This is a genomic window from Brevibacterium sp. 1718 (assembly GCF_051131255.1).
Taxonomy (GTDB): domain Bacteria; phylum Actinomycetota; class Actinomycetes; order Actinomycetales; family Brevibacteriaceae; genus Brevibacterium; species Brevibacterium sediminis.
This window is the reverse complement of sequence record NZ_CP186550.1, coordinates 3,485,353-3,716,038: the sequence shown is the minus strand read 5'-3', so window position 1 is coordinate 3,716,038 and position 230,686 is coordinate 3,485,353. Positions and strand designations below refer to the sequence as shown.

The 230,686-nt window shown below is 65.1% G+C and carries 200 protein-coding genes, 4 tRNA genes and 3 pseudogenes (2 of these 207 running past the window's edge); 132 read left to right on the top strand and 75 right to left on the bottom strand.

Translation table 11 applies throughout. From position 1 onward, the window contains the following. A protein-coding gene (locus ACOZ9V_RS16740) for an ArgP/LysG family DNA-binding transcriptional regulator (RefSeq protein WP_434591887.1) crosses the window boundary here: on the top strand, positions 1 to 6 show its 3' portion. 894 nt of this gene lie to the left of the window's left edge; the window shows 6 of its 900 coding nt (coding positions 895-900); the start codon falls outside the window, past its left edge; it ends in the stop codon at positions 4 to 6. A 37-nt stretch (positions 7 to 43) separates the two neighbouring features. On the opposite strand, the gene ACOZ9V_RS16735 is transcribed toward ACOZ9V_RS16740, so the two are convergent. Beyond that, positions 44 to 628: a TetR/AcrR family transcriptional regulator gene (locus tag ACOZ9V_RS16735; protein WP_434591885.1), complete on the bottom strand. Its 585-nt coding sequence runs from the start codon at positions 626 to 628 to the stop codon at positions 44 to 46. Between the two features lie 148 nt (positions 629 to 776). Between ACOZ9V_RS16735 and ACOZ9V_RS16730 the strand changes: the two genes are divergently transcribed. Together ACOZ9V_RS16730 and ACOZ9V_RS16725 are read left to right on the top strand one after the other, a co-directional pair. After that, the gene (locus ACOZ9V_RS16730; protein ID WP_139467908.1) at positions 777 to 1,250 is read left to right on the top strand and encodes a hypothetical protein; all 474 of its coding nucleotides are present in this window, start codon (positions 777 to 779) and stop codon (positions 1,248 to 1,250) included. 51 nt (positions 1,251 to 1,301) lie between these two features. Next, a complete protein-coding gene (locus tag ACOZ9V_RS16725) occupies positions 1,302 to 3,440 on the top strand; it encodes a RecQ family ATP-dependent DNA helicase (RefSeq protein ID WP_181272220.1) in 2,139 nt (712 codons plus the stop codon). A 2-nt stretch (positions 3,441 to 3,442) separates the two neighbouring features. On the opposite strand, the gene ACOZ9V_RS16720 is transcribed toward ACOZ9V_RS16725, so the two are convergent. From ACOZ9V_RS16720 to ACOZ9V_RS16705, 4 genes are all read right to left on the bottom strand, one after another. Further along, positions 3,443 to 3,739, bottom strand: a complete 297-nt coding sequence (locus tag ACOZ9V_RS16720; protein WP_181272221.1) for a hypothetical protein — start codon at positions 3,737 to 3,739, stop codon at positions 3,443 to 3,445. A gap of 193 nt (positions 3,740 to 3,932) precedes the next feature. Beyond that, positions 3,933 to 4,418 carry a hypothetical protein gene (locus ACOZ9V_RS16715; RefSeq protein WP_434591882.1) on the bottom strand — a complete coding sequence of 162 codons (486 nt, stop codon included), beginning with the start codon at positions 4,416 to 4,418 and terminating at the stop codon, positions 3,933 to 3,935. Positions 4,419 to 4,487: 69 nt separating this feature from the next. After that, positions 4,488 to 5,249 (bottom strand): VOC family protein, encoded by a 762-nt coding sequence (locus ACOZ9V_RS16710; protein WP_434591880.1) that lies wholly within the window; start codon positions 5,247 to 5,249, stop codon positions 4,488 to 4,490. A 66-nt stretch (positions 5,250 to 5,315) separates the two neighbouring features. Beyond that, entirely contained in the window at positions 5,316 to 6,089 is a 774-nt protein-coding gene (locus ACOZ9V_RS16705; protein WP_434591878.1) for an isocitrate lyase/PEP mutase family protein, read from the bottom strand. A gap of 123 nt (positions 6,090 to 6,212) precedes the next feature. Here ACOZ9V_RS16705 and ACOZ9V_RS16700 point away from each other — a divergent pair, with 123 nt between their 5' ends. Beyond that, complete coding sequence (locus tag ACOZ9V_RS16700; protein WP_434591876.1) at positions 6,213 to 6,923, top strand: DUF998 domain-containing protein; 711 nt, start codon at positions 6,213 to 6,215, stop codon at positions 6,921 to 6,923. Positions 6,924 to 6,927: 4 nt separating this feature from the next. Here ACOZ9V_RS16700 and ACOZ9V_RS16695 read toward each other — a convergent pair whose 3' ends face one another. After that, positions 6,928 to 8,652: an amidase gene (locus tag ACOZ9V_RS16695; RefSeq protein WP_434591874.1), complete on the bottom strand. Its 1,725-nt coding sequence runs from the start codon at positions 8,650 to 8,652 to the stop codon at positions 6,928 to 6,930. A 143-nt stretch (positions 8,653 to 8,795) separates the two neighbouring features. Between ACOZ9V_RS16695 and mobA the strand changes: the two genes are divergently transcribed. Then, on the top strand, positions 8,796 to 9,419 hold the full coding sequence (mobA, locus tag ACOZ9V_RS16690) for a molybdenum cofactor guanylyltransferase (RefSeq protein WP_434591872.1): 624 nt from the start codon (positions 8,796 to 8,798) through the stop codon (positions 9,417 to 9,419). Here the strand turns inward: mobA and ykgO are convergent. Then, positions 9,400 to 9,522 (bottom strand): type B 50S ribosomal protein L36, encoded by a 123-nt coding sequence (gene ykgO / locus ACOZ9V_RS16685; RefSeq protein WP_139467916.1) that lies wholly within the window; start codon positions 9,520 to 9,522, stop codon positions 9,400 to 9,402. The genes mobA and ykgO overlap by 20 nt on opposite strands. A gap of 69 nt (positions 9,523 to 9,591) precedes the next feature. Between ykgO and ACOZ9V_RS16680 the strand changes: the two genes are divergently transcribed. Further along, positions 9,592 to 10,596: a GTP-binding protein gene (locus ACOZ9V_RS16680; protein WP_434591870.1), complete on the top strand. Its 1,005-nt coding sequence runs from the start codon at positions 9,592 to 9,594 to the stop codon at positions 10,594 to 10,596. A 45-nt stretch (positions 10,597 to 10,641) separates the two neighbouring features. Here the strand turns inward: ACOZ9V_RS16680 and ACOZ9V_RS16675 are convergent, their stop codons facing one another. Beyond that, positions 10,642 to 11,043, bottom strand: coding sequence for a Fur family transcriptional regulator (locus tag ACOZ9V_RS16675; protein ID WP_139467918.1), 402 nt, complete (start codon positions 11,041 to 11,043; stop codon positions 10,642 to 10,644). Between the two features lie 227 nt (positions 11,044 to 11,270). Between ACOZ9V_RS16675 and ACOZ9V_RS16670 the strand changes: the two genes are divergently transcribed. After that, entirely contained in the window at positions 11,271 to 12,449 is a 1,179-nt protein-coding gene (locus ACOZ9V_RS16670) for a CobW family GTP-binding protein (protein WP_434591868.1), read from the top strand. 337 nt (positions 12,450 to 12,786) lie between these two features. Then, on the top strand, positions 12,787 to 16,446 hold the full coding sequence (locus ACOZ9V_RS16665; RefSeq protein ID WP_434595434.1) for an efflux RND transporter permease subunit: 3,660 nt from the start codon (positions 12,787 to 12,789) through the stop codon (positions 16,444 to 16,446). An 81-nt stretch (positions 16,447 to 16,527) separates the two neighbouring features. Here the strand turns inward: ACOZ9V_RS16665 and ACOZ9V_RS16660 are convergent, their stop codons facing one another. Further along, positions 16,528 to 17,313: a FadR/GntR family transcriptional regulator gene (locus ACOZ9V_RS16660; protein ID WP_259357296.1), complete on the bottom strand. Its 786-nt coding sequence runs from the start codon at positions 17,311 to 17,313 to the stop codon at positions 16,528 to 16,530. Positions 17,314 to 17,552: 239 nt separating this feature from the next. Between ACOZ9V_RS16660 and ACOZ9V_RS16655 the strand changes: the two genes are divergently transcribed. Then, positions 17,553 to 19,241, top strand: coding sequence for an L-lactate permease (locus ACOZ9V_RS16655; RefSeq protein ID WP_259357297.1), 1,689 nt, complete (start codon positions 17,553 to 17,555; stop codon positions 19,239 to 19,241). Positions 19,242 to 19,329: 88 nt separating this feature from the next. Next, complete coding sequence (locus tag ACOZ9V_RS16650; protein WP_434591865.1) at positions 19,330 to 20,598, top strand: alpha-hydroxy acid oxidase; 1,269 nt, start codon at positions 19,330 to 19,332, stop codon at positions 20,596 to 20,598. Positions 20,599 to 20,741: 143 nt separating this feature from the next. On the opposite strand, the pseudogene fepB reads toward ACOZ9V_RS16650, so the two are convergent. Then, a pseudogene (gene fepB, locus ACOZ9V_RS16645) lies at positions 20,742 to 21,566 on the bottom strand (Fe2+-enterobactin ABC transporter substrate-binding protein); the annotation flags it as partial. A 12-nt stretch (positions 21,567 to 21,578) separates the two neighbouring features. Continuing rightward, positions 21,579 to 21,773 (bottom strand): hypothetical protein, encoded by a 195-nt coding sequence (locus ACOZ9V_RS16640; RefSeq protein WP_181272232.1) that lies wholly within the window; start codon positions 21,771 to 21,773, stop codon positions 21,579 to 21,581. 135 nt (positions 21,774 to 21,908) lie between these two features. Between ACOZ9V_RS16640 and ACOZ9V_RS16635 the strand changes: the two genes are divergently transcribed. From ACOZ9V_RS16635 to ACOZ9V_RS16625, 3 genes and pseudogenes are all read left to right on the top strand, one after another. After that, positions 21,909 to 22,937: an ABC transporter substrate-binding protein gene (locus ACOZ9V_RS16635; RefSeq protein WP_434591862.1), complete on the top strand. Its 1,029-nt coding sequence runs from the start codon at positions 21,909 to 21,911 to the stop codon at positions 22,935 to 22,937. A gap of 78 nt (positions 22,938 to 23,015) precedes the next feature. Further along, the gene (locus ACOZ9V_RS16630) at positions 23,016 to 23,717 is read left to right on the top strand and encodes an AAA family ATPase (RefSeq protein ID WP_434591860.1); all 702 of its coding nucleotides are present in this window, start codon (positions 23,016 to 23,018) and stop codon (positions 23,715 to 23,717) included. Between the two features lie 770 nt (positions 23,718 to 24,487). Then, positions 24,488 to 24,645: pseudogene (locus tag ACOZ9V_RS16625) on the top strand (IS3 family transposase); the annotation flags it as partial. Positions 24,646 to 25,077: 432 nt separating this feature from the next. On the opposite strand, the gene ACOZ9V_RS16620 reads toward ACOZ9V_RS16625, so the two are convergent. Next, positions 25,078 to 25,743, bottom strand: coding sequence for an SGNH/GDSL hydrolase family protein (locus ACOZ9V_RS16620; RefSeq protein WP_139467925.1), 666 nt, complete (start codon positions 25,741 to 25,743; stop codon positions 25,078 to 25,080). Between the two features lie 38 nt (positions 25,744 to 25,781). Beyond that, positions 25,782 to 26,309, bottom strand: coding sequence for a helix-turn-helix domain-containing protein (locus ACOZ9V_RS16615; protein WP_139467926.1), 528 nt, complete (start codon positions 26,307 to 26,309; stop codon positions 25,782 to 25,784). A gap of 71 nt (positions 26,310 to 26,380) precedes the next feature. Between ACOZ9V_RS16615 and ACOZ9V_RS16610 the strand changes: the two genes are divergently transcribed. From ACOZ9V_RS16610 to ACOZ9V_RS16600, 3 genes are all read left to right on the top strand, one after another. Beyond that, positions 26,381 to 26,740 carry a hypothetical protein gene (locus tag ACOZ9V_RS16610; protein ID WP_139467927.1) on the top strand — a complete coding sequence of 120 codons (360 nt, stop codon included), beginning with the start codon at positions 26,381 to 26,383 and terminating at the stop codon, positions 26,738 to 26,740. A gap of 68 nt (positions 26,741 to 26,808) precedes the next feature. Beyond that, positions 26,809 to 27,393, top strand: coding sequence for an ABC transporter ATP-binding protein (locus ACOZ9V_RS16605; RefSeq protein ID WP_229664157.1), 585 nt, complete (start codon positions 26,809 to 26,811; stop codon positions 27,391 to 27,393). Between the two features lie 58 nt (positions 27,394 to 27,451). Further along, positions 27,452 to 28,246 (top strand): ABC transporter permease subunit, encoded by a 795-nt coding sequence (locus ACOZ9V_RS16600; protein ID WP_139467928.1) that lies wholly within the window; start codon positions 27,452 to 27,454, stop codon positions 28,244 to 28,246. Between the two features lie 31 nt (positions 28,247 to 28,277). On the opposite strand, the gene ACOZ9V_RS16595 is transcribed toward ACOZ9V_RS16600, so the two are convergent. Then, positions 28,278 to 28,685 (bottom strand): VOC family protein, encoded by a 408-nt coding sequence (locus ACOZ9V_RS16595; RefSeq protein ID WP_139467929.1) that lies wholly within the window; start codon positions 28,683 to 28,685, stop codon positions 28,278 to 28,280. 73 nt (positions 28,686 to 28,758) lie between these two features. Here ACOZ9V_RS16595 and ACOZ9V_RS16590 point away from each other — a divergent pair, with 73 nt between their 5' ends. After that, complete coding sequence (locus tag ACOZ9V_RS16590) at positions 28,759 to 29,337, top strand: TetR family transcriptional regulator (RefSeq protein WP_434591857.1); 579 nt, start codon at positions 28,759 to 28,761, stop codon at positions 29,335 to 29,337. On the opposite strand, the gene ACOZ9V_RS16585 is transcribed toward ACOZ9V_RS16590, so the two are convergent. Next, positions 29,332 to 29,808, bottom strand: a complete 477-nt coding sequence (locus ACOZ9V_RS16585; protein ID WP_139467931.1) for a MarR family winged helix-turn-helix transcriptional regulator — start codon at positions 29,806 to 29,808, stop codon at positions 29,332 to 29,334. The two genes, ACOZ9V_RS16590 and ACOZ9V_RS16585, sit on opposite strands and share 6 nt — an antisense overlap. A gap of 18 nt (positions 29,809 to 29,826) precedes the next feature. Here ACOZ9V_RS16585 and ACOZ9V_RS16580 point away from each other — a divergent pair, with 18 nt between their 5' ends. Further along, positions 29,827 to 30,897, top strand: coding sequence for a GNAT family N-acetyltransferase (locus ACOZ9V_RS16580; protein ID WP_434591856.1), 1,071 nt, complete (start codon positions 29,827 to 29,829; stop codon positions 30,895 to 30,897). A gap of 43 nt (positions 30,898 to 30,940) precedes the next feature. On the opposite strand, the gene ACOZ9V_RS16575 is transcribed toward ACOZ9V_RS16580, so the two are convergent. The 5 genes from ACOZ9V_RS16575 to ACOZ9V_RS16555 form a co-directional block, all read right to left on the bottom strand. Next, the gene (locus tag ACOZ9V_RS16575; protein ID WP_268236680.1) at positions 30,941 to 31,567 is read right to left on the bottom strand and encodes a LysR substrate-binding domain-containing protein; all 627 of its coding nucleotides are present in this window, start codon (positions 31,565 to 31,567) and stop codon (positions 30,941 to 30,943) included. Positions 31,568 to 31,903: 336 nt separating this feature from the next. Next, a complete protein-coding gene (locus ACOZ9V_RS16570) occupies positions 31,904 to 32,305 on the bottom strand; it encodes a DMT family transporter (RefSeq protein WP_181272236.1) in 402 nt (133 codons plus the stop codon). Positions 32,306 to 32,340: 35 nt separating this feature from the next. Next, the gene (locus tag ACOZ9V_RS16565; protein ID WP_181272237.1) at positions 32,341 to 32,661 is read right to left on the bottom strand and encodes a DMT family transporter; all 321 of its coding nucleotides are present in this window, start codon (positions 32,659 to 32,661) and stop codon (positions 32,341 to 32,343) included. A gap of 89 nt (positions 32,662 to 32,750) precedes the next feature. Beyond that, complete coding sequence (locus ACOZ9V_RS16560) at positions 32,751 to 33,809, bottom strand: NADPH:quinone reductase (protein ID WP_181272238.1); 1,059 nt, start codon at positions 33,807 to 33,809, stop codon at positions 32,751 to 32,753. Positions 33,810 to 33,884: 75 nt separating this feature from the next. Next, complete coding sequence (locus ACOZ9V_RS16555; RefSeq protein WP_181272249.1) at positions 33,885 to 34,283, bottom strand: Dabb family protein; 399 nt, start codon at positions 34,281 to 34,283, stop codon at positions 33,885 to 33,887. A gap of 136 nt (positions 34,284 to 34,419) precedes the next feature. Between ACOZ9V_RS16555 and ACOZ9V_RS16550 the strand changes: the two genes are divergently transcribed. Continuing rightward, positions 34,420 to 35,004, top strand: a complete 585-nt coding sequence (locus ACOZ9V_RS16550) for a TetR/AcrR family transcriptional regulator (protein ID WP_181272239.1) — start codon at positions 34,420 to 34,422, stop codon at positions 35,002 to 35,004. A 377-nt stretch (positions 35,005 to 35,381) separates the two neighbouring features. On the opposite strand, the gene ACOZ9V_RS16545 is transcribed toward ACOZ9V_RS16550, so the two are convergent. Beyond that, positions 35,382 to 36,776, bottom strand: coding sequence for an IS1380 family transposase (locus ACOZ9V_RS16545; protein ID WP_181272250.1), 1,395 nt, complete (start codon positions 36,774 to 36,776; stop codon positions 35,382 to 35,384). 525 nt (positions 36,777 to 37,301) lie between these two features. Then, positions 37,302 to 38,480: an alpha/beta fold hydrolase gene (locus ACOZ9V_RS16540; RefSeq protein WP_139467935.1), complete on the bottom strand. Its 1,179-nt coding sequence runs from the start codon at positions 38,478 to 38,480 to the stop codon at positions 37,302 to 37,304. Positions 38,481 to 39,142: 662 nt separating this feature from the next. Here ACOZ9V_RS16540 and dnaK point away from each other — a divergent pair. The 5 genes from dnaK (at position 39,143) to ACOZ9V_RS16515 (ending at position 44,357) form a co-directional block, all read left to right on the top strand. Next, entirely contained in the window at positions 39,143 to 41,005 is a 1,863-nt protein-coding gene (gene dnaK, locus ACOZ9V_RS16535) for a molecular chaperone DnaK (RefSeq protein WP_139467936.1), read from the top strand. After that, positions 41,005 to 41,679: a nucleotide exchange factor GrpE gene (locus tag ACOZ9V_RS16530; RefSeq protein ID WP_139467937.1), complete on the top strand. Its 675-nt coding sequence runs from the start codon at positions 41,005 to 41,007 to the stop codon at positions 41,677 to 41,679. The genes dnaK and ACOZ9V_RS16530 overlap by 1 nt, the downstream gene beginning before the upstream one ends. 181 nt (positions 41,680 to 41,860) lie before the next feature. After that, positions 41,861 to 42,877, top strand: coding sequence for a DnaJ C-terminal domain-containing protein (locus ACOZ9V_RS16525; protein WP_139467938.1), 1,017 nt, complete (start codon positions 41,861 to 41,863; stop codon positions 42,875 to 42,877). A 14-nt stretch (positions 42,878 to 42,891) separates the two neighbouring features. Continuing rightward, entirely contained in the window at positions 42,892 to 43,332 is a 441-nt protein-coding gene (locus ACOZ9V_RS16520) for a heat shock protein transcriptional repressor HspR (RefSeq protein ID WP_181272241.1), read from the top strand. 149 nt (positions 43,333 to 43,481) lie between these two features. Continuing rightward, the gene (locus ACOZ9V_RS16515) at positions 43,482 to 44,357 is read left to right on the top strand and encodes a DUF1206 domain-containing protein (RefSeq protein WP_181272242.1); all 876 of its coding nucleotides are present in this window, start codon (positions 43,482 to 43,484) and stop codon (positions 44,355 to 44,357) included. A gap of 117 nt (positions 44,358 to 44,474) precedes the next feature. On the opposite strand, the gene ACOZ9V_RS16510 is transcribed toward ACOZ9V_RS16515, so the two are convergent. The 3 genes from ACOZ9V_RS16510 to ACOZ9V_RS16500 form a co-directional block, all read right to left on the bottom strand. Further along, entirely contained in the window at positions 44,475 to 45,803 is a 1,329-nt protein-coding gene (locus ACOZ9V_RS16510) for a lipoprotein 17-related variable surface protein (protein WP_434591851.1), read from the bottom strand. 241 nt (positions 45,804 to 46,044) lie between these two features. Then, the gene (locus ACOZ9V_RS16505) at positions 46,045 to 48,234 is read right to left on the bottom strand and encodes a hypothetical protein (RefSeq protein ID WP_434591850.1); all 2,190 of its coding nucleotides are present in this window, start codon (positions 48,232 to 48,234) and stop codon (positions 46,045 to 46,047) included. Between the two features lie 222 nt (positions 48,235 to 48,456). Continuing rightward, a complete protein-coding gene (locus ACOZ9V_RS16500) occupies positions 48,457 to 49,572 on the bottom strand; it encodes a diacylglycerol/lipid kinase family protein (protein ID WP_434591848.1) in 1,116 nt (371 codons plus the stop codon). Positions 49,573 to 49,653: 81 nt separating this feature from the next. On the opposite strand from ACOZ9V_RS16500, the gene serS reads away from it, so the two are divergent. Continuing rightward, the gene (gene serS, locus ACOZ9V_RS16495; RefSeq protein ID WP_434591846.1) at positions 49,654 to 50,934 is read left to right on the top strand and encodes a serine--tRNA ligase; all 1,281 of its coding nucleotides are present in this window, start codon (positions 49,654 to 49,656) and stop codon (positions 50,932 to 50,934) included. Between the two features lie 120 nt (positions 50,935 to 51,054). Further along, positions 51,055 to 51,903: an HAD family hydrolase gene (locus ACOZ9V_RS16490; RefSeq protein WP_434591844.1), complete on the top strand. Its 849-nt coding sequence runs from the start codon at positions 51,055 to 51,057 to the stop codon at positions 51,901 to 51,903. Positions 51,904 to 51,971: 68 nt separating this feature from the next. Here ACOZ9V_RS16490 and ACOZ9V_RS16485 read toward each other — a convergent pair whose 3' ends face one another. The 5 genes from ACOZ9V_RS16485 to ilvA all read right to left on the bottom strand — a co-directional run bounded on the left by ACOZ9V_RS16485 (position 51,972) and on the right by ilvA (position 56,367). Further along, positions 51,972 to 52,814 (bottom strand): HAD family hydrolase, encoded by an 843-nt coding sequence (locus ACOZ9V_RS16485; protein ID WP_434591843.1) that lies wholly within the window; start codon positions 52,812 to 52,814, stop codon positions 51,972 to 51,974. Continuing rightward, positions 52,811 to 53,383: a hypothetical protein gene (locus ACOZ9V_RS16480; protein ID WP_434591842.1), complete on the bottom strand. Its 573-nt coding sequence runs from the start codon at positions 53,381 to 53,383 to the stop codon at positions 52,811 to 52,813. The genes ACOZ9V_RS16485 and ACOZ9V_RS16480 overlap by 4 nt, the downstream gene beginning before the upstream one ends. Beyond that, a complete protein-coding gene (locus ACOZ9V_RS16475; protein WP_434591839.1) occupies positions 53,380 to 53,985 on the bottom strand; it encodes a proteasome activator in 606 nt (201 codons plus the stop codon). Before ACOZ9V_RS16475 ends, ACOZ9V_RS16480 begins: the two co-directional genes overlap by 4 nt. 3 nt (positions 53,986 to 53,988) lie before the next feature. Then, on the bottom strand, positions 53,989 to 54,993 hold the full coding sequence (locus ACOZ9V_RS16470) for an NAD(P)H-quinone oxidoreductase (protein ID WP_434591836.1): 1,005 nt from the start codon (positions 54,991 to 54,993) through the stop codon (positions 53,989 to 53,991). A gap of 102 nt (positions 54,994 to 55,095) precedes the next feature. Then, the gene (ilvA, locus tag ACOZ9V_RS16465; protein ID WP_139468263.1) at positions 55,096 to 56,367 is read right to left on the bottom strand and encodes a threonine ammonia-lyase IlvA; all 1,272 of its coding nucleotides are present in this window, start codon (positions 56,365 to 56,367) and stop codon (positions 55,096 to 55,098) included. 265 nt (positions 56,368 to 56,632) lie between these two features. Between ilvA and ACOZ9V_RS16460 the strand changes: the two genes are divergently transcribed. Both ACOZ9V_RS16460 and ACOZ9V_RS16455 read left to right on the top strand, forming a co-directional pair. Next, positions 56,633 to 59,143 (top strand): maltokinase N-terminal cap-like domain-containing protein, encoded by a 2,511-nt coding sequence (locus tag ACOZ9V_RS16460; RefSeq protein ID WP_434591833.1) that lies wholly within the window; start codon positions 56,633 to 56,635, stop codon positions 59,141 to 59,143. 205 nt (positions 59,144 to 59,348) lie between these two features. Then, positions 59,349 to 59,439: transfer RNA gene (locus tag ACOZ9V_RS16455), tRNA-Ser, on the top strand. Positions 59,440 to 59,568: 129 nt separating this feature from the next. Here ACOZ9V_RS16455 and ACOZ9V_RS16450 read toward each other — a convergent pair. Next, positions 59,569 to 60,945, bottom strand: coding sequence for an APC family permease (locus ACOZ9V_RS16450; RefSeq protein ID WP_434591830.1), 1,377 nt, complete (start codon positions 60,943 to 60,945; stop codon positions 59,569 to 59,571). A 311-nt stretch (positions 60,946 to 61,256) separates the two neighbouring features. Between ACOZ9V_RS16450 and ACOZ9V_RS16445 the strand changes: the two genes are divergently transcribed. Continuing rightward, a complete protein-coding gene (locus ACOZ9V_RS16445; protein ID WP_434591827.1) occupies positions 61,257 to 62,339 on the top strand; it encodes an MBL fold metallo-hydrolase in 1,083 nt (360 codons plus the stop codon). A gap of 44 nt (positions 62,340 to 62,383) precedes the next feature. Next, positions 62,384 to 63,631, top strand: coding sequence for a C45 family autoproteolytic acyltransferase/hydolase (locus ACOZ9V_RS16440; protein ID WP_434591824.1), 1,248 nt, complete (start codon positions 62,384 to 62,386; stop codon positions 63,629 to 63,631). A gap of 15 nt (positions 63,632 to 63,646) precedes the next feature. On the opposite strand, the gene ACOZ9V_RS16435 is transcribed toward ACOZ9V_RS16440, so the two are convergent. The 3 genes from ACOZ9V_RS16435 to ACOZ9V_RS16425 all read right to left on the bottom strand — a co-directional run bounded on the left by ACOZ9V_RS16435 (position 63,647) and on the right by ACOZ9V_RS16425 (position 65,545). Next, positions 63,647 to 64,663, bottom strand: coding sequence for a hypothetical protein (locus ACOZ9V_RS16435; protein ID WP_434591821.1), 1,017 nt, complete (start codon positions 64,661 to 64,663; stop codon positions 63,647 to 63,649). A 97-nt stretch (positions 64,664 to 64,760) separates the two neighbouring features. Then, on the bottom strand, positions 64,761 to 65,417 hold the full coding sequence (locus tag ACOZ9V_RS16430; protein WP_434591818.1) for a TetR/AcrR family transcriptional regulator: 657 nt from the start codon (positions 65,415 to 65,417) through the stop codon (positions 64,761 to 64,763). A gap of 2 nt (positions 65,418 to 65,419) precedes the next feature. Further along, positions 65,420 to 65,545 carry a hypothetical protein gene (locus ACOZ9V_RS16425; protein ID WP_434591815.1) on the bottom strand — a complete coding sequence of 42 codons (126 nt, stop codon included), beginning with the start codon at positions 65,543 to 65,545 and terminating at the stop codon, positions 65,420 to 65,422. Positions 65,546 to 65,626: 81 nt separating this feature from the next. Here ACOZ9V_RS16425 and ACOZ9V_RS16420 point away from each other — a divergent pair, with 81 nt between their 5' ends. Further along, a complete protein-coding gene (locus ACOZ9V_RS16420) occupies positions 65,627 to 68,587 on the top strand; it encodes an MMPL family transporter (protein WP_434591812.1) in 2,961 nt (986 codons plus the stop codon). After that, a complete protein-coding gene (locus ACOZ9V_RS16415) occupies positions 68,584 to 70,974 on the top strand; it encodes a YhgE/Pip family protein (RefSeq protein WP_434591809.1) in 2,391 nt (796 codons plus the stop codon). Before ACOZ9V_RS16420 ends, ACOZ9V_RS16415 begins: the two co-directional genes overlap by 4 nt. 388 nt (positions 70,975 to 71,362) lie before the next feature. Here ACOZ9V_RS16415 and ACOZ9V_RS16410 read toward each other — a convergent pair whose 3' ends face one another. Together ACOZ9V_RS16410 and ACOZ9V_RS16405 are read right to left on the bottom strand one after the other, a co-directional pair. After that, complete coding sequence (locus ACOZ9V_RS16410; protein WP_181270837.1) at positions 71,363 to 73,711, bottom strand: FAD/NAD(P)-binding protein; 2,349 nt, start codon at positions 73,709 to 73,711, stop codon at positions 71,363 to 71,365. Next, entirely contained in the window at positions 73,708 to 76,230 is a 2,523-nt protein-coding gene (locus tag ACOZ9V_RS16405) for an LCP family protein (protein ID WP_434591805.1), read from the bottom strand. The genes ACOZ9V_RS16410 and ACOZ9V_RS16405 overlap by 4 nt, the downstream gene beginning before the upstream one ends. Positions 76,231 to 76,605: 375 nt before the next feature. On the opposite strand from ACOZ9V_RS16405, the gene ACOZ9V_RS16400 reads away from it, so the two are divergent. The 6 genes from ACOZ9V_RS16400 (at position 76,606) to ACOZ9V_RS16375 (ending at position 81,874) form a co-directional block, all read left to right on the top strand. After that, a tRNA-Ser gene (locus ACOZ9V_RS16400) sits at positions 76,606 to 76,694 on the top strand. 230 nt (positions 76,695 to 76,924) lie between these two features. After that, on the top strand, positions 76,925 to 77,542 hold the full coding sequence (locus tag ACOZ9V_RS16395; protein WP_139467956.1) for a hypothetical protein: 618 nt from the start codon (positions 76,925 to 76,927) through the stop codon (positions 77,540 to 77,542). After that, a complete protein-coding gene (locus tag ACOZ9V_RS16390; RefSeq protein WP_139467957.1) occupies positions 77,539 to 78,141 on the top strand; it encodes an OmpA family protein in 603 nt (200 codons plus the stop codon). Before ACOZ9V_RS16395 ends, ACOZ9V_RS16390 begins: the two co-directional genes overlap by 4 nt. Before the next feature lie 166 nt (positions 78,142 to 78,307). Further along, positions 78,308 to 79,555, top strand: coding sequence for an FAD-dependent oxidoreductase (locus tag ACOZ9V_RS16385; RefSeq protein WP_434591802.1), 1,248 nt, complete (start codon positions 78,308 to 78,310; stop codon positions 79,553 to 79,555). A 117-nt stretch (positions 79,556 to 79,672) separates the two neighbouring features. Then, complete coding sequence (locus tag ACOZ9V_RS16380; protein ID WP_434591799.1) at positions 79,673 to 80,764, top strand: proline racemase family protein; 1,092 nt, start codon at positions 79,673 to 79,675, stop codon at positions 80,762 to 80,764. Positions 80,765 to 80,869: 105 nt separating this feature from the next. Further along, on the top strand, positions 80,870 to 81,874 hold the full coding sequence (locus tag ACOZ9V_RS16375; RefSeq protein WP_434591796.1) for an Ldh family oxidoreductase: 1,005 nt from the start codon (positions 80,870 to 80,872) through the stop codon (positions 81,872 to 81,874). A gap of 86 nt (positions 81,875 to 81,960) precedes the next feature. On the opposite strand, the gene ACOZ9V_RS16370 is transcribed toward ACOZ9V_RS16375, so the two are convergent. Continuing rightward, complete coding sequence (locus tag ACOZ9V_RS16370) at positions 81,961 to 83,658, bottom strand: PucR family transcriptional regulator (protein WP_434591793.1); 1,698 nt, start codon at positions 83,656 to 83,658, stop codon at positions 81,961 to 81,963. 113 nt (positions 83,659 to 83,771) lie between these two features. Here ACOZ9V_RS16370 and ACOZ9V_RS16365 point away from each other — a divergent pair, with 113 nt between their 5' ends. From ACOZ9V_RS16365 to ACOZ9V_RS16345, 5 genes are all read left to right on the top strand, one after another. Next, a complete protein-coding gene (locus tag ACOZ9V_RS16365; protein ID WP_434591789.1) occupies positions 83,772 to 85,256 on the top strand; it encodes a CoA-acylating methylmalonate-semialdehyde dehydrogenase in 1,485 nt (494 codons plus the stop codon). Positions 85,257 to 85,336: 80 nt separating this feature from the next. Continuing rightward, a complete protein-coding gene (locus ACOZ9V_RS16360) occupies positions 85,337 to 86,752 on the top strand; it encodes an aspartate aminotransferase family protein (protein WP_434591786.1) in 1,416 nt (471 codons plus the stop codon). 265 nt (positions 86,753 to 87,017) lie between these two features. Further along, positions 87,018 to 88,427, top strand: coding sequence for an inorganic phosphate transporter (locus ACOZ9V_RS16355; protein ID WP_172171698.1), 1,410 nt, complete (start codon positions 87,018 to 87,020; stop codon positions 88,425 to 88,427). Then, positions 88,424 to 88,657: a hypothetical protein gene (locus tag ACOZ9V_RS16350; protein ID WP_172171696.1), complete on the top strand. Its 234-nt coding sequence runs from the start codon at positions 88,424 to 88,426 to the stop codon at positions 88,655 to 88,657. Before ACOZ9V_RS16355 ends, ACOZ9V_RS16350 begins: the two co-directional genes overlap by 4 nt. 511 nt (positions 88,658 to 89,168) lie before the next feature. Beyond that, positions 89,169 to 89,831 (top strand): hypothetical protein, encoded by a 663-nt coding sequence (locus ACOZ9V_RS16345; protein ID WP_434591782.1) that lies wholly within the window; start codon positions 89,169 to 89,171, stop codon positions 89,829 to 89,831. A 139-nt stretch (positions 89,832 to 89,970) separates the two neighbouring features. Here ACOZ9V_RS16345 and ACOZ9V_RS16340 read toward each other — a convergent pair whose 3' ends face one another. After that, positions 89,971 to 91,803: a phosphoenolpyruvate carboxykinase (GTP) gene (locus ACOZ9V_RS16340; RefSeq protein WP_434591780.1), complete on the bottom strand. Its 1,833-nt coding sequence runs from the start codon at positions 91,801 to 91,803 to the stop codon at positions 89,971 to 89,973. 374 nt (positions 91,804 to 92,177) lie between these two features. Here ACOZ9V_RS16340 and ACOZ9V_RS16335 point away from each other — a divergent pair. Both ACOZ9V_RS16335 and ACOZ9V_RS16330 read left to right on the top strand, forming a co-directional pair. Further along, positions 92,178 to 92,250 (top strand) — tRNA-Arg (locus ACOZ9V_RS16335). A 101-nt stretch (positions 92,251 to 92,351) separates the two neighbouring features. After that, positions 92,352 to 93,077: a hypothetical protein gene (locus tag ACOZ9V_RS16330; RefSeq protein ID WP_434591777.1), complete on the top strand. Its 726-nt coding sequence runs from the start codon at positions 92,352 to 92,354 to the stop codon at positions 93,075 to 93,077. A 34-nt stretch (positions 93,078 to 93,111) separates the two neighbouring features. Here the strand turns inward: ACOZ9V_RS16330 and ACOZ9V_RS16325 are convergent, their stop codons facing one another. Continuing rightward, complete coding sequence (locus ACOZ9V_RS16325; protein WP_434591774.1) at positions 93,112 to 93,918, bottom strand: DNA alkylation repair protein; 807 nt, start codon at positions 93,916 to 93,918, stop codon at positions 93,112 to 93,114. 240 nt (positions 93,919 to 94,158) lie between these two features. Further along, on the bottom strand, positions 94,159 to 95,580 hold the full coding sequence (gene argG, locus ACOZ9V_RS16320; RefSeq protein WP_139467983.1) for an argininosuccinate synthase: 1,422 nt from the start codon (positions 95,578 to 95,580) through the stop codon (positions 94,159 to 94,161). A 130-nt stretch (positions 95,581 to 95,710) separates the two neighbouring features. Between argG and ACOZ9V_RS16315 the strand changes: the two genes are divergently transcribed. Continuing rightward, positions 95,711 to 96,223 carry a GNAT family N-acetyltransferase gene (locus tag ACOZ9V_RS16315; protein ID WP_434591771.1) on the top strand — a complete coding sequence of 171 codons (513 nt, stop codon included), beginning with the start codon at positions 95,711 to 95,713 and terminating at the stop codon, positions 96,221 to 96,223. A gap of 27 nt (positions 96,224 to 96,250) precedes the next feature. On the opposite strand, the gene ACOZ9V_RS16310 is transcribed toward ACOZ9V_RS16315, so the two are convergent. Next, on the bottom strand, positions 96,251 to 97,798 hold the full coding sequence (locus tag ACOZ9V_RS16310; protein ID WP_434591768.1) for an APC family permease: 1,548 nt from the start codon (positions 97,796 to 97,798) through the stop codon (positions 96,251 to 96,253). A 209-nt stretch (positions 97,799 to 98,007) separates the two neighbouring features. On the opposite strand from ACOZ9V_RS16310, the gene ACOZ9V_RS16305 reads away from it, so the two are divergent. From ACOZ9V_RS16305 to gap, 13 genes are all read left to right on the top strand, one after another. Beyond that, positions 98,008 to 99,156, top strand: coding sequence for a lysostaphin resistance A-like protein (locus tag ACOZ9V_RS16305; protein ID WP_434591765.1), 1,149 nt, complete (start codon positions 98,008 to 98,010; stop codon positions 99,154 to 99,156). A 69-nt stretch (positions 99,157 to 99,225) separates the two neighbouring features. Next, the gene (locus ACOZ9V_RS16300) at positions 99,226 to 99,714 is read left to right on the top strand and encodes a DoxX family protein (RefSeq protein ID WP_172171684.1); all 489 of its coding nucleotides are present in this window, start codon (positions 99,226 to 99,228) and stop codon (positions 99,712 to 99,714) included. A 3-nt stretch (positions 99,715 to 99,717) separates the two neighbouring features. Continuing rightward, positions 99,718 to 100,404, top strand: a complete 687-nt coding sequence (locus tag ACOZ9V_RS16295) for a GrpB family protein (RefSeq protein WP_139909148.1) — start codon at positions 99,718 to 99,720, stop codon at positions 100,402 to 100,404. Between the two features lie 145 nt (positions 100,405 to 100,549). Next, positions 100,550 to 101,440: a siderophore-interacting protein gene (locus tag ACOZ9V_RS16290; RefSeq protein ID WP_434591761.1), complete on the top strand. Its 891-nt coding sequence runs from the start codon at positions 100,550 to 100,552 to the stop codon at positions 101,438 to 101,440. A gap of 109 nt (positions 101,441 to 101,549) precedes the next feature. Further along, entirely contained in the window at positions 101,550 to 102,116 is a 567-nt protein-coding gene (locus ACOZ9V_RS16285; protein WP_434591758.1) for an isochorismatase family protein, read from the top strand. Between the two features lie 138 nt (positions 102,117 to 102,254). Beyond that, the gene (locus ACOZ9V_RS16280; protein WP_434591754.1) at positions 102,255 to 104,528 is read left to right on the top strand and encodes an MMPL family transporter; all 2,274 of its coding nucleotides are present in this window, start codon (positions 102,255 to 102,257) and stop codon (positions 104,526 to 104,528) included. A 126-nt stretch (positions 104,529 to 104,654) separates the two neighbouring features. Further along, the gene (locus ACOZ9V_RS16275) at positions 104,655 to 105,992 is read left to right on the top strand and encodes a sensor histidine kinase (protein WP_434591751.1); all 1,338 of its coding nucleotides are present in this window, start codon (positions 104,655 to 104,657) and stop codon (positions 105,990 to 105,992) included. Further along, a complete protein-coding gene (locus ACOZ9V_RS16270) occupies positions 105,989 to 106,609 on the top strand; it encodes a response regulator (protein WP_434591748.1) in 621 nt (206 codons plus the stop codon). The genes ACOZ9V_RS16275 and ACOZ9V_RS16270 overlap by 4 nt, the downstream gene beginning before the upstream one ends. A 194-nt stretch (positions 106,610 to 106,803) precedes the next feature. Next, positions 106,804 to 108,276: a PQQ-binding-like beta-propeller repeat protein gene (locus ACOZ9V_RS16265; protein WP_434591745.1), complete on the top strand. Its 1,473-nt coding sequence runs from the start codon at positions 106,804 to 106,806 to the stop codon at positions 108,274 to 108,276. Positions 108,277 to 108,558: 282 nt separating this feature from the next. After that, positions 108,559 to 110,478: a serine hydrolase gene (locus ACOZ9V_RS16260; protein WP_434591742.1), complete on the top strand. Its 1,920-nt coding sequence runs from the start codon at positions 108,559 to 108,561 to the stop codon at positions 110,476 to 110,478. A gap of 189 nt (positions 110,479 to 110,667) precedes the next feature. Next, complete coding sequence (locus ACOZ9V_RS16255) at positions 110,668 to 111,036, top strand: carboxymuconolactone decarboxylase family protein (RefSeq protein WP_229663963.1); 369 nt, start codon at positions 110,668 to 110,670, stop codon at positions 111,034 to 111,036. A gap of 45 nt (positions 111,037 to 111,081) precedes the next feature. Continuing rightward, entirely contained in the window at positions 111,082 to 112,179 is a 1,098-nt protein-coding gene (locus ACOZ9V_RS16250) for a GlxA family transcriptional regulator (protein WP_434591739.1), read from the top strand. Positions 112,180 to 112,421: 242 nt separating this feature from the next. Then, entirely contained in the window at positions 112,422 to 113,417 is a 996-nt protein-coding gene (gene gap / locus ACOZ9V_RS16245) for a type I glyceraldehyde-3-phosphate dehydrogenase (RefSeq protein WP_434591737.1), read from the top strand. Between the two features lie 223 nt (positions 113,418 to 113,640). Here the strand turns inward: gap and ACOZ9V_RS16240 are convergent, their stop codons facing one another. Then, on the bottom strand, positions 113,641 to 113,958 hold the full coding sequence (locus ACOZ9V_RS16240) for a transcriptional regulator (RefSeq protein WP_092010600.1): 318 nt from the start codon (positions 113,956 to 113,958) through the stop codon (positions 113,641 to 113,643). Positions 113,959 to 114,227: 269 nt separating this feature from the next. Between ACOZ9V_RS16240 and ACOZ9V_RS16235 the strand changes: the two genes are divergently transcribed. After that, positions 114,228 to 115,025 carry a hypothetical protein gene (locus ACOZ9V_RS16235; protein WP_434591734.1) on the top strand — a complete coding sequence of 266 codons (798 nt, stop codon included), beginning with the start codon at positions 114,228 to 114,230 and terminating at the stop codon, positions 115,023 to 115,025. Between the two features lie 24 nt (positions 115,026 to 115,049). Here the strand turns inward: ACOZ9V_RS16235 and ACOZ9V_RS16230 are convergent, their stop codons facing one another. Together ACOZ9V_RS16230 and ACOZ9V_RS16225 are read right to left on the bottom strand one after the other, a co-directional pair. Beyond that, on the bottom strand, positions 115,050 to 116,951 hold the full coding sequence (locus ACOZ9V_RS16230) for a bifunctional sugar phosphate isomerase/epimerase/4-hydroxyphenylpyruvate dioxygenase family protein (RefSeq protein WP_434591731.1): 1,902 nt from the start codon (positions 116,949 to 116,951) through the stop codon (positions 115,050 to 115,052). Further along, positions 116,948 to 118,273, bottom strand: coding sequence for an MFS transporter (locus ACOZ9V_RS16225; RefSeq protein WP_434591728.1), 1,326 nt, complete (start codon positions 118,271 to 118,273; stop codon positions 116,948 to 116,950). The genes ACOZ9V_RS16230 and ACOZ9V_RS16225 overlap by 4 nt, the downstream gene beginning before the upstream one ends. Positions 118,274 to 118,514: 241 nt before the next feature. On the opposite strand from ACOZ9V_RS16225, the gene ACOZ9V_RS16220 reads away from it, so the two are divergent. From ACOZ9V_RS16220 to ACOZ9V_RS16210, 3 genes are read left to right on the top strand one after another with little or no spacing between them, the layout of a single operon-like run. Beyond that, positions 118,515 to 119,264: an IclR family transcriptional regulator gene (locus ACOZ9V_RS16220; RefSeq protein WP_434591725.1), complete on the top strand. Its 750-nt coding sequence runs from the start codon at positions 118,515 to 118,517 to the stop codon at positions 119,262 to 119,264. 2 nt (positions 119,265 to 119,266) lie between these two features. Then, positions 119,267 to 119,764, top strand: coding sequence for a type II 3-dehydroquinate dehydratase (aroQ, locus tag ACOZ9V_RS16215; RefSeq protein ID WP_434591722.1), 498 nt, complete (start codon positions 119,267 to 119,269; stop codon positions 119,762 to 119,764). Beyond that, positions 119,761 to 120,621 carry a shikimate dehydrogenase gene (locus ACOZ9V_RS16210; protein WP_434591719.1) on the top strand — a complete coding sequence of 287 codons (861 nt, stop codon included), beginning with the start codon at positions 119,761 to 119,763 and terminating at the stop codon, positions 120,619 to 120,621. Before aroQ ends, ACOZ9V_RS16210 begins: the two co-directional genes overlap by 4 nt. 51 nt (positions 120,622 to 120,672) lie before the next feature. Here the strand turns inward: ACOZ9V_RS16210 and ACOZ9V_RS16205 are convergent, their stop codons facing one another. Next, a complete protein-coding gene (locus ACOZ9V_RS16205; protein ID WP_434591715.1) occupies positions 120,673 to 121,524 on the bottom strand; it encodes a DedA family protein in 852 nt (283 codons plus the stop codon). A gap of 129 nt (positions 121,525 to 121,653) precedes the next feature. On the opposite strand from ACOZ9V_RS16205, the gene ACOZ9V_RS16200 reads away from it, so the two are divergent. From ACOZ9V_RS16200 to ACOZ9V_RS16160, 9 genes are all read left to right on the top strand, one after another. After that, positions 121,654 to 122,082 carry a hypothetical protein gene (locus ACOZ9V_RS16200; protein WP_434591712.1) on the top strand — a complete coding sequence of 143 codons (429 nt, stop codon included), beginning with the start codon at positions 121,654 to 121,656 and terminating at the stop codon, positions 122,080 to 122,082. Continuing rightward, positions 121,991 to 123,571 carry an ATP-binding protein gene (locus tag ACOZ9V_RS16195; RefSeq protein ID WP_434591709.1) on the top strand — a complete coding sequence of 527 codons (1,581 nt, stop codon included), beginning with the start codon at positions 121,991 to 121,993 and terminating at the stop codon, positions 123,569 to 123,571. Before ACOZ9V_RS16200 ends, ACOZ9V_RS16195 begins: the two co-directional genes overlap by 92 nt. Further along, entirely contained in the window at positions 123,568 to 124,227 is a 660-nt protein-coding gene (locus ACOZ9V_RS16190; protein ID WP_434591706.1) for a response regulator transcription factor, read from the top strand. The genes ACOZ9V_RS16195 and ACOZ9V_RS16190 overlap by 4 nt, the downstream gene beginning before the upstream one ends. 75 nt (positions 124,228 to 124,302) lie before the next feature. Continuing rightward, entirely contained in the window at positions 124,303 to 125,643 is a 1,341-nt protein-coding gene (locus tag ACOZ9V_RS16185) for a glycosyltransferase family protein (RefSeq protein WP_434591703.1), read from the top strand. Positions 125,644 to 125,740: 97 nt separating this feature from the next. Continuing rightward, positions 125,741 to 126,988 (top strand): glycosyltransferase family 4 protein, encoded by a 1,248-nt coding sequence (locus ACOZ9V_RS16180; RefSeq protein ID WP_434595430.1) that lies wholly within the window; start codon positions 125,741 to 125,743, stop codon positions 126,986 to 126,988. After that, the gene (locus tag ACOZ9V_RS16175; RefSeq protein WP_434591700.1) at positions 126,985 to 128,304 is read left to right on the top strand and encodes a glycosyltransferase family 4 protein; all 1,320 of its coding nucleotides are present in this window, start codon (positions 126,985 to 126,987) and stop codon (positions 128,302 to 128,304) included. The genes ACOZ9V_RS16180 and ACOZ9V_RS16175 overlap by 4 nt, the downstream gene beginning before the upstream one ends. Then, the gene (locus ACOZ9V_RS16170) at positions 128,301 to 130,211 is read left to right on the top strand and encodes an ABC transporter ATP-binding protein (protein WP_434591697.1); all 1,911 of its coding nucleotides are present in this window, start codon (positions 128,301 to 128,303) and stop codon (positions 130,209 to 130,211) included. Before ACOZ9V_RS16175 ends, ACOZ9V_RS16170 begins: the two co-directional genes overlap by 4 nt. Continuing rightward, on the top strand, positions 130,208 to 131,527 hold the full coding sequence (locus tag ACOZ9V_RS16165; RefSeq protein WP_139468009.1) for a phosphotransferase family protein: 1,320 nt from the start codon (positions 130,208 to 130,210) through the stop codon (positions 131,525 to 131,527). The genes ACOZ9V_RS16170 and ACOZ9V_RS16165 overlap by 4 nt, the downstream gene beginning before the upstream one ends. Then, the gene (locus ACOZ9V_RS16160) at positions 131,524 to 132,654 is read left to right on the top strand and encodes a phosphotransferase (RefSeq protein WP_434591694.1); all 1,131 of its coding nucleotides are present in this window, start codon (positions 131,524 to 131,526) and stop codon (positions 132,652 to 132,654) included. Before ACOZ9V_RS16165 ends, ACOZ9V_RS16160 begins: the two co-directional genes overlap by 4 nt. Positions 132,655 to 132,691: 37 nt before the next feature. On the opposite strand, the gene mgrA is transcribed toward ACOZ9V_RS16160, so the two are convergent. After that, positions 132,692 to 133,732 carry an L-glyceraldehyde 3-phosphate reductase gene (gene mgrA / locus ACOZ9V_RS16155; RefSeq protein ID WP_434591691.1) on the bottom strand — a complete coding sequence of 347 codons (1,041 nt, stop codon included), beginning with the start codon at positions 133,730 to 133,732 and terminating at the stop codon, positions 132,692 to 132,694. Positions 133,733 to 133,772: 40 nt separating this feature from the next. Then, entirely contained in the window at positions 133,773 to 134,435 is a 663-nt protein-coding gene (locus ACOZ9V_RS16150; protein ID WP_101554590.1) for a VOC family protein, read from the bottom strand. A gap of 95 nt (positions 134,436 to 134,530) precedes the next feature. On the opposite strand from ACOZ9V_RS16150, the gene ACOZ9V_RS16145 reads away from it, so the two are divergent. From ACOZ9V_RS16145 to ACOZ9V_RS16120, 6 genes are all read left to right on the top strand, one after another. After that, positions 134,531 to 135,916 (top strand): GntP family permease, encoded by a 1,386-nt coding sequence (locus tag ACOZ9V_RS16145; RefSeq protein ID WP_229663965.1) that lies wholly within the window; start codon positions 134,531 to 134,533, stop codon positions 135,914 to 135,916. A 275-nt stretch (positions 135,917 to 136,191) separates the two neighbouring features. Beyond that, a complete protein-coding gene (locus tag ACOZ9V_RS16140; RefSeq protein WP_139468014.1) occupies positions 136,192 to 136,968 on the top strand; it encodes a GntR family transcriptional regulator in 777 nt (258 codons plus the stop codon). Continuing rightward, positions 136,965 to 138,188 carry an anhydro-N-acetylmuramic acid kinase gene (locus tag ACOZ9V_RS16135; RefSeq protein WP_434591686.1) on the top strand — a complete coding sequence of 408 codons (1,224 nt, stop codon included), beginning with the start codon at positions 136,965 to 136,967 and terminating at the stop codon, positions 138,186 to 138,188. Before ACOZ9V_RS16140 ends, ACOZ9V_RS16135 begins: the two co-directional genes overlap by 4 nt. Before the next feature lie 102 nt (positions 138,189 to 138,290). Beyond that, positions 138,291 to 139,799, top strand: coding sequence for a sodium:solute symporter (locus ACOZ9V_RS16130; RefSeq protein ID WP_434591683.1), 1,509 nt, complete (start codon positions 138,291 to 138,293; stop codon positions 139,797 to 139,799). Further along, the gene (gene murQ, locus ACOZ9V_RS16125) at positions 139,796 to 140,848 is read left to right on the top strand and encodes an N-acetylmuramic acid 6-phosphate etherase (protein WP_434591680.1); all 1,053 of its coding nucleotides are present in this window, start codon (positions 139,796 to 139,798) and stop codon (positions 140,846 to 140,848) included. Before ACOZ9V_RS16130 ends, murQ begins: the two co-directional genes overlap by 4 nt. Then, on the top strand, positions 140,845 to 141,924 hold the full coding sequence (locus tag ACOZ9V_RS16120) for an N-acetylglucosamine kinase (protein WP_434591677.1): 1,080 nt from the start codon (positions 140,845 to 140,847) through the stop codon (positions 141,922 to 141,924). Before murQ ends, ACOZ9V_RS16120 begins: the two co-directional genes overlap by 4 nt. A 7-nt stretch (positions 141,925 to 141,931) precedes the next feature. Here the strand turns inward: ACOZ9V_RS16120 and ACOZ9V_RS16115 are convergent, their stop codons facing one another. Continuing rightward, the gene (locus tag ACOZ9V_RS16115) at positions 141,932 to 142,438 is read right to left on the bottom strand and encodes a GNAT family N-acetyltransferase (protein ID WP_434591674.1); all 507 of its coding nucleotides are present in this window, start codon (positions 142,436 to 142,438) and stop codon (positions 141,932 to 141,934) included. A gap of 312 nt (positions 142,439 to 142,750) precedes the next feature. Between ACOZ9V_RS16115 and ACOZ9V_RS16110 the strand changes: the two genes are divergently transcribed. The 4 genes from ACOZ9V_RS16110 to ACOZ9V_RS16095 all read left to right on the top strand — a co-directional run bounded on the left by ACOZ9V_RS16110 (position 142,751) and on the right by ACOZ9V_RS16095 (position 146,669). Further along, entirely contained in the window at positions 142,751 to 144,358 is a 1,608-nt protein-coding gene (locus tag ACOZ9V_RS16110; RefSeq protein WP_180345562.1) for a hypothetical protein, read from the top strand. Positions 144,359 to 144,597: 239 nt separating this feature from the next. After that, positions 144,598 to 145,905, top strand: a complete 1,308-nt coding sequence (locus ACOZ9V_RS16105; RefSeq protein WP_434591671.1) for an FAD-dependent oxidoreductase — start codon at positions 144,598 to 144,600, stop codon at positions 145,903 to 145,905. Between the two features lie 4 nt (positions 145,906 to 145,909). Next, entirely contained in the window at positions 145,910 to 146,407 is a 498-nt protein-coding gene (locus ACOZ9V_RS16100) for a GNAT family N-acetyltransferase (protein WP_434591669.1), read from the top strand. Between the two features lie 10 nt (positions 146,408 to 146,417). Then, positions 146,418 to 146,669, top strand: a complete 252-nt coding sequence (locus ACOZ9V_RS16095; RefSeq protein ID WP_139468021.1) for a PspC domain-containing protein — start codon at positions 146,418 to 146,420, stop codon at positions 146,667 to 146,669. A 14-nt stretch (positions 146,670 to 146,683) separates the two neighbouring features. On the opposite strand, the gene ACOZ9V_RS16090 is transcribed toward ACOZ9V_RS16095, so the two are convergent. Next, entirely contained in the window at positions 146,684 to 147,685 is a 1,002-nt protein-coding gene (locus ACOZ9V_RS16090; RefSeq protein WP_434591666.1) for an aldo/keto reductase, read from the bottom strand. A gap of 101 nt (positions 147,686 to 147,786) precedes the next feature. Between ACOZ9V_RS16090 and ACOZ9V_RS16085 the strand changes: the two genes are divergently transcribed. Further along, positions 147,787 to 148,626: a helix-turn-helix transcriptional regulator gene (locus ACOZ9V_RS16085; RefSeq protein WP_434591663.1), complete on the top strand. Its 840-nt coding sequence runs from the start codon at positions 147,787 to 147,789 to the stop codon at positions 148,624 to 148,626. A 60-nt stretch (positions 148,627 to 148,686) separates the two neighbouring features. Further along, positions 148,687 to 148,899, top strand: a complete 213-nt coding sequence (locus tag ACOZ9V_RS16080) for a hypothetical protein (RefSeq protein ID WP_039209588.1) — start codon at positions 148,687 to 148,689, stop codon at positions 148,897 to 148,899. A gap of 20 nt (positions 148,900 to 148,919) precedes the next feature. On the opposite strand, the gene ACOZ9V_RS16075 is transcribed toward ACOZ9V_RS16080, so the two are convergent. From ACOZ9V_RS16075 to ACOZ9V_RS16065, 3 genes are all read right to left on the bottom strand, one after another. Further along, positions 148,920 to 149,399, bottom strand: a complete 480-nt coding sequence (locus ACOZ9V_RS16075; RefSeq protein WP_434591660.1) for an RDD family protein — start codon at positions 149,397 to 149,399, stop codon at positions 148,920 to 148,922. 230 nt (positions 149,400 to 149,629) lie between these two features. Then, a tRNA-Lys gene (locus ACOZ9V_RS16070) sits at positions 149,630 to 149,702 on the bottom strand. 143 nt (positions 149,703 to 149,845) lie between these two features. Then, positions 149,846 to 150,784 carry a hypothetical protein gene (locus tag ACOZ9V_RS16065; RefSeq protein ID WP_434591657.1) on the bottom strand — a complete coding sequence of 313 codons (939 nt, stop codon included), beginning with the start codon at positions 150,782 to 150,784 and terminating at the stop codon, positions 149,846 to 149,848. Between the two features lie 175 nt (positions 150,785 to 150,959). On the opposite strand from ACOZ9V_RS16065, the gene ACOZ9V_RS16060 reads away from it, so the two are divergent. From ACOZ9V_RS16060 to ACOZ9V_RS16050, 3 genes are all read left to right on the top strand, one after another. After that, positions 150,960 to 151,547 (top strand): hypothetical protein, encoded by a 588-nt coding sequence (locus ACOZ9V_RS16060; protein ID WP_229663966.1) that lies wholly within the window; start codon positions 150,960 to 150,962, stop codon positions 151,545 to 151,547. A gap of 340 nt (positions 151,548 to 151,887) precedes the next feature. Then, on the top strand, positions 151,888 to 152,508 hold the full coding sequence (locus tag ACOZ9V_RS16055; protein WP_101543807.1) for a DUF47 domain-containing protein: 621 nt from the start codon (positions 151,888 to 151,890) through the stop codon (positions 152,506 to 152,508). 3 nt (positions 152,509 to 152,511) lie between these two features. Next, complete coding sequence (locus ACOZ9V_RS16050) at positions 152,512 to 153,525, top strand: inorganic phosphate transporter (protein WP_139468081.1); 1,014 nt, start codon at positions 152,512 to 152,514, stop codon at positions 153,523 to 153,525. A 104-nt stretch (positions 153,526 to 153,629) separates the two neighbouring features. On the opposite strand, the gene ACOZ9V_RS16045 is transcribed toward ACOZ9V_RS16050, so the two are convergent. Further along, positions 153,630 to 154,088 carry a DUF4383 domain-containing protein gene (locus ACOZ9V_RS16045; protein WP_229663967.1) on the bottom strand — a complete coding sequence of 153 codons (459 nt, stop codon included), beginning with the start codon at positions 154,086 to 154,088 and terminating at the stop codon, positions 153,630 to 153,632. A 122-nt stretch (positions 154,089 to 154,210) separates the two neighbouring features. Between ACOZ9V_RS16045 and ACOZ9V_RS16040 the strand changes: the two genes are divergently transcribed. The 3 genes from ACOZ9V_RS16040 (at position 154,211) to ACOZ9V_RS16030 (ending at position 157,637) form a co-directional block, all read left to right on the top strand. After that, on the top strand, positions 154,211 to 155,749 hold the full coding sequence (locus ACOZ9V_RS16040; RefSeq protein WP_434591652.1) for a sensor histidine kinase: 1,539 nt from the start codon (positions 154,211 to 154,213) through the stop codon (positions 155,747 to 155,749). Then, complete coding sequence (locus ACOZ9V_RS16035; RefSeq protein WP_139468083.1) at positions 155,746 to 156,384, top strand: response regulator transcription factor; 639 nt, start codon at positions 155,746 to 155,748, stop codon at positions 156,382 to 156,384. Before ACOZ9V_RS16040 ends, ACOZ9V_RS16035 begins: the two co-directional genes overlap by 4 nt. 119 nt (positions 156,385 to 156,503) lie before the next feature. Then, complete coding sequence (locus tag ACOZ9V_RS16030) at positions 156,504 to 157,637, top strand: hypothetical protein (protein ID WP_434591649.1); 1,134 nt, start codon at positions 156,504 to 156,506, stop codon at positions 157,635 to 157,637. Between the two features lie 85 nt (positions 157,638 to 157,722). Here the strand turns inward: ACOZ9V_RS16030 and ACOZ9V_RS16025 are convergent, their stop codons facing one another. After that, positions 157,723 to 158,283, bottom strand: coding sequence for a dihydrofolate reductase family protein (locus ACOZ9V_RS16025; RefSeq protein ID WP_139468085.1), 561 nt, complete (start codon positions 158,281 to 158,283; stop codon positions 157,723 to 157,725). A gap of 127 nt (positions 158,284 to 158,410) precedes the next feature. On the opposite strand from ACOZ9V_RS16025, the gene ACOZ9V_RS16020 reads away from it, so the two are divergent. Further along, complete coding sequence (locus tag ACOZ9V_RS16020) at positions 158,411 to 159,049, top strand: winged helix-turn-helix transcriptional regulator (RefSeq protein ID WP_139468086.1); 639 nt, start codon at positions 158,411 to 158,413, stop codon at positions 159,047 to 159,049. 69 nt (positions 159,050 to 159,118) lie between these two features. Here ACOZ9V_RS16020 and ACOZ9V_RS16015 read toward each other — a convergent pair whose 3' ends face one another. The 10 genes from ACOZ9V_RS16015 to ACOZ9V_RS15970 form a co-directional block, all read right to left on the bottom strand. Continuing rightward, on the bottom strand, positions 159,119 to 160,891 hold the full coding sequence (locus tag ACOZ9V_RS16015; protein ID WP_229663994.1) for an ABC1 kinase family protein: 1,773 nt from the start codon (positions 160,889 to 160,891) through the stop codon (positions 159,119 to 159,121). A 168-nt stretch (positions 160,892 to 161,059) separates the two neighbouring features. Then, positions 161,060 to 161,617, bottom strand: a complete 558-nt coding sequence (locus ACOZ9V_RS16010) for a PadR family transcriptional regulator (protein WP_139468088.1) — start codon at positions 161,615 to 161,617, stop codon at positions 161,060 to 161,062. A 394-nt stretch (positions 161,618 to 162,011) separates the two neighbouring features. Then, positions 162,012 to 162,791 (bottom strand): phosphate ABC transporter ATP-binding protein PstB, encoded by a 780-nt coding sequence (gene pstB / locus ACOZ9V_RS16005; RefSeq protein ID WP_139468089.1) that lies wholly within the window; start codon positions 162,789 to 162,791, stop codon positions 162,012 to 162,014. A gap of 55 nt (positions 162,792 to 162,846) precedes the next feature. Then, positions 162,847 to 163,986 carry a phosphate ABC transporter permease PstA gene (gene pstA / locus ACOZ9V_RS16000; protein ID WP_139468090.1) on the bottom strand — a complete coding sequence of 380 codons (1,140 nt, stop codon included), beginning with the start codon at positions 163,984 to 163,986 and terminating at the stop codon, positions 162,847 to 162,849. 14 nt (positions 163,987 to 164,000) lie between these two features. After that, entirely contained in the window at positions 164,001 to 164,891 is an 891-nt protein-coding gene (pstC, locus tag ACOZ9V_RS15995) for a phosphate ABC transporter permease subunit PstC (RefSeq protein ID WP_101544086.1), read from the bottom strand. Between the two features lie 244 nt (positions 164,892 to 165,135). After that, the gene (gene pstS, locus ACOZ9V_RS15990) at positions 165,136 to 166,239 is read right to left on the bottom strand and encodes a phosphate ABC transporter substrate-binding protein PstS (protein ID WP_139468277.1); all 1,104 of its coding nucleotides are present in this window, start codon (positions 166,237 to 166,239) and stop codon (positions 165,136 to 165,138) included. Positions 166,240 to 166,545: 306 nt separating this feature from the next. Further along, a complete protein-coding gene (locus ACOZ9V_RS15985; protein WP_139468091.1) occupies positions 166,546 to 167,520 on the bottom strand; it encodes an NUDIX hydrolase in 975 nt (324 codons plus the stop codon). Next, entirely contained in the window at positions 167,517 to 169,661 is a 2,145-nt protein-coding gene (locus ACOZ9V_RS15980; protein WP_434591644.1) for an RNA degradosome polyphosphate kinase, read from the bottom strand. Before ACOZ9V_RS15980 ends, ACOZ9V_RS15985 begins: the two co-directional genes overlap by 4 nt. Before the next feature lie 4 nt (positions 169,662 to 169,665). Beyond that, complete coding sequence (mshD, locus tag ACOZ9V_RS15975) at positions 169,666 to 170,709, bottom strand: mycothiol synthase (RefSeq protein ID WP_434591642.1); 1,044 nt, start codon at positions 170,707 to 170,709, stop codon at positions 169,666 to 169,668. After that, on the bottom strand, positions 170,706 to 171,608 hold the full coding sequence (locus tag ACOZ9V_RS15970) for a winged helix-turn-helix domain-containing protein (protein WP_434591639.1): 903 nt from the start codon (positions 171,606 to 171,608) through the stop codon (positions 170,706 to 170,708). Before ACOZ9V_RS15970 ends, mshD begins: the two co-directional genes overlap by 4 nt. A gap of 130 nt (positions 171,609 to 171,738) precedes the next feature. On the opposite strand from ACOZ9V_RS15970, the gene ACOZ9V_RS15965 reads away from it, so the two are divergent. The 20 genes from ACOZ9V_RS15965 to ACOZ9V_RS15870 all read left to right on the top strand — a co-directional run bounded on the left by ACOZ9V_RS15965 (position 171,739) and on the right by ACOZ9V_RS15870 (position 196,080). Beyond that, entirely contained in the window at positions 171,739 to 172,542 is an 804-nt protein-coding gene (locus ACOZ9V_RS15965) for an ammonia permease (RefSeq protein WP_229663971.1), read from the top strand. A 170-nt stretch (positions 172,543 to 172,712) separates the two neighbouring features. Next, positions 172,713 to 173,315: an FABP family protein gene (locus ACOZ9V_RS15960; protein WP_180345572.1), complete on the top strand. Its 603-nt coding sequence runs from the start codon at positions 172,713 to 172,715 to the stop codon at positions 173,313 to 173,315. 1 nt (position 173,316) lies between these two features. Continuing rightward, positions 173,317 to 174,528 (top strand): YgfZ/GcvT domain-containing protein, encoded by a 1,212-nt coding sequence (locus tag ACOZ9V_RS15955; protein WP_139909109.1) that lies wholly within the window; start codon positions 173,317 to 173,319, stop codon positions 174,526 to 174,528. 207 nt (positions 174,529 to 174,735) lie between these two features. Further along, positions 174,736 to 176,100, top strand: coding sequence for a 4-aminobutyrate--2-oxoglutarate transaminase (gene gabT, locus ACOZ9V_RS15950; RefSeq protein ID WP_434591634.1), 1,365 nt, complete (start codon positions 174,736 to 174,738; stop codon positions 176,098 to 176,100). A gap of 104 nt (positions 176,101 to 176,204) precedes the next feature. Further along, a complete protein-coding gene (locus ACOZ9V_RS15945; RefSeq protein WP_434591632.1) occupies positions 176,205 to 177,683 on the top strand; it encodes a histidine kinase in 1,479 nt (492 codons plus the stop codon). Further along, complete coding sequence (locus ACOZ9V_RS15940; RefSeq protein WP_434591629.1) at positions 177,683 to 178,462, top strand: response regulator transcription factor; 780 nt, start codon at positions 177,683 to 177,685, stop codon at positions 178,460 to 178,462. Before ACOZ9V_RS15945 ends, ACOZ9V_RS15940 begins: the two co-directional genes overlap by 1 nt. A 184-nt stretch (positions 178,463 to 178,646) precedes the next feature. Next, positions 178,647 to 180,539 carry a PucR family transcriptional regulator gene (locus ACOZ9V_RS15935; RefSeq protein ID WP_434591626.1) on the top strand — a complete coding sequence of 631 codons (1,893 nt, stop codon included), beginning with the start codon at positions 178,647 to 178,649 and terminating at the stop codon, positions 180,537 to 180,539. 167 nt (positions 180,540 to 180,706) lie between these two features. Next, positions 180,707 to 182,218: a diaminopimelate decarboxylase gene (locus ACOZ9V_RS15930; protein WP_434591623.1), complete on the top strand. Its 1,512-nt coding sequence runs from the start codon at positions 180,707 to 180,709 to the stop codon at positions 182,216 to 182,218. A gap of 183 nt (positions 182,219 to 182,401) precedes the next feature. Continuing rightward, a complete protein-coding gene (locus tag ACOZ9V_RS15925) occupies positions 182,402 to 184,222 on the top strand; it encodes an ABC transporter substrate-binding protein (protein ID WP_434591621.1) in 1,821 nt (606 codons plus the stop codon). A 126-nt stretch (positions 184,223 to 184,348) separates the two neighbouring features. Continuing rightward, complete coding sequence (locus ACOZ9V_RS15920; RefSeq protein WP_434591618.1) at positions 184,349 to 185,524, top strand: ABC transporter permease; 1,176 nt, start codon at positions 184,349 to 184,351, stop codon at positions 185,522 to 185,524. Next, positions 185,524 to 186,507: an ABC transporter permease gene (locus ACOZ9V_RS15915; protein WP_434591615.1), complete on the top strand. Its 984-nt coding sequence runs from the start codon at positions 185,524 to 185,526 to the stop codon at positions 186,505 to 186,507. Before ACOZ9V_RS15920 ends, ACOZ9V_RS15915 begins: the two co-directional genes overlap by 1 nt. Next, positions 186,507 to 188,162, top strand: coding sequence for an ATP-binding cassette domain-containing protein (locus ACOZ9V_RS15910; protein ID WP_434591612.1), 1,656 nt, complete (start codon positions 186,507 to 186,509; stop codon positions 188,160 to 188,162). Before ACOZ9V_RS15915 ends, ACOZ9V_RS15910 begins: the two co-directional genes overlap by 1 nt. Next, positions 188,155 to 189,228 (top strand): S66 peptidase family protein, encoded by a 1,074-nt coding sequence (locus tag ACOZ9V_RS15905; RefSeq protein ID WP_434591609.1) that lies wholly within the window; start codon positions 188,155 to 188,157, stop codon positions 189,226 to 189,228. Before ACOZ9V_RS15910 ends, ACOZ9V_RS15905 begins: the two co-directional genes overlap by 8 nt. A 94-nt stretch (positions 189,229 to 189,322) precedes the next feature. Next, complete coding sequence (locus ACOZ9V_RS15900; protein WP_139468102.1) at positions 189,323 to 190,123, top strand: serine hydrolase; 801 nt, start codon at positions 189,323 to 189,325, stop codon at positions 190,121 to 190,123. Between the two features lie 165 nt (positions 190,124 to 190,288). Further along, a complete protein-coding gene (locus ACOZ9V_RS15895; RefSeq protein ID WP_139468103.1) occupies positions 190,289 to 190,597 on the top strand; it encodes a DUF3870 domain-containing protein in 309 nt (102 codons plus the stop codon). Positions 190,598 to 190,817: 220 nt separating this feature from the next. Further along, a complete protein-coding gene (locus ACOZ9V_RS15890) occupies positions 190,818 to 191,975 on the top strand; it encodes a DUF819 domain-containing protein (RefSeq protein ID WP_434595425.1) in 1,158 nt (385 codons plus the stop codon). A 112-nt stretch (positions 191,976 to 192,087) separates the two neighbouring features. Then, positions 192,088 to 193,314, top strand: coding sequence for a dipeptidase (locus ACOZ9V_RS15885; protein WP_434591606.1), 1,227 nt, complete (start codon positions 192,088 to 192,090; stop codon positions 193,312 to 193,314). Further along, positions 193,311 to 194,012, top strand: coding sequence for a type 1 glutamine amidotransferase (locus ACOZ9V_RS15880; protein WP_434591603.1), 702 nt, complete (start codon positions 193,311 to 193,313; stop codon positions 194,010 to 194,012). The genes ACOZ9V_RS15885 and ACOZ9V_RS15880 overlap by 4 nt, the downstream gene beginning before the upstream one ends. Before the next feature lie 105 nt (positions 194,013 to 194,117). After that, positions 194,118 to 195,551 (top strand): APC family permease, encoded by a 1,434-nt coding sequence (locus tag ACOZ9V_RS15875; protein ID WP_229663977.1) that lies wholly within the window; start codon positions 194,118 to 194,120, stop codon positions 195,549 to 195,551. A 133-nt stretch (positions 195,552 to 195,684) separates the two neighbouring features. Continuing rightward, a complete protein-coding gene (locus ACOZ9V_RS15870; protein WP_101543775.1) occupies positions 195,685 to 196,080 on the top strand; it encodes a universal stress protein in 396 nt (131 codons plus the stop codon). A gap of 346 nt (positions 196,081 to 196,426) precedes the next feature. Here ACOZ9V_RS15870 and ACOZ9V_RS15865 read toward each other — a convergent pair whose 3' ends face one another. After that, on the bottom strand, positions 196,427 to 197,455 hold the full coding sequence (locus tag ACOZ9V_RS15865; RefSeq protein ID WP_434591599.1) for an NAD(P)/FAD-dependent oxidoreductase: 1,029 nt from the start codon (positions 197,453 to 197,455) through the stop codon (positions 196,427 to 196,429). A 109-nt stretch (positions 197,456 to 197,564) separates the two neighbouring features. Here ACOZ9V_RS15865 and ACOZ9V_RS15860 point away from each other — a divergent pair, with 109 nt between their 5' ends. The 4 genes from ACOZ9V_RS15860 (at position 197,565) to ACOZ9V_RS15845 (ending at position 203,778) form a co-directional block, all read left to right on the top strand. Further along, positions 197,565 to 198,224 carry a helix-turn-helix domain-containing protein gene (locus ACOZ9V_RS15860; protein ID WP_229663978.1) on the top strand — a complete coding sequence of 220 codons (660 nt, stop codon included), beginning with the start codon at positions 197,565 to 197,567 and terminating at the stop codon, positions 198,222 to 198,224. A gap of 660 nt (positions 198,225 to 198,884) precedes the next feature. Then, positions 198,885 to 201,113: a DUF222 domain-containing protein gene (locus ACOZ9V_RS15855; RefSeq protein ID WP_434591595.1), complete on the top strand. Its 2,229-nt coding sequence runs from the start codon at positions 198,885 to 198,887 to the stop codon at positions 201,111 to 201,113. Positions 201,114 to 201,254: 141 nt separating this feature from the next. Further along, positions 201,255 to 202,370: an LLM class flavin-dependent oxidoreductase gene (locus ACOZ9V_RS15850; RefSeq protein ID WP_434591592.1), complete on the top strand. Its 1,116-nt coding sequence runs from the start codon at positions 201,255 to 201,257 to the stop codon at positions 202,368 to 202,370. Positions 202,371 to 202,689: 319 nt separating this feature from the next. Beyond that, positions 202,690 to 203,778, top strand: coding sequence for a C40 family peptidase (locus ACOZ9V_RS15845; RefSeq protein WP_139468109.1), 1,089 nt, complete (start codon positions 202,690 to 202,692; stop codon positions 203,776 to 203,778). Between the two features lie 316 nt (positions 203,779 to 204,094). Here the strand turns inward: ACOZ9V_RS15845 and pepN are convergent, their stop codons facing one another. Next, the gene (pepN, locus tag ACOZ9V_RS15840) at positions 204,095 to 207,238 is read right to left on the bottom strand and encodes an aminopeptidase N (protein ID WP_434591589.1); all 3,144 of its coding nucleotides are present in this window, start codon (positions 207,236 to 207,238) and stop codon (positions 204,095 to 204,097) included. Positions 207,239 to 207,323: 85 nt separating this feature from the next. On the opposite strand from pepN, the gene ACOZ9V_RS15835 reads away from it, so the two are divergent. Next, complete coding sequence (locus ACOZ9V_RS15835; protein ID WP_434591586.1) at positions 207,324 to 208,472, top strand: FUSC family protein; 1,149 nt, start codon at positions 207,324 to 207,326, stop codon at positions 208,470 to 208,472. A gap of 12 nt (positions 208,473 to 208,484) precedes the next feature. On the opposite strand, the gene ACOZ9V_RS15830 is transcribed toward ACOZ9V_RS15835, so the two are convergent. Then, on the bottom strand, positions 208,485 to 209,138 hold the full coding sequence (locus tag ACOZ9V_RS15830; protein WP_434591583.1) for a helix-turn-helix domain-containing protein: 654 nt from the start codon (positions 209,136 to 209,138) through the stop codon (positions 208,485 to 208,487). Positions 209,139 to 209,204: 66 nt separating this feature from the next. Here ACOZ9V_RS15830 and ACOZ9V_RS15825 point away from each other — a divergent pair, with 66 nt between their 5' ends. From ACOZ9V_RS15825 to ACOZ9V_RS15795, 7 genes and pseudogenes are all read left to right on the top strand, one after another. Then, positions 209,205 to 209,981: an AzlC family ABC transporter permease gene (locus tag ACOZ9V_RS15825; protein ID WP_139468113.1), complete on the top strand. Its 777-nt coding sequence runs from the start codon at positions 209,205 to 209,207 to the stop codon at positions 209,979 to 209,981. After that, positions 209,978 to 210,460: an AzlD domain-containing protein gene (locus ACOZ9V_RS15820; RefSeq protein ID WP_434591579.1), complete on the top strand. Its 483-nt coding sequence runs from the start codon at positions 209,978 to 209,980 to the stop codon at positions 210,458 to 210,460. The genes ACOZ9V_RS15825 and ACOZ9V_RS15820 overlap by 4 nt, the downstream gene beginning before the upstream one ends. A 109-nt stretch (positions 210,461 to 210,569) precedes the next feature. Then, positions 210,570 to 210,881 carry a DUF2516 family protein gene (locus ACOZ9V_RS15815; RefSeq protein ID WP_092010787.1) on the top strand — a complete coding sequence of 104 codons (312 nt, stop codon included), beginning with the start codon at positions 210,570 to 210,572 and terminating at the stop codon, positions 210,879 to 210,881. 73 nt (positions 210,882 to 210,954) lie between these two features. Beyond that, positions 210,955 to 211,764, top strand: coding sequence for an alpha/beta fold hydrolase (locus ACOZ9V_RS15810; protein WP_434591576.1), 810 nt, complete (start codon positions 210,955 to 210,957; stop codon positions 211,762 to 211,764). A gap of 102 nt (positions 211,765 to 211,866) precedes the next feature. After that, the gene (locus tag ACOZ9V_RS15805) at positions 211,867 to 213,303 is read left to right on the top strand and encodes a glycosyltransferase (RefSeq protein WP_181270769.1); all 1,437 of its coding nucleotides are present in this window, start codon (positions 211,867 to 211,869) and stop codon (positions 213,301 to 213,303) included. A 50-nt stretch (positions 213,304 to 213,353) separates the two neighbouring features. Next, positions 213,354 to 213,944 carry a YbjN domain-containing protein gene (locus ACOZ9V_RS15800; protein ID WP_434591573.1) on the top strand — a complete coding sequence of 197 codons (591 nt, stop codon included), beginning with the start codon at positions 213,354 to 213,356 and terminating at the stop codon, positions 213,942 to 213,944. Positions 213,945 to 214,072: 128 nt separating this feature from the next. Further along, positions 214,073 to 214,321 (top strand): annotated as a pseudogene (locus ACOZ9V_RS15795) (iron chaperone); the annotation flags it as partial. A 13-nt stretch (positions 214,322 to 214,334) separates the two neighbouring features. Here the strand turns inward: ACOZ9V_RS15795 and ACOZ9V_RS15790 are convergent. Together ACOZ9V_RS15790 and ACOZ9V_RS15785 are read right to left on the bottom strand one after the other, a co-directional pair. Further along, entirely contained in the window at positions 214,335 to 215,042 is a 708-nt protein-coding gene (locus tag ACOZ9V_RS15790) for a GNAT family N-acetyltransferase (protein ID WP_434591570.1), read from the bottom strand. Next, positions 215,042 to 216,082, bottom strand: a complete 1,041-nt coding sequence (locus ACOZ9V_RS15785; protein WP_434591567.1) for a bile acid:sodium symporter family protein — start codon at positions 216,080 to 216,082, stop codon at positions 215,042 to 215,044. The genes ACOZ9V_RS15790 and ACOZ9V_RS15785 overlap by 1 nt, the downstream gene beginning before the upstream one ends. A gap of 167 nt (positions 216,083 to 216,249) precedes the next feature. On the opposite strand from ACOZ9V_RS15785, the gene ACOZ9V_RS15780 reads away from it, so the two are divergent. Beyond that, positions 216,250 to 216,993, top strand: a complete 744-nt coding sequence (locus ACOZ9V_RS15780; protein WP_181270766.1) for a phosphoglyceromutase — start codon at positions 216,250 to 216,252, stop codon at positions 216,991 to 216,993. A gap of 83 nt (positions 216,994 to 217,076) precedes the next feature. Here the strand turns inward: ACOZ9V_RS15780 and ACOZ9V_RS15775 are convergent, their stop codons facing one another. After that, positions 217,077 to 217,994, bottom strand: coding sequence for a LysR family transcriptional regulator (locus ACOZ9V_RS15775; protein WP_181270765.1), 918 nt, complete (start codon positions 217,992 to 217,994; stop codon positions 217,077 to 217,079). A gap of 71 nt (positions 217,995 to 218,065) precedes the next feature. Between ACOZ9V_RS15775 and ACOZ9V_RS15770 the strand changes: the two genes are divergently transcribed. Next, entirely contained in the window at positions 218,066 to 219,010 is a 945-nt protein-coding gene (locus ACOZ9V_RS15770; RefSeq protein WP_434591563.1) for an EamA family transporter, read from the top strand. Between the two features lie 99 nt (positions 219,011 to 219,109). Here ACOZ9V_RS15770 and phoU read toward each other — a convergent pair whose 3' ends face one another. Beyond that, the gene (gene phoU / locus ACOZ9V_RS15765; RefSeq protein ID WP_139468122.1) at positions 219,110 to 219,772 is read right to left on the bottom strand and encodes a phosphate signaling complex protein PhoU; all 663 of its coding nucleotides are present in this window, start codon (positions 219,770 to 219,772) and stop codon (positions 219,110 to 219,112) included. A 267-nt stretch (positions 219,773 to 220,039) separates the two neighbouring features. Here phoU and ACOZ9V_RS15760 point away from each other — a divergent pair, with 267 nt between their 5' ends. Both ACOZ9V_RS15760 and ACOZ9V_RS15755 read left to right on the top strand, forming a co-directional pair. Further along, positions 220,040 to 221,368 (top strand): sensor histidine kinase, encoded by a 1,329-nt coding sequence (locus ACOZ9V_RS15760; RefSeq protein WP_434591560.1) that lies wholly within the window; start codon positions 220,040 to 220,042, stop codon positions 221,366 to 221,368. Further along, positions 221,365 to 222,048 carry a response regulator transcription factor gene (locus ACOZ9V_RS15755; protein WP_039208435.1) on the top strand — a complete coding sequence of 228 codons (684 nt, stop codon included), beginning with the start codon at positions 221,365 to 221,367 and terminating at the stop codon, positions 222,046 to 222,048. Before ACOZ9V_RS15760 ends, ACOZ9V_RS15755 begins: the two co-directional genes overlap by 4 nt. Positions 222,049 to 222,186: 138 nt before the next feature. Here ACOZ9V_RS15755 and ACOZ9V_RS15750 read toward each other — a convergent pair whose 3' ends face one another. Next, entirely contained in the window at positions 222,187 to 222,750 is a 564-nt protein-coding gene (locus tag ACOZ9V_RS15750; RefSeq protein WP_181270762.1) for a hypothetical protein, read from the bottom strand. 352 nt (positions 222,751 to 223,102) lie between these two features. On the opposite strand from ACOZ9V_RS15750, the gene ACOZ9V_RS15745 reads away from it, so the two are divergent. The 4 genes from ACOZ9V_RS15745 (at position 223,103) to ACOZ9V_RS15730 (ending at position 226,385) form a co-directional block, all read left to right on the top strand. Beyond that, positions 223,103 to 223,585 (top strand): CarD family transcriptional regulator, encoded by a 483-nt coding sequence (locus ACOZ9V_RS15745; RefSeq protein ID WP_025779034.1) that lies wholly within the window; start codon positions 223,103 to 223,105, stop codon positions 223,583 to 223,585. After that, positions 223,579 to 224,607: an IspD/TarI family cytidylyltransferase gene (locus ACOZ9V_RS15740; RefSeq protein ID WP_309136067.1), complete on the top strand. Its 1,029-nt coding sequence runs from the start codon at positions 223,579 to 223,581 to the stop codon at positions 224,605 to 224,607. The genes ACOZ9V_RS15745 and ACOZ9V_RS15740 overlap by 7 nt, the downstream gene beginning before the upstream one ends. After that, positions 224,604 to 225,089, top strand: a complete 486-nt coding sequence (ispF, locus tag ACOZ9V_RS15735) for a 2-C-methyl-D-erythritol 2,4-cyclodiphosphate synthase (RefSeq protein WP_181270761.1) — start codon at positions 224,604 to 224,606, stop codon at positions 225,087 to 225,089. Before ACOZ9V_RS15740 ends, ispF begins: the two co-directional genes overlap by 4 nt. Before the next feature lie 84 nt (positions 225,090 to 225,173). Next, positions 225,174 to 226,385 (top strand): hypothetical protein, encoded by a 1,212-nt coding sequence (locus ACOZ9V_RS15730; protein WP_181270760.1) that lies wholly within the window; start codon positions 225,174 to 225,176, stop codon positions 226,383 to 226,385. A gap of 168 nt (positions 226,386 to 226,553) precedes the next feature. Here ACOZ9V_RS15730 and ACOZ9V_RS15725 read toward each other — a convergent pair whose 3' ends face one another. From ACOZ9V_RS15725 to ACOZ9V_RS15715, 3 genes are all read right to left on the bottom strand, one after another. Further along, positions 226,554 to 227,966, bottom strand: a complete 1,413-nt coding sequence (locus ACOZ9V_RS15725) for an amino acid permease (protein WP_229663981.1) — start codon at positions 227,964 to 227,966, stop codon at positions 226,554 to 226,556. Between the two features lie 171 nt (positions 227,967 to 228,137). Beyond that, positions 228,138 to 228,809 carry an MBL fold metallo-hydrolase gene (locus ACOZ9V_RS15720; RefSeq protein WP_172171513.1) on the bottom strand — a complete coding sequence of 224 codons (672 nt, stop codon included), beginning with the start codon at positions 228,807 to 228,809 and terminating at the stop codon, positions 228,138 to 228,140. Continuing rightward, positions 228,809 to 229,900, bottom strand: coding sequence for an S-(hydroxymethyl)mycothiol dehydrogenase (locus ACOZ9V_RS15715; RefSeq protein ID WP_139909079.1), 1,092 nt, complete (start codon positions 229,898 to 229,900; stop codon positions 228,809 to 228,811). The genes ACOZ9V_RS15720 and ACOZ9V_RS15715 overlap by 1 nt, the downstream gene beginning before the upstream one ends. A gap of 446 nt (positions 229,901 to 230,346) precedes the next feature. Here ACOZ9V_RS15715 and ACOZ9V_RS15710 point away from each other — a divergent pair, with 446 nt between their 5' ends. Further along, positions 230,347 to 230,686 carry the start of an amino acid permease gene (locus ACOZ9V_RS15710; protein ID WP_181270759.1) on the top strand. Its footprint extends 1,154 nt past the window's final position, so 340 of the gene's 1,494 nt are visible here — the first part of the coding sequence; the start codon lies at positions 230,347 to 230,349; its stop codon lies beyond the right edge, outside the window.

Sequence of the window (230,686 nt, the reverse complement as noted above, 5' to 3'; positions counted from 1 at the left end):
CGGTGATTCGGGGGCGGAGCTGAACTGCCCTCTGTTGATCCGCTCAGGAGCTGAGGAGCTTGCTGATCGTCCACTTGACCTGCTCATGTGCGGCGTCGACGGTCATGGTCTCGGGAGAGATGATCGAGTGCAGGGCGATGCCGTCGACGGTGGTGAAGAGTGCTGTGGCGGTCGGCGCCACCTCAGTCGGGTCGAGATGCCCCTCCTCGGCGAGCAGATTCAGCCAGCGATGCAGGCTGTCATAGGTGACACGGTGACCGTGTTCGAGGAGGCGACGGGACACTGCCCGCTTCTCCGCTCCAAGGGCATGCAAGTGCATGGAGAACCAGGTTTCGAGCTGCACATCTCGATGCTCATGAGTCGGCAGGAACTGGGCGCAGCACTCATAGAGCCGGTCGGCCGGGTCGCGGTTCGCATCAGCAATGGAGAAGTCCTTGACGACGGTGTCGATGGAGCGCCGAGCGACTGCTTCGTGGAGGTCTGCCTGGGTGGGGAAGTAATGGCGCAGAGTCGATGGTCCGACCCCTGCTTCCTTGGCCACGGCGCGCACACTGAGGTTCGCATGCCCAGGCTGCGACCCCTCAGCCAGGCGGATGGCTGCGGTGACGATCTCGTCTCGCTTCGACAACCGTGACTCCTCGCTTCATTGACAACGATGCTATAACTCAGTGTATAGTACGTTGTACTAGTACGGTGTGCCAAAGCGTTGAAACGGCGCGGCAGGAACAGTGTGCTGACCCGACCAGAGGACCCGAACGGAAGAAGAGAGAGCCCTCATGATCGACAGTCTGCAGGAATTCGCCGGAAACATCCCCGACTGGCTGCAGTGGGCGGGCATTCTGCTCGTCTCGGCCATCCCCTTCGTCGAGTCGTATTTCGGCGCTGTCATCGGCGTCGCGATCGGACTCCACCCCGTGGTCGCCATCCTCATGGCCATCATCGGCAACGTCATCTCGATGCTCGCCTTCGTCTATGGGGCCGGTGCCATCCGCGACAAGGCGACGAAGAACAAAGAAGTCGAGGAGAAGCCGAAACGACAGCGGCTCAAGCGCATGTTCGACAAATTCGGCGTGCCGGGAGTTTCGCTGCTCGGCCAGACACTCCTGCCTTCGCAGATCACCTCGTCCGCGATGGTCGGCTTCGGTGCAAACCGCAATGTTGTGGCCTTCTGGCAGGTCATCTCGATCATCCTCTGGGGGGTCCTCTTCGGAGTGCTCGCCACCCTGGGCATCGAGCTGGCGCTGCGCTGAAGAACGGCCGTTCGGTCAGGTCGTGTCACACCCTCCACCTAGACTGGCCCCATGACGGAATCCACCCCGACATCCCCACCGGTTGCAGGCTCACCCGGCGCCCCTGACGATTTCGCGATCGAGGCGCAGCGGATCCTGGCCGAGCTCACCGCGAACCCGAACGCGCAGTTCCGCGATGGCCAGCTCGAGTCCATCCGCGACCTCGTGCAGGCGAAGAAACGCGTCCTCGTCGTCCAGCGCACCGGGTGGGGCAAGTCAGCGGTGTACTTCGTGGCCACTCGGATGCTCCGGGCCTCAGGCACCGGGCCGAGTCTCATCATCTCCCCGCTGCTGGCGCTCATGCGCGACCAGATCGCCGCGGCCGAACGTGCCGGAGTCCGTGCCGCCAGTCTCAACTCCTCGAACGTCACCGAATGGGATTCCGTGCTCGAGGACCTCAAGGCCGGCAGTCTCGACGTCCTCCTCGTCTCCCCGGAACGGCTGAACAATCCGCAGTTCCGCGACGAAGTGCTGCCCCAGCTGCTGGCCTTCCTCGGACTCATCGTCGTCGACGAAGCCCACTGCATCTCCGATTGGGGCCACGATTTCCGCCCCGACTACCGCCGCATCGGCCGGATTCTGTCCGAACTGCCACGTGACACCCCGGTACTCGCGACGACGGCGACAGCGAACTCCCGCGTCGTCACCGACGTCGCCGAACAGCTCGGCGACGACACCACAGTCGTCCGCGGTGAACTCGCCCGAGATTCCCTGCGCCTCGGCGTCCTCCCAGGGCTCGACGCCAGCTCCCGCATCGCCTGGCTGGCCTCCCATCTCAACGACTTCACCGGGTCCGGAATCGTCTACACGCTCACCGTCTCCGCTGCCGAGGACATCACCCGAATGCTGCGCGAACAAGGCCACGAGGTCCGCGCCTATACGGGCCGGACCGATGCCGAAGAACGCGCGGAACTCGAGCAGCAGCTCAAGGACAATCGGATCAAGGCGCTGGTGGCCACCTCGGCGTTGGGCATGGGATTCGACAAACCGGACCTCGGATTCGTCATCCACATCGGCGCGCCCTCCTCAGCCGTGGCTTACTACCAGCAGGTCGGCCGAGCCGGCCGCGCCACAGACTCCGCCGATGTCCTGCTGTTGCCCGGCGCAGAAGACGAACAGATCTGGGAGTACTTCGCTACCGCATCGATGCCGAACCAGGACGATGCGAACGCCGTGCTCGCAGCCCTCGCCGAGGCGGACGGCCCCCTCTCCGTGGCCCGCTTGGAGACCTTGGTCGGAACCAAACGCTCCCGACTCAACTTGCTGCTCAAGACCCTCGAAGTCGAAGACGCGGTGTCGAAGGTCAAAGGCGGGTACGTCTCGACCGGGTTGGGCTGGACCTACGACCGGGAACGCTATGAGAAGGTCGCGGCCGTCCGAGCCGAAGAGGCCCAGGCCATGCTCGATTATGAGGCGACCGGGCAGTGTCGGATGGAGTTCCTCATCCGTCAGCTCGACGATCCCGACCCGAAACTCTGCGGCCGCTGCGACAACTGTGCGGGAGTGTGGTTCTCTGCCGAGATCTCCGACGAACAGCGCCAAGCGGCGGCCGGGAACCTGCACAAGATCGGCCTGCCCATCGAACCGCGCAGTACCTGGCCTAGTGGATTGGCCAACATCGGGGTTCCGCTCAAGGGTCGGATCCCCGCCGAAGATCTCGCCGAGGAAGGACGCGCCATCGCCCGCCTCTCCGACCTCGGACAGGGGCAGAGCCTGCGATCGTTCCTCGCCCCCGATGCTCCCGACGCCGAGGTGCCCGGCCAGATCGGCAAATGGTGCCTCGAAGTGCTCGGGCAGTGGGACTGGAACACCCGCCCCGAGGTGGTCGTATCGATCCCGAGCAATCGCCGTCCAGTGACGGTGCGGTCTCTGGCCGCGAATCTCGCCGCGGCCGGCCGACTCGTGGACGGCGGGGAACTGCTCCAGGTAGGCGATCACGGCACCCCTGATGTCAACAGTGCTTTCCGCGTCAAAGACCTCTATGAGGCCTTCGTTGTTCCTCCGGAAGTCGAGGAGGCAGTGGCCGGGAAGTCAGTGCTGCTGGTCGACGACGAGGTCGTCTCGCGGTGGACGATGACGGTCTGCGCACGATTGCTGCGGCGGGCAGGAGCCACCTCGGTGCTGCCGTTCGCCCTTGCACTCCGGGCCTGAGGTCAATTCGACGAGCCGTCCCGGAGCTGACCCCAGCCGAACTCGGTCTCCGATATTTCATCTCGAAGATCTTCGAAGAATCGATCTCGCGCCTCATCCATGTTTTCGTACATATAGGAATCTGAAACGATGACGCTGAGAGTCTCTCCGCATGCCTGAATAGACGCTACGAATCGATCGAGCCTAGACCCCTCAGATTCGATAGTAAGTTGTTCGAATTCGGCATCAGTAAGCAGCTTCTGAATCGCTGGAATTACTATGTATTCGATCCTGCCGTTCAGTTCCGTGCTGATGTCCAAATGGATCCGCCCTCTTTGACTTACAGTCGTGCGACACTCTCGGCCGTCGGCTTATTGGTTTCGAGCTTAAACGTCGGCGAATGAAGATGCCATAAATACAGAGACTGTCGCGATGTTCATTCTGAGACTATTCAGCGACCGCATGCTTTCAAAGCTCACCATCAAGCGTGCTGGATGACTTACAGCGGTAGCTCTAACTCCTCTGCAGGTCTCTGACCAGGCGCGGAGTTGACCGGCGGCCGACCTGACCTGCCCACTGCGACCACGGGTAGGAGAGTCGGACATGGAAATAGTTGATGTACTCGGCGACAGCGAACTGCCAGATGACGATGATGAGAACCGCGCTGAGCGAAACGCCGGGCCAAGCGACGACGATGCCGATGAGTGAGGTGAGAAGCACCAGCGGATTGATGACGCGCAGAAACCGATAGATTCGAGCGACCGGTCTTGGAATCGGGGCCGGCAGATGATGCCGAGCGATCAGCCAGTAGATTCCGGCCTGAACGAGGATGAAGAGCAGCGGGGACAGTGTTGCCCATAGCGCTGCTTCGGCTCGATCGGTCGCGACAAAAGCGAGACGCGTCGGAACGACAGCGAAGACCGCCGCGGCGACGATCTCCCCGAGCCTGAGGCTGAGGAATCGTCGCCGCAGCGGTGCAAAACGATCGGTGTCAGTCACAGCCGGATCAGCGACTGCCGAAGGGCAGTCGACCAGAACAGTGCCGGGCCGCCTCGGCGAGGCTGACGGTCACAGATTCTGCTGGAGCTGGAACGTCGCGCCTTCCGGATCGGTGACCGTGACGATGCGTCCGTACGGGGAGTCTTCCGGGCCGGCGAGCACCTTGCCGCCGAGCTCGGTCACCTTCGCTGCCGCAGCATCGGCGTCTTCGACGTTGAAGTAGGTGCGCCAATAGGAATTCTGTGCCCACTCGCTGGCGTCACAGATCCCGGCCACAGCCGCGTCACCGTCGCCGTGCGTCGAGTACGGGAAGCCCTCCATCGGAGTGATGTCGAACGAAAAGACCTTGGCATAGAAATCATTCGCTGCCTGGTAGTTCGTCGTCATGAGTTCGAACCACACGGGAGTTCCCGGTGAGAGCGGAGTATCGAAGCCGGAGAACTCACCGGGCTGCCACATGCCGATGGGCGAACCGGTCGGATCGACGACGACGGCCATCTGGCCGAGCGGGCCGACGGGCATCGGGCCGACGACGTCCGCAGCACCGGCACCCAACGCTGCCTGGTGGACTCCGGCGATGTCCCCAGTGTGCAGGTAGGTCGACCAAGCCGTGGGCATCTCCGGACTCGGGGTACCGTCCATGTTCATGGCTCGCATGGCGCCGCCGACGTTGCCTCCGTCCTTCGTGATCATATTGTAGTGGCCGAAGTCCTCACCCATGTCGGTGAATTCCCAGCCGAAGAGCTGATTGTAGAAGTTCTGGGCGGCCTCGAAGTCCTGACAGACATAGTCGATCCAGATCGGCTGGCCTTCGCGGGGGTTGGCAGGCATTGCGTCTCCTCTTGTGATGGGTGGAGGTGAGTTGCAGTGAATGGTGCCGACGGCAGCGGGATGACCCTACTGCCAAGCGCGCGTGAAATCCGCGAAGCAGTCGGTCAGCGCCGCCTGCAGAAGCGGACCGAAGGTCACGCGCCCGACCCCGAGCTCAGCGAGCTGTGAGAGGTCGAGTTCTTCGGGCACCGCGCCCTTGATCGGGTGCGCGGTGACATTGAGCGGCAGAGTGATCTGCGCGAGGATCGACTTGAGTGTGCCCACATCGGGCAGACGGACGGGGTAGACGGAGTCCGCGCCGGCGTCGGTGCACAGACGCAGACGTCGTACCACCTCGGCGGTGGGATCCTCGAAGTCGCCGGGATATTTGAACACATCTGTCCGGGCGTTGATGACGACGTGGACCCTTTGAGCCTCGGCCGCTTGGCGAAGGCTCCAAATGTATTCGGCATGCTCCTCGGGACTGCGCATGCTGCCGCGGCTGTGCACCGTGTCCTCGATATTCACACCGACCGCTCCGGCCTCGAGGAGACCGGCGATGAGCTCGGGAGCGGGGGTGTCGTATCCGGATTCGAGATCCGCGGTGACCGGAACATCCACCGCCGAGGTGATCCGTGAGATCCCCTCGAGCGCCTGCTCGAGCGTCATCTGCTCACCGTCGCCGTGGCCGAGCGAATCGGCGAGCGGGTGCGACCCGACGCTCAGAGCGTTGAAACCGACGTCGACCATCGCACGAGCCGACCAGGCATCCCAGACAGTCGGCAGCACGAGAGGTTCGTCCTGGTGATGTCCCTGCAGAAGGGTGAAAGCGCGTTCGGCGAGAACCGTGTAATCGGCCATGGTCAATACTTTTCCACTGTTGTGCCTCGACACGCCAGGGGTCGGACTGGTTCACCAGAAGGTTTCAGGCAGGCGCAGTGATAGCGTGAACAACATCCGATGTCGCCGTACGGAGGAGCAGAGATGGCCGGTTCAGGCGCCATCCGCGTTTCGCCCAAACCCGAGCGGGTATGGGCACTTCTCGCCGTGCTTGCCGGCATGGCCACGATCCTCATCGAGATTCCCGCGGCACTGATGTCCGAAGGCGGCTATTCGTTCACTCAGCAGCCCATCAGCCATCTGGGGATGACCGGATGCGGGGACTGGGGAGACGTCGGAACCCCGATCGAGGTCTGCTCACCGGCCCATCCCTTCGTCAACGGTGTTTCCATCATCGCCGGATCGATGCTCGCGATCATCGCCTTCATCTGGCACGACTGGATCGCCCCGAGTCGCTGGGGCAGGTGCGGATCCTTCCTACTCGCCGCCGGCGGAATGCTGTTGGCCGGAACCGGGATGGTCCCCGCCGATATCGATCCGACTCTGCATGCTGTCTTCGGTTTCGGCGGATCCGGAATCCAGAATCTCGGTCTGCTCGCCGCAGGCATCGCTTTGACTCGCTGGCCCGAGAAGCGCTGGATCGGTCCCGTCGAATTCGGCGGACTCACGCTCGGACTGGGCGCGTTCGGTCTCGCCGGAGCACTGTTCTTGGCTGCTCCCGAGACCTGGAACCTGCCCGTCGGCATCGTCGAGAGAGCCGCGTCCTACCCGTTCCTCATCTGGTTCATCGTCGCCGGATGGATGCAGCTGCGTGACGCCTCCAGGCGAAAGCGCGAACTCACCTCCGGGCGCTGACGATCTACAGCCGCGGAGTCCGCGGCGGCACCTGGCGACGGTCGCCGGTCGCCTCGAACGCTGCGGCGATCTCGATGAGCGCAGAATCGTCCCAGCCTCGTCCGGCGATCGTCAGGCCCACGGGAATCCCGGTATCGGACATGGTGCCCATCGGCACCGTCACCGAGGGGATTCCCAGATGCCTGGGCACGAGGTTGCCGTTGGCCACCCACGTGCCGTTGCGCCATCCCAGGTCCGCGGAAGCTTCATTGACGTCCATGTCCGATGGTCCCACATCGGCCATCGCCGGGAAGATCACCGCATCGAGGCCCCGCTCGTCCATCCATTCCTCGAGGTCGACCCGGCGGGTCTCCTCGAGCCCGCGCACACCGGATTCGAGCTCCGGGATCTCCGCGACCGAGGCGTAGCGATTCGTGCGCACCTGCTCCGGGTAGGTTGCGATGTCATCGTCGAACCCGACGTAGCGATCCGGCAGCGCACCGGGTGGGTGGGGGAAGATCAAGGCTCCGTCCACCTCGGCGAGGGTGTTCAGTTTGGGGTCGCCGTTCGCGGCGAGGAAGTCATCCCATCCCCACGACGAGAGGTCGTTGATCTCCCGATCGAGGTAGGCGGCGGTGACGAGCCCCCGCGTCGCGATCGTCGGCGCACCGGGCCGGTCGCCCTCGTATTTGCTCACGACCGGGAAGTCGGTCTCGACGACCTCGGCGCCTGCGGATTCGAGATCGGCTCGCGCCGCCTGCCAGGCCTCGATCACCGAGGCGCGCGTCTCGACTCGCTGTCCTGTGGGCCCGCCGATACCGCCGTCCGGGTTCGTCCCGGCCTCGTCATCGGCGTTGATGTACATCCGCGGCACGCCGAGTCGCTTGCCGGCCAACACCGACCCAGCCGCCGCGAGCGATTCCGGCAGGAGCGCAGCGTAGGAGTCCGGGCGCACCGCGCTCGCCTTCGGGATATCCACCCACGGTTGGGCGCGCCAGAAGTCCCCGCGAGTCTGTTCGTCGTCGGCGACGATGACGTCGAGGACCTCCGCCAGATCGGCCATTGTGCGAGTGTGGGGGACGATGACGTCCATCGTGGGCACGAGCGGCCAGTTTCCGCGCACGCTGATGACCCCGCGAGAGGGGGTGTAGGCGATGAGCGCATTGTGCGACGCTGGGGCTCGGCCCGATGACCAGGTTTCCTCGCCGAGGCCGAAGGCCGCGAAGCTCGCCGTCGTGGCTGTGCCCGAGCCGTTCGAGGAACCGGAGGCGAAGGCGCTGGTCAGCCAATCCGCGTTGTACGGGCTTTCGGCGCGACCATAAAGCCCGCGCTGCATGCCGCCGTTGGCCATCGGCGGCATGTTCGTCAGACCCAAGCAGATGGCGCCGCCGGCGCGCAGCCGTTCGATCGTGAATGCATCTTTCTGTGCCACGAGGTCGGCGAAGGCCGGAGACCCGGAGGCCACGGTGAGGCCCGCGACCATATAGCTGTCCTTCGCGGTGTACGGAATTCCGTCGAGGGGGCCGAGAGTCTCACCGGCTGCACGTCGTTCGTCGGAGGCGGCCGCCTCGGCGAGGGCTTGCGGGTTCTTCACGATCACGGAGTTGAGTTTCGTGTCGGTGTCGGGACCGTCGAACGCGGCGATCCGGTCCTGATAGGCCTCGACGAGCTCCACCGAGGTGGTGCGGCCGTCCTCGAGGGCGACTCGCAGATCGGCGATGGACGCTTCGACGACATCGAACTTCGACATGATCTTCCTCCGGGCACTCGACGGTGCGTGCGCGATGTGGGTGTGTTCCTGCCCAGAGTAGCGCCGATTCGCCGAGGATGGGCTGCGGATTTCGTTGTTTGCCGGGCACTGAGAGCGGTATTCGCGGTCTGTACGATCGAGGCATGACGGTCAACGCGATCATTCTCACCGGCGGTCGTTCGCGACGCTTCGACGGCGTTCACAAACCCGGCGTCGAGGTCGACGGACGGTCGACGATCTCCCGGATCCTGCAGAGCATCCGCGGTGCGGCAGCCGACGCCGAGGTGTGGGTGGCCGGACCCGCAGACGGGCTCTCGGAAGCGGAGCAGAAAAGCGTCCGCGTCGTGCGGGAAGAACCCGAGTTCGCGGGCCCGTTGGCCGGGATCGCGGCCGCGGTTGCGGCTATGCCGACTGAGGCGGAATTCCCGCCCGAGACGGCCGATGTGACTCTCATCCTTGCCGGGGACATGCCGATGATCACGGCGGGCCACCTCGGTGAGCTCATCTCCACGTGCCGGGCCACCGGACGTCCGGCCACGGGCACTGATGATCGGGGGAAGACGCAGTTCCTCTGCGCGGCCTGGCCGACTCGACTGGTGCGCGCCCGTCTCGCTGAGATCGGCGACCCGACGGATGGGGCAGTGAAACTGCTGTTCAACGGTCTCGACCCGGCGGTGGTCGCCGTGGACCCGGAGATAGTGAGCGACTTCGACACTGCAGCCGAGCTCGAAGCGATTCGAGCCCGGCTCAGCCCTGACGGGCCTTGAATCGAGGATTCTTCTTGTTGATGACGTAGACGCGGCCGCGGCGGCGGACCACCTGCGAACCGGGCAGTGACTTCAGCGAACGCAGCGAACGACGAACCTTCATGGATGCGACTCCTTAGTGAGAATGAGTATCATTAGAGATAATACTATGTTCTCCAGCGAAGGGAAGCGAATGCAGGGATCAGACGAACGCGGCCGGAGTCCCATCGTCGACGGAATCGAAGCGATCGCCGTCGTCGGACTCTGCGCGGCTGAGCGCAGGCGCTATGCGATGGGTCTGGCCAGGGATCGCGGTTTTGTCTTCGTGCCCGCGGAGCAGACGGAACAGGGCATCGAGGCGATCGACCGCCTCGTCGATCTGGTCGGAATGACATCCGGGGTGCACGGGTTCGTCCTCGAATACGGGGAGGACGCGGATTGTGCGGAGATCATCGGAGCTCTGAGTGCTCCCGACACGCGAGCCGTGCTCACCGACCTCGTCTGCGTGCTCGACCTTGCCTGCCTGCGCAGCGATCTCGATTCGGAAGCGCGCGCCGGAGCCCTGGTTGCGCAGATCGAATTCGCCTCGACACTTGCTCTGCTGGCGCCCGATGCTGCCGACTCGGCCGGGGCCGAGGCGGCCATCGGGCTGATCGCGCACCTGGCACCGGAGGCCGAGCGCTTTCTCCTGCGCGACGGCGCGGTGCATGAGCCGGTGTGCTGGCAGTTCGGGCACCGACCTCCCACCGCGGGGTGGACGGCGATACTCAACTCGGAGTTTCGGCCCCCGGCTCGGTCGGGAGGTGTCCGCGCCTGCCGTTTCGAACAAGCGCGACCCTTCCACCCGCAGCGACTGCAGGCAGTGCTGAGTGCGGCGCTCGGCGAAGGCTGCTGGGGGCGAATCGTCCGTTCGGCCGGCTTCGCGAAGCTTGCCTCCCGACCCTATTTGACCGCGCATTGGGATCAGGCAGGCACGCTGCTGACGTTCTCACCGCTGACCGCTGATCCGCTGCCCGGTGCAGAGCTGTTAGCGCTCGGTCAGGATCTCGCCTTCATCGGCTTCGACCTCGACGAGGCGGGGCTGTGTGAAGCGCTCGACCGCGCCGTCCTCACCGATGCTGAGCTTCTGGCGGGTCCGATGGCCTGGCTCGAGTATCACGACGAGTTCCCCGCATGGGACTCCGCGCACCGCGGATGACGCCAGCGGTCTTAGTCTGACGCCGGGGCGGTGCTCCGGCTGCGCTCAGCCGGACGCCCGACATTCGGCGCACAGGCCGAAGATCTCGAAGACGTGGTGTGTGATCTCGAAGCCGTTCGATGCCGCAATCTGACGCATCCAGTCCTCACTCGGCGGGTCGATCTCAACGGCGGTGCCGCAGCGCTCGCAGACGAGATGGTGATGGTGCTCGGTCTGCGCGCAGGCGCGGAAGAGCTGGGTCTCGGCGATGGTGATCGTATCGGCATCGCCGCCGCGTGCAAGCGCATTGAGCTGCCGGTAGACGGTGGCGAGGCCGACGCTGGCCCCTTCGTCTTCGAGGCGGCGGTGGAGCTGTTTGGCGGAGACGAAGCGGGTCTCGGTCTCAAGGGCAGAGCGGATGAGTGCCTTCTGTGCGGTGCTGCGCGTCTTCTTCTGCGGAGCTGCCATGGGAGTCCTCCCTTATCGTCTCTGTCGAACTCATCGTCGACGTCACAGGGGCATATGCATGAACGCGCATATGCGAGAGAAATAATGAAACACGTTACCATTAACGGGCGGTTCACCCGCATCTCTACGATTGACCCCGTACCGAGAACGGGGCCCGCGCGCACAGCGGAACCCGCGCTGTCGAGCCACCGAGCACGAAAAGCGAGCACGACCACCGAGGAGGCGCAATGAGCGGCCCCACCCGCAGACCGGCGATCCCGGTCATCCTGCTCACCGGCTACCTCGGTGCCGGAAAGACGAGCCTGCTCAACCACCTCCTGCGCCACCCTGACGCCCGCATCGGCGTCATCGTCAACGACTTCGGCGACCTCAACATCGACGCCGGACTCGTCGTCGGCCAGGTCGACGAACCGCTGTCGATCTCGGGCGGATGCGTGTGCTGCCTGACCGATGACTCCGAGCTCGAAGACGCGCTCGTGGCGATGACGAACCCCAAGCTGCGCCTCGACGCAATCATCGTCGAGGCCAGCGGATTCGCCGAGCCCCTGACCCTGGCCCGCATGATCACGCGCATGGGCCACCACCGATTCCACCTCGGCGGGGTCATCGACGTCGTCGACGCCACCATGTACTTCGACACCATCGATACCTCGAGCCTGCCGCCCCTGCGTTTCGCCGCGACGACATTGGTGCTGGTCAACAAGCTCGACCAGGTGCCGGTGGCCGACCGTGGGACCACGGTCGAGGCCGTGCGCGCCCGCGTCCACGAACGCAATCCGCGCGTCATCGTCATCGGCACCCACCACGCCCGCCTCGACCCCACACTCATATTCGATCCGGGCGAAGGTGAGCAGGACCTTCGCCGAGGCGGCTCCGACGCCGGTGATGACCCGATCCAACCTGAGTTGCCGATCCGGGAACTGCTGCGTCAGGCCTACGCCGAGGCGGCGGTCGACGAGATCGGTGGCGACGAGGTCGATGCGGAATCCATGCCACACCGCCACGCCCAGTCCGTGACCGTCACCGGCAGCGGCCCTGTCGATCCGGATGCGGTGATGGATTTCGTCGAAGACCTCCCGCCCGGGGTGTACCGCGTGAAGGGCACCGTGCTCGCGGCTGTGGGATCTCGCAGGCGCAGCTTCGATGTGCAGGCTGTGGGTCCGAACGTCTACGTCGCGGAGGCGGCCCGACCTGTCCCGAAGACGCCGTCCTTAAGCGCGGGGAATGGTGATCGGCCGGATGCCGACAGCGTCCTCGTCGCCATCGGAGAGGACTTCGACACCGAGGCGGCCGAAGCCACTCTGACCGCCGCCCTCAACGTCGACGCCGCCGGAGGCCTGGATGTCGCGGCATCAGACAGTGACCGCTCCGAACGCCTCCTCCACCACGTCCGCCTCCACACCTAATTGCTACCTGACGGCGGCCCAGCAACCTCGCGCCAGGTTGCTGGGCCGCCGTCAGGTAGTAAGAGGAGGGGATCCTCCGGTTTTCCTCCGTGTTTCCTGAGGGTGGTCTGGGGGACAACTCCCGTGCCGGGCACCTGTGACCGCTTCTAGGGTCGGAACGTGCCCCACCGAACGGCCGTGATCGACCTGCCGGGAACAGCAGTGAGAATTCATCCTTTTGGGGGACACCGTTGCCTACTTTTGGGCGATCCGCTGAGGCGATCCGCTTGGAAGACTGACTGGAGCGCCCTGCTCACACCCCCGAACCCGGAGGACCCCTGTGCACCTGATCACCCGGATGAGTCTGAAGAACCGCCTCATCGTCGGATTGCTCACCCTCGTGATCGCGGTCTTCGGCATCGTCGCGACCACCTCACTCAACCAGGAGACGATGCCCTCGGTCGACCTGCCCGGCACTTCGGTGCAGGCCACCGTCCCCGGCGCTTCTCCGGAGGTCATCGAGGAGACTGTGACCAAGCCCCTCGAAACCGCGCTCGACGGGGTCGGAGAGCTCGAATCGGTGACCACCTCCACCTCGTCGGGGATGATGACCGCCGAGGTGACTTGGCCCTTCGGCAAGGACTCCGAAGAAATGACCGACGCCGTCCGCTCGGCCGTCGACGGAGTGAAGTCCGACCTGCCCGCCGATGCGGAAGCCGAGGTGCTGTCGTATCAGATGGATGAGGTCCCGGTGACGATGTTCGCCGTCTCCGGTGGAGACTCCGCCACCCTCGGTGACCGTCTTGAGACTGACCTCGTCCCCGAACTCCGCGCTCTCGACGGAGTCTCGAACGTCGAGGTCACCGGCCAGGACGAGCAGCGAGTCTCCATCACCTTCCGCCCCGAGGACGTGGCGGAGAAGAACGTCGTCGAATCCTCCGTGCCCGATGAGCTCGAAGCCGCCGGCACTGTCGTTCCCGCTGGCCAGAGCTCACAGGGCGACACGTCGATGGCCGTCGAGGTCGGCACTGAGGTCGACGCCGTCGAGCAGATCGAAAAGACGCCACTGCGCACCGCGGACGGCACCGTACTGCTGGGTGAGGTCGCCGACGTCGACCTCGACTCGGTCGAGAAGACCTCCCTGTCCCGTGCCGACGGCAGGGATTCCGTGACTGTGTCGGTGACCAAAGACCAGGACGCCAATGTCGTCGACGTCTCCCACAAGGTCGCCGACACCCTCGACAAGGTCGGTCCGAAGCTCGGCGAGGACACGGAATTCTCGACGATCTTCGATCAGGCTCCGGAGATCGAGAGATCTATCCACGACCTCTCCGTCGAAGGCGGACTCGGCCTGATCTTCGCGATCTTCGTCATCCTCGCCTTCCTCGGCTCGTTCCGTTCGACCATCGTCGCCGCGATCTCGATCCCGATGTCGCTGCTCATCGCGATGATCGGCCTCATGGTCGGCGACTACACGCTGAACATCCTCACTTTGGGCGCCCTGACGATCGCCGTCGGCCGCGTCGTCGACGACTCCATCGTCGTCATCGAGAACATCCGGAGACGCCAGGGCACGAGCGACCTGACGGTCGAAGACATCGTCGCCAGCGTCAAGCAGGTCGCCGGTGCCATCACTGCCTCGACTCTGACCACAGTCGCCGTGTTCCTGCCGATCGCGTTCGTCGACGGCATCGCCGGACAGCTGTTCCGGCCCTTCTCCGTCACCGTGTCCTTGGCACTGCTGGCCTCCCTCGTCGTGGCGCTGACGATCGTCCCCGTGTTCAGCTACTGGGTCCTGCGCCGCAGCCCCAAACCGCTCTCGCCCAAACGGCAAGCCGCCACCGACCGCAGCTATGAGCTGTGGGCGGCCAAGCAGCACCGCCGCTCGGTGGCCCGTGCCGAACGCCGCCAGAAGGCGATCGAGAAGAAGAACGCCAAACGCGCGGCCAAGGGCAAGGACCCGCTGCCGGACGCGACCGTCGAACCCGTCGTCGCTCCCGCACCCGGAAACGGTGAGGCCTCCGGCCGAGTCGATCGCCTCCAGCAGCGCAGCCTGCCGGCGATCATCTCGGCCCTGCACCACCCCTGGAGGACCATCGCCTTCTCCGTCGTCATCTTCGTTGTCACGATGATGTGCGCGACCTTCCTCAAGACGGACCTGCTCGGATCGGCCGGGCAGAATTCCGTGTACATCACGCAGACCCTTCCCGCCGGCGCTTCGCTCGAAGCCGGTGACAAGGCCGCGAAGCGCGTGGAAGCCGTGCTCGGCGATGACCCAGACGTCGACACCTACTCGACGACGGTCAACGGCCCGGAATCCGGAGCGGAGAACCAGTTCAACGTCACCCTGGCAGAAGACTCCGAGGCCGAGGTCGCGACGAACCGCATCCGCACCCAACTCGACGACCTCGAGAAGGACGCGGGCGAGATCGACGTCCAGGATGCTGGCGGATCCGTCAGCGAGGACGTCGAGGTCACCCTTTCGGGCACCGACCTGGGTGCGCTGCGAAAGGCTGCTGACGAGGTGACGAAGAAGATGGCGGACACCGACGGCGTACAGTCCGCCCGCAACGACCTCGCCGCCGATCAGCCGGTCATCGAGGTCGACGTCGATCGGGAGAAAGCCGCCGACTACGGATTCAGCCAGGCTGAGGTCGGGCAGGCCATCGCCGCCGCACTCCACGGCGTCGAAGCCGGCACCATCACCCTCAATGGCCAGGAGCGCGACATCACCCTCGCTCCGACTCATCCGGATGCGACCCCGGACGAGATCCGTGCTCTCGAACTGCCCGTCACCGAGGTGCAGACGCAGAACGCCCAGGAGGATGCGACCGATCGGGTCGAGGAGAAGACCGATGCCCGCGCCGAGGAGGCCAAGCGCAAGGCCGCTGACGAATCGGCCGAGCAGCTCAAGTCTGCCCGTGAAGCTCGTGACAACGCGGCCGACCAGCTCGAACAGGCCCGCAAGGCCCTGCGCGATGCCGAGAATCCGCCGCCGGCTCCGAGCCCGGGCGACATGGCTGCCGACCAGGTGGAACAGGCCCGCGAAGGGGTCGAACAGGCAGAAAAGGGGCTGAAGGAAGCCAACGACGCCATCGACGACCTCGTCGACGGCCAGCGTGAACAGGAACAGAGCCAGGATGAGGAAGAGGCGCTTGCCGATGAGCAGGCCGCCATCCCCGACATCAAGGGTGAGCCGATCACCGTCGACGAGATCGCGGAGGTGAAGAAGACCGAGACCCCGGCAACGATCGACCGTGCCGACGGCGACCGGAAGGTCACCGTGTTCGCAACCCCGTCCAGCGGCCAGCTCGAAACGGTCACCGCCGCGGCCACTGACCTGACCGAGACCATGGATCTGCCCGACGGAGTCAGCTTCGACGTCGGCGGTGCCAGTCAGGAGCAGGCGGAATCGTTCGGTCAGCTCGGAATGGCGATGGCCGTGGCGATCGTGCTCGTGTTCCTCGTGATGATCGCGACCTTCCGCAGCTTCGTCCAGCCGCTCATCCTGCTGGTGTCGATTCCGTTCGCCGCGACCGGAGCTGTGCTGCTCCTGCTGGCGACCGGCACACCATTGGGCATTCCCTCGCTCATCGGTCTGCTCATGCTCATCGGCATCGTCGTGACGAACGCGATCGTGCTCATCGACCTCATCAACAAGCTGCGTGAGGACGGGCTCGACCTCATGGACGCGATCGTCCACGGCACCCGACTGCGCCTGCGCCCGATCCTCATGACCGCGGCCGCGACGATCTTCGCCCTCGTGCCGATGTCGCTGGGGCTGACCGGTGGGGGAGTGTTCATCTCGCAGCCCCTGGCGATCGTCGTCATCGGCGGGCTCACCTCGTCGACGGTGCTCACGCTCATCCTCGTCCCCGCTCTCTACCTCCTCGTCGAACGGCGCAAAGAGGTCCGGGCAGCACATAAGGAGGAGAAGCGCGCCAAGAAACGGGCCGAGAACCAAGCGCGGATCGAAGCGGAAACCGCCGAGGTGGCCCAACGTTCCGACGACCAGTAAACCCCTTAATTACTACCTGACGGCGGCCCAGCAACCTCGCGCGAGGTTGCTGGGCCGCCGTCAGGTAGCAATTGGGGTGGGTTAGGTGTCGGAGAGGCCGGGTAAGCGTGAGGCGGCGAAGCGGATGTGTTCCTCGGTCAGGGCCGCAGCCTCCTCGGCGCGACCGGCGCTGATGGCGTCCATGATCCCGTGGTGTTGGGACTGCAGCTTCGCCATCAGCGCCTGCTGGTCGTCGACGCGGCTGAACGAGGAGAAGATCGACTTCCGCAGAGAGGTGCGGATGGCCCCGGTGAGATCGGAGAACAGCTGATTGCCCGCAGCCTGAGCGATGGCGACGTGGAAGGCGGTGTCTGCGTCGTTGAAGGTCTCCAAACTGATGCCGGGAGTGTCCATCATCGCCAGCTGCGCATTCACCTCCGCCAGTGCGTCCTTATCGGCACGGGTCGCCGCGAGAATCGCGCTCGAGCGTTCGAGCTGGATGCGCGTCTCCGTCACGTCATCGATGCTGAAGTTCGTGAGCGCAACATGAAGGCGGAGGAAACGAGTGAGCGCGGCCGAGGGCATGGCGGCGATGAACGTGCCGGCACCACGACCGGACCCGCCAGATGACCGAACGACGCCGAGGCTGTCGAGCACCCGCAGCGCTTCGCGCACACTGGCGCGACTGACGCCGAGCTTCGTCGCCAGGTCGCGTTCGGCAGGCAGAGGATCTCCGACGCCCAGTGAGCCGGTCATGATCTGCTCTTCGATGGCATCGATGACGAGCTCATAGGTGCTCGCCCGGTTCACGGGTTTCCATTCGGGACCGGTGGCCGCCTCGGCGCTGCCGGTCTGTTCCGGGCGGACCTCGTTCGTGTCATCGTTCATGGTCGTCTCCACCGCGCCATCATGTCATGCCTCTCGTTGCTCGTCGTCCTGCTCGTGGGGATGCGACCGGAACCGCCGCCGGAAGAAAACAGTTGACGCAGATCACACCCTCGTCCTATGCTCAGATTAATGGTCTGACCTCATAAAGGCCATACTGAAAGTTCTGATCGTTCGAGTTCGGAGCGCGTTCACAGGGGAACGGACCCGATGTGGGCAGGCCCGGCCGATTTGGAGAAGCCATGTACACACCTGAAATCGCACCGGTGGCCGACAGCCTGCTGTGGACGTCCATGCTGGCGATCCTGCCGCTGCTGACGATCTTCGTCACCCTCGGCGCACTCAAATGGAAGGCCCACTGGGCCGGACTGACCGCCGTCGGCGTCGCTCTCATCGTCGCGATCGCCGCCTACGGAATGCCGGTCGGACTCGCCGCGCTCTCGGCGACACAGGGGTTCGCCTTCGGACTGTTCCCGATCATGTGGATCGTCATCACCGCGATCTGGCTCTACGAACTCACCGTGCGCTCGGGCCACTTCGAGGACCTGCGGTTGGTCATCAACGTCATCTCCGATGACCCGCGCATCCAGGCCATCATCGTCGCCTTCTGCTTCGGCGGCCTCCTCGAAGCGCTCGCCGGATTCGGCGCCCCGGTGGCGATCACCGGTGTCATGCTCGTCGCCGTCGGCTTCACCGCTATGCGAGCTGCCGTCGTCGTCCTCGTTGCCAACACCGCCCCCGTGGCCTTCGGCGCCATCGCCATCCCGATCATCACCGCCGGCACTCTGACGGGAATCGACTACCAGGACATCGGCGCCATGGTCGGTCACCAGACCCCGTTCCTCGCCGCAGTCGTGCCGCTCTTCCTCGTCCTGCTCGTCGACGGGCGTCGCGGGCTGAAGCAGATCTGGCCGCTGGCCCTCGTCGTGGGCATCGCCTTCGGCCTCGCCCAGTGGGTCTCCGCCACGTTCCTCTCCGTCGAACTCACCGACATCATCGCCTCCCTCGTCGGCCTCGCAGCCGTCGTCATCATGCTGCGCTTCTGGAAACCGAAGGGCGGTCAGGACGCACTCGACCGCATGGCCGATGAGCGCGAACACGAAGGCGCCGATGCTCCCGATGCCGGCGGTGCCTCTGCTGCCGTTGCCACCGATGTGAAGAAGGAGACCGCGCCGCTGACCGGGTCCCGCGTCTTCCTCGCGCTCTTTCCCTATCTGCTCGTCATCGTCATCTTCTCCGTGGCCAAACTCGTGCCGGTACTCAACAACTGGCTGGCCTCGACCGATGTGAAGATCCCCTGGCCCGGACTGGATGGGAACATCCTCAACGCCGCCGGCGAAGTCTCGACGAGCACGGTCTACAACTTCCAATGGCTGTCTTCCCCGGGCACCCTGCTGCTCATCTCCGGCATCATCGTCGCGATCGTGTACAAGATGTCGGCGAAGGACGCCGTCGATGTCTTCATCGTCAACGTCGTGAAGATGAAGTTCTCGATCCTCACCGTCGGCTCCGTTCTCGCGCTGGCCTATGTTATGAACCTCTCGGGCCAGACGATCACCATCGGAACCTGGATCGCCGGCACCGGAGCCTTCTTCGCCTTCCTCTCGCCGATCCTCGGCTGGCTGGGCACTGCTGTGACCGGTTCGGACACCTCGGCGAACGCACTGTTCGCGACCTTGCAGCAGACCGCCGCACACGAGGCCGGGCTCAACCCGCTGCTGCTCGTCGGCGCCAACAGCTCAGGCGGTGTCCTCGGCAAGATGGTCAGCCCGCAGAACCTCACCATCGCGGCCACCGCCGTCGGTCTGCTCGGCAAGGAGGCTTCGATCCTCCGTCGCGTCATCGGCTGGTCCCTGGGCATGCTCGTCGCCATGTGTCTGCTCGTCGGACTCCAGTCGACGGTGCTGTCCTGGATGGTCCCCGGCTCCTGAATTCGCGCGGTGCCGTCACGTCGATCGAACCACCCACACCAGCCACCACCCACTTCTCAACCACCGCCTAATCAAAGGAGCGAAAAACATGGTCAAGAGGCAGATTCCTCAGCCGGCCGAGATCTTCGAGCTGATGAAGTTCAAGAAGTTCGAACTCGACCCGAAGAAGCGTCGCTTGGAGAATGCGCTGACGATCGAGGACCTGCGCAAGATCGCGAAGCGCCGAACCCCGGCCGCGGCGTTCGACTACACGGATGGGGCCGCCGAGGGTGAGATCTCGATGGAGCGCTCGGTCCAGTCCTTCCGCGATATCGAGTTCCACCCCTCGATCCTCAAGGACGTCACGAACGTCGACACCTCGACCCAGATCATGGGCGGCAGCTCGGCCATGCCCTTCGGCATCGCGCCGACCGGCTTCACCCGACTCATGCAGACCGAGGGTGAGACCGCCGGCGCCGGCGCCGCGGGGGCTGCGGGCATCCCGTTCACGCTCTCGACGCTGGGCACGACGTCGATCGAGGACGTCAAGAAGACCAACCCGCACGGGCGCAATTGGTTCCAGCTCTATGTGATGAAGCAGCGCGACATCTCCTACGGCCTCGTCGAGCGGGCGAAGAACGCCGGGTTCGACACTCTCTTCTTCACCGTCGACGCTCCCGTCGCCGGTGCCCGACTGCGCGATACGCGCAACGGCTTCTCCATTCCGCCGCAGCTGACCCCGCAGACGATCCTCAACGCCATCCCTCGTCCCTGGTGGTGGTGGGACTTCCTGACCACCCCGAAGCTCGAGTTCGCGTCCCTGTCGGAGACCGGCGGCACCGTCGGCGAGCTCCTCGATTCGGCGATGGACCCCTCCATCAACTTCGATGACCTCGCCGAGATCCGCGCCATGTGGCCCGGCAAATTCTCCGTCAAGGGCGTGCAGACGCTCGAGGATGCGAAAAAGCTCGCCGACCTCGGCGTCGATTCGATCGTCCTGTCCAACCACGGCGGGCGCCAGCTCGATCGCGCGCCCGTGCCCTTCGAACTCCTCCCCGAGGTGGCTCGCGCGATCGGCAAGGACGTGGAGATCATCATCGACACCGGAATCCGCAACGGCGCCGACATCGTCGCGTCGTTGGCGCTGGGCGCGGACTTCACGCTCATCGGCCGCGCCTACCTCTTCGGCCTCATGGCCGGCGGTCGAGCAGGAGTGGACCGGACGATCGAGATCCTCGGCGAGCAGGTCGAGCGCACCATGCGCCTGCTCCAGGTCGCCGATGTCTCCGAGCTCAACCCGTCCCATGTGACCCAGCTGCGTCAATTCAACCGCGACGAGCGCGCGGAGATCATCAGCTCCCGCCCGGCCAAGGGCTGATTCGCCGAGGCGGCCCCGCCGGGGACAATAAGATCACCGAGTCGGCCCCGCTGGGGTCGCCCAGACGGCTCCATAGGCAGCGAACGGACGGCCGGCAGCGAGAAGTATCGTCGTTGCCGGCCGTCCGTTTCGTGTTCAGGTGCTCACTTGCCGAATTCGTCCTCGATGCGGTCGAGGACGTTCGTGGCGGAGTAGTAGTCGAGGCGGAATGAGTCGAGGCCCATCGGGTAGACGGCATCGTTCTTCACCGCCGGTGTGCTCTCGACCAGCGAGTTCTTCGCATATGACGCGGCGGTCTTCTCGTTCGCGTTGAACAGGAACACGGATTCGCCGGTGACGGCCTTCGACAGGTTCTCACCGGTGACTTCGACGATATCGGCGCGTTTGCCCATTTCTCCTTGGCCGGCTGTGCCTTCGGGGACCTCGGCGAGTTCGAAGCCGACCTCTTGGAGGAGCTTGCCTTGAGCGGATTCCGGTGTCCAGATGTTCGCACTGGCGCCGGATCCTCCGCCCTTGGCCTTCTCGTTGAAGATCATGCCGGTGACCGGCTGCTTCGGGGCGTCGATGGCGGACTTGACCTCCTCGGCGCGGGAACCGAATTCGTCGTTGACCTTCTTCGCCTCATCCTCGTGGCCGGTGATCTCACCGAGCTTGGTGGTGACCTCCTGCCAGTCCTTGTCGCCGTAGTCGATGACGACGGTCGGGGCGATGTCGCTGAGCTGATCGTAGATGGCGTTCGCTGAGTCCTGGCCGGTCTTCGAGACCACGATGAGGTCGGGTTCCTCGGCGAGCACGGCCTCGACATCGGGGTCGCCCTGGTAGAGGGCTTTGACGTCCTTCTCCTTCGCGACGTCGCTCCACTGCGTGAAGAAGCCCTGGTCGTCGGCAGCGGGGGAGTTGGGCATGGTGGCCCCGGAGGCGGTGACCGGTGCGTCGACGGCGAGGAGGCTGCCGGTGAGAGTCACCGAGGTGGAGACGACCTATTCGGGAGCTTCGTCGATGGTCACTTCGTGGCCGGCGTCGTCCGTGATCGTCAGGGGCCATTGACCGTCGGCGGCGGCGTCGCCATTGCCGGAGTCGGAAGAGCCGGACCCGCCGCAGGCGCTGAGGCTGAGAGCGGTGGCGAGGGTGACTGCGGCAAATACGCGTGTGCTGCCGGGTTTGACGCGGGACATAGGGGACCTTTCGAGAATGTTCGCTTGCGAAGATGAGCCTAACCTAAGTAGGCCCGGGAGACTGCATTCGTGGTGCGATTCAGCGGAAGGTGCGGCGTGTCGAGCGAAGTATCCACTTAGGGTAGGCTCATCTTCGTGAAATCGACTCTGAAGAATCGGGCGGTTGCTGCGGCCGCCTCAGCTCTGACTATTGCTCTGCTCGCTGTCGGCTGTGCCGCCGAGGGTGACAAGGGCGCCGACGGGGACGCCGGAAACAAAGATGTTGCGACAGGAGGCGAGGCCTTCGGCACTGCTGATGAGGAGACTGCGAAGCTCGGCAGCGATGCCGAGGCCGGGGTCTTCCCGCGGATGGTCAAGCATGCCAATGGCGCGACGGAGATCGAGAAGAAGCCCGAGCGCGTCGTCGTCCTCGACACGGGAGAGCTCGACGATGTCCTGTCGCTGGGCATCACACCCGTCGGCATGGTGACGACCGAAGGCGCCAGCCCGGTGCCGAGCTATCTCGAAGACCAGGTCAAGGGAGTCGAGACGGTCGGCACGATTCAGGAGCTTGATCTCGAGAAGATCGCCTCACTCGAACCTGACCTCATCCTCGGCAGCCAGCTGCGCGCCGACAAACTCTATGACGAACTCGACTCCATTGCTCCGACGGTGTTCTCGATCCGTCCCGGTTTCCCGTGGAAGGAGAACTTCCGCCTCGTGGGTGAGGCGATGGGCATGGAAGACGAGACGACGAAGGAGCTTGAGGAGTACGCTCGCGAGGCTGGAGAGCTCGAGGACTCCGTCGACGGCGACCCAACGATCTCGCTCGTGCGTTTCATGCCTGATCGCCTCCGTCTGTATGCGAACCAGTCGCTCATCGGAGTCATCCTCCACGATGCCGGGTTCAAGCGCCCGAAGAACCAGGACGTCGACGAGCTCGCCGTCGAGATCTCTCCGGAGAACCTCGACCAGGCGGCCGGCGATTATGTCTTCTACACCAGCTATGGCGATCCGGAGGCGACCGGGGAGAAGAAGGCACTCGAATCGAGCCAATGGAAGGGTCTCGACGCGGTCAAGGACAGCAAAGCCATCCGCGTCAATGACGATGTCTGGTTCCTCGGACTCGGCCCGACCGGGGCCGGTCAGATCCTCGATGATCTGGAGGACCACCTCGGCGAGTGAATCTCCGAGAGATTTCGCAGTGACGGCGAAGAAATCGCCTCTATGCTGACTCTCATCATCTGACTCGGAGAGGTCACCATGGGATCAGCAGCCGCTGCGAGAGGCGACGACGGGTTCGTTAAGGAACTCGACCGGAATTTCAAAGGGCGCGAAAGCGGCCCATCGGGCAGTGCTGCGGTCACTCCTCTCGTTGTCATCGCCGGGGTTCCCGGGGCAGGCAAGACCGAAGCACTCAGAGTATTACGGGGCCGATCGCCTCGGGTGCGGTCGGCGGACCCGGAGGGCGTGCGACGTCAGCTGCGTCAGTGGATGCCGTGGTTGCCATACGCGCTCGTTCGACCGATTCTTCACACGATCGCCCACCTCCGCGCGCTTGCGCTCATGCTCAACAAGGGCGGCGGACCGCTGGTCATCCATGATCCGGGCACCCGCCGATGGAGTCGCCGACTCATTGTGAGCCTCGCAGGGATTCTCGGATATCGACCGATGATCGTCTTCATCGATACGGATCGAAATTCCGCGCTTCGCGGTCAGGCGCAGCGGAAGAGGGTCGTCAGAGGCCGCGCCTTCGATCGCCATTGGAGGCGCTGGGGCGAACTGCGCGAGCGCATCCTTCGTGGTGACAGCCTCGGTGACGGTGAACCCTGGGATCGTGTCGTGCTGTCGCATCGGGACGCTGTTGTCGATGATGTTCTCGGCCTGCTCGATACCGCAGCGGCTGTAGGATCTCGTTACTCTTGTCAGAAGCTCACCGAGGTGACCTTGGACATGACAACTTGAGGAGACCACTTTCGTCTCACTAAGTTGTCATTTTCTTCCAGTACCTACCACAGAGTAGATGAAAGCCTAAAGATGAGCTATCGCGGTGCAACATTGCGTAAAGGAGTGAGCGCCCGCTTTGCGGTCAAGTCGCTCGGGTAAAGTCATATCACCTACGAGTGTTCGACGACGAGCAGGATCCGCCTACTGTCAAGGGAGCTTGGATTGACCAGGTCCACGCTCGTCAGCGATCTCAATGTCTGACCTCTGCCTGCCAACATCAGGGCTCACAGGCGGTGGAAGTGCATCCGATCTCATTTAACCTGTAATCATGCCATGAAAGTCATACGACGTTCGCACACTGAGGGCGAAAGCCATCTCCTCGCTGCGGACTGGCGTCACAGCGTTCAACGCACTGGAAAACAATGGAAGAGTGACCACAGTCTTGATCCATCTTAAGCATTGTTTCGAAATGCTCCTCGAAGCAGCGCTGCTCGCTACTGGAGACAAGAATGTCTTTGACAAAGGGAAACGAGTAGCCACAGATTGAACCGTCCTTAGTTTGATTGAGGGTGTGACAGATATCCGGAAGGACGGCCCTTTTACCGAACCCGAAGGATCCTACCGAGCTCCACGCGCGTACCACACGGTTGGCGGTGGAAGCTCGCCGAGACCCTGCGATGCGCAACGGGGCGATCGCTCGGATCGCTGAACAGACCGGTGTCCACAAGGAAGCTCTACAGACGTGGGTCAAGCGCGCTTAAGATGACGATCTGCCCACGACGCCGATCGACTCCACAGCTCGGATCCGGCAACTGGAGGCTGAGAATCGGGGGCTGAAGAAGGCGAACGAGATCCTCCGGTCAGCGACCGCGTACTTCGGCAAGGCGGAGTTCGACCGCCTACGGAAGTGATCGTCGCTTTCCTCGACGAGCACAAAGACCTATAGGGCACTGCGCTACACACGACCAATGACCCTGAAGCCGAAGCGGCCGGCATCCGTGAAGTCGACTTGGAGATAAAGTTCTACATGGGAAAATATGACCTGGCCGACAAATCAAACGTTAACCGCACCCGAGCCACAGCTCTGCGCAGGCACTTGGGACTAGACAATGACGACGACCATTTTTCGCACCTCTTTCGACTAGGTACCCAGAAAACGTTGCGACACTCGGACAACGCGCTACGAGCGATGCGAGATGCGCTACGCCAAGTTGATATAGAGAGGGTCTGGGCAGCGCACCGTCCTATCTCAGCAAAAGTAGCCGACAGTCTTCCTGCATGTGACCAACTAGGCAGCGCCCAGTAGGTAAAAGTAAGGAACTACGCTCTGATCGCCTCAGAAGGGGCCGGATGACCCGCATTGTTTGACTGTGGAGCTTCAGCCAGCATCGCGATCTACCATCAGGTCCGCGACGACCGGCGCGAGTGCGACACCCAGGGCGTGGTGCTGGTCGGCGTCGAGATGCACGCCGTCGTGCTTGCTGCTGGTGGTGATCGTGTTCGAGTCGAAAAAGACGCAGTCGGTGTCTTCGCTGACCTGTCGAATTGCCTGCGCGAGACCCTGTGCGGCGATATCCCCGCCCGCGAACTTCGGGCCGATCGGTCCTCGAGGGTTGTCAAGCTGCGGGGGCGCGATGACGAGAATCGGCGGGGTAGGCATCCCGGGCTCGATCGGCGCTGTCCTGATCGCGTTGATGAGCGCTGCGATGCCCATCGCGGAGTGCCAGGGTTTGTGCTGGTGCATGGATTGGAAGTCGTTCGTGCCGAGTAGGAGAATCACGAGGTCGAGCGGGGATTGCGCTTCTATGACCTGTTGGATGCCGCTGAGGGCGTTCCGCCCAGGTTTGTATGGGTCGTCGAAGGCGGTGCGACGCCCGTTGAGACAATCCTCCGTAAGCCGGATGCGACCGTCCCTTCCCGCGTTGAGCGCGGCGTGCAGGACTCCGGGCCAGCGCTCTTCGAAGGGAAGTCGCTGCCGAGTCGTCGGGACTATGCCCCAGGTCAGCGAGTCCGAGTACACAAGGATGTGCTTCGTCGTTGGCATCTTGTCTCCTTTGCGTTGCCGTCGTTCTCTTTACGCGTTCACGGGTCCGGAAGGAGGATCGTGGCGAGGTTGACGCGTTGCTGACCGTCCTCCCGTTCCGTCAGGTAAGGGGCCAGTAGCTCGGCGAGGCTGGACTGGATCGTGGCGAGATCCTCCCTGTTCACGTACAAGGGCGTTCGCGCGAAACCGACCAACTCACGGGCTTCGGGAGAACCCGCGCTGAGGAAACGATCGAAGTCACCCGTGACGTCTCCCAAGAAAGTCAGGAAGGCTGTGTTTAGCTGCGCGCTGCTCATCGCAGAAAGCTCGGCGTGGTCAATCGCTGCCATCCGGTCCCCTAGCGCCAAGGTTCGCTCGATCGCGCCACGAGATCTGCGCTCATTGACCACGGCGACAACCTCGGCATCGAGGAGGGCCGCTACATGTCGATAGAGCGTGGCCTGCGGGATATCCGGGAGCGCCTCGCGCAACTGTGCCGTCGTGCGGTTGCGACCACCCAGCTGCTGGATGATCCGTAATCGCACGGGGTGCAGCACGACCTCTGCCAGAGCAGTCTTGTCCGGCACCTTGACTCCTCACTGTTATCATTATGATAATGTTCTCGTTACGATTCTATTCTAGCGATCAGGAGAGAACGATGACGAACATCACGTACGACCAAACGGGAGTACACGTGCAGTTTCCCGGCTGGGAGGCGACGATGACGGGCTTGCCGAAGCTGTCAATTCCGAGGGCGGCGATCCGTGGTGTAACGAGCGAGCCGGGATGGACTTCCGAGATCCTCGGGATGAAATCCGGTCTCGTCATCTCTGGCTACCGCAAGCTGGGCACGTTCAGACACCCTTCGGGAGTGCGGCGCCTAGTCTCGATGAAGCGCGGTCACCCGCTGCTGCGGATCGCCGTCGACCGGGCCGCCGTCGGGTTCGACGAGGTCCTCCTGAGCACCGATGCTGCAGAGTCGATCGCGGCAGACCTCCGATCGGACGTGCACTCTTGAACGCTGCGATCGAGGTAGAGGCGCTCTCAAAACGGTTCGGGGCAGTCGTTGCGCTCGAAGATGTCACCTTGAAGGTCGAGAACGGGCGCGTCGTCGGGTTCCTCGGGCCCAATGGGGCAGGGAAATCGACGCTCATGCGCGCACTACTCGGCCTAGTTCGCTCCGACAGCGGTGAGGCTCACATTGCTGGCCTTCCGTATGCCCACCTGCCTGCGCCCGCAAAGACCGTGGGCGCGGTCCTGGACATTGCCTCAGCGCATCCACGCATGACGGCACGCGCTCACCTTCACACGTACGTGGCACTCGGAGGAATGGACCGGTCGCGGGTCGACACCGTGTTATCCCTCGTGGGGGCGCAGTCGTACGCCGATCGTCGGATCGGCACCTTCTCCACCGGGATGCGCCAGCGCCTCGCGCTGGCCACCGCGATGCTCGGCGACCCGGACATCCTCGTGCTCGATGAGCCGTCGAACGGTCTCGACCCAAGCGGAAGCGCCTGGCTTCGCACATTCCTGCGCGAGTTCGCCGATGCTGACGGCGCGCCGTACTGCTCTCCAGCCATGTGCTCAACGAGGTTGAGCACACGATCGACGACGTCATCCTCATCGACCGAGGCCGCACCGTCTGGGCTGGCGCACTCGAACGACTCGTAGCGCAAGATGCTCCCCTCGAAGAAGCCTTCCTGCGCCTCACGCAGAAAGGACTCCTCCTATGAATGCCGTCTATGGCGAAGTCGCGCGACTGAGCGGCACCGGAGTAGCACTGCGGTCGACACTGGTTGCGCTCGCGTGTGGTGGCGGATTGCCGCTTCTCCTTGCGCTCACCGGACCGCAGAACGCCCAGCCTCCCATGCCGGACATCGACACCCCCGAAGGCGTTGGATTCGTGCTCGGCATCGGAACCGTGCTTCTGTTCGTCCCCGCGCTGATCGGGACCATCGCGATCACAAACGAGTATCGACACCGCACGATCGGCACGACGTTCCTCGTCGTTCCTCGTCGGGGTCGAGTACTCACAGCCAAGCTCGCCGTGTACACAGCGCTGGGCATTGTCTACGGAATGGTCGCATCCCTGTCGGCCTTCCTCGCCCTGATCGTCGCAACATGGATGCGCGGTGTACCGCTGGGCGTCAATGTGGTGAATCTGGTACCGGCACTCATACAGCTCAGCCTCGCCGCTGCCGCCTACATGCTGCTTGGAGTAGGGATCGGCGCGTTGGCGCGTTCACCCTTCGTCGCGATCGGCGTCGTGCTCGGCTACTTCCTGTTCGTCGAGTACGTCCTGATGATGGTTCCCGGCGTCAATGCGATCTACCCGTTCCTGCCGGGCGGCGCGACGGCATCGCTGACGAGTTTCGACTTCCTCACCGGCGCGATCGCGAGCCAGACAGCGCTGACGCCTGCGACGATGGTCTCACCTGTGCTCGGCGCTGCGATCCTCGTGGCATACGCGGTCATCGCGGCGATTCTCGCCATCTTCGTTCCCCTTCGGCGAGACCTGAGGTGAACGGATCCAGGGTCTCGCCGAACGGGAGCCTCTATGGCTGCACATACGCGCTCGCGTAGTCCTCACTGGGAGCCACGGGCTGGATGATGTCGAGCAGCACACCATCGGGGGCAGCAATGATGAAGTGCCGCTGACCGAAGTCCTCGTCGCGAAGCGGTAACACCACGTTCACCTCTGTTCTGCCGGCCAGCTGCTTGTGGACGGCATCGACGTCGCTGACTTCGAGGTTGACGATCACTCCTCGGGGAAGTTCACGGTATCCGGCCGGCACCGTGGAGTGATCGTGAGCCAAGATCGCCAGCTCGAACTCGCCTAAGCGCAAGCTGACATACCAGTCGGATTCAAAGGTCGTCTCAAAACCGATGAAGTCGCGGTAGAAGGACGCCGCGGCGTCGACATCGCGAGACATGAGCACGGGATAGAGGCTGGTGACGGACATTGCACTCCTTTACGTACGATATGCATGTAACGAAGCCAGCATACATACACACTGTACGTAAAGGAAGAGGACCATGCCCCGCGCCTCCGCAGCCGACGCCGCCCAGACAGCCCAACGCATCCTCGATTCCGCGAAGAAACTCTTATCAGCGCGAGGCTTCAGCGAAGTCTCCGTCGATGATGTCGCCCGGGACGCCGGGGTCACACGGGGGGCGGTCTACCACCACTACCGGAACAAGGTCGCGCTGTTCGGCGAAGTCGCCGCCCGACTCCAAGCCGACGTCGCACGAGCTGTCGTCGCGGCGGCCGAGAATGCAGACCCGCAGCCTCACGAACAGCTCAAGGCCGGGTCGCACGCATTCCTCGATGCGATCACGAACGGAGCCGCCATGCGCATCCTGCTCATCGATTCACCAGCAGTGATCGGCTGGCAGGAATGGCGCCGACTTGACGCAGAGAATTCGGCGACGCATCTGCGAGAGGCACTACGTGAGGCAGGAGTTGCAGAAGACATCCTCGATGCGTCGACCGCGCAACTCTCCGGCGCGATGAACGAAGCAGCCCTGTGGACAGCCCAACAGAACGACATCGACCTGGCTCGTCGACAGTCTCATCGGGCCCTTGACAGACTGCTCACGGCCTACGTGTCATAGAGCCGACTCTGGAGCATGGGAGAGTTTTCCAGAGATTCGCACGATGTCGAGGAGGTCGCGCGCGTCGAGCCGATCGGCGAAGCGGCGGCACACGGATTCCAAGTGCACGGCAGTCGCTCCACGAAGGGCGTCGAGACCGAGGGGGGCGAGTACGAGCAGACAGCCGCGACCGTCTGCCGGGTCGGGATCACGGCGAATCAGCTCTCGCGCTTCCATCCTGCCGGCGTGACGCGAGAGCCTGCTCCGCGACCACCCCATCTTCTGCGCTTGGGCATGCAGTGTGCTCGTCATCTCCGGCGCTTCGACCAGGGTGCTGAGCACCTCGTAGTCGGGCTCCGAGAGACCCGACGCTGCAAGGTCGTGCACCACACCGGCCTGCACTGCGATCGTCATGCGACGAAACGCGCGCCAGGCGACTTCCTCATCCTCGTTCAACCACGGCGCCGCGGACCCCATCCTTTTCGTTGACATGTAATCATTCTACGATCTATGCTCGTTTACATGTCAATAAAATCTCCTAGAGTCGTGATCCTCACGTGCAGCACCAGGCCAGGAGCTATGGGCCCGGCGGTTGCAGACTGGCTCCTGCGAACCCTCACCCCCGACGCCGACGCACTCGGCGTCGAGCTTCAGCATGTGTCGTTGCGCGATCTCGACCTCCCGTTCTTCGACGAGGAGGAACATCCTGCTGTTGGCGCCTACCGAAACCCGCACACCAAAGCGTGGAGCAAGATCGTCGACGAGGCGGATGGCTTCATCGCGGTCACGCCGGAATACAACTACGGCATGCCCGCGACGCTCAAGAACGCCCTCGACTACCTGAGCCAAGAATGGGCATGGAAGCCCATGGGGTTCGTGAGCTACGGCAACACCTCGGCAGGCACCCGATCCGTGCAGCACGCGAAACAGGTGATAACGACACTTCGTCTCGTCCCACTCGGCTCGACCGTCGCCCTGCGCCTGAAAGACACGATCGATTCGACCGGGGTGCGCTCGGGCGCACAGCTGACCGCGTCAGCGAACAGCTTGCTGGAAGAGCTGATCAGACTAGCTCACGCACTCAAGCCCATGCGGGAGGCTGCACGGCCAGGTAACGGAGTTGGGCCGCTGCCCGGTAGCTATACACGCCCGTTGACTCCCAACGACGCACCTCATGTACTGGTTCTGCAGCGATGCTGCTGGGTCGACGAGGCGTTGAGCAACGAAACACTAGACCTCACTCCGTTCACCGAGACCCTCGACGACGTGCAGGCCTGGCTCACCGACTGGGAGACGATCGGACTCTGGCTCCACGGTCGTCTCATCGGAATGGTTCGCGCTCGACGCGCATCGCGAACAGGGTACATCGGCAGACTCGCCGTCGTTCCCGATCTCTACGGACGGGGAATCGGGCGCTGGCTCCTCCGGCACGCGACGGATGCTCTCGCCAGCTCCTGCGACCGGATAGAGCTCAGCACCGGATCGCGGAGCACGAAGAACATCCATCTGTACACGAGCGAAGGATTCGTCCAGCAAACCGAGAATCCCGAAGGAGCAGTCGATCTTGTCAAGCGTTTTTGAAGCGAGGTCCGGTGGACTGACATTCGGCTCCCTGCGAATGCACCTACGTGTCGTCGCCCGCTTGAGGCATCGGCAGGCTTTCGAGGAATGCTCTTGCTGCGGGGGTGGAGTTGAAGCTGCTCCACGCGAGGTACTCGATACGGGTGGGGCCAGCTGTCACCGGGATCGTTCGAAGGTCGTTGCTGCCGGCGGGGAGGACAGCTGGTGAGAGCAGGGCGATCACGAGGCCCTGCCTGACCAGGTCGACGATGAGGTCGGCGCTCATCGCTTCGAAGGCGACCTCGCGATGGACACCAGCGGCCTGGAATGCGAGGTCGGAGGGAACTAGGCCGGGTGTTCCCTCGGGAAAGTCCACGAACACTTCATCGGTCAAGTCTTCCAACCGTAGTCTGCGACGCCGAGCCAGTGAGTGTTCAGCGGCGACGACGACGATGAGCCGCTCCCTGGCAAGAACGCGCGCGTTCACGCCTTTCGGGGGTGCGCTGTCGGGCAGCCCGAGCACTGCGACGTCCATACGGCCCTCGCTGATCGCGGTGATGAACTCATCGCTACCGCCGCCTCGGAGCTTGATCCGCACCGCAGGGTGGGCGCGATGGAAAAGCTCCAGTACAGTAGGTATATCGATGGTGGTCACCGTCGGAATCACACCGATCGTGAGACTGCCTCGAATCTGCCCGTCCGCCTCCGCCGCCTCGGAGACCGCCCGTTCAGCCGCATCGAGACTCTCTCGTGCTCGTGCCAGGAATTGTTCTCATGGCCCTCGATTGACAGGATCGTGAGAAATTTTGACACGCGATGGCCAAGAAAGTGACACCTCGAACGAGAAGCTACATTTATTGTATGACCTGGCGGAACTTGTCAGTCGAGCACCGCGCTGACCTGCGATGTGACCCATGCATGAGACGTCATGTCTCACCAACTTGTCAAGCTCCATGCTCGTGCTTCCCAGTTCAAACATCCACGGTAGGACGCAGCTGCCCCGAAACAGACAGCGATAGTGTCATATTCAGCGGGTTGCCTGTTCGTCGACTCCAGGTTTGGTGCTGTCTGCGATTTTGAGCCAGACCACTCCAGCGATAATCACTGCCAGCCAGATAGCTGTGGTCCACGTAAGATGCTCGTCGAAGAACAGAGGACCGAAGACGGCTGCTCCGACGGCCCCGATGCCTGTCCAGACCGCGTACCCGATGCCGACGTCCACATGCTTGAGCGCGACACTGAGGAAGAACATCGTTAGAAGGAAGAACACCACCGCAAGAGAAGACCAAATCGGGTCGGTGAAACCTCCGCTGCCGTTGACCGAGAGAGCATAGCCGATCTCGAATCCGCCGGCGACCAGTAATGCGATCCATGCGCGGCCATTCTTTGCGGGCTCAACGGTGTCGGCGGCTGGAGCCGGGGCGTTCATGAGGCCTCCTTACTGAGCTGAGAAGAGTGGGGGGGTCAAGCGGTTCCCGAGAAGTTGAGGCCGATGACCCCGGCGATCACGACGGTGATCCCGAGTGCCTTCTTCCACGTGATCTTCTGAGAGAGAATGAGGGCACCGATAATGACGATTCCAACCTCGGCGAGTGAGGTCCAGAGTGAGTAACCGATGCCGACATCGAAGGTGAGCAGGGCGAGGCTGAGGAAGTAGGTTCCGATCGCGCCGCTGATGAGGGTGACGATGGTCCACCGGAGGTCGGTGAAACCGTTTGCTTTGCCGGCAGAAATCCCGACGGCGATCTCAAAGACGACGGCGATAGCAAGGTAGAACCAGCTCATGACGATATCCCTTTCACTGTGGCAAGTGCCCTACGCCGACCAAGCCAGGATCACTGCGCGGTGGGTAGCGAGCCGGGTCCTCAGGTATCTCACTCGGCACCTGCGGTCGTATCTGCCCCGAATGGATGAGACGAGACGTCGATGAGGACCTTGCCGATGGCATTGGCTTGAACAGCGTCGTGAGCGTCGGAAGTCCGGTCCAGCTCGAATCGTGTCAGAGGCAGTCCGGCTTCTTCGCCCACGGGCAATGCCCGGTCCTTGAGTGCGTTGACGATATCGTCGGCGGCGGCCCTCAGTGCTGTGTTGCCAACCGTGTACAAGAGGACGAACTGATACCGCGTGTTCGTCGCAAGATGTGGCCAGACATCGAGGTTCAACGGCTGGCCTTCGGTCGCATAGACTGCGACTGTTCCATGATTGGCCAGCACCTGAGAATCGAGTGCGGCGTTGGCACTCGGCGCAACCTCAACGATCTGGTCCACGCCGTTGGCTGCGATCTTCCGGATTTCAGCGGCGGCAGCGCCCTCTCGATAGTTGATGACGTGATCTGCTCCCGCGGCTGAGGCGAGTGCGGCCTTTCGCCGGGAACTGACAGTGGTGATCACTTCGGCTCCGGACCAACGCGCCAGTTGGATGGCAGCATGCCCGACGGCCCCTGCGCCGCCGGTCACCAGGATGGTTCGTCCTTGAAGAGTTCCCGGCCCGAGCCGTGCTGGTCCCGAGTCGGAAACGGTCAATGCCCTGTGGGCCGTCATGGCGGGCACGCCGAGAGCGGCGCCGACATCGAAGCTTGCGGTGTCTGGGAGGTGGACGACCCTTTCTTGTGGCAGGACAGTGTATTCCTGCGCGGTCCCTGTGGGGCGCTCGTGAGCGGCGAGGTGGACCCAGACGCGGTCGCCCACGGTAAGGCCCTCGACTCCGGGGCCGATGGAATCGACGATCCCGGAGCCATCCTGGTTGGGTACACGGGCTTCGCCGGGCGTCGACGTCGAGGAGGGCCCGCCTGCTCGTCCTTTCCAGTCCGTCGGATTGACTCCGGAGACGACGATCTTGACTCGGACTTCTCCGGCTCCTGGGGCGGGTACCTCGACGTCGACGTATTCGAGAACCGTTGAGTCGCCGTACCGCGTGTGGATGACTGCTTTCATATGGGCCTTCGCCTTCTGCGCATACGTGATCGCTGGTCGGATAGAGGGTGCGTGAGGTCTGATGACAAGTCCTGACTAAGCGTTTGCCTGGCACGGATCGCGCGGTGGCGCGACCACGTCCACCAGTTCTGGGAATTCTCGCAATCGACGTTCGTGCAGTCCTGCGATCGCGTCGCCGATCGTCGGGTCGGTGTCGTCGGTGATGTCGAACATTGTGAAATCGTCGAGCAGGGGCCAGCCGAGTCTGTCCGTCTCCAAATGGGCCGGATGGGTGATGAACTGCCAGTAGGCGTCGAGGTCGTTGAGTATGAAATTCGCTCCCCAGGCGCGGTCCTCACCGTGGGCCCGTCCAACGTGCGCGGAGACCACAGCCGGCACCGCGACAGCCTGTCTTCTCAGGCTGTTGAGAAGGTTGTCGAGCTGTTCGTCTGAAACTCCCGACTTGATATTGAAACGGATGACGTGATGGATCACGGGAACTCCTAGTAAACGGAAGGCTGTCCAGTGCAACTGGGCCAGTGGCCGTGAGGGGAAGGCACGGTCTGCGTGGCTCAATTCTGGTACTGAGTACCAGTTGGTACTGGGTACATAATAAGACTAACCTGATCTCATGACAACACCGTCCTCTCTGCGTGCCCGCTCTCAGTCGCGGATACGGCAGGCCATCATTGACGCTGCGTATGACCTCTTCGCTGAATGCGATTTTGATGCCGTTAGCGTTTCCGAGATTGCTGAGCGTGCCGCGGTGGGGCGGACGACGTTCTTCCGGTATTTCGGCGATAAGCAGGAAGTGCTCTTCGCCGACGAAGGGCAAGTAGCAGAACTGCTCGTTGCGGAGGCGTCAAGGGTCGGTACATCACCGACATCGACTCCATTTCATCGGGCGCGTTGCGCCTTACGAGCGGTTTCTGTCCACCTGGTCGCTGGCGGGGAGCGGTTTGCACTGCGGTCTCGCCTCGTGGCTGAGAATCAGTCTCTCAGGGACCGCGAAGAGCGGAAACTGCTGTGGTTGAGCGGAGTTCTCGCTGAAGCCTTGAAAGAGTGTGGCGCCACGACGCAAGAGGCGAGGTTGTCGACGGAGATCGCCTTCGGAGTCTTTCGGGCCGCAAGATACCATGGTTCCATCGACAGTATTGATCTCGTCCGGCGCGTCGATGACTCGTTCGAGCAGACCATTCGCATGTTTGATCCATAGAGGGTGCTGTGGCTGGCAGGGTATGCCTGTCTGCGGGCTTGGCCGGTATCAGCGACTTCTTCTTGGCTTTGGTGGCGACTGCTCGCAACTAGCCTGGAAATTTCACGTGATCGCTCGGTTGGGCGGTGTATGGCAGTGCCTCTCTGACGGGAGATGCTTGGCTTGTTGAAGTCAAGTCGGCCGAGTCTGCTGAGTGCCCCACCACTTAGCCTTGATCCACCGATCTGCTTGCAGGCAAGGGGTGCGGCTGGATTCGAGCGCGAGCATGACGTGCGGGCAGGAGGTAGCGTCTCGGTCTCTCACCGGTCTCTTCCACAAATGTTTCCCAAGGTCTCCTCCAGACCCTGCGGCGTTGTGCTCGAGCAGGAGCGGATCGGTCAGGACAATACCGTCGTCGGTGGACTCAGAACCGCTTGCCAGAGTCGTGCGAAGTCCGTCGCCCACGGCCACTTCGTGGGCAGGTGCAGGATCAGCTTCCTGGCACGGTGAGCAATCCGGGCCGGGATGCTGATGATCCGTGTTCGCAGTGTCTGGGCGCGTACTTTGCTCATCCGTCCGCCGATGAGTCCGGCAGCGGCCCGCAGCAGGTTGTGAGTGATCGCTGTGATCGTCACCCAGGCGGCGTTGGCGTTGAACACCCCGGAGGGCATATGCGCCAGGGCACCGTTCTTCAGCTCCGCATTGATCTGCTCGATGATCGCGTGCTTGCGGTGCATGTGATCAGCAGCGACAGTGTCGAAACGATCCCGGTCGACGGTGGTGAAGAACGCGTGATAGCGGAACAAGTCGGATAACGGATTCTGCCCGGCAGCGCGTTTGGTCTCGTTGAGCTCCGGGATACGGCGGACGACCAAGCGGCCAGTGGTGTGCAGGGACTTCTTCTTCGAGGTGAACGCGGTGAACGGAACCTCGGCGACTTCAGCCTTACTGACCCAGGCTCCGGAGTCCTCGTCGTAGATCGCTTCGGGATACTCGATGCCAGTCCATGCGTCATCGCTGATTGTTCCGATCGCTGCTTTGACCCGCTTGTCCATGCGCACGGTGATCGACACATGAGCCCCGGCATCATGGGCGGCTTTGGTCACGGTCGATGAGTAGTACGCCGAGTCAGCGCGAACGAGCACCGCAGCACCAGGGTTGATGCGTTTGGTGGTGGCCAGAGCGTCGGAGACGAACTTATCAGCACCACGTGCTGAGAAGGTCGAGCCTTTGCGCAGGCGCTGGCCCACGATGAGCTGGTTGGAGCTGCTGGTTGACGCGGTAGCCAATAGCGTGTTGAGGCCGCGACTGCCCTGGTAGCCGAACCCAGCTCCCTGCTTCGACGCAGAGTGAATGTCGATGACGGTGTCGTCGACATCGACGAAGACTGTCGATGATTGCGCGTTCTCCTGACTGGCGGGCAGCAGAGGCGTGTGTTCATTGAGATTGGTCAGGAAGCGGGAGGAGATGGCGTCGAGTTGTTTCACGTGGCCGAAGGCGAACGAGCGGAGGAACGAGCCCAAAGTCGAAGGGGCATAGACGCGGTCGAAGGGGTGTTTCATGCCGCCGTGGCGGAGAATGTTCATGTCATCGATCGAGTCGGCCCCGGCAGCCATTCCCGCAACCAGTGTGGCCAGCTTCGCTGCCGGATTCGCGCCCTTATCGGCCCCGGTGGTGGTCACGGTCAGACGGTTTTCGGCGAGGTCTGGCAAGCCGGCGTTCTGGGCCAGGGCCATGATCGGGACGAGCCCGGTGGCAGCGGTGAGATTCGTGTCGTCGAAAGAGTGGGACACAGTCGTGGGGGAGTGATTGAATAGCACTTGAGAGGTGCCCCTTTCTGAGCGGGATATGGAGACTTAGAACATCATTATTTTCCCAGCTCAGGAGGGGTATTTCTATTTCACGCGGGGCCCGGTCTGGCTACTCGCATCGGTGGATCAAGGCTAAGACCTGGAGCGAACCCCAGGGCGCTTCACCGCTATCTGCGAGTGCTGGGGCGTCTCGTGCACGCCCATAAGGTCGTCGAGTGGTCGTGGAAGAGAATCGCTAGGAATCGCCGAGCCTTGTTCTGGTCGATGACGCTCATTCGCGACGAGCGGGGCCTCGACCCCGCCTCCACCGCCTAGCTGTACGAGAAACTGGGCTGCGGCTCCGTGCGCCGCCCTCGTTTGGACATATCAGGGCTAAGAAGACCACCACCGGAACGATTAAGCGCCCCCTCAACGTGTGGGAGAGCGGGCATTCCGCCTCAACGGTCAAGAGCTCCAGCGGGGCCGTGGTCCTGGGCCGTTCGGCCTAGGAAGGGCCGCGGGTAGTGCTCAGGGTTCGAGCAGGCGCTTGAGGTCTTTTGCGAATTCTGACGGCTCTGAGCTTGCGCCGAGGTGGTTACCTGGCATGTCGACTAGGGGCAGTCCTAGACGTTCAGCGAGTATTTGGGTTGCCCGCCGCGCGAGTTGATGATGGCTCAGTGAGCCTGCACACAGCGTAATCGCAACACGTCGGATGGCCTCAATATCGGGTACGTAAAAGACTGATGGACCGGCCATCTGCCCTAGAAAGTAGCGATTCTTTTCGAGTTCCTCGGCAGGTAGCTCGGGCATGGACATATGGGCGGGAGGTGTCTGATCTGGTCCCGTATGGTGGGCGGCGCCACTGAGATCAAAGAACTCCTGCACTGCCCGCTGGGGATCAGCCTCCGCGGCTTCAAACACCGCTGCAGCTCTGTCCGCTAGCTTCGAATCAGCCACGAGGGACACGAGCGGCGGCTCATGCAACACGGCCCGGCCAACCATTTCAGAATACTGCTTGGCCAGTTCCAACAGCGTCACGGCGCCGCCACTGGTTCCGACGAATAGGGCGGGCCCTCCGGTGAGCCGGTCAACAAGCGCAGCAAGATCCTCGGCAAGTACCTCGGGCGTGGGTGCAGCCATCCCCAGGACTGCACGACTGGCACCGACACCACGCGGGTCATGGGTGACGACGGTATAACGGTCGGAAAGCTCATGCGCTAGCGGTGCGAAACCAGCCCGCCCCGCCGGCGCACCGACCAGGAACAACAGAGGCCCCTCCCCCTGGACGTCGAACGCAATCGTGCAATCTGTTCGCTCGAGAAGGTTCACCGAACCGGTGATTCGATCGCTGAAATCCATGATCTTCCGCGTAATTACATCGAGCGCTCGGTCGAGCTCCTCACGCCTATCCTGGACGCGACGGCGATGGGCTGTCAGTAACTCCACTCGAAGTCCGGCCAGATCAGCCACCTTGTTGTCTGCGCCCGTGAACTGCGCGATATCAGCCAGAGGCATCCCCGTCTCACGGAGATGAACCAGCATGCGGATCAACTCGACGTCGGCCGTCGTGTACTGACGGTGTCCCGCACTGTCGCGTCGTGGAGACGGTATGACCCTCTGGCGCTCGAAGTATCGTATCGTGTCCGGTTCCAGACCGATCCGTGCCGAGACCTCGGCAATCCCAAACAGCTCATCTCGTTCACTCATGCCTCAAGCTTCACCCCTGAACCGAGGTTCAGGTCAAACGAAGGGAATGCTGAAGGTTTGTTTGACTCTGACCTGACCCATGGTTTGGTTTCCACTCGAAGTCCGCCAACCACAATCGATCGAGTTCTAACCGGCTTTCGAACGGTATATGGTCGTTTGTGGTCGCGGACCAAAACAAACCGGGGTAGTGACGTTGACGCGCGTATGATCTGGGCGACCGGACCGGTAGTCCCTTCGAAAGTCGGGTGCTGTCCACAGCGCCCACAGTGGTGGCTGCCGATGTGCCCTCCTCGGTGAGGTACATCAGTTCCGTGTCCAGCAACGTCTTCGTTGTCATGTTTCCAGCATCCTCGCACCGACATGAAACTGGGAACACCGACACGCCTCCGACGCGAAATTGAGATTCCGACACGAAATCCGAGATCCTACAGCGGCTGTCTGAAAAGAAATCCTCTCCCGCCGGAATAAAACCATCCTCAGCAAAGTTGAGTCTGGTGTACGCAACTTTGATGAGGCCGACTTGACGGTCGGAACCTCGAAGAGAATACTTGAGTCCGGTTGGCTCAATGTGTGCGGTCGAGTGGTTCTGACTCAAGAACCGGAGCCGCCCGATCGCACACATTCGAGTCGCAGGAACTCACGATCTGTAAGGAGAGAAAACTATGGCACGTGCAGTCGGAATCGACCTCGGAACCACGAACTCCGTCGTCACCGTCCTCGAGGGCGGCGACCCGAAGGTCATCGCAAACGCGGAAGGCGGTCGCACGACCCCGTCCGTCGTCGCAGTCAACAAGAACGGCGACTCCCTCGTCGGTGAGATCGCCAAGCGCCAGGCCGTCACGAACATCAAGAACACCGTCGCATCGGTCAAGCGCCACATGGGCACCGACTGGTCCACCGAGATCGGCGGCAAGAAGATGACGGCCCCCGAAGTTTCGGCCCGCATCCTTCAGAAGCTCAAGCACGACGCCGAAGAGTACCTGCAGGAGAAGGTCACCGACGCGGTGATCACCGTTCCCGCATACTTCAACGATGCTGAGCGCCAGGCAACCAAGGATGCCGGTGAGATCGCCGGCCTCAACGTCTCGCGCATCATCAACGAACCCACTGCTGCCGCTCTTGCCTACGGCCTCGAGCGCGGCAAGGAAGACGAGCTCATCCTCGTCTTCGACCTCGGTGGCGGTACCTTCGACGTCTCCCTGCTGGAAGTCGGCAAGGACGAAGACGACTTCTCCACCATTCAGGTCCGTGCGACCTCCGGTGACAACCGCCTCGGCGGTGACGACTGGGATCAGCGCATCGTCGACTGGCTGGTCGAGCAGGTCAAGAACAACTACGGCGTGGACCTGACCAAGGATGCCACCGCTCTGCAGCGCCTCAAGGAAGCCGCAGAGCAGGCCAAGAAGGAACTGTCCTCGGCCACCAGCACGAACATCTCGCTGCAGTACCTGTCGATGAGCGAGAACGGACCCATCCACCTGGATGAGACCCTCACCCGTGCGAAGTTCGAGGACCTGACCAAGGACCTCCTCGAGCGCACCAAGGCTCCGTTCCACGCAGTCATGAAGGACGCCGGTGTCTCCGTCAGCGACATCGACCACGTCGTCCTCGTGGGCGGTTCGACCCGTATGCCCGGCGTCTCCGCCGTCGTCACCGAACTCACCGGAGGCAAGGAGCCCAACAAGGGCGTCAACCCCGATGAGGTCGTCGCCATCGGCGCCGCCGTTCAGGCCGGTGTCCTCGTGGGTGAGCGCAAGGACGTCCTGCTCATCGACGTCACCCCGCTCTCGCTCGGACTCGAGACCAAGGGCGGCGTGATGACCAAGCTCATCGAGCGCAACACCCCGATCCCGACCAAGCGCTCGGAGACCTTCACCACCGCTGAGGACAACCAGCCCTCCGTGTCGATCCAGGTCTTCCAGGGTGAGCGTGAGTTCACTCGCGACAACAAGAACCTCGGCACCTTCGAGCTGACCGGTATCGCTCCGGCTCCGCGCGGTGTGCCGCAGATCGAGGTCGCCTTCGACATCGACGCCAACGGCATCGTCCACGTGTCGGCCACCGACAAGGGCACCGGCACCGAGCAGTCGATGACGATCACCGGCGGTTCCGCACTGCCGAAGGAAGACATCGACCGCATGGTCCGCGAGGCCGAGGAGCACGCAGAAGAGGACAAGAAGCGCCGTGAGGCTGCCGACGTCCGCAACAATGCGGAGAACCTCGCCTACCAGACCGAGAAGCTGCTGACCGACAATGCCGACAAGCTGCCGGAAGAGCTCAAGACCGAGATGCAGGGCGATGTCGACGCCGTCAAGGAAGCCCTCAAGGGTGAAGACGACGACGCCGTGAAGAGCGCCTACGACAAGCTCGTGGAGAACCAGCAGAAGATCGGCGAAGCCATCTACAGCCAGCAGGGCGGTGCCGAAGGCGCCGAAGCTGCCGGTGAAGGCGCAGCCGATGCGAGCGCAGACGACGATGTCGTCGACGCCGAAGTTGTCGACGATGAGGATGAGGAGAAGAAGTAATGACTGCCGAGGGCAACGACAAGTCGTCCGAGGAGCCAGGCTTCACCTTCAGTGACAAGCGCCGGGTCGATCCGAACACCGGTGAGGTCCGTCCCGAGGCCGACGCCCAGTCGGCCTCGGCCGGGGCCGGCGAGGAGCCGACCGCGGACCCGAATGCCGAACAGGCTGCCGCGGCCGATGCCAGCGACCTCGGTGTGGACATCCCGTCCGATGCCTCGGGTCTCGAGGACATCGAGCCGGAGGCCGAGCCCGAACCGGGTTCTGAGGCAGCGGGATACCTGGCCGACCTCAAGCGCATCAACGCCGAATATGCGGCCTACCGGATGCGGGCCGACCGCGAACGTGAGCGTGCGGCGCTCGGCGGCACGATCAAGGTCGTCGAGGCCCTGATTCCCGTGCTCGACGAGGTCAAGCTCGCTCGCGACAACGGCGATGTCACCGGGCCCTTCGAGACCCACGTGAACAAGCTCGTCGAATCGCTGAACAAGCTCGGCGTCGAACAGTACGGAGAGGTCGGCGACGAGTTCGATCCGAACATCCACGAGGCGCTCATGCAGCAGCCTTCGGATGAGGTCGAGAATCCGACGCTCTTCCTGGTCATGCAGCCGGGCTACCGGATCGGGGAGCGCATCATCCGCGCCGCCCGCGTCGGTGTCCAGCAGCCGGAGGACTGAGCAGCGACCATGATCGCCGAGGCGGCCGCCCGCCCCGCACGCCGGTTCACCGACGTGCGGGGCCGGGGAACCGCCTCGGCGGCGGTCCGGATCTTCGGGGCATCGCCCCGGGGATGCGGATTGTGAGAGGACAAGTGAATACCCTGATGACAGGATTGATTGGAAGGAAAGGAGGTGCCAGGTGAATACCGGACCTCAGAATGATTGGTTCGACAAGGACTTCTACAAAACCCTCGGCGTCTCCAAGGATGCTTCCGACGCCGAGATCAAGAAGGCTTATCGCAAGCTCGCGCGCAAGTATCACCCGGACGCCAACCCCGGTGATGAGAAGGCCGAGGAGAAGTTCAAGGAGATCGGCCAGGCCCACCAGGTGCTCTCCGACAAGGAATCCCGGGCCCAGTACGATCAGGTCCGTGCCATGGGCGGCGGCGCCAGGTTCAGCGCCGGTTCCGGTGGACCCGGCGGGGCTGCCGGCGGCGGATTCGACGACGTGTTCTCCGACCTCTTCGGAGGCGGCGGACGCACCCGGACCCGCACGACCTACGGCGGTGGGGGAGACGTTCCCCCGGACCTGGCGGATCTGCTCGGCGGATTCGGCGGAGGCTTCGGCGGTGGCGGCGGATACGGCGGCTACCAGCCTCCGGTCAAGGGCGGCGACATCAAGTCGAGCACGACGCTGTCGTTCACCGAAGCCATCGACGGCGCCTCGGTGAAGCTGAACATGCCCGGCGGGAAGCCGCTGACCGTGCGCACCCCGATCGGGGTCAAGGACGGACAGAAGATCCGCCTGGCCGGCAAGGGCAAGGCCAGCCCCAACGGCGGCGAGCCCGGAGACGTCATCCTCACCGTGCACGTGAGCCCGCACCCGGTCTTCACCCGCGATGGTGACAACCTGCGGATGGATCTGCCGATCAGCTTCGACGAGGCGGCCCTCGGCGCCGAGGTCAAGGTGCCGACTCTGGGCGGGATGCCCGTCAAGGTCAAGGTCGCACCGGGTACACCGTCGGGACGGACCCTGCGCGTGCGGGGCAAAGGTGTGAAGACGAAGAAGGGCACCGGCGATCTGCTGGCGACAGTCGAGATCGTGGCGCCGAAGAACCTGTCCAAGGAAGCCAAGCAAGCGGTCGAGTCGTTCAAGGCCGCCACTGAAGGTGAGGACCCACGCGCCGGCTTGCTGGACAAAGCCAAGGCCAGCTGAGGTGGTGAATCACAATGCACATTTCATCGAGTGCGGCGGTGTATGTCATCTCGGTGGCCGCGGATCTGGCGGGCATGCACCCGCAGACGCTGCGGCAGTATGACCGACTGGGTCTCGTCTCTCCGGAACGCACTGCGGGCCGGGGCCGGCGTTATTCCGGGAAGGACATCGCCAAGCTGCGACTGATCCAGCAGCTGTCGCAGGACGAGGGAGTCAACCTCGTCGGGATCAAGAAGATCATCGACCTGCAGAATCAGGTCGATGCGCTCAAGAGCCGCAACGAGGAGCTTGAGGACGAGGTTCGGGCACGCCGGTCGGTGCAGGAACGCGATGCGCGTGTCTTCGCGGCCGGAACCGTGGGCGGAGACGTCGTCTCGATCTCGAGGGGACGACGCCCACAGGGTCGCCCTGAGCCGGGAGCTCTGGTGCTGTACAACCGGTACCGACGCGGCTGATCCTGACGAGGCCCGACTGGGACGCTGAGAACAGCGTCGAGGCGGAGTGCGAACCGAACTTTCGGTGCGCACTCCGCCTTTTCGCGTTGCTCGACGAATCCAGTTCATTGCGGCGCAGAAAAGTACACGTGTTGTGCGACACTGACTCTGTGAACGAGAAAGAGAAGGTTCGACAGGTCGCCGACAGTGCCGATTCGGCGGCTCAGGAAGCCGCGGACAGCCGCTGGTTCGAGCGTGTGGCCCGCGCGGGCTTCATTGCCAATGGGTTGGTCCACGCGATCCTCGGTGCGACGGCCGTGACGATCGGCCTGGGGCAGGGCGGCGGCGAAGCCGACCAGGCCGGAGCGGTCGGACAGATCGCTTCACAGCCCTTCGGCCTGGTGCTGATCGTGATCTGCTTCCTCGGCTGTGCGCTGATGGCGTTGTGGTGCTTGGTCAACGCGTTCTTCGGTGCGTCGTCGCTGCGCGGTGCCGGAACTCGCGACCCGCAGGAGAAGCAGGGGAGGAAACAGTGGATCGACTTCTTCTCGACGGTCGGTTCTGCCATTGCCTATGTTGTGGTTGCCGCGACCTTCTCCCAGTTCGTCTTCGGCGGAGGATCGGACTCGGGCAAAGTGAGCTCACAGGCCTCGACGACCGTGGCGAAGGCCCCGGGCGGACTGTATATCCTCATGGCTGCCGGCGCCGTGATTGCGCTCATCGGCATCGTGTTCTGTATCAATGGTCTGCGCCGGAAGTGGAAAGATGAGCTTCGTCGGCCGCGCAGCGCGTTCACCCGCTTCCTCGTCGGATTCACCGGTGTTGTCGGGTATCTGGGCAAAGGTGCGACGCTGCTGTCGGTGGGCATCCTCATCGTGGTGTCTGCGGCGACCGGTGATCCGGAGGAGTTCACTGGTATCGACGGTGCGCTCAAGGGCATGCGCGATCAGCCGTTCGGGCCGTATCTGCTGTTGGCCGTGGGTCTCGGCCTGGTCCTCTACGGGGTCTTCCTCGCCCTGCGCTCGAGGTACGACCGCATGGAATGAGCTGTCTTCTGCTTTGTTGCAGCGAAAAGAAGAAGGGCGCGAACCCAACTGGGTTCGCGCCCTTCTTCGACTCACGCCCGCCTCAGTCGAGCCGGCATGTTCTCAAGTCGGTCGCTATCAGATCTCAGCGGGATCTTTGGCAACCTTCTTGCGGCGCATGGTCATGGCGACTGCAACTCCACCGATGAGGAGGAGGCCGGCGCCGCCGACCAGGCCGGTCAGCTCGGTACCGGTGCGGGGCAGGTCGCCGCCGTTGCCGGCGTCTCCGTTGTCGCCATCATCGTTTCCGCCGTTACCGTCTTCATTGCCGTCGCCGCCACCGGCGTTCGGGTCTTCCTCGACCGAGAAGTCACCGGTCAGTTCGTCATCGCCGCAGGTGACGGTGACGTCGTATTCGCCGACGTAGGCCGATGCGTTGGAGGCGCTGGTGCCATAGACGTTGACGTTGGCCTTGCCTTCGTCGTCAGCCTGGACGGTCTTTTCGAAGGCGGTGACGCTCGACTCGCCCTTGGGATTGACGAGGAAGCGGACGTCTTCACCGGGTTCGCAGTTCTCGACGGCGAGGGTAACGCCCTTGTCTTCCTTGACGAAGTCAGCAGGCGTGATCGACTCGGGGGAGACGGTCAGCTTGGCTTCTTCAACCGGAGCGGTGGGCTCTTCGGTTTCGTCTTCGGTGATGACGAAGTCCTGAGCCGGGGAGTTGGTTTCCGACTCCTGGTCGACGCCCCAGACGGAGTAGTCGCCGGCCGGAAGCGCCTCGTCGCCCTCAAACTTCAGGGTTGCGGAGATCTTTCCTTCGTCGTCGGCTTCGACTTCATTGGTCGCGAACGGCGACGTTGCGTTGCCGCCGACGACGGTGACCTTGCTGTTCGGGGTGAAGCCCTCACCGGTGACCTTGATGCCGTTCTCTGCGAACTCGCTCTCCGTGAACTTGTCGGCGTTGAGCGAGACCTTCGGGTCGACCTCGGGAGCCTCGGGCTCGTCTGTGTCGTCGACGACGGAGAAGCTCAGCCCGTCATAGGTGCGCTCCTCGCCATCGCGAGTGATCGTGACGGAGAAGTCGACCTTGCCGTTCTCGATGTCTTCGGCGGGCTGAGTCGAGTAGATGTTGTATTCGAAGGTATCGCCCTCAGCAGTTCCGGCTTCGCCGGTGAGCGAATCCGAGATCTTGTCTCCGGCTTCAAGACCGGTGATCGTGACGACGATTCCCTTGTCCTTGTTGGCGAGGTCCTCGGCGGTGATCTCCTTGGGGGAGGTTGTCACCTTCGCTTCGATGGCCTGCGCCTCAGCCTCAGGCGACTCCGAAGGAGTGCTCTCCTGGGCGTCGCCGGAGTTCTTGACGACAGTGTGCGAGTAGCTGTCCGAACCGGGAGCAGCGATGACTGGGGGTGCGGCCAGGCCGGTGATGGCGATGGCCACCGCGGGGGCGAGGGCGAGCTTCTTCATGTATTTCCTTAGAAAATTACAGGTGGGTGTGAAGTATTACGAATGTAACAGTAATGCAACATTCACCACACACATAGTTGTGGTCGTTTTGTTCAGCACTGACGTCGGCTCTGTTGCAGAGTTCATTCTTCATTCACCCTGAACACCCGGTTCGTCACAGACTGCAGAACAGAAGGAGGGGCGGCTCAGCGTGTGCTGAGCCGCCCCTCCCTCTCGATTCAGGTCATCCGCCTGGCTCGGATCAGAAGCTCGTCGGAGTCTGTCCGAACTTGTTCTTGCGGCCGGTCAGTGCGATCGCGGCACCACCGACGAGGAGGAGCAGGGCTCCCGTCGTCAGTCCACCGAGGTCGGCACCGGTGCGAGGCAGCTGGCTGCCGTCATCTCCACCGCCGTTGCCGGCATTGCCGTTGTCCCCGCCGTCAGATCCGCCGCCATTGGCGCCTTCGGTAACTGTGAAGGAGTCTTTCATGGTGTCGTCGCCGCAAGTTGCGGTTGCGGTGTACGCACCGACGTAGGCGGAGACATCCGACGAGGTGCCGAAGACGTTGACCGAGGCATTGCCTTCGTCGTCAGCTTTGACGGTGTTCTCATAGGCCGTGACGTTGATGCCCTTCGGGTTGACCTCGAAGTGGACATCTGCGCCGGGCTCGCAGTTCTCGACGGCGAGGGTGACGCCCTTCTTCTCGTTGGCGAAGTCCGCCGCCTCGATCGTCTTCGGTGAGACCTTGAAGGTCGCCTCGGCGGGAGCCTCGGTCTCACCATCGTCTTCACCGACAACGTTGATGTTGCCGTTGAGAGTCTCCGACTCGGTGCCTTCGCGGTCGATGGTGACGGTGAACGGAACCTTGCCGACCTCGAGGTTCGCGGGGTTGCCTTCGTACCAGAGGTGGAGCTTGTAGTCACCGTCAGCCTCTGCGGTCTCACTCTTGCCGGTGAGCGAGTCGGTGATCGTGTCGCCCTTCTTCACGCCGGAGACGGTGACTGTCACGCCCTTGTCCTTGTTGGCGAGATCCTCTGCGGTGATCTCCTTAGGATCGACCTTGAGCGAAGCATCGATCGGATCGACGGCGTCCTCGTCTTCGTCGGTGACGGTGACCTCGACGGAGTTGCTGGCGGTGCTGGTCTCATCGTCGATGAAAGTCAGCGAGTAGGTGCCGGCTTCGAGAGATTCGGGAGCGGTCACAACGCCTTCGACATCACCGTTTTCGTCAGCGCGCAGTTCGTCGGCCTGCGGTGCGGCGGCACGCTGCGTTGAGACAGCCTCGCCCTTGACGCTGACGGTTCCGTTCGGGGTGAACCCGGATCCGCTGAACTTCAGACCGTCCTTCTTGAAGTCCTCGAGGGAGATCTTCTTCGAGTCGACCTTGACGGTCGGGTCGACCTCGCTGGTTTCGTCGACGACGTTGATGGTGCCGTTGAGGGTCTTTGATTCCTCGTCCTCACGGTCGATGGTGACGGTGAAATCGACGGGGCCCTTTTCGAGATCCGCGGGGACGCCTTTGTAGTAGACGCTGAAGGTGAAATCACCATCGGCTTGCACAGTCTTCTCTTTGCCGGTTAGGCTGTCAGAAACTGTGTCGTCCTTTTCAAGGCCGGTAACAGTGACGTCGACGCCCTTGCTCTCGTCGGCGAGATCTTCTGCGGTGATCTCGTTTGGGGACACCGAGAGTTTGGCGTCGATCGGGGCGGTCCCGTCATCTGCAAACGGGGCGTACGAGAAGCTAGTTGTCTCCGTGACGCTTTGTGCATTCTTGCGCTCGACCTGAACGGCAAGGCTCTGCTGGCCGGAGGTGAGGGACTCGGCGCTCTTGGAGGAACGCAGCTTCAGGGTCGCGGTCGAACCCTGAGCGGTGACGGCAGGACCGGTCAGTCCGGACTTGGCGGCGACCTTGTCGCCCTTCTCGAGGCCGGTGACTTTGACGGTCACACCGTCCTCGTGGAGCTCCTCGGCGGTGACTTCACCCGAGGTGACCTGCACCGAGGCGTTGATGGGGTTGGCCTTGTCCTCGGACTTGTCGTCGTCCTTGGAGTCCTTGTCCTCGTCCTTGGGGGCAGGAGCGGGCTTCGGATCGACGTTCTTCGGAGGCTTCTTTGCCTCGTCCTTCCTATCCGCTTTGTCCTCGGCGGCCTTCTTCTCGTCCGCCTTCTTCTTGTCGGCGGCTTTCTTGGCAGCCTCGGCCTTTTCCTTGGCCTTCTTTTCGGCTGCCGCCTTCTCCGCGGCTGCCTTCTTCTCGGCTTCGGCCTTCTCAGCCGCGGCCTTCTTGGCCTCTTCCTTCTTCTTGGCTTCGGCCTTTGCGGCTTCAACCTTCTTCTGCTCGGCCTTCTGCGTGGAGGCGGACTGGGCAGACGTCGATTCCGCGGCAGCGACCGGGCTCGCGACAAGCCCGGTGAACGCGAGCGCGACTGCCGGCGCGAGGATGATCTTCTTCATTGGAGTGCCTTCAATCTCTGTGGCGAGGGGTGTGATACGGCACTCATCCTAGGTTCTGAGGGTTTTCCAAACTATTTCTGTACGTTTTGTTCAGGTTTAAAAGCGGTAACACTTAGGTGAATTTCTTTAACCGTTTCGTGACCTACTCGTCGGTAAAAGAATGGCTGTCAGTGCCGCCTCGGCGAGGGGACGCGTCGGCCGCGCGAATTCAGCGGTTCTGAGCTAGACCGGCCACGCCTCGGCGCGGATCTGCTTGCGCTGTTCGACGGTGGGGACGCGGACGGTCAGGGCGGAGGGGTCGACCTCCATCTCCAGGTAGGACGACTGTCCCAGCGGGTCTCCGTCGATCTGAATATCGACCTCGTCGCCGGCTTCGATGACGACCTTTCGGCACTTCCGGATGTTCGTGTGCAGCCCGCGTGAGGCTCGGCGGCCGGCGATCGATGCGAGCACGCCGACCCATTGGCCGAGGTTCTTCGGGCTGACGATGAGCACGTCGAGCATGCCGTCGTCGATGACGGCCTGCGGCAGCAGCTGGATGCCTCCCTGCAATCGGCCGCAATTGCCGCCGAGCACCGAACGCACCCTGGCCGAGATCCGATATTCGTCGTCGAACGTGACCTTGACGTGACTGGGTTTGCCGGTGAGCTTCCGCGATCCCGCTTCGACGTAGGCGAGCCATCCGAGGCGGGCCTTGAGATCGTCATTGGTATCGGCCATGACCGCGGCGTCGAAGCCGAGTCCGGTCATCACGGTGAAGACATGGGTATCGCCGTCGGGGGTGATCTTCGCCTTCCCCACGTCGATCTCCCGGTTGCGTCCCCACAGGGCGATCCGCAACGCCCATTCCGTCTTGTCGAGGACGAGGTCGATATTGCGGGCGAGCAGATTCCCGGTCCCCAGCGGCACGATCCCCAGCGGAGTGGAGGTGCCGGCCAGCGCCGAGGCGACCGCGCGGATGGTGCCGTCCCCGCCGGCGGCGATGACGACGTCGACTCCCTCGTCGAGGGCACGGACCGTGGCCCCCTCACCGGAATCCTCGGGGGTGGTCTCGAGCACGAGCGGAGGGTTCCATCCCTCGAATCGACAGATCGCCTCGGCGGTGGCGGCCAATTTGCGCACATCGGTCTTCGTGGGATTGACGATGAGCGCGGCACGGTATCGGGCAGCATCATCGACCGCCTCGTCGGAGAGGTTCGCCGGGTGGGCGTAGCGTCTCATCGTGTTGAGTGTGCGTCGCACGCCGTTGCGGCGGCCGATGAGGAACGCGGCCACGAGCACGGCGAGGGCACCGATGACGATGACCCAGGTCATCAGGGGGTCCAACTCGATGATCATGTCCCAAATCTACAGTGCCCCGGTCGTGTGCAGGCTGAGTGCCGAATGTCGAAAACACGCCCGGCCCGTTAAGCTGAGAGGGTGATCGATCTAGCGCTTCTCAGAGACAACCCGGCCCTGTTCAAGGCATCGCAGGAGGCTCGCGGGGCATCCGTCGAGCTCATCGACGAGGTCATCGCCGCCGATTCCGCTCGTCGTGCGGCCATCACCGCCTTCGAAGACGCACGTGCGGATCAGAAGTCGTTCTCCTCCCAGATCGCGAAGGCGCCGAAGGAGGACAAGCCGGCACTCATCGCGGAGGGCAAGGCGAAGTCCGAGGCCGTGAAGTCGCTGTCCGCGGAATCCGAAGAAGCCACTTTCGCCTTCGACCAGCTCGTGTCGAAGGTCCCGAACCTCATCATCGACGGCATCCCTGCCGGCGGCGAAGAGAACTTCGTGACGCTCAAGACCGTCGGCGTTCCCCGCGACTTCACCCCGGACGGCTTCGAACCGCTCGATCATCTCGAGATCGGCGAGAAGCTGAAGGCCATCGACACTCAGCGGGGAACGAAGGTCTCCGGCTCGCGTTTCCACTACCTCACCGGTTTCGGCGCGAAGCTCGAGATGGCTCTGCTCAACCTCGCCCGCGACGTCGCCGAGGAGGCCGGGTTCAGCCCGACCATCACCCCGACCCTGGTGCGTCCCGAAGTCATGCGCGGCACCGGGTTCCTCGGTGAGCACGCCGACGAGGTGTACCGTCTCGAAGCCGACGACCTGTTCCTCGTCGGCACCTCCGAGGTGCCCTTGGCCGGCTACCACATGGACGAGATCATCGACCTGACCGACGGTCCGCTGCGCTACGCCGGCATCTCCTCCTGCTACCGCCGCGAGGCCGGCTCCTACGGCAAGGACACCCGCGGAATCATCCGCGTCCACCAGTTCCAGAAGGTCGAGATGTTCGCCTACGTCCCGGTCGAGGACGCCGAAGCCGAACACGAGCGGATGCTGTCACTGCAGGAGAAGATGCTCGGGCTGTGCGAGCTGCCCTACCGGGTCATCGACACAGCCGCCGGCGACCTCGGTGATTCGGCCGCCCGCAAGTTCGACTGCGAAGCCTGGGTGCCGACGCAGGGCACCTACCGGGAACTGACCTCGACGTCGAACTGCACGACTTTCCAGGCACGCCGCCTGCAGATCCGCGAACGCCGCGACGGATCGACCCGCCCCGTCGCCACCCTCAATGGAACCATGGCCAACACCCGCTGGCTGGTGCCGATCCTCGAGAACCATCAGCAGGCGGACGGTTCGGTCACGGTGCCCGAGGCACTGCGGCCCTACCTCGGCGGGATGACCGCACAGGGACCGGAAGGACCGCGCTACTGAGCCTGTGCCGGGACGCGGGGAACTGACCGTGCGGCGGAACTCGGCGGGACTCGGTTGGGTTCGGTCGCCTCGGCGCCGGGAAGAACGACAAGAAGATTCACGCATACGTTGGGAGACACATTGACCCCGCACCTCATCGCACTCGATGTCGACGGCACGATCGTCGGCTACGACGGAACCCTGTCGGAGTCGGTGAAGCAGGTGCTCGATCGGCTCGCCGAGGAGGGCCATCACCTCGTGGTCTCCACCGGCCGAGCCCTGCCGGGAGCGCTTGAGGTCGTCCACGCGCTCGACCTCAAACATGGCTTCATCGTGTGCTCGAACGGATCGGTCGTCGTCCGCCTCGACCCGGAGCTGCCGTTGGGGTGGGAGCTGCACCATGTCGTGTCCTTCGACCCGAAGGATGCGCTCGAGCAGATGCACGCGGCGCTGCCGACGGCACTGTTCCTCGTCGAGGATCCGGACCTGCACCGGTGGGCGTCCGGGGCGTTCCCGGTCGGCGAACTCGCCGAATCCGACACACTCGACATCGTCGACTTCGACGAGCTGCTGACCAAGCGGGCCACCCGCATCGTCATGCGTGAGGTCAACGGCACTGCCGAGGAGTTTGCCGCCGCCGTGGACTCGCTCGGACTGCATGAGGTCAGCTACTCGGTGGGCTGGAGCAACTGGCTCGACATCGCCCCGGACGGGGTCTCGAAAGCCAGCGGTCTGGAGATCGTGGCCGAGGAACTTGGGGTCAAGCACGCTCACACTGTGGGGGCCGGGGACGGACTCAACGACCTCGAGATGATCGAATGGGTCGAACACGGAATCGTCATGGGGCAGTCGAAGGACGAACTCAAGGTGCTCGCGAGCGTGGTCACCGATTCGGTCGACGACGACGGACTGGCAGTAGCACTGGTCGATTACTTCAGCCTCGACTCAGCGCTCCTCGAAGCAGAGGGCACCACCAACACCCGCCCCTAATTGCTACCTGACGGCGGCCCAGCAACCTCGCGCGAGGTAGCTGGGCCGCCGTCGCGTAGCAATTAGGGTTAGTTGGGGCGGGTGTCTAAGACTGCGTCGAGGTAGCGGGCGACGCCATCGTCGTCGACGGCCTCCGTTACCGCCGCGGCGATCGCCTTGACCGACCCCAGCGCATTGCCCATGGCGACCCCGTGCCCGGCCCACGACAGCATCTCGATGTCGTTGGGCATATCCCCGAACGCCATCACCTGCGCCCGCGCCACTCCGAGGTGGTCGCACAGATCCGACAGCGTCTTCGCCTTCGTGATTCCGAACGGTGCGAGTTCGACGAGGCCGTTGTCCGGCTCGGAGAACGACGCATGACAGGTGCCGTCGACGAGCGGATCGATGAGGTCGTGCATCGCCTGCGAATCGCTCGTCTCCAGACGCACGAGCACCTTCACGACGTCCTCGTCGGCGAGTTCGGATACATCGTCGATGATACTGGCCTCACGCGGTCGGCCGGTGACGAACTCCCGGTCGATGAAACCGCCGTTGAGCGTCTCGTAGGCGAACCGGGCCTCGGGATGATCGACGCGGACCGCCGCGGTGATCTCCGTCAGTGTCTGCGTATCGATGGTGTGGGCATCGACGACGGACTGCGATGCGATGTCGTAGACGACCGCCCCGTTGAGGCAGACGACGCGACCGAGGTCGGGGATCTGCTCGGCGATCGGCGCTAACCATCGGATGGGCCGCCCGGTGACAAGCACGAACGGGATTCCCGCATCCTGACAGCGGTGGATCGCATCGATGGTGGCCGTCGAGATCGGCTTCCAGTTCAGCAGCAGAGTGCCGTCGATATCGCTGGCGACAAGGCCGAGGTCGAAGTCATCCGGCGGCAGGATATCGGGGCTGATCGGAGGTCTCATGATGCCTCCACCCTAGCGAGAATCTCCCGCGCCCGCCCCAGCAGCTCCTCGGCATCCGTGATGAACCGAACCGTGGCCTCCGCGCTCGAGCCGATCGACCGTCCCGATGACTCGTCCGACCGTGCCATCGACGCCGCGAGCACCGCCTCGCCGACCTTCGACGAGGCCTTCGTCAGCAGCTCCGGTGCGTCGCCGACGGCCTGCCGAGCCGGCCCGGGCACCACCTGACCGGTGACGGGGTGGCGGGCATGGAGGGACGCGGTGAGGTCGTCGACGACGTCGACGAGCGCGTTGAGCCGGTGGGTGCCGTCGACGATGACGTCGATCGGATCGTTCGCCGAGGCGGCCGTGACCGAGCCGTCGGATGATCCCGCCGAGGCGGCTCCCGACGTGGTGCTGCCACCGGAGTCCCGTGCCTCGTGGAGGGCCACCGCGGTGGTGTAGTACCGGTCGACTGCGCGGATGAAGCGGTCGCGGTTGTGGCGCCACAGACCGGTGCCGAACCGGTCATCGTCCTTGACCGCGGTCGGAATCGCCTTCTTGCGCAGACCGGAGAAGAAGCGCTTCACAGATAGTTGCCGGTGCCGCGATCGTCGCGGTCCGACTCCTTCTCTTCGCCGGGCTGCCCGTCGGACGGCGTCATTCCGGGCGGAACCATTCCCGGAGGCAGTTGGCCGCGACCGGCCATCTGCTGGGCCATGGCCTGCTGTGCCATGATCGCGGTCTGGATGCCGTGGAAGAGACCCTCTAACCAACCGACGAGTTGAGCCTGGGCGATCCGCAGCTCCGAGGTCGTCGGGGGACCGTCGGCCGAGTCGAAGGGCAGGTCGAGGCGCTCGAGTTCCTCGATGAGGTCCTTCGACAGCCCATCTTCGAGTTCGTCGATGGAGCGGCGATGGATCTCGGCGAGGCGCTCGCGTCCCTTCTCGTCGAGTTCGGTGCTGCGGACCTCCTCGAGCAGCTGCTTGACCATGGTGCCGATGCGCATCACCTTCGCCGGTGACGAGACATCCGCCTGATCGTGCTGCGCCTTGGCGAGGCCGGACTGCGCTCCGTCGGCGTTCGACACACCGTTCGCGTTCCCCGCCTCGTCTGTGTTCGCTGCGTCCGAAGTGCTCGTGTCGCCCGCAGAGTTCTGGATGCCGTCTGCCGACGCGGGATTCTCAGTCATTGGTCATGCACCTTCCTCATCGACGATGAGCAGAACTTTTCCGATGTTCGCCCCGTCCTCCAGCATCTGATGAGCGCGGACGACGTCGGCCAACGGCATGGCTTCGTGGATGATGGGGCGGATGTCGCCCGAGACCACAGCCGGCCAGAGACGGTCGGCCACCTCGGCGACGATGGCGATCTTCTGGTCCTTCGGCCGCGCCCGCAGGGTCGTGGCGGAGACTGACTTGCGCGGCTGCATGAGCCAGCCGAGGTTAATCTCGGTCTTCGTTCCGCCCTGCATGCCGATGATGACGAGACGGCCGTCGGTGCCCAGCGCCTTGATATTGCGCTCGAGGTACTTCGCGCCGATGATGTCGAGGATGACATCGGCTCCGGTCGACCCGTCGTCGTGGGTGCAGATCTCGTGGACGCGTTCGACGAAGTCCTCTTCGCGGTAGTTGATGACGGCATCGGCGCCGAGTTCGCGGCAGAATTCGGCCTTCTTCTCGGACCCGACGGTCACGACGATCTTCACGCCGAGGTGGCGTGCGATCTGGATTGCGGCCGTTCCGATTCCGGAGCCGCCGCCGTGGACGAGAAGCCATTCGCCTGCCTGCACCTGTCCGCAGCCGACGATGTTGGACCAGACGGTCGACAGCACCTCGGGCAGGGCGGCCGCCTCGGTGAGGTCGAAGCCGGCGGGGACGGGAAGCAGCTGACCTGCGGGTACGGGCACGTATTCGGCGTAGCCGCCGCCTGAGAGCAGAGCCGCCACCCGGTCGCCGACGGACCAGCCGGTGACGTCGGCGCCGAGTTCTTCGATCGTGCCGGAGACCTCGAGGCCGGGAATCTCGGTGGCCCCTGGTGGGGGATCGTAGAATCCGCGGCGCTGCAGGAGGTCGGCCCTGTTGACGCCGGCGGCATGGACGCGGACGAGGACCTCGTCGGCGGCGATGTCTGGCGTGGGTTCGTCGGTGACCTGCAGGACCTCGGGCTCACCGGGGGAGGAGATCGTGATAGCGCGCATGCGTCCACTCTAGTAGCTGGGTGCGCGAGTGGGCAGGGGCATCCGCGAGGTGGGGTTCGGTGGAAGGCCGCTCGGGATGAGGCAGGGCGGCAGCGAAGCCGCTCAGGCGAAGAGGCGGAACATCGGCGAGTTCTGGTGGACGCGCTCGACCTCGATGTTCGAGGCCTCCATCCGCTCGAGCAGGTTCGGCAGGTCTTCGGCATAGCCGAGCTGAATGCCGACGAACGCCGGTCCGGTCTCCCGGTCGGAGCGTTTTACATACTCGAACATCGCGATGTCGTCCTCGGGCCCGAGCACCTCGTTGAGGAACCGGCGCAGGGCACCGGGTTCCTGCGGGAAGTCGACGATGAAGTAGTGCTTGAGGCCTTCGTGGACGAGTGAGCGTTCGAGGATCTCCGGGTAGCGGGAGATGTCGTTGTTGCCGCCGGAGACCAGGCACACCACGGTCGATCCGGGTTCGATCGTGATCGGCTTGTCCGAGTCCGGGCCGCCGATCCCGGCCGAGGCCAGAGCACCGGAGGGTTCGGCGATGATTCCGTCGACCTGGTACATATCGAGCATCTCGGTGGCCACCGCGCCCTCGGCGACGGGGCGGATGTCGAGGCCGAGGTCGGCGATGACGTCATAGGTGATGTTGCCGGCCCGGCGCACTGCGGTGCCGTCGGCGAAACGGTCGATGTTCTCCAAGGTCACGGGGTGGCCGGCCTTGAGCGCTGCGATCATCGAGGCGGCTCCGGCGGGTTCGGCGCCGATGACCTTCGTGTTCGGCATCCGTTCGGCCGCATAGGCGGCGATTCCCGCGAGCACTCCGCCGCCGCCGACGGGCACGATGATGTAGTCGGGGTCGGTCTCGAGCTGCGCGTGGATCTCGGCGGCCACGGTGCCCTGCCCGGCGATGGTGCGCATATCGTCGAAGGCCGAGACCAGGAGTGCCTCATTGCGTTCGGCGAACCGGTGCGCCAGCGCCGAGGCGTCATCGTAGGTGGAGCCGGCGATCTCGATCGTCACCTGTTCCCCGCCGAAGTGGCGAACGCGTTCGATCTTCTGCTTCGGCGTCGTCTTCGGCACGAAGATCGTGCCCTGGATTCCCAGTTCCTTGCAGGCGCGGGCGAAGCCCTGGGCATGGTTGCCCGCCGAAGCGCAGACGACACCGCGGGCGCGTTCGTCGGCATCGAGCTGGAGCATGAAGTTGAAGGCGCCGCGGATCTTGTAGGACCGCACCATCTGCAGGTCCTCGCGCTTGAGGTAGACCGTGGAACCGGTCGCGGTCGTCAACCGCTCGCAGATCTGAAGTGGCGACAGGATGACGGAATCGGAAATTCGCAGCGCAGCCGCCTCGACCTCGCCGGCGAGTGTGAGCTTCTGGGGAGTCATGTCTGTTTCAACCACCAGACTATTGTGCGCCCTTTGTCTTGCTATTTGGCAACTTGTATCGATATGAGGACAACTGCGGGGCCGCTGAGAACTCGCCCCGGCCCGCCCCGCTATGACAGTACCGCGTCCCTCCCGTACCCGCCTCGTTCCTACTCGAACCCCGTGATTCGGCTCCCGACTTCGGGGTTTCGGGTGCGCCCTGGACCGCGAACACCCCATATCATGATTGGATGGAGGATGCCCGTAATCCCTTCTAGGAGACGTCATGGCCATCAGCAGTGAGCTCGAACAACTGTTAGCCAGCTGGATACCCCGACAGCCGTGGTTTCCCAAGCTCGCAGCAGATTTCGGGACCGACCCCGACATCACCCCCATGTCGGTGGCCCGCGCGTTCACTTACACCGCCGAGGAGCTCGGGGGCTTCGCCGGTCTCGTGACCGTCATCTCCGTCGGCGACGGTTCCACCCTGCGTCGCCTCAACATCCCCCTGACCCTGCGCGGTGCCGAGGACATGCACCTGCGCCACGCCCTCATCGGCCGCGTCGACGACCTCGCGCTCGGCACCGTCTACGTCTACGACGGCGCCGCCGATCCTGTCTTCGTCAACCTCATGGCCGACGCGATCACGAAGCGCAAGGTCTTCGACGGGGGGCAGCTGTCCACCGAATCCCTGCGCCACAGCCAGGAGAAGACCGAGGCCCGGGACCGTGCGCCCATGCCGTTCCCTGTGACCGCGAACGGGGCGGCCGCCTCGGCGAATGGATCGACGAACACCGCCGCCGAGGCGGTCCCACCGAAGCCATCGATCGGAGACCTCACGGTGGGGGCGGAGGACGTCATGCCCATCGAGATACGCCCGATCGAGGTCTCGGACTCCGGGCAGTACAAGTCAACCGTCATCATCCACGACGAATACGAGCCGCTGGAGCTCTCGTTCTTCCGCGTCCTCGAGAACGGAATGCCGTCGTCGCTGACGATTCCGGTTCTGCTCACCGAGGCGGGTTCGCGCAGCGTGCCCGAGGTCATCGGCTGGGGTTCGGGCCGCTGGTACGACATGTTCGAGGTCCAGGAGATGGAGGCGCCGATGGCGCTGCTCTCCCACGTCGATGTCGACGCCGAACCTGCATGGCGAGAAGCCGTGAACACGGTGTGCGCCGTCGACTCCGGTTCGATCGGGGCTTACAACGCCCACGCCGCAGAGATGGGGCGGCGCATCGGCGAACTGCACACGGACATGGCCGCCGAGTTCGGTGTCGTCGAAGGCGCCGGAGAACCGACGAAGCAGCTGGTGCAGAAGTGGGTCGAACGCATCGACTGGGCGCTGGGCCGGGCACCCCTGGCCCTGGATTCGCTGGTGCCGGAGCTGCGCGGCCACCGTGCCAGGCTGCAGAGCCTCGAAACAATCGGCACCCTGCAGAAGATCCACGGCGAGCTGACGCTCGACCATGTGGTCAGCTCGTCCACCGACGGCTATTCGGTCGTGAAGTTCACGGACTCGACGGACTCGGACCCCAAGCCCGCCGCCTTCGACCTCGTGGCTCTGCTGCGCAGCATCGACTACGCTGCCGGTTTCGCTCGTCTGCAGCGCACCGACGCGCTCGACTCCGAGGACGGCTCGCTGGTCGTGAGCGGCTTCGGCAATGATCCGGGAGCGCTGCGTGCGATCTTCGATTCGCCCGAGTACCTGTGGGCCTCGCAGGTCCAGAACTCGCTGCTGTCCGGATATTCGCGGGCGCGCGGCGACAGCATCGGGCTGAGCGATCCCGTGCTGCGCGCGGCGCTGGTCGACCGGCTTCTCGTCGAGGTCGTCACCGAGCTGCGCAACCGCCCGAACTGGCTGTCCGTGCCGCTGGCCACGCTCACCCTCGTCCTCAAGGGCAAGCCCGCCCGCACCGAGGAGGCTGCTGAGGCCCGCCTCAACTGGTCTGATTCCGGCGAGGCGGGGTCCGATGCGGCCGAGGACTCTCCAGCTTCCGGCGACGCAGCCGGTGCTGACGGTGGTGCCGGTGCCGAGAGCTCGGATGCGGAAGTGGCGTCGAGCGATGCGTTCGCCGTGGCTCCACCCGCCGACGAGGCGACCGCCGCCGATTCGGAGTCGGTCTCTGCGGCGCCCCGTGGAACCTCCGGTGCCGTCGCGGCCGCAATCGCGAACTCAGACTCCGATGACTCAGGCTCCGAGGATTTGGCAACTAACAAGTCTGAAGCTGGTGAGCCCGAAGCCGGGGACTCCGCGACCAACGAGACCGAAGCCAGTGAAATCGAAGCGGACGAGGTCGAGGTCGCCGATACTGCGGAGAACACGGTTGACGCGGTCGCGGATTCCGACATCGACGATGTCGAGGACAAGACTGTGGTCCCGCCCCAGGACGATGCGCCAGAAGTGGCTCCAGCTCCTGCTCAAGACGAGGAATTCGTCGACGAGGAAGAATCGGAAGCTCCGGTCCGACGAGTTCCGGCCTCGTTCGCGGCGCGCGGCGCCACCTCGGAGGACGCCGACAGCACTGGACACGAATCGCAGCCGGCCAAGCCGAAGGACGCACCGAAGCTCGGCCACACGTGGAGCGAACGTTCGCAGAACTCCGGCAGCGACCGCGGAACATTCGGCGAGCAGATCTCCGAGCGGCCGGACAAGAGTCGCGACGATTCCGCGGCACGGCCCGACGAATCAATGGATAAGTCCCGGGACGATTCGAAGCCTGCCGGCGGGTCTGTGTTCGATGACCTCCTGGGCACCGAGCGTAAGCGGAACCGGATGAAGAAGCGCAAGAAGGACTGACCGCCTCCGCGGACTCGTCGCCTCGGTGCCGGTTGCCTCGGTGAAGGTCGCGGACTGAGCCAGTCGCTGACTGAGCTGGTGACATTCGTGTGCGCATCCGCCAATTGGCAGATGCTGTTGCGGTTGTGAGAAACTATGGTGGCTCGACCTCGCGTCGAGCAGGCCGGGTTCGCTCCATCATTGTCACAGGCATGGAAGAACCGAAGGAAGCGTGTCCGAGCGGCCGAAGGAGACGGTCTTGAAAACCGTTGTGCGGCAACCCCGCACCGTGGGTTCGAATCCCACCGCTTCCGCCAAGGGAGAAGCCCCTGAGCTCATCGTCAACAGCGAAGAGCTCGGGGGCTTCTGCCTTCCCAATTACTACCTGACGGCGGCCCAGCAACCTCGCGCGAGGTTGCTGGGCCGCCGTCAGGTAGTAAGAAGGGTCAGGGTTGGGCAGGCGCCTCGGGTTCGGACATCTCGGCGTCGGCCTCGGGGTCGTCGAAGCTGCGCACCGAGCGCTTGAATCCGCGGGTCAGCACGGCCAGGTAGATGATGCCGATCGCCAGCCACACGAGGCCGCCGATGAGCGCGGTCCCATGCAGGCTCACCCACAGGACTCCTGTGAGGATCGCTCCGATGGCGGGCATCACGACGTAGCTGAACGCCGACTTGAAGTCCTTGACCTGCTTGGTCCGGAAGGCGTAGTGCGCAATGACAGTGAGGTTGACGAAGGTGAAGGCGATGAGCGCACCGAAGTTGATGAGCGCCGAGATGAGCTCGAGGCTGAACGACATCGCCAGCAGGCACACCGCACCGACGAGCACGATGTTGAACACCGGAGTGTGCGTCTTCGGGTTGATGTAGCCGAAGGCCCTGCGCGGCAGCACCCCATTGCGGCCCATCACGAGCATCATCCGCGACACCGACGCATGCGAGGCCAGCCCCGAGGCGGCGGTCGCAGCGAATGCCGCAGCCACGAAGAACAGCTGGAACACGTGGCCGCCGGTGATCATGCCGATCTCCGGCAGCGGATCGTCGACGATGGTGAACTGCGAATTGTCGGGGAAGAGCAGCTGCGCGAAATAGCCGGCGACGAGGAAGATGAGACCGCCGGCGAGAACGGTGAGCATGATCGCCTTCGGCATGAGGCTGACGTGCTTCGCCTCGTTCGTGTACATCGTCACCGCATCGAAGCCGATGAACGAGAAGCACACGACAGTCGCACCGGTGAGGACCGCGCCGAGGTGGACGCCATGATGGATGAACGGCTCCGGACTGAACACGACTCCGGCCCCTTCGCCGGCGTTGAGCTGCATGACGGCGAGCACGCAGAACGTGGCGACGAGCACAACCGCGAAGACGAGGAGGATGCCGTTGATGTTCGCCGTTCCCCGCATCGAGGACAGGACGATGCCGGTCATGACGATCGTATAGACGATGACCCACACCCACGGGGGCGCATCGGGGACCATCGACTCCATGTAGAGCCGGATGATGAGGCAGTTGACCATCGGCAGCAGCAGATAGTCCAGGAGGGAGGTCCACCCGACGAGGAAGCCGAGCCCCGGTGACATCGTCTCCCGCGTATAGGTGTAGGCCGACCCCGCGGTCGGGAAGACCCTGACCATCTTGCCGTAGCTGAAGGCCGTGAAGATCATGACGATGAGAGCCACGAGGTACGCCGCCGGAACTGCTCCGTTCGTCTGTTCGGAGACGATTCCGAATGTGTCGAAGACGACCGTCGGCGTCATATAGCCGAGTCCGAGTCCGACGATGGACCACAGTCCGAGGTTGCGCTTCAGTGAGCCAGAGGCAGCCATATCAATCCTCCCCAATGAGTCTTGCCGCCCGCCGGGCCGTCGACGTCGCCATCGATGACCGGCCCGGAAGTGATGTGCGTCATGATCTTAACGCCCAAGGTACTGAAAACGAAACCATCGCCGAGGATCGGAACGGGTATCAGTGTGAAATCGTGACCTTTCCGATGAATACCGTCAATATCGGCAACGATATCGGTAGTCAGGTCGGGTGGTGCCGTGCCCAGTTATCGAACGAACCGTCAGCGCCGACGCGAAACAGAGTAGATTGCAGTCAACGGACAATGTGGCCCCACGAGAGGTGTGAGAGCAGTATGGCGATCGAAACGCTCAGTTCCCAGCAGTCGGCGGCATGGAAGGATCGAGTCCTGCCGCCGGTCGAACAGGTCGCCGAAGGTGTCTGGGCCCTCCCGGTCCCGATCCCCAACAACCCTCTCGTCTACACCTACTGCTATGCCCTCGCCGACGGCTCCGGCGTCGTCCTCATCGACCCGGGCTGGGACGGCAAGGACCAGTACCTGGCGCTCACCTCGGCGCTTGGCGACCTCGGCTTCACGGTCGCCGATATCCACGGAATCGCCATCACCCACTATCACCGCGACCATATTGGGCTCGTGCCCGCACTCCTCGCGAAGAACCCCGACGCCTGGGTCGCCATGCACGGCGAGGACCTGCGCGCGATCAAGCGCTTCTACACCAACGCCGTCGACCTCGGCACCGGCATCGACCCCAACCTCAACATCGCCCGCGCCTATGGTGTCCCCGAAGATCGCTGGGCCGAAGTCGAAAGCCTCCAGGTCGGATCGAACAAGGGCGGGTCGAAGAGCGACTCGATGGACCTGTACAGACAGGCGATGAGCCGGCTGCCCGAGAACATCCACGTCCTCGAAGACGGCACCGAACTCCCGCTCGACGAGGGGCGAGTGACGGCCATGTGGACGCCGGGTCACACCTACGGGCACTCGGCGTTCGTCCGCGACGAGGACAAACTGTTCTTCTCCGGCGACCATGTGCTGCCGACGATCACGCCGAACATCGGCCTCGACTCCGGGGCGATCACGCACAGCCTCGGCGATTATCTGCGCTCGCTGGAGAAGATCGGCGAGCTCGACGAGGACGTGGCGGTGCTGCCGGCCCACGGCTTCCGCTTCCGCGGGCTCCATGACCGCAAGGTCGAACTCGTCGAACACCATCACGAACGCCTCGGCGAGATCCGCGCCCGCATGGAGGCCACCGACGACCACAGCGTCTACTCGATCGCGGCGGGCCTGCACTGGTCCCGCGGCTTCGAGAGCCTGCACAATTTCAACCTCTTCGCCGCCCTTGCCGAAACCGCCGCGCACATGCATTATCTCGGTATCGACATCGGCGTCGGCTCTCTCGTCGGCAAGGACTGAGCCGGGCCCGACCTGAAGAAGAGAGACAGCAAGGAGGAACCAGCATGAGCACCGAATTCGTTCCCGCCGCCGAGGTGCGGCCCGTGACCTTCGCCGTCCATGCGAGCGACCACGTCGAACGCGGCCACCGCCGTGGCGAGGAGCTGCGCACGGGAATCGCCTCCACCCTGGACGCGTATCGGCGCTACTTCTCGCATCTGTCCATCACCGAGGCGGCCGTGCACTCGGCAGCAAGGTCGAGTTGGCAGCGGTTGCAGGAATGGTGGCCGACCGGCGCCGAGGAGGTCGACGCCGTCGCAGCCGGAGCGGGCATCGACGTCACGGAGCTCATGGAGATCGTCGCCCGGACCGAGATCATGACCCAGGCACCGGCCGCGCCGACCGAATGCTCGACCGTGAGCCACACCAATCCTGGCGCCTCCGTGGCCGCACAGAACTGGGATTGGGCGGCGGACTTCTCCACTCTGTGGCACTTCAACGATGTCGGTGCCGTGCCCGGGCAGCACCGGCATGTGGGCATCGCCGAGTTCGGAATGCTCGGCAAGATCGGTCTCAACGAGGCCGGCGTCGGCGTCCTGCTCAACATCCTCAAGCACACCGGCGACACGGCCGGGGGAGTGCCCATCCACATGATCCTCGCCCGTGTCCTGGCCGAAGCGGGCACCCTCGCCGAGGCGCTCGAGATCATCGACTCCGCCCCGACGTCATCATCGTCGATCATCACCGTCATCACCGCCGAGGCGGCCGTCCAGGTGGAGATCGCCGGTGCACTCAAGCGCGAGCGACGGGCCCGCGCGGTGCACGGGGCCGACGGGGAGACGGGGGAGTCTGGGTTCCTCATCCACACAAACCATTTCCTGCACCCGGATCTGCTCGATGGTGGGCTCGAGCTGCGCCCGGATTCGACCTCGCAGGAACGGTACCGTCACCTCGCCGAGGCGGTCGTGCGCTTCGAAGCCGAACGTGCGCTGGCGCGTGGCGGAGAGGCCCCGGCAGGCGGTGCCGCCGAGTCCGACAGCGCCGTCCATACCGGCAGCGTCGCCTTGACTGACGGTGCCGCCCCGACCGATGGTGCGAAGAACGCGCCCGTCGCGGTCGGAGATCTCACGAAGCTGCTGACGACTGGACCGGGAGACGCGCCTGTGTGCTGCACTCCGGCGCCCGGCGCCGCCTACGGGGATCGTTCGGCGACCCTGGTGAGCGTGCGCATCGATCCGGCGCGCAAACAGATCGACCTCGCACCCGGGTCACCGGCCGACGGTCTGCACGGAAACCGCCGCTTCCAACTCTGAACCGGCGGCGGCCGCTCAGTTCTCGTCTGCTCCGTCCGTCGCACTGGCGGAATCATCGGAACTCTCGTCCGCCTCGGCGGCTTCCTGCTCGCGCATCTCGATGACCGCGTCGAGGGCGGACGCGATCGCATCGTCGTTCTCCAGTGCGGCTTGGATGAGTCGCCACGGCACGAGGTCGAGATTCTGATCGCCGACGACGAAGCGGATGAACGGCTGCCTGCTGCGCGGATCATCGGCTTCGAGTTCGGCGCCGTAGCGCCACTGGCCGAAGGCGATGCGGCGCACCGTCTCACCGATGAAGCGCATGGCACCGGCGGTGAAGGGGGTCTCGTCCTCGGCGATCATGTCGTCGGGGCCGTCGTAGCGGACCGCGACCTGCTTGCCCAGACGGGCGAGGCTCTCCCGGTCGAAGCCCCACGAACTCGGATCGGCCTGCTCCTGAGTCCAGGCGGCGATGCCCGGTTCGACGGTGCCGATGAAGCGGGTGAGGAATTCGACCTCCTCCTCGCTCGAGTTCTCGGCATTGAGCACCCCGAGGGAGAGCCCCGTGCACTTGCGGCGCGGTTGGCCGTCCCCGCCGAGGAGCTCCCTAGCCTTGTCGAGCACTGCGGTGAACACCTCGGCGCTGCGCTGGTCGACGGCGGCCAGCACGATTCCCACCAGCGGGATCGGTTCACCGGCGGCCGGGCCGTCGGCATTGTCGGGGCGGATGAATGGCATCCCGTTGCCTGTCGACTCGTCGTGGTCCCAGACCCCGCCGATCGCACGCAGATAGGTTTCGCCGAGGTAGCGGATGAGTCCTTCGAAGAAGCGGCGGTTCTCCGGCTTGAGGATCTCTTCGGTGTTCGGGAACTTCGAGAGCACGAAGAGTTCGAGCATCGGCAGTGATTTCGGCCCGAAGTCCTTCGGGAACTTCACGGTCTCCCCGTCCTCCTTCTCGAAGGTTTCGGGGAGGTCGGCGAGGACGAACGCGCCGAGGCGGACGTCCATATTGTTGATGAAAGCAGAGAATTCGCGCTGGAGTTCGTTCACGGGCACCACCTTAGTGCCTCGAGCCGGTTCGTCGAGCGCGTTCAGACCTTGTCATAGGGGCAGAAGCCTCCAGGTATCGCTGTCGGGGCAGAAGCGTTCAGACCTCGGCGTCGGGACAGAAATCGATGAGGTGCATGAGGACCTCGACGATGAGGCTCGGATCGATGTCGACGTGCTCGTCCATCTTCTTCCCGGCCGCCGCAGTCAGGGCGATCCGGTTGAACACGGAGATGATGACCGTGAGGAAGTCGCCGAGCGGCTGCTTCGTCGTGGCGCCGGCGACATCGAGGGCCGTGGTCACGAGTGCGGCCAGCCGATCGAGCTGAGTGGCGTTGAGTTCGACATAGCGGGCGTGGAGATGCGGAACCCGCAGGCAGTAGAGCTCGATCTCCTGTTCCGTGATCGTCTCGGCCACGGTCTGCTTCTTCTCATTGAAGACATCGTCGATGAACTGCGTCATCAGCGCTTTGATCTCCGGCACCTCGGCAGTGGCCATGAGCTGCTCGGACCACCGCTGGATCGTGTCGTCGAGACGATCGAGATTCTCCGAGATGCGCATCTCGATGATCGCGAGCACCAGATCGTCACGGCTGGAGAAGTTCGAATAGAACGCCCCGCGGGTCAGGCCTCCGGCCTCGCAGATCTCCTCGATCGAGGCGCCGTCGATGCCGCGGACGGCGAAGACCGAGGTGCCGGCCTGGACGAGGGTGGATCGGGTCTGGCGTCTGCGTGGGCTGAGTTCGTCTGTGTTCATCGTCATTTCGTTGCGGTGGGGTCGGCGATGGCCAAGGTGGTGCAGTTCTCTGCGCCGGCATCGGAGCCGGCAGCGACGGCGGGGCGGAGAGCGAGGCGCCTGAGCATCTCATGGGAATCCTCGCTCAACCTGGGATCCATTTGCATGGAGGGTGGGTATTGCACAACAATACAATACTGTATCCAATACACTTTTGTATCGAGGTTTTCGTGTCAACTTTCCTCTACGCCCTGGGCCGTCGTGCGTATCGGACCCCGTGGCGCTTCATCGCCGCGTGGCTGCTGATCTTCGTCCTCGTCGGAGCCGGAGTCGCCGCCTTCTCCAAGGACTTCGACAATGACTTCACACTCCCGGGTTCGGAGGCGCAGACGGCTCTGGACTCGATGAAGTCGACGTTCCCCGAAGCCGCCGGCGTCTCCGCCTCGGTGATCGTCGTCGCCGACGACGGAGACTCGGTCGAGGATGCGAAGTACAAGGACGCGATCGAAGACGAGATCGACCGCATCGAGGACCTCCCGCACGTCGACACGGTGACCTCCCCGTATTCCGACCTCGTCGAGGGTGCCATCAGCAAGGACGAGACGGCGGCCATGATCTCCGTCCAATACGACGGCACTCAGCAGGACGTCGGGGAGGACGCCGGCGACAACCTCATCGAGGCGCTCGACCCGCTGCGCGATGCCCTGCCCGGAGCGCAGGTCGAAGGCGGCGGTGAGCTCTTCCAGATCACCGGTGTCGAGATCTCCTGGGTCGAAGGCATCGGCGTCGTCATCGCCTTCATCGTCCTCCTGCTCACACTCGGTTCCTTCCGAGCCGCGGGAATGCCGCTGATCACTGCGCTCATCGGCGTCGGCATCTCCGTGCTGCTCATCGTCGGCGGCACCGCGTTCGCGACGATCAACTCCTCCTCGATCATGCTTGCGCTCATGCTCGGCCTGGCCGTGGGCATCGACTACGCACTCTTCATCGTCTCCCGCGCCCGCGACCTCCTCGCCGAAGGCCACGACCCCGTCGAGGCGGCCGGACGCGCCGTCGCGACGGCCGGGTCCGCCGTCGTCTTCGCGGGCATGACCGTGATGATCGCACTCCTCGGCCTGTCCCTGGCCGGCATCCCCTTCCTCACGATCATGGGAATCGGGGCCTCCGGCTCCGTCGCCGTGGCCGTGATGATCTCCCTGACGATGGTCCCCGCCCTGCTGGGACTCGTGAAGTCCAAGATCACCCCGAAGCCGACGAAGCGCTACCGGAAGGCCTACGCCGCGGCCACGCAGCGGGCGACGACCGGGACGACCGCCTCGGCGAAGGGATCATCGACCGGCACCGAGGCAGGCGACGGTTCCACAGGAACCCCCAATGAGACGACCGACCCGGCACTGCGGGAGAGGATCGCCGACGAGGCGCGCGCCGAGGGCGGCGACCCGTACCCGCCGACGATCATGAACAAGTTCTTCGCCGGGTGGCTCAAGGTCGTCACGAAGATCCCGCTGCTGACGATCGTCGTCATCGTCGGCGGCCTCGCGCTCTTCGCGATCCCCGCCACCCAGCTCCAGCTGTCCCTGCCCACCGCAGGCGATCAGGAGCAGGGCACCCCGGCGCGGGCGACCTATGACCTCATCGACGAGCACTTCGGGCCCGGCTACAACGGACCCCTGGTCATGACCAGCCAGATCGTGACCAGCGATGATCCGCTCGGTGACGTCGAGGAGATCGAGAAGCGCATCGAGAAAGTCGACGGCGTCGAGCAGGTCATCATGGCCACCCCGAACCGGGACGCGACCGTCGGGCTCTTCCAGATCATTCCGACGACCGCCTCCGACGATCCGGCGACCCTCGACACGGTGGATCGGCTGCGGGACCTCAGCACGGAGATCGAGGACGACTTCGACTTCGACACCGCCGTCACCGGTGCCACCGCGATCCAGATCGACGTCTCCGACCAGCTCGGCAAGGCTCTGGTGCCCTTCGGCATCTTCGTCGTCGGACTCTCCATCATCCTGCTCATGATGGTCTTCCGCTCCGTGGCGGTGCCGATCAAGGCCACCGGCGGGTTCCTCCTCTCCGTCTTCGCCTCCTTCGGCACGGTCGTCCTCGTCTTCCACGACGGACTCTTCGCCGGCCCCTTGGGCATCGACGGGACGGGACCGGTCATCAGCTTCCTGCCGATCATCGTCATGGGCATCCTCTTCGGCCTCGCGATGGACTACGAGGTGTTCCTCGTCTCCGGCATGCGCGAAGCCTATGTCCACGGCTCCTCGGCCAAGGACGCCATCAGGGCCGGCTTCGCCTCCTCCGCCCGCGTCGTCTCGGCCGCGGCGATCATCATGTTCTCCGTCTTCGCAGCCTTCGTGCCTGCCGGCGAACCGATCATCAAGTCGATCGCGCTCGCCCTGGCCGCCGGCATCTTCGTCGACGCCTTCCTCGTGCGCATGTCGCTGGTGCCGGCGATCATGCAGCTGCTCGGCGACAAGGCCTGGTGGCTGCCGAAGTGGCTCGATCGGATCCTGCCGCGCCTCGACGTCGAAGGTGAGGGCCTCGCTCACGAAGTGGCCCTGCGGGACTGGCCGGAGCCGAACTCGGACTACCGGGTCTACGGACGCGGAATCGGCGTGTACTCCGGAGACCGCGGCTTCGCCCGCGTCGACATCTCCCTGCTGCCCGGCCAGATCCTCGTCGCCAGCGGCGATTCCCGCCGGGCTCTCCTGCTCGCCGTGTCCGGCCGCGTCGGACTCACGGCCGGGGAGATGAAGATCGGCCAGAACGTCCTGCCCGAACACGCCGGACGGGTCCGCCGACAGGTTCCCTACCTCGACCTCAATCGGGGTGAAGCCGACCGGATGATCAGCCCGCGCGACATCTCTCGGATGGCCGCCTCGGCGCCGGATCTGCTCGTCATCGACGGGGCGGAGAAGCTCGCGGCCGGGGCACGGGAAACGGCCGGACCGGCACGGGACCTGCGCGACCTGCTGCCGCAGCTCGTCGCCGACGGCACCACCGTCATCCTCGGCCTGCCCGACGGAGACGTGACAGGGATCTTCGATCCCGAAACGAACTACTTCCACCTCGACCTCGACGAGGCTCGACCCGATGAGCGGGGCGGAACCGACAGCGAATCAGACGGCGAACACACCCACGCCGTCGACAGCACCAACATGGAAGGTGTGCAGTCGTGAGACTCGAACGTGCGAACTCGAAGAAGCCGGTGAACTGGCTCTCCCTCCTCGGCCTGGTCCTCATCCCGATCATCGTGGCGGCCGGATTCATCCTCGCCACGTGGAAGAGCGGCGATCGTCTCGAGACCATCGAAGCCGCCATCGTCAACAACGACGATGGGGCGAAGGTCGACGGCAAGACCGTGCCGATCGGCCGTCAGCTGACCAGCGGTCTGGTGGGTGAGGACGAGAACAACATCCACTGGGTCATCACCGACGAAGAGGATGCGCAGAACGGGCTGTCCGACGGCACATACGCCGCGAAGCTGACCATCCCCGAAGGCTTCTCCCGCGCTGTGACCTCGGTCGATGATGCGAAGTCGGCGACGCAGACGCAGCTCGACGTCGACGTCTCCGGGACCGTTCCCGCGCTCGATACGCAGATCTCCCGATCCGTCGCCGAGGTGGCGCGGACGACCTTCAACACGCAGATGACCGAAAACTACCTCGACAACATCTACGTCGGCTTCAATAAGATGGGCGACCAGATGAAGGACCTCGGCGACGCCGCCGGGGAACTCGACAAGGGCGCCGAAGGCCTCAAGGAAGGCACCGGACAGTCCGCCGAAGGTGCCGGCGAGCTGTCCAAAGGCATGAAGCAGCTCAGTGACAACGGCGGCGAGCTCAAGTCCGGAGCCACGGAGCTGTCGAAGGGCGCCGGCGAACTGTCCAAGGGCGCCTCGGAGATGTCCGGGGGCCTGAACGAACTCGACAAGAAGACCTCGAAGCTGCCCGAGAGCACGCAGAAGCTGGCCGACGGTTCCGGTGAGCTCTCCGACGGTGTCGACGAGTACACGAAGTCCATCGACGAGATCATCAAGGGCTTCGCTGGGTCCGGAGACTCGGGTGAAGGCGGCCTCGGTGACATCACGAAGGGCGGCAAGGAGCTCGAGAAGGGCGCCGATGGTGTGTCCAAGGGCGCCTCAGGCCTCTCCGACGGACTGCACCATTACCGTGACGGGCTGAAAGAGGGCGCGGACAAGGCCGATCAGCTGGCCGGGACGAAGCCTGATCTCGACGCGCTCGTGGCTGCCGGCATCATGACAAAGGACGAGGCGGAGCAGGCACGGGCCGAGATGTGCCCGACCGGCACCCCCGATCAGGTCTGCCAGGGAATCGAACAGGCCTACGCTCAGGGGCTGCTCAACGGCACCTCGGGTGGTCTGAACCAGGCCGTGGACGGGCTCGAGCAGGAGCAGAACGGTTCGTCCCTCCTCGGCGGGTCCGATGAACTCGCCAAGGGGGCTTCGGAGCTCTCCGACGGCGTGACCAAGTTCGTCAAGGGACTCGAGGACGGCCTCGATGAGCTGACGAAGGGCATGGAGGACATCTCGAAGAACGCCCCGAAGCTGCTCGAGGCCTCGAAGGGGCTGCGTGATGGTGCCGCCGGGGTCGCCGACGGCAACCAGCAGCTCGCCGACGGAATGCCGGCCCTGTCCAAGGGCATCGGCAAGGTCGCCGACGGCTCCTCGGAGCTCTCCGACGGTGCCGGTCAGCTCAGCGACGGGCTGAGCGAATACAGCACCGGCGTCGGCAAGTACACCGACAGCGTCTCCGAGGCCGCAACCGGCACCTCCGAACTCTCAGCCGGCCTCGACAAGCTCGATGAGGGCACGGGCAAGTACGCGAAGGGCGTGAGCAAGTTCGCCGACGGCGTCAAGGACGGTGCGGACGAAGTGCCGTCCTACACGGCTCCGGAACGTGACCGCTTGGCCAAGGTCGCCTCGGCGAATATCGCATCCCCGGACACGGACAGCGTCACGGATGTGCTGGCGGGATCGACGATCGCCCTGCTCATCATGCTCGCCCTGTGGATCGGCGGACTCGTCACCTACACGGTGCTCAAGCCGATCCCGGCATGGGCTCTGCTCTCGACGAAGTCCTCGTTCGCCGTGTGGGCGCGCGGACTGCTGCCCGGCCTCGTGGTCGGGGTGCTGCAGGCGCTCGTGCTCTCGATCCTCGCGGTCACCGTGATGGACATCGACACGATCCAAGGCTTCGACATCGCAGTGCTCACGTTCGTCTCAGCGATCGTGTTCATGATCTTGAACTTCGCACTCGTAGCGTGGTTCGGGGGAGTGGGCCGGTTCCTGTCGGTCATCGCCGTCGTGCTGGCCGTGGCGGGTCAGACGATCGGGGCGGTGCCGCAGTTCTTCGACTTCGTCGCGCCGATCCTGCCGCTGACTCCGTCGATGAACGGCTTCGCAGCGATCGCCGCGGGCACCAGCGGGCAGGCTGCCGCATACGGCGGACTCCTGGCCTGGGCGGTCATCGGCATCGTGATGTCGCTGCTGGCCATCGTCCGGGCCCGGACCACGAAGCCCGAAGCCGCCCTCGAAATGGCGTAGCCGCCGGGGCGGCCGCGGCGCCACGCTGCCGGCCCGGTGCGTCGCGGCGTCGCCTCTGCGAACAGCCCAGTTTGAGTTGAATAGCCCATGTTTGAAACTGGGCCATTCACCCTAGACTGGGCTGTTCGCGTTCGATGCTCGGCCGCTCACTTTCCTCCATGTGCATTACAGAGAAGGGTGTACCGAAACTCGCCTCGTGCATTGCGCGGCGCGGAGTTCGGCAACTGTCGCGGGTGGTGTGGTCCGCTGATGGACAGTGTGCTGGCGGCGGAAGCGGAGTCGCGGGTGGGTCGTCAGCGTCCGCGGAGACGCGGATGGGCCGAGAGTTCTCGGCGACTGGCGTCCGGGGAGAGCCTGCTGAGCTTTAGAAGAGGACGAGTACGCGGCCTCAGAGGAGGTCGAGGATCGCCTCGGCGGCTGCGTGCGAGTCGTTGAGCGTGGCCGCGTTCGTGCCCGGGTTCGCTGCGATCGCCAGCCCCCACTGCTTCGACGACAGCTGGATCGACAGAGCGAACCGGCGCGGGTGGACGTTGCCCTCGACATCGATGGTGCGGTACGGCCGAGACGTGAGTGCGAGTCCGTTGAGAAATTTCTCTCGACCGTCGTCCAAGGTCAGGCGGGCCGCGGTGAGCTGACCGCGTTCGAGCATTCCGTAGAGCAGGACATCGGCAGCGCGCGAGACGGAGTTCGTCGGGGACGCGGCATCGATGACGACGCTGCCCGTGATCGCTCCCGCGGCCTGCGCCGAGGTGACCGTGAAGATCTCTGGCCGCGGCTTCTGCGCCTCATTGGTGAGTCCCTTTGCTTTGGCAGTGGTGCTATCGACCCCGTCCGGGCGTGCGGCGATGCCGGAACTTGCGGTCTCTGCCTCAGCTTCGGGCGCCTCTGGATTCTCGCGGAGAGCGTCAGGGTTTTCTTCGATGCGCATATCGGGGCCGATGAAGGATACGATTCCCGCCTCGGCGAGGGCGATGAGTTCCGCGATCCGCTGCGGGGGAGGCCCATCGCAGATGCCGGAGACGAAGCCCTCGAACCAGCCGAGGATCTCCATGTCGATGCTCACGCGGTCGATGTGACCTGCGACGATGAGCTCCTTGAGCAGCAGCCGGGACTGCCATAGCACGGTGAAGAGCGCCTTCTCCGGGCTGCCGGTCGGACCTGCCAGAGAGTTGCGCAGGTCGGTGCGCAGGAAATCGAGCATCCACTCGTGCAGGGAACCAGGCTCGCCGGGTTCGCGGCTGGTGAAGAGCTCACCTTCGAGCGGGTTGAGCAGGGTGTGCAGTGACATGCGGTCGGCAGGATCGGGCACGAGTGCCTCTTCGATCTCCGACCAGGCGAAGGCCTCACGGGTGACGCGGCCCTGACGGGCGGCATCCTCGGTGGCCGTGGCGCCGGCTGTTCGTGCAGCGCTGGACGTGGCCGTGGCGCCGGCTGTTCGTGCAGCACCGGACGTGGCCGTAGCGCTTGCCGCGGCGCGAGCGGGCGCAGCGGTCCGAGCCTCGCCAGCACCGACTTCGCCCGACTGCGGGTGGGTTTCCTGCCAGGTGCGCCGGGTCAGGTGACGTGAGACGGCTTCGCCGATGGCCTCGCGCAGCTGGCCGGGGTCATCGGCGAACGCTTCGGGACGGACCTGGGAGAGCGTGTGATAGTACGCCAGACGCAGGTCGGCGAGGATGAGCGGCCACAGCTGATCATTGAATCGGGCACCGGCCTTGCGTTCCCCGTCGAGGTGCTCGATCCCGGCGAGCAGAGCGATATTGTCCTTCGTGAAGTACCGCAGGGGCCAGTCCCGCCGAGGATGTTCATGACAGATCGGTTTGCTGCGGTACGGGATTCCGCGTCGTGATCCCAGCGCCAGCCGCGGTTCGTCACCGCTGGGCACATACCGCAGCAGTCCGCCGGGCTGCGTCTCATAGCGACCGCCGCGCTCATGAGTGAACAGGGTCTGCAGGTCGAAGTAGTTGAGCCCCATGCCACGGACGATGACCCGCTCACCGGGGGCCACCTCGGTGACGGGGGTTTCCGCGGGCAGACCCTGCGGCAGGTACAGCCCGCCGCCCAGTTCGGCGAAAGCGGCGAGGCGGGCGCGCTCCTCCGGCTGGGCGCTGGGGATGTGACCGACGGCGAGCACGACGGCGCTGGCGACGATCGTCGTGCCGTTCTGGCAGCGCACGAGCTGCTCGGGGACAGTGGCCCGTGAACTCTCTGCCACCGATTGGGGGAGGTCCATCGCGGGCAGGTCGATGACGGATTCGGCCTTCGTCGGGTGTTCGACGATCTCGATGAAGTCCGGTGCGCCCTCGCGGATGCGCCGGTAGGCGTCGCGGAGGTAGCGGCCGTAGAGACTGCGGCTGGGGAAGGTCGAGTGCAGCGGTTCGGTGCCGCCGTTGGCAAGGTACCACTCGGCCATGGACGGTCCGGTCGGTGCTTCTTCGGGGCCGAGGAAGCTGCAGCTGGAATCGGGGAAGACGGTCTGCTCGGCGATGGTGGTGTTCATCAGCAGAGACTCGGGCTGGTCGGTGCGCCACACGATTCCCGCGCCGGGCGGGTACGGGTCGATGAGGTGGATGGTCAGCGCGGTCTCGGTGGTGGCGTCAGCCGCGCTGCGGGACGCGCCGACGGTGCCGGCGAAGCGTTTCGCAGCCAGAGCCACGAGCCTCTCCAGAACGGTGAGACCTCGCGGTCCGACGCCGATGATCGCGACCGCGGGGGCGGGAGTCTGTGGAGCCTGACTCACCCCTGCTCGCCGGTTCCGCCGTTGGGCCCGGGGTAGCCGGGGAAGTCGTCACCGGGCTTGAAGCCCTTCGGGTAGCACTTGCCTTCGGCGTTGGGCTCACCCGGCGTTGCCGTTTCGGTGGCGTCCGCCTCGGCGCCGGCCTCGTCCGTGGAACCATCCGCGGAATCGGCCGGTTCATCGGTGGCGGTGTCTTCGGTGCTGTCCTCGGTCGAGCCGGTGCTGTCCTCGGATTCCTGGGACTTGCTGCCGTCGTTCGTCGGCTTCGGTGTCTCCTCGCCGTCGGACGCACCCTTGACTTCGCCGAGGATCCACTTGTGGAGCACATCGTAATCGGGGTCGTAGGTCGGGGTGACGTCATTGTTGATCTGGACTGTGGTGACGTCGCCCTTCTGCATCATCATGGCAAGTTCGATGAAGGCCGGGATCTCGTTCTGTGGGATCGACGTGGCGATGTTCCGCGTCGCGGAGTTCGCGAGCTTCGGATAGGCCGTGGCGATCTCCTGCGGGTCGATCTGCTCGAGAGTGGTCTTGAGCATCCGCTGCTGACGGCACATGCGGTCGTAGTTGTCGCTGCCTTCACGGGAGCGGACGTACCAGAGTGCGTCCTTGCCCTTGAGCGTCTGCGGGCCCGGATCGACCCAGCCGTAGATCTCGTTCTTCACACCCGACATCGATTTTCCGCCGCCCATCGGGATCGGGCGTTCGACGTCGATCTTGACTCCGCCGATGGCGTCGACGACGTCTTCGAATCCGGCCATGTCGACCGAGGACCAATAGTCGAGCTTGAGACCCAACGAGCCTTCGACGGCCTGCATCGTCGCCCACATGCCCGGTTCGAGTCCGTGCGGGTTTCCGATCTTGTCGGGGTTCTGTTCGCCCCACTGCCATACGGCGTTGATGAGGTCCTCGGACGAGTCACCGGAGGGGCGGAATCCGTCGGGCCACGCCTTTTCGAGTTCGCTGCCTTCGGGGAAGACCGGGAACGCGAGGTTACGGGGCACGGAGATGAGCGCGGCGTTGCCGGTCTTCGTGTCGATGGAGGCCACGAGCATCGTGTCCGGGCGGGTGCCCTCACGATCGTCGCCATTGTCGCGGCCCATGAGGAAGACGTTGATATAGGGCTTGTCCGCCCAGAGGTCTTCGGCGCTGTGGGCCTTGCCCGTGCTGTCGCCGAAGAGGCTGGCCACCGTGTCGGACTGCACGCGGGCGAAGACCGAGCCGACGCCGAGCGGGATGCCGATGATGAGGGCGAGGGAGACGACGAGGACGCCGGCCATCTTGTTCTGCCAGGGCCGGTATCGGTGTCCGCGGCGCAGCCCGAGGTGGGATACGACCATCACGAGGATCCAGATCACGGCCACGAGCACGGCGGCGATGGCGAGGAAGTTGAGCAGCGAGGGGCTGGCGACGATCGTGGCGATCGCACGCACCGGTCCCTTGACCAGCAGGTAGACGAGCCCGACGAGCAGAGTGAGGACGAAGAGACCGAAGACGATGAGCCCGGCGGGCCGGAAGCGTGTGCGCAGCAGTCCGACACCGGGCAGCAGGGTGCTCAGTGAGGTCCAGCCGACGAGGCTGGGGAACGATTCGCCGAGGCGGGAGGAATGGCGGCGGGCCCGTCCCGGTCCGTGACCGGTCGACTTCTCGCCGTGGGCGGAGCCGTTCTCGTCGGCTCCTCTCGCGGCAGACGATGCGCCGGTTGCTGCCGCAGTGCCGCCCGCACCGACCGCTGCTGCGGCCGCGGCGCTGCGCGCGCCCCGTGTGGCGGATGACTTCTTTCGGCCCCGGCCTCGGGATTCGGCCGCGTGCCGTTCACGGGCGTCGCGGCGAGTCGTCGGAGCGGAGCCCGTATCGGCGTCGTTGTCCGTGTGGTCGAAATCGTGGGAATCCCTCGCCGAGGCGGCCGATTCGTCCCGTGCGAAGGTGCGCGGAGCATCGTGGGCAGGACCGCGCCGTGAGCCGGCGTCCGGATCATCCTGTGTGTTCGAGCTTGCTGCTGCGGCCACTCCGGCGGCAGAGGCTCCGCTTGCGGCGGCAGCTCGCAGCATGCGGGCTTCGCGGCGAGTGCGTGGGGCGACCGGGCGCGGAGGCGGTGCATGCGGCGAGCGGGTCGCTGATCCTGTGTCACGGGTGCTGTCGCCGAGTCGGTTGTCCGACTGCTCTCCGGGTCCGCGAGAGCTTGTGCGGAACGAATAGTCGGATCGGGCGTCGGCGGACCGTGTGGAGTCCTGACCAGAGTTCTGGCCGGGGTTGTGGTCCGAGTTCGTGCGGGACCGGCGAGGATTCACCGCCGAGGTCGGCAGCTGCTTGGAGTCACGACGCTGGGAGTCCGAGCGGCGAGGCTCAGACTGCCGAGAATTCTGCTGCGGCGAGCTCGACTGCGGTGTCGAGTCGCTTTCACTGGCGGCGGTGTCGCCGCGGAACCGGGGGCGAGAGGAGGCACGGAGCCGACGACCTGTTGTCTGGGAATCGGGGTCGCTCCCATACGGTCCGCGCTTGTCAGGGGGAAACTCTGGCAAGTTGTCTACTCCTCAAAAACTGTCTGCTCGTGCAATACGGCCCGCTCGCCGTTCTCGTTTCCGGCACAGGGCACACCGCGGCTATCGGTTTTCCGACCGGTGTTTCTGCGAGGATCTGAGACCAGACCGCAAAGCACATCACGCCGATTTTACGCCTGGACATTGATGAATGCTGGAATTCCGGTGTGGGGGAGCGGTACAAAGGGGACGTTCGGCCCGGATTTGCGCCCGTCACGGGTCGGTTCGACTATGACGAAGCCCACTCTCCGCGGTTGCGCTTTGCCCTGGATGGCTCCTTTCCCTTAGGCTGTATCCCGTAGTGCTGGAGGGTCTGTCGGTATGCATTTCGCCGAGGCGGCTCGCAGCATTGCGGATGGAGTCGTGGCTGAGCGGCCGAAAGCGTCACCCTGCTAAGGTGAAGTCCTCCAATAGGGGGACCGTGGGTTCAAATCCCACCGGCTCCGCGTGAGGCAGAACCCCTGCGATCCGATGAGAATTCGGGTGCAGGGGTTCTTGCGTTCCCACAGAATCGCGTTTGCCCGCGAGTGCCGACGCCTTTGTTCGTCTCGACTTACGTTCGATGTAGTGAAAGTTCACCTGTCCGGGGTAAGTTGATCCGCGTCCGCCCCCGCGCCACCGGAGCTCACCAGCAGAGATGCTGCTCCGGCGAGTACTGAGGAGAACTCCCATCGCTATGCCCCTGATCCGCAAGACAGCTCTGTCCGCTGCCGCCGCAGCTTTGGCGCTGACCCTGGCCGCCTGCTCGTCCGGAGACGACACAGAGGAGCCGAACGCCGAGGGTGCCGAGACCCAAGGCGCTGCGCAGGAGTCCGGTGAGGCCGCAGGTTCGAAGGGTGAATCCGGATCCGCCGAGGCGGCCGGCCTCGATCCGAAGGATCTTCCCGATCCTGTCGCTTCCCAGGAGATTCCCGCCGCCGTTGACGGCGATGACAAGGCAACGATGACTGTCGAGCTGTTCCCTCTGAAGCGTCAGGGCGAGACGGTCGTGGCCCAGTTCGCGTTCAGTGTGAACTCTGATCAGACCGACGAGGACGACGACGGTGACGATCTCTACGGCTATCTGGGCGGGAGCTGGGCGCCGTTCCTTGTCGACTCGCAGAACCTGCGCAAGCACAACGTGTTGGATAAGTTCCCGCAGCGAGCGCAGACGAATGTCCAACAGACGAAGTTCAAACCCGGCCAGACCCACTACGCCTTCGCTGTCTTCGCGGCCCCGCCGCCGGATGTCGATGAGGTCGAGGTCTCCGTCGTCGACGGTATGAACCTCGCCACCGGAGTGAAGATCTCGTGAAGCCGGCAGCCGTCGGTCCTGCAGCGGTGATTCTTGCTGCCGGCATTGTCGTCGCCGGTCCACCCGCACTCGCGTTCGCAGACTCAGTGACTTCGCAGGACATCGCCAACCGAGATGCCCCGACTCCGGAGGACTTCACCGATCCCGACCAGTCGCAGATCGACAAGAGCATTGTCGAACTCGAACCGGAGATCTATGACCTGGACAAAGGCATCGAGGACGTGGAGACAACCAAAGCCAGTGGCGGCGATACCGTGGTCACGCTCGACACGGATATCCTCTTCGACTTCGACTCGGCTGAGCTCAGCGACACAGCGAAGAAGAAGATCAAGGACCTTGTCGAGGATCTGCCGTCCGACTCCGAGATCACCGTCGGCGGGCATACGGATTCCAAAGGCGAAGACGACTACAACAAGAAGCTCTCCGAAGACCGCGCGAAGGCCGTCGCCGAGGTGCTCACCTCGGAGGACTCGGACCTTGACGTGACGGCAAAGGGTTTCGGCGAGTCCGAGCCCGTCGAGTCGAATGAGAAGAACGGCAAAGACGACCCTGAGGGCCGGGCGAAGAACCGTCGCGTCGAAATCCGCTACGAAGGCTGAGCCTGATCTTGGGCTGTCCGGGAAGAGCGGCTGAGGCCATTGACGAACCTGACGGCACTGCATAGCGTCTCTCTCTATAGATGGTCAAACAAGAGTCAGCTTCGGTGACGTCGGCCCGGACCAGACCGCGAAACCGCCGATTCGGGGACCAATGGAGGGCAACCGATTGAAGACAGTCATCATCGGAGGCGGCGTGGTCGGGCTGACCAGTGCCTACGAACTGGCGCTGAGCGGACACGACGTCACAGTCATCGAGGCTGCCCGCTGCGGTGCGGGCGCCTCTCACGGAAATGCCGCAAAGATCGCCATCGCCGAGAGCACCCCGGTGCCTGCCCCAGGCGTGCTGCTTCAGGGGATCCGATGGATGCTCAAACCCGACAGCCCACTATCGATCAAGCCGTCCCTTGCGCCCGGCTATCTCAGATTCCTGTTGCGGATGGCCAGGCACTGCAACACACATGACTTCGAAGCCGGACTCGACCTCCACCTGCGCCTCGGCGAGGATGCGAACGATCTCTTCGATGAGTACCAGGCTCAAGGCATCGACTTCGAGATGCACGACCGCGGTGTGCTGCTGGCTTTCGAGACTCGGGAACGCTTCGACGAACACTGTGCGAGCCTGCCCGCTTTCGAGGCCGCTGGCCACCTGCCGCGGCGACTGCATGATGACGAAGTCCGCGAGGCCGAACCGGCTCTCAGCGATCGCATCCGCCACGGTCTCTCTTTCTCCGCTGACCGACAGATCGAACCCGATTCTCTGACAGCGGGCCTCCTCGCGAAACTCACCGATCTCGGCGTAGTCGTGCGAGAAAACACTCGCGTTGGACGCTTCGTTCGCTCCGGCGGCGCCGTGACCGCAGTTGTCACCTCCGACGCGGAGGTCATCAAGGCCGACGTTTTTGTCATCTCCGCCGGTGTCCCGTCCGGCGTGTTGGCCGGGCAACTCGGCCAGAAGATCCCGATCTACTCGGGCAAGGGCTACAGCATCGACTACTCACGCGCTCCGATCCAGCTGCGCACATCGCTGACCCTCGAAGATGCTCGCGTCGCCGTCACTCCGCTGAACGGCATGCTCAGGCTCGCGGGCACGATGGAGTTCGGCAGCACGGACGACGACGTCAACGAGGTCCGCGTCGGTGCAATCCGCCGCGCGGCTCAGGAAGCATTCCGTGAGTGGGGCGACGGTCAGGGAGAACTGGCTCCATGGGCTGGGTCGCGCCCCATGACTCCTGACGGCCTTCCCGTCATCGGGCGACTGGACTCCGTGAAGAACGCCTACATCAACTCCGGACATTCGATGCTCGGTCTGACACTGGCACCGGGATCTGCTCGGCTGCTATCCGGACTCATGACTGATGGAAGTTCGACGCTGCCCGGTGAGCTGCTGGCTCGTGTGTCCCCGAATCGATTCTGAACGACTCACGCCAACGCCACATGGACCCGAACGGACGAGGATGGGCTCATGACCACACAGCAAGTCACGGGCAGCGAAGTCGTGGACTGAGGCCCGCCCGAGCAGAGACGAGGGAACGTGAAGAACAGACAGCTCATCCAGGCCGTCGATGTTCACGCGGCCGGCGAACCCGGCCGAGTGCTCATCGGCTCGGGACTGCGGGTCAAAGGTGCCACGATGGCCGAAAAGCTCCGATACTGCGAAGAGCACCTCGACGACTTCCGGAACCTCATCCTCCACGAACCCCGCGGCTATCCCGGCCTGTGCTCGCCGATCGTCGTGCCTGCGACGGATCCGAGCTGCGATTTCGGAATGATCGTGATGGAGCAGGGCGGGTTCAAGCCGATGTCCGGATCGAACCTCATCTGCACCGTCACGGCGCTGATCGAGACGGGGTCCGTCGACGTCAGCGAACCGGTCACCGAGCTGCGGGTCGATACCGCCGCCGGTGTCGTCACGGTCCGCGCCGAGGTGGAGGCCGGCCGAGCGAAATCGGTGACCTTCGACAATGTCCCGGCTTTCGTCCACGGACTCGACCTGCCTCTCGAGGTGCCTGGGTACGGGACGATTCCCGTCGACATCGTCTTCGGCGGTCAGTTCTACGTACAGACTGCGTCGGACAACCTCGGCGTGGATCTTGATCCTGGCAATGCCAAGGAGATCATCAGGGCTGCCAGCGTGTTGCGGCAGGCGGCGAACGAGACCTTCGAGGTGAGGCATCCCCTCATCCCTGAAATCGATTCGATCGGTCTGCCGCTGATCCACGGACCCGCACGAACTGAGGGCACCGACGGACGCAACGCCGTCGTCCTGCCCAACGGCATAGTCGACCTCGACGATCCGAGCACGTGGACTGGGACTTTCGACCGCTCGCCGTGCGGCACCGGGACGAGCGGGCGAGTGGCGGCCAAACACGCCCGCGGCGAACTGCGCGTCGGTCAGCGATTCGTCCACGAATCGATGATGGGTACGACCTTCACCGCCGTGGTAAAGGAAGAGACCGAGATCGGCGGTAGTCCAGCCGTCATCCCTTCGATTACCGGGCGCGGGTGGATCACAGGATTCCAACAGCTCGTGCTCGAGGCCGATGATCCGTTTCCGGTCGGCTTCACCGTCGGAGACATCTGGAGCGGCGGTACGAGGGCAGCAGAACCAGGAGTCGACGGCTGAGACGCGGATATGGCGGGGCAGGATCGATGACTGTTCGAGCGGTAGTCTGCTGATCAAGGCCAATGGTCGAAGCCGACACGATTCGCTGCACACGAGGAGCGCACAATGACGAACGAACCCGACCGCATCTCTTTCGATGATCTTGTCTCGGCGATCGAAGCCAAGCTCACCGCCGCAGGAGCCTCTTCGGCGGTTGCGAGAGTGCTGGCGACCAACTGTGCCACCTGCGAACGCGACGGCACTCTCAGCCACGGAGTCTTCAGGGTCGCCGGCTATCTCGATTCATTGAATCGAGGCTGGGCAGATGGGGCAGCAGAAGCGAGCATCGACGTCGTCGGCCCTTCCTATATCCGCATCGACGGTCACAACAGCTTCGCCCAACCCGCACTCGCCGAGGCTGGGCCGACGATCGACCAAGCGCTCGACGACACCGGCGTCGCCGTCATCGCTCTGCGCAACACCCACCACTTCAGCGCACTGTGGCCTGACCTCGAGGCATTTGCACGCGACGGTCGGGTGGCGATGGGGATGATCGCCAGCGGCAAGCTCGCCGTTGTTCCCGAGGGGGCCACCCGCCCGGTCTTCAGTACCAATCCGTTCGGTTTCGCCACACCCGTCGCCGAGGCGGATCCGATCGTCTTCGACTTCTCCACGTCGTCGATGTCCCACGGGGACCTGCAGCTGCTGCGGGCAGAGGGCCAGGACGTTCCGGTCGGGACCGGGGTCGACTCGACCGGCGCGGACACCACGGATCCGAACGCCATCCTCGACGGCGGCGGAATCCGCCCCATCGGCGGGCACAAGGGTGCGCTGCTGTCGTTCATGATCGAAACGCTTGCCGCAGGGCTGACCGGCGGTGCCTTCACCTATGAGGTCGACGCGGAGGCCCCCGAGGGCGCCCATACCTTCCGGACCGGTCAGCTCTTCATCGTCATCGATCCCGAGCGCGGCGGCAACGACGCCTACCTCGCTCGGGTGCGCGAATTCGTCGACATGCTCCGCGATGCGGGCATGGACCGTCAGCCCGGTGACCGTCGCTACGCCAATCGCGCCGAGGCGGCCGAACGCGGAATCCCCGTCACCGACACGATTCGCGCTATGTTCGACTGAACTTCTGTCGACCGGCCGAAGCCTGCTCTGTCCCGGGCAGCACACGACCCCGCTGGAGGAGTCGCCGACTCCGTCGAGTACGGTCCTCAGCCGTACATCCGCCACCACAGCAGCGCTACGTGCAGTGCCGTGCGTGACTCCGCATCGTCGAGTGAGACGCCGAGGCGGTCCTGCAGACGATTGATCCGTGTGTAGAGCGCGGGCCGGGACAGATGCCCGGCCCGCGCCATCGCCGACTTGTTGCCGCCATGGGAGAGGTAGAGCTCGAGGAAGTCGAGCAGTCCGTCTTCTGCGGAGTCCGCGGTCGACGGCAGAACGCCGTCCCGGCGTCCGTCTTCGCCGAGCAGCGGCCCCAGCTCTCCCTCGGCGAAGGCACGCAGCCGCGAGTCCTCGGCCAGCAGAGACAGCAGCCCGCGGATGCGCACGTCCGAAGAGCGGTAGAACGCACGCTCACGCACATCGAGCGTCGACGCGACCTCGGCGACGTGAGAAGCGGGTTCGAGACCGGCGACAGCGCGAAGCAGAGAAGTGCTGCCTCGGCCGACCCCGACCACCCAGCTCGCAGCAAGCCCATCGAGCTCGGCGAGCAGACGGGTGAGCCGTTCATCGGCTTCCTCCGCACCGCGCAGACTCGGCTGCGATCGTCGGTTTCTCCCGTGACCGGGCCCCACAACGAACCCGAACACGCCTGACTGCAGGCTCGTCATGAGCAGACACAGGTTGAGGCGCGAGGCGGCAGAGGCGATCTCCTGCGTCAGGCCGCGCTCCTGCAGCTGCACCCGAGTCGGATCGGTGTCGGCCTCACGATCAATGCGGACGACCACTGGGGTGAGCTCGGCTCCTTCCGCAGGAGTGAATCCCAAAGAGCGGGCGCGCTCCCTTGCCGAACGCTCGTCGATGCCTTCTGAGTCCGTGATCTCTCGGATCAGGCCGCTTTGGGTCTGCAGCAGCAGATCCTGCTCATCGCGATCGGCCATTCGAGTCAGCGTCAGGGCTTCACCCGCACGTTCGATGACCTGCTCGAGATCGGCGACGGACTCGGCGGCGCCGGGTACGACGAGCCGGCCCCACCGGCGAGAACGCAGCCCCACCGGCGTCTGCCGCCACTGCGCCGGCGCGTGACCGCCGGGCGTCGTACTCGCACCGCTGACGAGGTCGACCCACTTCTGCGCGAGAGCCTGCGAACCACGGCCGGAATGCGCGAGAACCCGATGGGACACATCCTCGAGGACCACCGCCGTGCCCAACAGCTCTGCAGTGCGGTCGACGATCGTCTGAGCCTCGGCCCGATCGAGGCTCAGCTGCGTGTACGTCTCGTGGATCTCCCGGGCATGTTCGAGCCGCGAGATCTGCTGTGCGAGAAGGCTGCGGTGCGCGAGCTCGGTGATCCTGACGAACTTCACCCGACGCGGCAGGACGATGACAGGCAGTTCCCTCGCCGAGGCGGCCGCGGCCGCGATCTCGCGCGCTTCCTCATCGTGGGTCGAGTTCTCATCGACGAGTTCGATGATCGTCCCAGCCGCACCTGCGCGCTCGAGCTGGTCGAGGAACTCCGTCATCGCCGCAGGCGAGTGGCGGAAGGCCGTGGCGGTGGTCAACACGAGCTCACCACCCTCGAGGAAGCGCTCGACATGCTCGGAATCGGCGATGTGGACCCAGCGGATCGCCCGGCCGAGGCCTGCCTCGCCGGCAAGTACCGCAGGCTCTGCAGCCCTGATCTCCTCGAACTCGAGCAGACCGGCGATGCTCAACGATGCCCCGCTCGACTCCCGTGCAGTGTCCATTGACACAGTGTAAAGCCGAGGGCGAAGATTCTGACATTCTGACACTTCCGAGATCGGCAAAGCGGACAGAGGATGGATGCAACCGACGTACCGACGACGCAGAAGGACTCTTCATGGCAACGCTCTCCCACTGGATCAACGGACGGACCGTCACCGCGGACACCGACACCCGCCTCGGCGATATCACGAACCCGGCCACCGGCGTCGTCAGCGGCCAGGTGGCCCTGGGGTCGAAGGCCACCGTGGAATCGGCGATCGCTGCAGCATCCGCCGCGTTCCCCGCCTGGCGCGACACGTCCCTGGCCAAGCGGACCGCTGTCCTCTTCAACTTCCGCGAACTGCTCAACGCTCGGAAGCAGGAACTGGCCGAGATCATCACCGCCGAACACGGCAAGGTCGTCTCCGACGCTCTCGGCGAGGTCGCCCGCGGCCAGGAAGTCGTCGAATTCGCGTGCGGCATCGCCGGCCACCTGCGCGGCGTTCATACGGAGAACGCCTCGACGAACATCGACGTCCACTCCCTGCGCCAGCCGATCGGCGTTTCCGCGATCATCTCTCCCTTCAACTTCCCGGCCATGGTCCCGATGTGGTTCTTCCCCGTGGCCATCGCCGCCGGAAACACCGTCGTGCTCAAGCCCTCGGAGAAGGATCCGTCGGCCGCGAACTGGCTCGCCGAGCTGTGGAAGGAAGCCGGCCTGCCCGATGGCGTGTTCAACGTCGTCCACGGTGACAAGGAAGCCGTCGACACGATCCTCGAGAGCCCCGAGGTCGCCTCGGTGTCCTTCGTCGGGTCGACCCCGATCGCACAATACGTCTACGAGAACGGCACCGCCACCGGCAAGCGCGTCCAGGCGCTCGGAGGAGCGAAGAACCATATGCTCGTCCTGCCCGACGCGGACCTCGACCTTGCCGCCGACGCAGCCGTCAACGCCGGCTACGGCGCCGCAGGTGAGCGCTGCATGGCGATCTCCGTGGTCGTCGCTGTCGACTCCATCGCCGATGACCTGGTCGCGAAGATCGCCGAGCGCACCCGCACCCTGCGCGTGGGTGACGGGGCGACCGAGCCCGATATGGGACCGCTGGTCACCGCCGCCCACCGCGACAAGGTTGCCGGCTACATCGATGCCGGTGCCGAGGCGGGGGCAACGGTCGTCCTCGACGGCCGCGAGAACACCCCGGCCGAGGGATTCTTCCTCAACCCGACCCTCTTCGACAACGTCACCCCCGACATGTCGATCTACACCGATGAGATCTTTGGACCCGTCCTCGCCGTCGTCCGCGTCCCCGGCTACGACGAAGGCATCGACCTCATCAACTCCAACCCCTACGGCAACGGCACCGCGATCTTCACCAACGACGGCGGTGCTGCCCGCCGATACGAGAACGAGGTCGAGGTCGGCATGGTCGGCATCAACGTGCCCATCCCCGTGCCCGTGGGCTACTACTCCTTCGGCGGATGGAAGAACTCGCTGTTCGGCGACACCCACGCCTACGGTGACGAAGGCGTCCACTTCTTCACCCGCGGCAAGGTCGTCACCTCACGCTGGCTCGATCCCAGCCACGGCGGACTCAACCTCGGATTCCCCACCAACGACTGAACCGACCACCACTGACGTCCGCCCCGACCCGGGGCGGACGTTCACGCAACGACGAACCACCTCGGCGAAGGAGCCCTGACATGACCACCACCGCGGATTCCCCGCTCACCGAATCGCACCTCGACGCTGATCGCACTGGCGCCGACCGGATCGATACGCAGCAGATCGAGGCCGGGCGACGTGCCCACGAACTCGACCGTGCGCACGTCTTCCACTCCTGGCAGGCTCAGGGGCCGTTCCAGCCGATGACGATCGTCGACGCCGAAGGTCCCTACGTCTGGGACGGAGAAGGTCGGAAGCTGCTCGACATGTCATCGCAGCTGGTGAACACCAATATCGGCCATCAGCACCCGGGTGTGGTCGCGGCGATCCAGGAGCAGGCCGGCAAGCTGTGCACCATCGCGCCGCAGCACGTCAACGACGCCCGCTCCGAGGCGGCCCGACTCATCACCGAACGCACCCCGGGCGACCTCGACCATGTGTTCTTCACGAACGGTGGAGCCGACGCGAACGAGCACGCGATCCGGATGGCCCGACTGCACACAGGCCGGACGAAGGTGCTCTCGGCCTACCGCAGCTACCACGGCGGCACGCAGCTGGCCGTCAACGTCACCGGTGACCCGCGCAGGTTCGCCAACGACTACTCCGCTGAGGGCATCGTCCACTTCATGCCCGCCTACCCCTACCGGTCGTACTTCAACTCGTCGTCTGAGGCCGAGGAGACGCAGCGGGCGCTCGCCCACCTCGAGGACATGATCACCCTCGAAGGTCCGAACAACATCGCCGCCCTCATCCTCGAGATCGTGCCGGGCACCGCGGGGATCTACGCCCCGCCGGCCGGTTACCTCGAAGGCGTGCGGGAACTGACGGCGAAGTACGGGATCGTCTTCATCGCCGACGAGGTGATGGCCGGGTTCGGCCGCACCGGCCGCTGGTTCGCCCTCGACCACTGGGACGTCACCCCGGACCTCATCACCTTCGCCAAAGGCGTGAACTCCGGATACGTCCCGCTCGGCGGAGTCGCGATCTCGGACGCGATCTTCGAGACCTTCCGCGATCGGGCCTACCCGGGCGGACTGACCTACTCGGGACATCCGCTCGCCTGCGCGGCAGCGGTCGCGACGATCACCGCGATGGAGGACGAGGGGATGATCGCCAATGCGGACCGCCTCGGCGAGGACATCATCGGTCCGGCTCTGCAGGACATGGCGCAGCGTCACCCCTCGGTCGGGGATGTCCGGGGTCTTGGCTGCTTCTGGGCCGTCGAGCTCGTGAAGGACAGGACGACGAAGGAGCCGCTGGCGGCCTACGGCGGCAGCTCGCCGGAGATGAACGAGGTCATCGCAGCGCTCAAGGCCGAAGGCGTGCTGCCGTTCGCGAACTTCAACCGCATCCACGTCGTGCCGCCGCTGAACACTCCGGACGAGGACGTCAGGTTCGGACTCGCCGCCCTCGACCGGGCACTCGACGTCGCGGATCGGTACGTCACGGAGTAGATTCGTCACGCGTGAAGGAGGCATCGCCTCGGCGAGGGACTGCTGTTTTCGGGCCCCGTTCGGAATGTGAGTGCTATTGCACTCTCGGCCGGGCGGGGCCCGTTTGCGCACGTCAAAAGTGAACAAAAGGTGAATGAGGTGGAGTAGGGTCGAATTGCGGGTGAAGAGCGGTTGAATCTGTGGGTAGACTTCTGCGGGATAGTGATGGCTGGCCGTCAGCTGCATCATCCACGGTCCGAATAGTGTCTACACCCAAGGTCGATTAGTGGAAATCATCTTCGTCGTCGTGCTCGTCATCGCACTGGCACTGTTCTTCGACTTCACCAATGGCTTTCACGATACGGCCAATGCCATGGCCACACCGATCGCGACCGGGGCCATCAAACCGAAGACGGCGGTCACGCTTGCCGCGATCCTCAACCTCGTCGGTGCCTTCCTCTCCACCGAGGTGGCCAAGACCATCTCGGGCGGCATCATCAAGGAAGGCGGCGGGGGAGTCCAGATCACTCCCGACTTCATCCTCGCCGGCCTCATCGGCGCCATCATCTGGAACATGGCGACATGGCGCTTCGGCCTACCATCATCCTCGTCCCACGCACTCTTCGGCGGCCTCATCGGTGCGGCCATCGTCGGTGCCGGACTCAACTCCGTCGACTACGGAGTGTTCCTGTCCAAGGTCGTCATCCCGGCTCTGGCCGCCCCGCTCATCGCCGGGTTCAGCGCCTATCTGTGCACGAAGATCGCCTACGCGATCACTCGCCGCAACGAGGAGGGCAAGACCGCTCGCCGTGCACCGTTCAAGTACGGGCAGATCTTCTCGTCCTCGCTGGTGGCGCTCGCCCACGGAACGAACGATGCGCAGAAAACGATGGGCGTCATCACCCTCGTGCTCGTCTCCGCGAACCTGCAGGAGCACGGCACCGGCCCGCATATCTGGGTGATCACCGCGTGTGCTCTGGCGATCGCGCTGGGCACCTATGTCGGCGGTTGGCGCATCATCGACACCCTCGGCACGAAGCTGACGACGGTCAAGCCCGCTCAGGGACTGTCGGCCGAGACGTCGACGGCTGCGGCTATCCTCGCCTCTTCGCACCTCGGCTTCGCTCTGTCGACGACTCAAGTCGCCTCCGGTTCCGTGCTCGGTTCGGGACTGGGCCGCAAGGGCGCCGATGTCCAGTGGTCGACGGCCGGACGTATCGCCTCCGGTTGGCTGCTGACGATTCCGGCCGCCGCGATCGTCGGCGGGATCGCAGCCGGCATCGCTCACTTGGGAACGGTCGGCGTCGTCGTCGACACGGTCGTCGCCGTGGTCGTGGTGCTGTGGATCTACCTCAGTTCCCGCCGGGTCGAGGAGACGGACATCTCGAACTTCGACACCGTCGGCGAGGCCGTCAACATCCGCGGCCGCAAGCGCAAGCTGCGTAAGGACCGCAACCGCAAACGTGCTCAGGAGAAGAGAGAAGCTCGATACGAGGCCTGGGCGGAGAAGCAGGCGGCGAAAGAGAAGCGCCGTGCCCACCGCGATGCGAAGAAGAACGGGGCGGTTCCCGCCGAGGCTGCGAAGACGAGTTCATCGTCGACCGGATCTGCTTCCGGAGCCGATGCGGGCCGGGCCTCGAACACCGGGGCAGATGCGGGCCGGGCAGATGCGAGCGATAAGGGAGACGCGAAATGATCGAGTGGAGTTCGTTCGCCATCGTTGCGGCCGCGACATGGGTCTCGGCCATCATCGTCATCACGCTGTTCTCCGTCGGAGTGCGGATGCGCGCCGCGCACCTCGACCGTGTCGAGGAGGGCCGCAGCAGCTCGGCTCTGCCGGTCGGCTACTGGGCGGTCTTCGGCATCTGCGGGGCAGTCGTGCTGCTCGGCGTCTACCTCATCGTCCCGGCCCTCCACGGCGCCTGACACTTCAGGGGCCGACCGTCTGACGCTTCGGGAGTAATTCGCCTGGGCTCTCTGGGGTGCTCGCCACGGCGCCTGACGCCTCCGTGCTGCAGGCCACGTGTCGTTTCTGAAGTGCTCGCCTGAGCTCTCTGGGTGATCCCCGCGTGACGGCTCAGGCAGCGATCGCTTGCCGTCGGCAAGCTGCTTTTGGACGACCATCACTCACCGGTAGCGTCGCGTACACCCTCTAGCGCACCATCCCTCGCCCTTAGTGGCTGTGCCTACAGTTGCAATGGTGCAACGTGCCGCTGCGACGGTGTTTTGCTCCCACCGGTGCCTAGCGACAGCAGCGGTGAGGGATGCTCCGGACTATGTGCATGAAGCATCCCTGCGTCACGAGAGGAAGTGCCACTGCCGGGTAGTTATGCCGCTGACGGTGCGGGATACCCGAGCGTTGGAATCGGGGCGGCTCAGTGAAAGCAGCTGCGGGTGGCTTTCCTGAGACCCTGGTGCCTCGGCTTAGACTCGATCTGTGAGAACTCCACCGCACAATCCTCGGCAATCCGCCGATCTGCAGAAGGAAATCGCCAAAGCCGATCGCCGGCGCATCGACCAATGGCATGCAGCAATGCGGCGCGATGGACGCGTCGTACTGCGAACAAATCTAGTCAAGATTTTCGCCCTCGCACTCGTCAGCTGGCTGTTCGTCGGAGCGATCATCCTCACGTTCACCGTCACCCCCGCTTCGACCTGGAACCCGATGTCCCCTGGCTTCGGCGGGTGGCCGGTCTTCTTCCTCCTTGCGGTCTTCGCCATCGGTTTGGCGCTGTTCGGCGTCGGAGCGCTGTTGTGGACTTTTGTCTTTCCCGTTGTGCGACCACAGTTCGTCGTGTCGAGATGGGGTGTGGAGTCCTCATGCAGGAAGCCTGGCGGGCGGGTCAGGCAGTTCGCAACGCCGTGGTCAGGCATCGTCGACATCGGGGGAGAGTTCCAGTGGAGGAAAGGGATGCTCCCGGACGCACTGGTCGTAACGATCACGGCCCGCGGTGTGACCGCTCATCGGAACGCGCTGATCGGCAACGTCAAGTTGCCGGAGTTGGTCACATATCGCGTATCAAGGGAGCTCAAAGCGAAACCGCGTGATGTGTTGGTATTTCTCCGTGAGGTTCACGTGGCGCATACGGCGCATCGCTGAACTCGGACCGGAACACGACAATCCCCCAACCACCTCGGCGGAGGTTGGGGGATTGTCGATGAACGGACGGCTCAGACTGTCAGCGATGAAGCCAAACGACTCAGGCTAGCCACACAGCTAGGCAACTCAGCCAAACGACTCAGGCGAGGCCGAGGCGCTGGCGGAGGTTGTCGACCTCGGCGCGGAGTTCGGCCGGAACCGAATCGCCGAGTTCGGCGTACCATTCCTCGATGAGCCCGAGTTCGGTCTCCCACTCTTCGGGCTTGATGGCGAGAGCCTTGCGCAGCTGCTCGTCGGTGAAGTCGAGGCCTTCGGTGTCCAGGCCGCCTTCGACCGGGGTGAGGCCGAGCGGGGATTCCTGAGCATCGGCGGTGCCGGTGACGCGTTCGAAGACCCACTTGAGAACGCGCGAGTTCTCGGAGAATCCGGGCCACAGGAACGAGTTGTCGTCGTCGCGGCGGAACCAGTTGACGTAGAAGATCTTCGGCAGCTGAGCGCCCTCGGTGTTGCCGATGTTGATCCAGTGCTGCAGGTAGTCACCGACGTTGTAGCCGATGAAGGGACGCATCGCCATGGGATCGCGGCGGACGACGCCGACGGCACCGGTGGCAGCCGCGGTGGTCTCCGAGGAGAGCACCGAGCCCATGAACACTCCGTGGGTCCAGTCCTTGGTCTCGGTCACGAGCGGCATCGTGGTCTTGCGGCGACCGCCGAAGAGGATGGCCGAGATCGGCACACCGTTCGGGTTGGTCCACTCGGGAGCCAGGGTCGGCACGTTCGCGATCGGGGTGCAGAAGCGCGAGTTCGGGTGAGCGGCGGGGGTGTCGGACTCGGGCGTCCAGTCGTTGCCCCTCCAGTCGGTGAGGTGAGCAGGTGCCTCGTCGGTCTTGCCTTCCCACCACACGTCACCGTCGTCGGTCAGTGCGACGTTGGTGAAGATGTTGCCGCCGGCCTCGATGGCGCGCATCGCGGTCGGGTTCGTGGTGTAGCCGGTGCCCGGGGCGACTCCGAAGAGTCCGAATTCGGGGTTGACGGCGTAGAGCTGGCCGTCTTCGCCGAAGCGCATCCATGCGATGTCGTCACCGAGGGTCTCGGCCTTCCAGCCGGGGATGGTCGGTTCGATCATGGCGAGGTTCGTCTTGCCGCAGGCCGAGGGGAATGCGGCGGCGACGTACTTGACGACTCCTTCGGGGTTCGTCAGCTTGAGGATGAGCATGTGCTCGGCCAGCCAGCCTTCGTCGCGGGCGATCGCGGAGGCGATGCGCAGCGCGTAGCACTTCTTGCCCAGCAGTGCGTTGCCGCCGTAGCCGGAGCCAAAGGACCAGATGGCGCGATCCTCGGGGAAGTGGGTGATGTACTTGGTGGTGTTGCAGGGCCAGGCGACGTCTTCCTGTCCCTCTTCCAGCGGAGCGCCGACGGAATGGACGCACTCGACGAACTTCGCGTCCTGGGCGTCGATTGCATCGAGGGCGTACTTGCCCGAGCGAGCCATGACGAGCATGGAGAGGACGACGTAGGCCGAATCGGTGACCTCGATGCCGAACATCGGCTGGTCCGCCTCGGCGTGGCCCATGACGAAGGGGATGACGTACATGGTGCGGCCGCGCATCGCGCCCTCGAACAGACCGTTGAGCGTTTCCTTCATCTCCGCGGGAGCGACCCAGTTGTTGAGTGGACCGGCATCCTTCTCGTCTTCGGAGCAGATGTAGGTCCGGCCCTCGACGCGGGCGACGTCCTCGGGGTCGGAGGCCGCGTAGTAGGAGTCCTTGGTGCCGTTGACGCGCTGGATGGTGCCGGCTTCGACGAGCTTCTCAGCGATCTCGTTCTTCTGTGCTTCGGAACCATCGATCCAGACGATGTCGTCCGGGGTGGTCAGGGCGGCGATCCGGCTGACGAACGAGAGCACCGACTTGTTCTCGGTCGGTGCGTTCTTCAGCTGGTCAGCGACGACATCATGGTCGAGGACAGTCATGAGTGGTCTCCTGGTCAATCGGGTGTGGGGTTTCGTCTCCGGCGGCTGGCGTCCGTCGAGCGGTTGGTACATATCCACCGTAGGATGGGAGCGGAAGCGAAAAACGCGCGTTTCGGTCACTCGAAGATGTGCATTGGATCACAGCCAGGGGTCAATTGACGTGAATGCAGCAATCGGATGACGTGTCGTTTCAAGTGATTGACGGTTTGTTTCGGCGATGATCGACGGCTGAAATCTGCGATTTCATCCCCTCTCGCCGAGGTGGCTCTGACCGTGAGTGCGAATGTGGCGAAGCGCACGTGGGTGCGATTTGAGCTTCAGTGAAACTGGTGTGTATAGTTGTTCGAGTTGCAGGGCGTGAGTCCGAGCGACATGCGCCACTAGCTCAACGGATAGAGCATCTGACTACGGATCAGAAGGTTGGGGGTTCGAATCCCTCGTGGCGCACAGAAGGAGAGTCCCTCACCTGGCAGGATTGCTGGTGAGGGACTTTTTCGTGTGCCTGGAGTCTGGCTGATCCGGGCGTCGATCCGAAGGTTGGGGGTCTGTTGGGTGCTGAGCTGAGGAAAGCCCGCCGTCACCGGGAGGAGTTCGGTGAGGTTATCGAGGTGTTCGCCGACCGCCCAGGACTGAAGACGGTGTCGGGGTTCGTCCTCGGGTGGGTGATCTTCACAGCTCTGACATTGATCAACCCGGGGGAGACGCCGCTGCTGGCGGTTGCTCCGGGTATCATCTTCGCGGTGATGTTCGGTCTGATCCTTCTCTATCTCTCGGGTGAGCGGCTCATCGTCTGCGAGCGCGGGATCCTTGTCGGCTCCGTAGCTCCGGGGATTCGTCCCTACGCCATTCCCTATGGGCAGATCACGCCCGGCAGCGTTGCCGGGGTCGCCGGCGCGAACAGATATCTCAAAGAGGTCGGACTCCAGGGACAGATCGCGCAGTCGACCCTGCGAGCGTCCTGGTGGACGAAGAACGGTGTCCACTTCGTCGCCTGCTCGGCCGAGGATGCCAGGCGCGGACGCAGACGTTTCACGCTGGCCCTCGACCCGATTCCTCGGTTGATCGACGGCCGGTGGATCTGGTTTGCAGGGACCGGTCGGCAGTTCGCGAGGTCGGCGGTCGAGGCGATCGCTCGGGCCGCCTCGGCGGCGGGGTATCCGCAGCTGGCCAAGGCCGCGCTCGATCGCGGAGTCGTCGAGCTGACCGGCAACCCCGAGGACGCAGCACGCCAACTGCCCGGCCACCCTCCGGTCGGCAGGGGCGGGATCAGATAGTGGGGACTCGGGTCGCTCGCGGCCGAGCCTTGTATCACCTGGCGGCAAGCACACCTTCTCGCTGTTCAGTCGACAGGCGTTTGACGGCTTCTCGGATCGTCACTCCCGAGGCCCGGTTGGCGCGTGGGAGGATCCAGTCGAAGACGAGGTCGGGGCGTTTGCGCGAGGTGTCGCGCAGAACCCAGCCGATGGCCTTGCGGATGAAGAATTCCTTTTCCTCGAGCATCGCATCGGCGAATCGGGAGAACCTGTCGAAGTCGCCGCGGCCGTGCCGCAGCGGGACCAGGTGCGCCAGCAGGGCCGAGCGGCGAATCCAGAAATCCCCATCGCTCGCCCAGCGCTCGAGAACGGGGTCGAAGGCAGTATCCCGTTCGCTCAGCGGCCCGACAAGGTCCCCGGCCAGAGGGTCTACGAGCGCCCAGGTCTTCGCCTCGCGGAGCAGGCCCTCGATGAAATCCGCATCCCCGCCGCCGAGGCGGTCCTTCGACTGGATGAGCACCATCGTGGCCGCGGTGCGCCGTTCGTGGACGGGTGTGAGGTGGCTTGTCGCCCCTTCACCTGTGTCTGTCGGCCCGGCGCTCGCGGCCGAGTTATCGGGCGGAGTCGGCGCGGCCCAGAGGAGTCGGGCGAGTTCGATGACCTCATTGTGGCCAAGCGCTGTTCCGCGCAATGCCGCGCGAACGACGGTTCGGGTATCCGGGACGCTCACCCCGTAATGGAGGAGTTCGCTCTTGAGGTAGGCCTTTTCCTTTTGGGCGCGTTCGCTGCCGCCACGGGCGCGCAGATCTCGGTCGATCGCCTCGGCGAGGGTGTGGGCCTTGTTCCGGGAATCGGAATTCATGGAGTGAATCTTTCCATGGCCTCGCCACCAGTGGGTACAGGCGCTGTAGATCGCAGTGAATGCGAAGCGGCCGACAGGCGGACTCCGTCGATCGTGATGATCGAGGAGTGCGCCTGCCGGCCGTTCTCTGTTCTCAACCGGAGGCCGCGAGTCTCATGCTGCGCAGTGTCTCCGGAAGTTCTGGGGACCTTCGGTTCGGGCTGACCTCAGTCCGTCCGGGCCCTGCGTCCGGTCAGGACCTCAGTCCGTGCCGGCGTCGAAGGCCGAGGAGAGGTTGGCGAGGTCGCTGGCCTCGTCCACCTCGGCGTTGGAGTTCGCGATCTCCTCGGCGCCGCCGGCCTCCAGCGAGCCCACGAGTTCCGAGGTCGGACCGGACACGATGCCCATGGCCGCGTACTGCTCGAGGCGGGCACGCGAATCGGCGATGTCGAGATTGCGCATGGTCATCTGGCCGATGCGGTCCTCGGGGCCGAAGGCGGAGTCGCCCACACGCTCCATCGACAGCTTCTCCGGGTGGTAGGACAGGTTCGGGCCCTCGGTGTTGACGATCGTGTAGTCGTCGCCGCGGCGCAGGCGCAGGGTGACCTCGCCGGTGATCGCCGAGGCGACCCACCGCTGCATGGACTCGCGCAGCATGAGCGACTGCGGGTCGAGCCAGCGTCCCTCGTACATCCGGCGGCCGAGGCGGCGGCCCTCTTCGTGGTAGAGGGCGATGGTGTCCTCGTTGTGGATTGCGTTGAGCAGGCGTTCGTAGGTCACGTGCAGCAGTGCCATGCCCGGGGCCTCGTAGATGCCGCGGGACTTCGCCTCGATGATGCGATTCTCGATCTGGTCGGAGACGCCGAGTCCGTGGCGGCCGCCGATCTCGTTGGCCTTGAAGACCAGGGCAACGGGATCGTCGAAGACTTCGCCGTTGATGGCGACTGGGCGGCCGGCTTCGAAGCGGACCGAGACCTCTTCCGACTTGACCTCGACGTCATCGCGCCAGGCGGCGACGCCCATGATCGGTTCGACGATGTCGAGTCCGGCGTCGAGGAACTCCAGGGTCTTCGCCTCGTGGGTGGCGCCCCAGATGTTCGCATCCGTGGAGTAGGCCTTCTCGGCCGAGTCGCGGTAGGGGTAGCCGTGTTCGACGAGCCATTCGCTCATCTCCTGTCGGCCGCCGAGCTCGTCGACGAACTCCGAGTCGAGCCAGGGCTTGTAGATGCGCAGCTTCGGGTTGGCCATGAGGCCGTACCGGTAGAACCGCTCGATGTCGTTGCCCTTGTAGGTCGAGCCGTCGCCCCAGATGTCGACGCCGTCCTCCTTCATGGCGCGGACCAGCATGGTCCCGGTGACAGCGCGGCCGAGGGGAGTGGTGTTGAAGTAGGTCTTGCCTCCGGAGCGGACGTTGAACGCACCGCACTGGAGGGCGACGAAGCCTTCTTCGACGAGCAGGCGCTTGGCGTCGACGAAGCGAGCGATCTCGGCACCGTATTCCTTGGCGCGATCGGTCACCGACTCCAGGTCGGGCTCGTCGTACTGGCCGATATCGGCCGTGTATGTGCACGGGATGGCGCCCTTGTGGCGCATCCACGCGACCGCGCAGGAGGTGTCCAGACCGCCGGAGAAGGCGATTCCAACGTGCTCACCGACTGGGAGCGAAGACAGTACTTTCGACATGTCACCAGCCTAACGTGAGTCTCCGTCGATTGTCGAATTGTTATGCATTGGAATGTATTTTTATGTGAGTGGGGAGAGTGAGGCGATGGAATCTCGCCGAGGCGGCCCCGCCGATTGCTATCGTGAGCGGGTGACGAATCCTCCCGTACCTCAGTTCACCGTCCGCCCTGAGACTTCCGGCGACTTCGACGCGATCCACGCGTTGACCGCAGCTGCATTCGGCCAGGTTGACGAGGCAGAGCTCGTCGACGCCCTCCGCGGATCCGGCAATGGGGTCGAGGGCTTGTCGTTCGTCGGAGTGCTCGAAGGTGAGGTCATCGCCCACGCGATGCTCTCCCGCTGCTTCGTCGGCGAGGCCCCAGGCGTCTGCCTGGCGCCCTGTTCCGTATGGCCCGAGCACCAGCGCACTGGCGCAGGCACTGCGGTGATCGAAGCGCTCCTCGCCGAGGCGGCCCGCCGTGGTGAGGCATTCGCCGTCGTCCTCGGCCACCCCGAGTACTATCCGCGCTTCGGGTTCACCCCAGCCTCAGGCTTCGGCATCACCCTGCACGTCGACGTTCCCGACGAAGCGCTCATGGCGATGCCGCTGGGAGGCGAGGCACCCGAGGGCGCCCTGGCCTTCGCGCCAGAGTTCGGGGTCTGATCCGGGGCCGCGCCCCACCCGCGTGAGTTACTGCTTCGCGCGGTGTGCCCGGATCGCCTCGGCGACGGCGATGGCGTCACCTTCGGGAGCGTCGGACTTCCGATCCGGACGTGCCGTGAACAGATAGATGAATCCGGCGACAAGCACGACGACCAGACCGATGAGCACGATCCAGTCGGCGAAGAACGATCCGGAGTCGCCTGGCAGCGAGAGCAGGACCATCGCGAAGATGCCGTAGGCCAGTGCGGCGAAATTGACGATGATGCCCCAACCGCCCAGCGACCACGGGCCCGCCGGCTTCCACCCGCGCAGCCGCTGCCGCAGCGCCCCGAGGACGACCATCTGGAATGCGAGGTAGATGCCGAGGATCGCGAACGAGGTCACGGCGACGAGGATTCCGTCGTTGAACCAGATGAGCACGCAGATCAGAGCGGGTGCCGTGCAGGCGACGATGAGCGCATTGTGCGGGATCTTCGTCCCGTCGGTGACCTTCGACAGCCACCGGTGTCCGGGCATCATTCCGTCGCGGGCGAAGCTGAAGATCAGCCTCGACGCGGCGGCCTGCAGGCTGAGCACGCAGGAGATGAATGCGAGGACAGCGACGACGAGGAAGATCTTCGCCCCCACCGCACCGAGGCTGCCCTCGAGGATCGCGGGAATCGGGTCAGCGACCTCACCGGAAACGATCTCCTCGAGATTCGGTGCCGCGAGCACGTACCCGCCGAAGGAGAACAGGGCCGAGACCGCTCCGACGAGGATCGTCATGAGCATCGCCTTCGGGATGCCGCGAGCCGGATTCGACACTTCCTCGGCGACGTCACCGCATGCTTCGAATCCGTAGAAGAGGAAGAGCCCGGCGACTGCGGCTCCCATGAAGACGGGCAGGTAGCTGCCGTCGCCGGCGGTGCCCATGGTGTCGAAGAAGACGGAGAAGCTGTGCTTGCGTTCGAAGATGAGCAGGAACAGGCCGAGTCCGATGACGCCGATGAGTTCGGCGAAGAGGCCGATGCGCGCGATGCGGGCCAGCCATTTCGTGCCCGAGAAGTTGATCGCCAAGGCCAGCACCAGCAGCGCCAGGCCGAGGAACAGTGTGGAGTTGCGGCTGAGTTCGAGGCCGAAGAGGCTCGCGAGGAACCCGGCACCGAACTCCGCCACCGAGGTGATCGTGACGATGAGTGCGCAGATGTAGATCCATGCGGCCATCCACGCATATCGCTTGCTCCACAGCCGCCTGGCCCATGGGTAGATTCCGCCGGCGATGGGAAACTGGGAGACGACTTCGCCGAAGACGAGGGCGACGAGCAGCTGCCCGCAGGCGACGATGACGATCCACCAGATAGAGGGCGGACCACCGGTTGAGAGCGCCACTGCCAGCAGCGAATACACACCGACTAGAGGGGAGAGGTAGGTGAAGCCGAGGGCGAAGTTCGCCCACGGACTCATCGACCGTTCGAAGGAGTCTTTGTAGCCGAGGACGGCCAGATGGTCGGAATCGGAGAGGTGGTCGCCGGCCCGGTTGCCGGTGGAGTTGTGAACGCCTGCGGGGTGGTGGGCGTCCGGGGGATATTCGGACATGGTGTTGTTCCTTCATTCGAATCGTCGTTGATTCTGTGCTGTTCGCATCGTATCTCCGATTCTCACCTGCGGAAGCGTTCTCGCCCGCGCGGCTGATTGCTATTTCATCCTCGCGGCGGAGGTGTCGAACAACGACGAGTCATAGCGTGGAATCACAGGCACGGACCACCGCCGAATCGGTGGGCACAGTGCAGGAACGAGGAGGAACCGTGAACACGCAGACGCACAGTCACAACGGATTCGCCGAGGCGACCGGACCGACCGAGCCATCACCTCAACCCACTATCCAACCCCACCCGCCCGGAACGACGGATTCCATGCCCGGTTCTGCCGCCTCGGCGATGGATGGATCGCACACCCCCACCGAGGATGTCGACGCGAAAGGGCGACCGCTCGCCGTCGTACCCGCCCGGGTCCCGTGGCTCGAGATCGGCATCTTCGCTGTCATCGCCTTCGGGCTCGCTTGGCTGGCCTGCCTGCCGCTGTGGTTCTCCGCGGAGGGGATCGGCGATCCCGTTCTGCTTCTGGCCTGCGGCAGCGCCATGATGTTCACTCCGCTCATCGCGAGCATCATCGCCTCCATCATCCAGCGCCGCCGCGCCCGCGCCAGGGGAGAGGTCCTGGCCAGTGCTCCGCGCTACTTCGGCTTCTGGCCGCTGCGCAGCTTCGGCCGAGTCATCGGGATGACTGTCGCCGCCTTCTTCGGGATCATGGTGCTCGTCGTCCTCGGCTATCTGGTCAGCGCAACCTTCGGATGGCTCGCCCTCGACCTCGACGGGTTGTCCGGGTTCACGGCACAGTTGGAGACGATTCCCGGCACGGACTCATTGCCGACTGCCGCCGCCATCGCCATCTACCTGTTGCTCATGTTCGTCAGCTCGGTGGCCAATGTCGGTGTCACGATCGGCGAGGAATTCGGCTGGCGCGGATGGCTGCTCACAAGTCTGCGTCCCCTGGGCACCTGGCCCGCACTGCCCATCATCGGCGTCGTCTGGGGCCTGTGGCACTCACCGCTCATCCTGCTCGGCTACAACTTCGGCCGCCCCGACCTCACCGGTGTGGGTTTCATGGTCGGCGGCTGCATCATGGTCGGCATCCTCTTCGGCTGGCTGCGCCTGCGCACCGGATCCGTATGGCCGGCCGTGTTCGCCCATGCCGCACTCAACGGCTGCGGGGCCATGTTGCTGGGCCTGTTCGTCGATGCAGATGCGTCGACTCCGGATACGGCGCTTGTCGCGTTCCTCGGAGTCGCAGGCTGGATCGTCTCAGCGATCGTCATCGCAGTGCTCGTCGTCACCGGCCAGTTCCGCAAGCAGCCGGAACTGGGCATCAAGGCGAAGGCCGGCCCCGAATCTTGAGGCTCGGCCCCGGCGTCGGCTAGGCTCAAAACTCGATCAACCGGAATCCCAAACCCACAGGAGCCCCATATGACCTTCGGACCTTCGCTGCTGCAGACCGCCGGACGCGTGTTCACCGCACCGATCTTCATCAGCGGCGGATACTCGGCCGTCACTGACCCGGCAGGCAAGGCAGCGATGGCCGAGTCGACCCTGGACGCCATCCGCGAATACGTGCCCGGGCTGCCCGACGACAACGAGCTGCTCGTGCGCATCAACGGCGGCGTCCAGATCCTCGCCGGCACCACCCTGCTGCTGGGCATCAAGCCGCGACTGTCGGCACTCGCACTCGCCGGGTCCCTCATCCCGACCACGCTGGCCGGACACTCCTTCTGGGAGATGGAAGGCGGAGAGGCGAAGGCTCACCAGACCCAGTTCTCGAAGAACCTCGCCGCGCTCGGCGGACTGCTGCTCCTCATCGGCGCCGGTGAGAACCAGAAGGCCATCGACAAGGCGGCCGCAAAGGCTGCCAGGAAAGCTGCGAAGAAGGCCGAGAAGCACGCCCTCAAACAGGCCTGAGGCATGACGCACCCGTCCGCTGGTGACTCCTCTGAGCAGGAGGCTGCGGGCGGTGTGTCCGCCGATCCGATGGCAGCCGCGATCGCTGACATCATCACCTTCAACGATGTCAAGGATCCCGATCTCTGGACGCGACCGACCACGCCGCCGTCCGTGATCGCCATCGTTGACCACGACCCCGCCTGGACCGATCATTTCGCCGAGGCGGCCCACCGGATCCGTCGGGCCCTGAGCCCGAGCGGTGCGTTCGTCGGCATCGACCACGTCGGGTCCACCTCGGTGCCGGGATTGCCCGCGAAACCGATCATCGACATCGCCCTCGTCGTAGCCGACCCCGCGGCCGAAGATGACTATGTCCCCGCGCTCGCCGAAGCGGGATTCGGTCTCACCCTCCGCGAACCTGCGTGGTACGAGCATCGGATGTTCAAGCGGCTCGACCCGGAACCCGGGCAGCCGGGATGCAATCTGCACGTCTTCGGACCCCGGTGCGCGGAAGTGGCACGGATGCGGCTCTTCCGAGATCGGTTGCGGGAGCATGCGGTCGAGCGCGAGGCCTACGAGTCGGTGAAGCGGACATCGGCCGCGGAATCGAACGCGGTCGGGGAGACGGTCATGGGCTACAACGCCCGCAAGCAGGCCGTCGTCCGCGAGATCTACCACCGCATCTTCGAAGCCCGAGGCTGGGTCTGATCCACTCCATTGATGCACCAGTTCCGATGGGTCTGATCCACTCCACACACGCCCATCGCGAAGCGTCTGATCCGCTGACTCACGCAGCCGGCGCTGTTTGCTTAGGGTAGGCTAAGCAAAGACTAGCGAACGAGGAGTGGAGCGAATGGTCAACTGGCAGCGCGGCGTGATGCGGCTGATGCGCATCACGAATCACGAAGTGGTCGTCACCGGGGTCACGGACTTCACCCCGACTTACCGTCGGATCCGCTTCTCCGGTCCCGAACTGCTGGCCCAACTCGATGAGGTCTTCCCGACTCTGTGGACCCGGCTGTGGTTCCCGCACCCGGAGAAGGGCGAAGGCCACCTGAGTCAGCGCGGCTACACGTTCTCGGCTATCGATCTTGAGGCCGGGACATTCAGCCTCGACTTCGTCCTCCACGGTGACCTCGGGGAAGCCGATTCGGCGGACCCGGCAAACCAGGCAATTCCGGCGGACCCGGCAGTTTCTGCGGGCCAGGCAGGCCCGGCAGCCTCGACAAGCCCGATTGAGGCGGAATCCACGTCCGACATCGGTCCCGCGGCCCGCTGGGCGGCGCATGTCCGCCCAGGTGACACCATCGAAGCCGCCCTCACCCCGGCCCGTCTCGACCTGCCCGACGACACCTCCCACCTCCTCCTCGCGGGGGACCTCACCGCGCTCCCGGCCATCAATTCCTGGTGCGAAGCCGTCCCCGCCGAAATCGCCATCACCGTGGCGATCACCGCCGACCCGGCCGAAGTGCCAGGGCTCCCGCAGTCCGAGCACCCCAACGCGACGTGGCATTGGGTGAGTCAGGGTTCCAGCGCCGAGGCGGCCCCGCAGTATCGCACGGATCGATCCGTGGCCGATCACCTGCGCGGACTCGACCTCGATACCGCTGGACTGTACGTCTGGGCGGCGGGGGAGAGGAACATGGTCAAAGAGGTCCGTCGCTTCGCCAAGGGCGATCTGGGGTTGGGACGCTCGCAGCAGTTCTCCCAGTTCTACTGGTTCGCCGACAAGCCCACCGGCTGAGCCGCGCCGACACGAATCGCTCCACCCTCCGACGCGCCACATCCCTGGATTTCCCTCCCCCACCCGCCACACCCCTGGAATTCCGCGCAGAAACGCCTATGCTCGAGGCATGGCCAAGGCACTCCTCATCGTCGATGTCCAGAATGACTTCACCGAAGGCGGCGCGCTCGGCGTGACCGGCGGTGACGCCGTCGCCGAAGGCATCAGCGCTCACCTCACAGCACATGCTGGGGACTACGACGCGATCATCGCTTCCCGCGACTGGCACGATGCCGACAATGACAACGGCGGCCACTTCAGCGAAACCCCGGACTTCGTCGATTCCTGGCCCGTCCACTGCGTCGCAGACACCGTCGGTGCGGCCTTCGACCCTCTCCTCGACACCGCGGCCATCACCCACGAGGTCCGCAAGGGCCAAGGCAAACCAGACTATTCGGCTTTCCAGGGGAGCACGGACACGGGGAGCCGCCTCGGCGAGCTTCTTGGCGATCTCACCATCACCGAGGTGGACGTCGTCGGCATCGCCACCGACCACTGCGTACGCGCCTCCGCACTCGACGCGCTGAGCGCGGGGCTGAACGTTCGCGTGCTCACCGACCTCGTCGCGGGCGTCGGAGGCGAGTCGAGCAGAGCCGCCCTCTCGGAGGTCGAGAAGGCGGGCGCTGAGCTCGTCTGAGTCGCCGACTCTCCGCGGAACCTCCACCCTCAGAAAACCTATCGCCCCAGTTCAGCGCGTTTTCTCCATCGAAAGTTGCAGATCGAATCCGAACTCACAGGCGATGTGTGTGACTCCATAGATTGATGGACTGGAGTCATGAACTCACCACTGGCGAAAACCGCACATACGCTGACATCGAAGCGCGGTTCGTGGCTCGTCCTCGGCGGGATCGTCGTCCTCGTCGCCCTGCTCTTCGGACTCCTGTCCGGGGCAGGAGAAGACCGGCCCAACGAAACCGCACCGGCCGATTCCGAATCGACTCAGGCACAGAAGATCCTCGACAAATTCCCCGAGGCGGACAAACAGTCCGTCATGGTCGTGGCCTCGAACGAGGACGGATCCGAACTCTCCGCCGACGACCAGGCCGAGCTGAAGAAGCTCGGCTCCTCGCTGGGTGACTCCGTCGGCGACGAATCCACCGAGACCGTCACCGGACCGATCCTCAGCGACGACAAACAGGCCGCGCTGCTCATGGTGCCCATCACGGTCGGCCTGACGAACTCCGACACCGCCGAGACCGTCGACGACCTGCGCACCGCCATCGCCGACGACCCGACCGCTTCAGGACTGACCGATGAGGGCATGTCCCTGCTGGTCACCGGCGGTCCCGCGATCGGCGCCGACATCGCCTCGGCATTCAACGGCGCGGACTTCACGCTGCTCATCGTCACCATCGTCATCGTCGCCCTCCTGCTCATCATCACCTACCGCTCACCGATCCTGTGGCTGCTGCCTCTCATCGTCATCGGCACCGCCGACGGACTCGCCTCGACCGTGACCGCGGCCGTCGGCGACTGGCTCGACCTGCAGTTCGACGCGGGTATCATCAGCGTCCTCGTCTTCGGCGCCGGAGCGAACTACGCGCTGCTGTTCATCTCCCGCTACCGCGAGGAGCTGCGCCGCTTCACCGACCACCGCCGCGCGCTCGCTGACGCCTGGACGCACACCGCCACGACGATCCTCGCCTCGAACCTCACCGTCGTGCTGTCCCTGCTCAGCCTCGTCTTCGCGATCATCCCCGGCACCCGCGGCCTGGGCATCACCGCGGCCGTCGGCCTGCTCATCTCCGCAGCCGCCGTCCTCTTCGCCCTGCCGCCCGTGCTCGCGATCTGCGGCAAGAAGATGTTCTGGCCCTTCATCCCGAAGGCCGAGGAGAGCACGGATGAAGAGCTCACCCCCGCTGAGGCAGCCGCCGCCGGCCGTGCCACCGCACCTGAGGGTGCGACCGCACGTGCGGGTGCGGCCAAGACCTCGATCTGGCGGACCATCGCCACCCGCGTGGTCCGCAGGCCGGGGCTCCACCTCGGTGCCGGGATCGTCATCCTCGGTGTCATGGCCACCGGGTTCATCGGATCCTCGATCGGTCTCGACCAGACCGAGAAGTTCCGGGTCCAGTCCGAATCCGCGCAGGGACTCGATGTCCTGGCCGACCACTTCCCGCCCGGGGAATCCCAGCCGATCTGGATCGTCGCCGATACCGGCCATGCCGATAAGGTCGCCGATTCGGTCAACGATATGAACGGCGTCGTGCGCGCCTCGGCGATCGAGGACACGAACATCGACGGCACCTCGGTCACGAAGATCATGGTGACCGGCGAGTATGCACCCGACAGCACGAAGGGACTCGACCTCGTTGAGGACATCCGCGGCGACGTCCACGCCATCGACGGAGCCGACGCTCAGGTCGGTGGTGCAGCGGCCACGGAGCTCGACGCCCGTGACGGCAATCAGAAAGACTTCATGACCATTGTTCCGATGGTGTTGGCGATCAGCTTCATCATCCTGCTCGTCATCCTCCGTGCACCCATCGCGGCGTTCACCCTGCTGCTGGTCAACGTGGTCTCCTCCGCGGCGGCCATCGGGCTCGGCGCGTTCCTGTCACGGACGATCTTCGGTCAGTCCGCATTCGATTCGCAGGTGCCGATCCTCGCGTTCCTCTTCCTCGTGGCACTCGGCATCGACTACTCGATCTTCCTCGCCCACCGTGCGAAGAAGGAATCTGTCCTCCACGGCGGACGCCAGGGCATGGTCGAGGCAGTCGCCCACACCGGCGGCGTCTTCACGAGTGCCGGCATCGTCCTGGCCGGAGTGTTCGCGGCGCTGGGCATGCTGCCGCTGATGGTGCTCGGCCAGCTCGGCCTCATCGTCGGAGTCGGCGTACTGGTCGACACGATCATCGTCCGCACCATCATCGTCCCCTCGATCTTCGGACTCGTGGGCGACAAGATGTGGTGGCCCAACAAGGCGATCACGCACTTCCACGAGCGTGCGGCATCCGGTTCGGCTGACGGTGACGAACACTCCACCCATCTGCTCGCCGAGAAGGAATTCGCGGACTCCGGTTCCGGGATTCACCACGGCAGGCACTGAGCCGTCACGCTGGGTGGGCTCGGGCGACGACGCAGATCGTCGCCCGGGCCCACTCGGTTTCCGCACCGGACGGTGCAGATGTCATACCACCGGGGTTCCGGATGTGATTGAGTTGGCAGGGAGAACATGACAGCACAGGTTCACCGTTTCGGCAGTTTCATCGCCGAGGCCGATCTGCAGGAAGGCGGCAGCGTGGGCGCACGCAAATGGACAGAGCGGACGATGGAGTTCGGTCAGCACGCCATCGCTCTCGTCCTCATGCTCATCTCCTGCATCCGCGCGGTCTCTGCCGGTGCGCCGATGCTCGCCGCCGTGGCCGTGAGCATCGTCTTCCTCGCTTGGTACGCCCTCGGCGCCGTCCGCGCAGCTCGCTCCGGCGCACTGGTCCTCGCGAAATGGTGGCTCATCGTCCTCGCAGCCGCCTGGCTGTGCACCTTGCTCGTCTCCGCCGAGTTCATCTGGGTCGCCTTCCTCCTCTGGCTGCTCGCCGGCCACCTGTTCTCCCTGCGCATCGCCGTCGTCTTCACTGCGCTCACCTATATCGCGACAATCGTCGCTCCGCTCGCGCACTACGGACATGTGCCGACCCCGAGCATCATCGGCTCGCTCATCGGCGCCGTCTTCGCCCTCGGGCTCTCCCGCGGCTATATCGAACTGCTGCGCGAGGGCCGCCGCCGGGAGGAACTGCTGCGCTCGCTTGAGCTCGCCCACCAGAACCTGCTCGACCTCCAGGATGAGCTCGCTCTCACCCAGCGGCACGCAGGTGAGATCCAGGAGCGGACCCGCGTCTCCCGCGACATCCACGACACGATCGCGCAGTCGATCTCGTCGATCCGTCTCATCGCCCACGCCGAGGCGGAGCGCACCACCGATGATCACGCCGGGCAGGTGCTCGCCCAGGTCGAGGAGCTCGCCGCGCAGAGCTCCCGGGATGTCCGCCGCATCATCGCCGCCCTTGCCCCGGCCGAACTCGAGGACGGGGCGCTGACCGCGGCGATCCGTCGGCTGCTCGCCAGGCTGGAGGAGGACAGCTCGATCACGGGTCGCCTCGACGTCGACGAGACCCTGCCGACTCTGTCCGCCGAGGCGGAGGTGGCGCTGCTGCGGACCGCGCAGTCTGCGCTGGCCAACGTTCGGCAGCATTCACAGGCCACGCGTGTGATGGTCAGCCTCATGGACCTCGACGGGGCGATCAGGATGGACATCGTCGATGACGGCGTCGGAATGGACGATCCGCACAATCGGCAGCGGAACCCCGATTCGGGATTCGGTCTCGACTTCATCGGCTCCAGGATGCGCGAACTCGGCGGTGAACTCGTCATCGAATCGAGTCAGGGATCCGGCTTCGCCATCTCCGCGACGCTGCCGAGCCAGTCCCAGCTGCACACCCGGGGTGAGGGGCTCAGCACTGCTGACGAGGGAGACGGCACACGCGAGAACACCGACACAGGAGAGAACGCATGAGCATTCGAGTCATCCTCGTCGACGACCACCCGGTCGTGCGGGCGGGCCTGAAGTCAGTCATCGACGCTCCGGACCACATCGCCGTCGTCGGTGAGGCCGGCAGTGGTGAGGAGGCGCTGGCTGTCGTCGACGAACTCGACCCCGACGTCGTCCTCTGCGATCTGCGGCTGGGGGAGGGGATCGACGGCATCGAGGTGACGAAGCGACTGCGCGCAAAGGCGAATCCGCCGGCGGTGCTCATCCTCACCACCTTCGACCTCGATTCGGAGATCATCGCCGCGATCAACGCCGGGGCCTCGGGGTACCTGCTCAAGGACATCGACCCGGGGGATATCTCGACTGCGATCGAGAAAGCGGCGAAGGGGGAGACGTATATGCCTCCGGAGATCTCGTCGAAGGTCTTCGCCGCGATGCGCAATCCGAGCCCGAAGCTCACCCGGCGTGAACGCGACGTCGTCAGACTCTTGGCCACAGGGGCGTCGAACGCGCAGATCGCTCAGGAGCTCTTCGTCACCGAGGCGACAGTGAAGAGCCACCTCGTCAACGTATTCACGAAGCTCGGGGTGGACTCGCGGGCCCGCGCCATCCGAGTCGCCGAGGACCAGGGGCTGGTTTAGGGGCCTCACTGCTCGCAGTCTCCGCCGAAAAACGGGCTGAGCGTCGAGAAACGCATGTGCACCCCCGTTACTCGACGCTCAGCCCGTTTTTCGGCGAGTGCGCGGTTCTATGCTCACCACACCCGAAGTGCCAATGTGAATGCCGCCGTATATGATCAAGCTATGCACCGGGGTATGAGCAGGAGAAACGCATTATGAAGCGGATGTGGGCGGCGGTTGTGGCGGCAGGTTTAGTGGCGCTGAGCGGCTGCAGCATCGGCGGCGAACCAGAGGGAAAACCATCGCCGACGACGACCCCGACCTTGGCCGAACCGGTCGAGCTCGATTACTTCGCCACACTGACCGTCGACGATAGTGCGGGGCATGCGCTCGTCACCGACTGGGTCGAAGAGAAGCTGCGGGCGATCGATTCCACCGGAGAAGAGCTGTGGAGCATCGACGCCTACATCAACGACGAAGGCGGAGGCTCAGAAGCCTATTCCGTGGGAGACCTGGTGATCGTCAACGACTACTCGGGAACGGTCACTGCCTACACCTGGGAAGACGGCGAGGAAGCCTGGTCATTCGACATTCCCGGCCCCGACGATGCGTGTCATGAACAGATGGCGTTCGGCTCCCGGTCGACAGGGCTCGGCAACCGCCTCGGCGAAGATGACCTGCTCCTGCTCGAATACAGCGGCATGCGAATGGACGGGCACTGCACACCTACCTCCGAAGCCGGCAATGCGGTGTTGTTCGCCCTTGACCCATCGACAGGGGTTGAAGCCTGGCCGTCGCTGTCGATCGATGATGACGGTCGGACCTTCGGCGGCTCCCTGATTCACCTCGCGCCGGACCGCAAGAACGCAGTCATGTCATGGCAGTCCGGGGAGGACTCCATGGTCACACGGATCTCCTTGGACACCGGGCGCCATGCCACTGTTCCCATCACCAAAGCTCGAGCGATCGACGACTCCGGAGGCGAGCACTTCGACGTCTTTCCGACAAGCGATGAGACCACGCTGACCTACCTCTTCGGAGCCGAGGACCCCGATGACCCGATGAGCCAGGCGTTCAGCAGAGCAGCTGAGCTGACCCTTCCTGCTGGACTCAAAGAGACCGACAGCGCGACATTGGCCGCCGACTCCGGCCCTAACGCCGCGACGATGGAGGACACGACCGATCCGATGTGTTCGACCGACTTCACCTTTACGCCGGAAGGCCGGGCCGCGTGTCTGCAGCTGCAGCTGTTCGCTTCGGCGGTCAAATATCAGGGCTCGGACGGGTCGCCGGAAGGATGGTTCGCGGATGCACCGGAGATGGCTTTCGATACCGTGCTGTACTCGGGGGCTCCCAGAACAGTGCCTTTCGACAGCCGAGGGAAGGCTGCGGTACTCGCGCCGGGTCCCGACGGAGGCGTCGTCGCCATCGATACAGCGACCGGGAAGACGGCGTGGAATGCTGGCGACTACAGATCGACGACTCCGTGGGGCGGCGAGGGAGTATTGCCCGACGTCGGGCTGGTCGTGCTCACTGATAATAAGAAGACGAGCTTCTACGACTCGGATACCGGCAGACTCGTCGAAGAGCACAAGGCCGACCAATACGATGAGCTGACCTCCGGCTACAGCACCATTCTCGTCGCCGGTGAGAAATCGACGACGATGTGGGCTGTGGTCGACACGTGAAATGCCGAACCGCCGTTGCGGGCCGAGGCGGCGCCAGTGAGTCGGAAGCCGAGCGCGCCGCATCGGCACTGTGACCAACTGTCAGATGAATAACTGATAGGTAATCACCATTACCGTCACTCCAGGTGAGAGACGCAGACGATCGGGACGGAGAACGCCGCATCGCCCCAATCGGCCCGCTTCGACTACGGAGTTTCACCTCATACCGGTAGTCTGTTCCCTGCACATCGGGACGGCCGCGCGCATGCGCAGCGCAGTCCAGGTCGAGACAGCGGAGGTGACATGGCAGGCGAAGACGAGACGTTTCCGCCCCGCCCGGTGACCCCGCCGAACCGACGAATCGGTGCATTGTCCGGCAATACCAAGGGCATCGGCACATCCACAGACACCGCCACCGAGGCGGCTCCCGGTCGATCTGCGGACGCGGACTCCCAGCAGCCCTCGGTTTCCGCGGACCCTGCAACCGTGCAGTCCGGAGTCGATGATGTCGACGCCTCGGCGTTGGACATCACCCTGCCGCACGTCGGGGAACTCACCTCTGCCAGTGAAGACGCGATCGTCGACCCATCGGAAGCGGTGCTCGAGAGCATCGACCTCGACACCTGGAAATGGCCCGAGTTCTTCGCCTTCGCGCTCACCCGGATGCAGGAGATCTTCCCGACCGGCGGCATCCCGCGCGGCATCGGGCCGGTGCGCGAATACGTCACCGAAGACAACGACTTCCGGTCCTTGACGATCGACCGCGAGAAATGGCCGGCCGCCGACGAGGACTGGACCACCGTCGGCGACGTGCTGGCCAACACCCACACCGACGCCTGGCTCGTCACACGCAACGGAGTGGCGCTGGCCGAGGAATACGCCTGGCCGATGAAGCCCGCCCGCCAGCACATGCTCTTCTCCGTGAGCAAGTCCATCGTCGCCACCGTTATCGGTGCGCTCGCCGACGCCGGACTGCTGCGCCCCACCGACCTTGTCACCACGCATGTGCCCGCATTGGCCAAGAGCGGCTACGCGGGAGCCACCATTCGCGATCTGCTCGATATGCGCTCGGGCATCAAGTTCTCCGAGGAATACCTCGAGGAGGGCTCTGAGATCCGAGCCCTGTTCGAAGCCGTCGATTTCGCGCCTCGATCGGCCGCCTCGGCGAAGGGGATCAAGAACTTCCTCACCGGGCTGACCAGCGACCGCGAACACGGCTCTGCCTTCGTCTACCGCAGCTGCGAAACCGATGTGCTCGCCTGGATCGCCGAGGCGGTCACCGGCCAGCCGTTCTCCATCGTCGCCAGCGAATACGTGTGGTCGCGGATCGGCGCCGCCCACGCCGCCCAGGTCTGCCAGGACCGGTGGGGCGGATCGATCGCCGACGGTGCCATCAGCGCCACCCTGCGCGACCTCGCCCGCTTCGGTGAGATGATCGCCCGAGGCGGCACCACTGACAACGGCGAACGCGTGCTCTCGGCGGAATGGGTCGAAGACATCTTCACTGGCGCCGAGGACTCCGCTGAGGTCTTCGCCGCGTCTCCGTCCGGACGCTCCTACCCGGGCGGAATGTACCGCAGCCAGTTCTGGATGCCCTCGGCCGACCGCAACGTCGTCATCGGCATCGGCATCCACGGCCAGATGCTCTACATCGACCGCGCCACTCAGACCGTCGGCATCAAGCTCTCGAGCGACCCCGAACCGGTGAGCCTCGCGGCCCAGCACGGCACCCTGGCCATGTTCGAGGCCATCGCCGAGGCGGCCCCGACCGCTGGTCAGACGCCTGCAAGCCCTGCCCCCACCGAGGCGGCTCCCCGGAACTCTGTACCGGGCACCGCCCCTGCAGTGCCGAGCGCAGCTGCTCCCGCCGACCCGAGTATCGGCAGCCCCGAGACGGAGAGCGCCGAGGCCCTGGCTGCGGATTCGATTCCGGTGGCTGCGTCTCCAGCCGAAGCGGTGCAGGCGGCTGCGGAATCCGTCGAATCAGTCCCTGCACAGACCTTGCCCGCCCCGGCGGAAGATGCCCCCGTAGCGCCGGCTCCCGCAGACCCGATTCCGGCAGCCCCAGCAGCTGCAGACCTTGCATCTGCAGCGCCCGTGCCTGCGCTGAGTGAAGCAGCAGTTGCACATCCTGAGGCCGCGCCTCCAGCAGCTGCAACTCAGGATCCGCCTCTGCCGGGAGCGCAGACTGCCCCTCTCATCGGCCAGAACACGCTGTACTGAGCCCGAGCGGTTCGCGTGTCTCCTGCGGGCGGATCTACCTCGAAACAGTGCGGATACTCGAAGCGGATCCACCCACAGGAGGCATGCCGACCGCAGTCCCGTCCGGCGTAGCTGTGTACGTGTCGATCCGCCTCTTAGGTGACAATTCCGTAGCGATTGGTGCGGGGACTCGGTAGCGTGAGGATCGGAATGACACCGATCACAGGAGATATGACCATGACCGACTTCTTCGACCGCGAGAACGACCGCAAGTACGACAGGGCCTACAAGGAAACCACTCCCGACATCCTCAAGGCCTTCGGCGAGTTCAACAACGCCGTCTTCGCTTCCGAAGGTCGTGAAATCCCGCTGAAGTACCGTGAGCTCATCGCCTACGCCGTCGGCTTGACCACCCAGTGTGCCTACTGCATCGATGCGCATTCGAATGCCGCCGTCAAGGCCGGCGCCACGGAGACCGAACTGGCAGAGACTGCCTGGACTGCCTCGGCTCTTCGTGCCGGTGGAGCATATGCCCACGGTCGTCTGGGCTTCAAGCTCACCGGGGTCCACGAGCACTGAGTTCGCCCCGGGGCGAGTCCCGATTGCCTAGACTGAGAGGCGATCATGAGTGACGAGCCCCGCACCCTTCCGCGCAGAACACCCCGTTCCCGCCCGCACCGCATCCTCGTGCTGGCACTGGACGGGGTGTCTGCCATGGATCTCGGCGTCCCCGTCCAGGTCTTCGGGCGGGAGTCGAACGCAGCCACAGACCGCACCCGCGCCGAGGCGGCCCCACGCTCCCAGCCGAATCCGAGCGGTGAGGCGGCTTCCGCCGTGCCCAGCGGACGGCCGACGACCGTGCCCGCAGGCAGCTGGCCCTATGAAGTCGAGGTCTGTGGCATCACCGCAGGCAAAGTTACCGGTTCGGACGGGCTCGACTATTCCGTGGATCGGGGGCTCGAGGCCCTGGCGACCGCGGACACGATCATCCTGCCGGGTGCCACCTCGGCGGTGGCAGAAGAACCACCGGCCTCGGTCGTCGGGGCGCTCCTCTCGGCTTTCGAACGCGGCGCGCGGATCGCCGCCATCTCCACCGGCACCTTCGTCCTCGCGCGCACGGGTCTGCTCGTCGGGCGACGCGCCACCACGCACTGGTCGACGGCGAAGGAGCTCGCCCGACGGTTCCCCTCGACCAAGGTCGACGAAAACGTCCTCTTCATCGACGAAGGACAGCTGCTGACCTCCGCCGGAGCCGCCTCGGCGATCGATCTGTGCCTTCACCTCATCCGCAGCGATCACGGCGTCGGACTGTCCAACCAGGTCGCCCGGCGACTCGTTGCCGCCGCCTACCGCAGCGCCGGGCAGGCGCAGTACGTGCCGCGCAGCGTGCCCGACCCGCTCGGCGACGACTTCGCCGACACCCGCGAATGGGCGCTTCAGCACATCGGCGAGAAGATCACCCTGCGCGATCTCGCCGCCAACGCCGGAGTCTCCGTGCGCACCTTCTCCCGCCGCTTCGTCGAAGACACCGGCTACACACCGATGCAGTGGGTGCTCAGAGCCCGAGTCGATGTCGCCCGGGAGCTCTTGGAGAACTCCGACCTGGGCATCGAACAGATCGCTGACCAGGTGGGACTCGGAACGGGTGCGAATCTGCGGATGCATTTTCAGCGCATCCTCTCGACCTCCCCGAACGACTACCGTCACTCCTTCCAGGGCTGAAAGCGGGCGCTCGCCAGGGCGAGGATCTGACACTTCCGGGCCGAGCTGGAGCATTTTTCGGCACATTTCAGGGGCCCGGATCACACGAAGACGACGGTGGCCAGAAACTTTCGGCCTTTGGCAATACGACTGGCGAGAACCTTGCGTAGATTGTCTTGCTGGCCACTGTTGGCGTTTGTGGAGATCGCCCATGATGGAGATATCAAGACGAATCCCGTGTTCAACATCTACAAGGAGTGACATTGACTCGCATCGCCATCAATGGTTTCGGTCGCATCGGACGCAGCACCCTGCGCGCGCTGATCGAGCGCGGCAGCGAGCTCGAGGTCGTGGCCATCAACGACCTGGGCCCCGTGGACGATCTCGCTCGGCTGCTGAAGTTCGACACCACCCTCGGGCGCTTCAACCATGACGTCGAGGCCACGGATGATGAGATCGTCATCGACGGCAAGGCCATCAAGGTCTTCGCCGAGAAGGATCCGGCCAAACTGCCCTGGGGTGAGCTCGACATCGACATCGCGCTCGAATCGACCGGCCGCTTCACCAAGGCCGAAAAGGCCAGCGCCCACATCACCGCCGGCGCGAAGAAGGTCCTCGTCTCCGCTCCCTCGAAGGGTGCCGACCTCACCCTCGCCTACGGAGTGAACAACGAGGCGTACAAGCCCGAGCACACCGTCATCTCCAACGCCTCCTGCACGACGAACGCCCTGGCCCCGCTGGCCAAGGTCCTCGACGACCTCGCCGGAATCGAGCAGGGCTTCATGACCACCGTCCACGCCTACACGGGTGACCAGATGGTCCAGGACGGCCCGCACAAGGATCCCCGCCGTGCCCGCGCCGCCGCCGAGAACATGATCCCCACCTCGACGGGTGCGGCCAAGGCAATCGGCCTCGTCCTCCCGCAGCTCGACGGCAAGCTGTCCGGCGATGCCATCCGCGTGCCGGTCCCGGTCGGATCGATCGTCGAGATCAACACGACCGTCTCCCGTGAGGTCACCCGCGACGAGGTGCTCGACGCCTACAAGAGGGCCGCCGAGGGTGAGCTCAAGGGCATCCTCGACTATGAGACCGAGCCCGTCGTCTCCTCCGATATCGTCGGTCAGCCCGCTTCGTCGATCTTCGACTCCGCACTCACCCGCGTCGTCGGCAACCACGTCAAGGTCGTTGCCTGGTATGACAACGAGTGGGGCTTCTCCAATCGTGTCGTCGACAACCTCGAGTTCATCGGCAAGAACTGACGTTCTCCGCTGATACTCGCCTGATCTTCATCGGCGATATCCGCCGGTGACTTCGAACGTCGCCGAGGTGGTTGCTCGGCGCCGACGGATGCACCTGTGGCCTCGAATCCGCTCCGCGCGGATTCGAGGCCACAGTCGTCGCAACGGAATTCCCGGAAGTCACAAGGGGACTCCCTGGCAGGGCTTCGCCTCACCGAGGAGGCCCTGCGTCTGCGCGCGGCGCTCAGACGTCGTCGGCGCCGGGGGTGCCGCCTTCGTCTTCCCAGCGTTCGATGGCGCGGACCTTTGCGCGGCTGAACTTCAGGCGGATGCCGTAGCCGCCTTCCTTGCCGTCGGGAATGAACCGCGCGCCGTACTGTTCGAGGGCGAGGATGAGTCGACGCTCCTGCTCGGCGGTCAGGTCCGCTGTCCCCTTTTCGTAGTCCTTGAGTTCGGACTTGTCGATCTCAGCTTTGTCTGCCACGTGCTTGGCCGAGACCTGGCAGAGGATCCGCGTTGCGCGCGCCAGGGGGCCGTCGATGATGATCTCTTCTGTGCTCATGGCTCCACCTTGCCAGAGGCCATGATGGCTGCCAAGGACGGGCGACCGGCCTCTTGGCCTGATTCGCCGCCGGCGGCGGATTGGGATCGCTGCGCACATCTCAGCCCGGTGCAGTGTGTAGAAGCAGGTGAAACTGCGGACCAATGGTGTTCTAGTCATTCCCGAGCAAGTCATGTCAGTGCCGCGGTCTAATGTTCTGTCCACGCATCCGACATCGGAGTCGGAGGTGACGCCTCGCAGGGTGCGGCGCACGACGGAAGGTCAGAACAATGATGATCACGACCAACAGCGTCGCTCGTTTGGCGCAGAGGTGCGGAGAGTTCCTCGGCGACTTCGGCCAGACGATGACAACGAGCTACCCGGCGAGCCTCGCGCTGTGCATCCTCGACGCAATCTATTCGACGGGCTCCCACCCGACGGCGGTGGATAAAGTCGTCGCCCGGTACATCGCCCAGCACGGAGAAGCCCATGGAGCGAAGTCGCTGCGCTACTCGATCGCCGCCGCAGGTGGGGCACGTCCGTGGGCTGAGTTCGAGGCGTGCAACCTCAAACCGGCCAGCACCCGCCCGGGGGCGGTGCTCAAGGCCGAGGTCGTCGACGACGCCACCCGAGTCATGGCTGACTATGGGATCGATGATGTCGGTGATCTGCTTGAAGCGGTTGGCGAGGGAGTCGGCAACGATGCGTTCTCCAACGACGTCTCGAAGGCCTGGCGAGCTCTGCCCAGCCAGAGCTCGGGCATCACGTGGCTCCACCTGCTGATGCTCGCCGGGTGTCCTCAGTTCGAGGTCGACGACAAGGTGGTCGGATATCTCGCCGAGGTGGCCGACCCCGAAGCCGATCTCACCGTCGACTACGTGCACGATGAGATCCACGCAGTCGCCCGCGTGCTCGACACCGAGGTGTCAGCCGTCCGAAGGATCGTCTGGCAGGCTTCGCACGGCCGTATCCTCTCACTGCTCAAGGACGAGGACCTTCTGCCGGCTGACGGTCCGATCGAGGGTCCTGAGACGTCCAGTTCGGTCTGGGAGTTCAGCCCGGAACCGGTTGCGGGCAGGCCCTTCTGAACTGAGTCGAGCAGTGCGCTCGGCTCAGCGACCCACGTTGCGCCGGTGCTGTGCGGCCAGCCGCACCGGCGCGTTCGGGGCGCCGTATCCCTGGTAGTCATTGCGGCGTTCGACCATCTCGAAGAACACCGATCCGATCGTCGAGGTGTAGAAATGGAGGAACTCGCCGCTGCCGTCGCGGTCGTAGAGGATGTTGTTCGTCCGCAGCCGTTCGAGCAGATTGGGGGCGAGATCGAAACGAGCCTCGAGATCCTCGTAGTAGTTCTCGGGAACAGGCAGGAAGTCCAACCCTCGTGAGACCGCGGTCTCTGCGGCCGTGAAGATGTCATCGCAGGCGAGAGCGACGTGCTCGGGGTAGCCACCGGTCGTCGAAGTTTCGGCAGAACGCGGCGCGAGGTTGAGCGGCATGCGGATCGCCCCGTCGGAGCTTGCCATCACCTGCGACCGGACGAGACCCGAGGGGCTGGGCACATCGTTCGAGACCTGAGCGTGGAGCGCGAGAAGAGAGGTGTAGAAGAGCACCGCTTCGTCATAGTGGTGGGCCGGCTGTGCGAGGTTGACGTGGTCGATGGCCGAGCGGCGATCGTCGGGGACGTTGCCGAACTCCTCGGTCCACGTGGGGTCGATGCCGGTTCCGTTGCCGAAGAATACCTCGGACCCGTCGGGAGCGAAGACGCCGCGCAGGATCTCCTCGTCATGGGCCTGGTCGCGGGGGACCTCGGTCGCCTGGAGCAGAATCGCCCGATTGATCGCGGCGTCGGCATCGGCCACGGCGAAGCCGATGCCGTGCAGATGGGTTCCCGATCCGGTGGGTGCGCCAGAGGGCTCGGACTCCACGGGGTCGACACCAGCGGATTCGGTGACGACGATGCGTGCCTGTCCGCGACGCCACAGCTGGACGTGCGGCTTCGTGCGGTGGAATCCGACGAAGCGGAATCCGAGCTGGTGGATCTGCCGGGTCAGTGCCCCGAGGTCGTCGGTGCCGAGCTCGACGTAGTCGACGCCGCGAGGTTCGGCGACCTCGGGCAGTCGCTGCAGGTCGAGACGCACTCGTCCCGCACCGGCGGCTGCAGGAGTGCCGCTGGCCGAACCCGGGTCATTGTCCTCAGACACCTGATCCGCGGTCGCCGCTTCGAGCCACCGTAGGGAACGCAGTCCGTCGACGGCGGTGCGCTGGGTGTCGGCCTGTCGGAAGGAGTCGTTGAAGACTTCGAGCGACACCGGTCCGGCATAACCGGTCCCGGCGACGCGAGCGAGGAAGTCGGTGAGGTCCCACGAGCCTTCGCCGGGGAAGACTCGGTGGTGACGGGACCAGCTGAGCACGTCCATCGACAGGGCCGGAGCGTCGGCGAGCTGGAGGAAGAAGATCTTCTCGCCCGGGATCTCGGCAATGCGCGAGAGGTCCGTGCCGCGCGAGAGGATGTGGAAGCTGTCGAGGCAGGTGCCGATGCGCGGATGGTCGGCGGCCTTGACGAGGTCCCAGGCGCGATCGTATTCGGAGACGAATCGCCCCCAGGCCAGCGCCTCGTAGGCGACATTGATGCCGTATCTCTCTGCCAGATCGCCGAGGCGGCGCAGCTGATCGATGACGACTTCATCATCATCGACGGTTGCGGTGGCGACGTTCGAGCACAGCAGGATCGTGGTCATGCCCATTCGCTTCATCAGCTGGAACTTGGCCTCGGCCCGGGCCAGATTGGCGGCGAACTGCTCCTCCTCGACTCCTTCGAAATCGCGGAAGGGCTGATAGAGGTCAAGACTCAGCCCGAGCTCTGCGGCCAGTTCGGCAATCTTCTCGGGCGAGTTGGGCGAGACGATGAGATCCTGTTCGAAGATCTCGACCCCGTCGAATCCTGCCGTTGCGGCAGCCTGCAGCTTCTCCTCGAGCGTGCCCGACAGGCACACCGTGGCAATCGAAGTTCTCATCGTGACCTTTCCTCGTGGACGACATCGATCTCTTCCAGGCTCAGTCCCTTCGTCTCCTTCGCCGTCATCGCGACCAGACCGACGACGACGCAGACACCCGCGGTGAACGCGGCGACCGAGACCCAATTCTCTCCTCCGGCACCGGCGACAGCGGAAGCGAGGACCGGAGCCAGACCGCCCGAGACTGCGAATCCGACCTGTGTGCCCAGTGCCAGCCCTGTCACTCGTGCCGTCGTCGGGAACATCTCGGCGTAGAAGGAGGGCCAGATGGAATTGGCCAGCGAGTACGCGCAGCCGGACATGATGGCGCCGAAGACGAAGATGAGCGGCCAGTTTCCGGCCGAGACCGCACCCAGGTACGGGAACATCATCAGACCCGATCCGACGGCACCGGTGATGAAGACCGGCTTCCGGCCGAATCGGTCGGAGAGCAGCGCAGCCGTCGGGATCGCGAACAGGGCGACACCATTGGCGATGACCGAGACGAGAAGCATGGTCGAGCGCTCGAGGCCGACGATCGACGTGGCGAACGACAGCGACCAGACGGTGAAGACCATATTCACGGTGTTGACCATGGCGCACACGGCCACGCGGACGACCGCAGCCTTGTGCCACCGGAAGACCTGCATGAGCGGTGGGTTCTCAACCCGCGACTCCTTGAATGCCGGCGGCTCCTCGAGCCCGCGACGGATGAGCCAGGCGGTGAGCACGACGAGTGCCGACAGCCAGAACGGTACACGCCAACCCCAGCTGAAGAGTGCTTCGTCAGGCAGGAAGGCAGTGAAGGGAATGAACACGGCTGTGGCCAGCAGGGTGCCGGCCTGAGTGCCGTGCAAGGTCCAGCTCGTCGTCCACGACCGTTTCTCCTCGTCCGAATGTTCGAGGGAGACTGAGATTGCGCTCGCCTGTTCACCCGAAGCCGACAGGCCCTGGATGATGCGGCAGAGCACGAGCAGGATCGGAGCGAGCATTCCGACCTGGTCATAGGTCGGCAGGCAGCCGACGACGAAGGTCGACACGCCCATCATGAACAGAGTGAGCATGAGGACGAACTTGCGACCGAAGCGGTCACCGAGCGGTCCCATGATGAGCGCACCCAGCGGACGCACGACATAGGCGACCCCGACCGTACCCATCGCCAGCAGAATGGCGATCCCCGGTGCGGTGGTCTCGGGGAAGAACAGAGTGTTGAGCACCAGCGCTGCCGCGGTCCCGTAGACCGCGAAGTCGTAGTACTCCAGGGCCGAACCCGTCCAACTCGACAGGGCCGCGCGCAGCGGTGTCTTCTTCGTGGGGCGAGCTTCCTCGATCGCGTTGCTCATGCTTCCTCGCATTTCTCACTCTCAGGACTTATCAACGGCCTCGGCGCTGTCGCGCGTGCATCGGACCGACACTGCATTGCCATAGTGTGGCAATAATTGTTACATTGTGGTTTACAGTGTGATTGAGATGACATAGCCTGTCAACGTGGAACGCACGAATTCTGCTTTCCGGACTCACGAACCACCCGCACATACTGCCCCAGCACCACCGAACTGCCACAGCAACGCAAGGAGGCGAAGCATGCCGCCCAAGGGCTCGAACTCGGTGACGAAGACCTTCGAGATGCTCGAACTCCTCGGCGAATCACCCGAGGGGATCAGCGCCGCCCAGGCCGCCGAGACGACCGGCTACCCCTTCTCGACCGCTTACCGCCTCCTCGGCGGACTCGTCGAATCCGGGTATGCCAGCTTCGATGCGCGCACGAAGATCTACACTCTCGGGATGGAGGTCTTCCGCCTCGCCCAGAAGGTCGCGCACCGGCAGGGACTGTCCGGAGCGACGAAGGATCTGCTGCAGGAACTGACGAAGTCCACCGGCGAATCGAGCATCCTCGCCATCCGCCGCGGCAATGCCGCACTGACCGTGCTCACCGTCGACGGCCCCCAGTTCCGCACGACCACCGACCCCGGAGACGAATCTCCGTTGCACACCTCGGCGATCGGTCAGGCTCTGCTTGCTCACGACCCGAATGCCGACGTCACGGTCGAGGCCCTCAGCCTCGAGGCGCGCACCCCTTACTCGATCACCGATCCGGCGCAGATGCGACGCAAACTCGAACAGATCCGAGAAACCGGATGGGCGGGACAGTCCGAAGAGAACGACATCGGCATGAACGCCCTGGCCGTGCCCGTCTTCGATCTCGACGGCACCCTGCTGGCCTCGCTCGCGCTCGCCGCGCCCGTCTTCCGCCGCAGTCTCGACGAACTGGTCGCGCTCGTCCCCCAGCTGACCGAGACCGCGGCCTCCATCGCCGCCCGATTCCCGAGGTGACCATGCCCGCAACCACTGCCGAAGCTGCACCTGGCCCAATGACTCCCCGGCCCGAGATCCTTGTCCTCAACGGACCCAACCTCAACCTCCTCGGGGAGCGCGAACCGGAGATCTACGGCCGCACCACGCTGGCCGATATCGAGGCCATGTGTGCCGACACCGCCGCCGAGGCGGGGCTGAGCGTTCACTGCATCCAGAGCAACCATGAGGGTGGGCTCATCGATGCCGTCCATGCGGCCCGGCGCTCCACGGTCGGTGCGATCATCAACGCCGGAGCGTACACGCACACCTCCCTGGCCCTGCACGATGCGCTGAAATCCTATGACCACCCGATCATCGAGGTGCATCTGAGCAACCCGCATGCGCGGGAAGCCGTGCGCCACCACTCCTACCTCTCACCCGTGGCCGCGGCCGTCATCGCCGGAGCCGGTGCGAAGGGCTACGTTCACGCGGTCGAGATCCTCATCGACCACCTCACGAACGCGAAAGCGAGACTATGACCTCATCCCTCCTCCTCGGCCTCATCGGCGATGGCATCTCCGCCTCCCGCACCCCGCGGATGCACGAGAACGAAGGTGCCGCACATTCCATCCCCACGATCTACCGCACCATCGACATCAGCAGCCCCCACCTCGCCGAGGCGACACTGACGGAGCTGCTCACCGCAGCGATCCGCCTCGGTTTCGACGGGCTCAACATCACTCATCCGTTCAAGCAGCAGGTCATCGGCCTCCTCGATGAGGTCGATCCCGTGGCCGCGCGCATCAATTCGGTCAACACCGTCGTCATCGACAGCGCCGGACGGACGACGGGATACAACACCGATGTCACCGGTTTTGCCGCCGGATTCCGTGCCGGACTGGACGGTGCCGCCACCGAGGCGGTCGTGCAGATCGGTGCGGGCGGAGCCGGCCGTGCGGTCGGGTTCGCACTTGCGCAACTCGGAATCGGCGACCTCATCATCGCTGACACCGATGTGCAGCGTGCCGAAGGACTCGCCACGGACATCGTAGAAACGACATCGGTCGGAACTCGGGCGCGAGCGATCGGGCTCGATGAGCTGGAAGGGGCGGCCGCCTCGGCGCAGGGGATCGTCAACGCCACCCCGGTGGGGATGAAGGCGTACCCGGGAACTCCGGTCGACACTTCCGTGTTCGGGTTGGATACCTGGGTGGCCGACGTCGTGTACTTCCCACTCGAGACGCAGCTGCTCGCCGAAGCCAGAGCGAAGGGCTGCCGCACGCTCGACGGATCGGGGATGGCGGTCAATCAGGCCATCGACGCGTTCGAACTCTTCAGCGGCCAGAAGGCCGACCCGCAGCGCATGCGTGAGACCTTCCTGTCCTTCGGTTCCTGATCCGAGACACCTGACCAGGATCCGAAGCGGCTCCCGGTTCGGCGGGAATGGTCAGTTCTCGGAGGTGCCGCCTGCGGCTTCGGCCTTCTTCTGCTTGCGGTATTCCTTGAAGAAGCTGATGGCGAAGATGCCGACGATCAGGGCCAGGGTCAGCCACAGGGCGTACTTGTCGATGACCTTGAGGATGTCGACCGCGGCTTCTCCGAGCTGATAGCCCAGGAATGTCCAGATGAGCGTGAAGATGAGGCAGCCGAGGAGGTCGGCGACGAGGAACAGCGACAGGCGCATCCGCGTCCACCCAGCGACGAGGTAGACGAGGGTGCCCGGTATTCCCGGGCAGCGCGAGATCAGCGTCATGAGGAACAGCGCCCAGTTCGGGATCTTCTTCAGCTGGTTGATGCGTTTGAGCTGGCGTTCGTTCTGTGCGAAGAGCCGCAGCACACCGTCGCCCCACCGGCGCCCGGCCAGCCAGAACGCCCAATCGAGTTTGGCCATGCCGACGAAACCGGCGACGATGACCAGCCACAGCGGGATCTCACCGACGCGGGCATAGGCGGCGGCAGCGACGATCGAGGTCTTCGCGCCGTTGATGAATTCCTGGACGACCGGGGCATTGACGAGCATCCACGGTCGCAGCGGCATGAGGCCGAGGTAGATGAGCGGGACGCCGATGATGATGAACAGCAGCAGCTTGTCGAGGCCTTGAGCCTTGCCCTGCCAGGGTTTGATCGCCGCCCACGGATTCTCCTTGGCCTCGGGCTCGGAGGTGGCATCCGGCTCAGTGGTTGCGGAACCGTCTGCCTGCGCGGAACCATCGTCCGGCTCGGGGGACTCGGGCATCGGCGATGAGGAGTCTGCGGATACGGGCTCAGCCTGGTCGCGGTCCGCGCGATCGTCGCTCATCGGTGGGCTCCTGCGGGTCGTCGTGGCGGTCGGCGCTTACGGTATCACAGGCGCCCGAACACTCCACCTAAGAAGACTCTCATCGCCTCCGGCTCGACTTTGCGGCAGGCCTTGGGCAATGTGGACGGTATGGGTGGACGATCGAAGATCATCGGCTGGATTGTGGCCGGTCTCGTTGTCATGCTCGCACTGCTGACCGTGCTCATCGTTCGCAACACCACCCAAGCGGACCCGCCGGATCTCAGCCCGGTGGAAGTCACCCCCGAACCGACGGAGACCTCCAAGACGTCAGATGCAGACGCCGACAGCTCTGCCGACGAAGACTCGACTGGTGCCTCCGACACCGGCGCCTCCGACACCGGTGCCTCCGCTGCCGAGGACTCAGATGCCGCGGACTCCGGAGGCGAGGATTCGCGAGAACCTGATGAGATCGAGCACTCCTACGAACCGGTGCCCAACCCGCCTCGTGAAGTCCCCGACGACGATGATGGCGGGGACGACGACGGCGACGATGATGACCGGGACGATGACGATGACGGGGACGACGATGACGACTGAACGGCGCGTCGGGCTGACCGTTCAGAACCGGTTGACCATCACCGTTGCCGCACTGTCCGTGCTCACCCTCTCCATCGTCGGCCTCATCCTCTACACCGTGGAGTCGAACAACGTCTCCAGCCGGACCACCGCCTCGATGTCCCAAGAGGTCGACGAGATGCGGACGTTCTCCGAGAACGGGATCGATCCGCAGACCGGCAGACCATTCGCCTCCGTCGATGAGATCCTCAGCAATTTCCTCGCCCAGAACAGGCCGGACGAGGACGAGGTGCTGTTCGCGTTCCTCACCGACGGCCGCGTGCTCTATCAGGGTGAACCGAAGGACCTCCTCGGCAGGTCGAGCGACTTCGAGAAAGCCGTAGCCGGGGCGGCCGAGAAAGGCGGGGAGATCCGCCTGACCGTCGGTGACGTCGAATACGAAGGCTTCGTCCTGCCCATCGCCGGCACCGAGGCGGGAGCGGGCACGGCCACGGACACCCAGACCGCGCCCACCGATTCGACGTCCCGGACGAAGGGCGTCGGCGAGGTGGCGGGCGGAGCGGCCGCGACGAACGGGGCGGGAGCCTTCGTCGTCGTCCACAACGTCTCGGCCAGCCATGCCGACCTCGTGCAGATCATGCAGATCTATGTCGTCGTCGCGCTCGCCGCCACTCTGCTCATCGCCGGACTCTCCTCACTTCTGGCGCGCCGGCTGCTGTCACCGGTGACCGAGCTGAGGCAGACCGCGCAGTCGATCTCCGGCGGTGATCTCAGCAGTCGTCTGGAGACGAAGGGCCATGACGACATTGCCGAACTCGGGCACACCTTCAACGAGATGCTCGATCGCCTCGAGGCGGCTTTCGAAGCTCAGCGGCGCTTCCTCGACGACGTCGGGCACGAGCTGCGCACGCCACTGACCATCCTCGGCGGTCACCTCGAGACGATGAATGCAGAGGACGTCGGCGATGTCGAGGAGACCCGGGCGATGCTGCTCGATGAGACGGATCGGATGGGTCGCCTCGTCGAGGAGCTGCTCCTGCTGGCTCGTGCCCGCCGCCCTGATTTCGTGCGTTTCGCCGAGGTGGACCTCAGCGGGGTCGTGTCCGATTCCCTGGCGAAGGCCAAAGGACTGGGCCACCGGGAATGGGGCCTCGAGGCGCCCGAATCGCTGAGTTTCCGCGGGGATCGACAGCGCCTGACGCAGGCGCTTCTGCAGCTGGCGTCCAATGCCGTCGAGCACACCGAGGACGGTCAGAAGATCGTCTTCGGTGCCCGGGACGACTCCGAATCCGTGCACATCTGGGTCCGCGACGAAGGCAAAGGGGTGCCCGACGAGATCGCTGATGACATCTTCGACCGTTTCTGCCGTGGGTCGACCGACGGAGCCGGGTTCGGGTTGGGCCTGTCGATCATCTCCGCCATCGCCGAGGCGCACGGAGGCACGGTCGTGCTCGACCGGACCGCCATCGGTGCACAGTTCCGCATGATCCTGCCGAAAGGACAGAAGTGAAGAGCATTCTCGTGATCGAGGACGAGGCGCGGATCTCCGCCTTCATCTCGAAGGGCCTGACCGCCGCCGGGTTCAGTCCGCAGACCGCCGCCGACGGCCTCACCGGGCGAGACCTGGCAATGACGGGCGACTTCGCGCTCGTCATCCTCGACATCGGTCTGCCCGTCCTCGACGGTTTCACCGTGCTCGGGCAGCTGCGTGAACGGCGACCCGAACTGCCGGTGCTCGTGCTCACCGCCCGGGACAACCCGGACGACACGATCTACGCTCTCGAGTCCGGGGCGGTCGACTATATGATCAAGCCCTTCCGATTCGCGGAGCTGCTGGCTCGCGTTCGTCTGCGGCTCAAGGAGAGCCCGCAGGAGCAGGAGGTCACGGAGCTCATTCGCGATGAGGTGCGCATCGATCTGCTCAAGAGGCAGGTGTGGGTCAGAGACCGTCTCGTCGAACTCTCGGCTCGGGAACTGTCCCTGGCCGAGATCCTGCTGCGTAACAGAGGCAACGTCCTCTCCCGCGAACAGCTGCTCTCCCACGTGTGGGGATTCGACTTCGACCCCGGCTCGAACGTCGTCGACGTCTACATCGGGTACCTGCGCAAGAAGCTCGGCTCCGATTTCGTCACCACCGTGCGGGGGTTCGGCTACCGCGTGGACTGAACCTAAGATCTTTCTCATCCGCGTCTTAATCTCGTCTTAATCACAGCCGACAAGCTGAGATGTATGAGAAGACGATTGAGAATCGCACTGTTCTCCCACGACTCGCTGGGACTGGGCCACATCCGCCGCAACCGGGCTCTGGCCTTCGCTCTGGCCCGGGACCTGTCGGCGCTGACCGGCCGAGAGGTCTCCGGCCTGCTCATCGCCAGCAGTCCCGAGGCCACGCGATTCGACCTGCCTGACGGTTGGGACTGGGTGATCCTGCCCGGAGTCACCCCCGCCCCCGGCGGCTACGTGCCACGGGCGCTCGCCTCCTCGATGCAGGGCCTGCGGGCGCTGCGGGCGGCGGCGATTTCGGCGATCCTCGACCAGCAGCGACCTGAGCTCTTCATCGTCGACCGGCACCCCTTCGGCATCGGCGGCGAGCTCGCCGGCGCCATCGACCAGGTCCGCGGCTACGGCTGCCGTACGGTCCTCGGGCTGCGCGAAGTCCTCGACACCCCGTCCGTCATCGCTGCCGAATGGGAGAAGGTCGGAGGGCCCGCACGTGTGGCCGAATCCTTCGACGCAGTCTGGATCTACGGTGACCCGGACGTCTACGATCCCCGGTCCACCGGCGAAGTGCCCGCGACACTGGCGGCCAAGGCCGTGACCACCGGCTACCTGTCACAGGACCGCCCCGATGACGGCGGCGTTCTGCCGGCAGGCACCGAGGCTACGGGTGTCGAGACGGCAGGGGGCGGGGCAGAGAGTTTCGTCCTCACCTGCCTCGGCGGGGGATCGGACGGTGGCAGCCTCGCCTCGATCGCTGTGGACGCCGAACCGCCCGATGGCCACCGTCACCTCGTCGTCACCGGTCCGCAGATGGACACCGAGGAGTTCACACGACTGCGTGCGCGTGCCGGTGCGGCCACCACAGTCATCCGTCACTGTGATGACATTCCCGGACTCGTCGCCGCTGCCGAGGCGGTCGTGTGCATGGGCGGGTACAACACTCTGGCCGAACTCATGGCCACCGATACCCCCGCTCTCGTCGTCCCCCGCAAGGGACACCGGGCCGAACAGCCCAGGCGGGCGTTCGCCCTCGCCGCAGCCGGAGCGGTCGACGCTCTGACGATCGACAACCTCGACGCCGATGTGCTCAGCGAATGGTTAGCCGGCCGGGTCGGGCGACCCGCAGACCGTTCCAATATCGATCTCACCGGATTGGCCACCGTCCCCCGCCTGGCCGCTGAACTCATCGCTGATGTCCGCGCCGAGGCAACGGCACTCGGATCCGAAACCGCACTGACGCCGACAACCGCACCGGCGTCAACCGCACCGGCGACAACATCGGCGACGGCGACCGCGGCCGCCGGCACAGCACCGTCCGCCCGTCTGCCCGTCACCCTGGAGGAGACCAGCCATGCTGTCTGAACAGACACCAAACCTTTCAACACCGGCACCGCGTCCACCGGCAGCCCCGACCGCTCCACCGGAAAGACATCTCGGCCGCCGCGCCTACGTGCTCAAGATGTACCCGCGGTTCTCCGAGACCTTCATCGTCTCCGAGATCCTCGCCCGCGAAGCCGCCGGAGAGAACCTTGTCATCTTCTCCCTGCGCCCCAGCACGGACACCCGCTTCCACCCTGAACTCGCTCGCGTCCGCGCCGAGGTCATCCACATCGACCGCCCCTCGAGTGCCCGCAGCTTCTGGCAGACCTTCGCCGAGGCGGCAGCGGAACCGCGCGTGGCCGCGGCAGTGCCGGGCCACCTCGGCGAGCTCATGGAACTGGGCCACGATGATGCGATCCAAGCTCTCACCCTCGCCCGGTTGGCCCTCGACCACGAGGTCACCCACCTGCACGCGCACTTCGCGTCGGTGTCGACGACCGTGGCTCGGGCCGCCTCGGCGCTGACGGGGATCCCGTACTCCTTCACCACGCATGCGAAGGACATCTTCCACGAGGATGTCGTGCTCACCGATCTGGCCCGCAAGACCGCGGACGCCGACCACGTGATCGCGATCAGCGATTTCAATCGCCGCTACCTGTCGCGGGTGCTCGGCCCCGAGTTGGCCGACCGGGTCGTCGTCGTGCGCAACGGCCTCGAGATCGATCGCTTCCCGTATCGGCCCAAGCAGGGCGCGACGGGCGAGGTGCCCTCGCTGCTGGCCGTCGGCCGCCTCGTCGAGAAGAAGGGATTCGCCCACCTCCTCAATGCGCTCGCCCGCCTCCGGGCCGACGGCATGAGCTGCCGTCTCGACCTCGTGGGCACCGGCCCCCTCGAGGAGGAGCTGCGGACCCGGTCCCACACACTCGGACTCGACGACCTCGTCACCTTCCACGGAGCGCTGACCCAGGCCGAGGTCCGCGACATGCTCACCGACCATGACATCCTCGTCTCCCCGTTCGTCATCGGCTCCGACGGCAACGCCGACGGCCTGCCCACCGTGCTGCTCGAGGGCATGGCCACAGGAATTCCCTGCATCGCCGGGGCCGTCACCGCCGTGCCCGAGGTCATCGACCATGGCCGGACCGGGTGGCTCGTCGACGGCACCGATGAGGCGAACATCGCCTCCACCATCGCCGAGGTGGCCGCCGCCCTCCGCACGGATCCCGCCGGTATCCGTGCCGTCACCGATGCCGCCCGTGACCGGGTGTGCCGCCTGCATGACTCGGCCGTCCAGGCCGGGCAGCTCGCGAGCCTGGCCGACGCTGCGGCGGTGCCTGGGGCGGTCCCTGCCGTTCCGACAGTCCGTGAAATGGAGTCAGTGTCATGAGAATCGCCTATGTCCTTCTCGACCCCGGCATCGGAGTCTTCGGCACGAAAGGTGCCAGCGTCCACGTCCAGGAGGTCGTGCGCACCTTCCGAGCACTCGGCCATGAGGTCAGTGTCTTCTGCACCCGCACCGATGACGACGTGCCCTCCGACCTCGCCGACCTCGATATCACCCGACTCGAGGTGCCGCGCGGTCTCGACCGCTCCCAGCGTGAGATCGCTCTGCTGCGACTCTCCGACATGCTCGCCGACCTGGTCACGGACACGGTGGCCGCCTCGGGGCAGGGGTTCGACCTCGTCTACGAACGGTATTCGCTGTTCTCCACGGCCGGTGCTCGGATCAGCCAGCGCCTCGACGTGCCTTTGATCATGGAGGTCAATGCGCCTCTGCTGGAGGAGCAGCGGACCCATCGCGGACTCGTCCACGCCGAACATGCCGCCCGTGCCACGGCGGCAAGTTTCGCCGGAGCCGCACGCATCGTGTGCGTGAGCGAACTCGTCGCCGACTGGGTCCGCACCGACTATCCCGGCCTCGGCGACGTCAGCGTCGTCCCGAACGGAGTGAACACGGAACGGATCACTCCACGGCCAGATCACGACAGCCTCGGCGGGGAAGGATGCGGGTCGCCCAGCGGTCGCTCGATACGGGAGGACCGCCCCGGTGGGGGACCTCCGAGTGTTCACGGTCCGGTGCGGATCGGGTTCGTCGGCACGCTCAAACCGTGGCACGGCACGGATCGGCTCATCGCCGCGTGCGCCGGACTGGTCGGTGACTTCCGTGTCGACATCGTCGGCCACGGCCCCGAGTCCGAGGCACTCGAGAACCAGGTGCGTACGCTCGGGTTGGATGGGCGTGTGCGTTTCCACGGTGCTGTGGCACCCGAATCCGTGCCGGAGGCGCTGCGCGAATTCGATATCGCTGTCGCCCCGTACCCGGCAGGGGAGAACTACTTCTCCCCTTTGAAGGTCTACGAATACCTGGCCGCCGGACTGCCCGTCGTTGCATCGAGCGTCGGTGCGATCCCCGGCGTGCTCGCAGGAACCGGAGCCGCGATCCTCACCGACCCGGCCGACACCGCGGACCTTACCCGCGCCCTGCAGAGACTCATCGACGACGGCGAACTGCGCGCGCGGATGGGAGCACGCGCCCGCGCAGAGGCCCTGACCAGCCATTCCTGGATGCGCCGGTGTCAGCAGATCCTCGCACCGGTGACGGGAACCGCCGCCGACACAGCCGCCAGAGAAACCGATGCCGCACCTATCTGCGAGGAAACGTCCGTATCGGGACGGCGCCCCGCCTCGGCGGTGATCTCATGAGCGGCAAGAAGCTCACGGCCTCGGCGCTGCGGCGGACCCTGCGGATCATCCGCCCGCACCTGCGCCGGCACACGTGGCTGATCATCGGCGGGATGGCCGCACTGCTGGCCGACGTCGTCTTCCGCATCCTCGAACCCTGGCCGATCAAGATCGCCGTCGACGCCGTCACCGCGGCCCTGGGTGCCCAGATCGCCCCGACCTTCGGCCTCGACGCCGGAGTGGGTACGACTCTTGCGGTTGTGGCCATCGGCCTGGCCATCATCGTCGGCGGACGGGCCGCGGCGAACTACGCCTCGACGATCTGCTTCGCTCTCGTCGGCGCCCGTGTGGCCACCCGACTGCGCTCACGCGTGTTCGATCACGTCCAATCTCTGTCGCTGCGCTACCACTCGAAGGCCTCGATCGGAGACACCTCACAGCGACTCGTCGGCGACATCGGACGGCTGCAGGAAGTCGCCGTCACCGCCGGGCTGCCCCTGGTCGGCAACGTCATCACCCTCGCCGTCCTGCTCGTCGTCATGGTCGTCCTCGACCCGGTGCTCAGCGCCATCGTGCTCGTCACCGCCACGGTCTACGGCCTGCTGTCGAAGGTGGCGACCCCGAAGATCACGAAGGCCTCCCGGTCCACGCGCAAGGGTGAGGGCCGACTGGTCGGATCCGCCGCCGAGGCGCTCGGTGCCATCCGCGTCGTCCAGGCCTACGGACTCGAGAAGACCGTGGCCCGCAACTTTGCCGACGGCAACGAACGCGCACTCAAAGCGGGAGTGAGGGCACGCCGTCTGGCGGCCGGGCTCGAGCGCTCCACGGATGTCCTCGTCGGCATCTCGCAGGCTCTCGTTCTCGCCTTCGGCGGGTGGCAGGTGCTGCGCGGGGCGATGTCCCCGGGCGACCTCGTCCTCTTCCTCCTCTACTTGAAGATCGCGATGAAGCCGCTGCGGGACATGGCCAAGTACACCGGCCGGATCGCCCGCGCGGCCGCCTCGGGGGAGAGGATCGCCGACCTCCTCGACGAACCAGTCGAGATCGCCGATGCCCCCGACGCCGTGTCCATGGGCCCGGTCTGCGGTGACGTCGTCTTCAACCGCATCACCTCGACCGATGGGCACGGCAGGCCGCTGTTCGACGAACTCGACCTGCTCATTCCGGCTGGACAGAAGGTCGGGATCCTCGGGGCCTCCGGGGCCGGAAAATCGACCCTGATGAGCTACCTGCTGCGGTTGTCGCAGCCGGACTCCGGGTCGATCTACCTCGACGGCTACGACACCCACAACGTCACTCGCGCCTCCCTGCGGCAGAACGTGTCGGTCCTTCTCCAGGAGTCCGTGCTCTTCGCCGCGAGCGTGCGCGAGAACATTCGCTACGGTCGGCTCGATGCCACCGACGCCGAGGTGGTCGCCGCCGCCCGTGCGGCCCGTGCCGATGCGTTCATCCGCTCTCTTCCCGACGGCTACGACACCGAGCTCGGCAACCGAGGGGACACGCTTTCGGGTGGGCAGCGGCAGCGGCTGGCCATCGCTCGCGCCCTCGTCCGCGACGCCCCGGTCGTCGTCTTCGACGAAGCGACGACAGGGCTCGATCCGCAGACTCGCGCCGAGGTGGCCGATTCAGTGTCCGCGCTGACGACGGGCCGGACGAGCATCGTCATCAGCCACGACGTGGCGATGATCCGCGGACTCGACCGTGTGGTGTGGCTCGAGGACGGTCGGGTCGTCGAGGACGGAACACCGAGCGAGCTGGCTGCGGCTGCGGACTCGCGCTTCTCCCGGTGGATCCGTTCGCAGGCCGACGAAGCCGACAGCGTGCCGGGGCGAACGATGGGGGCGGAGCCGTCCACGGTCGCGGGACCACGTCCGTCCGAACCGCCCACCGTCGGCAGCGCCCCCACCTATGCAGGAGCCTCATCATGACCGCATCGATTTCCGACCCGGTGAACGACTTCGTGGACACGAGATTCGCCCTGTTGCCCTATATCGACGAACTGCGATCGGCAGACGAGCTCTCCCGACGCCTCGGCTTCGCGGTTCGTCCTCGCCGTGTCCGTGTCAAACCGGGGAAGAGCGCCATCGTCGCATGGCAGCGAGAGGAGCCCAGCCGCCTCGGCGAATTCGATGGTTGGGGATTCACCGCGGTTTTGACGAGCCCGGACAAGCTCGCCAATGCTCGGCGGCGGGCCGCTCGGCACGGGCAGGAGCTGGTCGTCCACGAGGCTGCCGACCCGCGTTCGGCGGGTGCGACCGGTGCCGTGCTGGTCACCGGCGGAGTGCTGGCCGACCCCAGGATCGGCAAGCATGTCGCACGGACACTCGACCACCTCGGCGGGGATCTGCGGATCATCGGATACAACCCCGCCAGGCGGCTGCTGCTCAAGCACACCCCGGCCGATGGGGCGCCGGAATTCGTGCGGATCGCCGCCGACTCCCAGATCCACCTCGCCGAGGCAGCCGACCGTTGGCAGCGAGCGGAGCTTCCCAGCCTGCCGGTCGAGTTCGTCGGCGGACGTGACACCGCCACACGTTCGCCGTGGTGGGGGACCGGTGACCTGAGCGATCGACCGGATCCGAATGTCGCCGAGGAAGTCGGCGTGATCATCGCCGAACTGCACAGAGGCGGTGTGTCTGATACACGTGCACTGCCGGACGACGAAGGCGATCCGGGAGAATCCGCGGGCGTGCAGGCAGACAAAGTTGGCGCTTCGGCAGGGGAGGACGGACGCGCGCTCGACTCTCCGCTCGACCAACTCGAGACCACCAGCCGGTCGCTGGTTCGTCTGCTCCCGGAACGAGAGACTGACATCGTCGGACTGCTCTCCGAACTGAGCCGACGACTCGGACCGAATCGAGGCCTCGGGCCGAAGCGGGAACTGCGGGAGATCCACGGGGACCTCAGCCCCGACCAGGTGCTTCTGGCGAATTCCGAGTGCCGGATCATCGACCTCGACCGGTCCGGGTACGGGCCGATCGGGATGGATCTGGGGCGATGGATCGCGGCCTGCCGCGTCGATTCCCGGTTGCACGAGCTCGAGCACCCCTTCATCGACGGCTACCGTTCCGCCGGCGGCGAGGAGACCGACCTGGGCGCATGGACGGCGTGGGCGATCCTGGTGGCCGCGCTCGAACCCTGGCGCAGCTGCTCCGAGACCTGGAGGGACGAGACGATGCGGATCATCGACCTCGCGCGCACCGCTCTGGAAGGGAACGCCCCGACGACGGAGGTCGCACCATGACCGGGACGAAGCAGACCGTGACGAAACAGTCTGCGACGAAGTGGGGCGCGGCCCTGCACATCCCTGACGCAGTCACGATCGGCGGACAGGACTGGAACGTGCGTCGAGCCTGGCCCGCAGGAGACAGTCGAATCGCGTGGGAGGCTTCTCTTCCTGGCCAGGGGACCCGGGTCGGCTATCTCGACGAACGCGGCGTGACGGTCCTCGACGCTGACCGTGACCCGAAGCTGCCGGGTCTCGCCGGGCTGTTCGAGGACGGAGGCCGGTTGGTCTCCCATCGGCCGGGCAGACGCGCCGTCGTCCGCCTGCGCGACGGCAGCTTCGCCAAATGCGTGCGCGACGGAAAGGCCTCCGACGTCATCGCGGGACAGTGCCGAGCGGTTGGGTTCCTTCCCGGTTTCGCCCTCCCGCAGGTGCTCAGTTCGGATTCTTCGACCGTTGTGCTCAGCGTGGTGCCCGGGGTCGAACTCCACGATCCAGCCGAGCTCGGCGAGGAGTGGTCACGTGCCTGGGCCGAGTCCCTCGACGCCTGGGCTCAGGCAAAGGCACATCCGACCAATACCGTGCCAGCGGCTGCGCCGAAACTGTCGACCGCGATGCCGTTTCATGGGGCTGCGGACGAGGTCGAAGTGCTCCACTTATGGCGTGAGCGCGCCCGTCCTCTGCTGGAGACCACGCGGACTGCGCGAGGGGAGACTCTGCTCGCCGACGTGGACGAACTCATCACAGAGGTCACGGCCGAACTCGACGACGAGACCGCCTCGGCGAGGGACGGATCGATCGGGCTCATCCACCGGGACCTACACGACAAACAGATCATGTGGGATCCGATCTCCGGACCGGGGCTGCTCGACGTGGATACGGCGTGCCGGGGTGAACGGGCGCTCGACCTCGGAAACCTCCGCGCGCATGCCCGGTGGCGCACCGAGCAGGGTCTGTGGACCCCCGCCGAGGCGGCCGTGGTCATCGATGAGATCGCCCGGGTCGCGTCGGCGGGAGGGTTCGACCCCGCCAGGGTGAGCGTGTACGAGAGGGCCACCCTCATTCGGCTCGCCTGCGTCTACGCTTTCCGGCCCGCTTGGAGCGACCGGATCGGGTGGCTGCTCGAGGCGGCGCAGGCGATGTGAGACTGCGACACTTGAGCCTTGCGGCGGGCCGCTGACTTCACTCGGCAGTGCTGCGTCGCGCGTCTCCCCAGATGTCGACACCGGAGTCGACGGCGAATTCGTCGATTGCCGTGAGCTCTTCATCGCTCAAGGGTGCCGCGTCGAGAGCCGCGACATTGTGCTCGAGCTGTTCGACACGGCTGGCCCCGATGACCAGCGAGGACACTCGCTCATCCCGCAGCGCCCAGGACAGGGCGAGCTGTGCCAACGACTGACCGCGAGCGGCCGCGATGTCGTTGAGCCCGCGGATCCGGGCGAGGTTGTCGGCGCTTAGGAACCCGTCCTTGAACGATGGCTTCGCCTTGCCCGCGCGCGAATCTTCGGGGACTCCGCCGAGGTACTTGTCCGTGAGCAGGCCCTGCGCCAGCGGGGAGAAGCAGATGACGCCGAGTCCCTCGTCAGCGGTTGTGTCGAGGAGCCCATCGTCTTCGATCCACCGGTTGATCATCGAGTACGACGGCTGGTGGATGAGCAGGGGAGTGCCGAGATCGCGGGCGATCTGCGAGGCCCGGGCCGTATCGGCGGCGGAGTATGAGGAGATCCCGGCGTAGAGCGCGCTACCGGAGCGTACGGCGGTGTCGAGTGCGCCGATGGTCTCTTCGAGCGGGGTCGACGCATCAGGGCGGTGGGAGTAGAAGATGTCGACATAGTCGAGGCCGAGTCGGCGCAGTGACGCATCGAGGCTGGCCAGGAGGTATTTGCGGCTGCCGCCGGGGCCACCGTAAGGGCCGGGGTGCATGTTCCAGCCGGCCTTCGTCGAGATGATGAGCTCATCGCGGTAGAGGTGGAGGTCTTCGCGCAGCAGTCGGCCGAAGTTCGTCTCCGCCGAACCCGGGGGAGGACCGTAGTTGTTCGCCAGGTCGAAGTGCGTGATGCCCATGTCGAAGGCGCGACGAACGATATCGCGCTGGTTCTGGAAGGCGACATCGTCGCCGAAGTTGTGCCACAGTCCCAGTGACAACGCGGGCAGGACGAGTCCGGATCGACCGACGGGGCGATAGGTCATCGAGTCGTAGCGGTTCTCGGCGGCTAGGTACACACGGACTCCCTGAGCTGGGTGGAAGAGGTCGGGTCCCAGCTTACGGGCGAGCGGCCAGCGTGCACACGCAGGCGCGATTGCCGTCGGCGTCGGCAAGGACGGTGAATGACGGTGCCTGGGACTCGTCGACGATCGTACCTCCGGCGTCGACCGCGGCCCTGATCCGCTCCGGCGCGACCGCCGCCGGCACGGAGACATCGACGTGCAGACGCTGGTGCGGAACCTCGTGTTCTTCGCAGTCCTGGAACCACAGCAGCGGCATCTGGCCGGAGGGGTCGACGACGTCGGGGCCGGAGACGTTGCTCGCATCCCCGGTCAGGAGCGCCGCCCAGAACGGGGCGATGGCGTCCTGATTTGCGGTGTCGAGGCCGAGTTCGAGCAGCGCCGGGATGGTGGGGTCCGACTTCACCCCCGCCGAGGCGGCCGCCTCGCTGATCTGTCCCGCGAGGTTGAGGTCGCGTTCGGTCACGGCACCGGTGTCGTGGCTGGTCAGGCGGATGTCGACGTGGGGGAAAGTGAGCGTGACATCGGGATGGTGGCCGGCCGCCTCGGCGAGGGACCCGATCTCGGCCACGAGATCGAGCCCGGTGGCGAAGTCGCCGGTGAGGAACCGGGCGCCGATGCAGTCCGGCAGCCCCTGCCAATCACCGAGCCCGTGGGAGTCGAGTGCGTCGAGCAGATTCTGTCCGGTATATGCAGTCATGGCTTCATGCTAGGGACTTCTCCCTCCCGCGTGAACCCCTCGCGTGAGAACCCCTCGTTCCCGGATCCAGCAGTCAGGGGCGTAACGTTGCCCCAGTGATTGGCTCAACCGCATACCTCGTGACGCTTCTCTTCGCTTCGATCGCGCTTCTCATCCTCCTCATCAACTGGAAGACGAAGCTGCATCCGTTCCTCGCTCTCCTCATCACCTCCGCCGTGACGGCACTGGCCGCCGGTGAGGAGATCGCCAAGATTCCGGAGACGATCGCCGCCGGAGCCGGCGACACCCTCGGCGAGACCGGTGTCGTCGTCGCCCTCGGAGCGATGCTCGGACGGCTTCTGGCCGACAGCGGCGCCATCCAGCGGATCGCGAACCTCGTCATCGAGCACTCCTCGCCGAAGGCCGCACCGTGGATCATGACGGGAGTCGCCTTCATCATCGGCATCCCGATGTTCTTCGAGGTCGGCCTCGTCGTCCTCATCCCGGTCATCTATGCGGTCGCCTCGCAGCTGGAGAAGAAGACCGGGCAGAAGAAGCTGTGGTACCTGCGCATCCTCGTCCCCGCGATCGCCGCGCTCGCCTGCCTCCACGGCATGGTTCCGCCCCATCCGGGACCGCTCATCGCCGTGTCCGGACTCGACGCGAACGTCGGAATGACCATCGGCCTCGGGCTCGTCTGTGCGATCCCCACCGTCATCCTCGCCGGCCCGGTCTACGCCCGCTGGATCGCCCCACGGGTCAAACTCGAACCGACCGCCGACCTCATCGACCAGTACACCGGAGCCCGCGCCGAGGTGGACCAGAAGGAACTGCGAACGATTCCGGTCTGGCTCGCCTTCGTCACCGTCCTCGTCCCCGTCGTGCTCATGCTCGTGCACACCGTCGTTCAGCTCGTGGCGCCGGAGTCCTCGTTCGAACCCATCGCCGAGGTGATCGGCAACCCGATCATCGCCATGCTGGCCGGAGTCGTCTTCGCCGCCATCGCACTCGGATGGACCTCGGGAATGGGCGGCGAGCGGATCCGCAGCTCCTTCGGCGACAGCCTCAAGTCGATCGCCGGAGTCATCCTCATCATCGGTGGCGGTGGTGCCTTCAACGAGGTGCTCAAGGACTCGGGCATCGGCGACGCCGTCGTCGGCGCGACCTCTCACCTGGAGATGAACCTCATCCTGCTCGGCTGGTTCATCGGCATCCTGCTGTCGTTCGCCACCGGATCGGCGACCGTCGGAATCACCTCGGCCACCGGCATCGTCGCCCCTCTCATCGGTGATCACTCCGGGGCATACGTGTCTCTGGTCGTCATTGCGATCGGCTCGGGATCGATCGGCCTGAACTGGGTCAACCATGCGGGATTCTGGTTCGTCAAGGAGAGCTTCGGCATGACGATCGGTCAGGCGACGAAGACTCACATGATGGTCCAGACCCTCGTCAGCGTCTTCGGGCTGATCTTCGCCTTCCTGCTTTCACTGCTCTTCGTCTGACGGGTCTCAGCCCGCCCGGTCTCAGCCCGCCCAGCCTCCGTCCGCCGGCCCGGTCTCCGTCCGCCCGCCCGGTCTCCGCCGTTCAAGCCGGGGCGCAGATATGTCGTGGTCGACGACGCCATATTCGCGGCCCCGCTTGATCGAGGGAAGGGAGCGCTTGAAAGTGAGCGAGCGCTTGATCGACGGCACGAGTGAAACGCCGACCGAGGGTCCAGCCATCACAAAATAGACCAGTGGTCTTGATTTCGCAGTGTGTCCTGTGCCTCAATGGTGGTGTGACGAAATTCCATGCCATCCGTGACCAGCTCCTCGACCGTCTCGAGGACATGGCCGCCGGTGAGCAGTTCCCTCCGGAACGGCAGCTCGCCGAGACGCTCGGCATCTCGCGGATGACCCTGCGCCGCGCCATCGACGAACTCGTCGCCAAGGGCATGGTCCGCAGGCGGCACGGCACGGGTGTCTTCGCACTCGGGCCGAAACTCGACCAACCGCTGGCCGCGAGCTCCTTCACCGAGGATATGCTCGCCCGCGGAATGCGTCCCGGGTCTCATATCCTCAGCTTCGACGTCGCCGAGGCGGGCGCGCACATCGCTCGTCGACTCCATATTGCCGAAGACGACGACGTCATCGCGATCCTGCGTCTGCGCCTGGCCGATGACGAACCGATCGCTCTCGAAGAACTCCACGTCCCCTCGGCTCTCGTCCCGGGGCTGAGTCCAGGTGACCTCGAGGACCAGTCCTTCTACGATCTGCTGCGCCGGAACTTCGGCATCCGCCTCAACCACAGTGTGCAGACGATCGAGCCCACCCTCCTCGACGCCGGCGAAGCTCAACACCTCGGCGTCGAAGAACTCTCACCCGCCCTGCTGTTCGAACGCATATCCCGCGGTGCCGATGACTGCCCCTTCGAGTTCGTCCGCTCCGTCTACCGAGGCGACCGTTACAAGGTCCGCACCGAACTCACCGTCCCCGCTCCGGCCGCATCCGAGGCCGCCCCCACCGGCACCGCTCCCTCCACCGTCACCGACCACACTGGGGGAGTGCAGCCATGATCATCGCCGGACTCATGACCGGAACCTCCGCCGACGGTCTCGACCTCGTCATCGCCGAGTTCCGACCCGACCCCATCAGCGACACGGAACCCACCCCCAGCTTCGACCTCGTCGGCGCCGACCCCACCACCCTGACCGTGCGGATCCTCGCCGAACGCGAAACCCCGTTCGATGACCGGCTCTCCGCCGACATCCTTCGCCTTCTCGAACCGGCAGATCTGCCGTTGTCACTGGTCAGCAGCGTCGACGCCCGGCTCGGCCTATTCTGCGCCGACGCCCTGTCCGAACTCTGCGCCGACCACGACCTGACCCCTGACCTCGTCGTCTCCCACGGACAGACCGTCCGCCACGACATCACCGACGGGCAGGTCACTTCGACCCTCCAGCTGGGACAGCCGGCCTTCATCGCAGAACGACTCGGTGCGCCCGTGATCTCCGATGTCCGCTCCCGCGATGTCGCCGCAGGGGGACAGGGTGCCCCGCTCGTCGGGCTGCTCGACTCCCTCCTGCTCTCCGACGCCGAGGCGCCGACCGCGGTGCTCAACCTCGGCGGAATCGCGAACATCACCGTCATCGAACCAGGCCACGATCCCATCGCTTTCGACACCGGCCCGGCCAACGCCCTCATCGACATCCTCGCCCGCCGCATCACCGACGGTCGGCAGAGCTACGACAGCGACGGCGCGCTCGGAGCAGCCGGCACCGTCGACGAGGACCTGCTCACCGAGCTCCTCACCGAACCCTTCTACGCACGGCCCGCCCCGAAATCGACGGGCAAGGAACTCTTCCACGCCGCCTACCTCGACTCATACCTCGAACCCCACCCCCACCTCGGCGAGCATGATCAGATCGCCACGGTCACCGCGCTGACCGCGCGCACCATCGCCGAGGCGGCCCGCCGTCACGACGTCACCACCGTCATCGCCTCGGGAGGTGGGACGAGGAATCCGGAGCTGATGCGCCGCCTCGGCGAGGAACTGGGCGAGGGCATCGTCCTCACGAGCACGGATGAGGCCTTCGGGCTGCCCGAAGGCAGCAAGGAAGCGCTGCTCATGGCGCTTCTCGGGTGGCTGAGCTGGCACGGACTCGACGGCACGCAGCCGAGTCTGACCGGGGCGATCGGACCGCGCATCGCGGGCCGGTTCACTCCCGGTGACGGGCCGCTGCGTCTGCCCGAACCCCTCCACCGACGACCCACCCGACTGAGACTGACCGACTGAACCGCGGCCGGACCCGGCACCACCCGCTCGGCCGCACAGACGAACGCACCTCCTGACCACCGATCAACCGACACACTCCACACCCCCAACAAGGAGAGACCAATGCAGATCATCGACCTCCTGGTGATCATCGCCTATCTCGTCGCAACGGCGTGGCTGGGACTGGCACTGAGCGGCAAACAGAGCAGCCTCAAGGGCTACTTCCTCGGCGGGCGCGACCTGCCGTGGTGGGCCGTCTGCCTGTCCGTCGTCGCCACCGAGACGAGCGCGCTCACCGTCATCGGCATCCCCGTCATGAGCTACCTCGGCGACCTCAACTACCTGCAGCTCGGACTCGGCTACATCCTCGGCCGCGTCATCGTCGCCTACTTCATGCTGCCGCGCTACTACGACGGTGAGATGATCACCGCGTACGCCTACCTGGGCAAACGTTTCGGCCAGTCGACGCAGACCACGGCCGGCGTGACCTTCCTCTTCACCCGACTGCTCGCCGACGGCATCCGCGTGCTCGCCGCGGCCATCCCGCTCAAGGTCATCCTCGACGGGCTCGGCATCCACACGAACTACTTCGTCATCATCGTCGTCCTCTCGCTTGTGACGATCGTGTACACGTTCATCGGCGGCATCAAGGCCGTCGTCTGGGTCGATGTCGCGCAGATGATCCTCTACGTCCTCGGCGGGATTCTCGCGATCATCATCATCTCCGCATCGATCGGCGGCGGATGGCTCGCCGAGGCGGTCGAGGCCGGAAAGACGAACATCTTCGTCTTCGAGGGCAACCCGATCTCTGCGGACACCTCGTTCATCCCGTCGGTGCTCGGCGGCGCCGTGTTCGCGATGGCCTCCCACGGTTCCGATCAGCTCATCGTTCAGCGCCTGCTGTCGTGCCGGTCGAAGCTCGAGGCGCAGAAGGCTCTCATCACCTCCGGATTCGTCGTGGTCGTCCAGTTCGCGATCTTCCTCGCCGTCGGTCTGGCTCTCTGGGCGTACTACGATCACGCACTGCCTGCGGACCTCGGCCTGACTCGCGACGACGAGATCTTCCCGCTGTTCATCATCGAAGGACTGCCCACGGGAATCTCCGGACTGCTGCTGGCCGGTATCCTCGCTGCCGCGATGTCGACGCTGTCGTCGTCGCTGTCGGCCCTGTCGTCGTCGACGGTCAACGACGTCTACGCGAAGCTCAAGCGCACCCCGATGACCGACGAACAGGGATTCAGGGTCGGTCGCTGGGCGACGATCGGCTGGGGGATCGCGTTCATCCTGCCGGCCACGGTCTTCGAATCCGACTCGGGCAACATCGTCATCCTCGCGCTCGGCATCGCCGGTATCACGTACGGCGGTCTGCTCGGCGCGTTCGTCTTCGGCATCGTCAACAAGCGGGCTAGGGCCGTCGACGCGAACATCGCCTTCGCCCTGGCCGTGGCCGTCAACGCGTTCTTCTTCGTCATGGAGAAGTACGTCACCGGCGAAGTGTGGGTGGCGTGGCAGTGGTACCCGCTGCTCGGCGTCATCGTCACCTTCATCGTCGGTGGCCTGCTGGGTCTGCGCCACAAGACCAAAGTCGAAGAGCCCACCATCGCCGAGGCGGAAGGAAGCCCCCGTCCATGACCTCCTCCCAGCCGGGCTCAGCCCGCCCGACCTCGCCGACGTCGGAACCGAACCCGCCGACGTCTGAAACGGCACCGCCGGCGGCCGGCCGGCCGCTGTCGCCGACCGAGCAGCGCAATCCGGCCAGCTCCGGCCTCGACGACCTCGACACCCTCGGGGTGCTCAAGGTCCTCAACGCCGAAGACCACGCCGTCATCGACGCGGTGGCCGCAGCCCTGCCGCAGCTGGCCGAACTCGTCGACATTGCCGCTGACCGCATGCGCCGAGGCGGCCGCGTCCACTACTTCGGCGCAGGCACCTCGGGGAGGCTGGGCGTCCTCGATGCGAGCGAGCTCCTGCCGACGTTCAACCTCGAACCGGGCCGGGTCATCGGGCATATCGCCGGTGGTCAGGCGGCATTGGTCAATGCGGTGGAGAACGCCGAGGACTCCGGGGCCGACGGAACCGTGGCCGGTGCCGAGCTCGGACCCGACGATGTGGCCATCGGCATCGCCGCGAGCGGGTCGACCCCGTACGTCGGCGGGGCGCTCGACGCGGCGCGGGCCAACGGCGCCCACGCTGTGCTCATCTCGAACAACCCGTACGCCTCTCTGGCGGAGAAAGCCGATGACCACATCGTGCTCGACACCGGCCCCGAAGTGATCACCGGATCGACCAGGCTCAAGGCCGGCACTGCCCAGAAGCTCACCCTCAACGGGTTCTCGACCGCGCTCATGGTCGCTCTCGGCCGGACCTGGGACAACCTCATGGTCTCCGTCGTCGCGACGAACGCGAAGCTGCGCGAGCGCACTGTGCGCATCCTCCGCGAGGCCGCCGACCTGGGAGACGCCGACGCGCGAGCTCTGCTCGAGAGCTGCGATGGCGATCTCAAGACCGCTATCGTCGTCTCCTTCACCGAGGCGGCCCCCGCCCTGGCAGCGTCGACTCTGGAGTCCCATGATGGTTCGGTCAGGGCCGCGATCGCCGAGCTTGTCGGGACGAAGAAACCGGTCGGCTCGGACGACGGTACGGACTCGGAAGGTTCCGGCCCGGGTACCGTGGGCGCATGACCCTGATCCTCGGCATCGACATCGGCGGCACCGGCAGCCGAGCCGCGCTCGGTGACGTTGGCGATGCAACTGACCATCGTGGCAATGCTGTTAGCAGACCGGGCATCGCTGACGGCGGGGGCTTCGTCCCACGCAGCATCGACCAACTCACCGGCCCGCGGATCGAGATCGGGCCGAGCGGCAGCAACGTCCTTCACGTCGTCCGCGAACTCGTGAGAACGGCCGCGGAGACCTGGCCCGAACGTTTCCCCGAGGTCAGCGGCATCGGAATCGGTGCGACCGGCATCGCCTCCCTCGCTGAGGATCCGTCCGACGTTCTCGCCGAGATCTCCGGCGAGGTCGGGGTGCCCGCAGTCGCCGCGATCGATGCCGTGACCGCCCACCTCGGTGCTCTCGGTGGGGCCGGTGGGGCGATCAGTGTGCTCGGCACCGGGGCGATCGCCATCGCCCATCCGGGTCCGGACGCTGACGGCAAATGGACAGCAGACTGGTCACGAGCCGATGGCTGGGGACACCTCTTCGGCGATCGCGGGGGAGGAGCGTGGCTGGGACGTCATGGTCTCGAACTCGCTTTGCGCACTCAAGACGGAATCGACGAACACGGCCGTGCTTTGCTCGAGGCAGCCACCCGACGCTTCGGCCCACCCGCCTCGTGGCCGGCACAGTTCTATACCCGCAGCGACCGGGCCGGACTCCTCGCCGAATTCGCCGTCGACGTCGCTGATTGTGCCCGGGCCGGCGACACAGCATCTGCCGACCTGCTCCGTGAAGCTGGTCAGGAAGCGGCCCGCAGCGCGCTCGCCGCAGCTCGTTCCGTGCGAACTGACACTGACTCGTCAACGGTAGCCACCGAGGCCTTTCCCACTTCCAACTCCGCGACCCGCATCGCTCTCACCGGGGGAGTCGCGGCCGCCGGCGATCACCTCGTCGAGGGATTCCGCGCCGAAGCCGCACGACTGGATCCGACCATCACCATCGTCGAGCCCGCAGGCGGACCATTGGATGGGGCACTCACGCTCGGTCACCTCGGTGCCGGTGGGACACTGGGCGCACAGGACAAGGTCCTCTGGACCTGATTGGGCGTCAGTCGCCCCTGGCCTGCCGCACCATCCGCACCTCGCGCACCCCGTCGTACTCGTCGGTCTTGACCGTGCCGTCGGGGACGAACCCGTTCTTTGAGTAGAACGCCTGGGCGCGGGGATTCGGATCCGCCACCCACAACGCAGTCGTCACGGACGGGTCGATGACGGCGTCGAAGAGATCCTGGCCGACGCCCGTGCCGTGCATGGCTCGATAGGCGTAGAGAACGTAGAGGTGCCGGTCTTCGACGCTTCCGTCGGTTTCCGGCGGTCCGCACATTGCAATGCCGACGATCCGGCCATCGGATTCGGCGACGGCGCAGGTGTACTTCGACGGAGCAGCCTCGTCGAGGATCTGCGTCCACATCTGTCGGCGTCGATCGATGAGGTCGGGAGCATCGAGGAGTTCGTCGGGCATGATCCCGCGGTAGGTCTCACTCCAGGTGTCGACGTGGACGCGCGCCATTCCGGCGACGTCGGCAATGACTGCGGGGCGGACTTCAAGTGTCATGAACCGACTCTACCCCCGGGTGCCGATCGTTCGCCGGGCCTACGACCATTCACAACACAAGCTGGAGCTCCGGTCCCCGGCACGAAATATTCACCTGACCTGCATCTGCCGACAAACAGCTGTCCAGCCGGGGCACCCAGGATCGAGAGAGTGAGAGCGAACCGCGAACCAGTCACCTCCGTCGAATCGCCAACCTCCGGCCACCCACTTCCTCAACCGCTCCGGCCGTCACCACCCGGTCCTCGGAGCTCCGGCAGGGGAGCCTTCTCGTTCGAGCCGACGGCACCACCGCCCTCCGGCCTCGAGCTGCCGATGGGCCCGCGTACCCGGCTGTACCGATTCTTCGAAGCCCTGCCGGCGGCGATCAGCTTCACCGCGGTCGGGCTCGTGTTCGTCCTCCCGTTCGTCGACGCGATGCTCGGAGCGGTCTATGTGCTCTCGATCGTCGGGCTGATGTTCGTCCGGGCGATGCTCGGGGCGATCGACGTCGCCCGCGGGTTCCTTCGCTACCGACGCAGCGCTCGCGTCGACTGGGCGGCACGCCTGACCGACCTCGAGCGGGCCCTGGACGGTCGCCCTTCCCTGGCGCATCCTCGGGGTGGATTCCGTGCTGCCGACCACGCCGCCCTCGTCGCGAAAGTCAGCGCCGATCCGACCTCGATCATGCGTCCATCGACCCTGCGCCACGCGGTCGTCGTGGCCGCGTACAACGAGCCCTACCCAGTCATCGCCGACACCATCCGCACCCTGCTGCACACCTCGACGAAGCCCGAACAGCTCCTCGTCTTCTTCGCTCATGAGGAACGCGGCGGCCCCGCAATGGCCGAGACAGCTCGGCGGCTCGAAGCCGAGTACGGCCACCGCTTCGGGGCCTTCGTCCTCGTCGAACATCCGGCCGGATTGCCCGACGAGATCGCCGGCAAGGGAGCGAACATCACGTACGCCGGATACCACCTGGCCGAATGGGTCCGTGACGAGGCCATCGACCCACGCCTGGTGATCGTCACGAGCCTCGACTGCGACAACATCCCGCACGAGTCCTACTTCGACTGTGTCGCCTACGAATATGCGACCGCGCCGGACCGGGAGCGTCTGTCGTTCCAGCCGATCAGTCTCTACATCACGAACATCTGGGACGTGCCCGCACCATCGCGAGTAGTCGCCAGCGCGAACTGCTTCTGGAATCTCACGACCACTGTCCGCAGGCTCGCACTGCGCAACTTCGCCTCCCACGCGCAGCCGCTGACCGCTCTGGTCGACATGGGCTTCTGGTCGAAGCGGACCATCGTCGAGGACGGTCACCAGTACTGGCGCAGCTGGTTCCACTTCGACGGGGACTACCGGGTCGTACCCATCCACGTCCCGATCTTCCAGGACGCTGTGCAGGCAGGAACGTTCAAGGCCACGATGGTCGCCCAGTTCAAACAGCTCAGCCGCTGGTCGTACGGTGCCTCCGACGTGCCCTATGTCGGAGTGCGCGTCTTCGCCCCAGGAGCCCGCGTACCGTTCTGGCCGGGAGTGCTCCGGTTCTTCTCCCTGCTCGAAGGGCACGTCAGTCTCGCCTCGATCTCGATCATCATCGCCATCGGCGGGTGGATCCCCTTCGTCGTGGCCACGCAGACGGGGCAGGCATCCTCGTTGGTCGAGCGCATGCCGATGACCGTGGGCATCATTCAGCAGATCGGCATGATCGGACTCATCGTCTCCATCATCGTGTTCAACGCGCTGCTGCCCCCTCGGCCGATCCACGTCCCGCGCGAACGCCGCGTGACGATGTGGCTGCAGTGGCTGCTCTATCCGCTCACGCTGCTCGTATTCAATTCCTCGACCGCGCTGTACTCGCAGTGGTGCCTGCTCACCGGCCGCTACCGCGAACGCTTCGACGTCACCGAGAAGATGGCCGGCGGACGCTCCAACTGACCAGGTGCCGGCAAATCAACTGGTTCAAAGTGTGAGTGCCCGGATTTCAGGCTCCTCTCCTGCACTTTGAACCAGTTGTCACCTCCGTCGCCGAGGCGGTCGGTCGGCTGGCCGGAGCGCATACCCTATTTCCGTCGCCCGGTGCGAGGTCTACGCTGGGAACTGAGCCCCAGCGTTCACAGAGTCAACGGTGCCGCCGGTTCCCGGAGCCGCGGTGCCGTCGAGCCGAGGAGAGTGTCATGGCCGACACCGACACCCCACACACTGCCCGCACCGACACCGACACCCCACACACTGCCCGCACCGACACCGAGCATTTCGACTGCATCATCGGCGGAGGCGGGCCTGCTGGAATCGTGGCCGGCCTGCTGCTCGCCCGTGGCGGAGTGAAGGTCGTGGTGCTCGAGAAGCACGAGGATTTCTTCCGCGACTTCCGCGGTGACACCATCCACCCGTCCACTCTGCGTCTCCTCGAGGAGCTGGGCCTCTACCACCGGTTCGCCCGCATCACCCACCGTCGAGTGAGCAATATCAGCCTCCAGGATCGGAAGGGTGAGGATTTCGTCCTCGGCGACCTGTCGCGGCTGAACACCGCGCACCCTTTCATGACCATCGCACCGCAGTGGGACTTCCTCAACCTGCTCGCCGAGGCGGGAGAAGACGAACCGGGATTCGACCTGCGGATGGGCACAGAGATGTCGTCTCTGGTCTGGGAGGGCGACCGTGTCATCGGCGTCCGCACGGGCGGGGTCGACGGCGAGATCGAGTTCCGGGCGCCACTTGTCGTGGCCGCCGACGGTCGCTGGTCGAAGGCACGGGAGGAGGCGCGACTGCCGGTCCGCGAACTGCATTCCGGGATCGACGTGTGGTGGTTCCGGATCGACACCGAGGCGGAGCTCCCCGATTCCGTGGCACCCCGCTCGCACGACGGCAGCGTCTTCGTCGCGATTCCGCGGGACGGGCACGTGCAGATCGCCAGGCTCATTCCGAAGGGTGAGGACGCACGATTCCGGGCGGAGGGCGTCGAGGCGCTCCGCAGCGCGGTAGCCGGAACCTTCCCCGCCCTCGCCGAGGATGTCGCTGGAATCGAGATGGACGAGGTGAAGCTGCTCGACGTACGTCGAAACGAGGCACCGAGGTGGTTCGTCGACGGTCTGCTGTGTATCGGCGACGCGGTGCACGCGATGAGTCCACTCGGCGGTGTCGGCGTCAACCTCGCAGTCCAGGACGGCATGGCCACGGCTCGACTGCTCGCCGACTCGCTGCGCACCGGCGAAGTGCCGATACGGCAGCTGCGACGGGTCCAACGCAGACGCCTGTTGACGACGAAGGCCGTCGAACTGCTGCAGGGCGGCATCCACCGGATGATCGAACCCGTCGTGCGCCACGGCGGCGACGTCCGCCCGCCGGCGCCGTTGGAATGGCTGCTGAGGACCTTCCCCGCGCTCACCGTGGTGCCGGCGCGTATCCTCGGCATGGGAATCACCGCGGAACACGCCCCCGATTTCGCGCGACGCGAGGAACCGGCATTCGAAGGAGCACCATGAGCAGTTGCGCGCCGACGACTTCGCATTCCTCCAAGCCGAGGGCACATGGGACGACATCATCGCCACCCACGAGCGCGAGGCCCGCGGAATCGATCTCCCACCGGGACGAGTGCGCGCGGAATTCCTCGTCGCCGAGGTGGACGGGCGGCCCGTGGGTCGCACCTCCATCCGATACGAACTCAACGACTTCCTGTTCGATCTCGGCGGGCACGTCGGATATGCAGTCGCCCCGGAATTCCGTCGCCGAGGATACGCCCAGCAGATCCTGTCCCGCTCGGTCGAACGTCTGCGATCGGCCGGAGTCGAGAGCGTGCTCGTCACGTGCGATGACACGAACATCGCCTCGGCAAGCGTGATCGAACGGTGCGGGGGAGTCCTCGAAGACGTGCGCGAAAACAGTGACGGACCGCCGAAGCGGCGTTATTGGATCGGCGCGGATTCCGGTTTTCCTCAATCGGCCTCGACGGTCAGCACTAGTGCCGCGGTGACGGCAGATCCGTAGAGTCGACGACATGAACTCACTATTCGACTCCATCCGCAGAATCGGTTTCCGTCGCGGTCCCGACCGCATCCTCGGCGGTATTGCCGGGGGCCTCGCCGAGGTAACCGGCATCAACGTCTGGATCATGCGGCTCATCGTCCTCGCCTCGTTCCTCCTCCCCGTACTCGGAATCGGCGCTTACCTCGTCGCGTGGATCCTCACTCCGTGGCAGGACAATTCGATCCCGCTGCAGCAGGTCTTCGGCGGTCGCTCGATCGAGTGACACGCCTGAGCTGATCAGCGTTCGCTGTCCAGCTGCGCCATAAGCGCACTCGGGTAGCGATCGCCACGTACCTCGGTTCTGGAGAGGACCTCGTCGATCTCTGCGAGATCAACTGAACTCAGCTCCACCTCGGTGCTGCTCAGTGTCGCTCGTACCTGCTGGACGGTGCGCGAACCGACGACGGGGACGATGTCCTCACCCTGTGCTGCGACCCAGGCGATCGCCAGCTGGGGCAGCGTGATCCCCTTCGCCGAGGCGACCGAACCCAATGCCGATATGATCGTTTCGTTGTGTTCGAGGTTCTCCCCTTGGAAGCGGGGGAACATCGCTCGATTCCCGCCGGTCTTGCCCGCGAACAGTCCCTTCGCCAGCGCCCCGTAAGCAGTGATGCCGATTCCGAGCTCGCGGCAGGCGGCCAGGATCCCATTGGACTCGATGGAACGGGTGAGCAGCGAGTACTCGATCTGCAGGTCGCTGATCGGAGCGACCGTTGCCGCCCTGCGGATCGTCTCCGCACTGACCTCGCTCAATCCGATCGACCGGACGTACCCGGCCTCGACGAGTTCGGCGATAGCCCCCACGGTCTCTTCGATAGGGATATTCGGGTCAAGGCGTGCCGGCCGGTAGACGTCGACATGATCTGCGCCGAGACGTCGCAGCGAGTAGGCAAAGGAGTTTCGGATTGCATCGGGGCGCGAGTCGAAGCCGATGAAGGATCCGTCAGGTGAGAGCACGGCCCCGAACTTGACCGAGAGGATGACGTCGTCACGGCTGCGCTGGCTCAGCGCACGGCCGATGAGCATCTCGTTGTGGCCTGCTCCGTAGAAATCGCCGGTGTCGATGAGGGTGCCTCCGGCGTCGAGGTAGGTGTGGATGGCGGCGATTCCCTCAGCGTCAGAGGTCGGGCCGTAGGCACCGGACATACTCATTGCGCCGAGGCCGGGCGATGTGACGATGGGTCCTGCGGTGCCCAGTCGGCGATGGTCGATGGTCTGCGAGTTGTTTTCAATAGTCATGTCAATGAGTCTGCTCGCATTGAGCGCCGGTGAGAATGCACTGTCGGTCCAGGGACAAGTTGTCCCTGGCTACTGTCGGGCAGCAGGCAGATAATGGGGCGATGACTGATCGTTCGGGCCTCGCCGATTTCCTCCGCCGTCGCCGCGAGAGCCTGCGACCCGAAGACGTCGGTGTGGGCACCACGGTTCGCCGGCGCACGCCGGGACTCAGATGTGAGGAAGTGGCGATGCTCGCGGGCGTCTCCGTCGACTACTACTCCCGCCTCGAACAGGGCAGAGGAGCGACGCCGTCGGCCGGAGTCGTCAGCGCCGTCGCCCGTGCGCTGCAGTGCGACCGGGACCAGCGCGATCACCTGCTGCATCTCGCAGGACACCCGGTCCCGCCGCGCAGTTCGGACGGGCATATTCGGCCCGGGCTCATCGCCGTGGCGAATCGGCTCGTCGATGTGCCGGCCGTCATTGTCACCGACCTCGGCGAGGTCGTCTGGCGGAACCCGACGGGGCGTGCTCTGTTCGGCGATCTGCCGGAGGAGCCGGGACGTGAGAGGAATCTGATCTGGAAGTGGTTCGAGGACCCGGAGTCACGGCCGATGCCCGAAGAGGACTGGGACAGGATCTCGGCGACACATGTGAGCGATCTGCGGGCGACATACGCCAAGCGGTCGGGTGACCGGCGCGTGCGGGAGTTCATCGCCGACCTCATCGACATCAGCGAGGAGTTCGCCGGACTGTGGGAGCGGCACGACGTCGCGGTTCGCCATTCCGACATCAAAGCGATCGCCCACAAGGACGTCGGTCGACTCGATTTCCGGTGCGAGGTGCTTCTCACTCCCGACGATGACATCTCGCTGCTTGTCTTCTTGCCTCTCGAAGGCACCGAGACAGCGGGTCGTTTGGAGCTGCTCGGCGTCGTCGGGACACAGACTCTGGCCTCGGGGTGAGGTGCGGACCGAGTCAGCACTCGCGGGGAGCACTGCCGACCGATGCGCAAGAATGAAGGCATGAGCGAAAGCGAATCCTCCGCACCGGCTAACCGCTACCCGGCAGCCGACGAGTGGCAGGCGGTCGACAGGTACTTCACCGACACCCTCCTCGGTGAAGACGACGCGCTCATCGCAACACGCAGGTCAGGTGCTGCGACGTCAATGCCCAATGCCGAGGTCGCAGCCAACCAGGGAGCGTTCCGCGGACTCATCATCGCGCGACGACGGTGATCCGTACCCGAGAGCCGGATCTACCAGACCTGTGGAGCCCTGCGGTAATAGACGTCGATCGGATCCAGGTCCAGCGTCGGTGCGTCGAAGATCGTCCAGATGAGGAGAACGACCGTGATCGGGAAGAACGCGATCGCCAGATAGCGCGTCGTGCCCCTCCAGAATCCGACGCGTCTGCCGCTGTGCTTGAGCGTGACGACTCCGCACAGCGCCTGGCCGGGGGAGACGGTGCAGCCGTAGAGGGCTCCGAACACCAGTGCCATCAACGGATAGCTGGCGAGAGCAACTCCAGTAGCAGCATCGAGCGAGATGATTTTGATCCCGGCGAGGGCAATGGCGACACCGACGACCGTACCGGTGCAGAAGAGGACGAAGATCGCGTCGAGGACCCTCGCCCACCAGCGCCGAACCAATGGCGCCGGGGTCAGCGGACTGCGGTTGCGCCAAGGACCAGGGCCGTTGACGGCAAGCCCAGCTTGGGCGCGGTAGTTCGAACTCATTGTGCGTATCCTTCTCGCTGCTGACCGGTCGATGACTCCGACTCTATGCGGTTGCCGGCCCGCAGGGGGTGTTCGTCAGGCAACATCCTGTGCCAGTTCCGGTACAACCCTTCTCGACCGTCCGCGGTCGGTGGGAGAACTGAATCGTCTGCTGAAAATCTGCTGAAAATGATGCACCCCCGAAGCTCGCAGCTTCGGGGGTGCCATGTATCATGCCTGGTCAGGCTAGGTGGGCCCCGTGGGGATCGAACCCACGACCCGCGGATTAAAAGTCCGCTGCTCTACCAACTGAGCTAGAGGCCCCGCCCCATCACAAGCGCAGTACACAGGCCTGTTGACGCATGATGGAGACGAACCAATAGTAGAGGTTCGCGCCCGAATTACTCAAACCAGGAACCGCCGTCGGGAGGGAGTCCGTCGACTTCCTCCCGACGAAGCTCCGCGGCTCACTTCTCCAGTCCGCGCCGATCCTCAGCGGTGTACGTACGAGGCAGACCGTCAGGGGCCTCGAGTTCTTCGGGATCCGTGGGCTCGATGACGTCGGACTCGATGGCCTTGTTCTTCTTGACCTTCCCGAGCAGGGCACGGATATTGCTCAGGCCCGCGAGCAGCTTCCGATCCTTCTTCGGCGCAACGTACTCGGGGTCGGTCTCGATGGGGAAGACCGTCGGCGCAGCACCGAAGGCCTCCTTCGATTCCCCCGCGACCTTCCGCGCCATCTGCGCATTCACCACGGCACCGATGACAGCGCCGACGCCGAAGGGCAGCAGCCGACCGACCAGCGATCCGCCGGCACGGGCGGCGAACTTGCGGATGAAGGTCTTGCGCAGCTTGCGCACGAGCAGATCGACCAGCGGGGCCGGCAGCTGCTTGGTCACGGTGGCGCCCCAGCTGCCGAACATCGACTCCACGCCGCCGTTCTGCTTGCCGAACTTCTGGATGAGGTTCTTCCCGTCCTTGCCCAGCATGAGGCCGAGGACCAGGGCGTTCGCCCGCTTGGCATCGGCCACCGGCAGTCCGTGGATCTCTGCGATGGCCTGCGCAAACAGTGCAGTGCCTTCCAGGAAGCCAGCGGTCTCGACGCTGGCGACACCCAGCGCGGCCGTCGTGCCCAACCCCGGAACGGCGGCGGTCGCACCGACCGCGGCTCCGCCCGAGGTCGTCAGGGTCAGATAGTGCCGGCGAATGATCGTGATGAGCTCTTCGGGGGTCGCGTCCGGATGCCGGCGGCGCAGACTGCGCACATAAGCCAGGGCGACGGGCCGCTGCACGGACAGCAGACGCGACAACATCGACTGGGCGCGGGGATTGAGGGTCCCATCGTCATTGACTGCCAACTTCGCAGCCTTGTCGAGACCCTTCTTCGCCACTGATGATTTTGCCACGAGAGTTCCTCCTCGTTTCGGTCACTCGCGACTGCCGGTCGCAGTCACGAATCAGACTCAAGTTTAATAGCGTCCGTTGTGAGTCCCGGGAGCAGAACCTGACCGTGCGGCGAAAGCCCGAATGTGCTCCACGTCCTAGTCCGCGCACCCTGACAGGGACTAAACTGCCCTGACCATGTCACAGCGCGCATTCCACCGTCCCGTCCCCCTGGCCGACCTCGACTCCGTCGGTGCCGTCGACGATCCCGTCGCCCGTTCGGAGACCTCGCACGCCACCGCGGCACTGCTGCTCGGCGATGCAGAGGGAAACCGCGACGAGGCTGCCACCAGGCGCTTCGTCGAACTCGCCGATGACATCGGCTTCGAGATCATCGCCGAGATGTGGTCAGCCGCTCCCGCCGTCTCCGCACCCGGCGCATTGTGGCGCCTCTACGCCCTGCGCCAATGGATCAAGTCCGCACCTCGCGAACTCGCCGAGATGTTCTCCGACGGCCAACGCCGCGTCACCGAGGGCATCGGCTACGACGAGATCCTCGCCGGCGTCGAACTGCCCGCCGGACCCGACGAAGTGGCCCACGCCATCGACGAGATCCTCGTCGGCGCCTTCCGCGGTGACGTCGTCATTGCGCTGCTGCGCGCCTCCGCCTTCGTCGGCATCTGCGCGGCAGGCGCCGACGACCACGACACCGCCGTCCGCCTGCGCCAGCTCTCCCAAGACCTGTCCGACGCTGCGGTCGCCCATCGCCGAGGCGGCCTCGACTGATCCTCAGCTCGCCGGCAATCCCCTCGCCGAGGCGGCCCCGCCCGACCGAATGAGCGTGGTCCCCGTAGGGACCGGATATTCCCGCCCGACCACGACATCGACTGTGAGATTCTCAACGGACGAAGAGCCGCCTCGGCGGTGGATTCATGAGCATGAACGAGTATCGTAGGGGGTGGCCTTCGGGCCACCGGACGCTGGATCGCTGAAGCCCCGGGCTCCAAATTCAGCCGCTTCGAGCGGCCTTCCGCCGAGAGGCGCTCTCGGTTCAGCGTCCGGCACATATCATTGAGGCATCATGCATATTCGTCCGGCTTGTCCGGGCCCCGGGCAGGAGGAGCGCATGCGGCTCAAGCGGGTACCGCAGGACAAGGTGTTCTATGAGCGGTTGTCCGATCTCGTCTCACAGATGCGGCAGTGCAACCTGGTGCTCGCCGAACTCTCCGGAATCGAAATCAGCGAACGACGCGACGTCGCCGACCGCCTCCGCGAGATCGGGGACAGGGCCGATGAGGACATGGGCGCGATGCTCCGCGCACTGCGCGAGAACTACATCACCCCGTTCGATCGCAACGACCTCTACCTGCTCAGCCACCACATGCGCGATATCTGCCACCGGCTGCACGGAGTCGGATACGTTCTCGCCTCCGGAGCCTTCGACCCGCTGCCCTCCGGCGTCCCCGAGACCCTGGCCGTGCTGTCGAATCAGACTGACCACACCTCGCGGATGATCACCCGCCTGCCGGGCAAGCTCGACCAGTGGGACTACGTCGACGCGATCAACCGGCTGACCTACCAGGTCGAGAGCCTGCAGTGGCGGATGTCGGACGCGGTGCCGAACTCCAAACGGGGACTGACGTATATGGCCGCCGTGTCCCAACTCGGGCAGGCTTTCGTCCGGGCCGCCCACGGGTTCACCGAACTCGGCAAGGTCGTCGCAGCCATCGCGATCAAGGAGTCGTAGTCCGTGGAGCTGCTCTTGGCGGCAGTCGTCATCGCCGCGGTGATCTTCGCCGGCTCGAACGGATTCCACGATGCCGCCCTGACCGTCGGCAACGCGGTCGTCGGACGTGCGATGCGACCGGGCTGGGCGCTCAGCCTGGCCGTCATCTTCAACTTCATCGGTGCGCTCCTCGGTGAGGGAATCGCCATCGTCGTGGCCAACCAGATCGTGCTCTTCTCCGGTTCGACAGACGTCATCCTGACCACCCTGCTGATCGCCTTCGTCGCAGCGACGACGTGGAGCCTGTTCACCTACTATCTCGCGCTGCCGGTGTCGTCGACCCACTGTCTGATCGGCGGCCTGCTCGGCGCGGGAGTCGTGTTCGGGTTCTCCGTGAATACCGGTGAAGCGATGGACTCCGTGGTGTGGCCGCTGGTGCTCTCACCGATTCTCGGGTTCATCCTCGCGTGGGTGCTCACGCTCATCCTGTCGAAGTCGCTCGCCTCCACTCCACCCAAGCCGCTTTTCCGGGGTGCGCGCATGGTCGACTCCGTGCTCACGGCGGCCCTGTCGCTTGTCCACGGGGTTCAGGACGCGCAGAAGATCGCGGCCCTCGTCATGGTCGCCATTCTCGCCGTCGACACGCAGCAGCACGATGTCCTCTCCGTGGTCGACATCTCTTGGCCGGTGCGCCTCCTCATCGCCGCGGCTCTGGCTCTGGGCACCGGATTGAGCGGGTGGCGAGTGGTCCAGACACTTTCCGTGCGCATGGTTCGCCTCGATCCCCTCAAATCCTCCATCGCCGATGGCGCGGCCACGATCCTCATGTACACCGCAGCCCTGATCATGCGGGTTCCGGTGTCGCTGACCTTCGTCCTCGGATCATCGATCCTCGGCACCCAATACGCCGGGCGCAAGGGCCACGCCAGAGCCCGGTACTTCGTGCCGATGTTCGCCGTCTGGCTCCTGACGATCCCGGCCGCCGCGCTGTTGGCCGTGGTGCTCGGGTGGATCGTCAAGGCCTCCGTCGGGCTCTGACCGGCCACCCGGTTCCTGCTGTTCGCTGACGCCGGAGCCGAGCCCGGGAGCGCGAGGCGCCCGGGCTCGGCTCTGACGAAATCGCTGACATCGGTGCCGACGAATCAGCCCCGAGGCTTCCGCCCGAATACGAAGCCGGTGGTGATCATGGCCGCGGCGAGGACGAAGTGCAGCCAGTTGTCGGCGGTGTTGAGCCCGACGAAGTTGCCCATCGACTCCATCGGAATCACCATTCCGTAGATCCACAGCACCGCATAGATGATTCCGCCGACGACGAGGTAGTTCTTCGCCAGTGCACGTGAGCGGAGTCCGAGCATCCCGACGACTCCGAAGAGCAGGTGGACGATGTTGTGGAGCACCGTGACCTGGAAGAGGCCGAGCAGTGCCGCGTCGGTGTGGTGTCCGGCGAAGCTGATCGAGCCGAGATTCGCGGTGATGCCCGGGACGAAGCCGAGGATCCCCACGAGCAGGAACACTGCGCCGAAGAGCCCGGAGACCATCTGCACCTGCGAACGCGCACCGCGTGCAGCGGCGGGCGACTGTGACGACATCGAGATATTCATGACGATCCTTTCCCAAAGATAGCTGGTATCGGTGATTCGGAGCAGATGCCGATTCGGATGGCCGACGGGCGAAACTTTCCGGCCGCCGTCTCATGTCGGCCCGCCGCTGTAGTCTGGTGGCAATGGGAGCTTGGGCGGCGAAGCTGTGGCGCAGACTGCTGGTCCTTCTGATCGGCGGGGTCATCGCCGTGCCCTATATGGCGGTCATCATCTGGGCCGTCTCCGCGTGGAACGAGGTCAGCGACCGGTCTCTGGCGTTCAGCATGCTCGCCTTCAGCGCCGTCGTCTTCGTGCTGTTGTGCATACCCGCGTTCCTTGCCGTCATCCGCGCACTCGAACGGACCCTGGCCGAGCAGCTCCTCGAACTGTCCATCCCCATCCCGCCGAGGCGGCCGACCTGGTCCGATCGCCTCCGCGGTGCCCTGTTCTACTTCGGCCACGCCTTCGCCGGTGCCCTGCTCCTGATCACGGTCGTCGTGGTCCTTCCTTCCGTGCTCCTGATGGTTGCGGACCCACAGCAGGCCTCGGAACTGTCGAACGGACTCCTCGGCATTGCGGGCTCCCCAGCCGGGGCGACTGCTGGATCGCCGGCCGGAAATGCCGATCCGTCGGCCGGCACCGGTGCCGAGTCCGTCGTCGTCCTGTCCGCCGGGCTCGTGCAGATCCTCGCACCCGTGATCCTGCTTCTCCTCACGGCCACGATCATCGCCGAAGGCTACTTCCTGCCTCACTACGCACAGATCCTGCTCGGCCCCTCGGCCGCTGACCGGGCTGAGCTCGCCGGGGCCGAGCGAGTCCGTCGGTTCCGTCGCACCGTCCTCGCCCGCGAAGTCCACGACTCGATCGGTCATGCCCTGACCGTGACGATGATGCAGGCAGCTGTGGCCAAACGTGCCCTGCACCAGGATCAGATACTCGCCGAGGCGGCCGTCGACGAGATCGCTCGCACCAGCCGTGAGGCGGTGGCCGAGTTGGACCATGTCCTCGCCCTGCTGCGTGCGGAGGCCGACGGCGCAGTCAGCGATGAAAGCACCGCAGGCGACGCCGACGCCCTTGGCGTTGCTGATGCCATCGATGGTGCCGATGCCCTCGATGGCGCCGAGAGCGAAGCAGTGGAGGGCGGAGAGCTCGCGGGGGACGGTGACAGCGGAAGTGCGGGGCCGCCTCGGCGAACAATGCTCGATATCACCCGATTGGCCGAGGAAGCCCGTGCGATCGGGCACCCCACCCGACTGACGGTCAGCGGGGATGCCACCGGACTGCCGCCGACCGTGGTCCACGAACTCCACCGGATCGTGCGCGAGGCGGTGACGAACTCGCTGCGGCACGCAACGACGCCCGGCCTCGATGTGGCCGTCGACATCGGCGCCGACTGCGTACAAGTGGTCACGCGCAATGCCGGCGCGGCCGCCGGCCCGGTGCTCGGCTCATCGGAGAAGGGACGGGCCGAGGGGAAGGCGGCGGCTGACGCGAAAGCGGCGGGCGATGCGAAGGGGATTGCCGGTGCGAAGGGGGCGGCCGCCTCGGCGAGGCAGTCACGCGGACTCGTCGGCATCGGTGAGAGGGCTGCTCTGTTCGGTGGGAGCGCCGACTGGGGAATCGAGAACGGACAATGGATTCTGCAGGTGAGACTGCCGTATTCGGAGGGACAGATGCCATGACCATTTCGGTGATCCTCATCGATGACGAGCCTCTCGTGCGTGCGGGTCTGGCCGCGATCATCGACTCCGACCCGGGACTCGAGGTCGTCGGGGAGGGCGATGACGGGACGGAAGCACTCGATCTGGTGACTCGGCTGGATCCTGATGTCGTGGTGATGGATGTGCACATGCCCCACCTCGACGGATTGGAGGCAACGCGGCTGCTTATGAGCAGGCAGGAGCCGCCTCGGGTGCTCATCCTCACGACCTTCGACAGCGATGACTACGTCTTCGAAGCTCTGCGCGTGGGCGCTGACGGCTTCGTCCTCAAACGCGCTCAGCCGTCCGAACTCGTCCGGGCGGTGCATACCGTGGCCGGGGGAGATGCGCTGCTCTATCCGCAGAAGATCCGGGACATGGCAGCACGGTCTCACCGAGCTGTCGATGTGGTGAGTTCTGCTGGGCTGAGCAGGCGGGAACAGGAAGTCCTCACCCTCATGTCGAGAGGAATGAGCAACGCCGAGATCGCCGGGGAGATGTTCCTCGGGGCGGAGACGGTGAAGACCTATGTCAGTTCGCTGCTGTCGAAGCTCGGTGCCCGTGACAGGACACAAGCGGTGATCAAGGCTTTCGAATCGGGGTTCGTCGAGACCTGACCCCAAAGTGAGCAGGCGGGAGGGCCGTTCACCCGCCCAGTGTGCATTCACCCTCTCGGGAACCGGATTCACCCTTGTGGGGGAGCCCCCGGCGGGCCTTCGGGGACGAGCCTGGAGTCATGACACAGAAACAGCTCACTCACATAGTCAACCATCCGTCACCACAATCCGATCTCACCGTTCGCGCAGGACTGGCCGCCGCCTCGGCGTGGTCGCTCTTCCTTCTCGTCATGTCGGTCCTCTGGGGGTTGGGGATCGTCGCCTCACCCCTGGCCGGATCCGAGGAGTGGACGTTCACGTCGATGATCGCCGCACTCCCGGGACCGTTCGCGGGTCTCATCATCGGCTCCGTCTCCCTGCTCAGCTTTGTCGGCTCGGCGGCCCTGCTCACCGCGACCCGCCTGCGGCAGCGGCTTTTCGACAGAGGCGGGGCACGCGTTCTCGGGGTTGTCGTTCTGGCCTTCGCCGCCGTGGTCACGGTCATGCTCACCGACACCTTGCTGCTGGCCTACCTCGGCTATGCGCTCAGCCTGCAGTTCCCACCAATCCCGGCTCCGGTGATCTGGCAGGGAGTCATGCTGCTTGGTCCGCTGTTGTGGATCATCGTGTGGGCCGGTGCGGAGAAGACCAGTCGTCGGATTCACGAGGACAGTCATCGTCATTCGACCGAGACCGTTCATGTTGAGGATTCCGCCGCCGGTCACAGGCGTGCAGACGTTGACGGTACCGGACGCGTGGGGAGATCGACGTCGGTCACCGCAAGCGCGAAGATCGCCGTCGTCGTGGCGGTCATCGTGCCGGGCTTCTATGCCCTGACGCGGGTCCTCTTGGCCGTGGGAATTCCCTTCGGCCTGAGTGAAGGTCTCTACGACGAAGGCCAGCGTGTCGGACTCTGGCATTCGGGACTCGCGCTCGCCTTGGCCGCCATCGGTGGAATCCTGCTCACCCTCGGTCTCATCCAGAGATGGGGAGAGCGGCTGCCAACATGGCTTGGTCCTCTGGGCGGAAAGCGAGTGCCGATCACTCTGGCGACGATTCCCGCGACGATCGTGTCGCTGGCGATCTTCACCGGCGGAGTCGGCCTGGTGCGCACAATCTTCTCGGGGACCCCCGAAATCTTCGCCGACAGCTGGTGGGTGACGATCGGGCCGACGCTGCTCTTCCCGCTCTGGGCCGTGGCGCTCGGCTGGGCGACCTTCGCCTACCGGGAACGTCGGCTGGCTGCCGAGGCGGGTGCGTCCGGCGATGTCTGAGCTGTCTTTTCGAATCTTCGATGTCTCCTGCGGGCGGATCCACCTCGAATAAGCGGACGATCTCGAGGTGGATCCACCCGCTGGATCAGCCGGGGAACGGCCCGTAGGTGGCCAGCAGGTTGCCCTTGCTGGTCCGCTGCACGTCCTTGAGCTCCAAGCGAGTCGTCGTTCCACCCTCGAAGAGGGACCGTCCGCTGCCGGCGACGACCGGGTGGATGGCCACCGTCAGCTCGTCGACGAGGTTCGCTTCGACGAGCTGACGGACGATCGACATCGATCCCTCGACAGCGATCTTGCCGCCGTCGCCGGCTTTGAGCTCGCGGACGAAGTCGACGAGCTCGCCCTGGATGAGAGTCGAGTTCTCCCAGCTGAGATCGGCCTGCGACAGCGTTGTCGAGGCGATGTGCTTGGGAGTCGAGTTGATGAAGTCGGCGAACGGTGCGTCCTCGCCTTTTGTGTGGTTCGGCCAGTAGCCCTCCCACTCCTGATAGGTGACACGGCCGAGGAGGCAGTCGTCGACGCCGCCGATGGCCGTGGTCATCCACTCGCCCATCTCCTGGTCGAAGGAATCGAATTGGAAGTTGAACGGATCGGATGCGATCCCGTCGAGTGACTGGAACAGTGCGGCGATGACAGTGCGGGACATGGTGATCTCCTCATCGAGTTGTCGTGCGGGCCGTTGCGTTTCCTGAGGGCTGTGGTTCCGCAGCCCAGAAAGTTCAGAAAGTGAACTATGGTTTCAATAGTGAACTGATATTGCTATGCTGTCAACCATGAAGTCGTACGGACAATTCTGCGGTCTGGCTCGGGCAGCCGAGGTGCTGGGGGAACGGTGGTCGCTCATCATCCTCCGCGACCTCCTCGTCGGTCCGAAGCGCTTCAACGAGCTTCGACAGGGAAATCCCGGCATCCCCTCGAACCTGCTGACCACGCGGTTGCGCGAACTTGAGGCCGCCGAGATCATCGAGCGCGGCATCGACGGACGCAACGTCGTCTACCGCCTCAGCGACTACGGTTCGGATCTTAGTCCGGTGCTCATTGAGCTCGGCCGCTGGGGTGCACGGCGGATGGCTGAGCCCCGCGAGGGCGAGGTTCCGACGGACTCCTCTCTGGCCGCGGCTTTGCTGACCGCGCGCACCGACGCCCGAGTCCGACCCTTCACAGTCGAAATCACTGCCGGCCCCGCGACGGCTCATGCGACCGTGAGCGAGCGCGGTGTGGAGGCTGCGGAAGGGGCCCAGGCAGAAGCTGACCTGAGGATCGAAGGTCCCGGGCTGCGCGACCTGCTTGCCGATGGCGCAGCCGAAGCCGCACGAGAGGAAGGGGCGATCACGGTCGACGGCGACGAATCCCTGCTGGTCGATTTCGCCTCGGCCTTCCGTGCTCCCCGCGACGAACCAGCGGCCGGCTAGGAGGCAACGCCGCGTCGTCCTCGAACAGCTTGTCGCCGCTCCCTCGTCTGCGACGGTTCCGCCGACTCCTCACCTACGACGGTTCCGCCGGTCTGCCCGTCGGTGTCGCAGCAGAGTGACCAGGGCGTGGAGAAGCGCGGGTGCCGAGGCGATGAGCAGCAGAACGCCGCCAACCGTCATCACCGGCAGCAGGATCGACCCGCCGATGACGAAGCCGGTGAATAGAACGGCCGAGATCACGCCGCGCGCCAGCTGTTCGAGCCCTTCCACCCGACGATCGAGCTTCGGCGTCGACACCGTGAGCTCGCCGTCTTCGACCTTCGTGACCAGTGCGTCGAGGCGTCCGGGCAGGCTCAGGGTCAGACGCACGAGGTTGAGCGCCTCCTTCGTCGCCGAGCCGGCGACTCCTCCCGGTGAGTCGCTGATGAGGCCGCGTGCATAGGGTTCGACGACCTCCCAGATGTTGAACCGGGGATCGAGTGAGCTGCACAGACCAGAGACCATGGCGAGCGCACGGATGATGAGGAAGAGGTTCTCCGGCAATTGGACCGGAAGGTCGCGGACCACCGATTCGAAGTCCCTGGAGAAGGCCCGCAGCTCCTTTTCGTCGACCTCGCGCAGCTGAGCGAATCCCATCCCGCCGAACCGGGAGAAGAGCTCGGTCAGTGCGCGTTCGAGCTCCGCGGTGTCCGCGCCGTCGAGCAGCACCCCGATGAGTTCGACGCTCGTGACCAGGCGGTGGGAATCCCTGGTGGCCACGGCGATGATGAGTTCACGCAGCCCCGAGCGCAGATCCTCAGGAACGTGGCCCATCATTCCGAAGTCGACGAAGGTCAGGTGCCAGCCGACCCCCGCCGAGGCGGGATGCCCGGTCGAGGTGTGCGTTTCCCCTGTCGGCGGTGAGCCACCCATGTGCTCGGACGCCGGAGAGACACCCGAGCGTTCGACCGCTCCAGTTCGGTCGGGAGTGACGAAGATGTTGCCGGGATGGGGATCGGCGTGGAAGAAGCCGCCGCGGAAGAGCTGATCGAACATCGTGTGCGCGAACGCCGAAGCCACCTCGCGTGGATCGATCCCTGCCCGGCGCAGCGCCGCGACATCGTTGATCTTGATCGCCGAGACATCCTCCATGGTGAGAACCTGGGTCGTGGTCTGCCCCCAGACGATTCGCGGGGCCTGCGTCGGACCGGGCGAACCCGATGCCGAACGCTCGGCATCGTCCGCGAAGCGTGCGGCTTCGGTGGTGAACTGTTCCGCATTCGCCGCCTCGTGGAGGTAGTCGATCTCCTCGAGGCTGACATGGGCGAACTCCTCGACCAGCCCCGGCATATCGACCCGGCTGGCGATGAACCCGACGCGGGAGAGCCACCCTGCGATCCGGCGCAGTGTTCGCAGATCCACCTCGACGACGTCGGCGATGCCGGGGCGCTGGACCTTGACGACCACCTCGGTGAATCCGAGCTCGGCGGCCACATCCGGAGTCAGGGTGGCCGAATGAGCCTGGCCCAGTGATGCCGCGGCCAGCGGTCGGGGGTCGAAAGTGGCGAAGGCGGTGGTGAGTCGCATACCCAGCTGCGCCTCGGCGAGGGGCCTGATCCCGTCGAAGGGAACCGGCGATACTTCGTCCTGCAGGTCTGCCAGCTCTGCGGCGACCTCGGGCGGGAGGACATCCATGCGGGAGGAGAGGAACTGGCCCACCTTGATCATCAGCCCGCCGAGATCGATCGCCAGCGCCCTGAACTTCCTGGCGGTCGACTGCCAGCGCTCCACTCGTCGTCGGGCGGCCAGGCGACCCAGACCGATGCGAGGCAGGACGAGCTCGAACCACCAGGCCATGGCCATCTGGGCCGCGGCAAAGCGCAGGATCCGGGACGACCGGGACCGCAGCGCTCGCTTCCGGTCGGGAAGACCCTGGCCAGGGCCGACAGTGTCTGCTCCGCTGTGCTCACCGGCTTCTCGGCCGAGCTCATCCGGACTCACGTTTCTCTGTTCGGCTCCCGTCGACATCGCTCAGTCCCGAGCGAGGATCGAATACAGCCTGCGTTTGGTCTCTTCCAGCTCGGTGACCGCCTCTGCGACCTGCTCCTTGCTGCCCGAACGTCCGACCTGAGCGGCGGCCTGTGCCAACTCGACCCCGGCCTTGGCCAGTGTGGCCGCGCGCGGAGTCTCTCTCCTGCCGACCGATTCCCACGGGGCGGCGGAATCGGAGTCGGCCTCGACGTGCTCGCGTCCCGCCTCGGTGAGGGAATAGGTCTTGCGTCCGCTCGACGGCTCCGCATTGATGAGACCCTCGTCCGTGAGCAGCTGCAGCGTCGGATAGACCGACCCGGGGCTGGGCTTCCAGCTGCCGCCGCTGCGTTCCTCGATCTCCTGGATGATCTGGTATCCGTGCATCGGGGCCTCTGCCAGCAGCGAGAGGATTCCGGCACGGACGTCACCGCGGTTCATGCGGGCAGGCTGTTTGGGGGCGAAGGATGAGCGCAGCTGCTCGAACGCCTCCCAGATGCTAGCGCTGCCCCGGTCGCCGCCTCGGTGATGGGAGCTTCCGTGGGTGAATGGCTCGTTCATGATGACCTCCCTGGTCTGATGACACCGCAGTACCCCGCTGATTGCACGAAGTTCACTGCCCTGACGATATGTAACGATATATCGCCGATGTGTTGTCGGGAAGACCATGAGGTCGTCTGCGGAGGCAACTCACTGCGCGCGTTCAGGGTGACGTGACGACCGACCTGCCAGCGCCCTGCGCGATCCCCGAGGCGACTCTGCGCGAGTGCCCTACCGCCCGAAGTCGCGTCCGGCGGACCTGCCAACGCAAAGTGGTCGTTCTGGTCACGTTCCGCTGAGCAGAGCGTGACCAGAACGACCACTTATAGAGGCATGCGCCGCCGATTATAGAGGCATGCGCCGCCGAGACGGCACCCGCCCCGAGGGGCGCCCGCCGTTTGGGCGAGCCTTCAAATCATCCGAAGCGACCGGAGATGTAGTTCTCGGTCTCTTCCGTGTCCGGGTTCGAGAAGATCGTCGAGGTCTCGTTGAACTCGATGAGCTTTCCGGGCTTGCCGGTGCCGGCGATGTTGAAGAACGCGGTCTTGTCGGACACACGAGCGGCCTGCTGCATGTTGTGCGTGACGATGACGACCGTGTACTTGTCCTTGAGGTCGTTGATGAGGTCCTCGATCGCCAGGGTCGAAATCGGGTCGAGAGCCGAGCACGGCTCGTCCATGAGCAGGACCTCGGGTTCGACGGCGATTGCGCGGGCGATGCACAGACGCTGCTGCTGACCGCCGGAGAGACCCGAACCGGGCAGGTTGAGGCGGTCCTTGACCTCGTTCCAGAGGTTCGCGCCGCGCAGGGCACGTTCGGTGAGATCGTCGGCCTCGGTCTTCGACAGGCGCTTGTTGTTCAGGCGCACACCGGCGAGCACGTTCTCCTTGATGCTCATCGTCGGGAACGGGTTCGCCCGCTGGAAGACCATGCCCACCTCGCGGCGGACGTTGACCGGGTCGACGCCGGCGCCGTAGATGTCATTGCCGTCCATGAGGACCTCACCGGAGACGCTGGCGCCGGGGATGACTTCGTGCATGCGGTTCAGCGTGCGCAGCACCGTGGACTTGCCGCAGCCGGAGGGCCCGATGAAGGCGGTGACGGAGCGCGGCTTGATCTGCATCTGCACTCCGTCGACGGCGCGGAAGTCGCCGTAGAAGATGTCGAGATCCTTGATGTCGATCTGCTTGGACATTGTGTTTCCTATCCGTGGAAATGGGTGAGTCTGGAGGTCTGTGGGCAGTCGCCGGTCAGCGTCCGGCCTTCGGTGCGAGCACCTTCGCGATGATGCGGGCGAGCAGGTTGAGCACCATGACGAGGGCGACGAGCACAAGGGCTGCGGCCCAGGCGCGTTCCGAGCTGGCCAGGGCGGCGGCTCCCGGCGAGACCGGGCGCAGCTGCGAGTCGTAGATGAACGTCGGCAGCGTCGACATCCAACCGGAGAAGAGGTTCCAGTTGAGCGTCTTGGCGAACCCGGCGGTGACCATGATGGGTGCCGTCTCACCGATGACGCGGGCGATGGCGATGGTGACACCGGAGAGGATTCCCGACACCGAGGTGGGCAGAACGATCTTCACGATCGTCTTCCACTTCGGCACGCCGAGTGCGTAGGAAGCCTCGCGCAGGTCCATCGGCACCAAGCGGAGGATCTCCTCCGTATTGCGCACGACGATCGGGATCATCAGCACCGACAGCGCCACGGCCGCGGTGAAGCCGGTCTTCGCGATTCCGGCCGCGCCGGGCAGGAGCACGTTGGCAATCGTGGAGAACAGTGCGAAGGCGAAGAGACCGGCGACGATCGAGGGAATACCGGTCATCACGTCGACGAGGAAGGTGATCGCCTTGCCCAGGCGGTTCTTGTTCGAGTATTCGACGAGGTAGATGGCGGTGAGGACGCCGATCGGAATCGAGATCACGCAGGCGGCGAGTGTGATGAGCACGGTGCCGACGATGGCGTGGTAGAAGCCGCCGGCCAGAGTGGCCTCACCGGCGACGTACTGCTGATCGAGGACGCCCTTCATGCCGAGCATGGTGCGGGTGAGCAGGTCACCGCTGATGGCGGCCCCGCCCTTGGACACGGTCAGCCACAGCAGCGAGATGAGGGGAACGCATGCGAGGACGAACGTCGAGGTGACGATGGTGGTCGCGATCCGGTCGACGGCCTTGCGGCGGCCTTCGTAGGACGCGGAGACCGCGAACACGGCGATCGCGTTGATGAGGCCGGCGAGGACGGCCACGACGGGGATGTTGAAGCCGCCGAAGGCGATGAAGCTGATGACGATCGCCACGAGGATCGAGGCGACGGCGACGATCCACGGGGTGGCCTTCGGGAGCTGTTTGGAGGTGAGCTTCGCCGGTTTCGACACGGCCGCCTCGGTGGTGGTGTTCATGGTGGTCATTGGTCTCAACTTCCCTTCACCGAGGTGCGGGCGACGATGGCGCGGGCTCCCATGTTCACCAGCAGGGTGATGACGAAGAGCACGAGGCCGACGGTGATGAGCTCGGACAGGCGCAGTCCCGCGGCCTCGGGGAAGTTCTGCGCGATCTCGGAGGCGATGGTCTGGTTGCCGCTGACGACGAGCGAGGCGGTGAGGACGCCGGGCGAGAGGATCATGGCCACGGCCATGGTCTCACCGAGGGCGCGGCCGAGGCCGAGCATCGTGGCCGAGACGATTCCCGACTTGCCGAACGGCAGCACGGCCATGCGGATCATCTCCCAGCGGGTGGCGCCGAGCGCCAGCGCCGCCTCTTCCTGCAGGCGCGGGGTCTGGAGGAAGATCTCGCGGGTCAGCGAGGTGATGATCGGCAGGATCATGATCGAGAGCACGAGCGAGGCGGTGAGCAGTGTGCGGCCCGTCTGCGACACGGAGCCGTCGGCGGCCGGAGCGAAGATCGGAATCCAGCCGAACCACTTCGACAGCCACAGGTAGAAGCCGGTGAGGTTGCCGGCCAGAGCGATGCCCCACAGGCCGTAGACGACCGAGGGGATGGCGGCGAGCAGGTCGATGACGTAGCCGAGCACCGGAGCGAGCTTGCGCGGGGCCATGTGGGTGGTGAACAGCGCGATGCCCAGCGAGAAGGGAGTCGCGACGATCAGTGCGATGGCCGCGGAGATGAGCGTGCCGATGACCAGCGGCCAGACGTAGGAGAAGAAGCCCTTGCCGCCGGTGATCTGGGAGGGGTCGCTGATCTGCGCGGTGATGGTGTCCTTCGACTGTGCGAGAAGGAACAGGGCGACTCCGGCGAGGATCACCAGGATCAGGATGCCGGCGATGAGCGTGGCGGCCGAGAAGATGCGGTCGCCGGGTCGGACGACGGCCTTCTGCTGCCGAGTTGCCGGACTCTGCGGCGGCTTCTGCCCGGATTCGGGCGTGGAGCCGGGCCCTGTGGGGCCTGACTCAGTGGTCTGTGTGCTGATCGGCACAAGTACTCCTCATGTGACTTGTGGTGAAACCGGGGTGGTTCCACAGGCGCGGAAAAGCGGCGCAGGGCTTCTGCGCCGCTCCCGACTGGCTATATCTCCAGGTCAGAGACTGAAATCAGCCTTCGACCTTGATCGAGTCGATGACTTCTTCGATCTGCTTGCGCAGGTCGTCCGACAGCGGTGCGGACCCGGCGGAATCGGCAGCGGACTTCTGTCCCTCTTCCGAGACCACGAACTTCTCCCATGCCTTGACCATGTCCACGGTCTCCTGGTCCTTGTAGGACGAACAGACGAGGTGGTAGGAGACGAGCACGATCGGGTAGGCGCCGGACTCGGTGGTGTCGCGGGCCAGGTCGAAGGCGAGGTCGCCTTCGCTGCGGCCTTCGACCTTCTCGGATGCGTCGACGACCTTGGTCGCGGCTTCCGGGGAGAGCTCGACGAACTCGTCGCCGACCTTGACCTTGGCGGTGGAGAGCTCACCGACGGCCGAGGCATCCGCGTAGCCGATGGCTCCGTCGGTGTCGGAGACGGTCTGGATGACACCGTCGGTGCCCTGAGCGGCCTCGCCGCCGTACTCCTTCGGGAAGTTGCCGTCGACCTCGGCGTCCCAGTCCTTCTCGGCGGTGGCCTTGAGGTACTCGGCGAAGTTCTCGGTGGTGCCCGAGTCATCGGCGCGGTGAACGGCGGTGATCTTGAGGTCCGGAAGCTCGGCATCCGGGTTGTCGGCCTTGATGGCCTTGTCGTTCCAGTTGGTGATGTCGCCCTTGAAGATCTTCGCGATCGTTTCGGGGGAGAGGTTGAGCTCGTCGACGCCCTTGACGTTGAAGGTCACGGCGATGGGGGAGATGTAGACGGGGAACTCGTAGGCTCCGTCGGCGCCGCAGGCTTCCTTTCCGGCCTTGACCTCGTCATCGTCGAGGTGGGCGTCGGATCCGGCGAACTGCGCGTTGCCGGCGAGGAACTGTTCACGGCCGGCACCCGATCCGTCGGGGGAGTAGTTGACGGTCACGCCGGAGTTCTGCGAGGTGAAGTCCGCTGTCCAGGCATCCATCGCGGCCTTCTGCGAGGAGGCGCCGATGCCGGTCAGGGTGCCCTGCAGGTCACTGCTGCCGCCGGATGCCTCTTCGCCGGTGGCGGACTGTCCGCCACCGCAAGCCGAGAGGGTGATGGCGCCGACCGCGAGGATCGCAGCGGAGGGGGCGAGATGCTTCATCTTCACGAAGATGCCTTTCATGTTTGTGGACACAGCTCGAGAGTTCTCGATTGCTCGTCATCCACGCTAAGGATCACGCGTGAAGTGCAAGGAGTTGAAACGTGAATGGAAGGTGAATGAGGGGCGAAGGGTTGGAACCGCTGTGAGTGCTCGATCACAGACTTCGTCGGTTTCATGAAAGGATCATTGTCGGGACCGGCATTCGCTCGCCGAGGCGGCCCGTTCCGTACGTGTGTAAGTTCGCCGAGGCGGGCCGCCCAGTACGCATGCTCGACCTTGAGAATCGGCTCGCTGGCGGGTCGTGCGCCTCGGTCAGCTGTCGATGGGGCGGACGCGTTCGATCTCGACGATGCGCGGCACCGGTCCGGGGCGCACATAGGCGATGAGGACCTCACCGGGCTTGAGGTACGGATCGTCCTTCGGCAGCTTCGCCTCTACCCGTTTCGGGGCATGAGCCGCGTAGACGGAGAAGATCGTCGGCAGCACCGGCCGGTGCGTGCAGTAGATGACTGGTTTGCCCTTCGCCAGCAGCTTCTCGATATAGCGGGCGGTCTTGTCCGGGTTCGCAGCGGTGGCCTTCTCGCTGAGCGTCGACACCTTCTTGATCGACTTGCCCGTCGCCGCCGACAGCGGAGTCAGCGTCGCCATGCAGCGCTTCCACGGACTCGAGACGAGCTTGCGCACGCCCCAGGCTCCCAGCAGCCCGGTCAATGCCATGGCCTGTCGGGTGCCGAGCTTGAGCAGAGGCCGCACATGCTCTGTCTCGTACCACTTCGCACGTGGGAACGCCTTCCCGTGGCGGACGAGGATGAGCGGCCACGCCCGCAGTGCGTCCGTCTCAGCGAACTTCTCCAGCGCGTCGAGCTGTTCCCGGTCCGCGAAGGACGTCAGCTTCGACCGGGCCTTGTCGACAGGGAACCAGCCGGCGGTGTCGACCTCTCGCTTGTTCACCGGGGCGAAGTCCGCTTCGTCCTTGACCTCGGCCGACCAGTAGAAGACTTTCTTCAGCGTGTTCTTGCCGACTGTGTACTCGGCCGACGGCAGAGGGATGCCGAGGTGGATGTCGAACCCCGTCTCCTCCTTGACCTCGCGGATCGCGGCCTCCGGCAGCGTCTCACCCGGGTCGACCTTGCCCTTGGGCCACGACCAGTCGTTGTACTTCGGGCGGTGGATGAGCACCACCTCGAGGCCTTTCGAACCGTATCTCCAGCAGACCGCCCCGGCGGCAAGGACATCGGCGGTGACGCGCGATGACGCCTGTGCCGAGGCGACCTCGGACCGGCTCACGCCTCATCCCCGATTCGCCGACGCTTCCGGTGCCGACGGATGAGCTCCGTCTGATAGTCGGCGAGGATGCTGCCCTCGTCGTCGTGAGTCCGCCGGGTCCATCTGCCGTCACCGGACAGATCGAATGCCGAGGTGGTCGGGGCGAAGACGAGATCGAAGAGTTCGATGATCTCCGCCCGGTGACCGTCATCGACGATCTGCACGAGCGCTTCGACCCGACGGTCGAGGTTGCGGTGCATCATATCGGCCGAACCGATGTAGACGATCGGGTCGCCGTCGTTGCCGAAGACGAAGGCGCGGGAGTGTTCGAGGAAGCGTCCGAGCACGGATCGCACCGTGATGTTCTCGCTCAGGCCCTCGATGCCCGGGCGCAGGGCGCAGATTCCGCGGACGAAGACTTCGACGGCGACCCCGGCTCGGGATGCCCGGTAGAGGGCGTCGATGATGGCTTCGTCGACGATCGAGTTGACCTTGATCCGCACCTGCCCCGCTCCGCCGGACTGTGCGATCGCGATCTCGGAATCGATGAGGTCGATGAGTCCGGTGCGCACATTGCTGGGGGCGACGAGGAACCGGGAGTATTCGGACTTCGGCGCATAGCCGGAGAGCTGGTTGAACAGCTTCGTCAGATCATCGGCGACGGCCCGATCACGTGTCAGCAGCCCGAAGTCCTCATAGCCGCGGGCGGTCTTCGGGTGGTAGTTGCCGGTGCCGACGTGGCAGTACCGGGCCAGCCCGTCGGCCTCCTGACGGACGACGAGGGAGAGCTTCGCATGGGTCTTGAGCCCGACGATTCCGTAGACGACGTGGACGCCGGCGCGCTCGAGTTTGCGGGCCCAGGTGATGTTGGCCTCCTCGTCGAACCGGGCCTTGATCTCGACGACGGCGAGCACCTGGATGCCGGCCTGTGCGGCATCGACGAGGGCATCGATGATCGGCGAATCCCCGGAGGTGCGGTAGAGCGTCTGCTTGATCGCCAGCACGTTCTTGTCCGACGCCGCCTGTTCGAGGAAGGCCTGCACGCTCGTGGAGAACGAATCGTAGGGGTGGTGCAGGAGGATGTCCCGGCTGGCCACCGCGTCGAAGACGTCGACCTGGTCGCTGGACTCCCGCAGCGACAGGTCCTTGTTCATCTGCGGGACCATCTTCGGATAGTGCAGGTCATCGCGCGGCACATCGGCGATATCGGACATGCCGGACAGGTCCAGCGGGCTGGGCAGGTGGTAGATCTCCGAGTCGTGGATGCCCAGTTCGTCCTTGAGCATCTCGAGGACGCGGGGGTGGATGTTCTCTGTGATCTCCATCCGCACGGCCGGACCGAAACGCCTGCGCAGCAGCTCCTTCTCCAGAGCCTTGAGCAGGTTCTCCGCATCGTCCTCTTCGACCTCGAGGTCCTCATTGCGGGTGACGCGGAAGGTCGAATGGTGGACGATCTCCATGCCGTCGAACAGGATGCCCAGGTGTTCGGCGATGATGTCCTCGAGGGCGACGAAGCGGGCGGGGACGTCGCGTCCGGCGGGTCGGTCGGTCGCCTCGGCGACATTGAAGAACCGCGGCAGGCGCGGGGGAACCTTGACGCGAGCGAAGAACTCCTTGCCCGTCTCCGGCGACCGCAGGAGCACGCCGAGGTTGAGCGAGAGACCCGAGATATACGGGAACGGGTGGGCCGGATCGACGGCCAGCGGAGTGAGGACGGGGTAGACGTGGCCGAAGAAGAATTCGTCGACGCGGTGGCGCTCATCCTCGGTGAGGTCCTCGACCTGGACCTTCGTGATCGATTCCGCGTCGAGGCGGGGACCGATATCGTCCTTGAGCAGGGCCGCATGCCGGCTCATCAGCTCGAATGCGCGCACCCCGATATCGTGCATGACCTGCGCGGGCATGCGGCCGGTGACGCTGGGCACGGCGAGACCGGTGTTGATGCGGCGTTTGAGACCGGCGACGCGGACCATGAAGAACTCGTCGAGGTTGGTCGCGAAGATCGAGAGGAACCGGACGCGTTCGAGCAGCGGGATCTCCGGATCCGAGGCGAGGTCGAGGACGCGTTCGTTGAAGGCCAGCCAGCTGAGTTCGCGATCGAGGAAGCGATCTGCCGGGTCGGGCAGTCCCAGCTCCTTACCCGAAGCTGCGATGTCGTACAACGCTCTACTCCTTCTCGTCCGTCGACGCCGTGCTCGCAGAATCAGTGCCGGTGACCTTTGCGGAGGCCGGTGCATAGGCCACGTGCGCGACCGCGACATGGAAACCCAGCCGCTCGTACAAGCCTAGCGCCGGGGCGTTGTCCGATTCGACGTAGAGTTCGATCGTCTCGGCTCCGGCGGCCACCATCCGCCGCATTCCCTCGATCGTCAGCGCCTTGCCCACGCCCTTGGCGTGAATGCGCGGATCGACGCCGACGACATAGACCTCGCCGAGGCGGCCCTCGTCATCCGTGTCCGTGATCTTCGTCTGGTGGAATCCGATGACCTCGCCATCGCGGGCGGCGATGATGAATGTGTTCGGGTCGAAATCCGCAGCGGTGACGACGGCGTCGATATCGGCGCGGGTCTGCCCGCCCTGTTCGGGATGCCAGTCGAAGGCGGCGTTGTTCACGGTCAGCCAGCCGTCCTCGTCGCCGGGAGCGAAGGAGCGGATCTCGACCCCGTCGGGGCTCTGCGTCTCGGGGAGGCCGTCGAGGCGCAGACCGGTGTCGGTGCGCATCTGATAGAGCACTCGATCGCGGCCGAGGCCGTGCTTCTGGGCGAGGTGGGCCGCGGCCGGGTGGTCGCCGTGCGACCAGCACCAGGCTTCGGGCTCTTCGTCGAGGATCGTTCTCAGCAGCTGTTCGCCGAGGCCCTGGCCGCGATGGTCGGGGGCGATGAGGAACTCGGCGGCGTGACGATCCCCTTGCAGGGCGCGGATTCCGAATCCGATGAGCTCGTCGGTCGCGTCGTTGCCGGCGGAGTCGGCATCGGTGGTGCCGGCATCGGCGGGGCGGGAACCCTCTTCGTCGTCGGCAAAGACGCGCCAGACGCTCGAGGCGGTCTGCGCCTCGTGGGCGGTGTCCTCACCGGTGGCGACGGCCATGAGCCCGCCGGAGATCTCGGGGGCGCCATCGGCGGCCGCCACGTCGTCGAGGAACTTCAGCTCATCCTCGGTGAGGGTGTCGATCGAGGTGGAGATGGTTGCTCCGCTGGCCTGGATTCTCATACCGTCACGTCCTCTGAATCTGTGTCTGTGACGCTGTCGGCGCTGAACCGGTAGCCGACGTTGCGCACGGTGTGGATGGCGTTCTCAAGGTCTTTGCCGAGTTTCGCACGGAGGCGGCGAACATGCACGTCAACGGTGCGGGTGCCGCCGAAGTAGTCGTCGCCCCACACGGCGAGCAGGATGTCATCGCGGGTGAAGACGCGTTCGGGGTGCATGGCGAAGAACTTCAGCAGGGCGAACTCGCGGTAGGTGAGGTCGAGGCTGCGTCCGCCGAGCTCGGCGGTGAACGCTGTCTCGTCGATGCGCAGGTCCCCGGTGACGACGACCATCGGTTCGCCGTCGGCATTCCACATTTCCTCGCCCGTGTCACCGAGGCGGCCAGACGTTCCGGGCCCGCCTCCTCGGGCGGTGCCGACGGGGCCGCGTCCGGTGCGAACCGGTCCCCAGCCCCCTGCGCCGCCTTTCGCGCCGAGTCGGCCGGACCCGGGCGTCCCGCCGGGGAATCCGCTGCCGGAGTGGGCGGCAGAGGATGCGGCGTGACGGTCACGGGCCACGCGCAGCCGCGCTTCCACCTCGGCGGGGCCGGCAGTGGTGAGGATGAGGTCGGACACGTTCCATCTCGCCGAGGCGGTCGCCAGCCCGCCCTCCCCGAGGACGACGATGACGGGGGCGGTGATCCGCGCCTCGGCGAGGAGGTCGGAGATGCGCGGGGCCAGGGACAGATCGAGGCAGGCGTCGGCGATGACGACGTCGACCGCGGCGGATTCGGCCCGGCGGCTGGGCAGGTCCTCGGCACCGCAGCGGTCGATCTGGTGACCGAGGTACTGCAGGGATTCGGGAGCCAGCGGGGCGTCGAGCCTGGCCGTGGGGCAGATGTGCAGAATCCGCATGTGCTGCATCCACCTCCTCGGCGCCCGTCGTCTCGCCCGTCGTCTGAGGAAGAGTATAGCGAGGCCCCGGCCGGGGTTGCTCCGACGCGCTGCCGCCGGTGGTTACCGCGGGTGTCGCCGGATAAGGCACGATAGTGCTGTGATCAGATGGATTCGAGTTGCCGTCGCCCTGGTGCTGGTGTTGGCCCTCAGTGCCTCCGTGTACTGGGGCTATACGCTGTTCCTGCTGGCGACCGGGCTCATCGTCTTCGGCGTCGCCTATGGCTGGCCGCGTCTGACGGACTCCCCGCAGCCGCGGGCGACGTCGATCATGCTCGCCCTCTTCGGCGTCGGCGGACTCTACGCCGCCTGGCAGGACTCAACGGCTCCCTATCTCGACTGGCTGCCCGTGCTCGCGGGACTCGGTCTGCTGTGGACCTTCGTGCAGAACCTCACCCGTGGAATCGGTGCCTCCTATGCGGTGGCGAACGTGTCCGCGCAGGTCTCCGGTCTCGTCATCGTCCTGTCCGCGAGCACCTGGGTTGCGGCGATCACGGTCCCCGGTGACAAGGAGGCCATCGTCATCGGCCTCGCCTCGCTCATCGTGGCGCAGTGTATGACCGCGCTGCCGTGGCCGGCGATCTACACCTCGCCGTTGGCCATCGCCATGTCCACGGCCGTGGCGGGGATCCTGTCGGTGCTCGTGTTCGCACAGGCGATCTCCTTGGCCATGGCGCTCGTCCTCGGTGTCATCATGGGCCTGCTCGTGGCAGCGGTCGATCGGATGCTCGGGCTCGTCGCCTATGCGAAGTTCCAGGCCGCCAACCTCGAGGCCTCACAGAACATCGAGGTGAAGAAGAACGTCGAGAAGGCCCGGAGCTTCGCCGTTCAGCTCGCCCTCGGTGCCGCCCCGATCGCGCTCGGCGGAGTCGTCGTCTACGCACTCGAACGCGTCGCCTCCTGACCTGGGCTGAATGCACATCACTTTGTCAGGAACTGTAGACTGTGAGCATGGAAAATCTTGTTGCTCTCGAAATCGTCTTCTCCAGCCTCGTCGGCATTGCCGCACTCGGCGCCCTGGGTGTCGGGATCAAGGTCGTCACGGCGCTGTTCAAAGACAACCGCTGATCCCTGATGGTGATCGAACTCGATGCCTCGGTCCACCCCGAGCTCGTCCCTCTGTCCTGGCTGATCGGGTCGTGGGAAGGCGTCGGTGTCGTCGGCTATGCGGACACTCCTGAGAAGCAGTTCGGCCAGCGCATCGACTTCGTCGCCCATGAGGGCACGCCCTTCCTCCAGTACACCGCGCATGCGTGGCTGCTCAGCGAGTCCGGTGATCTCGAGTCGACCCTGACTCTCGAGACCGGAATCTGGCAGCTCGTGCGTCAGCACGACGACGGCGACGTCGGCCCGGGAATGATGGTGCCGACCGAACAGCAGTCCTTCACCTCGGCCGCAGCGGTCGAAACCCTGCGCACGAACGACGACGCCTTCGAGATCGAAGCCGAGATCGTCCACCCGCACGGAGTCATGGAACTCTACGCCGGCACCGTCAAAGGACCTCGCATCGATCTGGCCACCGACGTGGTGGCCAGGACCAAGACCGCGAAGGAGTACACCGCCTCGACGCGGATGTACGGCCTCGTCGGCGGCGAACTCATGTGGGCCTGGGACATGGCAGCCATGGGCCACGAACTCGCCTCCCACTCCTCTGCCAGATTGAAGAAGCTGTCTTAAGATGACTGATCCCGTGTCGCCGAATTCTGACTTCAACGATTCGCCGTCGCCGGAGAACACCGACACCCCCACCGAGGCGGTTCGGCGCTCGTCGCTGGCCCGCGGACTGAGCTCGACCGCGGTGCTCGGGGCCGGCGACCTCGCCGAGACTCCCATCCACTACGGAGCTCCTCTGCGAGAGCAGCGCGTGCTCGAGGAGAAGGACGGTCTCGTCGACCTCGCTCATCTCCGCGTGCTGCGTCTGAGCGGACCCGACCGTCTGACCTGGCTGAACTCGATCACCACGCAGAAGATCGACACCCTGGCCCCCGGAGTGTCCACCGAAACCCTCGTGCTTGATCCGAACGGTCGCATCGAAGGCTGGCTGAAGCTCGTCGACGACGGTGAGGCGCTGTGGGCGATCAGCGACCTCAACACCGACGCGACACTGGACTTCCTGCGCAAGATGGTCTTCATGATGCGCGTCGAGATCGAGGACCTCAGCGACGACTATCAGTGCTTCGGCGCCATCACCGCTCTGCCGGAGACCCTGCCCGTCACCCGGACCTGGTCCGATCCGTGGCCGCACATCGGAAGCGGTTCGGCCTCCTACGCGCAGATCGACATCGGGCACGATGTCGCCGGAACCGACCATCCGGGTCTCGAGACTCCGTTCGTCATCGGCATCGTCAAGCGCTCCGATCTGCAGGGCCTGTCGGCGAACAGCCTCGACATGGCCGGCTTCGACGCCTGGGAGGCCCTGCGGATCGCCGCCTGGCGACCTGGCCGGAATGAAATCGATCACAAGGCCCTCGTCGGCGAACTCGACCTGCTGCGCACGGCCGTGCACCTGGCCAAGGGCTGCTACCGCGGTCAGGAAGCGGTGGCACGCGTCCACAATCTCGGTCAGCCGCCCAGGCGTCTGACCTTCGTCCATCTCGACGGGTCCGGGCACATCGCCCCGGACCCCGGCACCGAGGTGCTCGCCGAGGTCCGCGGGTCCGAACGATCAGTTGGCACTCTGACCTCGGTGACCGTGCACTGGGAGCTCGGACCGATCGGTCTGGCCGTAGTCAAACGGAACCTCGCCCCCGAGGCGCAGCTGAGCTTCGAAATCGGCGACGGCGAACGCGTCATCGGTGCTCAGGAGACGATCGTCGTGCCGATGCGCGAGCACGAGCGCGTGCTTCCGGAACGGAACAGGGACGTCGACGCCCGCAGTCAGAACCGCTGATCACAGCGAGTCTTGGGTGCGGCCAGGGGCTGCCTCTGTCCTCGTTGTGGGCGGTCCGACTCGGGGATTCGACGGTCGATGAACGGCTGCGGATTTCGTACCCGAACTGGCCCGAATCCGCGCGTTCGTCTCTCCGTCGCGGGCGGTTCTGCTCAGCCCTCGGACGGTAAGTGACAAAAAGCGTCGATAACCCCTATTCTTCCCCTTATGACAGCTTTGGAAATTGGCGGCGAAGCTCTGCCGCAGGAACGTAAGATCGTCACCGAGATTCCGGGACCGAAGTCCCGTGAGATCGAGGAACGTCGCAAGTCAGCCGTGGCGACCGGTGTCGGTTCGAGCCTGCCCGCCTACGTGGTCGCGGCCGGCGGCGGCATCCTCAAGGACGCCGACGGCAACCAGCTCATCGACCTCGGCTCGGGCATCGCCGTGACCACGGCCGGCAACGCGAACCCCCGCGTGGTCGAGGCCGCGAAGGCCCAGCTCGAGGCCTTCACCCACACCTGCTTCATGGTCAACCCGTACGAGAGCTACGTCGAGGTCGCCGAAGCCCTCAACCGCCTCACTCCGGGTGACCACGAGAAGCGCACCGTGCTGCTCAACTCCGGTGCCGAGGCCGTCGAGAACGCTGTGAAGATCGCTCGCGCCCACACCGGTCGCGACGCCGTCGTCGTCTTCGACCACGCTTACCACGGTCGGACCAACCTGACCATGGCGATGACTGCGAAGGCAGCACCCTACAAGGCCGGCTTCGGTCCCTTCGCCGGTGAGGTCTACCGCGCACCCATGTCCTACCCGTACCGCGACAACGATGCGGCCGGCACGAAGATCAGCGGTGAGGACGCAGCCAAGCGCGTCATCACGATGATCGAGAAGCAGATCGGCTCCGAATACGTCGCCGCGATCGTCATCGAACCCATCCAGGGTGAGGGCGGCTTCATCGTCCCGGCCGAGGGCTTCCTGCCCACGCTCGTCGACTACGCCCGCGAGAAGGGCATCGTCTTCGTCGCCGACGAGGTGCAGGCCGGATTCGCCCGCACCGGCAAGATGTTCGCCTCCGAGTGGGAGGGCATCGTGCCCGACCTCATCACCACGGCCAAGGGCATCGCGGGCGGTCTGCCGCTGTCGGCCGTGACCGGTCGCGCGGACATCATGGACTCGGTCGGACCGGGCCGCCTCGGCGGAACCTACGGCGGCAACCCCGCCGCCTGTGCCGCCGCACTCGGCGCCATCGCCTCATACGAAGAGGACGGGCTGCCCGAGCGCGCCCTGGCTATCGGTGAGACCATCGTCGACCGCCTGACGAAGCTGCAGTCGAAGTACCCCGAGGTCGGCGATATCCGCGGCCGCGGTGCCATGATCGCCGCCGAGTTCGTCGAGCACGATTCGATCGAGCCGAACGCGGATCTGGTGAAGAAGATCGCGGACTACTGCGCGAAGAACGGCGTCCTCGTGCTCACCACGGGAACCTTCAGCAACATCCTGCGCTTCCTGCCGCCGCTGACGATCTCCGACGAGCTTCTGGGCGACGCCTTCGACGTCATCGAGGCAGCCCTCGCCGAACTCCTCGGCTGACCCTCCTCCCAATTGCTACCTGACGGCGGCCCAGCAACCTCGCGCGAGGTTGCTGGGCCGCCGTCAGGTAGTTCGGGGGAGGCAGTTGTAGCACAATAGAAGCCATGACTTCAGAGATCGACAGCGCGACCGGTACGTCAGCGAGCGTCCCGGCCCGAGTGTGGCACTTCCTTCGGGGGCCGCGCTTCATCGATCTGCCGATCCGCCTGCTGGCCCTCATCATGGGTCTGACGATCCTGGTGCCCGGATCGTTCGAGATCACCGAACCCCGCTACGCAGGCCTGCTCATCCTCGCCTACGGACTCATCGTCTTAGCCGGCTTCCTGCCGCTGAGCATCGTCATCGCGACGACCGGACTGGGCATCGGGTTCTCCATGCTCTACCCGGACCTGGAGAACATGTTCCCCGAGGCGCTCATCCTCGCCACCGCGGTCCTGATCAGCCGCCGCCGCTGGATCGGCTTCGCGCTGGGCACCGTCGGACTGGCCGTCTACCTCGGCGTATCGACCCGCCTCGGATCCTATGACGCCGGCTTCGAAGGGTTCACCGACCTCGGCTACGGCTGGCTGACCTACTCGACCCTCGGCCTGTGCGCGTCCTTCGTCGAAGCCCGAATCCGCAGTGAGATCGACCGCCGCGAACGCGCCGCCGTCGACCACCAGAAGTCACTCGATGCCATGCGCGCCCGGTTCACCAGCGATATGCACGACACCATCTCGCACTCGCTGACCACCGAATCCGCGATCATCCGCACCCTGGCCAAGGAAAACGATCCCGAGACCGCGGACCGCCTCCTCGCCGAGTTGGCGCTGGTCAACGCCGAGGCCACGAAACGGCTCCGACAGCTGGTGACGAGTCTGAGCAGGTGGGAGACCGAGGCCTGCTCCGGGGACTCCGCCACCTCCCGGGTCCGGTTCCGCGCCGAGGCGGAGCAGCTGACGACCGCGATCGAGGACGGGTGTGCGGCCGGTTCCGTTCCGCTGACCACCGAGCTCGCCCCGTTGCCGACCCACGCGACCGGCACCTTGTCACACCATTTCCGGGCCGTGATGCTCGAGCTCGCCACGAACGTCATCCGCCACTCCGTTCCGGGCACCCCCGCCACCCTCGCCGTCGAAATGCGAGGTGAGCGCGGTGACCGGACCGAACTGCTCTGCCGCAGCACGAACGAATCCCCGACCGCCCTGACCAAGGTGCCGCGGTCGCTGTCCCGCCGGGCCACGGCCGTGGGCGGCGTCTGCCGGGTGGACGAGGATGAACGGAGGAGAACCGTCGTCGAGGTGGCCCTGCCGGTCCGTTTCGTCTCCCCGTCCGCGTCGGCTTCCTCGAAATGGCATACTGCGCGGTCTTCCTCGAATGCGGTCATGATCGACGTCGTCGATGATGACTTCGACACCAGCGCCGAGGCAACAGGTACGTTGCCGATCTCTGCTGAGTCGGCCGCCACCGACGCCCCCGACCGGCTCACGGGCACGGACACCGCTGGTTCCGACCTCTCGGGCGAGGAGACCTACCGCCTCAGCAGCGGCAGCCACAGCAATGGCACCCGCACGAAGGGCGGCCGGGACAAGGTCGATGCCTGATGACGTCGCACTCCCACACGGCCGCGCACACCACCGCGGCCGCGCACCGGACCTCGGAGGCGGCCCCTCACGTGAGACCGGAGACGACCATGCCGCAGGCCGACCACGACATGACCTCTGACTCCGCCGCACGCACCTCCGTGCTCGTCGTCGATGACGATTCGTGGACGACACGAGCGGTGGCAGCGGCGCTCGATGATGCGGGTTCCTTCCGCGTCCTCGACCCGGTGCACTCCGGCGAAGAGGCTATCGCCGCCTTCGACGCCGAGCGTCCCGACCTCGTCCTCATGGACGTCAACATGCCGCCGGGAACGAGCGGCGTCGATGCGACGGCGGCGATCATGGACCTCGACCCCGGAGCCCGCGTTGTGCTCCTGACGACCGTATCGCCTGGTCCGGGAATCGCTCGCGGGCTCGAAGCCGGCGCACTCGCCGTGATCAACAAGACGGCCGGGGAGAGGGAACTCGTCTCGGTCGTGCGGGCCGCCTCGGCGGGGGAGAGCCCCGAACTGCTCAGAGGGTTGGCCGAGGACATCGTCATCAGCGGAGATCCCCTGCCCGACGCCCCCGACGCGGCACCGCAGCTGACCGCCCGCGAGATGGAGTTGCTCACCCTGCTCTGCCAGGGCCACAGCTACGAGGAGATCGCCGCCGACCAATCGGTGGCCATGTCCACCATGAAGTCGCACGCCCGCAACCTGCGCCTCAAACTGGGGGCGCGCAATCTCGCCCAGCTCGTCGTCCGCGCCCTCCAGTTCAAATTCTTCTCTCCGGAATGATCTGCCCCCGCCGAGGCGGCTGGCTGATTCGACTCAACCCCACCCCGCCGAGGCGGCTGACCCGTCCGGTTCATCCCACCCGCCGAGGCGGCTGACCCGTCCGGTTCATCCCACCCGCCGAGGCGATCGGTTCCGTTGACGCAGATCCTCCCGACCACGGTCGGTCGTTGACTACAGTGGGAGCATGACCGACACCTCGAGCCCGCGACTGTCCCGCTTGATCCGGGATACGGAGGGGTTCCTCCTGCCGCTGACGGAGGTGGCCGACGACGTCGCGGTCGCGCGAGTCGAATTCGGCTTCGACCTGCCAGCCGCTTCCACAGAACCGTCGGCCGCAGCGCTCACTGCTCCACGCACGGCTCCGCTTACCGCTGCACGCACGGCTTCGACACCCGAGGCGGCTGACCACGGCTCCTTGAACGGCACAGTCGTCCTCGTCACCGAGCCGGTGCGCAGCCCTGCCGGGCTCGATTCCGTGCTGACCGATTATGCGGGAGCCGCCGCTCTCGTCGTCCCGCCCGGAACGCACAGCCACCTCGGTGACGGGGCCGACCTGCGGGGGAGTGCGGGCCGGGCTCCGGTCCTCCTCGAACGATCGCCGCATGTGACGTGGTCGGAGATCCTCGTCCATCTGCGACAGCTCATCGAGGGGGCGACGAGCGCCCTGGCCTGGCCTGATGTCGACGACCTCAGCGCCCTGGCCGCCGTCATCGCCGAAACGACGGGCGCGTCGATCACGATCGAGGACCCGGCCTCGCGAGTGCTCGCGCATGCGAACCTCGGCGACGAACTCGATGAGATCCGTCGCGAGACGATCCTGTCCGGGGCCATTCCCGACTGGCGGATCGCCGAACTCGAGGAATCCGGGTTCCTCGACACGATCCGTCGTTCCACCGATGTCGTCGAACGTCCCGCCGAAGGCACATCACCGGCTCGATCGGTCATCGCCCTGCGCAGCGAGGGCGAACTCATCGGGACGATCTGGGCGGCCTACCCGGCAGAGGTCGACCCCGAACCGCTGCGCGAGGTGCTGCGCGACGCCGCCCGCGCGGCCCTGCCCGTGATGTTGCGGACCCTGCGCCGGTCACCGTTCGAGAAGCGCATCCGCCGGGAGGCTCTCGGCGGGATCCTCGCCGGTCCGGCCGATCTCGGCCCGTCGGCGACCCTGTTGTCGCTGCCGTTCTCGGGCAGCTTCTGCGTCCTTGCCTTCACCGAGGTGGCCCCCGACCGAGAGCCCGTCCTGCGGTTCCATCTGCGGGCTGCCTTTGCCGATGCCGTGCTCGCGCACGTGAGCTCTGCCGGTGCCGCACACGCCGGACATGGTTCTGTCCCTGTCGGCCCGGCAGATGTCAGCATGGGTCGGTCCGGAACCGGGGAGCGGGTCCATCTCGCGGCATTGGTGCAGATGCGCGAGCCGATGAACGCCGAACAGGTGCGCGATCACGTCATCGCCGCTCTGCGCAGGTCCCTGCCGAAGTCGGAGACCCTGTGCTTCGGGGTCGGCACCCCGGTCGACCGCCTCGATGCCGTGCACCGGTCGTGGACCGAAGCCACATACGTCGTCGACGCCGTGCAGGCTGTCACCGAGGCGGGTCCTGGCGCGGACGACGAGGACGTGGACCCGACCCCGCAGAAGAGCTCGGTTACGCATCGAAGTCCGAGTACTCACGGCCGAATCGTCGGGGCGACCATCCGCGACGTGGCAGCGAGGGTCGTGGGTCTGCAGGTCGCCGATACGCTGCTGGCCGCAGATGAGCGCGTGATCGGCGGAGGGCCCGGACCTGCCGACGGACGAGCACCCACCGGCCAGCGGGCTCAGGCGGGCGCAGGAGTACTCGGTCCGGCACAGGCACTGGCGGCTCACGACGGTCAGCACAACGGCAGCCTGCTCGAGACCCTGCGCGTCTACTTCGCCACGGTCGGCAACTCGGCCGAGGCCTCCCGCCGACTTCATGTGCACACGAATTCGCTGCGGCATCGCCTCGGCCGGATCGAGGAGATCACCGGACTCTCAACGGCGGAACCGGCCGAGCGGCTCTGGCTCGAACTCTCCGTGCTCGCTCACGACCGGTCGTGAGAAACCTACAATCAGCCCCCGCGAACATTGGCGAATTATCGTGCGTTCTTCGAGGTCAGCCGTCCTAAAGTGACAACAGATCTCGAACAAAGGACGTTATGCCCAGTCACCACCATGCGATTCCGAACCGTCGCGCCCGAGCAATCCGAACGATCGCAGAGAACAGTGTGTCGCCACACCGCTCAGCCGATCCAGCACAGTCGGCACATGCCTCCGCGCAGTCGGATTCGGCTCCTACGCAGCCGGATGCCGCACCCGCGCAGTCGGACAACGTCCCGGCGCTGACCGATGAGGCGGCTGTGCTCGGACTCATGGATATTGATTGGGTCGACACCGCCTTCGACCGGCTGACCTCGGCATTCGCATCAGATCGCGAGGTGCTCCACGCAGTGGCGTGCAAGGCGGTGCCGCTGCCGTCGTTGCTGCGCCGGTTCGCCGAGGCGGGAGCCGGCTGCGAGGTCGCCAGCCCCGGCGAACTCGAACTCGCCCTCTCGGCCGGGTTCGCACCCGACCGCATCGTCTTCGACTCCCCGGCCAAGACCTGGGCCGAACTGTGCCGGGCCGTCGACCTCGGCGTCTCGATCAATGTCGACAACTTCGACGAACTCTCCCGCCTCGACACGATCCTGGCGGATCGGAACAGCACGGCAGTCACAGACGCCACGGCTGCCTCGGCCAAGATCGGAATCCGCATCAATCCGCAGTCGGGCACGGGCGCGATCGGCGCCTTGAGCACCGCCACCGAAACCTCGAAATTCGGTATCGGCCTCGCCGACCCGGGCGCCCGCGAGGCCCTTATCGAGGCATACCTCGCTCGCCCATGGCTGAGTCAGATCCACGTCCACTCCGGCTCGCAGGGCATCAGCCTCGACAAGGCCGCCGTCGGAATCCGCGCCGCCGTCGACCTCGCCGAGGAGATCAACTCCCGTGCCTCGACCAGGCGGATCACGCGCATCGACATCGGCGGGGGACTGTCGGTGAACTTCGACGGTGAGGACATCACGCCGACCTTCGCCGACTACCGCTCGGTGCTCGAAGAGAAGGTGCCGGGCCTGTTCGGCTTCGACATCGTCACCGAATTCGGCCGCGCCCTCCTCGCCAAGGCCGGCACCATCCTCACCCGCGTCGAATACGCGAAGACCACCGGCGGGCGCCGCATCGTCATGACCCAGGCCGGCGTCCAGGTCGCCACCCGCACCGCTTATGCCCCGAACGACTGGCCCCTGCGGATCCTGCCGTTCACCTCGGACGGGAGCCCCAAGACCGCCGAAGAAGCCGACACCGAGATTGTCCCGACCGACGTCGCCGGACCCGCCTGCTTCTCCGGCGACCTCCTGGCCCGGGATCGGATGCTGCCGCGTCTCGACGCGGGTGACCTCGTCGCCGTGCCCGAGACAGGTGCCTATTACTTCTCGAACCCGTTCTCCTACAATCTGCTCCCGCGGGTGCCGATCTTCGGCTACCGCACTGCTCCCGACGGCGGCATCGAGTTCAGCATCATCCGCCGCGGGCAGACGATCGCTGAGATCCTCGCCGAGGCGGGCGAGACCGAGCTGCGCCCGCTGAGCCCGGCGAACCGCGGGCTGAGCCCGGCGAGCCGCGCGCTGAGCCCGGACGGACGTGCGCTGAACCCGGACGATCGCGAAACCGCTGCCGAACCTCTTGCCCACGGCAGCTGATTTCGAACCGCCTGTGGCATCTGCACAGTGACCGGCTGGCATATTTGTGTGTTGTTGTGCCGTTTTCACGTCACTTCGAACGTAGAGTGATGGAGAACACATCTGCTCTGACCCGGGAGAACACTCCGATTCACCCGGGTCAGGGGAGGACAAGTGAATCACCGCACGAGAAGAAAGACGAAGATGTTCACTTCACACTCACTGCGCAGAGGCTGGCAACGGTGCCTGGCCGGCGTCGCAGCACTCGCCCTTGCCGGATCGATGGCCGCCTCCCCGGCGCAGGCCGCCACCTCGGAGGCTCCGGCCTCCGAGAACGTGCTGCGGATCGCCACCGACGGTTTCATCGACTCCTTCAACCCGTTCACGTCCTTCTACCTCGTGCCGACGAACACCTTCCGGTACATGTACGAGAACCTCGTGGCCAACGACGCCAAGGACGGTTCGATCACCGAGGGGCTCGCCACCGAATGGAACACGGACTCCGAGGGCAAGGTCTGGACCTACACGATCCGTCCGGACATGAAATGGTCCGACGGTGAACCGCTGACCTCGAAAGACGTCGCCTGGACCTACAACCAGATGATGGAGAAGGAAGAGATGGCGGTGGCCAACGGCAGCCTCGTCGAGAACTTCGACAAGGTCGAGGCCCCCGACGACGGCACCGTCAAGATCACCCTGAAGAAGCCGCAGGCGAACAACCCCGGCCAAGAGATCCCCGTCGTGCCCGAGCACGTCTGGTCGAAGATCGACAAGCCCGGCGAATTCAAGAACGATGAGAAGTCCGTCGGCTCGGGACCCTTCCAGCTCGAGAGCTACGAGGCGAACAAGTCGATCACGCTCAAGGCGAACCCGAACTTCTGGCGCGGCAAGCCGAAGCTCGACGAGATCCAGTACCGCTACTACACGAACTCAGATGCGCAGGTGCAGGCGATCCGCTCCGGCGAAGTCGACTTCATCACCGGGCTCAGCCCCGACCAGTTCACGGCGCTGGAGAACGCGGACAACGTCGAACTCAACGACGGCAACGGCCGCCGCTTCAATGGAATCTCCATCAACCCGGGCGTCGCCGACGCCAAGGGCAAGGAATTCGGCACCGGCAATGAGGCGCTGAAGGACAAGAAGGTCCGCCAGGCAATCCGCGCCGGCATTGACACCGAGACCCTGCGCAAACAGGTCATGCAGGACTATGCGCAACCGGCCACGAGCTTCATTCCTGCCGTCTACCCGGACTGGGCACTCAAGTCCGACAACTCCGTCATCAGCGGTTTCGACGTGGCCGAGGCGAAGAAGCTCCTCGACGACGCCGGCTGGAAGGAAGGATCCGGCGGCATCCGCGAGAAGGACGGTGAGAAGCTGCAGCTGCGCTTCCTCACCGACGCCGACGCGCCGATCGAACAGAGCACCGCGAAGTTCCTCAAACCGTGGATGAAGGACATCGGCATCGACCTGAAGAACGAGTCCTCTGACGTCGACACGGTGTCCGAACGCACCACCAAGGGCGACTACGATATGTACTTCTCCGGCTGGTCGATCAATCCCGATCCCGACTACCAGCTGAGCATCAACACCTGCGGTCAGCGCCCCGACGCCGACGGCAACGGCGGCACCAGCCAAGACGGCTGGTGCAACAAGGAATTCGACAAGCTCTATCAGGCTCAGCACGTCGAGCTCGACCAGGCCAAGCGTCAGGACCTCGTGCAGAAGGCCCAGGCCATCCACTACGAGGAAGCCCCCTCGGTGACGCTGTGGTACCCGAACCAGCTCGAGGCCTACCGCTCCGACCGGTTCGACAACTTCACCAAACAGCCCAGCGACGGCGGTGCCATCGCCAACCAGGTCGGCTACTGGGGATATTCCTCGGTCGAACCCGTCAGCGAAGAGGAAGCCACCGGCGGCGGAATGGGCGCCGGCGGCTGGATCGGCATCGCGGCAGCGGTCATCGTCGTCCTCGGCGGAGGCGGCTGGCTGCTCAGCCGTCGCAAGAAGTCCGACGACCGCGAATAGTCCCCACACCCACAGTCCGGGTGCCGCACCATCCGCACCACCTGCGGCACCCGGACTCACGGGCCAGTCCGCACCACCTGCGGCACCCGGGCCCACGGTCCCGTCCCCACCACCTGGAGCACCACAGTGAGCACACCCACCCACGATCCCCATTCCGGGGATCGCCCTGACCGAGGAACGGGCACGGCGAACCCGGGCACCGACCCCACGAACCCCAGTCCCGCCTCGGCGAGGGGATCCGCGGCAACTGCCGACGAGAATCCCGCCGACGCGAGCCCCGCCAACCCGGCGAACCCCGCCACCGTCGATATGGACGAACCACCGGCCGGCGGATCGTTCACCCGCTACTTCCTGCGCAAGCTCGGCGGGGCCGCGACCTCGATGGTCCTCGTCATCGTGCTCGGCTTCTTCGCCTTCCGCATGCTGCCCGGCGATCCCGTGCTCAAGATCGCGAAGGAACGGCCGATGTCGCCGGCGCAGATCGCCGAACTGCGCAGCCAATACGGACTCGACAAACCCGTGATCGTCCAGTTCTGGGACTACCTCGTCGGCATCGTCACCGGCGACCTCGGCGAGTCCTACGTGTACCGGAAATCCGTGTCCTCGCTCATCGGCGAATACCTCGGCCCGACGCTGCTGCTCACCGCCACCGCGGCCGCCATCGCCATCGTCCTGGGCCTGTGGCTCGGACAGATCTCGGCCTGGCGCCGCAACACCCTGTTCGACAAGCTCGCCTCCTCGACCTCGCTGATCTTCTGGTCCGTGCCGACGTTCTGGCTCGGCCTCATCCTGCTCATGATCTTCGGCGGCACCCTCCAATGGCTGCCCACCGGCGGCATGATCACCCCCGGCCTCGACCCGTGGTCACCGGCCGGAATCATCGACGTCATCAAACACCTCATCCTCCCCGTCGTCTCGCTCGTCGCCGTCGTCTACGCACAGTTCCTCATGATCATGCGCGCCTCCCTGCTCGAGGAGATGAACGAGGACTACCTCACGACCGCCCGCGCAAAAGGACTCACCGAGGATGAGGTCCGCCGCCGTCACGCCGTGCCGAATGCGCTGCTGCCGACCGTCACCGTCGTCTTCCTCCACATCGGCGGACTCATCGCCGGCGCCGTCACCGTCGAAGCCGTGTTCTCGTGGCCGGGACTGGGCAAGCTCACCTTCGAAGCCATCCGCGGCCCCGACCTGCCGCTGCTGCAGGGCACCTTCGTCGTGTTCTCGGCGATCATCATCGTGATGAACCTCGCCGCCGACATCGTCTACCGATTCCTCGATCCCCGCGTCAGGAGGGCCTGATGAGCGCGAACACCCCCGCCGAGGCGGCCCCCGGCCCCTCATCGAACGAACCGAATCCGCGTGGTTCGGAAACCCGGGGATCCATCCCCGCCGTCGACGGCGCGAAGCTCGTGCGCGAACGCCGCCTGAACAACGCGAAGAAGAACTGGGCGCTCTTCCGCTCCGATGTCCCGGCGCTCATCGGCGCCGTCGTGCTCCTCTTCTTCATCGTCATCGCGATCGCCGCACCGCTCATCGCCCCGGCCTCGATGCTCGATGTCACGAAGCAGCTCGACGTGCCGCGCTATGCCCCGCCGAGCCTCGACCACCCCTTGGGCACCGATGACCTGGGACGGGAGCTGTGGGTGCGCATCCTCTGGGGAGCGCGCGTGTCGATCCTCGTCGGCGTCGCCGCGACCGTCATGTCGATGATCATCGGCACCATCATGGGCCTGGCCGCCGGTCACTTCACGGGACTGTTCGGCGGCATCATCATGCGCATCGTCGACTTCTTCATCGTCCTGCCGTCCCTGCTGCTCGCGATAGTGCTCTCCTCCGTGCTCGAACGCGGAGTCTTCACGATCGTCGTCGCCATCGGACTGACCTCATGGGCGTCCACGGCACGAATCGTGCGCTCGCAGACCTTGAGCGTCGAATCTCGGCTCTACATCGAAAGGGCGCGCATCCTCGGTGCCGGTCATTCCCATATCCTGTTCCGGCACCTGCTGCCGGCGGTGATGCCGCTCGTGCTCGCGAACACGACGCTGACCGTCGGTGGGGCGATCATCGCCGAATCGACGCTGTCGTTCCTCGGCCTCGGGGACACGTCGAAGGAATCGTGGGGCACGATCCTGAAGAACTCGATGGACGTGTCCGCGGCGACCTCCGGCTACTGGTGGTACGTGCTCACCCCGGGTGTGGCGATCCTGCTCGTCGTGCTCGCGTTCACGATGGTCGGGCGCGCATTCGAGGCCATCATCAACCCTGCCCTGAGGAGCCGCTGATGACCGATCTGCAATTCGAGAACGTCTCGATCACCTACCGCTCCTCATCCGACCGCGGCGACGTCGTCGCCGTGCAGGGCGTCAGCCTCGACCTGCCCGCCGGTGCCACCCTGGGCATCGCAGGGGAGTCCGGGTCGGGGAAGTCGACCCTGATCATGTCGGCTCTGCGCCTGCTGCCGAAGTCGGCTCGCCTCGAGGGGCGGGTCCTCCTCGGCGGGCAGGACATCCGGGAACTGAGCTTCGGCCAGATCCGCGCGGTCCGGTGGGCACAGGCCTCGATCGTCTTTCAAGGAGCTCTGCACTCTCTCAATCCCGTCCGCGAGGTGGGAAGCCAGATCATCGAAGCCCTCGAGCATCACTCGAAGGGCACGTGGACGACTCCGCAGAAGCGCCGGGACCGGATGTTCGAACTCCTCGCCGAGGTCAACCTCGAGGCATCGAAGTCGAGCGCATATCCGCACGAGCTCTCCGGCGGGCAGAAACAGCGCATCATGATCGCCATGGCGCTCGCCTGTGAACCCGATATCATCATCGCCGACGAGCCGACGACTGCTCTCGACGTCATCGTGCAGAAGCAGATCCTGTCCGGCTTGGCCCGCCTCGTCGCCGAACGCGGAATCTCCCTGCTGATGATCAGCCACGACCTCGCCGTGCTCTCGGCCGTGTGCGCGAAACTCGCGATCATGCGTCACGGCCGCCTCGTCGAATACGGACCGAGCGACGAAGTGTGCCTGTCTCCGCAGGAGGACTACACGAAGCAACTGGCCGGTGCGTTTCCGCAGATCGGGGACCCCGAATCCCGGCTGAATCCCCGAACACTCAAACCCGCCGAGGTGGTCCGGGCCGAACCGTTCACCATGACGGATGAGGTAGTGCTCGAGGCGAAGGATCTCAGTGTCTCCTTCGACACCCGGCGGGGTCGTGAACGTGCGGTGCGCGGTGTGGACCTGCAGCTGCGGAAGGCGGAGATCCTCGCCGTCGTCGGCCAGTCCGGCTCGGGGAAGACGACTCTGGCACGGTCGCTGCTCGGTCTGCAGGAGGTGGAAGCGGGTTCGCAGCTGTCGTTCGCGGGCAAGGCTCTGCCGAAGAAGGCGAAGGAGCTGCGAGCATTTCGGCAGAAGGTGCAGATGATTCTGCAGGACCCGGCCGGATCGCTCAATCCCAAACGCAGCGTGTACGAGGCCGTGGTCGAGGGCCTGAAGGTTCAGGGGATCAAGGACAGGGAGTACGAGAGGGTCATCGGCGCGCTCGAAGCCGCCGAGCTCACCCCTGCCGAGGACTATCTCGAGTCGATTCCGCAGGAGCTCTCCGGCGGACAGCGGCAGCGCGTCGTCATCGCCGGCGCTCTGGCTCTCGACCCGCAGGTGCTCATCGCCGATGAGCCGGTGGCGTCGCTGGATGCCTCGGTGCGCGGGGAGATCCTGTCGCTGTTCCTCGCGCTGAAGAAGAACTTCGGGATGAGTGCGCTCATCATCACCCACGACCTCGGCCTGGCTTGGAACATCGCGGATACGGTGGCGGTGATGAAGAGAGGGGAGATCGTCGAATACGGTGAGGTCGACAGGGTGCTGTCCGATCCGCAGCACGAGTACACTCAGGAGCTGCTCGCCGCGGTTCCCCGACTGGGAAGTCAGAGTCTGGTGAGGAATGAGTAAGTCGAGCCCATATCTCGATTCTGCACCGCTGGCGCCCGGTGACACCGTTCGCCTCATTGCGCCGTCGGGACCCACCGACGAGGAGTCGCTGCAGCGGGCCATCGCCCAGCTGGAATCCTGGGGCTTCGACGTCGTGCCGGGGGCCAACGTCCGCAGCCGGCACCCGCGGGTGAAGTATCTGGCCGGCACGGACGCCGAGCGCCGGGCCGATCTCGTCGACGCGTGGTGCGATCCGGACACGGATGCGGTCATCGCGCTCCGCGGAGGGTTCGGAGCCATGCGCCTGCTCGACGGCATCGACTTCGACCTCATGCGCCGGCACAGGCTGCGCAGGGACGGCCGTCCCAAGCTGCTCACCGGCTCCTCGGACATCACCGCACTCCACCAGGCCTGGGAACACCACCTCGGCGTCGCGACTCTGTTCTGCCCGATGGTCGGCAATGACCCGTTCAAGAACTCGACGGTCGTCCCCGACGAGGTGGCCTCGTGGCTGTTCCATCCCTGGGGCGGCCGCGAACTCGGCTTCCCCGCAGAGGACGTGACCATTTCGACCACTCAGGACCGTGCGACGGAGGGCACCGCTGCGGCGGAGCAGACCGCTGCGACCCGCCCGCTCAGCCGGGCGCAGACGTTGGTTCCGGGGTCGGCGAGGGGCCGCCTCGGCGGGGGAAATCTCAGTCTCATCGCCGCGGGGATGGGCAGTCCCGAGCTCATTGACGTGCGGGAACGACGCGAGCATCGGGGTCCGAGCATCCTCATGCTCGAAGACGTCGACGAGGAGCTGTACCGGCTCGACAATCTCATGGTGCAGCTGGTCCGCGGCGGGTGGTTCACCTCGGCGGATGCGGTGGTGCTCGGCTCGTGGGAGGACTGCGCGCCCGTCCACGAGGTGGAGGCGCTGATGATCGACTACCTCGGCGGTCTGGGAATCCCGATCGTGTCTGAGATGGGCTTCGGCCACGATCCCGATGCGCCGAGCGCCCCACTCGGCGTCGACGTCACGCTCAAGGCGGAGCCCGGGGAACGGCCGCGGCTGTGGGTGGATCACGCGGGTGGGCAGGCATGATGGTGCCGACCACGTGCCGATGGCCCGGCTCGGTGAGGCGAACGAATCGCGGGCGCGCAGACATGAACGAAACGAGACTGACAGGAGCACGCTGATGAGCGAACTGAAATTCGATGGACTGCCCGGAGTGCGATTCAGCGCTCTGGCCTTCGACGTCGACAGTGGGGAACGGGTGTTCGCCCACAATGAGAACGACGAACTCGACACCGCCAGCATGGGCAAGGTCTTCCTCCTCCACACTGCCTTGCAGATGTACAAGGACGGCACGCTTGACCTGGAGGAACGCCTGCATCGGCGGCCTTCGGAGAGGGTCGACGAATCGGGGATCTGGTACCTCATGGAGCAGGACGATCTGAGCATCTTCGACGTCGCTCTGCTCATCGGGGCGTTCAGCGACAACTTCGCCACGAACGTGCTCATCCGCAGGGTCGGGCTGGAGAATGTTGCGGATCAGGTGGAGAAGCTCGGGTACAGGAACTCGGGTCTGCACGACTTTCTGCGCTGGCCGCGCCCGGCCAAAGCGCCGCGGACACTGTCGACGGGCACGGCCGCGGAGCTCAGTGATTTCATGGCCAGGCACGCCAAGGACGAGTTCTGGGACGAGTCGACGAACGAGGTCTTCCGGCGCTGGTTGGGAGCCGGCGCGGACACCTCGATGGTCGCCTCGGCGTTCGATCTGGACCCGCTCGCTCACTACAACTACCAGCGGGACGTGTGGGTGTGGAACAAGACCGGCACGAACGGGACGATCCGGGCCGATGCCGGGATCGTGATGACGCCTACGCGTCGCGTCGCCTATGCGGTGTTCGCGAACTGGGAACCGGGCACCGACCGCGTCGTCGACGTCATGCCGATCATGCGGCAGGCCGGCAACGCGATCCACCGGTTCCTCTGAGCGTCCACTGCGTTCGACTGCCGTCGATGGGAACTCGCCTTTCGCCTGACGAATGTCCCCGGCGGCAGTCGTCGCCTGCCGGGCGACTCGCGGCCGCTCTGGGAGCGCCCCGGCTGCTTTCGGACCGGTCTCGGCGCCGAGAGCCGTGGGGTAGTCTGGTGGGCGATGTCCGATACGATCTACCTCACAGGCGAAGCGAAGGCTCCGTCGAACAACCCGATCACCAACCAGTTCGGTCTGTTCTACGTTGCGTTCGAGATCCAGCCGGACACCCACCGAATCCTCGATGTGGACTGCACGGCGACGTTGGCTCTGACCCGGAACTTCATTCGGAGCCTGTTCGTCGATGCCGACATCACGGACCCTGGTCGACTGATAGAGCGCATCCAGCGCCGCTACCACGGATCCTCGCAGAAGGCGCTGATCACAGCAGTGAACAACGCCGCGAAGAAGTACCGCGAGGTCACCGCTTAGGCAGCGCCTTCGACCACCCCGATTGCCCGGGCCCTCACCGGACCGGATCCGATCGACAACTGCACATTGCTCCATCCCGGAGGCATCCTCGGTGCCGCCCGTGGCTCTGCCACTGGCCCAACCGGTGCTGCTGCCATCCGCGCCGTGCGGCGCAGCCAGCTGCGGCACCGTCGGCTCTGCCTCTGCCGGGATGGACGTATTCAATGAGGAAGTGTCGTTAGTGATCACGGACGGTTTTCTATTCATCAGCCTGCTTCTGGCGATCTCCGCAGCGCTCGTCGTCGCGGACCGGAGCGGGCGCTTCAAGCTCTTCAAATATGTGCCCGGCTTCGTCATCCTCTACATCGTGGCGGCGCTGCTCAACACCTTCGGCGTCTTCGACCACGACGGTGGAGACATCACCGCGGTCGGCGACACCCTGCGCGAGGTGATGCTGCCCGCGATGATCCTGCTCATGCTGTTCAAGTGCGATATCCGGCAGATCATCAAGCTCGGGCCCAAACTGCTGCTCACCTTTGCGGTGACCGCGGCGAGCATCATCATCGGCTTCATAATCAGCTACCTCATCCTGCACTCCAGCCTCGACCCGGAAGCGTGGAAGGCCCTCGGCGCTCTCAACGCCTCGTGGACGGGTGGTTCGGCGAACATGGTCGCGGTGCAGGAGGTCCTCCAGGCACCCGAGAACGTGTTCGGCTACGTCCTCATCGTCGACACAGTGCTCTACTCCTTCTGGCTGCTGTTCATCTTCTCCTCCGTCACAGTCTCCGACAAGTTCGACAAGTGGACGAAGGCCGATATGTCGAAGCTCGATTTCACCGACAGAGTTTCGGCCGAGGAGGAGAAGCCGATGACGCTGTCGTCGATCTTCGGACTCATCGGATTCGCACTGCTGGCCTCGGCCCTGGCGATCCGCCTCGGCGAACTGCTGCCCGAGGTCGGAACGGTCATCGACGGCACGGCGTGGACGATCCTCATCGTCAGCGTCCTCGGGCTGGCCATCGGATCGACTCGGTTCGGCAGGACCGCCGGATCCAATGAGCTCGCGACGATCCTGCTCTACCTCATCATCGGCATCATCGCCTCGGGCTCGGACTTCACCTCCCTGGCCGAAGCGCCGCTCTATCTGGTGGCGGGCATCATCGTCCTCGTCGTTCACATCGCCATCATGCTCATCTACGCCAAGCTCACCCGCACCGAGCTCTTCAGCATCGCCGTGGCCAGCACCGCGAACATCGGCGGAATCGCCTCGGCGCCGGTCGTTGCGGGAGCCTTCAACCGACAGCTCGTCCCCGTCGGTGTGCTGTTCGCGCTGATGGGAACGTTCCTCGGCACGTTCCTCGGCCTGTGGTCGGCCCAGATCCTGTCCGGGCTGGCATGATGAACGAACCGACCCCACCTCGCCGAGGCGGCCGACCTCCCCATCGCGGGCGTGCCGTTCCGTGCGTGCCCCCCTGCACCGACCCAATCCGCCCGACCGGAAGGACCCGACCATGACCGCACCCAACACAGCCTCCGCAGCCGGACCCGACACTGAATCCGCACCAGACGCAGCATCCGCACCCGCCGTCGACGTCTTCGACGGACACAACGACCTCGCCTGGTACCTGCGCGAGGAACGCGACTACAGCGTGGAGGGGCTCAACGACCCGGCCGTCTCGCCGTTCACCACGATGGATCAGCTGGCGGCCGGACACGTGGCCGCGCAGTACTGGTCCGTCTACGTTCATTCCTCGATCACCGGCGCCGACGCGATCAAGGCCACATGGGAGCAGATCGACGCGGTCCAGCGTGTCGTCACCGCCTACCCCGAACGACTTGCCTTCGCCCGTACCGCCGCCGACGTCCGTGCGGCTCGCGCAGCCGGCAAGGTCGCCTCCCTCATGGGCGTCGAAGGCGGTCAGCAGATCGACGAATCCCTCGCCGTGCTGCGGTCGTACGCCCGCGCCGGGGCCCGCTATATGACTCTGACGTGGTCGACCACTCATTCCTGGGCCGACTCGGCCACGGACGAACCGGTCCACGGCGGCTTGAGCGTCTTCGGACGTGAGGTCGTGGCGGAGATGAACCGGATCGGGATGATCCTCGACCTCTCCCACGTCGCGCCCTCCGTCATGCACCAGTCGCTGGATCAGAGCACCTTGCCGGTCCTCTTCACCCACTCCTGCGCGTACGGTCTCAACCCGCACCCGCGCAACATCCCGGACGACGTCTTGGACCGCGTGCCCGACAACGGGGGAGTGGCGATGATGACGTTCGTGCCCTCGTTCGTCTCGAACGCCCGCCGCGAATGGGTCGACGCGGGAGAACAGGGAACCGCCCCCGAGGTGACCGTGGCCCAGGTCGCCGACCACTGCGATTACGTTCGCGAACGGATCGGCATCGATCACATCGGACTGGGCGGCGACATCTGCGGAGTCGATGAGCTGCCGACCGGACTCGGTGATGCCGGCCAGTATCCGAACCTGTTCGCCGAGCTCGCCTCGCGCGGCTGGTCGCAGACCGACCTGCGCAAGATCGGCTTCGACAATGCGATGCGCGTCCTCGACGCGCACGAGGATGCGTACACGGCGTTCCTCGGCTCGGCGGTCGACGCACCGTCCGCGGCCAACGCCGGTTCCGCGGCCAACGGCACGGCCGCCTCGGCGACGGGGAACGGCGGCGGCAACGTCGGGTCCGCAGGCAATGGTTCGGCCGCCTCGGCGGGGGCGGAATCATGACGCGGCTGCTCGTCATCGTCAATGACATCGAATCTCAGCCGGGACTGCTGACACGGTGGATGATCAGCGAGAACGTCGAATTCGATCTGCGCATCGGCGGGGTTTCGCCCCTGCCGGCGCCCTCGGAACTCGATGGCTATGACGGGCTCATCATGCTCGGCGGCGGGTACATGCCCGATGAGACGGATCGGGCCCCATGGTTGGCCGATGAGGCCGAACTCGTCCGCCATGCCCTGGCCACGGATCTGCCGCAGTTCGGTATCTGCCTCGGCGGGCAGCTCATCGCCCACGTCATCGGGGGCGATGTGCGGGCTCGGACCGGAGCGCCGGAGAAGGGATACACGCGGATCGACACCACCGCCGAGGCGGCCGCGGACCCGGTGTTCTCCGCGATCCGGCCACGGACCTCGTTCGTCGAAAGCCACGTTGACCGCATCGTCGCCCTCCCCGAGGAGGCGACCCTGCTCGCCAGGAGCGAGGCCTGCGAATTCCAGGCGTTCCGGGTCGGCAGGGCGTGGGGGACGCAGTTCCACCCGGAGTCGACGCGGGCGAACATCGAGCGCTGGGATGCGGAGAAACTGCAGACTTTGGGGTTCGATAAAGATACCCTGTTGGAAGAAGCGATGGAGCTCGGGCCGGAGAGCGAACGTGATTCGAAGGCCCTGTTCTCCGCGTTTCTCACGGTGGTTCGGAACTGAAGCTTGTGTGTCAGGCTCGTGTCTGAGGCATACTAGGCGAGGCTCTGACCACAGTCAGGGTTGCCAGGTATGCGGCACAGCCGCCGCATTGGACACGGAGGAATCGTGAGCGACAAAGAACCCACGACGACAATCGACCCCGGTGACGGACACCAGCCCGAGACCCTCAAGCGGGTCATGGGGCCGAAGCTGCTGCTTCTGTTCATCGTCGGTGACATCCTCGGAACCGGCGTCTATGCTCTGACGGGCAAGGTGGCCGGGCAGGTCGGCGGTGCCGGTTGGGCACCGGTGATCCTCGCCTTCCTCATCGCGCTGATCACCGCCTTCTCCTATATGGAACTCGTGACGAAGTATCCGCAGGCTGCGGGTGCAGCGCTCTATACGCACAAGGCGTTCGGAATCCACTTCGTGACGTTCCTCGTCGCCTTCGCCGTCCTCAGCTCCGGAATCACCTCGGCATCGACGGCGTCGAATGTCTTCGCGGCGAACCTCGTGGCCGGCTTCGGTTGGGACGTCTCCGGCACAGGGGTGATGTGGATTGCGCTGGCGTTCCTCACTCTCATCGCGCTCATCAACCTCCGCGGAGTCGGCGAGAGCGTATGGTTCAACGTCGTCCTCACTCTCATCGAGCTGAGCGGTCTGCTGCTGGTCATCGTCGTCGGCTTCTTCGCACTCGGTTCGGGTGACGCCGACTTCTCACGCGTGATGATCTTCGAGACCGAGGGCGACAAGAGCGTCTTCCTCGCGGTCACCGGTGCCACTGCGCTCGCCTTCTTCTCCATGGTCGGTTTCGAGGATTCGGTCAACATGGTCGAGGAGACGAAGGATCCGCGGATCTTCCCGAAGATCATGCTCTCTGGTCTGACGATCACCGGCATCATCTACGTCCTCGTCTCCCTGGTCACCGTCGCAGCAGTGCCCATCGGCGTGCTCACCGAGAGCGAGACGCCACTGCTCGAGGTCGTCCGGGAGGGTGCTCCGGGCCTGCCGATCGATACGATCTTCCCATTCATGACGATGTTCGCCGTTGCGAACTCGGCCCTGATCAACATGCTCATGGCCAGCCGTCTGCTCTACGGAATGGCTAAGCAGAACGTGCTCCCGCCCGTGTTCGCGAAGGTCTTGGCCGGACGCCGCTCGCCGTGGGTGTCGATCATCTTCACGACGCTGATCGCCTTCGCGCTCATCTTCTTCGTGTCCACGATCCTGCCCGAGACGGTGACCGCGTCCCTGGGCGGCACCACCTCGCTGCTGCTGTTGGCAGTGTTCGCCGTCGTCAACGTCGCTGTGCTCATCCTGCGCAAGGACAAGTCCGGCAATGCCGAACACTTCAAGGCGCCGACGATTCTGCCGTGGATCGGCGTCATCACCTGCGTGTTCCTCGTCGGTCCGTGGGCCCGTCTCGATGAGCTCATCCAGTATCAGATCGCGGCGGCGCTCGTCGGCATCGGTGTCGTCCTGTGGGCCGTGACCTGGTTCTGGAACCGCTCGACGAAGGGCACGAGCACCCGATTCCGCAATCCCGAAGAGCTGTCGTGAACTCATCCCCTCGCCGAGGCGGCGCAGCCGGGGCCGCTCGCCGACCCATGTCTGCATCGCTCGATATGCTGGGACTGTGGGTTCCGGACCTGCGCGCTCGGTTCTGTACAGCTCAATCCAACGAAGGTGAAAAATGACAGTACTCGTCGGTTACGTCAACAATCCCGCCGGACACGCTGCTCTCGATGCCGGCATCGCGCAGGCGAAGAAGGACGGCAAGGAGCTCGTCGTCGTCAATGCGTCACGGTCGGCGCAGCGCAGCGACTCCTACCGCCTCGGCGAAGGGGAGCTCAAATCGGTCAACAACTACCTGACCAGGGCGGACGTCGAATTCCGCGTACTGACCTTGGGCAGCGAGTACGACCCGGCCGAACAGATCCTCGACACCGCCAACGAGGTGGGAGCCGAACTGATCGTGCTCGGAACCCGGAAGCGCACCCCGGTCGGGAAGTTTCTGCTCGGGTCGACGATTCAGAAGGTCATCCTCGACGCCGAAGCCCCGGTGCTGTGCGTCAAAGCCGCGCACTGAGGGCTTGACCGCAGCGACGTGCGCCGCGGCGACGGGTCATGTTGTGCATGCGTAATGTCGGCGTGGGCTGCGGAAGCGGGCCGCGCCGCAACAGCGCGACAACTGCGGCGGTGGCCCGCGAAAAGGGCCGCCCCGCAAATTGGTGACGCCCGCGCTTCCTTCGTCGCGGGCACGAGCGGACGCACCCGCACCCCCCGGCTCGCTTGGCCGTGGGCACGAGCGGGCGGCACCCCGTAGCCAGGCTCGCTTCGCCGCGGGGCGCCCGCGCTTGCATTGCTGCGGGCGCGTCCGCAGCGCGCACGCAACCAGGCTCGCTGGGCTGTCATGCACCCGCCGCACGCACGTCTCAGCCGAGCCGCTCCATGATGAGATCGGCGTTGACATGAGCGCCGGCCATCACCCCGCTGGCTGTGCTGGCCACGACCATCGCCGACACGTCTGCGCTGTTGCCGACCGCCCAGACGCCGGGCACATCGGTCTGCCCTGCCATCTGCGTCGGAATATAGGTGCCCATCCCGCTCGGGTGAGCGACGACCTCGCCTCCGAGCTGGGCGAACAGGTCGGCATTCGCTCGACCAAACGCACCGACTGTGAGCGCATCGAAGGTAAGAGATTCCGCTCCGTCCGCGGATTCGGCGGCCGCCAGTGAAACGACGGTGCCGGACTCGGTGCGGGCCACCTCGGTGACGGTGGAATCGATGAACTCGATGCCGAGCGTATCGAGCATTGCCGTCTGTTCGGAATCAGGGGCGGGAGCGTTGTGACGGATGAAGCTGACGTGGTCGCTGAGCTGGGAGAACAACATCGCCTGGTGGTATGACATGGCCGTTGTGCCGATGACCCCGATGCGCTGTCCGCGCACCTCGAAGCCGTGGCAGTAGGGGCAGTGCAGGACGGTGTCGCCCCAGCCTTCCGCGAGACCCGGGATGTCCGGAAGTTCGTCGCTCAAACCGGTGGCGATGATGATGCGTCGGACCCTGACATCGACCCCCGCCGAGGTGGTCAGTTCGAATCGATACCGCGGAGCCGCCTCGGCGGGGTGGGGTTCCGAATCGATCGTGCGTGCTTGCTGCACGGTCGCATCGATGAAGGCAACGCCGTATTCCTCAGCCTCGGCGCGGCCTTTCGCGACGAGGTCCTGAGGCCTGATGCCTTCGTGGCCGAGGACGTTGTGCGCGTGTGCGCTTGAGGAATTGCGCAGCTGGCCTGCGTCGATGACGACGACGGATCGCAGAGACCTGGCCAGGGCGATCGATGCGGCGAGGCCGCCTGCCCCACCGCCGATGACGGCGACATCGAAGGAATCCTGCGCGGATTCGGCCGACGAGTCGGGCGCAGTTGGCTGGGAGTTTACGGGTGCAGTTTGGGTGGTCATGATTCTCCTGTGTGCTGATGGATGGTCGGCGTCTATTCGAGTGTGTTCCTAGCCCGTGCAAAAGTGCAAACGTGTTTGCAGAAATAGCAAATTGTGTCATGCTGAGGGCATGGAAGAGCCAAGAGAGTCAGGGGAGCGTGCCGCTCATGCGACGGGTCGGATGTCGGAGATCCTCTCCGATGGGTCCGCCCCGGTTGAGGCGCAGGAGGCTATCCGGCAGTCTTTGGCGGGTGTCGGCGCTCGCCTGCGAGGGCTGCGGCAGGAGCAGGGGCGCACCCTCGACGAGGTGGCTGAGCTTGCCGGAATGTCGACGAGCACACTGTCGCGCCTGGAATCCGGGAAGCGCAAGCCGAGTTTGGAGCTGCTGCTGCCGCTGGCTGGAGTCTATGGGCTCCCGCTCGATGAGCTTGTGGGGACTCCGCCGATCGGCGATCCGCGCATTCATATCTCCCCGCGGAAGTTCCACGATCAGACGATCCTGCCGCTCAGCCGCGGAGCGATCGGAGTACAGGCCTTCAAGCACATCGTCGACGGTCGGCAGACACCGAAGCTCGGTGCGCTGAAGACTCACCCCGGATTCGAATGGGTGTATGTGATCCGCGGTCGCCTGACCCTCATCCTCGGCGACCGGACGATGGTTCTCAGTGCTGGAGAGGCCGCAGAGTTCGATACGCGCACTCCGCACTGGTTCGGGGGAGCCGATGACGGCGGGGTCGAGTATCTCAGCCTGTTCGGACCCGAAGGACAGCGCGTTCATATGAAGAGCTGAGTGGAGCTGTGGGCCGGCGCAGGCGCTCGTTGATACGACGGGGCGTCGGTTGCGCGCGCTTGATTGTGGCGGGAAGTGAGTTCCGCAAGCGTGACCGTGGCGGGACGTGAGTTCTGCCCGGGTGGCTGTGGCGGGGTCCTGGTCCTGCGTGGCTGCGGTGGGGTGCTGCCTGCGTGGCTGCGGCGGGGTGCTGCCTGCGTGGCTGTGGCGGGACCCTGGCCCCGCGTGCTCGTGTCAGTGGCGAGGAGTAGTCTCAGCCCACTTCGTCGACACCGTAGGTGCGAGGCCTCTCTTCTGGCCGTCACCGGCGATCATTGTCAAACACGGCACTCCGAGTGAAATCTCCATTTGACCAGCACAAATAGTACAAAATAGTAATTCAGGGAAAATCTCTCAAATAAATCGCCATAACTATCGACTCTGTTCTATTTATGGATTAGAATAGAGCCAAGCCGAAGACATCAACGATGATGAACGGATAAAGCGAAGATGGCCCTCATCCCCGACCGAAGGTACGACGAGCACAACGACCGCGAAGCGGGAAAGGCTTCGCAGGCACCACCCCCTCAAGGTTCACCGCCCAGTGACCTCCCTCCAACTGCAACCGGCTCTTCTGCCCGGTCTGCCGACGGTGGCTCCTCCAGGTCGACGTACCGGGAGTTGCTCGCTGAGGCCGGATTCGATCTGACCGGTCATCCTCTCGCCGACAGATTCGACGGGATCGCCGACAACCTGACCGACGGCGAGGCGATCGCCGACCAGGCTGGTGACGGACATAGTGACGCCGTCGAGGACGGCAGCGATGAAGTCGTCGACGGCGGCGCAGCTGCGTTAGGCGGCGGTCAAGCAACCGCTTTCGAGGCTGACGCAGCTGTGCCTGCTCTTCCGAACGGCGATATCCACGCCGGGCAGGGGCCCTGGTCGAGCAGGACGACGATGCCGGAGACCGAGGCAGAGGTCCAGGCATGCATCAGAGAGATCGAAGCACGCCAAAGCGCGTGGATGAAGGCAAAGCGCGAAGAACGTGAGGCACAGAGAGCTGCGGAGCGTGAGGAGTATCTGAAGAAGAACCCGCAGGCTCGCGCAGAGGACGAAGAACTCGCGCGTGAAAGAGCGGAGTGGAACGCCCACGTTGAGCGGTACGAGGCGAAGAAGCGGGCGCAGAAAGAAGCCGAACGTATCGCTGAGGCAGAACGCGCGGAGCGACACAAGGCACTCGCCGAACGCTATGACTCAGAAGCTGACACGCATCCCCTGCTCGACGAGTTTCGCTGGTCAGACTTGAGGCACGCAGCCCCGGAAGTCACAGAAAGCATCTGCGCTCTGCAGGGCCTGCTCGACGGGCTCCACGACTTCACCCGCCCCATGGGGCCCGATGATGCGGTGACTCTTCTCGATGGCCTTGAGACCTTGAACCGTCTGACAGAGTCCCTGTCGGTCGTGACCCTCTCCGTGTTCGAACGTGTCGGCACGCCCCGCGACTACGGGGCGAAGACGACGAAGGCGCTGGTCCAACATCGGCTCAACCTGTCTGCACAAGAGGCCTACCGCCGCACTCAGCTCGCTGAGTGCCTGGGAAAGCGGACCAGCATGAGCGGGGAATCGATCGAGGCGCAGTTTCCGATTCTCGCAGCGGCCCTTCGTGAAGGAGTGCTCTCGGCAAACCAGGCGTCGACGATCTCCAAATGCTTGAAGAACCTGCCTGTGAACGTATCGGAGGACGACAAGATCAAGGCTGAAAGCCTGCTCGTCGAAAAGGCTCAGGCGGTTCGCGTCTGCGATATCCATGCACTCTTCGAAGAGATCCTGGGCTGGATCGATCCCGACGGCCAGGAACCGAAAGAAGCGGCAGACCGGGACAGCTTCGCTGTCAACCTGCGCCAGGCGAAGGACGGAACGTGGACCCTCAAAGGTCGCCTCGACGAGGAGACCGGTGGGATTCTCAATGGCTTGCTGACTTCGCGCATCAAAACCGATTCTCAGTCTGACGAGGACAGGTGCGCGAGTGCGGCGGGCATCGATGCCGCTCCCGCGGATGGCGAACGCCCGATCGACGGAGCGAGCGCCACCGATGATACCCGTTCTGCCGACGACGCCCGCTCCGCAGTCGAAAGCGGCAGTGCCAGTGTGAGCGACCTCGACCAGGAAGCCGTCGACGTCTATACGGAGGTCCTGCGCGGCGACCGCTCGGACTGTCTCGACCCCTCGCTCGACTTCACCCCGCCACAGGTCGGCGCGAATGGTGAGATCCCGCAGGGAGCCGGGGTGAGGCAGGACGGCTCACTGGTGACGATGGCCGCTGAGCAGCCGAGTGTCCGGCGTCGCATCTACGAGCGTTTCTCCAGCGTCATCGGCAGCATCGAAATGAACCGCATCAAGGCCGGAGCGGCCTACGCACTGGTCGTCACAGCCAAGGCAGAAGATCTGGCGAACCAGACCGGCAAGGCTGTCACGGGGGCCGAAGCGCCGTTTCCGATCGATTCCGCTGCACTGGAAGGACTGAACGGATCGGTCTTCTTCCACCTCATGGGCGAAAGAGCGAAATCGTTGGCACTGGCGACAGAACGAAGGTTGGCCACAGAGAAACAGCTGGCAATTCTCGCCAGCCGTGACCAGGGATGCACTTTCCCCGGATGCGACACTCCTCCCGGCTGGTGCGAAGCGCACCATATCGTCCCATGGGCGCAGAACGGCAAGACCGACGTCAACAATCTCACTTTGGCCTGTTCAGCGCATCACCACCTGCTTGACTACACCGATTGGGACTGCAGAATGCTTGTTGACGGTCGGCCCGCGTGGGTGCCACCGGCGACCATCGACCCAGCACAAGAAACGGTGCTCCACGCACGGTTCATTGCGCGGGAAATCGGAGAGACTCTCTTCGGCTGACAAGCACATAGGTTCGGCCGACAAACAGTCCGGCAATGTGACTGCTTTTCGCAGGACACATGCCGTGACCGATGGTGCGGTTCATCGGCGCATGAACAGCGAAGAACGGAATGTTCTTCTCACATGCACTGTTGCCTCGGTATGAAGCTTTCGATCCTTGACCTCGTCCCTGTCCGTACAGGACAGACGACTGCAGACTCCTTCGCCGCCTCAAAGCAGATCATCGACACGGCTGACACGCTCGGATTCACCCGCTATTGGGTCGCCGAGCATCACAACATGCCCTCGATCGCATCGACGATGCCTGGGCCCGAGCTCATGCACCTCGGCCAGGGAACACAGCAGATCCGCCTCGGTTCCGGTGGAGTCATGCTTCCCAATCACGCCCCGCTGGCGGTCGCAGAGCTGTTCGCTCTGCTCTCCGCTGTCTACGGCGACCGCATCGATCTGGGTATCGGACGCGCACCGGGGACGGACCCGATCACCTCGGCGGCAATGCGGGGCCACCTCGGCGAGGGACGGATGGTCGACCGTGAAGGGCGGGCAATCGATCCCGTCGAGCAGTTCCCCCAGCACGTGATCGACACTCTCAGCCTCATGCGGCCCGAGGGGATGCGAGTTCCGCTTCACGGTGGACGCGAACATGTGCTCAAGGCGACTCCCGCGGCAGCTCCGGAAACGCAGCCGCTGCCGTGGCTGCTCGGCTCATCCGGTTACTCGGCCAGGCTGGCAGCTGAACTCGGCATGCCCTATGTCTTCGCCAACCACTTCGCGTCGGGTGCCACCACCGGAATGAAGATCTACCGCGACAATTTCTCGCCTGGCGCCTATGGTGACCAACCGCAGACCTTTGTCACGGCCAACGTCGTCGCAGCACCTACCGAGGAAGAAGCGCGGCTGCGCTCGGAGCCCTTCATGCTGCAGATGGCCAGAATGCGCACCGGCGGACCGATGGAGAAGCTGCACCTGGCCGGCGACGACGTGCGATCGGTGATGACCGACCAAGAGCGTATGGTCGGCGAAGAGCTCTCCGGCAACTGGATCATCGGCGACACGAAATCCGTATCCGCGCAGCTAGAGGAACTCGCCGAGCGCTTCGAGGTCGACGAGATCATGATCCAACCGATCGCCGGCGCCATGGAAGGCGAAGACGTATGCGAAGACCCAGGACGGACTCAGACGATCGACCTCCTTGCCACGGAATTCCTCGGCTCCACCGGAGCTTCCGGCGTCGCTGATGCAGGCACCGATATGTGACACCTGGCTGAGGTCTGTCCCCGGTTCCGATTGGGGCCGATATCGGCCATCGGCACCGGGCCGAAGTCTCAGCTCAGCATCGATTCGGGCAAGTGGACTTCAATCCACGACCAGTCCGCGTTATCCTGTCACAGTGTCATGAAAGCTGACAGTCGTGTGACAGCCGGTAGAATCGACACCGTGCAGAACCTCGTCTACGGCGAGGCCGCTCCTTGCAGAGAGGTCGAAACGGAGGCGAATACTGTACGCCGAATGCGCTCGCGCACCTTCGGAGACTTCCCCCACGCGGGCCCCCGGCCTGCAGACCGAAAGAGAAATAATGCGTACCAAAATTGCTGTTTCGGCAGCACTTGGGGTCGGACTGGTTTTCGGCGCCGGTGCTCCCGCACTGTCGAGCAATCTGTCGTCGACCGACGCCGCAAAAACGTCCGGCATCTCCGCTGATGTCGTGCCCGGCCAAGAACTCGAACGAATCACCGACGGCAAGATCGAAAAGGGCGAGACCGCCTACGTCGATGTCACGGTCGCGACACTGTGGACCGACCCGAAGGCCCCTCGCAAGGTCGACAAGCCCGCACTCCAGCACCCCGTCGACCTCAAGAAGTGGAACAAGAACCTCGAATCCACCGATGTGCGCCGAGGCCTGACTGGAAAAACCGAGACACAGGCAACCTACGGTTCGGAAGTCTCCGTCCTCGAAACCAAGGGCAGCTGGGCCAAGGTCGCCGTGACCGACCAGAAGACCCCGAAGAACAAGAAGGGCTACCCGGGTTGGCTGCCCAAGAAGCAGCTGGTCGAAAACGACCGCTTCGGAAAGCTCGCCGAAGACCAGCCCCGCGCAGTGGTCACGAAGCCCAAGAGCGAACTCGAAGGCATCGAATTCACCAAGGACACTGGTGCCGACGTCAGCTTCAACGTCGACCTGCCGCTCATCGCCCAGGACGTCGATGATGTCCGCGTCGCTCTCCCCGGAGGCGGAGCCGCCTGGATCGACATCGATGACGTGGATGTCTACGACGTCGGCGACAAACCCGAGAAGCCCAGCGGCAAAGACCTCGTGAAGACCGCGAAGCAGTTCGAGGGCCTGCGCTACCTGTGGGCCGGAGTCTCCGCCTACGGATTCGACTGCTCCGGATTCACCTACTCCATCTACAAAGCCCACGGCATCGATCTGCCTCGCGACTCGGGAGAACAGGCGAAGGCCGGCAAGGCAGTCTCCTCGTCGAACCTCAAGCCCGGAGACCTGCTGTTCTTCTCGACCAGCTCGGGAACAGTCCATCACGTCGGAATGTACGTCGGCGACGGCAAGATGATCCACTCGCCGAACGCGTCGAAAGACGTCTACATCACCGACTGGAAGAAGTGGGACACCGGAAACGAATTCTCCGGAGCCCGCCGCATCCTCTGATCTGGATCGAGTCAGATGGTCCCGGTTCCAACCAGGACCTGACCAGTTCAGTCGAGCGACCAGCCGACACACTGATGGCCGGTGCCCTGAGGAGGGCACCGGCCATCAATGATTTCAGTAGGGCCTAGCTGGGAACATCGCCAAGGTTGCTGAGCACGGCTCTGGATGGGGAGCATCGCCAGGTCTGCTGAGCATGGCGATTGCTGAGAGACCTGGCCTGGGGAGAGGTGCCCGCCGAGGCGGCTATCGAGCAGAGTCGACCGGAATGACCGGCGACCCGATTTCATCGAAACTCGCCCACCGAGGCGACCGCCGGTCAGTGCCGCGAGCTCTGAGTCGATTTCAGGAAGATGGCACGGGCCAGATCATCGCGACGTTCGATGACCAGCCGGCGCAGAGCCGCAGGTGCATCGTCGTTGGCGGCCAACCATGCGTCGGTCTTCTCGACCACAGCCTCCTCGTCGACGGACCACCGGGGATAGAGGCCGAGCACCAGGCGGCGAGCGATCTCAATCGAATTGTCCGTCCAGAACCCGAGCAGACCATCGAAGTACTCATCGACATACTCCTCGATGAGCGGCATCGCACTCGGCGCGATGAACCCGGCGATGATCGCCGACAGAACATCATTGCTCAGCGCTCCCGCCTCGCGGATCGCCTCCCAGGCACGGATCTTGACGATCGGCAGAGGCAGTGCGGCACTGGCCGTCTCGGCGTGAAGTCGACCCGAAGAGCTGGGATCCGAATGATTCTCCCGCGCGATATCCGTCTGATCCGCCCACCCGAGGCAGACGAGCGCCGTCAGCGCATTCCACCGCAGCGCATGATCATTGATGAGACCCCGGAACGGCAGCGTCGCAGTCGAATGCTCGGCGCCTCGGCCCGTGCGGGCACCACCGGAAGCTTCGGCCGACTGGCTCATCGAACCGGCCTGACTCACCGAACCAGCCTGCCCAGCTGAACCAGCCCGATCAGCCGAACCGGCCTGCCCGGGAGCTCCGGCATACATCCGGTCGATCTCCTCACCGACCGGCACCGTCAGGATCTGGCTGGCGAACCCACGCCCCATAGCCACCGCGGAACTGCCGGCGGCGCAGCGGGCCGTCCGCGACGTCAGCGCCAATACGAGGTTGGCCAGATGCAGCTGCGCATCCGACCCTGCTTTCGCCGCCGCCAACGCATCCAACGCCGCTCCCAAAAGCCCCATGATCGCGGCATCGAAATTCCGGTCCGCCACCCACTGATCGATGCAGGTCAGAGCAGTCTGACTGAGCCCCGCCATGATCCCGGCGTGACTCTCCTTGCCCAGGCTGCGGGCATAGGCGGTGAGGTACTTCTGCACCGGCATGAGCCCATCGCGCACCGCATTGTCCAAGGCCGACCACACCAGGGCCCGTGACAGCGGATCCGTGATCCGCGACGCCGAGGTGATCGCCGCCTCCGTCGACTCCGGATCGAGGCGCATCCGCGCATAGTCCAGGTCGTTGTAATTGAGCAGAGTGATCACGCCGGCGCTGCGACCGATCAGCTGCTCGACGTCGGCAGACTCGGTCGAGAACTCGAAACGGAAGGAATCGAGGGGAACGATCGCCCGCCCCGACCGCCCGAGCGTGGCGATCTCGATCGTGTGCGGCCGCAGCAGGGCCGTTCCCTCGGCCGAATCGGACTGAGTGATCGTGGCACCCGTGACCTGTTCCGAACCGGACCGTCGCCGAGGCGGGTTCACCCTGCCGCCCGACCCGGATCCTGCCCCGTGAGCGGCTCCGGCAGCCTCATCGAAACCGTCGCCGACCGCATCCGGGCTGCGCAGCTTTGCGCCCGAACTCGAAGCCACGAGCCTCCCTCGTCCCGCGCTCTGCGCGGAGACGTCGGAACCGGCAGAATCTCCTTCGGCCCCGGTCCCGGCCCCACCCTGGGAGAACACGGCCGACCCGACCGCGGATCCGGCCGAGTACCCAGCTGACCCGTCCGCGGACCCAGCCGACCCATCCGGGGACCCAGACGAACCGTCTGCCGTCGTGAGCTGCAGGGACAGCTCCGAGACTCCGGACGTCCCCAGCCACGCGGCCGCCCAGTTCGCGATGTCCCGGTCGGGAGCCGCCTCGGCGAGGCATTCGAGGAAATCAGCCAACTCGGTGTTGCCGTATTCGAACCGTCTGAAATACAGCCGCGAACCTGCGAAGAAAGCCTCCCGGCCGACGAACGCGACGAGCTGCTTGAGCACGGATGCGCCCTTGGCATAGGTGATGCCATCGAAGTTGAGCTTCGCGGCCTCGACATCGGGGATGTAGGCGACGATAGGGTGCGTCGTCGGATACAGGTCCTGCGTGTACGCCCACGCCTTGCGGCGCAACGCGAAGGTCACCCACCCATCGGTGAACCGCGTCGCCTCGGCCAGCGCGAGCCCGCCCATGAAATCGGCGAAGGACTCTTTGAGCCACAGGTCATCCCACCACTTCATCGTGACGAGATCGCCGAACCACATGTGCGCCATCTCGTGCAGGATGACGTTGGCGCGTGACTCGTAGTTCGCGTCCGTGACCTTGTCCCGGAAGATCAGATTGTCCGTGAACGTCACCAGGCCGGGGTTCTCCATCGCGCCGAGGTTGTACTCGGGAACGAAGATCTGATCGTACTTGCCCCACGGGTAGGGGTAGTCGAATTCGGAGGTGAAGAAGTCGAGGCCCGCCTTCGTGACGCCGAAGATATCCTCCGCGTCGAGGTGCTCGACGAGGCTCGCGCGCGTCCACGCGCCCAACTGCACGGTCTGCCCGGTGCGCGGATCCGTCCACTCGTCCGTCGCCCCCTCGTAGGGGCCCGCGGTGATGCAGGTGATGTAGCTCGACTGCTTGAGCGTCGGTTCGAAGCAATGGGTGACCGCGGCAGACGACTCGTATCCGTTCGCAGGCTCGAATCCCGCCGAGGCGGCCCCCGCCGCACCATCGGCCGGTTCCGTCCGCGCCTCGGCCCGGTTCGACAGAACCTGGAAATGTGCGGGAGCGGTGACCGTGAAGATGAACTCGGCCTTGAGGTCGGGCTGGTCGAAATTCGCAAAGACGCGACGGGCGTCGGTGGGTTCGTACTGTGTATAGAGATAGGTTTTGCCGTCGGCCGGATCAGTGAACCGGTGCAGACCCTCGCCCGAGGTGGAATAGCGGGCCTGCGCCTCGATCGTCAGGGAATTGCGGCCGGCGCGGACGGGGAACGTGACTCGGGCGCCGTCGAAGACCTCGGCGGGGGAGAGACTCTCACCATTGATCAGAACTGAGGTCACGGAGTCGGCGATGAGGTCGATGAATGTCGAATCGACGAAGCGGGCGGAGAAGTCGACGACAGTGCGAGACAGGTACGTGTCGGCATCGGTTTCGGCGTTGCTGACGTCGATATGGACTGAGTAGGAATCGACCTCGAGCAGCTGTGTTCGGCTCTGCGCTTCGCTTCGGGTGAGATTCGTTGTCATTCAATAGCCTCCTCGGCGGACAGACTTTAGCATGCCACATTTCCGGTATTCTGAGTACAGCACCAGCGAGCGGCAGAGGGGACTGATGGCGGACAATCGGGTCAGCGAACTGCCTCGGCGGGGGTTCAACGTCGTCGCCCACCGCCTGCGCTTAGGGCTCAAGCGAGTGTGGGTGAACTCCGGTCAGCTGATCCAGATCCCCATCGCCGCGACCGCCGCCTACGCCTTCTGCGTCTATGTGCTCGGCCACCCGTATCCGTTCCTTGCCGCGGTCGCCTCCGCCGTCGGCATCGGCCCCGTCGTCGACCGTCGCCTGCGCCGCGCCCTCGAGATCGGCATCGGAGCGACGTTCGGGGTGCTCGTGGGCGAGATACTCGTCAACTTCTACGGCTCCGGCATCTGGCAGCTCGCCCTGACTCTGATCATCGGCCTGACGATCGGCACGATACTGAACTCCGGCGGCATCTTCATCACCCAGATCGCCGTCCAATCCGTCTACGTCGTCGTAGTCCCTGCCAGCGCCACCACCATGCCGTTCCCGCGAACCCTCGACGCTCTCACCGGATCCGTCTGCGCCATCCTCCTGGCACTGCTGATCCCGCGCGACGCTCGAAAGGCTCCGCGTCGCCTGGCCGCGGACATGCTCGAGGAGGTCGACGCAGTCCTCAGTATGATGAAACGAGCCCTGCGCGAAGCCGATGTGACGATGGCAGGACGAGCCCTCGAGCGTGCTCGCGAAACCCAGGACATCATCGACTCCTGGGGTTCATCCCTGCGGATCTCTCGTGAAGCCGCGAAGATCAACGCACGTGCCCGCCGGCATGCGGCCGAAGTCACCCGCCTGTCACGTGCCCACACCTTCTCCGACCGCGCGATGCGGACCATGCGAGTCATCGCCCGCCGCGTCGTCGGCATCACCGAGCTCGGCGTCGCCAAACCCGTCATCGCCGACTACGTCGGATCCTTGGCCGACGGTGCGAAGAAGCTCGAGATCGCTCTGCGCCGCGGCACCGACCGTTCCCTCGCCGAGGCGGCCCTGTCCGAAGCGGCGGGGGCTCTGGATCCGCGAGCGAAGCCCGATTGGGACATCCACGACGAGTCGATGGTCCTGCTCCTGCGGACTGTCGCCGTCGACCTGCTGCAGGCCGCGGGACTCACTCGTGAGGAGGCCCAGTCCCGGCTTCCACCGCTGGCCGTGAACGCCGATGAGGAAGACGGACCGGCTGTCGAATAGCCGTCGAAGCGGTCAGCTGCTTTCGACGACGAAGACGGCGTTCGTGCCCGGCTCCAGAGCCGTGAACCGGTGAGGCTGATCGCCCGGATGGGTGAGGTAGTCGCCGACGCCCAATTCGTAGGACTTGCCGAGCACTTCGATGCGTGCGGCCCCGCGGCCGAGGATGACATGTTCGATCGTGCCCTGCGGGTGCGGCTGAGACTCCCTGGGTTCACCCGGTTCGGCCTGGATGAAGTAGACGTCGCGTCGGGCAGTCGTCGGCGACGGCGAGAGCAGGGTGGCCACATAGTTCGCGGTGGTCGAGGGCAGGCTGGGCATATCGCCGACGTGTTGGAAGGCGACCTCGTGCGGGGGCGGGTCGAGCAGGCGCGCAAGGGGGATGTCGAGCGCAGCGGCCAGAGCCCACATCGTCTCCAGGCTCGGATTTCCGCTTCCCGTCTCAAGCCCGGACATCGTCGACTTGCCGATGCCGGCGCGCCTGGCGACCTCGGAGAGGGAGAGTCCGGCGCGCAGTCGTTCTCGTTTCAGCGCCGCCGCGATCTGCTGACTCGGTGAGAGCGACGGGCCGGGCGCTGTGGCGTCGGAATCGGTGGCGCTGGGAGCGGACTCGGGGTCGGAGCTGCCCTGAGCGTCATTCAGCGAATCGTCGTTGCTTCGAGAAGTCATGGGTTCACTATAGCGGTTAGGCCGTTCGGGTTGACGAACGATGGCCGAGGGTGCACTGTATAGAACATGGGTTCATTATTTCGCACGGCTGATCGGGTGCTCCCCGGCTCGACCTATCGTGCGGTCGCCATCGTCACCGTCACGATCATCGCAGTCGCGCTGTCGTACGGGGCGATCTCCGCGGTCTCCGGATTCGCCTGGTGGCAGACTCTGCTGCTGGCGATGTTCGCTCTCGGCGGCGCCGCCGAATTCACCTTCGTCGGCGTCATCGCCGCCGGCGGTGCCCCGATCCTCGCGGTGCTGGCGGGTCTCCTCGTCAATTCCCGGAACTTCGCCTTCGGCGTCGCGGTCGGCCCTTTCTTCCCACAGGACTGGCGAGCTCTCATCGCCTCCCACTGGATCAACGACGAATCCACCGCGATCTCGCGCCTCGGGCACAACGATCGGGCGAAATGGCATGCCTTCCTGCTCATGGGCGCCGCAATCGCCATCATGTGGCCCGGCGGTGCCATGGTCGGGCAGTGGCTGGGCAATGTCATCAACGCGGACCTGCTCGGACTCGATGCGGCCTTCCCGATCATCCTCTTCTGCCTCATCCGCGGGGACCTGAAGAACCGGGTCACACTCTCGCTGACCGTCATCGGTATCCTCATCGCCGTGGGCCTGACCCCGCTGCTGCCGCTCGGGCTGGGAGCAGTGACCTCGCTGTCCGTCTTCGTCTTCGTCGCGGCCGGCTGGGGTGTGCGCTGGTTCATCCGTCGCCGCCGCGCAGGCGACAACAGCGCAGACCCGCACGATGCCGCCCACTCGCAGCACTCAACCCGAGAGGAGAGCCGCCGATGAGCGCCGTCAGCTTCCTCATCGCCCTTGCCGGGCTGAGCCTCGGAACCTATCTCATGCGCTTCGCCGGCGTGAAGGTGGGAGCGGCCATCGCCACGAAGGGGCGCCGGCGGACCCCGGCGGCCGCCTCGGCAGGGCCTGACTCCTCTGTGGGGGCCGATTCCTCCTCGGGCGTGGACGGACAGGGCACAACCGCCCCTGCAGGGGTCGAGGGGCAGGGCACAGCCGCCTCGGCGGGGGCCGGTGATTCGGCCGACTCGACCGAGCGTGTGACGATGTGGATGGACCGGGCCACGGTCGTGCTCATCGGCGCCGTCTTCGCCACCACCGCGGTCTTCGACGGCACTGACATCGCCGATCCGGCCCGCCTCATCGGCGTCGGTGCCGGCGTTCTCGCCTCGATTCTGCGCGTGCCGATGCTGCTCGCCGTCGTCATCGGCATGGGCGTGTGCGCGCTCATCCGCACCACCGGGATCCTCTGAGCAGGGACGGCAGGCACCCACTGTGAAAGCCGTGGGATGCGGGTGGGCAATTGCCGAGGATCTCCAGCCCGGAACTGCCCCGAAAGCCCGAGATTGCTAGGCTGGGACCATGGAATACATCGCGGGTTTTCAGCGTCTCGTCTTTCTTGCCCTGACGGTGGCCGCATTCGTCGTCCAGCTCTGGGCGTTCATCGACTGCCTCCGCTTCAAGGACGAGAACTACCGTGCCGTGGACAAGCAGAGCAAGAAGTTCTGGGTCATCCTCCTCGGCGTCGGGCTCGCGCTCGCCCTCATCGCACTGCCGCCGATGGGCATGAGCATGATCTTCCTCAACATCATCGCCCTCGTCGCCGGCATCGTCTACCTCACCGATGTGCGCCCGAAGGTCCGGGCCGTCGATCCGCGCTACCGCAACCGCTGACCGCCTTGACGCCGCAGCAGCATTCGCGGACCCGATCGGCAAGCGCCCAGCACACGCTGACTAGACTCACCCTATGAGCACCGACCTCAACCTGCCGGGCCCCGAATCCGGCTTCATCGCCACGTTCGGAAGCGGCGAGCCGCACACCCTCTTCGGCCACGGATTCGCCGGCGCGATCCGCGACACCCGTCCCTTCGGCACCGGCATCACCGGTACCCGCCACTTCCTCCACCTGCCCGGCCACGGCGGCCGCCCCTCACCCGGCCCCGGCTGGACCTACCCGCAGATCGCCGAGGTGCTCGCCGACGCAGTGAGCACCACCTCGGCGAGCCGAGCGCTGGGCGTCTCGATGTCCGCCGGAGGACTCCTCCACCTGCTGAGCATCGCCCACCCCGCGACCCGCGGTCTCGACAAGATCGCCCTCGTCCTCCCCGCCTCCTTCACCGGGTTCCCCGCCGAGGTGGCCGCCGCCAACGGCTCCCACCTGGAGAGACTGCGCCGCCTCGTCGCCGATGAGAACATCGACGGCATCGTCGACCTCATGCTCTCCCGCGAACCCGCCGAGGTGGCCCAAATGCTTCCCGCGCGAGCCTGGACGAAGGCGAAGGCCGAGAACCTCGTCCACACGGACATGTCCGACGGACTCGGACTCGCCCTCGAAATCGCTGTCGCGGACACCGATGAGGCAGCCGAGAACCTGCGCTCCTTCCCGGGCGATGTCCTCGTGCTCACCCACGAAGACGACCCAGCACATCCGGTCCCCGTCGCCGAAGGCATCCACCGTGCGATTCCGAACTCCCGCCTCGAGGTGCTCCCTGCCGGATCGATCCTGTGGCGCGGCCGTCATGACGTACGGCGCATCCTCGGCGAGTTCTTCGGTTAGGCACCGGCTTCGGTTAGTCACGTTCTTCGGTGAGGTTCTGGATTCGGTTCAGCGCTGGCTTCGGCTGGTCACCCGACCGAAGTCGTTGGCTAGACTGTCTCCGTGCGCATCTCCGTCCTCTCCCTCCACACCTCGCCCGTCGCCCAACCCGGCCAGGGCGACGCCGGAGGAATGAACGTCTACGTCGACCAATCCGTGCGAGCGCTCGCCGCCGCCGGACACCAAGTCGACGTATTCACCGCCGACCCCGGCGGACTCGACGGCACGGGAGGCAGTGCAGAAGTCGCTTTCGACGGAGCCGGCGCTGACCGGGGACGAGGCGCGGGCCCCTCCGTAGGTCGGAGCGCGAGGCTGGAGATCACCGAATCCATCACCCTCCACCACCTGCCGGTCGGCGCCGCGACGAAGGACGAACTCGCCGACGCGATCGACGAACTCGCCGACCTGCTCAATGCCCACCCCGACTTCCGCTCCGCCGATCTCATCTGGAGCCACTATTGGATCTCCGCCGAGGCGGCCCTGCGCGCCCGTGACAACGCCGTCGACAACGACGCCGAGTCCGGAGACAGCGGCACCGAATCCGGAGACAGCGGTGCCGACGCCGTTGTCGGGGTCGGGCAGGACCGTGCGGCGCAGGCTCCGATCGCGGTGAGCATGCACACGATCGGGGCGGTGAAGAACCGCGATTCCGACACCAGCCACGAACGACCCCAACGCCTCGAAGCCGAAGAGCGCATCGCCGCCGAGGCCGACCTGCTCGTCGCCGCCACCCCCGCCGAACGTCGCGACCTCGTGTCGGAACTCCACGCCGACCCCGACTCGGTCGTCGTCGCCCGACCGGGTGTCGATCACGCGCTCTACGCACCGGACTCACAGTCGGACGCGCGCAAGCGTCTGGGATTCGACTCGGACGAGGCGATCGTCCTCTACGTCGGGCGTATGCAGTTCATCAAAGGCACGGACGTCGCCGTCGACGCCCTGGCCGATCTGCGGGAACGCAACCCGCACCTGGCCTCGCGAACCCGCGGTATCCTCCTCGGAGCCGCCTCGGGGGCAGGCGTCGAAGCAGGCGGGGGAGCGGTCCGACCGTCCTCGGCGTATCTGCGGGAGCTGACCGCGGCGATCGCGAGCGAACCCAGCGTCGAGGTCCGCCCGCCCGTTCCCTCCCACGTCCTCGTCGATTACTACCGGGCCGCGGACGTGCTCATCGTTCCTTCCCGCAGCGAATCCTTCGGACTCGTGGCCGCCGAAGCGGCCGCCTCCGGTCTGCCGGCGATCGCCTCGGCGGTGGGAGGACTCCCGGAGATCGTCGAACACGGACATTCGGGACTGCTCATCGCCGATCACAACCCGCACCACTGGGCGACGGCGATCGAGACCCTGCTCGAGGACACGCAGCTGCGAGCCGAACTCGCGGGCCATGCCGTCGACCGTGCCGAACGCTTCGACTGGGGCCACACCGTCGCAGCCGTCCTCGACGCTGTGCCGGACATCTCCGGCATATCTGCGCGGCGCTCGGAAGCGCTGGGAGCGTGCTGAACGACTAGAGTCGGCGGTGAGCACGAGAGCCGAGCGAAAGGCGAGAGAGCATGAGCACCGACACCGAGGCGATCCTGTCCGGAGTGCGCTCCTGGGCCGAGAACAACGACGTTCCTGTCGATTCGATCGAGGATGCCGAGATCGTCGTCACCCTGCCGGGGGAGAAGAAGCTCAAGACGAACGTGGCGATCAGCGTCTTCGCTCGCACCGCCCATCTGCAGGCGTTCGTCATCCGTCATCCAGACGAGAACTCGGCCGCATTCAATCGGTGGCTGCTGCAGAAGAACCTCAAACCCGGGCCGGTGGCGTTTGCGATCGACGGCCTCGGCGATGTCTATCTGCGGGCGAGCGTGCCCCGAGAGCATCTGCTCGATGAGCTCGACGGACTTCTCGGGGCGATGCTCGCCACGGCGGACTCCTCATTCAACGAACTCCTCCAGATCGGGTTCCTCACCGGAATGAAGAAAGAGTGGGCCTGGAGGGTCGGCCGAGGCGAGTCGACGCGCAACCTCGCGGCCTTCGAGAAGGTGCTCAGCGGGGATGACAACGAATTCCTCGGCACCTTCGGCGACGGCGATTCCGAACCCCCGGCGGTGTCGGCGGTGTCGGCCGATCGTGCGAGTGACGGCTCGCGCCCATGAGTGCGTCCACCTCCAAGCCGGTGAGCGTCGACGAATACATTGCCTCATTCGACGACGAGCGACACCGAGCCTTCCTCGCTCAGTTGCGCGAGCTCAGTCGTGCCGCTGCACCGTGAGCCGAGGAGAGCCTCAAATGGGGCAGCCCCGCCTATGCCCTCGGCTCGATCCTGTTCGTGTTCGCCGGGTACAAGAAGCACGCGAACGTCGTCTTCACTCCCAGCACGAAAGACGTCTTCGCCGACCGTCTGCAGGACTTCGACACCGGTAAGGGCTCGATCAAACTGCCCTATGACGGCGAGATTCCGACCGAGCTGCTGACCGAGATGATCGCCCACCGGATCCGCGAATTCGAGGTCGACGGAGTGAAGTGGATGTGAGGGCGCGCCGGTCTCAGTCGAGGGGCAGCTTCATTCCCTCGTGGCTGGCGACATAGCCGAGTCGGTCATAGAAACGCTGAGCACCGGTGCGCGACTTATCGGTGGTGAGCTGAACGAGTCCGGCGCCGAAGCGACGTCCGCACTCGTGAGCCCATTCGAAGACCGCCGTGCCGAGCCCGATCCCCTGAGCCGAGGGGCCGACTCGCACCGCCTCGATCTGCAGGCGGAGCGTGCCGCGGCGAGACAGGCTGGGCAGCAGACTCAGCTGCAGGGTCCCGACGACGGTCGTGCCGTCGTGAGTCTGGCCAGCTGATCGGGTCTGATCGGCCGACTCGGCCTGTTCGGCTGACTCGGCCCGGCCTGGCGTGTCAGCCTGTCCTGCTGCTTCGGTGATGGCGACGAGGAGCTGATTGGGATCGGCGTCGATGAGCGCGAACGCACGAGCATAGGGGGCTGCATCCTCGGCGTCGGGGATGGCAGGTGCGGCGCCGGCTGCGACAGCGCCCGCACGGTCGACCACTTCGACCTCGGCCTCACGGGCGGCCCCGAGCACGTCGTCACGCAGGAGCGCAACAATGGCCGACACATCGGCCTCGTTCGCGCGGCGGATGACGAACGTCCGGCCCGCCAGGTCCAGGGTCTGACGGGAGAACCCGTCGAAGCCTCGGCCCGATTCGCCCTGACCCGATTCGCCCTCGCCCGGGGCTGCCTCGGTGGTCATCAGCCCGCGATCCCAGCGGAGGTCGCTCCGGCAGTGGCCGGCTCACGGCCCGCCGCATCGACCGGCGGCTTGCCATAGGGACGACGAGCGAAGAGCGAGGCCAGCACGGCGCCGGAGACGTTGTGCCACACGCTGAAGACGGCTCCGGGCAGTGCTGCCAGCGGTGAGAAGTACGTGGTGGCCAGGGTCGATGCCAGACCGGAGTTCTGGAGTCCGACCTCGAACGACAGCGCGCGACGGGTTGGGGTGTCGAGACGGCAGGCCGCGGCCACACCGTAGCCGACACCGAGCCCGAGCAGATTGTGCGTGACGACGGCCAGCAGAACGAGCACACCGGCAGTGGCGATCGAACCCGCGGATCCGGCCACGACGATCGAGACGATATAGGCGATGGCGATCGAGGCCAGCCACGGCAGCACCGGCGAGATCTTGTCGACGAACTTCGACGCGAACACGCGGACGAGGACGCCGACGATGACCGGCACGAGCACGGTCTGGCAGATCGAGACGAACATCGACCAGAACGGCACGTCCATATACGAACCGGCCAGCCACAGAGTCAGCAGCGGGGTGAGCACCGGAGCGAGCAGCGTCGACAGGGTCGTGATCGACACCGACAGCGCTGTGTCGCCCTTGGCCAGATAGGTGACGACATTCGACGCAGTGCCGCCGGGCGCGCAGCCGACGAGGATGACGCCGACGGCGATCTCGGTCGGAAGCGAGTACACGGTCACGACGAGGAGGCCGAGCAGCGGCATCGCCACGAACTGAGTGACGACTCCGAGCACCGCAATCCACGGCCGCTTCGCGATGCGGGCGAAGTCGGGCAGCGTCAGGGTCAGGCCCATGAAGAACATGACCACGCCGAGCGCCCAGGTGATCGACGGCGCCAGGGGAGTGAAGGCATTGGGCAGCAGGAACCCGAGCACTCCCGCAATGACGACGAGGACCGGCAGAGCCGTGACGGCGATGATCGAACTGCGATCGGCAGCGGGAGCGGCTGTGCCTCCGGAAGCCTGATGTGCTGGCGTTTGTGACATGGATCCAGGCTACTCCGACGATTTTGTCATTCGAGACACACGCCCAGAAATTGAGACCCGATCGGCGAGGAGGAGCGGCTGGGTGTTGGCGGGCCACCTCCGGAGGAGACCGGCGGTGATGACGGTCGTCGGCGACCGAGACTGAACGGTCGTGTCAAAATGGAGCCATGACGTATAACCTCATCCTGCTGCGCCACGGCGAAAGCGAATGGAACCAGAAGAATCTGTTCACCGGATGGGTCGACGTGACCCTCACCGACAAAGGCCGTGCCGAAGGCAAGCGCGCCGGCGAGCTGCTGCGCGAGAAAGACCTCATCCCCGATGTCGTCTACACCTCGCGGCTCAAGCGTGCGATTCTGACCGCGAACATCGCACTCGAGGCAGCGGACCTGTCCTGGCTCGACGTCCACCGCAGCTGGCGCCTCAACGAACGCCACTACGGCGCACTGCAGGGCAAGAACAAGAAGGAGATCCGCGACGAGTTCGGCGAAGAGCAGTTCATGACCTGGCGCCGCTCCTTCGATACTCCGCCGCCGGCCCTGGCCGACAGCTCGGAATTCTCTCAGGCCGGTGAATCCCGCTACGCCAACCTCGGCGATGCGCTGCCCCGCACCGAATGCCTCGCCGACGTCATCGATCGCCTGCTGCCCTACTGGTACGACACCCTCGTGCCCGAACTCACCGTCGGCAAGACCGTGCTCGTGGCCGCCCACGGCAACTCGCTGCGTGCGCTGGTCAAGCACCTCGATGGGATCTCCGATGCCGATATCACCGGGCTGAATATCCCCACCGGCATTCCGCTGCACTACGAGCTCACCGAGGACTTCACCCCGGTCACCCCCGGCGGAACCTACCTCGATGCCGAAGCGGCAGCGGCCGCCATCGGCCAGGTCGCCAACCAGGGGCGCTGACCCCCGGCCCCACCGCAGACGGGGCGGGATCCGTTCGGGCTCGGGCGCCGAGACGACACTCGGATGCCGAACCCCGGCCCCACTCATGCATCGATCGAGTCGGCCTTCCCGGCGATCGCTTTCATCTCTTCGAGCAGAAAGGCGATCGCGGGGGAGGCCGACATCGATTTCCGCCACACCAGTGAGATCGTGCGGGCAATGCTCGGATCATCGAGCGGCACCGCCACGACATCGGCCGGCAGGTGCGGCCTGCCCAACCGCGGCACGAGCGCCAACGCCCCGACAGCTCGGACGAACTCGATCTGCGTGTCGTACTCGATTGCCCAGTAGTCGATCTGCGGCTTGCTGCCGAGCTCCTCGAACAGTGCCGTCAGCCATCGATGGCACACCGCATTGCGCGGCGCCGATACGAACATCTCGCCGAGCAGATCGCTGCGGGTCACCTCGGTGCAGGCGGCCAGATGATGATCCCGATGCATGACGATATCGGCCCGATCCACGGTGATCGTCTCCGAGATCAGCGTCGCGGGCAGGTGCAGCGAGGACGAATCCCAGCCGAAGACGAGCGAGGCATCGATCCTGCCGGCCGTGACCATCTCGATGAGCTCGTCCGGCTCCTCCTCGAAGTTCGACACCGTCAGCTCCGGCGCCGAGGCGGCCAATCGCGGCAGCGCGGGTACGAGCAGTCCGCGGATCCCCGTCGAGAACCCGCCGACCGTGATCCGTCCCCGCGGCTCACCTGACTGCGCTCGGGCCGCGGTCTCCAGACTCTCCAGCTCCTCCAGCAGCCCGGCCCCGCGTCGGCTGAGCTCCCGGCCCATCGGTGTCAGCGCAATGCCGCGGCCCGTCCGCTCAGTCACCGGTGCACCGAGATAGCGCGAGAGCTTCTGCAGCTGATGGCTCACCGCCGCCGGCGTATATCCCAGAGACTCGGCCGTCGCCGTGACCGAACCGAGCGAATCGAGGGCGACGAGGGTGCGCAGTGCAACGGTATCGATCATCAAATAATCTTAATGAAACAGTGGACGGACTTTCAATGGAAATTTGACGACGTGGCTGGAATGCTGGAGTTATGCGCTCGGTCCACTACATGCTCGCCCTCCTGGTCGTCGTTCTCTGGGGAGTCAACTTCATCTTCATCGACCTCGGTCTGCGCGACTGGCCGCCGCTGCTCCTCGTCGCCGCCCGATTCACCTTCGTCGTGGTGCCCGCGATCTTCTTCGTCCGCTTCCCCCGTGGTTCCTTCGGCCGCATACTCCTCATCGGCACCTTCATGTCGGCCGGCCAGTTCGGCCTTCTCTACACCTCCATGGCGCTCGGCCTGCCCGCCGGCCTGACCTCGATCGTCATCCAGATCCAAGCCGCGTTCACCGTCATCGTCGCAGCCCTCGTGCTGCACGAGATCCCGAGTCGCCGCCAGATCATCGGCATCCTCATCGGACTCATCGGCCTGGCCGTCATCGGTCTGAGCCTGCAGGCGAACGTGCCGATCGTCGCCTTCCTCGTCGCCGTCGGCGCCGCGCTGTCCTGGGCGACGGGCAACGTCATCGCCCGCGGCGTGAAACCCGGCACGAACGGCGTGCAGATGACCGTGTGGTCGGCTCTCGTCGTCCCGATTCCGATGGTCGCACTGTCGACGCTCATCGATGGCCCCACCGAGGTGGCCCATGCACTCACGCACCCGACCTTGGGTGTCGTGGCCTCGGCCGTCTACACCGCCGGACTGGCGTCGCTGGTCGGCTATGTCATCTGGAACTCGCTGCTCGCTCGCTTCCCGGCCTCGCAGGTCGCGCCGTTCTCCCTGCTCGTCCCGCCGGTCGGAGTGATCTCCGCCTGGATCGTGCTCGGAGACCGCCCGAGCACCGCCGAACTCATCGGCGGAGTTCTGCTGCTCCTCGGCGTCGCCGTGACGACGGGAGTGCTCAAGAATCTGGCCCGCGGTATCAAGAACGGGCCCAGACGTCGCCGAAAGATCGTCGTCAGACAGGCGCCGGAAGAGGTGCCCGCCTCCAGCTGAGGCTTCGGGTGCGTCAGTGAATCCATGGCGCAGAATGCGCGAAGCGCCCCGACAGTGTCGGGGCGCTTCGCTGGATTCGTGCTTCTTCGAGCCGGGTTCCTACTTCTTCGACAGGTAGGGTTCCCAGTTTCCGGTGAGCAGGTACTCGACCTTCTGCGACACGGACACTGCGTGATCACCGAAGCGCTCGTAGTAGCGCGAGAGCAGGGTGACATCGGCGATATGACGGGGAGCCAGCGAACCGGCCGGGGCTTCGCCGAGCTTCCCGAACACGCTCAGGTGAAGCTCGTCGAGCTCCTCGTCGATGGCGTTGATCGTGGGCACATCGGACAGGCCGGGATTCGAGAGCAGGCTCTGCGTCGCCTCGGCGATCCTCTCACCGGACTCGCCCATCCGCGCGAACGTCGATTCGAAGCCCTCGGGGATTGCGGACTCGGGATAGCGGATGCGCACCTGCTGGGCGATGTGACGGGCGAGGTCGCCCATGCGCTCGAGCGATGCCGACATCCGCAGCGAACCGATGACTGCACGCAGATCTGCGGCCACCGGAGCTTGCAGGGCGAGCATCTCGGCGGCCTGCTGATCGAGGGTGAACTGCATATTGTCGATGACGGAGTCGGCCTCGATGACCTGCTCCGCCAGCTCGAGATCGTTCGAATGCAGCGACTGATTGGCCAGGCGGATGGCGTCGAGGACCTTGGTGGACATGCCGACCAGCTGGGTGGCCAGATCGTCCAATTCGTTTCTGAAGACTTCGCGCATGAACTGCGGTTCCTTAACTCTCGATTGTGACAATCGGAACTGACTGTCGGTGGTGCATGGTGTCATGAGGGGTGCCGGCGCTTCCGATCCGCACCCTCAGCGGGGGAAAGCAGAAGGCAGTAACGGCAGGGAGCGCAGGCACACAGACGTCAGCATCGCACGATCGAGTGAACGACTCCAGACGGGAAGGTGAATTCCTCGGCAAATACTTCCAGCAGAAGTGAATTCGGTGCGCCGGGACGATGGACAGCGCCTAAGCTTGAGGCTGTGGATCTCTTAGTCGTGGCGGTCCTGACCGGCGTCGTCGGCCTGGGCCTGGGTATAGCGGGAATTCTTGCGTTCCGATTCAGCGAACGCTCCCGCGATGCTGCCGATCTGCATTCCGAGGACGACCTGCCCGAAGGCATCGCCGAAGTGCTGGCCGTCCTGCCCTCGGCCGCGATCGTCATCGACGCCGGTGACGACGTCGTCAAGGCGTCGCCGGCCGCATACACGTTCGGCCTGGTCAGGGGGCATTCGCTGGCATCGCCCGAGATGCTGCGGGTCGTCGGCCGCGTCCGCGCACGCGGTCTCATCGAAGAGATCGACCTCGAGCAGACACGGGAGAACTCCGACTCCGTGATCCGCTACCTCCACGCCCGCGTCGCTCCCTTGGGCACCTCCTTCGTCCTCGTCCTCTGCGACGATCAGACCGAATCCAAGCGCGTCGACGCCGTCCGCCGTGACTTCGTCGCCAACGTCTCCCACGAGCTCAAGACGCCGATCGGTGCGATGGCACTGCTCGCCGAGGCGGTCACCGACTTCGCCGACGATCCGGCCGCTGTCGAACGCTTCGGCGGGCGGATGCAGCGGGAGTCGAAGAGGCTGACCCAGCTCGTGCAGGAGATCATCGACCTCTCCCGCGTCCAGGACCACGCCGCTCCCGCGACGACCGAGAAGATCTCCGTCGCCGAGGTGGTCGACGATGCCGCTGACCGTGCCCGGACAGGGGCGGAAGGCAAGAACATCCACATCGAGGTCTCCCCGCCGAGCGATCTGCTCATCGAAGGCAACTACGAACTGCTCGTCAACGCGGTGCGCAACCTCATCGACAATGCCGTGAACTATTCGCCGGAGGGCACCCGCGTCGGCGTCGGAGTCGACCTCGTCGACGAGCGCATCGAGATCGCCGTGACCGATCAGGGCATCGGCATGACCGCCCAGGACACCGAGCGCGTCTTCGAACGCTTCTACCGAGTGGACCCGGCACGCTCCCGGATCACCGGCGGCACCGGACTGGGGCTGAGCATCGTCAAGCACATCGTCGCCACCCACGGCGGTGAGGTGCGTGTGTGGAGTCAGCTGAACAAGGGCTCGACGTTCACGATCGTGCTCCCGTTGGCCGGAACTGCAACCGAAGCCTCCGCTGCCGATTCGGCCCCGGCAGGGGTCCTCATCGAACATTCCGCGGATTCGACCGGGACCGCCGGGTCCGGCGCAGACGACCCGGCCGGCGACAACGACGCACCCTCCGGTGATAATGGAGACGGCGGGGCGGCCGCCGACCCACCCAAGGATCTGACCGAAGAAAGCGAACAAAGGAAGCTCACAACGTGACTCGTATTCTGCTTGTCGAGGACGAAGATTCGTTCTCGGACCCGCTGTCGTACCTGCTCGGTAAGGAAGGGTACGAGGTGACGGTCGCCGATGACGGGCTCAAGGCTCTGGCGGAGTTCGACCGCACCGGCGCCGATCTGGTCCTGCTCGACCTCATGCTGCCCGGCGCCTCCGGCACCGAGGTGTGCCGCGAGCTGCGGGCGAAGTCCAATGTGCCGATCATCATGCTCACGGCCAAGGATTCGGAGATCGACAAGGTCGTGGGACTCGAGCTCGGCGCCGATGACTATGTGACGAAGCCGTACTCCTCACGGGAGCTGCTGGCTCGCGTGCGAGCCGTGCTGCGCCGCAATGTCGAGACCGAGGAATTCGAGGACGAGTCCGTGCTCGAGGCCGGGGGAGTGCGCATCGACGTCGAACGCCACGTCGTGTCCGTGCGTGGTGAAGAGCAGTCCATGCCGCTCAAGGAGTTCGAACTGCTCGAGATCCTCGTGCGCAACTCCGGCCGCGTGATGACCCGTGGTCAGCTCATCGACCGGATCTGGGGTGAGGACTACGTGGGCGATACGAAGACTCTCGACGTCCACGTCAAGCGACTGCGTGCGAAGATCGAGGAGAACCCCTCGGAACCGCGTCTGCTCACCACGGTGCGCGGGCTCGGGTACAAGTTCGAAGCCTGAGGGCGCCATCCGGCGAAGCCGGGTTGGTGAGGTCGGGATCGCCGGCCGGACGTGAATGCAGAAGGAGCCGCTCACATCTGTGAGCGGCTCCTTCTGTGCTCCCGCGCGGGATTGGTCCCGGTGCTCGAGGAAGACGGATCAGCCGTTGGCCGTTGCGGTTCCCTCCGCGGAACCGGCATCCTCGGTCGGCATGTCCGACGGGGACTCGGACGGTGATTCCGACGGCACGTACTCGTTGTAGTACGGCAGGGTGTCGGTGAGGAGCTGGGTTTCGATGACCTTCTCTTCGCTGCCGTTCTTGACGGTGATGTCGACGAGGTCGCCGGGCTTCGCCTTGAGGCTGTCGACGGTGACGACTTCCTTGGACGAGGTCTCGGGGCTCTTCGGGTCCTGGACGAAGGTGTCGCCGGCCTTGATCGATTCGCTCACCGTGGTGTCGGCGACCTCGATGGACACCTTGGCGGTGGAGTCACCCTTGTTGATGAGGGTGAAGAACAGCTGAGCCGGACCGGAGCTCTCCTGATCCGTGATGAGCATGAGCCCACGGACCTCGACGTCGCCGACGGCTCCCGAGGCTCCATCGCCGCCGTTGTAGTGGTATTCGGCGGTCTGATGGGGAGACAGCAGGCTTGCACATCCGCTGACGGGGATAACGAGAGCGAGTGCGGCAACGGCGAGAGCCGCGCGGTTGTGCCGTTTCATTATGCTCCTTGAAGTGGCAATACAAGATCAGTCTGTATACTACCCGGTTTTTGACCCGCTGTAGAACCGGGTGGTCGGAGTGGACGAGGTTCCGCGACGCTCGGGCGCGTCGCGGTTGAAGTTTCGGTGAAGAGGCAGCGAAGTTCGGCCTGCGTCGCGGTCGGTCGAGGTTCGCTGCCGAGCTTCTCGGCAATGCGCCCTCTCCCGATGTACTCGCTGGCAGAGGCGGCAGCCGGGCCGATCGCGGCGAGCAGCAGAGGCGGAGCCTAGCATGAAGATTCGCTACCCTGAACGATTTCTGTGGCGAGCCTCATGGTAAACTGGTATTCCGCGAAAGGGGTTTGAAGAGAATATGAGTTTCCAGGTCGGCGACACTGTTGTCTATCCACATCACGGTGCAGCGACAATCCAAGAAATCAAGAAACGTGCCATCAAAGGTGAGGAGAAGCTGTATCTCAAGCTCCAGGTCGCCCATGGCGATCTCGTGATCGAAGTTCCGGCAGAGAACTGCGATCTGGTCGGTGTGCGAGATGTCGTCGGTGAAGAAGGCGTTGAGAAGGTCTTCAACGTCCTGCGTGCCGAATTCGTCGAAGAGCCCGCGAACTGGTCCCGGCGGTACAAGGCCAATGTCGAGAAGCTGCAGTCCGGTGACGTCATCAAGGTAGCCGAGGTCGTCCGTGACCTCTGGCGCCGAGAGCAGGACCGCGGCCTGTCGACCGGTGAGAAGCGCATGCTCTCGAAGGCTCGCCAGATCCTTGTTTCCGAACTCGCACTGGCCGAGAAGAAGGAAGAGTCCGAAGCAGAAGCTCTGCTGGACGAAGTGCTCGCATCCTGAGCACCTGTGTCATCATCACGGCCGCAGGGTCGGGATCCCGTCTGGGTTGCAATGAGCCGAAGGCTTTCGTCCGTGTGAACGGACGGACCATTCTGGCCCGCAGCCTCGAGACGATCATCTCCTCGGGAGTCGCCTCCGCAATCGTGGTGGCCGCTCCCGAGGATTTTCTTTTGCAGGCGCAAGAAGAAATCGCCGAAGCAGCCACGCGGATGAAATGCGAAATTTCAATTACAGCCGTAGCAGGTGGCAATGATCGCAGTTCTTCGGTCCAAACAGCCTTGAAACTTAACCGAGATGCGGAGTACGTTCTCGTTCATGATGCGGCGCGGTGTCTGACCCCGCCCGATGTGTTCACCCGAGTGGTCGACGCGCTGCAATCCGGCGCCGAGGCGGTCGTTCCGGTTCTGCCGATGATCGACACCGTGCGGAGGGTCGTTCCGCACGGGGCCGTCGGTGCGGATCCGAGCTCAGGTGCAGGCACGGGTGCGGAGCGCGCTTCCAATGGGATTGTTTGGTCGATCCACGGCGATTCTGGCGATGAAACCACCGCGGATCGACCAGACAATCCGGATCATGCCGTCGCTGTGGGCGCCGGCGGGCGTGCAGTGGTGCGGGGCGATCTTGACCGGGCTGAGCTGCGACGGGTCCAGACGCCTCAGGGGTTCCGCGCCGAGGCGCTCCGGCGGGCCCATGACGAGTTCGCAGCCGACGGGGCTGGCTTGGCCGATGGCACTGTCACGACCGATGACGCTTGCCCAACCGACGGCGCGGGCTCGACTGCAGAGGCAGATCCGACGGCCGGGGAAGCCGGGGAAGGTCGGCAGGGCAGAGTGCTGCCGACGGACGATGCGGGGCTCGTCGAACGCGTCGGCGTTGAGGTTGTCGCCGTCGACGGTGACGAAGAGGCGCTGAAGATCACCTATCCGCTCGACCTCGTCCTCGCGGAACAGCTCGCCCGGATGCGTGACGGAGCTGTCGACCCCGGACCAGGTGCGCCGGACTCGGCGAAGGAGCCGCGATGAATCAGATCATTCCACGCATCGGCACCGGCGTCGATGTCCATGCCTTCGCCGCCGATCCCGCACGCGAACTGTGGGTCGCGGGGCTGCTGTGGCCGGGCAAACGAGGGCTCGAAGGACACTCGGACTCCGATGTGGCCGCCCATGCCTGCTGCGACGCGCTGTTCTCCGCCGCGGGGCTCGGCGACCTCGGTGAGCACTTCGGCGTCGATCGTCCGGAATTCGCCGGTGCCTCGGGTTCGGCGCTGCTCGCCGAGGCGGCCCGCATCGTCCGTGACGCGGGTTTCGAGATCGGGAACATCTCCGTCCAGGTGATCGGCAATCGTCCGAAGGTCGGCACGCGCCGTGCTGAGGCTCAACAGGCGCTGTCGGCTGCTGCCGGCGCACCCGTGTCGGTCTCGGGCACCACCTCTGACGGACTCGGATTGACCGGGCGAGGCGAAGGAATCGCCGCCATCGCCACCGCGCTGATCCATCCGAACTGATTCAGCCGCTCTGAACCACCAGTATCGAGTCAAACGCACTTCTCTGTTCGAGCCGAGCCAGGTGCGCCGAGGAAGGAACAAGCAGTGAAAGTCCTCTTCCAAGGAGCCGGCGCCATCGGCATCGCCGGGGCCGCGCTCTTCACCGATGACCATAAGGTCACCGTCGTCTCCCGCACCGCTGGTCCCAATGGGCGGGCGGCCTTTCCGCGGCGCGTGAGCACCTTCGACCCGACCGATCCCGGCGGGGTGGGAGGTGGACACGGCAGCTGCAGGCAAGGAAGCGGACGAGCCGGAGGCAGCAACAGGGGAGCAACCGGGGGAGAAGCCGGGCGAGAAACTGGGGGAGAAACCGGGCGAGAAACCGAGGGAGCTGAAGGCAGACAAGCGAGCGCGGGCAGTGGCTGGTCGGTGACTCGCGTAGCTGCGACTCGACGGGTGACGATCTCAGACTGGGCTGCGGCTGCCGCTGATGGGAGCTGGGACCTCATCGTGCTCACGACTCGGCCGGATGATCTCGACGCAGAGGTGGTCTCGGCGATTCGGGACATCTCGCCCGCGTTCATTGCGACGACGAGCCAGGTCGAGGGAGACCTCGAGCGAGCACGAGCAGTCTTCCCCGGCACTCAAGCAGTCATATTCGGACCCGCGTTCCTGTCCGAGCGGCTGGATTCGGGTGCACCGGCGGAAGTTGTGCGCACAGCCGGTAACCAGGTCGAGGAGACCGACAGTGGTGCGTTCAGCGCCGGCAGCCGAATCGGGGAGGCCGACAGAGGTGTGTGCACAGCCGGTGGTCAGGGCAGTGGAGCCGACAGGGAGGCCGAACCGGGGCGAGAAGTGAGGTTCTGGGCACCTGCAGGTGCGCCGCGGTTCTTCGTCGCCGGACCCTCGACCGCGGTGCGTTCGCTTGTCAGCAGGCTGGATCGACTCGTTCTGCCAGTGCCGATGGAGGCCGTACTGCTGCCGCCGAGGGTGTTCATTCCCTTCGTCGCCGAACTCAGCGTCCGCAACGGCAGCTGGGTCGCACTGAAATCACACCTTGACCGCCCTGCGAAGGCTGCGAGCGAGGCCGTGCGGCCCCGCCTCGGGGTGCAGGTTCCCGTGTTCGGTTCCGCCGCGCACGTCGTGCTCGAAGCAGTCGAGAGGATCGTGCCGATCGACGTGACGAACTATGCGGGCAGGCACTTCAACCGGCACGTGGGCCAGACGCGGGACATGCTCGCCGGCTGGGCGGAATCGGCAGATCCAGCCCACGCCCTGCGGGAACTCGTTGCTGCATTGGACGCACTTGTCGATTGAGGCTCGACGCGTTCAGATGCCTGCATCGGACGAAGGCTGCGACTGAACAACCGGCCGCTGGAGATTGCCGCGGTCCGGCCGCTAGGGATCGCCGCGGTCCGGCGGTGGGGACTGCCGCGGTCCGGGCACGGAGGCCGACAGCCGCCTCGGTGGCGGTGAACGGCGGGCTCAGACCTTCGCGTTCGGGTGACGCTTCGTGACGATGAGGCCGATGAGGTAGAGCGCGACGACGAAGATGAGTGTGCCGACGATCTGGAAGCGCACGGATTCGACAGTCAGGCCGAGTCCGATGATCACAGCGATTCCGGCCAGGGTGACATACGACAGCCATGGGTAGCCCCACATGCGCAGCGGCAGGGACTGGCCAGCCGCCTCGGCGCGACGACGCAGAACGATCTGCGATACGAGGGTGGCGACCCAGGTGACGATGAGCGTGGAGCCGACGATGTTGAGCAGGACCCCGAGGACCTCGGCTGCCCAGAAATAGTTGAGCGCGACGGCGACGAAGCCGAACGCCGAGGTGGCCAGCACCGCTGCCACTGGCACCCCGCGGCGATTGGTGCGGCCGAGCCCGCGCGGCAGCATGGACCGCTGCGACATCGAGAACGACATCCGGGACGCTCCGTAGATGTTCGCGTTCATCGACGACAGCAGCGCGATGACGATGACCGCGGCCAGCAGCGAGGCAATGAACGGCAGCCCAGCAGTCTCGAGAACGGCCACGAAGGGGGACTCCGCCAGGCGGTCGTCCGTCCACGGCAGGACGAGGACGATGATCGCCACCGACCCGATGTAGAGGAACAGGATGCGCCACACGATCGTCTTGATCGCCTGGGAGACGCTGCGTTCGGGGTTCGCGGTCTCGGCCGCGGCGACCGCAACGATCTCGATGCCGCCGAAGGCGAACGCGACGACGAGCAGTCCGGCGGCGATGCCGGAGATGCCGGTGGGCATGAACCCGTCGGCGAAGATCTGCGCGGGCGGTTCGGCCGGGGTCCATCCGAACAGGTATGCGGCACCGAGGACGACGAAGAGGACGACGAAGGCGACTTTGATGAGTGAGAACCAGAACTCGAACTCACCGAAGCTGCCCGAAGTGGTGAGGTTGATGGCCGTGAAGACGAGCATGATCGCCAAGGCGATGACCCACTGGGGGACTGCCGGAATATAGGAAGCGGCGATCTGCGCGGCGGCGGTGGCCTCGGCGGCGACGACGAGGCACAGCTGGACCCACCACAGAGCACCGACGGCGAAGGCCGCGGCCGGGCCCATGGCCTTGCCCGCATAGTGCGAGAACGCACCCGGATTCGGGTCGGCGGCGACGAGTTCGCCCAGCGCCCGCATGACGAAGATGACGATGAGACCCGCGACGACGTATGAGATGAGCACGGCGGGACCAGCCGCCTGCACTCCGGCACCGGAGCCGACGAAGAGACCGGCGCCGATCGCCGAGCCGAGGCTCATCATCACCAGGTGGCGGGGCTTCATCCCCACCTTGAGGCCGTTGGACGAGGTATCAGAAGAACCGGAGGCCGAGGCGGACGCTGACTCGGCGGGCTGCGAAGACTGTGATTCAGGCACCCGACGAGTCTATCCGGCAGGGGCGGAATGCGTAGACGCGGGTCGCGAACCCGTGTGGGTCGCGACCCGCGTCTGCGAGTTGCGCTGGTCGGTCACAGCCTGACCGCAGGCAGGCAGGCTATGCGATCTGCGTCTTAGTCGGCGAGCGGTCTGAGCCCGGCCTGCGGCGGCTCAGTGTCCGCGTTTGATCCAGTCCTCGAGGGCCGGGCTCTCCGCGCCGATCGACGTGGAATCGCCGTGCCCGGTGAGCACGACGGTCGCCTCGGGCAGCGGGAAGAGCACGTCGCGGATCGATTCGATGATGGTCTCGAAGCTCGAATGCGACCGTCCCGTGGCTCCGGGGCCGCCGTTGAACAGGGTGTCTCCGGAGAACAGCACCGGACCGACGGCCCGTCCCGCACCGGCCGATGCCGGAGCCGGCAGACCAGTCTCGACGAAGAAGCACGTCGAACCGGGGGAGTGGCCGGGAGTGTGCAGGGCCTTGAGCTTGATTCCGCCGACGGTCCAGGTGTCGCCGTGGGCGATCTGTCCGTCGGGACGGTAGTTCTCAAAGGTCATATCCCACAGCACATAGTCATCGGGATTGAGGTACACGGTGGGGTTGCCCACCCGTTGTGCGAAGTCGCGGACGACGCGCACATGATCGTCGTGACCGTGCGTGAGCAGGATGGCCTTGACGTCTCTGGATCCGACCGCCTCGGCGATCGCATCGACATCATGGGCCGGGTCGATGACGATGACCTCGGAATCGTCGCCGATGATCCACACGTTGTTGTCGACGTCGTGCGTCTCTCCATCCAGGGAGAACGTGCCAGACGTGACGAGATGCTCAATAGCTGTCATTACAGTTCCACCACCGATCGTAGGACCTGGCCCTTGGCCATCTTCTCAAAAGCGGATTCGACATCGCCGATGCCGATGCGTTCGGACACGAACTTCTCGAGCGGGAAACGTCCCTGCTGGTAGAGGTCGACGAGCATCGGGAAGTCGCGGTCGGGCAGGCAATCACCGTACCAGGATGACTTGAGCTTGCCGCCGCGGCCGAACACATCGAGCAGCGGAACCGTGAGCTCCATTTCCGGAGTCGGCACACCGACGAGGACGACGGTGCCTGCGAGGTCGCGGCCGTAGAAGGCCTGCCGCCAGGTGGCGGGAAGTCCGACGGCGTCGATGACGACATCGGCGCCGAAGCCTCCGGTGCGCTCCTGGATCGCCGCGACGACCTCGTCCTCGCTCATGCCCTTCGTCGACACCGTGTGCGTGGCGCCGAAGTCGCTGGCCCAGGACAGCTTCTTCTCATCGATGTCGAGGGCGATGATCGTGTTCGCCCCGGCCAGAGCCGAACCGGCGATCGCCGCGCAGCCGACACCGCCGGCACCGATCACGGCCACGGTCTTGCCGCGGGTGACCTCGCCGGTGTTGATGGCAGCCCCGATCCCGGCCATCATTCCGCAGCCGAGCAGACCCACGACGGCCGGGTCCGCTTCGGGGACCTTTGTGCACTGACCCGCGGCGACGAGTGTCTTCTCGGCGAAGGATCCGATGCCCAGAGCGGCTTCGAGCTCGGTGCCGTCGGGCAGGGTCATCTTCTGTGAAGCGTTGTGGGTGTCGAAGCAGTACCAGGGTTCGCCGCGCTTGCAGGCGCGGCAGTCGCCGCAGATGGCGCGCCAGTTTAGGATGACGAAATCCCCGACCGCGACCTCGGTGACTCCTTCGCCGACCTCGGAGACGATTCCGGCGGACTCGTGGCCGAGCAGGAACGGGTAGTCATCGCTGATCCCGCCCTCGCGGTAGTGGAAGTCTGTGTGGCAGACGCCGCACGACTTCACATCGACGACGACCTCGCCTGGTCCCGGGTCCGGGATGACGATGTCGGTGAGTTCGACCGGGGCTCCCTTGCTGCGGGAGATGACGCCCTTGACGGTCTGTGGCATTGCGTCTCCTAAATGTCTTCGGTGACGGGTGTCCGCGGATGGGAACACCCGAAGTGGACTGAGCGTACCCCGGAATGGGGTGCTCACAGTCCCCACCCTAACCAAGCACGCTGGGCTCGACCAGGTCGGTCCGGAAATCAGTGCACCTACGTGCGTTGACATGGTTCAGAGAGGGCGAAACAGTCCGTCGGGCAGCCTCGATCGGTCGTCGGTCTCGTGCACTCTGAGGGGCATGCGGAGCGGAAGACGGCGCTGTTGCGTCCGGCGGTTCTTCCCTGACGGAAACGGGGATCGCAGGCGGTGGGCGGAGCCGCGATCTGAGGCGACGGCCAGAGTGGTGAATACGTCTCACATTGTGGTTTATCATTGACCGGTAAACTCAATCTCAGTGATCCGCGTCACCTTCGGCGGTGCGGTTCTCACTGCCATACTGCAAAGGAGGAGTCATGGCAGGCGAATGGAAACGCACGAAGTCCATCGAGCAGAGCATCCGTGACACTCAAGACCCCGAACATCAGCTGAAGAAGAACCTCGGCGCACTCGACCTCGTCATCTTCGGCGTGGGCGTCTGCATCGGCGCCGGCATCTTCGTCCTCACCGGGCACGCCGCCGCGACGAACGCCGGGCCGGGCATCGCGCTGTCCTTCCTCATCGCCGGCGTCGCCTGTGGCCTTGCGGCGCTGTGCTACGCCGAATTCGCGTCGACGGTGCCGGTTGCCGGCAGCGCCTACACGTTCACCTTCGCGACCATGGGCGAACTGTTGGCTTGGATCATCGGTTGGGATC

Coding starts and splice junctions, on each gene's coding strand:
- ACOZ9V_RS16730 (WP_139467908.1), top strand. CDS start 777: ATGATCGACAGTCTGCAGGAATTCGCCGGAAACATCCCCGACTGGCTG.
- ACOZ9V_RS16725 (WP_181272220.1), top strand. CDS start 1,302: ATGACGGAATCCACCCCGACATCCCCACCGGTTGCAGGCTCACCCGGC.
- ACOZ9V_RS16710 (WP_434591880.1), bottom strand. CDS start 5,249: ATGCCTGCCAACCCCCGCGAAGGCCAGCCGATCTGGATCGACTATGTC.
- ACOZ9V_RS16705 (WP_434591878.1), bottom strand. CDS start 6,089: ATGGCCGATTACACGGTTCTCGCCGAACGCGCTTTCACCCTTCTGCAG.
- ACOZ9V_RS16700 (WP_434591876.1), top strand. CDS start 6,213: ATGGCCGGTTCAGGCGCCATCCGCGTTTCGCCCAAACCCGAGCGGGTA.
- ACOZ9V_RS16695 (WP_434591874.1), bottom strand. CDS start 8,652: ATGTCGAAGTTCGATGTCGTCGAAGCGTCCATCGCCGATCTGCGAGTC.
- mobA (WP_434591872.1), top strand. CDS start 8,796: ATGACGGTCAACGCGATCATTCTCACCGGCGGTCGTTCGCGACGCTTC.
- ykgO (WP_139467916.1), bottom strand. CDS start 9,522: ATGAAGGTTCGTCGTTCGCTGCGTTCGCTGAAGTCACTGCCCGGTTCG.
- ACOZ9V_RS16680 (WP_434591870.1), top strand. CDS start 9,592: ATGCAGGGATCAGACGAACGCGGCCGGAGTCCCATCGTCGACGGAATC.
- ACOZ9V_RS16675 (WP_139467918.1), bottom strand. CDS start 11,043: ATGGCAGCTCCGCAGAAGAAGACGCGCAGCACCGCACAGAAGGCACTC.
- ACOZ9V_RS16670 (WP_434591868.1), top strand. CDS start 11,271: ATGAGCGGCCCCACCCGCAGACCGGCGATCCCGGTCATCCTGCTCACC.
- ACOZ9V_RS16665 (WP_434595434.1), top strand. CDS start 12,787: ATGAGTCTGAAGAACCGCCTCATCGTCGGATTGCTCACCCTCGTGATC.
- ACOZ9V_RS16660 (WP_259357296.1), bottom strand. CDS start 17,313: ATGAACGATGACACGAACGAGGTCCGCCCGGAACAGACCGGCAGCGCC.
- ACOZ9V_RS16655 (WP_259357297.1), top strand. CDS start 17,553: ATGTACACACCTGAAATCGCACCGGTGGCCGACAGCCTGCTGTGGACG.
- ACOZ9V_RS16650 (WP_434591865.1), top strand. CDS start 19,330: ATGGTCAAGAGGCAGATTCCTCAGCCGGCCGAGATCTTCGAGCTGATG.
- ACOZ9V_RS16640 (WP_181272232.1), bottom strand. CDS start 21,773: ATGTCCCGCGTCAAACCCGGCAGCACACGCGTATTTGCCGCAGTCACC.
- ACOZ9V_RS16630 (WP_434591860.1), top strand. CDS start 23,016: ATGGGATCAGCAGCCGCTGCGAGAGGCGACGACGGGTTCGTTAAGGAA.
- ACOZ9V_RS16620 (WP_139467925.1), bottom strand. CDS start 25,743: ATGCCAACGACGAAGCACATCCTTGTGTACTCGGACTCGCTGACCTGG.
- ACOZ9V_RS16610 (WP_139467927.1), top strand. CDS start 26,381: ATGACGAACATCACGTACGACCAAACGGGAGTACACGTGCAGTTTCCC.
- ACOZ9V_RS16600 (WP_139467928.1), top strand. CDS start 27,452: ATGAATGCCGTCTATGGCGAAGTCGCGCGACTGAGCGGCACCGGAGTA.
- ACOZ9V_RS16595 (WP_139467929.1), bottom strand. CDS start 28,685: ATGTCCGTCACCAGCCTCTATCCCGTGCTCATGTCTCGCGATGTCGAC.
- ACOZ9V_RS16590 (WP_434591857.1), top strand. CDS start 28,759: ATGCCCCGCGCCTCCGCAGCCGACGCCGCCCAGACAGCCCAACGCATC.
- ACOZ9V_RS16585 (WP_139467931.1), bottom strand. CDS start 29,808: ATGTCAACGAAAAGGATGGGGTCCGCGGCGCCGTGGTTGAACGAGGAT.
- ACOZ9V_RS16580 (WP_434591856.1), top strand. CDS start 29,827: ATGCTCGTTTACATGTCAATAAAATCTCCTAGAGTCGTGATCCTCACG.
- ACOZ9V_RS16570 (WP_181272236.1), bottom strand. CDS start 32,305: ATGAACGCCCCGGCTCCAGCCGCCGACACCGTTGAGCCCGCAAAGAAT.
- ACOZ9V_RS16565 (WP_181272237.1), bottom strand. CDS start 32,661: ATGAGCTGGTTCTACCTTGCTATCGCCGTCGTCTTTGAGATCGCCGTC.
- ACOZ9V_RS16560 (WP_181272238.1), bottom strand. CDS start 33,809: ATGAAAGCAGTCATCCACACGCGGTACGGCGACTCAACGGTTCTCGAA.
- ACOZ9V_RS16550 (WP_181272239.1), top strand. CDS start 34,420: ATGACAACACCGTCCTCTCTGCGTGCCCGCTCTCAGTCGCGGATACGG.
- ACOZ9V_RS16540 (WP_139467935.1), bottom strand. CDS start 38,480: ATGAGTGAACGAGATGAGCTGTTTGGGATTGCCGAGGTCTCGGCACGG.
- dnaK (WP_139467936.1), top strand. CDS start 39,143: ATGGCACGTGCAGTCGGAATCGACCTCGGAACCACGAACTCCGTCGTC.
- ACOZ9V_RS16530 (WP_139467937.1), top strand. CDS start 41,005: ATGACTGCCGAGGGCAACGACAAGTCGTCCGAGGAGCCAGGCTTCACC.
- ACOZ9V_RS16520 (WP_181272241.1), top strand. CDS start 42,892: ATGCACATTTCATCGAGTGCGGCGGTGTATGTCATCTCGGTGGCCGCG.
- ACOZ9V_RS16510 (WP_434591851.1), bottom strand. CDS start 45,803: ATGAAGAAGCTCGCCCTCGCCCCCGCGGTGGCCATCGCCATCACCGGC.
- ACOZ9V_RS16505 (WP_434591850.1), bottom strand. CDS start 48,234: ATGAAGAAGATCATCCTCGCGCCGGCAGTCGCGCTCGCGTTCACCGGG.
- ACOZ9V_RS16500 (WP_434591848.1), bottom strand. CDS start 49,572: ATGATCATCGAGTTGGACCCCCTGATGACCTGGGTCATCGTCATCGGT.
- ACOZ9V_RS16485 (WP_434591843.1), bottom strand. CDS start 52,814: ATGAGACCTCCGATCAGCCCCGATATCCTGCCGCCGGATGACTTCGAC.
- ACOZ9V_RS16475 (WP_434591839.1), bottom strand. CDS start 53,985: ATGACTGAGAATCCCGCGTCGGCAGACGGCATCCAGAACTCTGCGGGC.
- ACOZ9V_RS16470 (WP_434591836.1), bottom strand. CDS start 54,993: ATGCGCGCTATCACGATCTCCTCCCCCGGTGAGCCCGAGGTCCTGCAG.
- ilvA (WP_139468263.1), bottom strand. CDS start 56,367: ATGACTCCCCAGAAGCTCACACTCGCCGGCGAGGTCGAGGCGGCTGCG.
- ACOZ9V_RS16460 (WP_434591833.1), top strand. CDS start 56,633: ATGGCCATCAGCAGTGAGCTCGAACAACTGTTAGCCAGCTGGATACCC.
- ACOZ9V_RS16450 (WP_434591830.1), bottom strand. CDS start 60,945: ATGGCTGCCTCTGGCTCACTGAAGCGCAACCTCGGACTGTGGTCCATC.
- ACOZ9V_RS16445 (WP_434591827.1), top strand. CDS start 61,257: ATGGCGATCGAAACGCTCAGTTCCCAGCAGTCGGCGGCATGGAAGGAT.
- ACOZ9V_RS16440 (WP_434591824.1), top strand. CDS start 62,384: ATGAGCACCGAATTCGTTCCCGCCGCCGAGGTGCGGCCCGTGACCTTC.
- ACOZ9V_RS16430 (WP_434591818.1), bottom strand. CDS start 65,417: ATGAACACAGACGAACTCAGCCCACGCAGACGCCAGACCCGATCCACC.
- ACOZ9V_RS16395 (WP_139467956.1), top strand. CDS start 76,925: ATGCCCCTGATCCGCAAGACAGCTCTGTCCGCTGCCGCCGCAGCTTTG.
- ACOZ9V_RS16375 (WP_434591796.1), top strand. CDS start 80,870: ATGACGAACGAACCCGACCGCATCTCTTTCGATGATCTTGTCTCGGCG.
- ACOZ9V_RS16370 (WP_434591793.1), bottom strand. CDS start 83,658: ATGGACACTGCACGGGAGTCGAGCGGGGCATCGTTGAGCATCGCCGGT.
- ACOZ9V_RS16365 (WP_434591789.1), top strand. CDS start 83,772: ATGGCAACGCTCTCCCACTGGATCAACGGACGGACCGTCACCGCGGAC.
- ACOZ9V_RS16360 (WP_434591786.1), top strand. CDS start 85,337: ATGACCACCACCGCGGATTCCCCGCTCACCGAATCGCACCTCGACGCT.
- ACOZ9V_RS16350 (WP_172171696.1), top strand. CDS start 88,424: ATGATCGAGTGGAGTTCGTTCGCCATCGTTGCGGCCGCGACATGGGTC.
- ACOZ9V_RS16340 (WP_434591780.1), bottom strand. CDS start 91,803: ATGACTGTCCTCGACCATGATGTCGTCGCTGACCAGCTGAAGAACGCA.
- ACOZ9V_RS16325 (WP_434591774.1), bottom strand. CDS start 93,918: ATGAATTCCGATTCCCGGAACAAGGCCCACACCCTCGCCGAGGCGATC.
- argG (WP_139467983.1), bottom strand. CDS start 95,580: ATGTCGAAAGTACTGTCTTCGCTCCCAGTCGGTGAGCACGTTGGAATC.
- ACOZ9V_RS16310 (WP_434591768.1), bottom strand. CDS start 97,798: ATGTCCGAATATCCCCCGGACGCCCACCACCCCGCAGGCGTTCACAAC.
- ACOZ9V_RS16300 (WP_172171684.1), top strand. CDS start 99,226: ATGACCTTCGGACCTTCGCTGCTGCAGACCGCCGGACGCGTGTTCACC.
- ACOZ9V_RS16295 (WP_139909148.1), top strand. CDS start 99,718: ATGACGCACCCGTCCGCTGGTGACTCCTCTGAGCAGGAGGCTGCGGGC.
- ACOZ9V_RS16290 (WP_434591761.1), top strand. CDS start 100,550: ATGGTCAACTGGCAGCGCGGCGTGATGCGGCTGATGCGCATCACGAAT.
- ACOZ9V_RS16285 (WP_434591758.1), top strand. CDS start 101,550: ATGGCCAAGGCACTCCTCATCGTCGATGTCCAGAATGACTTCACCGAA.
- ACOZ9V_RS16280 (WP_434591754.1), top strand. CDS start 102,255: ATGAACTCACCACTGGCGAAAACCGCACATACGCTGACATCGAAGCGC.
- ACOZ9V_RS16275 (WP_434591751.1), top strand. CDS start 104,655: ATGACAGCACAGGTTCACCGTTTCGGCAGTTTCATCGCCGAGGCCGAT.
- ACOZ9V_RS16270 (WP_434591748.1), top strand. CDS start 105,989: ATGAGCATTCGAGTCATCCTCGTCGACGACCACCCGGTCGTGCGGGCG.
- ACOZ9V_RS16265 (WP_434591745.1), top strand. CDS start 106,804: ATGAAGCGGATGTGGGCGGCGGTTGTGGCGGCAGGTTTAGTGGCGCTG.
- ACOZ9V_RS16260 (WP_434591742.1), top strand. CDS start 108,559: ATGGCAGGCGAAGACGAGACGTTTCCGCCCCGCCCGGTGACCCCGCCG.
- ACOZ9V_RS16255 (WP_229663963.1), top strand. CDS start 110,668: ATGACACCGATCACAGGAGATATGACCATGACCGACTTCTTCGACCGC.
- ACOZ9V_RS16250 (WP_434591739.1), top strand. CDS start 111,082: ATGAGTGACGAGCCCCGCACCCTTCCGCGCAGAACACCCCGTTCCCGC.
- ACOZ9V_RS16240 (WP_092010600.1), bottom strand. CDS start 113,958: ATGAGCACAGAAGAGATCATCATCGACGGCCCCCTGGCGCGCGCAACG.
- ACOZ9V_RS16235 (WP_434591734.1), top strand. CDS start 114,228: ATGATGATCACGACCAACAGCGTCGCTCGTTTGGCGCAGAGGTGCGGA.
- ACOZ9V_RS16230 (WP_434591731.1), bottom strand. CDS start 116,951: ATGAGAACTTCGATTGCCACGGTGTGCCTGTCGGGCACGCTCGAGGAG.
- ACOZ9V_RS16225 (WP_434591728.1), bottom strand. CDS start 118,273: ATGAGCAACGCGATCGAGGAAGCTCGCCCCACGAAGAAGACACCGCTG.
- ACOZ9V_RS16220 (WP_434591725.1), top strand. CDS start 118,515: ATGCCGCCCAAGGGCTCGAACTCGGTGACGAAGACCTTCGAGATGCTC.
- aroQ (WP_434591722.1), top strand. CDS start 119,267: ATGCCCGCAACCACTGCCGAAGCTGCACCTGGCCCAATGACTCCCCGG.
- ACOZ9V_RS16210 (WP_434591719.1), top strand. CDS start 119,761: ATGACCTCATCCCTCCTCCTCGGCCTCATCGGCGATGGCATCTCCGCC.
- ACOZ9V_RS16205 (WP_434591715.1), bottom strand. CDS start 121,524: ATGAGCGACGATCGCGCGGACCGCGACCAGGCTGAGCCCGTATCCGCA.
- ACOZ9V_RS16200 (WP_434591712.1), top strand. CDS start 121,654: ATGGGTGGACGATCGAAGATCATCGGCTGGATTGTGGCCGGTCTCGTT.
- ACOZ9V_RS16180 (WP_434595430.1), top strand. CDS start 125,741: ATGTACCCGCGGTTCTCCGAGACCTTCATCGTCTCCGAGATCCTCGCC.
- ACOZ9V_RS16175 (WP_434591700.1), top strand. CDS start 126,985: ATGAGAATCGCCTATGTCCTTCTCGACCCCGGCATCGGAGTCTTCGGC.
- ACOZ9V_RS16170 (WP_434591697.1), top strand. CDS start 128,301: ATGAGCGGCAAGAAGCTCACGGCCTCGGCGCTGCGGCGGACCCTGCGG.
- ACOZ9V_RS16165 (WP_139468009.1), top strand. CDS start 130,208: ATGACCGCATCGATTTCCGACCCGGTGAACGACTTCGTGGACACGAGA.
- ACOZ9V_RS16160 (WP_434591694.1), top strand. CDS start 131,524: ATGACCGGGACGAAGCAGACCGTGACGAAACAGTCTGCGACGAAGTGG.
- ACOZ9V_RS16150 (WP_101554590.1), bottom strand. CDS start 134,435: ATGACTGCATATACCGGACAGAATCTGCTCGACGCACTCGACTCCCAC.
- ACOZ9V_RS16135 (WP_434591686.1), top strand. CDS start 136,965: ATGATCATCGCCGGACTCATGACCGGAACCTCCGCCGACGGTCTCGAC.
- ACOZ9V_RS16130 (WP_434591683.1), top strand. CDS start 138,291: ATGCAGATCATCGACCTCCTGGTGATCATCGCCTATCTCGTCGCAACG.
- murQ (WP_434591680.1), top strand. CDS start 139,796: ATGACCTCCTCCCAGCCGGGCTCAGCCCGCCCGACCTCGCCGACGTCG.
- ACOZ9V_RS16120 (WP_434591677.1), top strand. CDS start 140,845: ATGACCCTGATCCTCGGCATCGACATCGGCGGCACCGGCAGCCGAGCC.
- ACOZ9V_RS16115 (WP_434591674.1), bottom strand. CDS start 142,438: ATGACACTTGAAGTCCGCCCCGCAGTCATTGCCGACGTCGCCGGAATG.
- ACOZ9V_RS16110 (WP_180345562.1), top strand. CDS start 142,751: ATGGGCCCGCGTACCCGGCTGTACCGATTCTTCGAAGCCCTGCCGGCG.
- ACOZ9V_RS16105 (WP_434591671.1), top strand. CDS start 144,598: ATGGCCGACACCGACACCCCACACACTGCCCGCACCGACACCGACACC.
- ACOZ9V_RS16095 (WP_139468021.1), top strand. CDS start 146,418: ATGAACTCACTATTCGACTCCATCCGCAGAATCGGTTTCCGTCGCGGT.
- ACOZ9V_RS16090 (WP_434591666.1), bottom strand. CDS start 147,685: ATGACTATTGAAAACAACTCGCAGACCATCGACCATCGCCGACTGGGC.
- ACOZ9V_RS16085 (WP_434591663.1), top strand. CDS start 147,787: ATGACTGATCGTTCGGGCCTCGCCGATTTCCTCCGCCGTCGCCGCGAG.
- ACOZ9V_RS16080 (WP_039209588.1), top strand. CDS start 148,687: ATGAGCGAAAGCGAATCCTCCGCACCGGCTAACCGCTACCCGGCAGCC.
- ACOZ9V_RS16075 (WP_434591660.1), bottom strand. CDS start 149,399: ATGAGTTCGAACTACCGCGCCCAAGCTGGGCTTGCCGTCAACGGCCCT.
- ACOZ9V_RS16060 (WP_229663966.1), top strand. CDS start 150,960: ATGTCACAGCGCGCATTCCACCGTCCCGTCCCCCTGGCCGACCTCGAC.
- ACOZ9V_RS16055 (WP_101543807.1), top strand. CDS start 151,888: ATGCGGCTCAAGCGGGTACCGCAGGACAAGGTGTTCTATGAGCGGTTG.
- ACOZ9V_RS16045 (WP_229663967.1), bottom strand. CDS start 154,088: ATGAATATCTCGATGTCGTCACAGTCGCCCGCCGCTGCACGCGGTGCG.
- ACOZ9V_RS16040 (WP_434591652.1), top strand. CDS start 154,211: ATGGGAGCTTGGGCGGCGAAGCTGTGGCGCAGACTGCTGGTCCTTCTG.
- ACOZ9V_RS16035 (WP_139468083.1), top strand. CDS start 155,746: ATGACCATTTCGGTGATCCTCATCGATGACGAGCCTCTCGTGCGTGCG.
- ACOZ9V_RS16030 (WP_434591649.1), top strand. CDS start 156,504: ATGACACAGAAACAGCTCACTCACATAGTCAACCATCCGTCACCACAA.
- ACOZ9V_RS16025 (WP_139468085.1), bottom strand. CDS start 158,283: ATGTCCCGCACTGTCATCGCCGCACTGTTCCAGTCACTCGACGGGATC.
- ACOZ9V_RS16020 (WP_139468086.1), top strand. CDS start 158,411: ATGAAGTCGTACGGACAATTCTGCGGTCTGGCTCGGGCAGCCGAGGTG.
- ACOZ9V_RS16015 (WP_229663994.1), bottom strand. CDS start 160,891: ATGGCCATGGCCTGGTGGTTCGAGCTCGTCCTGCCTCGCATCGGTCTG.
- ACOZ9V_RS16010 (WP_139468088.1), bottom strand. CDS start 161,617: ATGAACGAGCCATTCACCCACGGAAGCTCCCATCACCGAGGCGGCGAC.
- pstB (WP_139468089.1), bottom strand. CDS start 162,791: ATGTCCAAGCAGATCGACATCAAGGATCTCGACATCTTCTACGGCGAC.
- pstA (WP_139468090.1), bottom strand. CDS start 163,986: ATGAACACCACCACCGAGGCGGCCGTGTCGAAACCGGCGAAGCTCACC.
- mshD (WP_434591642.1), bottom strand. CDS start 170,709: ATGAGAATCCAGGCCAGCGGAGCAACCATCTCCACCTCGATCGACACC.
- ACOZ9V_RS15970 (WP_434591639.1), bottom strand. CDS start 171,608: ATGCAGCACATGCGGATTCTGCACATCTGCCCCACGGCCAGGCTCGAC.
- ACOZ9V_RS15960 (WP_180345572.1), top strand. CDS start 172,713: ATGGTGATCGAACTCGATGCCTCGGTCCACCCCGAGCTCGTCCCTCTG.
- ACOZ9V_RS15955 (WP_139909109.1), top strand. CDS start 173,317: ATGACTGATCCCGTGTCGCCGAATTCTGACTTCAACGATTCGCCGTCG.
- gabT (WP_434591634.1), top strand. CDS start 174,736: ATGACAGCTTTGGAAATTGGCGGCGAAGCTCTGCCGCAGGAACGTAAG.
- ACOZ9V_RS15945 (WP_434591632.1), top strand. CDS start 176,205: ATGACTTCAGAGATCGACAGCGCGACCGGTACGTCAGCGAGCGTCCCG.
- ACOZ9V_RS15940 (WP_434591629.1), top strand. CDS start 177,683: ATGACGTCGCACTCCCACACGGCCGCGCACACCACCGCGGCCGCGCAC.
- ACOZ9V_RS15935 (WP_434591626.1), top strand. CDS start 178,647: ATGACCGACACCTCGAGCCCGCGACTGTCCCGCTTGATCCGGGATACG.
- ACOZ9V_RS15925 (WP_434591621.1), top strand. CDS start 182,402: ATGTTCACTTCACACTCACTGCGCAGAGGCTGGCAACGGTGCCTGGCC.
- ACOZ9V_RS15915 (WP_434591615.1), top strand. CDS start 185,524: ATGAGCGCGAACACCCCCGCCGAGGCGGCCCCCGGCCCCTCATCGAAC.
- ACOZ9V_RS15910 (WP_434591612.1), top strand. CDS start 186,507: ATGACCGATCTGCAATTCGAGAACGTCTCGATCACCTACCGCTCCTCA.
- ACOZ9V_RS15905 (WP_434591609.1), top strand. CDS start 188,155: ATGAGTAAGTCGAGCCCATATCTCGATTCTGCACCGCTGGCGCCCGGT.
- ACOZ9V_RS15900 (WP_139468102.1), top strand. CDS start 189,323: ATGAGCGAACTGAAATTCGATGGACTGCCCGGAGTGCGATTCAGCGCT.
- ACOZ9V_RS15895 (WP_139468103.1), top strand. CDS start 190,289: ATGTCCGATACGATCTACCTCACAGGCGAAGCGAAGGCTCCGTCGAAC.
- ACOZ9V_RS15885 (WP_434591606.1), top strand. CDS start 192,088: ATGACCGCACCCAACACAGCCTCCGCAGCCGGACCCGACACTGAATCC.
- ACOZ9V_RS15880 (WP_434591603.1), top strand. CDS start 193,311: ATGACGCGGCTGCTCGTCATCGTCAATGACATCGAATCTCAGCCGGGA.
- ACOZ9V_RS15870 (WP_101543775.1), top strand. CDS start 195,685: ATGACAGTACTCGTCGGTTACGTCAACAATCCCGCCGGACACGCTGCT.
- ACOZ9V_RS15865 (WP_434591599.1), bottom strand. CDS start 197,455: ATGACCACCCAAACTGCACCCGTAAACTCCCAGCCAACTGCGCCCGAC.
- ACOZ9V_RS15860 (WP_229663978.1), top strand. CDS start 197,565: ATGGAAGAGCCAAGAGAGTCAGGGGAGCGTGCCGCTCATGCGACGGGT.
- ACOZ9V_RS15850 (WP_434591592.1), top strand. CDS start 201,255: ATGAAGCTTTCGATCCTTGACCTCGTCCCTGTCCGTACAGGACAGACG.
- ACOZ9V_RS15845 (WP_139468109.1), top strand. CDS start 202,690: ATGCGTACCAAAATTGCTGTTTCGGCAGCACTTGGGGTCGGACTGGTT.
- pepN (WP_434591589.1), bottom strand. CDS start 207,238: ATGACAACGAATCTCACCCGAAGCGAAGCGCAGAGCCGAACACAGCTG.
- ACOZ9V_RS15835 (WP_434591586.1), top strand. CDS start 207,324: ATGGCGGACAATCGGGTCAGCGAACTGCCTCGGCGGGGGTTCAACGTC.
- ACOZ9V_RS15830 (WP_434591583.1), bottom strand. CDS start 209,138: ATGACTTCTCGAAGCAACGACGATTCGCTGAATGACGCTCAGGGCAGC.
- ACOZ9V_RS15825 (WP_139468113.1), top strand. CDS start 209,205: ATGGGTTCATTATTTCGCACGGCTGATCGGGTGCTCCCCGGCTCGACC.
- ACOZ9V_RS15820 (WP_434591579.1), top strand. CDS start 209,978: ATGAGCGCCGTCAGCTTCCTCATCGCCCTTGCCGGGCTGAGCCTCGGA.
- ACOZ9V_RS15815 (WP_092010787.1), top strand. CDS start 210,570: ATGGAATACATCGCGGGTTTTCAGCGTCTCGTCTTTCTTGCCCTGACG.
- ACOZ9V_RS15810 (WP_434591576.1), top strand. CDS start 210,955: ATGAGCACCGACCTCAACCTGCCGGGCCCCGAATCCGGCTTCATCGCC.
- ACOZ9V_RS15800 (WP_434591573.1), top strand. CDS start 213,354: ATGAGCACCGACACCGAGGCGATCCTGTCCGGAGTGCGCTCCTGGGCC.
- ACOZ9V_RS15790 (WP_434591570.1), bottom strand. CDS start 215,042: ATGACCACCGAGGCAGCCCCGGGCGAGGGCGAATCGGGTCAGGGCGAA.
- ACOZ9V_RS15785 (WP_434591567.1), bottom strand. CDS start 216,082: ATGTCACAAACGCCAGCACATCAGGCTTCCGGAGGCACAGCCGCTCCC.
- ACOZ9V_RS15780 (WP_181270766.1), top strand. CDS start 216,250: ATGACGTATAACCTCATCCTGCTGCGCCACGGCGAAAGCGAATGGAAC.
- ACOZ9V_RS15775 (WP_181270765.1), bottom strand. CDS start 217,994: ATGATCGATACCGTTGCACTGCGCACCCTCGTCGCCCTCGATTCGCTC.
- ACOZ9V_RS15770 (WP_434591563.1), top strand. CDS start 218,066: ATGCGCTCGGTCCACTACATGCTCGCCCTCCTGGTCGTCGTTCTCTGG.
- phoU (WP_139468122.1), bottom strand. CDS start 219,772: ATGCGCGAAGTCTTCAGAAACGAATTGGACGATCTGGCCACCCAGCTG.
- ACOZ9V_RS15750 (WP_181270762.1), bottom strand. CDS start 222,750: ATGAAACGGCACAACCGCGCGGCTCTCGCCGTTGCCGCACTCGCTCTC.
- ACOZ9V_RS15745 (WP_025779034.1), top strand. CDS start 223,103: ATGAGTTTCCAGGTCGGCGACACTGTTGTCTATCCACATCACGGTGCA.
- ispF (WP_181270761.1), top strand. CDS start 224,604: ATGAATCAGATCATTCCACGCATCGGCACCGGCGTCGATGTCCATGCC.
- ACOZ9V_RS15720 (WP_172171513.1), bottom strand. CDS start 228,809: ATGACAGCTATTGAGCATCTCGTCACGTCTGGCACGTTCTCCCTGGAT.
- ACOZ9V_RS15715 (WP_139909079.1), bottom strand. CDS start 229,900: ATGCCACAGACCGTCAAGGGCGTCATCTCCCGCAGCAAGGGAGCCCCG.